This window comes from Colwellia sp. KU-HH00111, assembly GCF_040362745.1.
Lineage (GTDB): Bacteria > Pseudomonadota > Gammaproteobacteria > Enterobacterales > Alteromonadaceae > Colwellia.
Genome location: NZ_BAABWO010000001.1, coordinates 1 through 230,686, shown reverse-complemented (window position 1 = coordinate 230,686; position 230,686 = coordinate 1). Strand labels below are relative to the sequence as shown.

Annotated in this window: 183 protein-coding genes and 2 pseudogenes (1 of these 185 cut by a window edge); 73 read left to right on the top strand and 112 right to left on the bottom strand. The window is 39.2% G+C overall.

Going from position 1 to position 230,686, the window contains the following annotated elements:
* Nucleotides 1-2,459, bottom strand: the 5' portion of a protein-coding gene (locus ABXG98_RS00925) for a TonB-dependent receptor plug domain-containing protein (RefSeq protein WP_353536803.1). 124 nt of this gene lie to the left of the window's left edge; the window shows 2,459 of its 2,583 coding nt (coding positions 1-2,459); it begins with the start codon at nucleotides 2,457-2,459; its stop codon lies beyond the left edge, outside the window.
* 576 nt (nucleotides 2,460-3,035) lie between these two features.
* Here ABXG98_RS00925 and ABXG98_RS00920 point away from each other — a divergent pair.
* Nucleotides 3,036-3,242 (top strand): cold-shock protein, encoded by a 207-nt coding sequence (locus ABXG98_RS00920; protein ID WP_033092258.1) that lies wholly within the window; start codon nucleotides 3,036-3,038, stop codon nucleotides 3,240-3,242.
* Nucleotides 3,243-3,335: 93 nt separating this feature from the next.
* Here the strand turns inward: ABXG98_RS00920 and ABXG98_RS00915 are convergent, their stop codons facing one another.
* From ABXG98_RS00915 to arfB, 3 genes are all read right to left on the bottom strand, one after another.
* On the bottom strand, nucleotides 3,336-4,181 hold the full coding sequence (locus ABXG98_RS00915) for an HDOD domain-containing protein (RefSeq protein WP_353536802.1): 846 nt from the start codon (nucleotides 4,179-4,181) through the stop codon (nucleotides 3,336-3,338).
* A 222-nt stretch (nucleotides 4,182-4,403) separates the two neighbouring features.
* Complete coding sequence (locus ABXG98_RS00910; protein WP_353536801.1) at nucleotides 4,404-5,255, bottom strand: DUF2797 domain-containing protein; 852 nt, start codon at nucleotides 5,253-5,255, stop codon at nucleotides 4,404-4,406.
* A 44-nt stretch (nucleotides 5,256-5,299) separates the two neighbouring features.
* Entirely contained in the window at nucleotides 5,300-5,713 is a 414-nt protein-coding gene (gene arfB, locus ABXG98_RS00905) for an alternative ribosome rescue aminoacyl-tRNA hydrolase ArfB (protein ID WP_353536800.1), read from the bottom strand.
* 53 nt (nucleotides 5,714-5,766) lie between these two features.
* On the opposite strand from arfB, the gene ABXG98_RS00900 reads away from it, so the two are divergent.
* Together ABXG98_RS00900 and ABXG98_RS00895 are read left to right on the top strand one after the other, a co-directional pair.
* Nucleotides 5,767-6,054, top strand: coding sequence for a GIY-YIG nuclease family protein (locus ABXG98_RS00900; protein ID WP_353536799.1), 288 nt, complete (start codon nucleotides 5,767-5,769; stop codon nucleotides 6,052-6,054).
* Between the two features lie 96 nt (nucleotides 6,055-6,150).
* On the top strand, nucleotides 6,151-6,876 hold the full coding sequence (locus tag ABXG98_RS00895) for a DUF3581 family protein (protein WP_353536798.1): 726 nt from the start codon (nucleotides 6,151-6,153) through the stop codon (nucleotides 6,874-6,876).
* A 15-nt stretch (nucleotides 6,877-6,891) separates the two neighbouring features.
* Here the strand turns inward: ABXG98_RS00895 and ABXG98_RS00890 are convergent, their stop codons facing one another.
* Nucleotides 6,892-7,416 (bottom strand): hypothetical protein, encoded by a 525-nt coding sequence (locus tag ABXG98_RS00890; RefSeq protein WP_353536797.1) that lies wholly within the window; start codon nucleotides 7,414-7,416, stop codon nucleotides 6,892-6,894.
* 79 nt (nucleotides 7,417-7,495) lie between these two features.
* On the opposite strand from ABXG98_RS00890, the gene ABXG98_RS00885 reads away from it, so the two are divergent.
* Complete coding sequence (locus tag ABXG98_RS00885) at nucleotides 7,496-8,356, top strand: DNA ligase (RefSeq protein WP_353536796.1); 861 nt, start codon at nucleotides 7,496-7,498, stop codon at nucleotides 8,354-8,356.
* Nucleotides 8,357-8,435: 79 nt separating this feature from the next.
* On the opposite strand, the gene ABXG98_RS00880 is transcribed toward ABXG98_RS00885, so the two are convergent.
* From ABXG98_RS00880 to rplM, 7 genes are all read right to left on the bottom strand, one after another.
* Nucleotides 8,436-9,338, bottom strand: coding sequence for a class I SAM-dependent methyltransferase (locus ABXG98_RS00880; protein WP_353536795.1), 903 nt, complete (start codon nucleotides 9,336-9,338; stop codon nucleotides 8,436-8,438).
* A 116-nt stretch (nucleotides 9,339-9,454) separates the two neighbouring features.
* On the bottom strand, nucleotides 9,455-10,879 hold the full coding sequence (locus tag ABXG98_RS00875; RefSeq protein WP_353536794.1) for a sodium-dependent transporter: 1,425 nt from the start codon (nucleotides 10,877-10,879) through the stop codon (nucleotides 9,455-9,457).
* A 182-nt stretch (nucleotides 10,880-11,061) separates the two neighbouring features.
* On the bottom strand, nucleotides 11,062-11,904 hold the full coding sequence (locus ABXG98_RS00870; RefSeq protein WP_353536793.1) for an HDOD domain-containing protein: 843 nt from the start codon (nucleotides 11,902-11,904) through the stop codon (nucleotides 11,062-11,064).
* A 49-nt stretch (nucleotides 11,905-11,953) separates the two neighbouring features.
* The gene (locus ABXG98_RS00865; protein ID WP_353536792.1) at nucleotides 11,954-12,421 is read right to left on the bottom strand and encodes an Lrp/AsnC ligand binding domain-containing protein; all 468 of its coding nucleotides are present in this window, start codon (nucleotides 12,419-12,421) and stop codon (nucleotides 11,954-11,956) included.
* A 143-nt stretch (nucleotides 12,422-12,564) separates the two neighbouring features.
* A complete protein-coding gene (gene putA, locus ABXG98_RS00860) occupies nucleotides 12,565-16,416 on the bottom strand; it encodes a bifunctional proline dehydrogenase/L-glutamate gamma-semialdehyde dehydrogenase PutA (protein WP_353536791.1) in 3,852 nt (1,283 codons plus the stop codon).
* 512 nt (nucleotides 16,417-16,928) lie between these two features.
* Nucleotides 16,929-17,321 carry a 30S ribosomal protein S9 gene (rpsI, locus tag ABXG98_RS00855; RefSeq protein ID WP_353536790.1) on the bottom strand — a complete coding sequence of 131 codons (393 nt, stop codon included), beginning with the start codon at nucleotides 17,319-17,321 and terminating at the stop codon, nucleotides 16,929-16,931.
* Between the two features lie 3 nt (nucleotides 17,322-17,324).
* Nucleotides 17,325-17,753 carry a 50S ribosomal protein L13 gene (gene rplM, locus ABXG98_RS00850; RefSeq protein ID WP_353536789.1) on the bottom strand — a complete coding sequence of 143 codons (429 nt, stop codon included), beginning with the start codon at nucleotides 17,751-17,753 and terminating at the stop codon, nucleotides 17,325-17,327.
* 969 nt (nucleotides 17,754-18,722) lie between these two features.
* On the opposite strand from rplM, the gene ABXG98_RS00845 reads away from it, so the two are divergent.
* The 7 genes from ABXG98_RS00845 (at nucleotide 18,723) to yacG (ending at nucleotide 25,229) form a co-directional block, all read left to right on the top strand.
* Nucleotides 18,723-19,133 carry a pilin gene (locus ABXG98_RS00845; RefSeq protein ID WP_502901526.1) on the top strand — a complete coding sequence of 137 codons (411 nt, stop codon included), beginning with the start codon at nucleotides 18,723-18,725 and terminating at the stop codon, nucleotides 19,131-19,133.
* A gap of 207 nt (nucleotides 19,134-19,340) precedes the next feature.
* A complete protein-coding gene (pilB, locus tag ABXG98_RS00840) occupies nucleotides 19,341-21,041 on the top strand; it encodes a type IV-A pilus assembly ATPase PilB (RefSeq protein WP_353536787.1) in 1,701 nt (566 codons plus the stop codon).
* Nucleotides 21,042-21,154: 113 nt separating this feature from the next.
* Entirely contained in the window at nucleotides 21,155-22,414 is a 1,260-nt protein-coding gene (locus ABXG98_RS00835) for a type II secretion system F family protein (protein WP_353536786.1), read from the top strand.
* 121 nt (nucleotides 22,415-22,535) lie between these two features.
* Nucleotides 22,536-23,420 (top strand): prepilin peptidase, encoded by an 885-nt coding sequence (locus ABXG98_RS00830; RefSeq protein ID WP_353536785.1) that lies wholly within the window; start codon nucleotides 22,536-22,538, stop codon nucleotides 23,418-23,420.
* Nucleotides 23,421-23,433: 13 nt separating this feature from the next.
* The gene (gene coaE, locus ABXG98_RS00825; RefSeq protein WP_353536784.1) at nucleotides 23,434-24,042 is read left to right on the top strand and encodes a dephospho-CoA kinase; all 609 of its coding nucleotides are present in this window, start codon (nucleotides 23,434-23,436) and stop codon (nucleotides 24,040-24,042) included.
* Between the two features lie 123 nt (nucleotides 24,043-24,165).
* Complete coding sequence (gene zapD / locus ABXG98_RS00820) at nucleotides 24,166-24,912, top strand: cell division protein ZapD (RefSeq protein WP_353536783.1); 747 nt, start codon at nucleotides 24,166-24,168, stop codon at nucleotides 24,910-24,912.
* A gap of 80 nt (nucleotides 24,913-24,992) precedes the next feature.
* Nucleotides 24,993-25,229 (top strand): DNA gyrase inhibitor YacG, encoded by a 237-nt coding sequence (gene yacG / locus ABXG98_RS00815; RefSeq protein ID WP_353536782.1) that lies wholly within the window; start codon nucleotides 24,993-24,995, stop codon nucleotides 25,227-25,229.
* A 595-nt stretch (nucleotides 25,230-25,824) separates the two neighbouring features.
* On the opposite strand, the gene mutT is transcribed toward yacG, so the two are convergent.
* From mutT to ABXG98_RS00800, 3 genes are all read right to left on the bottom strand, one after another.
* The gene (gene mutT / locus ABXG98_RS00810) at nucleotides 25,825-26,250 is read right to left on the bottom strand and encodes an 8-oxo-dGTP diphosphatase MutT (RefSeq protein WP_353536781.1); all 426 of its coding nucleotides are present in this window, start codon (nucleotides 26,248-26,250) and stop codon (nucleotides 25,825-25,827) included.
* Between the two features lie 100 nt (nucleotides 26,251-26,350).
* Entirely contained in the window at nucleotides 26,351-29,059 is a 2,709-nt protein-coding gene (secA, locus tag ABXG98_RS00805) for a preprotein translocase subunit SecA (RefSeq protein ID WP_353536780.1), read from the bottom strand.
* A 109-nt stretch (nucleotides 29,060-29,168) separates the two neighbouring features.
* Nucleotides 29,169-30,047: a M23 family metallopeptidase gene (locus ABXG98_RS00800; RefSeq protein WP_353536779.1), complete on the bottom strand. Its 879-nt coding sequence runs from the start codon at nucleotides 30,045-30,047 to the stop codon at nucleotides 29,169-29,171.
* A gap of 103 nt (nucleotides 30,048-30,150) precedes the next feature.
* Here ABXG98_RS00800 and ABXG98_RS00795 point away from each other — a divergent pair, with 103 nt between their 5' ends.
* Nucleotides 30,151-30,651: a DUF721 domain-containing protein gene (locus tag ABXG98_RS00795; protein WP_353536778.1), complete on the top strand. Its 501-nt coding sequence runs from the start codon at nucleotides 30,151-30,153 to the stop codon at nucleotides 30,649-30,651.
* Between the two features lie 79 nt (nucleotides 30,652-30,730).
* On the opposite strand, the gene lpxC is transcribed toward ABXG98_RS00795, so the two are convergent.
* The 18 genes and pseudogenes from lpxC to ABXG98_RS00705 all read right to left on the bottom strand — a co-directional run bounded on the left by lpxC (nucleotide 30,731) and on the right by ABXG98_RS00705 (nucleotide 51,730).
* Nucleotides 30,731-31,651: a UDP-3-O-acyl-N-acetylglucosamine deacetylase gene (gene lpxC, locus ABXG98_RS00790; protein ID WP_353536777.1), complete on the bottom strand. Its 921-nt coding sequence runs from the start codon at nucleotides 31,649-31,651 to the stop codon at nucleotides 30,731-30,733.
* 273 nt (nucleotides 31,652-31,924) lie between these two features.
* The gene (gene ftsZ / locus ABXG98_RS00785) at nucleotides 31,925-33,088 is read right to left on the bottom strand and encodes a cell division protein FtsZ (RefSeq protein ID WP_353536776.1); all 1,164 of its coding nucleotides are present in this window, start codon (nucleotides 33,086-33,088) and stop codon (nucleotides 31,925-31,927) included.
* An 86-nt stretch (nucleotides 33,089-33,174) separates the two neighbouring features.
* Nucleotides 33,175-34,410, bottom strand: a complete 1,236-nt coding sequence (ftsA, locus tag ABXG98_RS00780; RefSeq protein ID WP_353536775.1) for a cell division protein FtsA — start codon at nucleotides 34,408-34,410, stop codon at nucleotides 33,175-33,177.
* A gap of 75 nt (nucleotides 34,411-34,485) precedes the next feature.
* The gene (locus tag ABXG98_RS00775) at nucleotides 34,486-35,316 is read right to left on the bottom strand and encodes a cell division protein FtsQ/DivIB (protein ID WP_353536774.1); all 831 of its coding nucleotides are present in this window, start codon (nucleotides 35,314-35,316) and stop codon (nucleotides 34,486-34,488) included.
* Nucleotides 35,317-35,344: 28 nt separating this feature from the next.
* Nucleotides 35,345-36,274, bottom strand: coding sequence for a D-alanine--D-alanine ligase (locus ABXG98_RS00770; protein WP_353536773.1), 930 nt, complete (start codon nucleotides 36,272-36,274; stop codon nucleotides 35,345-35,347).
* Nucleotides 36,275-37,723: a UDP-N-acetylmuramate--L-alanine ligase gene (gene murC / locus ABXG98_RS00765; RefSeq protein ID WP_353536772.1), complete on the bottom strand. Its 1,449-nt coding sequence runs from the start codon at nucleotides 37,721-37,723 to the stop codon at nucleotides 36,275-36,277.
* Between the two features lie 20 nt (nucleotides 37,724-37,743).
* The gene (murG, locus tag ABXG98_RS00760) at nucleotides 37,744-38,874 is read right to left on the bottom strand and encodes an undecaprenyldiphospho-muramoylpentapeptide beta-N-acetylglucosaminyltransferase (RefSeq protein WP_353536771.1); all 1,131 of its coding nucleotides are present in this window, start codon (nucleotides 38,872-38,874) and stop codon (nucleotides 37,744-37,746) included.
* On the bottom strand, nucleotides 38,867-40,147 hold the full coding sequence (gene ftsW, locus ABXG98_RS00755; protein ID WP_353536770.1) for a cell division protein FtsW: 1,281 nt from the start codon (nucleotides 40,145-40,147) through the stop codon (nucleotides 38,867-38,869). Before ftsW ends, murG begins: the two co-directional genes overlap by 8 nt.
* Nucleotides 40,147-41,589, bottom strand: a complete 1,443-nt coding sequence (murD, locus tag ABXG98_RS00750; protein WP_353536769.1) for a UDP-N-acetylmuramoyl-L-alanine--D-glutamate ligase — start codon at nucleotides 41,587-41,589, stop codon at nucleotides 40,147-40,149. Before murD ends, ftsW begins: the two co-directional genes overlap by 1 nt.
* Before the next feature lie 58 nt (nucleotides 41,590-41,647).
* A complete protein-coding gene (mraY, locus tag ABXG98_RS00745; protein WP_353536768.1) occupies nucleotides 41,648-42,727 on the bottom strand; it encodes a phospho-N-acetylmuramoyl-pentapeptide-transferase in 1,080 nt (359 codons plus the stop codon).
* Complete coding sequence (locus tag ABXG98_RS00740; protein WP_353536767.1) at nucleotides 42,727-44,298, bottom strand: UDP-N-acetylmuramoyl-tripeptide--D-alanyl-D-alanine ligase; 1,572 nt, start codon at nucleotides 44,296-44,298, stop codon at nucleotides 42,727-42,729. Before ABXG98_RS00740 ends, mraY begins: the two co-directional genes overlap by 1 nt.
* Nucleotides 44,295-45,917 (bottom strand): UDP-N-acetylmuramoyl-L-alanyl-D-glutamate--2,6-diaminopimelate ligase, encoded by a 1,623-nt coding sequence (locus tag ABXG98_RS00735; protein ID WP_353536766.1) that lies wholly within the window; start codon nucleotides 45,915-45,917, stop codon nucleotides 44,295-44,297. Before ABXG98_RS00735 ends, ABXG98_RS00740 begins: the two co-directional genes overlap by 4 nt.
* Entirely contained in the window at nucleotides 45,910-47,676 is a 1,767-nt protein-coding gene (locus ABXG98_RS00730; protein WP_353536765.1) for a peptidoglycan D,D-transpeptidase FtsI family protein, read from the bottom strand. The genes ABXG98_RS00735 and ABXG98_RS00730 overlap by 8 nt, the downstream gene beginning before the upstream one ends.
* 56 nt (nucleotides 47,677-47,732) lie before the next feature.
* Nucleotides 47,733-48,074 carry a cell division protein FtsL gene (gene ftsL, locus ABXG98_RS00725; protein ID WP_353536764.1) on the bottom strand — a complete coding sequence of 114 codons (342 nt, stop codon included), beginning with the start codon at nucleotides 48,072-48,074 and terminating at the stop codon, nucleotides 47,733-47,735.
* A 2-nt stretch (nucleotides 48,075-48,076) separates the two neighbouring features.
* Nucleotides 48,077-49,027, bottom strand: coding sequence for a 16S rRNA (cytosine(1402)-N(4))-methyltransferase RsmH (gene rsmH / locus ABXG98_RS00720; protein WP_353536763.1), 951 nt, complete (start codon nucleotides 49,025-49,027; stop codon nucleotides 48,077-48,079).
* A gap of 34 nt (nucleotides 49,028-49,061) precedes the next feature.
* Nucleotides 49,062-49,520, bottom strand: coding sequence for a division/cell wall cluster transcriptional repressor MraZ (gene mraZ / locus ABXG98_RS00715; protein WP_353536762.1), 459 nt, complete (start codon nucleotides 49,518-49,520; stop codon nucleotides 49,062-49,064).
* Nucleotides 49,521-49,544: 24 nt separating this feature from the next.
* Nucleotides 49,545-49,610 (bottom strand): annotated as a pseudogene (locus tag ABXG98_RS00710) (KxYKxGKxW signal peptide domain-containing protein); the annotation flags it as partial.
* 311 nt (nucleotides 49,611-49,921) lie between these two features.
* Nucleotides 49,922-51,730 carry an acyl-CoA dehydrogenase C-terminal domain-containing protein gene (locus ABXG98_RS00705; RefSeq protein ID WP_353536761.1) on the bottom strand — a complete coding sequence of 603 codons (1,809 nt, stop codon included), beginning with the start codon at nucleotides 51,728-51,730 and terminating at the stop codon, nucleotides 49,922-49,924.
* A 210-nt stretch (nucleotides 51,731-51,940) separates the two neighbouring features.
* On the opposite strand from ABXG98_RS00705, the gene ABXG98_RS00700 reads away from it, so the two are divergent.
* Nucleotides 51,941-52,891 (top strand): hypothetical protein, encoded by a 951-nt coding sequence (locus tag ABXG98_RS00700; protein WP_353536760.1) that lies wholly within the window; start codon nucleotides 51,941-51,943, stop codon nucleotides 52,889-52,891.
* 18 nt (nucleotides 52,892-52,909) lie between these two features.
* On the opposite strand, the gene ABXG98_RS00695 is transcribed toward ABXG98_RS00700, so the two are convergent.
* Together ABXG98_RS00695 and ABXG98_RS00690 are read right to left on the bottom strand one after the other, a co-directional pair.
* A complete protein-coding gene (locus ABXG98_RS00695; RefSeq protein WP_353536759.1) occupies nucleotides 52,910-53,842 on the bottom strand; it encodes a Dyp-type peroxidase in 933 nt (310 codons plus the stop codon).
* Between the two features lie 62 nt (nucleotides 53,843-53,904).
* Nucleotides 53,905-56,730: a response regulator gene (locus ABXG98_RS00690; RefSeq protein WP_353536758.1), complete on the bottom strand. Its 2,826-nt coding sequence runs from the start codon at nucleotides 56,728-56,730 to the stop codon at nucleotides 53,905-53,907.
* Between the two features lie 177 nt (nucleotides 56,731-56,907).
* Between ABXG98_RS00690 and ABXG98_RS00685 the strand changes: the two genes are divergently transcribed.
* The 6 genes from ABXG98_RS00685 to ABXG98_RS00660 are packed head-to-tail and all read left to right on the top strand — an operon-like array spanning nucleotide 56,908 to nucleotide 61,462.
* Nucleotides 56,908-57,690, top strand: a complete 783-nt coding sequence (locus ABXG98_RS00685; RefSeq protein WP_353536757.1) for a peptidylprolyl isomerase — start codon at nucleotides 56,908-56,910, stop codon at nucleotides 57,688-57,690.
* Between the two features lie 12 nt (nucleotides 57,691-57,702).
* Nucleotides 57,703-58,203 carry an exosortase/archaeosortase family protein gene (locus ABXG98_RS00680; RefSeq protein WP_353536756.1) on the top strand — a complete coding sequence of 167 codons (501 nt, stop codon included), beginning with the start codon at nucleotides 57,703-57,705 and terminating at the stop codon, nucleotides 58,201-58,203.
* Between the two features lie 11 nt (nucleotides 58,204-58,214).
* Entirely contained in the window at nucleotides 58,215-58,403 is a 189-nt protein-coding gene (locus ABXG98_RS00675; RefSeq protein WP_353536755.1) for a hypothetical protein, read from the top strand.
* 1 nt (nucleotide 58,404) lies between these two features.
* Nucleotides 58,405-59,988, top strand: coding sequence for an apolipoprotein N-acyltransferase (lnt, locus tag ABXG98_RS00670; protein ID WP_353536754.1), 1,584 nt, complete (start codon nucleotides 58,405-58,407; stop codon nucleotides 59,986-59,988).
* Nucleotides 59,989-60,255, top strand: coding sequence for an acyl carrier protein (locus tag ABXG98_RS00665; RefSeq protein ID WP_353536753.1), 267 nt, complete (start codon nucleotides 59,989-59,991; stop codon nucleotides 60,253-60,255).
* Nucleotides 60,248-61,462, top strand: a complete 1,215-nt coding sequence (locus tag ABXG98_RS00660) for a beta-ketoacyl-[acyl-carrier-protein] synthase family protein (RefSeq protein WP_353536752.1) — start codon at nucleotides 60,248-60,250, stop codon at nucleotides 61,460-61,462. Before ABXG98_RS00665 ends, ABXG98_RS00660 begins: the two co-directional genes overlap by 8 nt.
* Before the next feature lie 73 nt (nucleotides 61,463-61,535).
* Here ABXG98_RS00660 and ABXG98_RS00655 read toward each other — a convergent pair whose 3' ends face one another.
* The 7 genes from ABXG98_RS00655 to ABXG98_RS00625 all read right to left on the bottom strand — a co-directional run bounded on the left by ABXG98_RS00655 (nucleotide 61,536) and on the right by ABXG98_RS00625 (nucleotide 71,381).
* Nucleotides 61,536-62,816: an ammonium transporter AmtB gene (locus ABXG98_RS00655; protein ID WP_353536751.1), complete on the bottom strand. Its 1,281-nt coding sequence runs from the start codon at nucleotides 62,814-62,816 to the stop codon at nucleotides 61,536-61,538.
* 10 nt (nucleotides 62,817-62,826) lie between these two features.
* Nucleotides 62,827-63,165 (bottom strand): P-II family nitrogen regulator, encoded by a 339-nt coding sequence (gene glnK, locus ABXG98_RS00650; RefSeq protein WP_353536750.1) that lies wholly within the window; start codon nucleotides 63,163-63,165, stop codon nucleotides 62,827-62,829.
* A gap of 197 nt (nucleotides 63,166-63,362) precedes the next feature.
* Nucleotides 63,363-65,528: a 5-histidylcysteine sulfoxide synthase gene (gene ovoA / locus ABXG98_RS00645; protein WP_353536749.1), complete on the bottom strand. Its 2,166-nt coding sequence runs from the start codon at nucleotides 65,526-65,528 to the stop codon at nucleotides 63,363-63,365.
* Nucleotides 65,529-65,563: 35 nt separating this feature from the next.
* Entirely contained in the window at nucleotides 65,564-66,742 is a 1,179-nt protein-coding gene (locus ABXG98_RS00640; protein ID WP_353536748.1) for a hypothetical protein, read from the bottom strand.
* A gap of 19 nt (nucleotides 66,743-66,761) precedes the next feature.
* The gene (locus tag ABXG98_RS00635) at nucleotides 66,762-68,708 is read right to left on the bottom strand and encodes a tetratricopeptide repeat-containing diguanylate cyclase (protein WP_353537443.1); all 1,947 of its coding nucleotides are present in this window, start codon (nucleotides 68,706-68,708) and stop codon (nucleotides 66,762-66,764) included.
* 134 nt (nucleotides 68,709-68,842) lie between these two features.
* A complete protein-coding gene (locus ABXG98_RS00630) occupies nucleotides 68,843-69,823 on the bottom strand; it encodes a DUF808 domain-containing protein (RefSeq protein ID WP_353536747.1) in 981 nt (326 codons plus the stop codon).
* Nucleotides 69,824-69,863: 40 nt separating this feature from the next.
* Complete coding sequence (locus ABXG98_RS00625) at nucleotides 69,864-71,381, bottom strand: S10 family peptidase (protein WP_353536746.1); 1,518 nt, start codon at nucleotides 71,379-71,381, stop codon at nucleotides 69,864-69,866.
* Between the two features lie 153 nt (nucleotides 71,382-71,534).
* On the opposite strand from ABXG98_RS00625, the gene ABXG98_RS00620 reads away from it, so the two are divergent.
* A complete protein-coding gene (locus tag ABXG98_RS00620) occupies nucleotides 71,535-73,259 on the top strand; it encodes a DUF1800 domain-containing protein (RefSeq protein WP_353536745.1) in 1,725 nt (574 codons plus the stop codon).
* A 21-nt stretch (nucleotides 73,260-73,280) separates the two neighbouring features.
* Nucleotides 73,281-74,645, top strand: a complete 1,365-nt coding sequence (locus tag ABXG98_RS00615; RefSeq protein WP_353536744.1) for a DUF1501 domain-containing protein — start codon at nucleotides 73,281-73,283, stop codon at nucleotides 74,643-74,645.
* Nucleotides 74,646-74,682: 37 nt separating this feature from the next.
* Here ABXG98_RS00615 and ABXG98_RS00610 read toward each other — a convergent pair whose 3' ends face one another.
* The 5 genes from ABXG98_RS00610 to ABXG98_RS00590 all read right to left on the bottom strand — a co-directional run bounded on the left by ABXG98_RS00610 (nucleotide 74,683) and on the right by ABXG98_RS00590 (nucleotide 80,438).
* Entirely contained in the window at nucleotides 74,683-76,722 is a 2,040-nt protein-coding gene (locus ABXG98_RS00610) for a methyl-accepting chemotaxis protein (RefSeq protein ID WP_353536743.1), read from the bottom strand.
* Between the two features lie 239 nt (nucleotides 76,723-76,961).
* Complete coding sequence (locus tag ABXG98_RS00605) at nucleotides 76,962-78,350, bottom strand: cbb3-type cytochrome c oxidase subunit I (protein ID WP_353536742.1); 1,389 nt, start codon at nucleotides 78,348-78,350, stop codon at nucleotides 76,962-76,964.
* A gap of 3 nt (nucleotides 78,351-78,353) precedes the next feature.
* Nucleotides 78,354-78,794 (bottom strand): c-type cytochrome, encoded by a 441-nt coding sequence (locus ABXG98_RS00600; protein ID WP_353536741.1) that lies wholly within the window; start codon nucleotides 78,792-78,794, stop codon nucleotides 78,354-78,356.
* A gap of 318 nt (nucleotides 78,795-79,112) precedes the next feature.
* On the bottom strand, nucleotides 79,113-79,433 hold the full coding sequence (locus ABXG98_RS00595; protein WP_353536740.1) for a plastocyanin/azurin family copper-binding protein: 321 nt from the start codon (nucleotides 79,431-79,433) through the stop codon (nucleotides 79,113-79,115).
* Between the two features lie 60 nt (nucleotides 79,434-79,493).
* Complete coding sequence (locus tag ABXG98_RS00590) at nucleotides 79,494-80,438, bottom strand: 4Fe-4S binding protein (protein ID WP_353536739.1); 945 nt, start codon at nucleotides 80,436-80,438, stop codon at nucleotides 79,494-79,496.
* Between the two features lie 148 nt (nucleotides 80,439-80,586).
* Between ABXG98_RS00590 and ABXG98_RS00585 the strand changes: the two genes are divergently transcribed.
* Together ABXG98_RS00585 and ABXG98_RS00580 are read left to right on the top strand one after the other, a co-directional pair.
* On the top strand, nucleotides 80,587-80,958 hold the full coding sequence (locus ABXG98_RS00585) for a hypothetical protein (protein ID WP_353536738.1): 372 nt from the start codon (nucleotides 80,587-80,589) through the stop codon (nucleotides 80,956-80,958).
* 41 nt (nucleotides 80,959-80,999) lie between these two features.
* On the top strand, nucleotides 81,000-81,419 hold the full coding sequence (locus tag ABXG98_RS00580) for a hypothetical protein (RefSeq protein ID WP_353536737.1): 420 nt from the start codon (nucleotides 81,000-81,002) through the stop codon (nucleotides 81,417-81,419).
* A gap of 108 nt (nucleotides 81,420-81,527) precedes the next feature.
* On the opposite strand, the gene ABXG98_RS00575 is transcribed toward ABXG98_RS00580, so the two are convergent.
* Both ABXG98_RS00575 and ABXG98_RS00570 read right to left on the bottom strand, forming a co-directional pair.
* Complete coding sequence (locus tag ABXG98_RS00575) at nucleotides 81,528-83,258, bottom strand: bifunctional protein-serine/threonine kinase/phosphatase (protein WP_353536736.1); 1,731 nt, start codon at nucleotides 83,256-83,258, stop codon at nucleotides 81,528-81,530.
* A 162-nt stretch (nucleotides 83,259-83,420) separates the two neighbouring features.
* Nucleotides 83,421-84,896 (bottom strand): NarK family nitrate/nitrite MFS transporter, encoded by a 1,476-nt coding sequence (locus ABXG98_RS00570; protein WP_353536735.1) that lies wholly within the window; start codon nucleotides 84,894-84,896, stop codon nucleotides 83,421-83,423.
* 241 nt (nucleotides 84,897-85,137) lie between these two features.
* On the opposite strand from ABXG98_RS00570, the gene ABXG98_RS00565 reads away from it, so the two are divergent.
* Nucleotides 85,138-86,409 (top strand): MFS transporter, encoded by a 1,272-nt coding sequence (locus tag ABXG98_RS00565; RefSeq protein WP_353536734.1) that lies wholly within the window; start codon nucleotides 85,138-85,140, stop codon nucleotides 86,407-86,409.
* A 63-nt stretch (nucleotides 86,410-86,472) separates the two neighbouring features.
* Here the strand turns inward: ABXG98_RS00565 and narL are convergent, their stop codons facing one another.
* Together narL and ABXG98_RS00555 are read right to left on the bottom strand one after the other, a co-directional pair.
* Complete coding sequence (narL, locus tag ABXG98_RS00560; protein ID WP_353536733.1) at nucleotides 86,473-87,108, bottom strand: two-component system response regulator NarL; 636 nt, start codon at nucleotides 87,106-87,108, stop codon at nucleotides 86,473-86,475.
* 39 nt (nucleotides 87,109-87,147) lie between these two features.
* The gene (locus ABXG98_RS00555; RefSeq protein ID WP_353536732.1) at nucleotides 87,148-88,926 is read right to left on the bottom strand and encodes a histidine kinase; all 1,779 of its coding nucleotides are present in this window, start codon (nucleotides 88,924-88,926) and stop codon (nucleotides 87,148-87,150) included.
* Between the two features lie 416 nt (nucleotides 88,927-89,342).
* On the opposite strand from ABXG98_RS00555, the gene ABXG98_RS00550 reads away from it, so the two are divergent.
* The 6 genes from ABXG98_RS00550 to ABXG98_RS00525 all read left to right on the top strand — a co-directional run bounded on the left by ABXG98_RS00550 (nucleotide 89,343) and on the right by ABXG98_RS00525 (nucleotide 98,991).
* On the top strand, nucleotides 89,343-90,947 hold the full coding sequence (locus ABXG98_RS00550) for an MFS transporter (RefSeq protein ID WP_353536731.1): 1,605 nt from the start codon (nucleotides 89,343-89,345) through the stop codon (nucleotides 90,945-90,947).
* A gap of 183 nt (nucleotides 90,948-91,130) precedes the next feature.
* On the top strand, nucleotides 91,131-94,913 hold the full coding sequence (locus ABXG98_RS00545; protein WP_353536730.1) for a nitrate reductase subunit alpha: 3,783 nt from the start codon (nucleotides 91,131-91,133) through the stop codon (nucleotides 94,911-94,913).
* A 10-nt stretch (nucleotides 94,914-94,923) separates the two neighbouring features.
* Nucleotides 94,924-96,468 carry a nitrate reductase subunit beta gene (gene narH, locus ABXG98_RS00540; protein WP_353536729.1) on the top strand — a complete coding sequence of 515 codons (1,545 nt, stop codon included), beginning with the start codon at nucleotides 94,924-94,926 and terminating at the stop codon, nucleotides 96,466-96,468.
* 9 nt (nucleotides 96,469-96,477) lie between these two features.
* Complete coding sequence (gene narJ / locus ABXG98_RS00535) at nucleotides 96,478-97,224, top strand: nitrate reductase molybdenum cofactor assembly chaperone (RefSeq protein ID WP_353536728.1); 747 nt, start codon at nucleotides 96,478-96,480, stop codon at nucleotides 97,222-97,224.
* 12 nt (nucleotides 97,225-97,236) lie between these two features.
* Nucleotides 97,237-97,914 (top strand): respiratory nitrate reductase subunit gamma, encoded by a 678-nt coding sequence (narI, locus tag ABXG98_RS00530; protein WP_353536727.1) that lies wholly within the window; start codon nucleotides 97,237-97,239, stop codon nucleotides 97,912-97,914.
* A gap of 252 nt (nucleotides 97,915-98,166) precedes the next feature.
* Nucleotides 98,167-98,991: a peptidylprolyl isomerase gene (locus tag ABXG98_RS00525; protein ID WP_353536726.1), complete on the top strand. Its 825-nt coding sequence runs from the start codon at nucleotides 98,167-98,169 to the stop codon at nucleotides 98,989-98,991.
* 91 nt (nucleotides 98,992-99,082) lie between these two features.
* Here ABXG98_RS00525 and ABXG98_RS00520 read toward each other — a convergent pair whose 3' ends face one another.
* Together ABXG98_RS00520 and ABXG98_RS00515 are read right to left on the bottom strand one after the other, a co-directional pair.
* A complete protein-coding gene (locus ABXG98_RS00520) occupies nucleotides 99,083-99,775 on the bottom strand; it encodes a nucleoside-binding protein (RefSeq protein ID WP_353536725.1) in 693 nt (230 codons plus the stop codon).
* 133 nt (nucleotides 99,776-99,908) lie between these two features.
* Entirely contained in the window at nucleotides 99,909-100,565 is a 657-nt protein-coding gene (locus tag ABXG98_RS00515; protein ID WP_353536724.1) for an alpha-ketoglutarate-dependent dioxygenase AlkB family protein, read from the bottom strand.
* A gap of 104 nt (nucleotides 100,566-100,669) precedes the next feature.
* Between ABXG98_RS00515 and ABXG98_RS00510 the strand changes: the two genes are divergently transcribed.
* On the top strand, nucleotides 100,670-101,884 hold the full coding sequence (locus tag ABXG98_RS00510) for a M24 family metallopeptidase (RefSeq protein WP_353536723.1): 1,215 nt from the start codon (nucleotides 100,670-100,672) through the stop codon (nucleotides 101,882-101,884).
* A gap of 46 nt (nucleotides 101,885-101,930) precedes the next feature.
* Here the strand turns inward: ABXG98_RS00510 and ABXG98_RS00505 are convergent, their stop codons facing one another.
* Both ABXG98_RS00505 and ABXG98_RS00500 read right to left on the bottom strand, forming a co-directional pair.
* Nucleotides 101,931-102,185, bottom strand: a complete 255-nt coding sequence (locus tag ABXG98_RS00505; protein ID WP_353536722.1) for a hypothetical protein — start codon at nucleotides 102,183-102,185, stop codon at nucleotides 101,931-101,933.
* Between the two features lie 145 nt (nucleotides 102,186-102,330).
* Nucleotides 102,331-103,632 carry an NAD(P)/FAD-dependent oxidoreductase gene (locus ABXG98_RS00500; RefSeq protein ID WP_353536721.1) on the bottom strand — a complete coding sequence of 434 codons (1,302 nt, stop codon included), beginning with the start codon at nucleotides 103,630-103,632 and terminating at the stop codon, nucleotides 102,331-102,333.
* A 159-nt stretch (nucleotides 103,633-103,791) separates the two neighbouring features.
* Between ABXG98_RS00500 and ABXG98_RS00495 the strand changes: the two genes are divergently transcribed.
* From ABXG98_RS00495 to lhpI, 11 genes are all read left to right on the top strand, one after another.
* Nucleotides 103,792-104,706 carry a dihydrodipicolinate synthase family protein gene (locus ABXG98_RS00495; protein ID WP_353536720.1) on the top strand — a complete coding sequence of 305 codons (915 nt, stop codon included), beginning with the start codon at nucleotides 103,792-103,794 and terminating at the stop codon, nucleotides 104,704-104,706.
* Between the two features lie 93 nt (nucleotides 104,707-104,799).
* A complete protein-coding gene (locus tag ABXG98_RS00490; protein ID WP_353536719.1) occupies nucleotides 104,800-105,828 on the top strand; it encodes a 4-hydroxyproline epimerase in 1,029 nt (342 codons plus the stop codon).
* 39 nt (nucleotides 105,829-105,867) lie between these two features.
* On the top strand, nucleotides 105,868-107,400 hold the full coding sequence (locus ABXG98_RS00485; protein ID WP_353536718.1) for an aldehyde dehydrogenase (NADP(+)): 1,533 nt from the start codon (nucleotides 105,868-105,870) through the stop codon (nucleotides 107,398-107,400).
* A gap of 114 nt (nucleotides 107,401-107,514) precedes the next feature.
* The gene (locus ABXG98_RS00480; protein WP_353536717.1) at nucleotides 107,515-107,955 is read left to right on the top strand and encodes a nucleoside deaminase; all 441 of its coding nucleotides are present in this window, start codon (nucleotides 107,515-107,517) and stop codon (nucleotides 107,953-107,955) included.
* Nucleotides 107,952-108,704 carry a substrate-binding periplasmic protein gene (locus ABXG98_RS00475; protein WP_353536716.1) on the top strand — a complete coding sequence of 251 codons (753 nt, stop codon included), beginning with the start codon at nucleotides 107,952-107,954 and terminating at the stop codon, nucleotides 108,702-108,704. The genes ABXG98_RS00480 and ABXG98_RS00475 overlap by 4 nt, the downstream gene beginning before the upstream one ends.
* 438 nt (nucleotides 108,705-109,142) lie before the next feature.
* Nucleotides 109,143-109,811, top strand: coding sequence for a GntR family transcriptional regulator (locus tag ABXG98_RS00470; protein WP_353536715.1), 669 nt, complete (start codon nucleotides 109,143-109,145; stop codon nucleotides 109,809-109,811).
* A 546-nt stretch (nucleotides 109,812-110,357) separates the two neighbouring features.
* Entirely contained in the window at nucleotides 110,358-113,345 is a 2,988-nt protein-coding gene (locus ABXG98_RS00465; protein WP_353536714.1) for a TonB-dependent receptor, read from the top strand.
* Nucleotides 113,346-113,516: 171 nt separating this feature from the next.
* Nucleotides 113,517-115,289 (top strand): MFS transporter, encoded by a 1,773-nt coding sequence (locus tag ABXG98_RS00460; protein WP_353536713.1) that lies wholly within the window; start codon nucleotides 113,517-113,519, stop codon nucleotides 115,287-115,289.
* Nucleotides 115,290-115,294: 5 nt separating this feature from the next.
* The gene (locus tag ABXG98_RS00455) at nucleotides 115,295-116,395 is read left to right on the top strand and encodes a proline racemase family protein (protein WP_353536712.1); all 1,101 of its coding nucleotides are present in this window, start codon (nucleotides 115,295-115,297) and stop codon (nucleotides 116,393-116,395) included.
* Between the two features lie 29 nt (nucleotides 116,396-116,424).
* Nucleotides 116,425-117,507 carry a M24 family metallopeptidase gene (locus ABXG98_RS00450; protein WP_353536711.1) on the top strand — a complete coding sequence of 361 codons (1,083 nt, stop codon included), beginning with the start codon at nucleotides 116,425-116,427 and terminating at the stop codon, nucleotides 117,505-117,507.
* Nucleotides 117,508-117,531: 24 nt separating this feature from the next.
* Nucleotides 117,532-118,479, top strand: coding sequence for a bifunctional Delta(1)-pyrroline-2-carboxylate/Delta(1)-piperideine-2-carboxylate reductase (lhpI, locus tag ABXG98_RS00445; RefSeq protein WP_353536710.1), 948 nt, complete (start codon nucleotides 117,532-117,534; stop codon nucleotides 118,477-118,479).
* A 27-nt stretch (nucleotides 118,480-118,506) separates the two neighbouring features.
* On the opposite strand, the gene ABXG98_RS00440 is transcribed toward lhpI, so the two are convergent.
* The 10 genes and pseudogenes from ABXG98_RS00440 to ABXG98_RS00395 all read right to left on the bottom strand — a co-directional run bounded on the left by ABXG98_RS00440 (nucleotide 118,507) and on the right by ABXG98_RS00395 (nucleotide 129,751).
* Nucleotides 118,507-118,872: a hypothetical protein gene (locus tag ABXG98_RS00440; RefSeq protein ID WP_353536709.1), complete on the bottom strand. Its 366-nt coding sequence runs from the start codon at nucleotides 118,870-118,872 to the stop codon at nucleotides 118,507-118,509.
* Between the two features lie 147 nt (nucleotides 118,873-119,019).
* The gene (locus tag ABXG98_RS00435; RefSeq protein ID WP_353536708.1) at nucleotides 119,020-121,032 is read right to left on the bottom strand and encodes a collagenase; all 2,013 of its coding nucleotides are present in this window, start codon (nucleotides 121,030-121,032) and stop codon (nucleotides 119,020-119,022) included.
* 111 nt (nucleotides 121,033-121,143) lie between these two features.
* Entirely contained in the window at nucleotides 121,144-122,187 is a 1,044-nt protein-coding gene (locus tag ABXG98_RS00430) for a tellurite resistance/C4-dicarboxylate transporter family protein (RefSeq protein ID WP_353536707.1), read from the bottom strand.
* 148 nt (nucleotides 122,188-122,335) lie between these two features.
* On the bottom strand, nucleotides 122,336-122,647 hold the full coding sequence (locus ABXG98_RS00425; protein WP_353536706.1) for a hypothetical protein: 312 nt from the start codon (nucleotides 122,645-122,647) through the stop codon (nucleotides 122,336-122,338).
* A gap of 143 nt (nucleotides 122,648-122,790) precedes the next feature.
* A complete protein-coding gene (locus ABXG98_RS00420) occupies nucleotides 122,791-123,030 on the bottom strand; it encodes a hypothetical protein (protein ID WP_353536705.1) in 240 nt (79 codons plus the stop codon).
* Nucleotides 123,031-123,097: 67 nt separating this feature from the next.
* Nucleotides 123,098-123,490: a ribonucleotide reductase subunit alpha gene (locus tag ABXG98_RS00415; protein WP_353536704.1), complete on the bottom strand. Its 393-nt coding sequence runs from the start codon at nucleotides 123,488-123,490 to the stop codon at nucleotides 123,098-123,100.
* Between the two features lie 111 nt (nucleotides 123,491-123,601).
* Entirely contained in the window at nucleotides 123,602-124,816 is a 1,215-nt protein-coding gene (locus tag ABXG98_RS00410; RefSeq protein WP_353537442.1) for an ethylbenzene dehydrogenase-related protein, read from the bottom strand.
* A 30-nt stretch (nucleotides 124,817-124,846) separates the two neighbouring features.
* Nucleotides 124,847-125,398: pseudogene (locus ABXG98_RS00405) on the bottom strand (NapC/NirT family cytochrome c); the annotation flags it as partial.
* A gap of 84 nt (nucleotides 125,399-125,482) precedes the next feature.
* Complete coding sequence (locus ABXG98_RS00400) at nucleotides 125,483-127,111, bottom strand: cytochrome D1 domain-containing protein (protein ID WP_353536703.1); 1,629 nt, start codon at nucleotides 127,109-127,111, stop codon at nucleotides 125,483-125,485.
* A 396-nt stretch (nucleotides 127,112-127,507) separates the two neighbouring features.
* Entirely contained in the window at nucleotides 127,508-129,751 is a 2,244-nt protein-coding gene (locus tag ABXG98_RS00395) for a TonB-dependent hemoglobin/transferrin/lactoferrin family receptor (RefSeq protein ID WP_353536702.1), read from the bottom strand.
* A gap of 353 nt (nucleotides 129,752-130,104) precedes the next feature.
* Here ABXG98_RS00395 and ABXG98_RS00390 point away from each other — a divergent pair, with 353 nt between their 5' ends.
* The 9 genes from ABXG98_RS00390 (at nucleotide 130,105) to ABXG98_RS00350 (ending at nucleotide 138,899) form a co-directional block, all read left to right on the top strand.
* Entirely contained in the window at nucleotides 130,105-130,479 is a 375-nt protein-coding gene (locus ABXG98_RS00390; protein ID WP_353536701.1) for a c-type cytochrome, read from the top strand.
* Nucleotides 130,480-130,492: 13 nt separating this feature from the next.
* On the top strand, nucleotides 130,493-131,734 hold the full coding sequence (locus ABXG98_RS00385) for a cytochrome D1 domain-containing protein (protein WP_353536700.1): 1,242 nt from the start codon (nucleotides 130,493-130,495) through the stop codon (nucleotides 131,732-131,734).
* A 2-nt stretch (nucleotides 131,735-131,736) separates the two neighbouring features.
* Nucleotides 131,737-132,837: a siroheme decarboxylase subunit beta gene (gene ahbB / locus ABXG98_RS00380; protein WP_353536699.1), complete on the top strand. Its 1,101-nt coding sequence runs from the start codon at nucleotides 131,737-131,739 to the stop codon at nucleotides 132,835-132,837.
* A complete protein-coding gene (locus tag ABXG98_RS00375; protein WP_353536698.1) occupies nucleotides 132,830-133,306 on the top strand; it encodes an Lrp/AsnC family transcriptional regulator in 477 nt (158 codons plus the stop codon). Before ahbB (ABXG98_RS00380) ends, ABXG98_RS00375 begins: the two co-directional genes overlap by 8 nt.
* Nucleotides 133,281-133,823, top strand: a complete 543-nt coding sequence (ahbB, locus tag ABXG98_RS00370; protein ID WP_353536697.1) for a siroheme decarboxylase subunit beta — start codon at nucleotides 133,281-133,283, stop codon at nucleotides 133,821-133,823. Before ABXG98_RS00375 ends, ahbB (ABXG98_RS00370) begins: the two co-directional genes overlap by 26 nt.
* 78 nt (nucleotides 133,824-133,901) lie before the next feature.
* Nucleotides 133,902-135,119: a heme d1 biosynthesis radical SAM protein NirJ gene (gene nirJ, locus ABXG98_RS00365; protein ID WP_353536696.1), complete on the top strand. Its 1,218-nt coding sequence runs from the start codon at nucleotides 133,902-133,904 to the stop codon at nucleotides 135,117-135,119.
* Between the two features lie 56 nt (nucleotides 135,120-135,175).
* Nucleotides 135,176-136,033 (top strand): uroporphyrinogen-III C-methyltransferase, encoded by an 858-nt coding sequence (gene cobA, locus ABXG98_RS00360; protein WP_353536695.1) that lies wholly within the window; start codon nucleotides 135,176-135,178, stop codon nucleotides 136,031-136,033.
* Between the two features lie 87 nt (nucleotides 136,034-136,120).
* The gene (locus tag ABXG98_RS00355) at nucleotides 136,121-137,737 is read left to right on the top strand and encodes a cytochrome D1 domain-containing protein (protein WP_353536694.1); all 1,617 of its coding nucleotides are present in this window, start codon (nucleotides 136,121-136,123) and stop codon (nucleotides 137,735-137,737) included.
* A 310-nt stretch (nucleotides 137,738-138,047) separates the two neighbouring features.
* A complete protein-coding gene (locus tag ABXG98_RS00350; RefSeq protein WP_353536693.1) occupies nucleotides 138,048-138,899 on the top strand; it encodes a hypothetical protein in 852 nt (283 codons plus the stop codon).
* On the opposite strand, the gene ABXG98_RS00345 is transcribed toward ABXG98_RS00350, so the two are convergent.
* Both ABXG98_RS00345 and ABXG98_RS00340 read right to left on the bottom strand, forming a co-directional pair.
* On the bottom strand, nucleotides 138,877-139,797 hold the full coding sequence (locus ABXG98_RS00345; protein WP_353536692.1) for a DMT family transporter: 921 nt from the start codon (nucleotides 139,795-139,797) through the stop codon (nucleotides 138,877-138,879). The two genes, ABXG98_RS00350 and ABXG98_RS00345, sit on opposite strands and share 23 nt — an antisense overlap.
* 86 nt (nucleotides 139,798-139,883) lie before the next feature.
* Entirely contained in the window at nucleotides 139,884-141,866 is a 1,983-nt protein-coding gene (locus ABXG98_RS00340; RefSeq protein WP_353536691.1) for a RecQ family ATP-dependent DNA helicase, read from the bottom strand.
* A 258-nt stretch (nucleotides 141,867-142,124) separates the two neighbouring features.
* Here ABXG98_RS00340 and ABXG98_RS00335 point away from each other — a divergent pair, with 258 nt between their 5' ends.
* Nucleotides 142,125-144,284, top strand: coding sequence for a TonB-dependent receptor plug domain-containing protein (locus ABXG98_RS00335; protein WP_353536690.1), 2,160 nt, complete (start codon nucleotides 142,125-142,127; stop codon nucleotides 144,282-144,284).
* A gap of 169 nt (nucleotides 144,285-144,453) precedes the next feature.
* Here the strand turns inward: ABXG98_RS00335 and ABXG98_RS00330 are convergent, their stop codons facing one another.
* The 4 genes from ABXG98_RS00330 to guaB form a co-directional block, all read right to left on the bottom strand.
* Nucleotides 144,454-144,996 carry a PIN domain-containing protein gene (locus ABXG98_RS00330; protein WP_353536689.1) on the bottom strand — a complete coding sequence of 181 codons (543 nt, stop codon included), beginning with the start codon at nucleotides 144,994-144,996 and terminating at the stop codon, nucleotides 144,454-144,456.
* 495 nt (nucleotides 144,997-145,491) lie between these two features.
* Nucleotides 145,492-145,842 (bottom strand): RidA family protein, encoded by a 351-nt coding sequence (locus tag ABXG98_RS00325; protein WP_353536688.1) that lies wholly within the window; start codon nucleotides 145,840-145,842, stop codon nucleotides 145,492-145,494.
* Between the two features lie 132 nt (nucleotides 145,843-145,974).
* Nucleotides 145,975-147,552, bottom strand: coding sequence for a glutamine-hydrolyzing GMP synthase (gene guaA / locus ABXG98_RS00320; RefSeq protein WP_353536687.1), 1,578 nt, complete (start codon nucleotides 147,550-147,552; stop codon nucleotides 145,975-145,977).
* Between the two features lie 257 nt (nucleotides 147,553-147,809).
* Nucleotides 147,810-149,282 (bottom strand): IMP dehydrogenase, encoded by a 1,473-nt coding sequence (gene guaB / locus ABXG98_RS00315; RefSeq protein ID WP_353537441.1) that lies wholly within the window; start codon nucleotides 149,280-149,282, stop codon nucleotides 147,810-147,812.
* A gap of 223 nt (nucleotides 149,283-149,505) precedes the next feature.
* On the opposite strand from guaB, the gene xseA reads away from it, so the two are divergent.
* Nucleotides 149,506-150,834 carry an exodeoxyribonuclease VII large subunit gene (gene xseA, locus ABXG98_RS00310; RefSeq protein WP_353536686.1) on the top strand — a complete coding sequence of 443 codons (1,329 nt, stop codon included), beginning with the start codon at nucleotides 149,506-149,508 and terminating at the stop codon, nucleotides 150,832-150,834.
* 24 nt (nucleotides 150,835-150,858) lie between these two features.
* Here xseA and ABXG98_RS00305 read toward each other — a convergent pair whose 3' ends face one another.
* From ABXG98_RS00305 to ndk, 10 genes are all read right to left on the bottom strand, one after another.
* On the bottom strand, nucleotides 150,859-151,542 hold the full coding sequence (locus tag ABXG98_RS00305) for a PilZ domain-containing protein (protein WP_353536685.1): 684 nt from the start codon (nucleotides 151,540-151,542) through the stop codon (nucleotides 150,859-150,861).
* A gap of 208 nt (nucleotides 151,543-151,750) precedes the next feature.
* The gene (gene der / locus ABXG98_RS00300) at nucleotides 151,751-153,244 is read right to left on the bottom strand and encodes a ribosome biogenesis GTPase Der (protein WP_353537440.1); all 1,494 of its coding nucleotides are present in this window, start codon (nucleotides 153,242-153,244) and stop codon (nucleotides 151,751-151,753) included.
* Between the two features lie 140 nt (nucleotides 153,245-153,384).
* Nucleotides 153,385-154,635 carry an outer membrane protein assembly factor BamB gene (gene bamB / locus ABXG98_RS00295; protein WP_353536684.1) on the bottom strand — a complete coding sequence of 417 codons (1,251 nt, stop codon included), beginning with the start codon at nucleotides 154,633-154,635 and terminating at the stop codon, nucleotides 153,385-153,387.
* A 9-nt stretch (nucleotides 154,636-154,644) separates the two neighbouring features.
* Nucleotides 154,645-155,304 carry a YfgM family protein gene (locus ABXG98_RS00290; RefSeq protein ID WP_353536683.1) on the bottom strand — a complete coding sequence of 220 codons (660 nt, stop codon included), beginning with the start codon at nucleotides 155,302-155,304 and terminating at the stop codon, nucleotides 154,645-154,647.
* 22 nt (nucleotides 155,305-155,326) lie between these two features.
* Nucleotides 155,327-156,601 carry a histidine--tRNA ligase gene (gene hisS / locus ABXG98_RS00285; protein WP_353536682.1) on the bottom strand — a complete coding sequence of 425 codons (1,275 nt, stop codon included), beginning with the start codon at nucleotides 156,599-156,601 and terminating at the stop codon, nucleotides 155,327-155,329.
* Nucleotides 156,602-156,715: 114 nt separating this feature from the next.
* Nucleotides 156,716-157,846, bottom strand: coding sequence for a flavodoxin-dependent (E)-4-hydroxy-3-methylbut-2-enyl-diphosphate synthase (gene ispG / locus ABXG98_RS00280; RefSeq protein ID WP_353536681.1), 1,131 nt, complete (start codon nucleotides 157,844-157,846; stop codon nucleotides 156,716-156,718).
* A gap of 37 nt (nucleotides 157,847-157,883) precedes the next feature.
* Nucleotides 157,884-158,855: a RodZ domain-containing protein gene (locus ABXG98_RS00275; RefSeq protein WP_353536680.1), complete on the bottom strand. Its 972-nt coding sequence runs from the start codon at nucleotides 158,853-158,855 to the stop codon at nucleotides 157,884-157,886.
* Entirely contained in the window at nucleotides 158,856-161,168 is a 2,313-nt protein-coding gene (gene pilW, locus ABXG98_RS00270) for a type IV pilus biogenesis/stability protein PilW (RefSeq protein WP_353536679.1), read from the bottom strand.
* A 43-nt stretch (nucleotides 161,169-161,211) separates the two neighbouring features.
* Complete coding sequence (gene rlmN, locus ABXG98_RS00265; RefSeq protein ID WP_353536678.1) at nucleotides 161,212-162,396, bottom strand: dual-specificity RNA methyltransferase RlmN; 1,185 nt, start codon at nucleotides 162,394-162,396, stop codon at nucleotides 161,212-161,214.
* A gap of 206 nt (nucleotides 162,397-162,602) precedes the next feature.
* Nucleotides 162,603-163,034, bottom strand: a complete 432-nt coding sequence (ndk, locus tag ABXG98_RS00260; RefSeq protein WP_353536677.1) for a nucleoside-diphosphate kinase — start codon at nucleotides 163,032-163,034, stop codon at nucleotides 162,603-162,605.
* A 432-nt stretch (nucleotides 163,035-163,466) separates the two neighbouring features.
* On the opposite strand from ndk, the gene ABXG98_RS00255 reads away from it, so the two are divergent.
* From ABXG98_RS00255 to ABXG98_RS00240, 4 genes are all read left to right on the top strand, one after another.
* The gene (locus ABXG98_RS00255) at nucleotides 163,467-164,882 is read left to right on the top strand and encodes a permease family protein (protein ID WP_353536676.1); all 1,416 of its coding nucleotides are present in this window, start codon (nucleotides 163,467-163,469) and stop codon (nucleotides 164,880-164,882) included.
* Between the two features lie 18 nt (nucleotides 164,883-164,900).
* A complete protein-coding gene (locus ABXG98_RS00250) occupies nucleotides 164,901-166,526 on the top strand; it encodes an acyl-CoA synthetase (RefSeq protein WP_353536675.1) in 1,626 nt (541 codons plus the stop codon).
* Between the two features lie 122 nt (nucleotides 166,527-166,648).
* On the top strand, nucleotides 166,649-168,685 hold the full coding sequence (locus ABXG98_RS00245; protein ID WP_353536674.1) for a cache domain-containing protein: 2,037 nt from the start codon (nucleotides 166,649-166,651) through the stop codon (nucleotides 168,683-168,685).
* 20 nt (nucleotides 168,686-168,705) lie between these two features.
* Complete coding sequence (locus ABXG98_RS00240; protein ID WP_353536673.1) at nucleotides 168,706-169,407, top strand: response regulator transcription factor; 702 nt, start codon at nucleotides 168,706-168,708, stop codon at nucleotides 169,405-169,407.
* Between the two features lie 14 nt (nucleotides 169,408-169,421).
* Here ABXG98_RS00240 and ABXG98_RS00235 read toward each other — a convergent pair whose 3' ends face one another.
* The 9 genes from ABXG98_RS00235 to ABXG98_RS00195 all read right to left on the bottom strand — a co-directional run bounded on the left by ABXG98_RS00235 (nucleotide 169,422) and on the right by ABXG98_RS00195 (nucleotide 178,073).
* On the bottom strand, nucleotides 169,422-169,664 hold the full coding sequence (locus ABXG98_RS00235) for a hypothetical protein (RefSeq protein WP_353536672.1): 243 nt from the start codon (nucleotides 169,662-169,664) through the stop codon (nucleotides 169,422-169,424).
* Nucleotides 169,665-169,692: 28 nt separating this feature from the next.
* Nucleotides 169,693-171,381: an NAD-dependent malic enzyme gene (locus tag ABXG98_RS00230; RefSeq protein WP_353536671.1), complete on the bottom strand. Its 1,689-nt coding sequence runs from the start codon at nucleotides 171,379-171,381 to the stop codon at nucleotides 169,693-169,695.
* Between the two features lie 200 nt (nucleotides 171,382-171,581).
* Complete coding sequence (gene iscX / locus ABXG98_RS00225) at nucleotides 171,582-171,794, bottom strand: Fe-S cluster assembly protein IscX (RefSeq protein ID WP_353536670.1); 213 nt, start codon at nucleotides 171,792-171,794, stop codon at nucleotides 171,582-171,584.
* Between the two features lie 171 nt (nucleotides 171,795-171,965).
* A complete protein-coding gene (locus ABXG98_RS00220; RefSeq protein ID WP_353536669.1) occupies nucleotides 171,966-173,501 on the bottom strand; it encodes an aminotransferase class V-fold PLP-dependent enzyme in 1,536 nt (511 codons plus the stop codon).
* 53 nt (nucleotides 173,502-173,554) lie between these two features.
* The gene (locus ABXG98_RS00215; protein ID WP_353536668.1) at nucleotides 173,555-174,025 is read right to left on the bottom strand and encodes an Lrp/AsnC family transcriptional regulator; all 471 of its coding nucleotides are present in this window, start codon (nucleotides 174,023-174,025) and stop codon (nucleotides 173,555-173,557) included.
* A gap of 207 nt (nucleotides 174,026-174,232) precedes the next feature.
* Nucleotides 174,233-175,024 (bottom strand): lanthanide ABC transporter permease protein PedC, encoded by a 792-nt coding sequence (locus ABXG98_RS00210; protein ID WP_353536667.1) that lies wholly within the window; start codon nucleotides 175,022-175,024, stop codon nucleotides 174,233-174,235.
* Complete coding sequence (locus tag ABXG98_RS00205) at nucleotides 175,024-175,779, bottom strand: lanthanide ABC transporter ATP-binding protein PedB/LutE (RefSeq protein WP_353536666.1); 756 nt, start codon at nucleotides 175,777-175,779, stop codon at nucleotides 175,024-175,026. Before ABXG98_RS00205 ends, ABXG98_RS00210 begins: the two co-directional genes overlap by 1 nt.
* Nucleotides 175,749-176,699, bottom strand: a complete 951-nt coding sequence (locus ABXG98_RS00200) for a YVTN family beta-propeller repeat protein (protein ID WP_353537439.1) — start codon at nucleotides 176,697-176,699, stop codon at nucleotides 175,749-175,751. The genes ABXG98_RS00205 and ABXG98_RS00200 overlap by 31 nt, the downstream gene beginning before the upstream one ends.
* 120 nt (nucleotides 176,700-176,819) lie before the next feature.
* Nucleotides 176,820-178,073 carry a lanthanide ABC transporter ABC transporter substrate-binding protein PedA1 gene (locus ABXG98_RS00195; RefSeq protein ID WP_353536665.1) on the bottom strand — a complete coding sequence of 418 codons (1,254 nt, stop codon included), beginning with the start codon at nucleotides 178,071-178,073 and terminating at the stop codon, nucleotides 176,820-176,822.
* 277 nt (nucleotides 178,074-178,350) lie between these two features.
* Here ABXG98_RS00195 and pedF point away from each other — a divergent pair, with 277 nt between their 5' ends.
* From pedF to ABXG98_RS00160, 7 genes are all read left to right on the top strand, one after another.
* Nucleotides 178,351-178,791, top strand: coding sequence for a cytochrome c-550 PedF (gene pedF, locus ABXG98_RS00190; protein WP_353536664.1), 441 nt, complete (start codon nucleotides 178,351-178,353; stop codon nucleotides 178,789-178,791).
* Nucleotides 178,778-179,677, top strand: a complete 900-nt coding sequence (locus ABXG98_RS00185; protein WP_353536663.1) for a substrate-binding periplasmic protein — start codon at nucleotides 178,778-178,780, stop codon at nucleotides 179,675-179,677. The genes pedF and ABXG98_RS00185 overlap by 14 nt, the downstream gene beginning before the upstream one ends.
* 140 nt (nucleotides 179,678-179,817) lie before the next feature.
* The gene (locus ABXG98_RS00180) at nucleotides 179,818-181,590 is read left to right on the top strand and encodes a PQQ-dependent methanol/ethanol family dehydrogenase (RefSeq protein WP_353536662.1); all 1,773 of its coding nucleotides are present in this window, start codon (nucleotides 179,818-179,820) and stop codon (nucleotides 181,588-181,590) included.
* Between the two features lie 288 nt (nucleotides 181,591-181,878).
* Nucleotides 181,879-183,399: an acetaldehyde dehydrogenase ExaC gene (gene exaC / locus ABXG98_RS00175; protein ID WP_353536661.1), complete on the top strand. Its 1,521-nt coding sequence runs from the start codon at nucleotides 181,879-181,881 to the stop codon at nucleotides 183,397-183,399.
* A 172-nt stretch (nucleotides 183,400-183,571) separates the two neighbouring features.
* Nucleotides 183,572-185,668, top strand: a complete 2,097-nt coding sequence (locus ABXG98_RS00170; protein WP_353536660.1) for a 4Fe-4S binding protein — start codon at nucleotides 183,572-183,574, stop codon at nucleotides 185,666-185,668.
* An 82-nt stretch (nucleotides 185,669-185,750) separates the two neighbouring features.
* Nucleotides 185,751-186,899 carry a nitric oxide-sensing protein NosP gene (gene nosP / locus ABXG98_RS00165; protein ID WP_353536659.1) on the top strand — a complete coding sequence of 383 codons (1,149 nt, stop codon included), beginning with the start codon at nucleotides 185,751-185,753 and terminating at the stop codon, nucleotides 186,897-186,899.
* The gene (locus tag ABXG98_RS00160; protein ID WP_353536658.1) at nucleotides 186,892-189,456 is read left to right on the top strand and encodes a NahK/ErcS family hybrid sensor histidine kinase/response regulator; all 2,565 of its coding nucleotides are present in this window, start codon (nucleotides 186,892-186,894) and stop codon (nucleotides 189,454-189,456) included. Before nosP ends, ABXG98_RS00160 begins: the two co-directional genes overlap by 8 nt.
* A 145-nt stretch (nucleotides 189,457-189,601) precedes the next feature.
* Here the strand turns inward: ABXG98_RS00160 and ABXG98_RS00155 are convergent, their stop codons facing one another.
* The 13 genes from ABXG98_RS00155 to ABXG98_RS00095 form a co-directional block, all read right to left on the bottom strand.
* Nucleotides 189,602-190,498, bottom strand: coding sequence for an alpha/beta fold hydrolase (locus ABXG98_RS00155; RefSeq protein WP_353536657.1), 897 nt, complete (start codon nucleotides 190,496-190,498; stop codon nucleotides 189,602-189,604).
* A gap of 242 nt (nucleotides 190,499-190,740) precedes the next feature.
* The gene (locus tag ABXG98_RS00150) at nucleotides 190,741-191,556 is read right to left on the bottom strand and encodes a hypothetical protein (protein WP_353536656.1); all 816 of its coding nucleotides are present in this window, start codon (nucleotides 191,554-191,556) and stop codon (nucleotides 190,741-190,743) included.
* A gap of 35 nt (nucleotides 191,557-191,591) precedes the next feature.
* Nucleotides 191,592-191,969: a hypothetical protein gene (locus ABXG98_RS00145; protein ID WP_353536655.1), complete on the bottom strand. Its 378-nt coding sequence runs from the start codon at nucleotides 191,967-191,969 to the stop codon at nucleotides 191,592-191,594.
* 277 nt (nucleotides 191,970-192,246) lie between these two features.
* Complete coding sequence (locus ABXG98_RS00140; protein WP_353536654.1) at nucleotides 192,247-192,903, bottom strand: response regulator; 657 nt, start codon at nucleotides 192,901-192,903, stop codon at nucleotides 192,247-192,249.
* 166 nt (nucleotides 192,904-193,069) lie between these two features.
* Entirely contained in the window at nucleotides 193,070-194,230 is a 1,161-nt protein-coding gene (locus ABXG98_RS00135) for a porin (protein WP_353536653.1), read from the bottom strand.
* A 257-nt stretch (nucleotides 194,231-194,487) separates the two neighbouring features.
* Complete coding sequence (locus ABXG98_RS00130; protein WP_353536652.1) at nucleotides 194,488-195,819, bottom strand: DUF3422 family protein; 1,332 nt, start codon at nucleotides 195,817-195,819, stop codon at nucleotides 194,488-194,490.
* A gap of 15 nt (nucleotides 195,820-195,834) precedes the next feature.
* Nucleotides 195,835-196,578, bottom strand: a complete 744-nt coding sequence (locus ABXG98_RS00125) for an ABC transporter ATP-binding protein (protein WP_353536651.1) — start codon at nucleotides 196,576-196,578, stop codon at nucleotides 195,835-195,837.
* Nucleotides 196,571-197,419 carry an ABC transporter permease gene (locus tag ABXG98_RS00120; RefSeq protein ID WP_502901521.1) on the bottom strand — a complete coding sequence of 283 codons (849 nt, stop codon included), beginning with the start codon at nucleotides 197,417-197,419 and terminating at the stop codon, nucleotides 196,571-196,573. The genes ABXG98_RS00125 and ABXG98_RS00120 overlap by 8 nt, the downstream gene beginning before the upstream one ends.
* The gene (locus ABXG98_RS00115; protein ID WP_353536650.1) at nucleotides 197,416-198,414 is read right to left on the bottom strand and encodes an ABC transporter substrate-binding protein; all 999 of its coding nucleotides are present in this window, start codon (nucleotides 198,412-198,414) and stop codon (nucleotides 197,416-197,418) included. The genes ABXG98_RS00120 and ABXG98_RS00115 overlap by 4 nt, the downstream gene beginning before the upstream one ends.
* Before the next feature lie 48 nt (nucleotides 198,415-198,462).
* Nucleotides 198,463-200,610, bottom strand: a complete 2,148-nt coding sequence (locus ABXG98_RS00110) for a TonB-dependent receptor (RefSeq protein WP_353536649.1) — start codon at nucleotides 200,608-200,610, stop codon at nucleotides 198,463-198,465.
* 121 nt (nucleotides 200,611-200,731) lie between these two features.
* Nucleotides 200,732-203,053, bottom strand: a complete 2,322-nt coding sequence (locus ABXG98_RS00105) for a TonB-dependent receptor (protein WP_353536648.1) — start codon at nucleotides 203,051-203,053, stop codon at nucleotides 200,732-200,734.
* Nucleotides 203,054-203,421: 368 nt separating this feature from the next.
* Nucleotides 203,422-205,617 (bottom strand): M3 family metallopeptidase, encoded by a 2,196-nt coding sequence (locus ABXG98_RS00100; RefSeq protein WP_353536647.1) that lies wholly within the window; start codon nucleotides 205,615-205,617, stop codon nucleotides 203,422-203,424.
* A gap of 193 nt (nucleotides 205,618-205,810) precedes the next feature.
* The gene (locus ABXG98_RS00095) at nucleotides 205,811-206,719 is read right to left on the bottom strand and encodes a tetratricopeptide repeat protein (RefSeq protein ID WP_353536646.1); all 909 of its coding nucleotides are present in this window, start codon (nucleotides 206,717-206,719) and stop codon (nucleotides 205,811-205,813) included.
* 177 nt (nucleotides 206,720-206,896) lie between these two features.
* Here ABXG98_RS00095 and ABXG98_RS00090 point away from each other — a divergent pair, with 177 nt between their 5' ends.
* From ABXG98_RS00090 to ABXG98_RS00075, 4 genes are all read left to right on the top strand, one after another.
* Nucleotides 206,897-208,102: an NnrS family protein gene (locus tag ABXG98_RS00090; RefSeq protein ID WP_353536645.1), complete on the top strand. Its 1,206-nt coding sequence runs from the start codon at nucleotides 206,897-206,899 to the stop codon at nucleotides 208,100-208,102.
* Between the two features lie 159 nt (nucleotides 208,103-208,261).
* The gene (locus ABXG98_RS00085) at nucleotides 208,262-208,744 is read left to right on the top strand and encodes a DUF3015 family protein (RefSeq protein ID WP_353536644.1); all 483 of its coding nucleotides are present in this window, start codon (nucleotides 208,262-208,264) and stop codon (nucleotides 208,742-208,744) included.
* A 95-nt stretch (nucleotides 208,745-208,839) separates the two neighbouring features.
* The gene (locus ABXG98_RS00080; protein WP_353536643.1) at nucleotides 208,840-210,753 is read left to right on the top strand and encodes an Lnb N-terminal periplasmic domain-containing protein; all 1,914 of its coding nucleotides are present in this window, start codon (nucleotides 208,840-208,842) and stop codon (nucleotides 210,751-210,753) included.
* Nucleotides 210,754-210,778: 25 nt separating this feature from the next.
* The gene (locus ABXG98_RS00075; protein ID WP_353536642.1) at nucleotides 210,779-211,741 is read left to right on the top strand and encodes a D-2-hydroxyacid dehydrogenase; all 963 of its coding nucleotides are present in this window, start codon (nucleotides 210,779-210,781) and stop codon (nucleotides 211,739-211,741) included.
* A gap of 16 nt (nucleotides 211,742-211,757) precedes the next feature.
* Here ABXG98_RS00075 and ABXG98_RS00070 read toward each other — a convergent pair whose 3' ends face one another.
* The gene (locus tag ABXG98_RS00070; RefSeq protein ID WP_353537437.1) at nucleotides 211,758-213,122 is read right to left on the bottom strand and encodes an NAD(P)/FAD-dependent oxidoreductase; all 1,365 of its coding nucleotides are present in this window, start codon (nucleotides 213,120-213,122) and stop codon (nucleotides 211,758-211,760) included.
* Between the two features lie 98 nt (nucleotides 213,123-213,220).
* Between ABXG98_RS00070 and ABXG98_RS00065 the strand changes: the two genes are divergently transcribed.
* The gene (locus ABXG98_RS00065) at nucleotides 213,221-215,659 is read left to right on the top strand and encodes an Ig-like domain-containing protein (RefSeq protein ID WP_353536641.1); all 2,439 of its coding nucleotides are present in this window, start codon (nucleotides 213,221-213,223) and stop codon (nucleotides 215,657-215,659) included.
* 4 nt (nucleotides 215,660-215,663) lie between these two features.
* Nucleotides 215,664-216,224, top strand: a complete 561-nt coding sequence (locus ABXG98_RS00060) for a GNAT family N-acetyltransferase (protein WP_353536640.1) — start codon at nucleotides 215,664-215,666, stop codon at nucleotides 216,222-216,224.
* Nucleotides 216,225-216,262: 38 nt separating this feature from the next.
* Here the strand turns inward: ABXG98_RS00060 and ung are convergent, their stop codons facing one another.
* The 6 genes from ung to ABXG98_RS00030 all read right to left on the bottom strand — a co-directional run bounded on the left by ung (nucleotide 216,263) and on the right by ABXG98_RS00030 (nucleotide 223,418).
* Nucleotides 216,263-216,931 (bottom strand): uracil-DNA glycosylase, encoded by a 669-nt coding sequence (ung, locus tag ABXG98_RS00055; protein WP_353536639.1) that lies wholly within the window; start codon nucleotides 216,929-216,931, stop codon nucleotides 216,263-216,265.
* A gap of 12 nt (nucleotides 216,932-216,943) precedes the next feature.
* Nucleotides 216,944-218,248 (bottom strand): threonine synthase, encoded by a 1,305-nt coding sequence (gene thrC / locus ABXG98_RS00050; protein ID WP_353536638.1) that lies wholly within the window; start codon nucleotides 218,246-218,248, stop codon nucleotides 216,944-216,946.
* 65 nt (nucleotides 218,249-218,313) lie between these two features.
* Nucleotides 218,314-219,303 (bottom strand): homoserine kinase, encoded by a 990-nt coding sequence (gene thrB / locus ABXG98_RS00045; RefSeq protein ID WP_353536637.1) that lies wholly within the window; start codon nucleotides 219,301-219,303, stop codon nucleotides 218,314-218,316.
* A complete protein-coding gene (thrA, locus tag ABXG98_RS00040) occupies nucleotides 219,303-221,789 on the bottom strand; it encodes a bifunctional aspartate kinase/homoserine dehydrogenase I (protein WP_353536636.1) in 2,487 nt (828 codons plus the stop codon). The genes thrB and thrA overlap by 1 nt, the downstream gene beginning before the upstream one ends.
* 537 nt (nucleotides 221,790-222,326) lie before the next feature.
* Entirely contained in the window at nucleotides 222,327-223,061 is a 735-nt protein-coding gene (locus ABXG98_RS00035) for a M48 family metallopeptidase (protein WP_353536635.1), read from the bottom strand.
* A 36-nt stretch (nucleotides 223,062-223,097) separates the two neighbouring features.
* Complete coding sequence (locus tag ABXG98_RS00030) at nucleotides 223,098-223,418, bottom strand: YebG family protein (protein WP_353536634.1); 321 nt, start codon at nucleotides 223,416-223,418, stop codon at nucleotides 223,098-223,100.
* 395 nt (nucleotides 223,419-223,813) lie between these two features.
* Here ABXG98_RS00030 and ABXG98_RS00025 point away from each other — a divergent pair, with 395 nt between their 5' ends.
* Nucleotides 223,814-224,161, top strand: coding sequence for a DUF3718 domain-containing protein (locus ABXG98_RS00025; RefSeq protein WP_353536633.1), 348 nt, complete (start codon nucleotides 223,814-223,816; stop codon nucleotides 224,159-224,161).
* Between the two features lie 101 nt (nucleotides 224,162-224,262).
* On the opposite strand, the gene mrcB is transcribed toward ABXG98_RS00025, so the two are convergent.
* Both mrcB and hrpB read right to left on the bottom strand, forming a co-directional pair.
* Nucleotides 224,263-226,629: a penicillin-binding protein 1B gene (mrcB, locus tag ABXG98_RS00020; RefSeq protein WP_353536632.1), complete on the bottom strand. Its 2,367-nt coding sequence runs from the start codon at nucleotides 226,627-226,629 to the stop codon at nucleotides 224,263-224,265.
* A gap of 14 nt (nucleotides 226,630-226,643) precedes the next feature.
* Nucleotides 226,644-229,244 (bottom strand): ATP-dependent helicase HrpB, encoded by a 2,601-nt coding sequence (hrpB, locus tag ABXG98_RS00015; protein WP_353536631.1) that lies wholly within the window; start codon nucleotides 229,242-229,244, stop codon nucleotides 226,644-226,646.
* Nucleotides 229,245-229,483: 239 nt separating this feature from the next.
* On the opposite strand from hrpB, the gene ABXG98_RS00010 reads away from it, so the two are divergent.
* Both ABXG98_RS00010 and sfsA read left to right on the top strand, forming a co-directional pair.
* Nucleotides 229,484-229,879 (top strand): hypothetical protein, encoded by a 396-nt coding sequence (locus ABXG98_RS00010; RefSeq protein ID WP_353536630.1) that lies wholly within the window; start codon nucleotides 229,484-229,486, stop codon nucleotides 229,877-229,879.
* Between the two features lie 74 nt (nucleotides 229,880-229,953).
* On the top strand, nucleotides 229,954-230,664 hold the full coding sequence (sfsA, locus tag ABXG98_RS00005; RefSeq protein ID WP_353536629.1) for a DNA/RNA nuclease SfsA: 711 nt from the start codon (nucleotides 229,954-229,956) through the stop codon (nucleotides 230,662-230,664).
* Nucleotides 230,665-230,686: the final 22 nt, after the last annotated feature.

The following is a 230,686-nucleotide window of genomic DNA, read 5'->3' as shown; positions in this document are numbered from 1 at the left end:
GTATCGAGAATGTTGTTAGCGCCCGCAGATAAGGTCCAGCTTTCATTAACAAAGTAGCTAACTTCAGCATCTAGGGTAAAGGATGAACCCGCTGTTTCTGACCAACCATAAGAGCTGTCAACATCTGGCTCATCAGCATGTGTTGCAAACCACTCACCAAAGTAATTGGCACGAACAAACATGCTAACATTCTCCCAGCTTTGTGCCATTGTTAAAGTACCACGGTGCTCTGGAATACCTTCTTCTAAGCGACGCACTTTAAATGCAGAGGTAAATAAACCCGCGTCATCTACTTCAGTGGCATTATAGTTATAGGCTAAACTAAATTTAGTGTCACCATCTAATAATGCCATTGAGTAGTTCGCAACAATATCAACACCTTGTGTAGTAGTGTCAAAATCATTAGCAAAGAAGGTAACTGAGCCTCCTAGCAATAGCTCTGGAGAAGGATATTTGCCTTTAAGATTCATTACATTCTGCTCTGTAATAAAAATCTTATCAGTTTGGGCAACACGATCTGTCACTTCAATATTATAGGCATCCACTGTCATAAAGAAATCGCCACTTTGGTAAACCGCACCAATAGCAAAACTTACAGACTCTTCTGGATCAAGTTCAACACCACCAAGTTCTGCTGATACTGGGTGAGTCGGCGGATAGGTTGCAGATTGGATTAATTCGCCATTAACCAGTGACGTTTGGGTATTTACCACACTTGCCTGACCAACGGTTGGCGCTCTAAAACCTGTTGAATGTGAAGCACGTAATGCCAATTCATCAGTGACTTGTAGCTGCGCAGTTAACTTATAATTTAACGTATCACCAAAAGAAGAAAAATCTTCATAACGCAATGCTGCGCCCAACAAGAAATCTTCAGTGATATAAGCTTCAACATCGACATAACCGGCAACACTTCGACGTGAATTTACGCCTTGTGATTCGGGAGAGAAACCAGCAAAACCATGCGAGCCAACGCTAAAGCCTTGATTAGCTAGAGGTCCTTGCGCCCATGACGCTTGTTCACCTGAAATAATTTCAAAACTTTCTTCACGCCATTCAAGACCTGCGGCAACATTAACAAGGTCTTCCAAGCCCATCTCAACACCTTTGCTTATATCAAAATTCACCGCTTTTTCTAATTGAATATAAGAGCCGGCTTCAAAAGCATTATTGGGTTGATCGGCATTGAGCGCGCCCATTGATGGATTCACTGTATTTACAAGCGTATAAGTCGATTTATTGCGCCCTACTGAGCCACTGATATCATATAAGGCTTCATCTAAGAATCCACCCTTTATCTCACCCTTGGTGCCTACCACTAAAGAGACATCGTTAATTTCACCAGTAAATTGTGGGGTATAACCACCTGGCATCAACTCATTAAATGCCCAACAATTATCATTATTGGCTACATTAGCAATATAATCAGGTTGCGTGAGAATATTATCCGAGGTGATAGCGATATTCGGACATGCCTCAGCATTACCATCCATTGCCCCCACCAATAACTCACCGGTTGCACCATCTGTGTATACACCACTTCGGCTATGTGGATTACGATAATAGTAACCACCAGTGCCTGTGCGGTCAGAATAGTTACCGAACATGTAGAATTCTTTATCGTTACCTAAATCAAGCCCTACATTGGCAAATAGGGTAATATCGTCTTCAACTTCTGGGTTACCCCATATCATCGCTGGGTCACCCACAGCAGTATTACCGGCATCAATTAACGCTTGTGCATCTGGACGTTGAATGCTTCGGCTAGTTGCATCAGCATTTTTATACTGAAACGACAGGTTGACAAAACCATCATCCGTAAAGGGTAAACCGATATTACCGTCAACAATAGTTTGATCGCCATCACCTTCAAAATACTCACCTTGGCGCACTGAAATAGAACCACCTTCAGCATCATCTTTTAATACAAAGTTCATTACACCTGCAATGGCATCTGAGCCATATTGCGCAGCGGCGCCATCACGAAGTACTTCAACTTGTTTCATCGCCACAGAAGGGATAACCGAGATATCGGGACCTTGAGCGCCATCATTCACACCACCCCCTTGGAAAGCCAGCACTGATGCACGATGACGACGTTTGCCGTTAAGTAATATCAAAGTAGAGTCTGAGGACAAACCACGCAAGTTCACTGGGCGAATAAATGAGGCAGCATCAGATATAGGTTGCTGACGAACGTTGAATGAGGGAACTGCTGCTTGCAGCATATCAAGCATATCGCTAGATGCATTTTTACCTAACTCATCACCACCAACAATATCGATAGGAACAGGCGAGTCAGCAACGGAGCGAGGTGCCGCTCTTGAGCCAACTACGGCAATGCGCTCAACGCTTTCTTCTTTCGCTGCGTCAGTTGCTTCTGCAGCATATGAAGTAGCAGTGCCTAATGCTACTCCCACGGCTAGTGCTAACGTAGTAGCACGAAATATAGTAGACATGTTATTTCCTTAATTGTTTTATATGTTATTTTTGCAACCTATATATCAAGCCATTGACCAAAAACCGTTTTTAGCCTAAACAAGATATTAGTGCTTATATTTTTTATGTTTATACTTTTTATGTTTATAGTGTTTTTTCATTTTTTATATAAAAAATCACTTGTTTACTTAGTATTTCACAATACTAACAACTCTAGTTATAAAACAGAGTTGAAAACTTTACAAGAGGGGTTACACGGAAAAATGTAACTCGATTTACACATTTATATTATTGGCTCATAGATCCTAGCAAACAATCCTAGCAAACAAGGTGATACATAATGGGTAATCAACTAAATCAACTAAGAATTTACTCGCAAAAAAATTATAATTGTTGACAACATCCTCTACCGCTTTATAATGCAGGGCGCTTGAAGTTAGTTTTATATTTTTGTACACCATTTCGCTGTTATTGTTCTTCTATCAATTTTAAGATTTAACACGTCCTGTTTTATAAGTAATAGCAACACTTTTTAGCAAACCTGCTTTTTATTATTTAAAAAGCTCAATTACTCATAAATAAATTAGGATATAGATATGTCTACAACTACTGGTACAGTAAAATGGTTTAACGAAGCTAAAGGTTTTGGTTTCATCGAGCAAGAAAATGGTCCAGACGTTTTCGCTCATTTCAACGCAATCGTTGGCGAAGGTTTTAAAACATTAGCTGAAGGTCAAAAAGTTGAATTCACAGTTACTGATGGTCAAAAAGGCCCTCAAGCTGAGAACATTGTTGCACTTTAGTTTTTACTAATTAGTGTTACAAAAAAAGCGAGGCTCTTCCAGAGTAACTCGCTTTTTTTATGCCGGTAAGTTTACCTTGCTCAAAAGACTTTATTAATAAATAGTTACCGATGCGGGGCTTAAGGTTGATAAAATCGCTAAACGTTCAAAATTACAAAAATCTATCGCATCACTGATCATTTCTTTATCAATTCCTAAAGCGCTAAATTGTCTGTCATTAACCAGTTGCTGCAAACGCTTTTGCGTTAACACTGTTTGCTGAGCCATAATACGTTTTGCTATATACAACAACTGTGCTTCAGTATTGGTTAAGGTAAAATCCCCCTCATCTTGATTACGTATTGGCGCAACTAAATTATAAGGCAGCTGCCAAAGTTTCAATAATTCCGCCCCACATTCTCCATAGGTAAATTTTAAAACCGCTTGCTGTTTTTCCCAAGGCAAACAATCTTGTTCTCCGCATTGGCATTCAGCCACCTTGTCAGCACAAACCTGTTTAACCACTAGCTCACCCACATTATGTAAAAGCCCTAATATGAATAAACGCTCGGCATTTGGCACTTGCAAGCTGCAACCTAAAAACTTTATCAATAATGCGCAATCAACACTGTTGCCCCAAAAATCATCAAAGTAACCTAACTCAAAATCATTATTTCTAAAGGCTTGGGTAGAAAAAAAAGCAATGACTAAATTATAAACCTCAGTGATGCCTAGTACTAATACCGCTTTTGAAATTGTGTCTATTTTACCTGGGTAATTAAAAAATGAACTATTAGCCAACTTCAAAACAGCGCCTGCTAAAGCCGGATCAATTAATATCACGTCACTAATATCATCAATTGTCGATGACTCATCATCTATCAGTTCTTTTATGCGAATAAATGAATCCGATAAAACAAAAATATCTTCTGCTTGCTCAGCGTAATCAGTGGCTGTCATAAATATTCATCCGATAATATTATTAGTTATTAGTTATTAGTTATTAGTTATTAGTAAAATAATAGAGCTTATGCTAATGCAGGTTGAGCGTAAAGCAAACCATAGGACAACCCATAGGCAATAAATGCGCCTACAACAGCTCGCTTACTTTATACTAAGCTCAGAGCATTAACATCTATAGTTTTAAATCTAGCACAATTTTAGGCAAAGCTTATTAAAAAATTAATATTCAACACTTATTTGATAAGATGAAAACTTACGCATATTAATAACACCTTGTTCAAAGATTAAATATTGCCCCTTAATTCCCAACAAAATACCGGATACTCTTGGTGTTTTATCAAAATTAAACGAGCTAATTTTTGTTAAGTACTGGCTAACAGGATAAGAGATATTAACCACCTCTTCATCTAACAATTGTACTGCATCATCACCAAACTTTAAGGTGATATCCGCTAGGCGTTGCTTGATCTTTGGCACTAAAATTTGCGCTTGTACTTTTAAGTCCATAGGCTCATTGTCACCCTTAAGCATTGTTCGCCAGTTAGTTTTATCCCCTATAAATTCAGCAAGTGCCGTTTCCACTAAGCCCGATTGCAAACGCGTGCTTACTTTAAAAATGGGTAAGGCTTGGGTAGCACCTTGGTCAATCCAGCGGGTAGGAAGTTGGGTGTGTCTGGTAATCCCCACCTTCAACGCTGAAGTATTAGACAGGTAAACATAATGATCAACCATGCAATGTCTTTCCCCCCATTCTGGCTCTCGACAAGTACCTAGGTGGTGATGACAAGTTTCTGGTTTCATAATACACATATCACATTGGGCAAGCTTAGTCATACAAGGGTAACAAAAACCTTGCGAGTAGCTTTTCTTCGTAGTTTTACCACAATTTTTACACGCAATTTTGTGATGAAAGTCTAAGGTGAGCATTTTGCCTATAAGTGGGTTTAGCGCAATACTTTGCGATTGCCCTTCGTTATCGATAGCCGCTAAAGGAAGTTGATATTGTACCTGATTGTTATGATCTAAATGGGCGGTTAATTTTTCTAGTGCACCGATTTCTGAAATTGGCATGCATGCTCTCTATTAAGTTGAATTTGATTGTTCTAGGTTGAGTGTTAAAATTTAATTTTTTGTCGTGATTGCTTCACTGTTTTTTTATTTGCTTTATCCGTCAGTCGTCGCTGAATGGCGCCTTTAGTCGGTTTTGTCGCCCGTCTTTTTTTTTGTACTACCATCACAGCTAAAATAAGCGCTTTCAGACGTTGCAAGGCGTCTTCTTTATTCATTTCTTGTGTGCGAAACGATTGTGCTTTAATAATAATGATACCGTCTTTTGAAATACGACTATCTTGCGCTGCCAATAGTCGCTCTTTATAAACAGCAGGTAAAGAGGAGCGATTAATATCAAATCGTAAATGAATTGCGGTTGCCACTTTGTTAACCCGTTGACCACCATTCCCCATTGCACGGATAGCAAGCAACTCTATTTCCCAATCAGCTAGGCTAACACTATTTGATATCTGTAACACTTTTCTTTACCATCCGTTCATCTTAATTATTTCTCTGGTCTCAACCAATAAGAATGACTGCAACTACTACAAGCACCTCTTGGTTTGTTTATCTACTGCGTTGTAGCGATGACAGCCTTTACGCTGGTATCACCACAGATATCCAACGACGCTTACATGAACACAATAATACCAAGCTTGGCGCTAAGTATACTAGAGCAAGACGGCCAGTAACACTTGCTTTTATTGAAAGTTCCACTGATAAAAGCGCCGCGAGCAAACGTGAGTACCAACTAAGAAAACTAACAAAAATAGCAAAAGAATCGCTAGTAAGCACTTACCTACAGGCTAATAAACAATAATAGAGGTCTGTTCAGTGCTTTTTTTAGGATTTATTTAAAAAACACTGTTAGAATGCCCCGTTTTGTAAAATGAAGTGATAAACTAGGCCTGTAAAAATGACCCAAAATACCCCAATGCTTATTGAGCAATACTGCGCAATTGATAGTGATAAAATTAGTTTTAGTCGCCAACAAGGCAGTGATTTTGCCAAACAAGTAGCGGATGATTTTAATCCTTTGCACAATATAGACGCCAAACGTTTTTGTGTACCTGGTGATTTATTATTTTCTGTGATTATCGCCAAAGCCGGTTTGCATAAAGAAATGAGCTTTAACTTTTCAGGTATGGTCAATGATGGTGTTGCGCTGCATTTCCCTACCGAGATCAATAATTGTTTTGATGTCGTCGACGATGATAACAAAACCTATTTAACTGTAGAAGCTGAAGGCGAAAAAACGCTTTGTCCGGCATTGATTAATGCATTAACCAAAGCCTATGTTGATTTTTCAGGCCACACCTTTCCCGGTATTTTAGTTAAGCTAATGGCTGAAAACAATGTCATGATAAACCCCGCACGCCCTATGGTCATGTATCAATGCATGAAAATAAACTTAGATCGACTTGATATTTCCACCCTTTCTTTACAGCTTGCTCAAACAAGCTTGTCTATTGACGGCAAACGAGGTGACGCTTGGCTAGATTTTGATTTAATCAGTGAAGGAGAAGTGGTTGGTCATGGTAAAAAACATATGTTATTAAGCGGGTTACGTGAATACTGCCAAAGCAATATTGATGCTATGGTAGCACAATATACACAGAGTAAAGCAAACTACTGTGCATAACTTTCGATGCCTGAGCTACTGGGCATCGCCAACTATACTGTAATTATCTTCAAAACTTGCTCGTTGCTTTTGCTTATCTTCACTGCAAAAAGCAAATACTTGCAAATTATTCGGTCTTTGACATCTACTTGGTTGTTGGTAATACCTCAACCATGCCCGTTTTTTATCACCTTGATAATTTGACTTGATCACTATGGCGTTGCTGGTTCTAAAAGGCGAACCTACGGATGTTTGTTTTCTGCTGCTATGCTTTTTTTTATCCGCTTTTGCACTATGTTGCACTTTTTTGCTAGCGCGCTTTTTCCGGCTTTTTTTCTTGGCTTTTTTACCTCGCCCTTGCTCGCATTGCCACCATTTATCACGCGCTTTATCTTCACGCGCACGCAAACTTCGCCCACGGGTTGAGGAATAACCATTGCGTTGCATTGCTTGAATATTGTGCAGCTTTGTTAAAAGGGATTTGCAGCGTTTTTTCGCATGGGTTACAGGAGAAAGCAAATAAAGCAAACTCAATAACAACACTAAAGTGAACCGTAGCATATTCAATCCTTGAATTAATTTTCCATACTCCTAAAAGTAGACTACGCTTAAACAAATATCAATAACATGGATGTGACTGATGAAAACTTACTTTCTTATCTTGCTGCTATCTCTATTTTCTATTAACCAAATAAACGCACAAGATCACCGAAAAAAAACCATTACGATAAAACCGGCACTGCAGCATGCTAAAACATATCAAGCTGTTAATGATATCAGTAACTATTGGCTATCTGAAAAGCTTGATGGCATAAGAGGTTACTGGGACGGTGCAAGACTAATCACTCGCCAAGGCAAAGTAATTAATAGCCCAGTATGGTTTACCAAAAATTGGCCTAAAACAGCTATGGACGGAGAATTGTGGATTGCCCGAAATTATTTCCAACAAACCCTTTCATGCATCAAAAAAGAAAGTAAACATAAGCCCTGCTGGCGTAAAATACGTTTTATGATTTTTGATTTACCGCACAATCGCCAAACCTTTACCGAGCGCATCGTTAAGATGAAAACCCTCACCACTGAAACAAACTCCCCATATTTAACAATGATTAAACAATTCAAGGTAACAAACCCTACTGAGCTAGCGATAAAACTAAACACCATTAGTGACAATAAGGGCGAAGGATTAATGCTGCACCTTGGCAGTGCTTATTATCATGTTGGTAGAACAGCAAATATAATGAAATTAAAAAAGCATCAAGACAGTGAAGCTGAGGTTATTGCTCATCTTGCTGGTAAAGGCAAATATCAAGGCATGTTAGGAGCAATTCGTGTAAAAATGGCTGATGGTGTTACGTTTAAAATAGGCTCAGGATTTAGCGATTATGAACGCGCCAACCCACCACCAATAGGAAGCATCATCACCTTTCAATATAACGGTACCACCTTGGCTGGGATACCGAGATTTGCTCGATTTTATCGAATAAGAGCCAATAACTGACCCTTATAATATTGCGACTTACAGCCAATCAGATATAGCGATAAAACAGCTTATGGCCAACCCTATTTAACCATTAACCCTAGCGTTGTGGCTGATAATTAAAAATAAGTACTTTAAGCCCTTTGCCTTGATGTGCTTCTTTGAACACCTCAGGGTTGGTAATACCACGTTCAAACACACATTCAGGGCATTCACGGGCAACTTCACTCTTTAAAAATTGCTCATCTAAATCAGGGGAGTTTAAGCACAACATCAATTTAGCACCACTATTCATCCATTGTGGGATTTTACGAAGGATTTTAGCGTAATCGCGCTCAATATTAACACTGCCTTTTTGAAATGACGGCGGATCGCAAATCAGCAGGTCGTATTGACCATATTTTTTGATCCGGCTATTTGACTTAAAAATATCAACCCCTTCAAAAATTATCTGTTTCCCTTGTTTTTTCGACAGTTTGTTCAGCTGATGATTTTCCCGTCCTTTACTTAACGAGGCTTTACTTAAATCAATATTGACCACTTTGCTTGCCCCGCCTGCTATTGCTGCAACAGAAAAAGCACAGGTATAAGCAAACAAGTTAAGCACTTGTTTATTTTGGGCGTTTTCCTTCACCCATGAACGTCCATTAGCCATATCCAAAAACAGACCACTATTTTGTGCTTTACCAAATTCAATGTGATAACACAGCTCCCCTTCGGTCACTATGGTATGAGTGATCACTTCACCTAATAATACCTCAGTAGGAGCAAATTTTTGATAACGATGCTGAACTTGCACGCTACGACAGCTTGGTATTAATGCTTGCAAGGCATGAGCTTGTGCTAACAGCCAGGGTGCATCAACGGCTTGATATAAAGTAATTAATACAACAGGAGCGAACCAATCCACATTAACATGGGCTAGGTTCTCATAGGCATGACCTCGACCATGAAAAAGTCGTTGGCAGTGAGTAAAGTCAGTGGCGTTTATATATTCAATCATGGTAATAAGGTCAATCAAGCGTCAAAGAAAAAGCCGAGCAATGATAGCATTGCTCGGCTTAGTCTGCCAAAATCTTCTAACTTTATACCATTAATAAGATTAACTTTCTTACCCGCTTAAAAACCAAACAAACTGACAGCAAAAAACTTTTGCGCTACGGTATTAACAAAAATAACCAGAACAATAGCGGGAATAAAGGTTCCTAGCGAAAAATTAATATACTTTTCTACCCAAGACCCAATGTAACTATCGTTACCTATACTCAAATGTTCAGACAAGTTTTTCTTTTTCCAACGATAGCTAACGAATACACACAGTAAAAAACCATTAAGGGGTAAAATTGTATCGTAGAACACATCATAAACAATATCGAAGAAAGAGCGGCTAGCTCCCGCATACGTAGTAAACTCAGTAAAGAAAGTCACCATGCCGAAAGAGAGTGTTGCAAAAACAGTTAAAATACCCGCCGTCATTAATAAAATAGATAACGCTTTTTTGCGACTATGCTTTTTCTCAGTAACTAAATAAGAAACCGGTACTTCCATAATTGACACTAAGGACGTGATTGCCGCGAAAAACACTAAAATAAAGAAAAATGCAGCAACAACACTCGCGCCAACATAACCAATAGACACTTGAAGTGCTAAAAATATTTTAGGTAAAAACGTAAATATTAACGATACCGAACTATCACTTAATTCGCTTGGGTTAATATTTGGGTTAAAAGAAAAAACCGCGGGTAAAATCATCAAACCAGCAATAAATGCCACACCTGTATCAGTAATAGCAACTAGCTTGGCTGAATTAGGAATATTGGTTTGATTATCAATATAGGAGCCATAGGTAATTAAGATACCCATACCTAAAGATAGCGAGAAAAAGGCTTGTGATAAGGCACCATTAACAACTTTAGGAGTAATTTTGTCTACATCAGGAATTAAGAAAAACTCTACACCGGCAAAGGCATTATCAAGGCTTAACACAAAAATAACCATGATGATTAACATAGCAAACAACGTCGGCATTAAGATCTTGGCGGCTTTTTCTATACCGTCTTTAACGCCGGCAACCAAAATAAAATTGACTATGGCGGCAACCACAGCCATTGCTACAAACAAATAAGGACTGTTTATAAATTCACTAAAGCCAGCATCGCTTGCTAAAAAATCTAAATCACCTGAAAGGGTTAACGTAATATAACCAAAAATCCAAACTGTGATTACCATATAAAAAACAGCAATCATAAACGGTGTTAATACACCTAATAGCCCAGCTGCACTCCACAAGCTACTATTATTACTTAACGTTTTATATGCGCCTACAGGCTCTTTGGCTGTTTTTCTGCCAACAGCCATTTCAGCTATCATTACTGGCAAACAGATTAAAAAAACAAACAGCGCATACATAAGCAAAAATGCCCCGCCACCATTTTTAGCTGCATTAACAGGAAAACCAACCAAGTTACCAATACCAACAGCCGAGCCTGCCGCAGCGAGAATAAACCCGATTCGGGAACTGAAATGCTCTCTAGATACGCTCATAAATTTCCTTCACTTATCGTTATATTTATTATTTAATGATTTTTATAAATCTATAGCTTTTTGAATTTAAGCTGCTTGATGCTAGCAAGCTTTGCTAATTTTGTCTCCTAAGCAAGCTGTATAGTAAAACTACGAAGTGTATAGTATTTTGTCCACTTTGCCCTTAACCTGCAATAAAAATACTAACGAGAAAATAATTTTGGGTTCATCACTGACAAAATTCCTGCGGCATCATTTGCCGCAATTTCAGTAACTTGCTCAATATCAATACGACTAAGTTTAACGCTTTTACACAAGGATTCATCGATGATTTGTTCATATTCAAATTCATCTTCATGACTGTCTATTAGCGCTAACCTTGATGCTAAATTCAATATTTTCACATCTTGATTGATTTGATTACTTTTAGCTTGATTAAAATGTCGAATAGGAATAATAATTTTTTCTGGTAATTGCCATATTTTAAGTAATTCAGCAGAAATATCTGTGTAGCTAAATCCTAATGCGAGCTCTTGTAAATCCCAAGGTAAATTATCTTGACTATATTGCTCACAACGCTGTGCAATCTCTGGGGTTATTTTTGCGACTAATAACTCACCAAAATTTTGCAATAAACCCGCAACAAAAAGTCGTTCAATATCTTTAATGCCAGCCTTAATTGCCAGGTTTTTGGTGACCAAACCACAATAAACACTCATTCGCCAAAAACGTTTTAAATCAATCGCTTGATTTTCAAAGTGCTTGAAAGCTGAAGCAGCAACATCCACTAGCATCATATTATAAACGGCTTGTGTACCAATAACGGTAATAGCACGAGAAATTGTACTTATCTGTCCGGGAAAACTATAAATGGCGCTATTGGCGATTTGTAATAATCTTGATGTCATTGAAGGGTCAACACTAATGACATTAGCAAAGTCACTGATTTCTGAGTTTTCATCTTCCATCAGTGCTTTTACTTTAAAGCAAGCATCAGGCAAAGCAAAAGAGCCATTAGCGTGTAGTGCGTATTCATGTGCGTTCATAGTATATCCAACATTATTTTTTTGTAAGTGAATAGCAAAATTATCCGATCTAAATAGGCACGCCCGTATCTTCTTTAATGTGCTCAGTTACCATGTAAGTATGAGTTTGTGACATTGCAGGTAAATCTGCAACCGCCTCAAGAATTGAGCGATAACTTTCTATATTGCTAAAACGTATCTTAAGTAAGTAATCATACCCTCCCGCCACTAAATGACATTCGACGACCTCTTTTATTTTGACTACTTCTTTTTTAAATTTCTGAAATACATCCGCAGTGGTTCTATCTAAGGTGACTTGTACAAAAGCAGTCATGTCAAAACCAAGCTTGCGGGCATCTAAAAAAGCGCCATAACGCTTAATGTAACCTTCTGTTTCTAAACGCTTAACTCTATCCAAGCAAGGGCTAGCACTTAAATTTACTTTTTGGGCTAAATCAACATTGGTAATACGACCATCTAGTTGCAACGTTTTTAAAATGGTCATATCAATACGATCTAAGGGCTTTGTTTTATTCATAAATAGTAAAACACTAGGTAATTCTGATATTAAACGATAATGCCATAGAAAATACTAATTAGGCAAATATCGATTAACACAAAAAAATGGCGTATGGTGAATACACCATACGCCAACAAACGTTATTAGCAAAGGGCTACTCTTTACTCATCGTCTTCAGTTAAGGTCATTAATGAAGTGTTACCACCAGATGCTGTGGTATCAATACTAATGGTTTTTTCGGTCACTAAACGTTGAATTAAGTTATCAAAGTACTCAGAAGTGATTACTGGCAAAATAGCACCTTGGCGCTGTGCAAGTTTTTCACTCATGTAATGCTTACGATCACAATTACTATCAACAACCACACCAGCAAGGGCAGGATGAGCTAACATTGCCTCTAAATGCGCAAGTTTTGCTACTTGTAAAACATCATCGCCAGCACCTGTTGCCATAAACTTATCCTTAAACGCCACGGCTTCTTCATAAAATAAGTCAGAGACAACAGACACCACTGTGTTACCTGTTGCTAGCGCAGTGACTAATGACATTACCCAAAAGTGAAAACTTACATTATCATCGGCAAAACAAAGGATTGTGCCACGGTTTTCTAGATAAATAACATTTGATTCACCCGTAGGCCCAGGTAAAACTTGTGGCTTTTTCATCCGTTTTTCAATATTAATTAATTGGTCGCGTGCTGATGCTAAAGTGCGATTTAAATTATCAGCAAGATCATCAACAATTTCGACATGGGCAATTTTTGCTAACAACTGACGCACACAAGAAATACGTGTATTAAGCTCTGTTGCACGCCAAAACTTTTCCGCTGTTTCTGCTTTGTTCATAAAGCTAACGGCTTCATTTTGGGTATTAATATCACCTTCTAATGCCAATATCTGAGATGGGGTAAAATTAACAATATTTTCATCCGGTGTTGCTTTTTCAATCACGAGACGAGAAAGATAATTAGGACCACCTGCTTTAGGACCTGTTCCAGAAAGGCCACGTCCACCAAAGGGCTGTACCCCGACAATAGCACCGATCATATTGCGATTAATATAAACATTACCTGCACGTGAAAGTTTAGCTAGGTCAATGGCTCTGTGCTCAATACGGGTGTGAATACCCATGGTTAAGCCAAATCCCGTGCCATTTACTTTTTCAATGACCTGCTCGATCTCATCGCCTTTAAAGCGAACCACATGTACACAAGGACCAAAAACTTCCTTGGTTAACACCTTGATATCATCAATTTCGTACAGGCGCGGAGCAAAGAAGTAGTGACCGTCTTGCTCATTAACTTCGCTGCCCAAGTTACACTGATAAACAAGTTTACCGTGCGTTTGCATATATTCGCTATGCGCATTAAGGGTGTCTAGGGCTTTTTGATCAATAACCGGCCCCACATCGGTACTTAATTTTGCTGGATTGCCAATGTGTAGCTCAGCTAAGGCACCTTTGAGCATAGATACCACATTATCGGCAATATCCTCTTGCACAAATAATACTCTTAAGGCTGAGCAACGCTGTCCTGCTGATTGAAAGCCTGATGAGATGACATCATCAACCACTTGCTCTGGCAGCGCGGTCGAGTCAACAATCATACAGTTTTGGCCACCGGTTTCTGCAATTAATGGCACTTGGTCGCCGCCACGCTCAGCAAGAGTTTGCGAAATTCGTGTACCAGTTTCCGTCGAGCCGGTAAACATTACCGCTGCAATTCGATCATCAGGCACAATCGTGCTACCCACTAAACTACCGCGTGCAATAACGGCTTGCACCACATTTTGTGGTAAACCAACCGAGTGCATTAATTCGATGGTTCTTAGTGCTATTAAACCTGTTTGCTCTGCTGGCTTAGCTAATACAGTATTGCCTGTAGCAATGGCTGCTGCCACCTGCCCTAAAAATATTGCTAACGGGAAGTTCCAGGGGCTAATACAAAGCACGACACCTCGAGCTTCAAGGCGCTCATCTTGATCTTGCTCAATGGCTCTTGCCGCATAATAACGACAGAAGTCGACGGCTTCACGTACCTCATCAATACCATCTTGTGCCACCTTTCCAGCTTCTTTGATACACAAAGCTATGAGCTCATCCATGTGACGCTCTAAAATATCGGCAATACGGCACAATAAGGCAGCACGATCGGCAACATCGGTTTTTGACCAAGACGCAAAAGCGGCTTGTGCTTTGTCAATCATCACTAACATATCATCTTTGCTATGATGCTGATGAAAACCAATAATTTCAGTAAGGTTAGCTGGGTTTCTTACTGCGTGAGCCCCTTCGGGCACATCATTTTTATTGAGTAAGCTATCCACTAACCAATTGTCTAACGCTAATTTTAACGGCGTTATTCTATTGATATCGGTTAAATCTAAACCTTTTGAATTATCACGACCATCAGCCGCCCCTTTGCCTTGGTTGTTATTTTCATTGCGGTATAGATCCAGCGGCATAATGATTTGATTATTGTACTTATCTTTTAAACGCTGAGTTTTTTCAACAGGATCAACCAGCAAAGATTCAACTGGCAGAGATTCATCAACAATCGCATTAACAAAAGAAGAATTAGCGCCATTTTCTAACAAGCGACGCACCAAGTATGCAAGCAAGTCTTCATGTTGACCTACCGGCGCATAAATACGGCATTGAATCCCTTCTTGTGAAACAATTTGATCATACAAAGAATCCCCCATACCGTGTAAGCACTGAAACTCAAAGCCTTCTTTGTCATCTCCCGCCAGTTCAACGATAGTGGCAGCACTATAAGCATTATGTGTAGCAAATTGCGGATAAATGCTATCGCGATAATCAAGTAATTTGTTAGCACAGGCGTGGTAAGAAACATCGGTTGATGATTTACGGGTAAATACCGGAAAGTGACTTAAACCATCTTTTTGGGCATTTTTGATTTCTGTATCCCAGTACGCCCCTTTAACCAAACGCACCATCATTTTTCTATTGGTTCTAAGGGTTAATTCACGTAACCAGTCAACCACAAAAATAGCACGCTTTTGGTAAGCTTGTAGTGCAATACCAAAACCCTGCCAATCGCCTAAATCAGTATCACTAAACACCGCTTCAATAATGTCTAATGAAATATCTAAACGCTCAGATTCCTCAGCATCAACGGTCAACCCAATGTTATATTGCTTAGCTTGCAAACATAACATTTTTAATTTAGGGACAATTTCATTCATCACTCGTGCGCGATGAGTAAATTCATACCGCGGGTGAATAGCCGAAAGTTTTACTGAAATACCCGGCACTCTACGAGGATCATTTTTACCTGAGTTTTTGGCTACTTGTCCGATAGTTTCTATAGCATCTTGGTATGATTTCAAATACCGCTGAGCATCAGCCATAGTACGAGCACCTTCACCTAGCATGTCATAGGAATAGACATAACCTTTTTGTTCCTTTTCTGCCGCTCGTTTGGTTGCATCTTCAATGGTTTCACCCATAACAAACTGCTTACCCATAATTTTCATTGCATAGTTCATTGACTTACGAATGACAGGCTCACCTAAACGTCCCACTGTTTTTTTCAATAGACCAAATCTGTCTTGATTACGCTTATCAGCATAATTAACCATAGAGCCAGTAATTAACAATCCCCATGAAGAAGCGTTAACAAATAATGATTCACTAGCCCCTAAGTGAGAGCTCCATTGCCCTTGAGAAATTTTGTCACGAATTAGCGCATCTTGAGTATGTTTGTCAGGCACTCGTAATAATGCCTCTGCTAAGCACATTAATACTACACCTTCCTCTGATGACAGTGAGTATTCATTTAACAAAGCATCTATGGCACCATTGCCCTCTTGATCTTGACGTATTTGCAATACCATTTTACGTGCACGCTCCCAGGCGCGACTACGGGCACTGACATTCACCTCAGCTTCAGGCAAAATATGATCAACAGCAGTATTTTCATCAATTCGATAGAATTCACGGATTTTTTGACGGATAGGACAATCCGTTATTAATGAACCAGTAAAAAGCATGGGTAACCCTCTAAAGTAATCCAAAATGGAATTTCACCAAGTAATTAAGTTATCTTTCAACGCGAATTAACTCAAATTGGTGTCAGTATAGTAATTATATAGCAATAAATTGAAAGCGGATTTTATAGACAGAACCACAGAATGTGCTGGTTATTTTCGGCATTTATCAATTGATAATACTGATTTTTAAACAACATACAGTGCAATATACTGATCAAAGCTAAAGCATAAGAATATAGTTAATTTGTTGTTACCCAGTATGTGCTTTTGGGCTAGTAAAAGATGATAAAAAAGCGCTGCACGCACTGTATTTTTCTACCATTTATAGCAAGACATAAAAAAACCGACACAAGGTCGGTTTTTTGAAATCGTATATTAAAACGAAGAGTTGAATTCTAAATATTCTGGATTTAGACAAAGCCGTCAAATTATGAGCCCCTGAACTTAGACTTCTTAAGTGACTGGAGCGAATAATGCAGACAATGCCGTATAAATTCTGAATATGCCGAATTTTAACGTTTTGAGAACTGTGGTTTCTTACGTGCTTTATGTAAGCCCACTTTCTTACGCTCAACTTTACGTGCATCACGGGTAACAAAACCTGCTTGACGTAAACTAGAACGTAATGTTTCATCAAATTCCATTAATGCACGAGTAATACCGTGACGGATAGCACCGGCTTGACCAGAGATACCACCACCTACTACTGAGATATTGAAATCGAATTTCTCTAACATTTCAACTAATTCTAATGGTTGACGAACAACCATACGAGCCGTTTCACGACCGAAATATTCAGAAATGTCACGTTTGTTGATTGTGATTGCACCGTTACCAGCTTTCATAAACACACGAGCAGTTGAGCTCTTGCGACGACCAGTACCGTAATATTGATTATCAGCCATTGCTTACAGCTCCAAAAGTTGTGGTTGTTGTGCAGTATGCGCGTGCTCAGCACCAGCATACACTTTTAATTTGCGGAACATTTCACGACCTAAAGGACCTTTAGGTAACATGCCTTTAACAGCAAATTCAAGAACACGCTCTGGTGCTTTTTCAATTAGCTTTTCAAAGCTAATTTGCTTAAGTCCACCAGGGAATTCAGTATGCGAATAGTAAATTTTACCTTTCGCTTTATTACCAGTTACACGTACTTTCTCAGCATTAATAACAACGATATAATCGCCAGTATCAACATGAGGAGTATATTCTGGTTTATGCTTACCGCGTAAACGGGTTGCAATTTCAGTAGCGATACGACCTAAAGTTTTATCTTCGGCGTCCACTAAGAACCATTCGCGTTGTACGCTTGCTGGTTTAGCTACAAAAGTTTTCATTAAAAAACCCAATATTAAAAAGTTACTTAAATAACAAAGCAAACTGATAATAGCCACATGTGTGGGTAATAACGTTAGCTTGTTGGTTAATAATAGACTACGCAGTTACCCCTTCGAGTATCGAGTCTAGCGCCTTTAAACCCCTATTATAATGAATAAACCAAAGGAATATAAAACCAATGGAAACCCACAAACAAGACTATTTAAAGACAGTTTGTAACGTAGGGAGCGCGGATTATACAGAATAATAATCAGAAGATCACCTGCCTTTTGCAAATAAAAGGCTAATAGGGTAATTATTCTTGATAAAGGCATTAGTAAAGGTATAGGACAAGGCTAACCAACAAGATCGGATTTATCATTCTGTTTGGTTTGGTCAAGTTTGTTTGTTGCAATGTTTTCATGCTAGCCAGTATCACTTATAACCAATATCACTTATAACAACATACGCTCAACTGCTCAGTATGGTAACTCTAAAGCTATCTAACTAAAGCCAATAAGATAACAAAAAAGCAAGCAATCCATTCATTTTAAAGAAAAATAACAGCGTTTTTATATTTTTTTCTTTACAACTGGTACAACTTGTTTATATTTACAACCGCTATTTTTAAAATGAATTACAAAATTTGATTAAATTTATATTGTTTAATTAAAATAAATTCATATCACTTTCTGTTCAGCTCAATAAACGAATAATATTAATAATATTTTTTTTACAAAGGCCAAACAGAGTAATTTGTTTACTTTTAGCAAGATTTATTGCGGTTAAACACTGTAAATAAACGTTAATAGGCTGTTAAATGTGCTTGTTTGTGTTAATAAAAATCAACAAGCAAGTAAAAAACCTATTAAAAACAAAAAAAAACGCGACAATGTTTTACATTTCTTAAAATATATCGCATATTAACTTCAGCCCCCGTAGAAATTGAAGGATTTATAACTATGAAAAATTTAAACGCAATGAACAAAATGACTAACAAAGCCCAAAAAGGTTTTACACTAATTGAATTGATGATCGTTGTTGCGATTATCGGTATTTTAGCTGCCGTTGCTTTGCCGGCTTATCAGAATTACACTCAAAAAGCAAAATTCTCAGAAGTTGTCTTGGCCACCTCTGGTATAAAGACTCAAGTAGAATTATGTGCTCTTGACTTAGGGACTGTAACTGGTTGTTCAGATACAAAAACAGGTAATGGTTGGTCTATTTCTGCTATAGCTGCCTCTGGGTATGTAAGTAAAGTTGAGACTACTGATGGTGTTATAACCGCAACAGCAGTATCTACTGGTGGTTTTTCTGGTGAAACTGTAGAATTAAAACCTACTTTAACTGCAGGGAAAGTTAATTGGGTTAAAACTTGCTCAGACGCAACGCTTTGTTAAACATCTAATTAAACCGGGTCAAAGTGACATTAATCACTTTGTCTGAACTCATTTGTTTGTAAAAGCTCCTTAGGGAGCTTTTTTTATTTTAAATTATTACAATATCAACTCCACTGCAATAAATCTTTTGTGCTTTCCACCAAAACTACGTTACACTAAAAATTAGTGAGTTCATTGTGTCTATTCAAAAGGTTATCAGCAAACATTATGAAAGGAAGTCATCAACAATCCAGTGTTTTATCTGCGCTGTCCAAAGAACAGCTAGTTTCCCAAGCTAGTATTGATGATATTTGTGCCGATTATGCAGGTAAAAATAAGCCCTTTATCCGTTATTTGGTTGAAGATAAAAACATCGATGGAAACGCGATTGCTACGGTTTTAGCTAGCAATTTTGGCTACCCACATATTCAACTCACCAATTTCGACACCTCCTTAGTGCCTGAAGGTGTGCGTAATGAAAAGCTTATAACTAAACACAACGCCTTACCGTTATTTTTACGCGGTAAGGTACTGTTTGTTGCCATGTCTGACCCAACTAACCTTGAAGCATTAGAAGAGATTCAATTTAATACTGGCTATAGCACTGAGTTAGTATTAACCGATGAACAAGGTTTGCACGCTTGTATTGATAAAGTATTAGAAGATGAAAGTGATGCGCTTGATATCAGTGACATAGATTCAGATGAACTATCTGGGCTAGACGTTCAAGAAGATAAAAAAGAAGAGGACAGTAACTCAGGGGAAGATGATGCCCCGATAGTGGTATTTATTAACAAGATTTTACTCGATGCCATTAAACGTGGTGCCTCAGATTTACATTTTGAGCCCTATGAAAAATCGTTTCGCATTCGTTTTCGTATCGATGGCATTTTAACTGAAATTGCTAGTCCACCCGTAACCTTATCATCACGTATGGCAGCGCGCCTTAAGGTTATGTCAAAACTTGATATTGCCGAACGCAGAGTCCCTCAAGATGGCCGGATAAAGTTGGCCTTGTCAAAGAAAAAATCTATTGATTTTCGTGTCAGTACCCTGCCAACCATGTGGGGCGAAAAAATTGTTATGCGTATCCTCGACTCATCTAGCGCCATGTTAGGCATTGATATGCTAGGTTACGAGCCCGAGCAAAAGAAAATTTATATGGACGCCTTAGATCAACCCCAAGGTATGATTTTAGTAACAGGACCAACCGGCTCAGGTAAAACGGTTTCCTTGTATACTGGCCTAAATATTCTCAACACTGCTGAGCGTAATATCTCTACCGCGGAAGATCCAGTTGAAATTAACTTAGAAGGTATCAACCAAGTACAAATTAATAATCGTGCTGGCTTAACCTTTCCTAGTGCGTTACGCTCATTTTTACGACAAGATCCCGATATCGTTATGGTTGGTGAAATTCGCGATTTAGAAACTGCCGAAATTGCTATAAAAGCCGCGCAAACAGGTCATTTGGTATTATCCACTTTACATACAAATTCAGCCGCTGAAACCCTGACCCGCTTATTAAATATGGGCGTGCCATCTTATAATGTTGCCAGCTCAATTAGCATAATTATTGCCCAACGTTTAGCCCGGCGATTATGCCCACAATGTAAAGCCCCGGAAGAGCTAACCAAAGAGCAGCTGGCTCAACAGGGCTTTCCTGCTGACAAACTAAGTGAAATAAAACTTTTTAAAGCGGTAGGCTGCGAGCAATGTACTGCAGGCTATAAAGGACGGGTGGGTATTTATGAAGTGATCAAAATTAGCCCCGAAATTTCATCAATCATTATGGAAGGGGGGAACTCACTTGATATTGCCAAACAATGTCAAAAAGAGGGTTACAATAATTTAAGGCAATCGGGTTTACAAAAAGCAATGAGTGGCATGACCAGTCTTGAAGAGATCAATCGAGTGACCAGCGCCTAGGCATAATTTTTAAAACACAAAAAATAAGAAGTTGACAAGTAAAAACGAACCAACAAGCAGTCGCGTAACAGCTAAACTCAACGCGCTATGATAATAGATTATGGATAAAACTTATGGCAACTGCAGTAGCTAGAAAAAATGTATCGAAAAACAAAGCAAAGGTTAAAGCGTTAGACGTATTTATTTGGCGTGGAGTAAATCGTAAAGGCAAAAAAATTAGTGGCGAGTTATCCGCTAATAATATTATTGAGCTAAAAGCGCAACTGCGTAAACAGGGAATCACCCCTAGTAAAGTCAAGAAAAAAGCCAAGCCGTTATTTGGTATGGGTGGTGATAAAGCTATAACCCCTAGTGATATTGCGGTAATTTCTAGGCAAATTGCTACCATGCTCGGCGCCGGTGTGCCGCTGGTACAAACCATAGAAATGATTGGTCAAGGACATAGTAATGGCAATATGCAAAAACTATTAGCTGAAATTGGTAATAAACTCGCCTCAGGTATTCCGTTATCAGACTGCTTGCGCGATCACCCAAGATTTTTTGATGACCTATATTGTGATTTAGTGGCCTCAGGTGAACAATCAGGCTCGTTAGAAACCATTTACGATCGCATTGCCACTTACAAAGAAAAAGCTGAAGCATTAAAAGCAAAAATTAAAAAGGCGATGACCTACCCTATTGCGGTATTAGTGATTGCAGCAGTGGTTACTTCCATTTTGCTTATTTTTGTAGTGCCGGTTTTTCAAGAAATATTTGCTAGTTTTGGCGCTGAGCTGCCAGGTTTTACCTTATTTGTTGTCGGTATTTCCGACTTTATGGTCGCTTATTGGTATCTAGGCTTGGCTGCAATATTTCTATTTATCTTCCTATTCAAACACGCTCACAGAAGTAGCCAGAAGTTTCGCGATCAAGTTGACAGAAAAATTCTCAAACTTCCTGTTATTGGTGATTTACTCGAAAAAGCTGCTGTAGCACGTTATGCCCGTACACTGTCAACCACCTTTGCTGCTGGTGTACCTTTAATAGATGCGTTAGATTCAGCTGCTGGTGCTGCAGGTAATGCTGTGTTTCGTGACGCGATTTTAGAAGTGCGTGCTGAGGTAACCTCGGGAATGCAAATGAATTTAGCCATGCGTAACTGTAGTATTTTTCCTGATATGGTTATTCAAATGGTAGCTATTGGTGAAGAATCTGGTGCTGTTGATGATATGCTTGCCAAAGTGGCCAATGTTTACGAGGCCGAAGTTGACAATGCAGTCGACAACTTGACTGCATTGTTAGAGCCAATGATAATGGCTGTGCTAGGTGTAGTTATTGGTGGCTTGATTATTGCGATGTACTTACCTATTTTCCAAATTGGTATGGTTGTTTAGCTTCAGGTTTCGGGTCTCGGGTCTCGGGTCTCGGGTCTCGGGTCTCGAAATAGCATCCCTAATAGAGCTTGGCTTAAAAGCCTTTTTTGTTTAACCGTTTTTTATCATTTTTAGAGCATGTATGTTTGATCACACCCTAGCTTTTTTTCATCAATCACCAGTAGCTTTTTATAGCATGGTGATTCTGTTTTCATTGCTAATTGGCAGTTTTTTAAATGTGGTGGTCTATCGCTTACCAAAGATGATGCACAATACTTGGTATGTTGAATGCCGAGAATTTTTAGCTGACGAACTTGAGCAAAGTACGGCAAAACCTATCAAACAACTGACCCTGTCTACGCCTAATTCAACCTGCCCCAAATGTGATCATAAAATACGTTTTTACGAGAATATACCTGTCATTAGCTGGTTGTTTTTACGTGGAAAATGCAGTCAATGTCATAATGCTATTTCTGCTCGCTATCCTTTGGTTGAAGCCGCAACTGCAATGCTAAGCGTAGTAGTCGCCAGCCAATTTGGTGTTTCTCTTGAAACCTTATTATTACTCATACTAACCTGGGGATTAATTTGTTTAACCCTGATTGATTTTGATCATATGCTATTACCCGATCAAATTGTTATGCCGCTATTATGGCTTGGTTTATTGATTAACCTTGATAACACCTTTGTATCACTCAATGATGCAGTTATTGGTGCCGCCGTTGGTTATATGAGCTTATTTAGTGTGTTTTGGCTTTTTAAGCTGGTCACAGGTAAGGAAGGTATGGGTCATGGCGATTTTAAATTATTTGCCCTGTTTGGCGCTTGGATTGGTTGGCAGTTATTGCCTATTCTTATTTTAATGGCTTCTGTGGTTGGCGCCATTGTCGGCATTACATTAATGGTACTTAATAACCACCAACGTGAGCAAGCTATCCCATTTGGTCCTTATTTAGCGGTTGCTGGCTGGATAACCTTACTTTGGGGTGAGGGGATCTGGTCTTGGTACTTAATGCAAATTAGTTAGTGACTTATCACATATGTCAAATATTATTATTGGTCTTACAGGCGGCATTGGCAGCGGAAAAACCACTGTAGCCAACCTTTTTGCTGAGCATGGTGTCACCATCGTTGATGCAGATATTATTGCCAGAGAAGTTGTTAACATTGGTAGCCCTGCACTTCACGATATTGCTGAGCATTTTGGCGCAAGCTTTATTCAGGCTGACGGACAGTTAAACCGCTCCTTACTTCGTCAGCAAATATTTAGCAATGAACAAGATAAATTGTGGTTAAACAATTTATTGCATCCTTTAATTAGGTCTCAGCTTATCGCACAAACACAAGCCGCCACTAGTCCTTATTGTTTATTAGTTGCGCCACTGTTGATTGAAAATGACCTAATGCACTTGATAGACCGTTTATTGGTCATTGATGTAAGTGAAGCAGCTCAGCTTAAACGAACCACTAAGCGCGATGGTAATACCATCAAACAAGTTAAAGACATTATGGCAAGCCAAATAGAAAGATCGGATAGAGTTGCACAAGCTGACGATATACTAAATAATGATGGCAGCTCAATGATCACGTTAAAAAAAGCCGTTACTAAATTACATCAAAGCTATTTGCTTATGGTCGACACGGCTTAATTTAACCTATGCAATAAGCATAACTGAACAAAATATAATCGATAAAAGTGTCGCCATTTTCGCTTGCTATGGTTAAGATAGCTATTAAGTCACATTCTAGGTTGAATTTTTATAACACTTTGCATGACATCAATATTGTATGAACATCCGCTCAATGAGCGCATCCGTAATTATTTGAAAATTGAGCAATTATTTGCTCAAGTCAATAGTTGTGTCAGTTCTGATATTGGCAACAGTCATCACGTTTTTTTTAATGCGTTATTTGCCATCTTAGATACCCTAGAGCGAAATGATATTAAAGGCGGTTTAATTAAAGATTTAGAAAAGTTACAACAAAATCTTGTTATCTGGTCACAATCACCTGAGATCGATAGCAGTGCCTTAGAAACTAATCTACAGCAAACAGTTTTTTTAGGAAGTCAGTTAAAACAGAGCAAACCCACTTGGTTACAACTAAAAGAAGATAAGTTACTTGCCAGCTTAAAACAGCGCTTTGCCATCCAAGGTGGTAGCTCTAGTTTTGACCTACCCCAGTTGCAATTTTGGCTTCATCAACCCGCATCAATCACGGAACAAGATATAAGTCGTTGGTTATCAGCACTTGCTCCAATCAAACAGTCATTAACGTTAATATTAAAATTTATTCGTCAACGCGCTAGTTTTGAGTCTATCTCAACTGAAAGTGGCTTTTACCAAGATAGTGGCGAAGGGTTAGTATTACTGCGCATACAAGTTGCAAGCAATGCCCAATACTACCCAACCATTAGCGGCAATAAATTTCGTTACTCGATCCGTTTTATGCTGCCTTGTGAGCAACAAGGACGACGCTATTCAAACCAAGCAACGCAATTTAAACTGGCACGCTGCTGAACTTTTTTATTTCAATGCTCAAGCAAACTTGACTTAATTATCGTATAATTGCTTCATTCGTGGTAAACCGAGAACTAATAATGACCTTAAAAGTTTCCTGCCCAAATTGTGCTAAATCAGTTGTTTGGCAAGCAAGCAGTGAGTTTCGCCCCTTTTGCAGTAAGCGTTGCCAATTAATTGATTTGGGCGAGTGGGCCGATGAAAGCCACAAAATCAGTCAACCTTTGCAAGGCGCAACACCGTTAACCGAGGAGATGCTTGATGCGATGGAGGATGAGTTTTTACTGAACAATAGTTTTTTTGTTGAACCTGAATAAGTTGCTTACTAGATTATTTTCCTCGTTGTATTTATTGTCGGACTGAAGTCCAACCTACATTTTTCAGGTGGTTTTGTTAAGTCAGTGTTGAGTAAGTTTGTTTGGTGATTAAAGCGGGAAATTGACTACTCCTTTTTATTGTCGGACTGAAGTCCAACCTACACCTTTAGTGGTTTTGTTAAGTCAGTGTTGAGTAAGTTTGTTTGGTGATTAAAGCGGGAAATTGACTACTCCTTTTTATTGTCGGACTGAAGTCCAACCTACACCTTTAGTGGTTTTGTTAAGTCAGTATTGAGTGAGTTTGTTGGGTGATTGAAGTGGGAAATTGACTACTCCTTTTTATTGTCGGACTGAAGTCCAACCTACACCTTTAGTGGTTTTGTTAAGTCAGTGTTGAGTAAGTTTGTTTGGTGATTAAAGCGGGAAATTGACTACTCCTTTTTATTGTCGGACTGAAGTCCAACCTACCTTTTTACGGGGTTTTGTTAAGTCAGTGTAAGTTGTTTTTTGGATGATTGAAGCGGGTAATTGACTGTTTTTTAGCTGTAAGGCTCAAATTAAGCTTTCTGGCTTACAATTAGCTATCCTTTAGACTTTATGGCTTTAGAGTTAACAGTTTCTCAATAATACTTTGATTAGCGTCAGGAAAATCTAACTTCTGAAGTTCAGCCAGTGAAAACCAGCCTTGTTTTTGGCCTTCTTGTGCGCAAGGTTCACCATGAAAATGCTCTACCAAAAACACCTCCAAGCAGACCTTTTTTTCCGTGCCATTCGCTTCACAGTAGGTATGATTGATGGTGGTTAGTGCTGTACCCGCTAATACCTCAATAGCAACTTCTTCTTTTAGTTCTCTAGCAAGCGCTTGAGCAACACTTTCACCTTGTTCTACCTTGCCCCCTGGGAACTCCCATTTACCGCCTTGATGGCTGTGTTGAAGACGCTTGGTAAGAAAGTATTGTGTTGGCTGTTGATCACGCTTAGCAATTATAACCCCAACTGCAACATGCACAGATTTAGACATTTTTCATCAGCTTCCAATAAAGAGCAGCAAGTAGCGAGTAGCGAATATGGCTGGTTAAGTCAGTTTTACCAAACCATTTAATTCGCCACTCAAATCTTAGTTAGGTTAATTTACCATGACATTGCTTGTATTTTTTGCCTGAGCCACAAGGACATGGTTCGTTGCGACCAACGCGAGGCATTGTAGGTTTTTCTTCAATGCCACCAGCACTTTGATGTTGAAACTCTGTTGGTGTTTCAGATTTTCTATGTTGTTCTTCCACCGCTTCAACATCTGATTCAGCTTGAATTTGTACTTTAGATAAGATACCTATCACGTCATATTTTAAGTGATCTAACATGTCGGTGAATAATTCAAAACTCTCGCGTTTGAATTCTTGTTTTGGATTTTTTTGCGCATGGGCACGCAAACCAATGCCTTGACGTAAATGATCCATTGCTGCTAAATGTTCTTTCCAATGTGAATCTAAGCTTTGTAACATTACCGCTTTTTCAAATTGACGTAAAACTTCAGCACCTACAACAGCTTCTTTATCTTTATACACTTGCTCAAATTCTGCGACAATTTTTTCGCGTAAATTTTCTTCATGTAGTTTCTTATCTTCTTCAAGCCATTGAGCGATTGGCAGCTCGGTATTAAATTCGCCTTTTAACTGTTCCTCAAGACCCGTAACGTTCCACATTTCAACTAATGATTGTGGTGGGATATGTTGACTAATAATGTCATTTATCACATCTGCACGAATATTATTTACCACATCGCCAATATCAGTTTCATCAAGTAATTCATTACGTTGTTCATAAATTACGCCACGTTGATCATTAGCAACATCATCATACTCTAATAACTGCTTACGCATATCAAAGTTACGACCTTCAACCTTGCGTTGGGCATTTTCAATACTGCGAGTTACCCAAGGGTGTTCAATTGCTTCTCCGTGTTCCATGCCTAATTTGCGCATCATATTTGAAATACGCTCAGAGGCGAAGATACGCATTAATGAATCTTCCATCGACAGATAAAAACGCGTTTCACCGGCATCACCTTGACGACCTGAACGACCACGCAATTGGTTATCAATTCGGCGTGATTCATGACGTTCAGTAGCAATAATTTTTAAGCCACCTAGTTCAAGTACCCGTTCATGATCTTTTTTCCACTGTGCTTCTACTTTTTCAATTTGCGCTTCTGTAGGTTGTTTGTTGCCTTTAGACAAATCAGCAATAGCGGCATTTAAGTTACCACCTAATACGATATCGGTACCACGACCTGCCATGTTAGTTGCAATGGTAACGGCAAACTCTTTACCGGCATCAGATACAATTTCAGCTTCTTGAGCGTGAAACTTGGCATTAAGGACTTTATGCTTAATCTTGGCTTTCTTTAAAAAATCCGATAAAAATTCAGATGTTTCAATTGAAATAGTACCTACTAGTACTGGTTGACCCCGTTTAACACAGTCTTGAATATCCGCTAAAATTGCTTCAAACTTTTCTTCTGTTGTTAAGTAAATAAGATCGGGTAAATCTTTTCGAATCATAGGACGATGAGTCGGAATAATAACGGTTTCCAACCCATAAATATGTTGAAACTCAAAGGCTTCCGTATCAGCCGTACCCGTCATCCCTGCAAGTTTTTCATATAACCTAAAGAAATTTTGGAAGGTAATGGATGCAAGTGTTTGGTTTTCGTTTTGAATTCTTACTCCTTCTTTTGCTTCAACCGCCTGATGTAAACCTTCAGACCAACGACGACCTTCCATAGTACGACCAGTATGTTCATCTACAATGACAATCTCGTTATCTTTTACAATGTAGTCTACGTCTTTTTGGAACAGTTTATGGGCACGTAATGCTGCCATAATGTGGTGTAACAAGGTGATGTTTGATGCAGAATATAAGGTATCACCTTCTTGTAACAAGCCTTTTTCGCGCATAATGGTTTCAATACGCACTTGGCCTTGTTCGGTTAAATATATCTGTTTAGCTTTTTCATCAATAGTGAAATCACCAGCAACAAAATCCTCTGACTGCCCGGTTTCTTCATCTTTATCTTCTTCATTTTGTACTTCTAGCACTGGAACGATAGTATTAATTGTTTGATACAGTTCAGAACTGTCTTCTGCTTGTCCTGAAATAATTAATGGCGTTCTAGCTTCATCAATTAAGATAGAGTCAACTTCATCAATGATAGCGAAATTTAATTTTTTCTGTGAGCGCTCTTCTGGTGAAAACACCATATTGTCACGTAAATAATCAAAACCAAACTCATTATTGGTACCATAGGTGATGTCAGCATTGTAAGCTGCTTGCTTTTCTTGTGGTGACAAGCCAGCAATATTACAGCCAACTGTTAATCCTAAGAATTCAAATAATGGGCGACTCCAATCAGCATCACGAGTAGCTAAGTAGTCATTGACCGTAATAACATGTACACCATTACCGGTTAAGGCGTTCAAATACGAAGGGAGTGTTGCGGTTAATGTTTTACCTTCACCCGTACGCATTTCAGCAATTTTACCATCATGCAATACCATGCCACCGATCATTTGAACATCAAAAGGACGCATATCAAAAACACGCTTGCTTGCCTCACGAACAACAGCAAACGCTTCGGGTAAAATTTGAGCTAAGGTTTCATCTTCTGTTAAGCGTGTTTTAAGTTCCGTTGTTTTCGCTTTTAATTCTTCATCACTCAGTGCTTCAAGAATTGGCTCTAACGCATTTATTTTTTTTACTTCTTTGCTCATTTTTTTCAGTAATCTATCATTACGACTACCAAACATTTTTGTTAACAACTTTACAAACATCTTATTAAACCATTTTGTGAAATTTAGTGTTCAAAACCTTTTAAACACTGAGTGAATATTATTGTTGTAGTTACTTGTCATTAATGTATGCAAGCTAAACCTTCAACGGTTACTTGGCTTTGCGATAAACAAACTTAAGCGGATTAATTTGTTTATTGTTATGCAATATTTCATAATGAACGTGCGGCCCAGTTGAACGACCAGTACTGCCCATTTTTGCTATTACCTGCCCTTTTGTTACTACATCACCAACGTTAACGAGTAATTCTTTATTATGACCATAGCGAGTTTTCAAGCCATCACCATGGTTTATTTCTATTAATTTTCCATAGCCATATCGATCATCTGACCAACTAACCACGCCAGAAGCGGTTGCAATAATGTCGCCATCTTCTTTACCGGCAAAATCGATCCCTTTGTGCATGGCTGCTCGGCCATTAAAAGGGTCTTTACGCATACCAAAATAAGACGACAACCAACCTTTAGTTATAGGTCTACCTGACAAATATCGTGTATTTTCTATATGGTGACCCAAAGTTAAAGATTCAAGCATATGTAACTGATTTTCTTCATGGGCTAATGAATTATCTAATACTGAAATATCAATCAGTAATTGTGCCAGTGACTTATTAGTGGTGATTTTGCTATGACCTGCTGGGCCACCACTGGCAGGCAGGTGATTGAAATTAAATTCCTTTTCAGGGATATTGGCATTATCAGCTAACCGCTCCCCTAACGCATTCAACCTTAAAATATGACTTTGCAATTCAGCTAGTTTTAACGTTAAGGCTGTTAGTTGCTGCTGTTCAATAGCAGTGACTACTGTGGCATTATCCTGCCCATCATTAGTGGTTAATGCTTTTTGAGCTAAATAATTTTGTTCTATACTTGGCTTTTCGTCCGTAGAAAGAAATAGATGCACTATCATGCCTGAAATCAAGGCGAAACTTAGCACAGCGGACAGCCAATGCAACTTATTTAAGCGCATCGAAAATCTTACATTCTTTCCACGGTATAGTAGTGTTAAACTCATATTTATTGCGCGGGGGTTATTCCCCTCCTACAAAACATTCATCAATCGGTTTATTTTCATGGCTCGAAGACCAAAAGCTCCCAAAGAACTTTCAACGCTATTTAATGCGACGACAGGCACTTTGGCACAAATTCAAGAAAAAACCAACTCTTTGCGCTTGTTGTCAGATATTGTACGACAAATATGCCCTGACCTGCCACAAGATGCATTCAATATTGCTAATTTCGTTCAATCAACCCTCATTGTTGAGGTTAAGTCGCCAGTTTGGGGGCAAAGGTTACAGTTCGAACGTAATACCATTTGCCAACAGTTGATAAAGCAAACTCAAGGACAATTTACACAAATAGAAATAAAGGTTAACCCATACGGGCATAAAGTTTCTTCAGGTCAAACTAGCGCTGAAAAAAACACTACCTCAAACATCGCTCATTCAACAGTGCCAACTTCGGTACAGAACATGTCGTCTGAGACTGCATCACATTTATTAGATATTGCAGAACATGCGCCCGATGGCTTAAAACAAAAGCTACGAAAATTAGTGGCTAATGCAAAAAGGTAACGGGTGTAATTCTCTACTATTAAATAAAAACCGAGCAATGCTCGGTTTTTTATTTTTCTAACGCAATATCAGCCTTTAACTAAAAAGCACTCGCATTGATTTCTTGATATTCAATTGGCGAACTTAACTTATCATCTTCATAAGTCACCCATTCCCATGCGTCTGTTTGCTTAAATACTTCTCTTAGTAATAGGTTATTTAAGCCATGCCCTGATTTAAAGGCATTTAATTCACCTAAAATACTAGCACTGCCCATATAAAGGTCGCCAATAGCATCAAGGATTTTATGCTTAACAAATTCATCATCGTAGCGTAATTCATTTTTGTTAAGCATACGGTATTCATCAAGGACAATAGCGTTTTCTAAACTACCACCTAGTGCAAGATTATGAGAGCGGAGAAACTCAATATCTTTCATAAAACCAAAAGTACGAGCACGACTAATTTCTTTAATAAAAGAACAGCTTGAAAAGTCCATACTCATGGTTTGACAGGTGTTAGCAATAACAGGGTGATTAAATTCAATAGCAAAATTGACGCGAAAGCCTTCATAGGGCAACAATTCAGCCCACTTATCACCTTCGTCAACGCGAATAGCTTTAGTAATACGAATAAAACGCTTAGGTGCATGCTGAGTTTCTATGCCAACCGATTGAATCAGGTAAACAAACGGCAGTGCACTGCCATCCATAATTGGAATTTCAGGTGCATCAACATCAATAATCAAGTTATCAATCCCTAAACCAGCAACTGCTGATAGCAAATGCTCAACTGTAGACACTTTTACTTGTTGATCGTTAACTAAGCAGGTACATAAGGTTGTTTCACCAACCGCTTCTGGGGTCGCTTTGATATCAACCACAGGATCAAGATCAACACGGCGGAATACAATACCAGTGTTAGCAGGAGCAGGACGGAGAGTGACCTGAACCTTTTCACCTTTATGTAACCCAACACCAACGGTTGAAACGCTTGTTTTTAATGTACGTTGCTTAATCATATAGCCTCGTTGCTACTATCTTATTAAGAGCTAATCGCTCTTACAGTACCTTTTACTAAACTGTTAACGCCTATTTAGCCAAAGCATACACACCTAACAGTCCACCTATTTCAGCGGGCACGTAATATAACAAAAAAACACAGTAAATTCAACCTACTGGTTATTGGTCGTTTTATTAATACTGATAATAACTCATCATCCGTAATCACGAGCTTATCACTGCCGCTAAATGGCTACTGATTCTTTATAAATAACCTGTCACAGTTTTTATGATCAGTCTGCCTGCTTACGCAAAAATGCTGGTATATCCAGATAGTTATCTAAATCTTCGTGCGCTACCTTTTGCACATTGCTATCAGTCATGGCAATGGGTTCAACAGCCATATCCGCTTGTGGTGCAGCTGATGGGCTATAATCGGAGCCTACAGCTCTTTGTTCAACCATAGGCGCTGGACTAACTAGGGTAATATCAGGCTTAACTTCTGCACCGATACCTGTAGCAACCACAGTCACACGAAGTTCTTCGGTCATATCAGGGTCGATTACCGCACCAACTACAACTGTAGCATTTTCACTAGCAAAGGCTTTAACCGCGTTACCAACGGTTTCAAATTCATCAATACTAATATCCATACCCGCAGTAATATTAACTAAAATTCCGCGCGCGCCTGCCAAATCAACATCTTCAAGCAACGGGCTAGAAATAGCTGCTTCAGCTGCTTCTTCAGCTCTATCTGGGCCTGAAGCAATACCAGAGCCCATCATAGCGGTACCCATTTCAGACATCACAGTGCGCACATCAGCAAAATCGACGTTAATTAAACCGGGACGAGTTATTAACTCAGCAATCCCTTGTACAGCACCTAGTAAAACATTATTTGCAGCTTTAAAAGCGTCTAACAAGCTAGTGCCTGGTCCTAAGACTTTTAACAATTTTTCATTTGGAATAGTGATCAGGGAATCTACACTTTCAGCAAGCGCATCAATACCTTGGCCCGCATAATTCATACGTTTTTTGCCTTCAAAAGGAAAAGGCTTAGTTACCACTGCAACTGTGAGTATCCCCATTTCTTTGGCGATTTCAGCAACAACAGGTGCAGCCCCGGTACCTGTACCCCCGCCCATACCAGCGGCAATAAACACCATATCTGCACCTTGAAGTGTTTGCATTATGGTTTCACGATCTTCCTCAGCCGCTTGACGGCCAATATTTGGATTAGCACCGGCACCCAAACCTTTGGTTACGTTATTGCCAAGCTGTAAAGTAACATTGGCTGATGAATTACGTAATGCTTGCGAATCAGTATTCGCTGTAATAAATTCAACACCCTCAATGGTTTGGCTTACCATGTGTTCAACAGCATTGCCGCCGCCACCGCCAACTCCAATGACTTTAATCACCGCTTCTTCGTTATGATCTTCCATCAATTCAAACATTTTTCTCTCTCCGTTTTTTTACCAAATTCGTCAGAAATAATCTGACCTACAAAAAATTGATATTAACCCTACGTGGTAAATAACAATTAAAACTCGCCTTTAAACCATGCATGAAGCCGTGACCACCAACCAGTAACGCCTTCAGGCTTGTTCATTTCTTTTACGCCAGAGTCATGGGCTTGCATACCATAATGTAACAAGCCAACTACAGTTGCATAACTTGGGTCATTTACATATTCTTTCAAACCTTGAATTGAAAATGGTGATGCTATACGCACCGGCATTTGGAACACTTCTTCAGCAAACTCCACAACACCTTCCATTTTTGATGTTCCGCCAGTAAGTACATACCCTGCTGCAATTTGATCTTCTAATCCTGCTTCTCTGACTTCTTCTTGAATTAATTCAAACAATTCGTGGTACCTTGGCTCCACCACCTCTGATAAAGTATGGCGTGACATAGTGCGTGCTGGTCGTCCACCAACACTAGGCACATCGATACTTTCTTCCATACTCACTAAATGCTTTAATGCACAGGCATATTGCACTTTAATCTCTTCAGCATGGCTCAATGGTGTCCTGAATATTTTTGCAATATCACTGGTGACTTGATTACCTGCTACCGGAATAACCGCAGTGTGCCTAAGTGCTCCACCAATGAATATAGCGATATCCATTGTGCCTGCTCCCATGTCAACCACACAAATACCCAGCTCTTTTTCATCTTCAGTGAGAATAGAATAACTTGAAGCTAGCGCTGAAAAAATCAATTGGTCTGCATTCAAGTTGCATCGTTCGACACACTTAACCAGATTTTTTGCCATATCATTAGCACACGTTACAATATGTACTTTCGCTTCCATCCGCACACCAGACATGCCAATAGGACTTTTAATGCCTTCTTGGCAATCTATACTATATTCTTGCGGTAACACATGTAACATACGACGTTCAGCTGAAAGCGGTACGCTGCGTGCCGTGTGAATCACATTATCAACATCTTCTTGAATGACTTCTTTATCATTAATTGGCACCATGCCATTTTCATTTTGACAACTAATATGTTTTCCTGAAATACCTAAATAAATGGAGCTTATTTGACAACCTGCCATCAATTCCGCTTCATTAATGGCGCGTTGAATTGATTGAATAACAAGATTCAAATCATTAACACCCCCTTTATCCATGCCACGCGCAGGCTGGTTTCCCACACCTACAACACTTAGCTGGTTGTCAGGGGTGATTTCACCCACTGCGACGGAAATTTTTGATGTGCCAATATCTAGTCCAACAACTAAATTTCTTTCTGTTACTTTAGACATTCAAGGTCAACTCTTTTGTTTGCCACTGATAACCAGTGGAGAAATAGTTTTGCCCACTACGGCTTCTGATCATCACTATGTGGCTTGATTTTTGTTGTTTTTTAAGTCCATACTCACTGACATATTTGTTGCTTGCTTCCAACCAACAGCCAATCCTGTATCATACCGTAAATCAATATAATCCACTGCTTGTTTTATCTGCTTTTTATCATTATTTTGCTGTTTTTCTTGCTGTTCTAGGTGTGATTTGATTAAAGGATAAACATCCATAAATCTTTGCACACGTTTCACGCGTTCTTCACGTCCTAAATTTAGCATCACGCCATTGTTTAATGTTAGTTGCCAAGAGAAACGCTCACTCAATACCAGTTCATCAATCATTAAATTTCGATATTCTAATAAACCGTTTAAGTTAGTGAAGTTTTCTAACGCCAACAACTCAGATCCTTCAGGGCCAAAAAATTCAGGCAGCGCATGAGTTAACTTTTTTCTATCCGCCTGAAAAGCTTTACCAAACTGATTCAAGATAAAGTCACCGTTCCAAAGCGCAATAGGACTTTGATCAACAACATAAATTTTTACTTCATTTGGCCACTGTTTTCTCACCGCCACAGAGTACACCCAAGGTAAAGCTGACACTAATTGCTGCACCTCATTGACACTGACTTGAAAAAAATTCCCTAAATCAATGCTACTGATCGCGTTTAACACCTCTTCGCGCTGGGTGTAAGGCATTTCACCCGTGATGACAACAGTGTTCACCGGCGCATGCTCTTGCTCAACTAGTAGCTTACTTAACCACCAGCCCAAACTAATCAAACCAATAAGCACAAACACGAAAAACGCCAAGCCTAGGCCAAATGCCAACGCTTGTTGATTTTCATGATGTTGTTGCTTATTTCTCATCGTATTCCTCAAGTCTAGAAACTCATTTTTATACGCTTAATAACACTATGCGTTCTACTAATTCACTAAAGGTTAATCCATGAACTTTAGCTGCCTTAGGTACTAACGATGTTTGTGTCATACCCGGCACTGTATTTACTTCTAATATCTGCCAGTGGCCTTTATTGTCTTGCATTAAGTCTACGCGTCCCCAACCGCTGGCACCTGTTGCTTTAAATGCCTGTAAAGACAATGCTTTAATTTTATTTTCTTGTTGTTCAGACAAACCACACGGGCAATGATACTGAGTACTGTTCGATTGATATTTCGCTTGGTAATCATAAAATTCATGTGGTGTTTCCATATGAATTGCAGGTAGCGCTTCATCACCTAATATCGCCACTGTATATTCTGGGCCATCAATCCAAGCCTCTAATAAAACATCACCATCAAAAGCAAAAGCATCGAGTAATGCGTTGTGGAGTTTTTCTGGCGAATCAGCCATCGCCATACCAATACTTGACCCTTCATGTGCTGGTTTAACCATAACCTTGCCACCAAGTGCATTGAGCTTTGTCTTTACATCAAACTCGGCAAAACTTTCCTTGTTCACAATAGCAAAAGGCGCGGTAGGGATATTACAAGCACTGAATATTTGCTTACTGCGCACTTTATCCATCGATAAAGCCGAACCCAAAACATTTGAGCCAGTATAAGCAATACCAAGCGACTCTAATGCGCCTTGTAAACAGCCGTCTTCGCCGCCTCTACCATGAAGTGCAATAAAGGCACGATTAATATTTTTTTCTACTAAAGCGGTGATCGGCACCGTTTTAGTATCTATTAATACCGGCTTAAAACCCGCTTGCTCAAGCCCTTGTGCGATAGCTTTCCCTGAATTAAGAGACACATCACGTTCTGCTGAATTTCCGCCATATAAAACCGCAATAGGAGCTGCTTTGATTGTTGCTATATTCATTTACTTCCCCTCCACTTTTACTAGCAAAGGATTGTTTGACAAATTTCTCGCTATGGCACCAATATTACCGGCCCCTTGAGTAATAACCATGTCGTTGTCTTGAAGTTGTGCTGCAAGCAGTTCAGGTAACATATCAACATCACTAACATAGACCGGCTCAACTTGACCACGTTGACGAAGTGAGCGCGCTAAACATTTACTGTCAGCGGTGACAATGGGGGTTTCTCCGGCTGCGTATACATCTAACAGGAATAAACAATCAACGTCTGATAACACTTCAACAAAGTCTTCATATAAATCACGAGTACGAGAATAGCGATGTGGTTGAAACACCATGACTAAGCGCTTATCTGGCCAACCTGTTCGCATAGCTAAAATTGTCGCTTTGACTTCACTTGGATGATGACCATAATCATCCACTAATACCATATTGCCAGCATCGGTTTGTAAGTCAGCCAGTTGTTCAAACCGGCGGCCAATACCTGCAAACTCAGCAAGCGCCTGACAAATAGCGTCATCAGCAACACCTTCATCTTTTGCAACCGCCACACCTGCAAGGGCATTAAGTACATTGTGTTGTCCAGGTAAGTTTAAACTCATATCTAACGGCGGCTCACCATCCACTTCTACGGTGAAATAACTCACTCCACCATCTTGTTGATAATTGGTTGCTCGTATATCCGCATCGAGAGAAAAACCATAAGTAATCACTTGCCGACCAATGCGTGGCAATAATTCACGTATGACTGGATTATCAATACAAACAACAGCCAAACCATAAAATGGTAGGTTGTGCAAAAACTCAATGTAGGTATCTTTAAGCTTCTCAAAATCACCTTGATAGGTTTCCATATGATCGGCATCGATATTGGTAATAACCGAAACCATCGGTTGAAGGTGCAAAAAGGATGCATCACTTTCATCCGCTTCTGCCACTAAATACCGGCTACTTCCGAGTCGAGCATTTGTGCCTGCACTGTTTAGTAATCCTCCAATGACAAAAGTAGGATCTAGTTGCCCTTGGGCAAAAATACTTGCAATAAGACTGGTAGTGGTAGTTTTGCCATGGGTACCCGCAACGGCAATACCATGGCGAAAGCGCATTAATTCCGCCAGCATTTCAGCGCGTCGAACAATAGGAATACGCTGTTCTTTTGCAGCGACCAGTTCAGGGTTGTCTTGATTTATCGCCGTAGACACCACAATAACACTTGCACCCACCACATTGGCACTGGTGTGGCCGATGTTGATGTGCGCGCCTAAGCTAGTTAAACGTTTTACTACTTGATTATCACCAATATCTGAGCCTGATATTTGATATCCCTCATTAAGTAATACTTCAGCAATACCACCCATGCCTGCACCACCAATTCCCACAAAGTGGATGCGTTTAACACGACGCATTTCTGGTACATTCATTTTGTTTTTATTAAGTGCCTTAGGGCTCATATCGTTACCTGTTTTATATTCTATGCTGCTAGTTGTTGACAAATATTTGCAACCTTGCGTGTTGCATCTACATCAGCAGCAGCAAAGGCTGCTTGCGCCATATTCTTTAAAACCTGAGGTTGACTAACTAACGCCAAGAGTTGTTTTGTCAGTTGCTCACTGGTTAATTCATGCTGCTTAATCAAAATGGCACCACCACAAGCAACTAAATATTGAGCATTTTTAGTTTGATGATCGTCCACGGCATGTGGCAGTGGGACAAATATTGCGGGGGTTGATGCCATAGCCAATTCTGACACGGTTAATGCGCCCGCTCGGCAAATAACAATATCCGCCCATTGGTAAGCACTGGCCATATCGTCAATAAACTCCGTGACCCGCACCTGCTCATTAGCTATGCCTTGTTCATGATACGCATTGATAACGCTTTGTTGCTTACCTTTACCTGTTTGATGCCAAGTATTCACTATATGGTTATCACTGGTGTTAACTGCTTGGGTTAATTGCGCCACACTCTGCGGTACAGTTTCATTTAATACTTGTGCACCTAAACTACCGCCAACCACTAAAATATTGAATGTATTTAAGGTTTCTTGCTCAGGGCTATTAAGGTTTCGCTTCCCTAGCGTTTGTTGACCAATACTTTCTCTTAGTGGGTTGCCAACAACCTCCACACCTTTTCTCATTTTAAATGCATTGGGAAAAGCACAACACACTTTGCGTGCAATTGAGGCTAAAAGTCGATTAGTTAATCCTGCTACTGCATTTTGCTCATGAACGACTAATGGCTTTCTCATTAACCATGCCGCCAAGCCTCCAGGTGCACTTGCGTAGCCACCCATACCTAACACCACATCAGGTTTCACTCTTTTCATGACAGCCAATGCTTGAAGCAAAGCATTTATTAATTTAAAAGGTAAAGTTAACCAAGCAACTAAGCCTTTATGGCGAAGACCGCTAATGCTAATAAACGAAATAGCAAAACCATGTGCTGGCACAATTTCCGCCTCCATTCGTTCAGCGGTACCAAGCCAATGTATTATCCATCCTTCACTTTTAAGATGTTCAGCCACCGCAAGTCCCGGAAATATATGACCTCCAGTTCCACCCGCCATAACCAACAACACAGGAGTTTTAGTTGTTTTAGCCATTTGCCCCTCCTGTTTTTCGCGCTCTTCTTTTCGATGAGGTAGCTTGAATGCTTTGCATGCGAAGCTCATGATCAATTCTAATTAAAATTACAACCGCTATGGTCATAATGATCATCGAGCTACCACCATAACTAATTAGCGGCATAGTTAACCCTTTAGTTGGCACTATACCCGCACTTGCCCCGACATTAACGGCAGCTTGAAAACACACCCAAATACCAATTGCATAGGCAAAAAAACCTTCAAAATATTTCTCTTTTGCTAATGCTCTTTTACCCAACATTAATGCTTTAAATACCAACACCATACTAATCATCAGAATCAAGGTGATGCCAATAAACCCAAGCTCTTCTGCTAATACCGCCATAACAAAGTCGGTATGCGCCTCAGGTAAATATTCCAATTTTTGAATGCTGTTACCTAAACCTTGTCCAAACACTTCGCCACGCCCATAGGCCATTAATGATTGGGTTAATTGATACCCACTGCCAAAGGGGTCTTCCCATGGGTCTAAGAAACTGGTTATCCTGCGCCAACGATAGGGTTCAAAGATTGCGAGTAAAGACAATAATCCAACGCCAACTGAGGCCAAGCTGATAAACTGCCAAAGTTTTGCACCCGCTAAAAATAACAAACCAAACGTAGTAACAAACATAACAATAATAGTGCCTAGGTCTGGTTGCCTTAATAGCAAGGCTGCAAGTACGGCAAACACTACCAGTGGTTTAGCAAACCCTTTCCAGTCTTCCATCACTTGATCTCGACGTCGCACTAAATAGGCGGCGAGGTAACAAAAGAAAAATAACTTTGCCGGCTCTGCGGCTTGTACGGTAATAGGACCAAGTACAATCCAACGGGTCGAGCCATTTACGGTGCGCCCAACCATCAACACTATCACTAACAAAATTATTGACAGTATTAACAGGTAGCCACTATTTTTCTGCCACCATGCCATCGGAATTTGTAAAACCACACCAGCAATACCTAAACTCAAACAGATATAAATGGTATGACGAATGACAAAATGAAAGGGGTTATTAAATAAGCGTTCTGCCACTGGCATCGAAGAGCTAGCGACCATGATCAAGCCAATGGCGTACATGCTAAACGCAAGCACGACAAAAGTTCGATCAAATACCGCAGAGCTTCTTAGACCAGCATTACTTCCTAAAGCCTCAGTAATGCGCCCTTTGATGGTATGAGTCAATGCTGAGAAAATCGGCAAGGTTATTTGTTGATCGGTTGTTGGCGTAGGATCTACAGCAGCATTCATCAGCCTGCCTCCGCCATTGTCATTACCGCTGCCATAAACTGCTCACCGCGCTCAGCAAAGTTTTTAAACATATCTAAGCTAGCACAAGCGGGAGAAAGTAATACTATGTCGCCTGGCTGTGCCATTTTTTTAGCAAAAGATACTGCCTCAGATAAGCTGGTAACATGCGTGGTGTTAATATTATCCATGACCAGTTTAGCAATGTTATTTCCATCTTTTCCTAAGGTAATCATATGGCTAACATGTTCAGTTAACGGTTGAACCATAGGGGTAAAATCAGCACCTTTACCCTCTCCTCCCGCAATAAGGAGCAGGCGCTTGTTGTGATTATTTGTTGATATAAGTGTGGGTGCTAAGCCATTAATAGCGGCAATAGTTGCGCCGACATTAGTTGCTTTGGAGTCATTGATCCACGTGATGCCATCTTGGCTAGGAACACGTTGACAGCGATGCGCTAAGCCCTCAAAGCCGGCTAAGTTTGCAACCATGTCAGTTAATGACCATCCTGCACTATAACCAAGCGCCAAAGCAGCTAAGTAATTTAACGCATTATGAATACCAGCTAAAGGTAGTTTATCTACCGCTATTAAGAGTTGTTCGCCAAAGGCTAAATAAAACTGCCCTTTATGCTCAATGAGACCAAACTCACCTGTATTGGGTTGATCGCTACCAAAAGAAATAACCGTTTGTGATTTATTAGGTGTTTGGGTTGCTGCATCATCACGATTGGTAACGGCTACCCGACCTTGTTGGTAGATACCTTGCTTAATTGCTTTATACTTTTCCATATTGTGATGGCGATCTAAATGATCGTCACTGACATTTAACACGCTTGTGGCTAGTGCTTGCATGCTAGATAGAGTTTCTAATTGGAAGCTTGATAACTCTAAAATTAACAAGTCAGGTAAGTGGTTATCCTTACCGTCTTTTTGTCTGGTAAGAATATCTAATATTGGCTGACCAATATTACCGCCAAGCTGTGCATCAACACCTATTTGCTCAGCTAAATAGCTCAGTAAAGACACCACGGTTGATTTGCCATTTGAGCCAGTTACTGCAAGGATGTCAATAGACCGACCTTGCTCGTTCAAACCACCTTGATTATTCAGTTGACAAAACAACTCTATATCGCCAAACACCTGACATTCTGGCCTGATATGTTGAACAATTTCACCATTAGAACTATCAATACCTGGGCTAATTAAAATAATATCGGCATGGTGAATAAGTTCACTATGCCACTTTCCTAAGTGCAAACTTGCCGTTGGGAAGTTCGCTTTAAACCATTTTTCACCGTCATTGGTCGAGAATGGAGTAGCACGAGAGTCATTTACAGCAAAAGACAAACCTTGAGCACTAAGGTAGCGCACACAGGACATACCTGTGATGCCAGCACCAAGTACTAGTATTTGTTTATCTTTGATGTTTGCTAACCATGTCATGCTTTATTCTATCTCTTTATTTAAATATGTCGCTCTACTGCTTATCAATGCAGCAAACTTAACGAAGTTTTAATGTTGCCAAACCGATTAGTACCAAAATTAATGAAATAATCCAAAAACGTACAATCACTCTCGGCTCGGGCCAACCTTTTAATTCATAATGGTGATGTATTGGCGCCATACGAAAAATGCGTTGTCCACGCATTTTATATGAGCCAACTTGTAAAATGACAGATACCGTTTCCATAACGAATACCCCACCCATAATAAATAACACCAACTCTTGTCTTACCAAGACAGCAATCACCCCTAACGCCGCCCCTAGGGCTAACGAGCCGACATCACCCATAAAGACTTGCGCTGGATAGGTGTTAAACCACAAAAAGCCAAGTCCTGCACCAACAATGGCCGTACAAACCACCACTAATTCTGAAGTCATACTGATATAAGGAATATTTAAATACGTGGCAAAATTGACATTACCAGTAACATAAGCAAATAGCGCAAATGCACCTGCTACCATTATGGTTGGCACTATCGCTAGGCCATCTAAACCATCGGTTAAGTTAACCGCATTGCTAGTCCCGACAATGACAAAATAGGTCATTACAATATAAAAAATCCCTAACTGTGGCATCACATCCTTGATAAAGGGGATCAGTAAAAACGTTTGTTCTGGATGTGATATTTGGTACAAAAATACCGCAGTAATTAACCCTGCAACGGTTTGCCAAAAATATTTCCATTTGGCTATAAGCCCATTAGCATCTTTACGGATCACTTTACGGTAATCATCAACAAAGCCAATTAAACCAAAACTTACCACGACAAAAATAACCACCCAAACATATACATTGCTAAGATTTGCCCACAATAGAACACTAAAAACAATTGAGGCTAAAATTAGAATTCCGCCCATGGTTGGCGTGCCTGACTTGGATAAGTGACTTTCAGGACCATCATCGCGCACGGTTTGTCCTATTTGCATATGTTGCAAATATCGAATCAATTTTGGACCAAAATAGAGCGAAATAAATAACGCCGTTAAGGTACTGACAATCGCGCGAAACGTTAAGTATGAAAATACATGAAACGCACTGTAGTACTGGGTTAAATATTCAGCTAACCAATGTAACATTAAGCTTTTTCCTGTTTATTTACGCTATTATTAGCGGGGTTGACCAACTGATTTTTTGGTTGACGCGCATGCCAGTTAACAAGCCCTTCAACTACATATTCCATATGCGCACTGCGCGAGCCTTTTACCAATATCTGCACTTGTGCTACTTTATTGCGCTCAGTAGTACTGTCATGTTCAGAATTGTTGGCGTTCAGTTTTTCTTTTATTATTTGATCTTTGTGCGAGAGCAACTCAAATAAGGTTTCCTCAAGTAAATTTCGCTCACTAAAGTGCTCACTTATCGCATCGTTATTCTGCGCAAAAGCATCACTGGTGCTTTGACTTAACACACCTAAAGTGAGTAATACCTCGATCCCTTGCTCTTTAGCAAACTCGCCAATTTCTTGATGATAACGACGCGCTTCACAACCTAGTTCACCCATATCGCCCAACACTAGAATTCGCTGACCGTTATAATTAGCTAGTAGTGAAATAGCCGCTTTAATCGATTCAACATTGGCATTGTAGGTATCATCAATTAACTTTATCGCGGCACAAGTTGTTGTTTGGGGTAAGTGGTGTATATTTAAACGCCCTTTCACTGGCGTCATTTGTGCCAAGCCTAACTGAATATCTTGTAAACTAGCCCCACATTCAATGGCAGCAGTTGCCGCAGCAACCGCATTACACACATTATGCTTACCCGGCACGGTTAACATTATGTTGCAATGCCCAATGGACGTTTGTAGTTCAAACTGAGCACAGCCATTTTCATCTAAAACCACATTACTGCTATAACAATCAGCATTAATAGGGTTAAGACAAGAAAAAGTTCTCACTTGTTTATCAGTTAACCGCCACTGCCACTTGCTGGTGTATTTGGTGTCTTTGTTATATAAAGCAACACCTTCAGCTGATAAACCTGCAAATATTTCTCCTTTGGCACGCGCAACACCACATAAATCGCCGAAACCTTCTAAATGGGCTGCGGCAATATTATTAATCATAGCTACATCGGGTTTAACTAAGGCTGTGGTGTAGGCGATTTCACCAATATGGTTAGCGCCCATTTCAATCACTGCAAAATCATGTGCATGCTCTAACCGCAATAAGGTAAGTGGTACGCCAATATCATTATTGAAATTGCCTTGGGTGGCTAGCACCTTGCCTAATCGAGATAAAATAGCTGCTAGCATTTCTTTGACGGTTGTTTTACCGCTACTGCCAGTAATACCTACGGTTTTAGGTGCAACTTGTTGTTTAACATAAGCCGCTATTTGCCCTAACGCAATACGGGTATCTTCGACCACAATTTGGGCGACATTCGCTTGTTCAAGATCAGCAATGAGGTGATCAACAATTAACACCTGACAGCCTTGCGCTACTACCTGCTTTGCAAAACGGTGACCATCAAAGTTAGGGCCTTTCAATGCTAAAAAAGCGAGGTGCCCAGGTACTTGCTCTTCTTTTGCCTTAAGGGCACGAGAGTCAGTCACTAAATTTTCAACACTTATTGCTTTAAGTGCTTGCTGGCAAACTAATTGACCATTACAGGCTGTCGCAAGGGTTGTTAATGTTAGGTTGATCATAGTTGCTCACCATTGAAAGATTGTTGTTCACCACTATCAAAAAATGCCTTCACCACTTGACGCTCGTTATAATGAATTTTTTCATGACCCAAGATAATATAATCTTCATGTCCTTTGCCTGCTAATAACACCACATCGTCTGCCTGTGCCTTGGCTAATGTATCTAACACTGCTTGTTTTCGGTTGACAATAACCCTTGCTTGGCACTGCTCGTTCAACCCTGAGAGTACTTCATCGATGATACTCATAGGGGCTTCGGTACGAGGATTGTCATTGGTAACAACTAAGCAATCAGCATATTTTTGCGCCGCTTGTGCCATGAGTGGCCGTTTACCCTTATCTCTATCTCCACCACAACCAAACACCACAAACAACTTGCCATGACAATGTTGTCGGCAGGCAATTAAGGCTTTTTTGAGTGCATCGGGTGAATGGGCATAATCAACAACAACTGTCGGGGTGTTATCTGCCTTTTGAGTAGGTGAGCTAAACGACTCCATCCGTCCTTCAATGGCTTTAATCTGGCTTATTTTGTCTGCTATCACAGCTAAATCAATGCCTTCTATTAATAACACCGCAATGACTGCAAGCAAGTTATCTATATTAAAATCACCCAATAACGGGCTGTGAATGTCGATGTCACCCAAATGAGTACTGAGTAAAAAGTGAACCCCTTGACTGTGGTGTTGAATGTTGTGACAACTGACAAAGTGCTTGTGACTACGCACCAACTCACTTCGACCATAAACCCATAGATTTTGCTGCGACGAACAATCTTCTGTTGGCCATTGGTCTAGCCAGAATCGTGCTTGAGTGTCATCACCATTAAGTACCGCTATTTGTTTATTATTGTTAACAAACAACTGCCTTTTGGCTGCTGCATAATCGGCCATCGTGCCGTGATAATCGAGATGATCACGGCTTAAGTTAGTATATATGGCGATATCAAAGGTATGGCCATTTATTCGTCCTTGCTCAAGGGCATGCGACGAGACTTCCATCGCAAGGTGGCTAATTTTTTCTTGATCATTTTGTTGGCTAAAAGCAAAGAATAACTGCACTAAGTCCGTAGCACTTGGTGTAGTATTTTCTAGGGGCTGTAAATCATTAATCATGCCCGCACCATTTGTGCCGATAATAGCACAAGGTTTTTGGCAGTTTGTTAACACTTGACCAAGCAATAAACTGGTACTAGTTTTACCATTAGTACCCGTCACACCAATCATAGTCATACTTTTTTCTGGTGACTGATAATAAGCGCTAGCAAGGGTAAATAGATTTTTGTTTAACTGATAAAAGCTAATTACAGCCACTTGCGTACTGCCCGATTGAACATAGCGAATATCGCCATGTTGATGTGCTACTTCGCACTCAGACAACACTAACTTTGCGCCAAGAGCAATGGCATTGTCTATATATTGACGACCGTCTTGAACATGACCAATAATGGCGCAAAAGATATCACCGCTATTGATGTCATTATTAATGGTACGACTATCATTGGTAAGATCGCCCTGATATTCTGATAAGTCGATATTCTCTGGACAGGTGATAGCATAATGAGTTAACACTTGCTTGATTGTTGCAGTTGAAGGTCTTTTAATCACAGATTTAAACATCATTAGCCCCTTCATTAGCCACGTTTTTCAGGCTATCAAGTGCAACTTTTTCAGCAGTGTTCACCGCCAACTTATCGCTGGCATCGGGTGCTATATTGAGTACCCGCAACGCCCCTTTCATTACTCGAGAAAATACTGGTGCGGCTACTTCACCGCCATGATATAAATCGCCGCCGGGCTCGTTGATGACCACCACAACCACAACTTTAGGGTCTGATATCGGTGCTACACCGGCAAATAACCCTACGTAGTCATTGCCATAACCTCCGGCAACAGCTTTAAATGATGTTCCCGTTTTGCCACCGACACGGTAACCTTCTACTTTGGCTTTTTGCACGTGCTCATTGACGACTGTTTCGAGCATAGTAACAATTGCTTTGGAGTTTTCTTTGGAGAACACGCGCACACCTTCGGTCTGCGCTTTTTTGACTATAGACAATTCTCGCTTAATGCCGCCATTGGCCAATGCCGCGTAAAAACGCGTGAGTTGCATGGGCGTAATTGCTAAGCCATAACCAAAGGAAAGCGTTGCTAGTTCAAATTGTGACCAGCGTTGTCTATCATGCATCATGCCAGTACTTTCGCCCACTAATTCAGTGCCTGTACTTTCAGCAAATCCGGCATCAAAAAATCTATCGAGCAAAAATTCTTTAGGCACAGACAGTGCCAGTTTAGCTGTGCCCATATTTGAAGAATTAATTAAAATTTCTTCAATGGTTAACTTACCGCGATTTATCGGATCATTAACCCGCCTTCCTCCTAAACGCATCCAACCCGGACTAGTATCGATAATTGTGCTCATCTCTGCCGAGCCAAATTCTAGAGCGGTTAACACTGAAAGTGGTTTCATGGTTGAGCCAGGTTCATATATATCGGTAATAGCTCGATTTCTAAAACGATGAATAGCAGTATTGCTACGATTGTTTGGGTTATACGATGGGCTATTGGTCAGGGCTAAAATTTCACCGGTGTGAATATCAGCAACAACCACAGAGCCAGACGCTGCTTTAAATGCCTGTACCGCCCCTTTAAGTTCTTTATAGGCAATTGCCTGAATACGTTGGTCAATGGTTAACGTAACATCTTGCGCTGCTTGAGCTTTTTCCACAGACAATATTTCAACTTTGCGACCTTTAGCATCTTTTCTAAAGCGCTTATTACCACCTTTACCCGTTAACAATTGATCATAAACGCGCTCAACCCCTTCTATGCCTTTGTCATCAACATTGGTAAAACCCACCAAATGGGCACTAATTTCACCTGTAGGATAAAATCGTTTGGACTCTTTGCGTAAATGAATACCGGGAATTTTTAATTCACGAATATAATTAGCCATCGCTGGAGAAATTTTTCGTTCAAGATAGACAAAACGTTTACGGGTATTGCGAACTACTCGTGCGGTAAGCTTTTTTACGTCCTCGCCTAATACATCTGCAAGCGCCTGCCAGTGTTCTGTCATAGCTAACGCATTGTTTTCCATTATTATTTTAGGATCTGCCCACACAGTTTCTACTGGCACGCTAATCGCCAACTTATCTCCATTTCTATCAACAATAGAGCCACGTTGCACGGTATTAGCCGCTACCCGCATTGAGCGCAAATCACCCTGTTTTTTCAACATGTCTGGTTCGATGATTTGAATGTAAGCGCTACGTGCGAGTAATCCAACATAAATCAGCACAACGATGCCTATCACGACGTAATAACGCCATAAAGGGGTAGTTGGCTGGCTGCTGCGATTGCTGACTTTTGGCTTCATTTAAATTTAACTTTTTTCACTTAAAATATAGGGTCGTACTTCAACAGTTAATCAGATTACTCTAGGGTAATAACTATTTCTGAATCGGCATCGGGTCGCTTCATATTCAACAATTTTTTTGCTCTGCTTTCTATCGCGCTATGCTCTGCTAGGCTATTTTGCTCTAACAACAAATTACGCCACTCTATGTCTAACTCATCTCGTTGGGTATATAACTGCTCCAACGTGCTTGTGGTTTGTCTATTCATATGCGTGTAGTAAATCACTGAAAACGCAGAAACAACCACCAAAAACAATAAAATATAACTAACTAAATGTTGCGTTATGTCTTGCCAAATATCTAACGCTAACACTTGATTAGTTAATGGCTTTCTTGGCGCTACCCGCTGATTTACCACAACTACTCAACTGTGAATGGCAAACGTTTAGCAATGCGTAATACTGAACTACGAGAACGCACGTTTTCTTCAACTTCATCTTTGCTTGGTTTTAATTTACGACCAACCAAGGCAAGCTTTTTACCTTTATTTAATTCTTCTTCACTAATAGGCAAGCCGCGTGGCACCTTCTTACCTTGTGAATGCTTTTTCATAAACTGTTTTACTAGCCTGTCCTCAAGTGAATGAAAACTAATAACGACTAAACGCCCTTCTTCAGCTAGTACTGACAAAGAAGCGGCTAAAGCCAGCTCTATTTGCTCAAGCTCACTATTTATATACATACGAATAGCTTGAAAACTTCTAGTTGCCGGGTGTTTTTTGATTTCTCGTTGTGGCGCGGTAGTTTTGATTAATTTGGCTAATTCGCTAGTACGTGTGAATGGTGTTTCTTCTCTAACATCGACAATAGCATTGGCAATACGCCAAGCATGCTTTTCTTCGCCGAAGGTTCTTAGTACCCAAGTAATGTCTTCTACATCTGCAACTGCTAGCCACTGCGCCGCTGTTTGTCCGCGGCTAGTGTCCATGCGCATATCTAATGGGCCATCTTTCATAAAGCTAAAACCACGTTCAGCTTCATCAAGTTGCGGCGAAGACACCCCTAAATCAAGCAAAATACCATTAACCTTGCCGGTTAGTTGATGCTTTTCTGCTATCTCGGCTAAGTGGGCAAAGCCTTGATGTTCAATAGTAAAGCGTGGGTCATTGTTGAATTTTTCAGCTGCGGCAATGGCACTAGGATCTCGATCGATCGCAAGTAAACGCCCTTGCGGCGATAATTTTGATAGAATTAACGATGAGTGACCGCCTCGTCCAAACGTGCAGTCGATATAACAGCCATTAGGATCGATGTTTAAGCCATCAACCGCCTCAGCTAATAAAACAGAAATGTGTGTTTTATCTAATTCCATGTTGTTATTTTTATAACCTTTCAACGCATTAATATTATAAAGACAAGTCTAACAAACGATCGGTTAACTCTATTTCGCCCGATTGAATTTGACTAATACCTTGTTGCATCTGGGCTTGCCATGCTGACTCGCTCCATATTTCAAACTTTTTCAATTGCCCTACCAACATTACTGACTTTTCTAAATTGGCATGTTGTCTCAGTGGCCCATTAAGGAGTAAACGGCCATTTTTATCCATGTCACACTCAGTAGCGTTACCTAGTAGCACTTGTTGCAATAAACGCTCTTGTGGATTCATGCTTGATAAATTACACAATTTCAGTTCAATTTCTTCCCACTCAGGTAAGGGATAAAGCAATAAACAGGCATGTTGGATATCAACCGTACAAATCATTTTTCCTTGGCAGTCAGCAAATAGCTCTTCACGATACCGCGTGGGTATCGTGATTCTATTTTTGCTATCAAGCGTGATTGCGCTAGCGCCTCGGAACATAACTTTAAACTTGCCTTAATTTGATTATTTTAGGGTGGGAAAATCATTAAGATCCACAATTACCCACTTTTTTCCACATTTATACAGTTTAGTGACTAAAGTAAAGTTATGTCAAGCAAAGAATGGTGAAAAACATCGAAGCAACTACTGGTCAAAACACCAGTAAAATTAAGGGCTGAGCAAGATTTTTTAGGAAGTGAATGAAATTGTGGACTTTTGTGGATCGTCGCCCCATGAATTTCCGCTAAAAGTACAAAAAAATATTTTTTATGGGTGTTGATTTCATAAAAAATGATTCATGGTGGCATAAAGATGAGGTCTGCACCCAATAACAAAAAACCCCGCATAAAATGCGAGGCTTTAAGATAGTGCTAAGTTTTTAACTTTTTTATTGCGAACAGTTAAAATAAGACATCATCAATATCGAATAGACAATCACACCCTGAAGTCGCTGATGCGATTAACGATATGCGACGAGGGAGCAAACGAGAGAAATAATAACGGGCGGTATGTAATTTACTCTCGTAGAAAGTTTGACCGCTTTCCCCGTTATTGTCTTTTTGCGTTAAAGCAACCTGCGCCATTCTCGCCCAAATATAGGCCATTGCCGTATAGCCAAACACATGCAAATAATCGTTGGCTGATGCACCAAGTTCATTAATGTCTGCTTGTGATTTTGTGAGTAAATCTGAAGTAAGCTCGGTTAAATCATGTAACGCCTCAGCCAAAGGGGTGATAAACTCAGCCATGGCGGCATCATTTTTATTTGCCTCGATATATGCTGTAACCTCATCAGTAAACACGTTTAACAGTGCCCCTTTTGAGCTGGCTATTTTACGCACCAACAAATCCATCGCCTGAATACCATTGGTACCCTCATAGATCTGTGTTATGCGGGCATCACGAACAAGTTGCTCTTGCCCCCATTCACGAATAAAACCATGGCCACCAAACACTTGTTGTCCTGCTACTGTGTTCTCAAAACCTAAATCGGTAAAGAATGCCTTGGCTACAGGGGTCATTAGTGCAACTAACGCTTCTCCTTTGGCTTGTTCTTCGCCTGTGCCAAAAGTGGCATAATCAAGTTGCATGGCAATATAACTTGAAAGCGCACGCGAACCTTCATTTAACGCTTTCATATTAAGTAGCATACGGCGAACATCACCATGTACCATAATAGAGTCAGCTTCTTTGTTTGGGTTTTTAACGCCATTAAGTTTGCTATCAAGTGCGCGCCCTTGTATGCGATCTTTTGCGTATTCTAAGGCATTTTGATAAGAGCGTACTGCTGCACCTAGCCCTTGGATACCCACACCAATACGCTCAAAATTCATCATGGTGAACATGCACGCTAAACCTTTGTTAAGCTCACCAATTAAGAAACCTTTAGCGCCATCAAAGTTCATCACACACGTCGCTGAGGCATGTATCCCCATTTTATGCTCAATGGAGCCACAGCTAACATTATTGCGCGCACCGATAGTTTCATCTTCATTAACTTGATATTTAGGTACTAAAAATAATGAAATGCCACGAGGGCCTGCCGGTGCATCGGGTAATTTGGCCAAAACAAGGTGAACAATATTTTCGGTTAAATCATGCTCTCCGCCAGTAATAAATATCTTAGTACCTGTGACACTATAACTGCCATCATCTTGTGGAATTGCTTTGGTTCGAATAATACCTAAATCTGAGCCAGAATGCGCTTCAGTTAAGCACATAGAAGCTGACCACTCACCCGAATACATTCGAGTAAGGTACCTTTCTTTTAATGCTTCACTGCCATGTTTTGCTAAAGACAATGCGGCACCAGCAGTAAGCACAGGATAAAGCGCAAACGAAATGTCAGCGCTACAGAGCATTTCTTCATGTAATGCCGTGACCATTTTAGGCATACCCATGCCGCCATAATCAACGTCGCCACCTAGTGCGGTCCAGCCACCTTCAACATAGGTATTGAACGCTTCTTTGTATCCGGGTGCTGTAGTAACTACGCCATTGTTGAAGCTAACACCAGTTTCATCACCTTTGCGAGCGATAGGTGCAAGCTCTTGCTCAGCAATTTTGGCGCACTCTTGCAAAATAGCCTGCGCAGTGTCTTTATCAACTTGCTGTGCAAGCTTGGGTAATTTCTGCCACATTTCATCAGCTTTAAATACTTCATAAAGCAAAAAACTCATATCTTTTAACGGAACTTTATACTCAGCCACAACAACCCCTTTTTAAATTTAATCATTTAATACTTTCAAGCAAATCTGGCTTGATCAAAATCAAACATTCGATTGAAACGAGTGTTTGAATACTACCCTAATAATAAAGAAAGTAAAGTTTTCAGTCAAAATAACTCGACAAACTTGGTGTTTTATTAACGCTTAGGTTAGTGTTTGATATTAAGTATAGAAAAATTGAGAGGAATTGCAGTGAAAGCCTTACACATAATGCTATGTTTATTGTTGTTAACTATTTTTTCTGTCAAAGCTCAGCAGCTAAGTTTTAGCAAGGTACTGAAAGAAAATGAGTACCTGTTCTCATATCAATGGCTTGACCATCTCAACCAACCACAGTCAATACGGTTTTCATTAACGCATTCTGCGCTATTTTCACGTTTTAGAATGTTAAAGCCGTTTCAAAATGAGTTTGCACAAAAAACGATTATGCGCGCGGTCAAACAGCAATTATTAAAGCACCCACTCAATAACGCACAAGCTATGTTTAGGCAAAAATCAGGCAAACAGGTCATTGAAATTAACGCGATAGCAGCAGAAAATATCGCTGAGGCTCAAAAAAAAATAAAAGCAATGGAGCAAGTGGCAATCAAGGAGTATTACCAAAAAAATTATTATCAAGCTTTTACAACGCATGACCAACAGTTTGGTATAAAAATAAATCATCGCGATATTGCCAATGATTCTATCAATGATTTTAAAGCACTTAAGCCAATAATTTTAGATAAAGTGGCGATTGAGAATATACGAGCGGTGACTGATTTAGTGCTCAGTTTTGTGCAAAGCATTCCTTATTCACCATTAGAATCTCGCCTTACGTCATCAGGATCGGGGTTTAACCCGCCAGCTAAATTATTATGGGAGAATCAAGGTGATTGCGATAGTAAGATGACCTTAACTGCAACACTCTTGCGCGCACTAATGCCAAGAATACCTTTGGCGTTTATCTATATTGATAATCATGCGTTCATTGGTATTAACACGGCGAGTAAGCCTGGTGAAATCACAGTAACTCATCAAGGACTTGAGTATGTGTTAGGGGAGCCAACTGGCCCCGCACTTTATTCTTTAGGTTCGCTTGCTCCTGAATCCGAATTAGCGATCACGCAAGGACGTTATGTAATTGAGGCATTCTCACCCAAGTAATAATGAATTAAGTTAACGCTATGCTTGATCAGGTAACGTCTCAGTTAAAAACGTTAAACTTGGTGCAAAAAAAGCCGCGCCAGTTTCCGCTTGAGTATATTTCAATAAATGATCAACATGCCCATGTTCATCACCAAAAATCATACTTTTCAACATGATTTCAAAAGGCTCAGGTGATTGACAATATGAGACAAAAAACAGCCCTTGTTGTTTCATGTCGCCGTAAGGCATACTTTGCCTAAGTATTTCAATTGAGTTACCTTGCTCATCTTTTAGGCTGGTACGTTTAGTATGAGCTGTAAGCGGTTTTTTTTCGCTTTCGTATTCAATATTATCAACTTTTGTCCGGCCAAAAATATCTTCTTGCTCTTTCTCTTTTAATGAACGCCAAAGTGTTAAGTTATGTTGATAACGCTGTATATGAAGGTAACTACCACGGGAAAATAGTGCATCATCTTCTGTTTTAACCAGTGCAACTTCCCTGCGGTGCATACCTTGAGGATTTTCAGTACCATCAACAAAGCCAGTTAAATCTCTACCATCAAGAAAACGAAAGGCTTGAACTTGTTCAACTAATTCGACGCTATCTGCCAAAAGTTGACAAACCTTTGAGCTAACAATGTGATTAACATCAAAACGGTCACTACGAATTTCAATATAAATATCAACATTGCTGCTGGGGGCGATAGAGTCATCATTATGCATTTCAGGAAATGTTTTTAACGATGCTGGTCGAGCTTTTGGGTAGAATTCGTCCCAGTAATTAGCACCAATGGCTATCACAGTGGTTAAATTTGCTTCAGAAAACTGATCAGCATAATCATCAAATAAAGCTGGTAAACGAGACAAAGCGGTTCTGATATAGGTGTTTTTATCGTCTAAAACATTAAAGAGTAGATAAAACCCATGTAAATTTGGTTCAGCACAAATGCCAAATTGTTCTCTAGCCATTTGAAATTCCAGTAATAAGAATAATTAATAAGCGTTATTGTACACAATAATTCAATATTTAGTTATATCACTTGTGATAAATTAACCTTAGTTTTACCACTATATTCTGCTGCGTTAATTTCATCTAATAAACAATGAGTTAAATCATCAACATTGTCAAAGCATTGCTGTTTGATTGCACTTTCTAATGCCGCAGCACTTTGTGACAACTCAGTAAAACCAAACATTTGACCCGCCCCCGATATTTTATGCGCCGTTCGAGCTAAACCGTTATGGTCACCTTGCTGATTAAAAAATATAATACTCTGTCTATCTTGCGATAATTTTTCAACAAAAGACTGTTTTAGGTCAATCAGGGCTTGGTCATCTTCAACTGTGTCTTTAGACTCTGTTGATAAATTTACTTCAAGGAAATGCGCGGAGATTGCTCCTAAGAAAGCTTCTCGTTCTATCGGTTTTTTAAGGTGTCCAACAAAACCAAGTTGTAAATACTGAGCGATTTCATGAGACATGGCATTGGCGGTGAGTGCATAAATAGGTAGAGTACAACCAAGTTCACGCAATTTTTCTAATGCTTCTATACCATCCATCTCCGGCATTTGAATATCTAACAGCGCGACATTAGGTTGATGTGCCTGACAAAGCTCAACTGCTTCTATACCGTTACTGGCTTCTATCACCTCTAAACCAATGCCGGTTAACATCCTAGCAATTAAACGCCGGTTATCATCATGATCATCTGCGAGTAAAATTTTACCTCGATAACATTTCTTTTTATTTGGCAGCGCAGGAGCAACCGCTTCATTATCAGCCAACATGGGGTAAACTTCACCAAAGGGTAATTTTAGGACAAAGGTACTCCCTTGATTCAAGACACTGGTCACTGCAATACTACCCGACATTACTTTTGCTAGCTGCTCAGATAAAAACAATCCTAAGCCTGAGCCTGAAAAACGTCGACTAATGCTATTATCCCCCTGGGTAAAAATATTAAAAATCTTAGCGATCTGCTCTTCCGTCATGCCTATCCCAGTATCAGTTACGGTAAAAAGCAGCGTTTTATTTATAATCGCAATATCTAGAGACACCCAGCCTTCACTGGTAAACTTAATGGCATTAGAGCAGAGATTGATTAATATTTGCTTCAATCTTAAGCCATCAATATCAATAATAAAGGGGGTAGGTAAATGGTGAGTGATGCTAAAAGACAGGTTTTTACGTTGCGCTTGCTCCATAAACATATCATTTAATTGGTTTACAGTTTGATATAAGTCTTGCTGGCGTGTTTCCAATTCAAATTTATTTGCTTCTATTTTACTTAAATCTAAAATATCATTAATTAATTGCAATAAGTGCAAACTATTGGCGTGGATCACTTTAACTTCTTTGACAATAGCTTCATCGTCAAGATCCCCATAAATAATGGCTTCGGCCTGCCCTAACACAGCAGTTAGGGGCGTTCTTATTTCATGGCTCATATTCGCTAAAAATTGACTTTTGATTGAATTAGCGTTTTTTAGTTCTTTGGTTAAATACTCTAACGCTAGCGTTCGTTGCTTAACTCTGGCCTCTAATTTAATATTCAATCGACTGACAAGATGACGACGATAAACTGAAAATATAAGCGCTAATAGCAAACTTACCCCTACGATAACAAGCCAACGCAACTGTTCTTTTTTCGCTGTCTGTAGATGTTGTAGTTTTTTATTTTGTTGTAAGTTTTTAACTTGCTGAGCCAATTGAGCAGATTCAAATTGCGCGATTTGTTGATTCAACATGGCATTTGATATTTGCTGTTTCGCTTTAATATAATTCAGCTGAGAGGTTAACGCTTTAGCTGTTTGACGCTTTGCTGCATAAATAAGTGACATTAACGCCTGATTATTACTGATTAATTCTTGGTAACCCATTTCATTTGCGATGCTATCTGACAACTCAACATGCGTTTGCGCATGTTCAATATCACCTAAATAAAAGTAGGTTTTCGCCAGCGTATGATAGCAACCACCTTGCGCTTTTTTATGACCTATTTTCTGGCTCATTTTTACGCATGAAAGTGCATGAGTTCGAGCTGGCTCAAGTTCAGACAACTCAAAGTGTACTTCAGATATATTATGTGTATATGAGGCCACATCATAATAATTTTCATGCTTTTTAAAGTAATCTAGTGCTTTTAATAACCTTTTTTTAGCTTTGCTGTATTGTCCTGAATGTTTATAAGATACGCCCAAATCTCCTGATGCCCTAGCAACACCGTATTCATCTCGCAGAGCAATTCTTCTAGCAATAACCTCTTGCAGTAAGTTTATCGCAATGTCATAACGCCGTAGACTAATATAGAGCACAGCAAGGTTATATCGCACATCTACTCGGTCTTCTTCATCACCATAGCGTTGGTAAATTGGTTCAAGCTCTTGATAGCTTTTAAGAGCAGCAAACGCATCACCTTGAGCTGTTTGCACCAAGGCAATATTATTTAACAGATTGGCCTGCTTGATTGCAATTTCTTCGGTAAATGGTTGTTTATTAAAGTAAGCTAATGCATTTTGATAAGACACAAGTGCTTGACCAAATAACCCTTGATAGTAAAAAATGATCCCCATCAGTTTATCGACTTGCGCTTGCTGCAAATATAAATTTTCACTCTTGGCTAACTGTTTTGCTTGTTTTACCTGCTGTAGCGCTTTAGCAAAGTTACTTAACGAGATATAAGCTCGGCTCTGTAATATCAATATCTGAATACGCTGCGCCTTATTAAGGCTTTGCTCAGTTAATAATTCGTTTAATTGCACAATGGCGATATTTTTATCTTCTATAACTTCTATGCTCGCTAGCCGCTTTGCAATGCTTTGTGCTTGAACACTTGGTTCAATTAAAAATATAAGCATAAATAGCAACAATATACGCCACATAGTAAGCCCTAAAAAGTGAAGTGAGATAAGTTATAACTGAAGATTATTTATAACACTTATCAATGTAACTGTGTAGTTATTCTGCAAACCATGATTGAATTCACTGACCGCACACTTTATGATGCTGCGATACTTACATTATTGGATATCAACATGTTAAAAACGCTTTTTTCTGCAGCTCTCTTGTTTCTTGGATACATTTCTATTGTTGACGCGACGGTTGTTGAATTTAAAACCTCACAAGGTGCTTTTCAAGTAAACCTCTTTGATCAAAGCACGCCGAAAACAGTTGAAAATTTTTTAAACTATGTTGATGAGCAACACTACACTAACGCGGTGATCCACAGAGTTGCACTTAGTTTTGTTGTCCAAGGGGGCGGCTTTACGTTCGAAGGCGACTTGCCCTTAACACGTATTGACACCAATAGTCCCGTGATAAACGAACCTGTCTATTCTAATGTTAAAGGTACTATTGCAATGGCAAAACTTGCTAACAATCCAGACAGTGCAACCGATCAATGGTTCTTTAATTTAGCAAACAATGCCAATAATTTAGACAAACAAAATGGTGGCTTTACTGTTTTTGGTCAAGTGATTGGTGATGGTATGAAGGTGATTGAAAAAATAGCACAACTCCAGTTATGTGATAAATCAAGCAATGGCGATGGAATACCTGTGGCCATAGATTCAACGGTACAACGATGTGCAGATATTAGTGGATTAAGTATTGAAAACTTTGTTGTTATTGAACACATTACCATTATTGATTCGTCATCAGTTACTGATGCTGATTTATCGCCAACTAAAAACACGTTATTGTCACAAGTGTTTGAACCTGAAAAAAGCAGTAGTGGCGGTGCTATGGCATGGCTTTCATTGTTCGTCTTATTTATTACTGCCCATAGAAAACTCAACACCACAATAAGACTTGATTAGGTAATAAAAAGCATGTCAGCTTCAGAGCAGCCATCAGTTATCCTTGCTTTTTTTCCTCGTTTTATAACTGCATTAATTGGCTTGCAACTGGCGGTACTGGCAATACACTCTTCAGGTACTTTAAGTGCTATCGTACAAAGTGCTTTAACTAAGATCGTTGCTATGATACATACTGTGTTAGGGAGTCAGTTGATAGTTCAAGATAATATGCTAATTCATCAAGGTTCTATGAATTATGTGATTGTCGATAATGAATGTACTGGCTTAATGTTATTAGCAAGTGTGTGTGCCGCAATTATTGGGTTTGCCAAAAGCATATTTAACGCCTTGAAAATGATAATAATTGCGGTAATAATCTTGCAAACTGAAAATATTGTAAGAATAACTCATCTAGTATTTGTTATTGAACATACTAATGAAAACTTTGACTTTTATCATTTGTATTTTTGGCAGGCTGTTAATTTTATTACGGGGTTAGCCATTTTGTTTATCTTAGAAAGAAAGTTCAATTAAAAGAGATTTTTATGGTTAAAATAATTTGTCTTGTGTTAGTCGCCATATGCTTAATATTCACCCCTGAAGTGTTAGCAGCTTCAGGAGGCGGCGGGGGCGGGGGCGGTGGAGGAAGCGGTGCTAGCGTGCCTGCATTACATGTAATAGGTCAGTTGCTGTTAGTGTTATGTATCGCACTCTGGGCTCGAAAATCTAAATAACATGCCAACGCTCAGTCATGCTCAATTTACTAAGGGCTCTAGACTTAGGCAACAATCATTCGATTTATGCTTAATTTTAACAACGGTGGCGCTATTTTATTTAGCGTTTCCAACTGGAGGTTACCCAAGCCTTACTTGGTTAGTATTGCTACCTGTATTAACCGCACTACACAACCAAAATGCCTATCAAGCTTTTATGATGGGATTCTTAGCTGCACTATTGGGTTGGCTTTTTAGTATCTGGTGGGTTGTTCCAGGGTTAACCGCTATTACCTACAGTCACGAAAACTTAATGATACCCTTGGTGCTGCTCTACTGTTGTCTTTGTGCTATTCCCTATGCGTTAGCCTGCGGGTTACATATATATCTCCATTGGAATAGAAGCATTCACGGCGCTCTATTATCTGCCCTAACATTAACTGCACTGGTTAATTATAGCCCTCAAATACTGCCTGGTAACTTGGCACATGCGCTTTACAGTGAACCAAAACTAATCCAAAGTGCTGATATAGGCGGTGTACCTTTGGTTTTTTTCGTGATTCACAGTATAGGTTTTTTACTTGCTTATGCAGTGACCATGAATAAAGAAAACTCGTTAAAACGTATTTATGCTGTTGGCTTAGCGCTGATTATTTTTACCGCTAATTATAGTTACGGGCACTATCGGCTCAATCAAGAACATACAACTAGCACAGCAGCAACTAAAACCCTTAAGGTTGCCATGATACAACCTAATATCTCTGTTGAGCATAGAACCAGGCAGCACTGGCAACTGATTGCTCCTGACCTTATGTCGATGATCGCCACGTTGACACAATCTGAACGCCTTGATTTAGTCATTTTACCCGAGCTACCTACCCCTGTATCCTACCAATATTACGACTTTGATAGGATGATAATCAACCAATCATTAAATAATACACCGCTACTCTATACTGCTATTGAGCCAATGAGCGAGACATTAGAGGATACAAACGGCTATTTCAATACCATTGAGTTAATAGTTGATAAGCGAGTACAGCAAAAATATAGTAAACAAGTGCTGTTACCGTTTGGAGAATATTTACCCCTTGAAGAAACTTTCCCTTGGATGAGATCTCTATTTCCTTATGTGCCAAACTATAAAGCAGGGAAAACAGATACCTTACTGACACTTAAAGGCAATGAGAATAGCATTCTAGCACTTGGTCTAATTTGTTATGAAGCAGTATTTCCAGACATAGTAGCGACTAATATATCAGCAGGTGGTGAGTTATTGATAAATACCTCAAATGATGCCTGGTTTGGTAAGTCCGCAGGCCAAAAAGTACACTTAGCACTGAGTACATTTCGCAGTGTCGAATTTCGCAAAACAATGATAAGAACCACCAATAACGGTATTAGTGTTATTATTGACCCTTACGGTAGACAAATCACTTCATCAAAAATTGCACCTCATACGAGAGGATATTCCGTTAGTACTATTAAGCTATTCCCACGTCAAAGCTTTTTTCAGCAATATCCAAACTTGATCAAATGGTTGATTCTAGTTATCACCGCTTTTGCTATAGTAATCACATTATTAATTAAGAAAAAAGGCCATTAAATGGATCACATTGAAGCACAACTGCAACAGATTATTAGCGAATATACTGAGAAGGACTTCAAGCAAGAGTTAGCTGCTCAAGCTTTTGATGACCTCGGCATTGATTCGCTTTCCCTTGTTGAGATTATTTTTGATATTGAAGAAGCATTTGATATCAAAATACCACAAGATAATGACCTTGAAAATTTGGGTGGTTCGTTAAATTCTTATGACGATGTGCTGCAACTAGTCAAGAAACTTGTCAAAGAAAGTAACCACAATGACTGATACCATTGTTGTCACTGGGTTAGGTTGCATTTCAGCAGCAGGTAATGATGTTGCTGAATTCGAATCAACTCTTTTCAACCCCGAACTGGTCAGTAGCATAGCGCCAACAAACATTATTAAACCCGATGAAAACATCCCTTTTCTTGCGGCGCAAGTTAACAATTATAATGGCTCAGATTATTTTCCAAAAAAAGAAATAAAGCTGTTAGATCGTTACGCTCAGTTTGCGATGATTTCAGCCGAACAAGCGGTTAAAGATGCCAATTTAGTTTTTGATACCACTAACAAACACCGCACAAGTGTAGTTCATGGTACCAGCATTGGCGGCCAAGAAACTATTGAACATTCTTACTACGAACTATATTCACAAGGAAAATCAAGGGCACATCCATTTACCGTCCCTAAACTGTTGCCAAGCTCTGCATCAGCCAGTATTTCAATGAAGTATGGAATTACCGGCCCAACATTTACGACGGCATCCGCTTGTTCTTCTTCTGGGCATGCTATTGCAATGGCTGCCTTGATGTTACGCAGTAATTTAATTGATCACGCTATAGTTGGAGGGGCTGAAGCATGTATCACCAAAGGTAACTTTTATGCCTGGAATGGCTTACGAGTATTATCTAATGATACGTGTCGACCATTCGCCCAAAACAGAAGTGGTTTAGTGATAGGTGAAGGAGCTGCCACGTTAATTTTAGAGCGTGAAAGTTCTGCAAAAGCAAGAAATGCAACTATTTATGCCAAGTTAGCCGGTATCGGCATGAGTTCAGACGCACACAATATAGTACAACCTTTAACTGAAGGGGCTATTTTGGCAATGGAAGCTGCTATCAAAGACGCCAACATCAGCACCACTGATATTGCTTATGTTAATGCACATGGCTCTGGCACAATGCAAAACGATCTATCGGAATCGCAGGCGATCCTTGCTGTTTTTAACCCTGAACTATGTTCACCGCTCGTTTCCTCAACAAAAGCAGCGCACGGTCATTTGTTAGGTGCCGGTGCAGCACTAGAGGCTATTGCTGTTATATTAGCATTGAAAAAACAAGCAGTCCCTGCCACATTCAATGTACTCAATAAAGACCCCTTATGTGCGATTAATCTGGTCACTAAAAATAACACCAAGGCTGAAGTCAATTACGCTATGAGTAATTCTTTTGCTTTTGGTGGTTTGAATACAACATTGATTTTTCAAAAATAACAAATTATGCCATAAACACAAAAAAGCAGCGACTACGCTGCTTTTTTTAGACACTTAGCATACCCTCTCAGGACTAACCTCGCGTAAACTCAGGGTAAGCTTCCATACCACAGTCTGAAATATCACCACCCTCATATTCTTCTTCTTCGCTGACACGGATACCAATGATTTTCTTCAAGACAAACCAAACTACAAAGCTCGTAGAAAATACCCAAACAAAGATAGTTGCTGCGCCAATTAACTGACCACTAAAGCTAGCGCCTGAGTTAGTTAATGGCACAATAAGTAAACCGAATAAACCAACTACACCATGGACAGAGATAGCACCGACAGGATCATCAATTTGAACTTTATCTAAAGCAAGAATTGATAACACGACAATAACACCGGCAATAGCGCCAAAAATAGTAGCTTGCAAAGGCGATGGCGTTGAAGGCTCTGCGGTAATCGCAACTAAACCTGCTAAAGCACCGTTTAAAATCATGGTTAAATCTGCTTTTTTAAATAAAATTTTGGCAAAAATCAAGGCAGAAACAGCACCGGCTGCGGCTGCGGCATTAGTATTTAAAAACACCATAGCAACCGAGTTAGCACTATTAATATCAGCAAGCTTTAATACTGAACCACCATTAAAACCAAACCAGCCCATCCATAAAATAAAGGTACCTAACGTTGCCATTGGCAAGTTTGCACCAGGAATGGCATTAACTTTTCCATCTTTAGTGTATTTACCTTTACGCGCACCAAGCAACAATACACCGGCTAATGCCGCTGATGCACCCGCCATATGAACAATACCTGAGCCTGCAAAATCTGAGAAGCCAAGGTCTCCTAGAGTATAAAGACCAAATACCGAGGCACCATTCCACGTCCAGCTACCTTCCATTGGGTAAATAAATCCAGTTAAAACCACAGTAAAGGCAAGAAACGCCCACAATTTCATGCGCTCTGCAACCGCGCCTGAAACAATAGACATAGCAGTAGCTACAAACACCACTTGAAAAAAGAAATCTGCTGCATTTGAATAAACTGCACCACCATCAAAGCCAGCTTCAGCTGATTCAGCTAAGACCGTCCCTACTAATGCCTCTGCATCTGGAGCACCATCTAAAGCGATACTATTTAAGAAAACACCACCGCCATACATAATGTCATAACCTATGACTAAGTACATAATGCAGGCAATAGAATACAATGCCACGTTTTTAGTCAAAATTTCAGTAGTATTTTTAGCTCTTACTAAGCCCGCTTCTAACATGGAAAAACCAGCGGCCATCCACATAACTAAGGCACCGCACATTAGAAAATAAAACGTATCCAATGCATATTGAAGTTGAAAAATATTCTGTTCCATCATTTACCCCTTAAATCGCTTCGACGTCTTGCTCGCCAGTACGGATACGCACGACTTGCTCAAGGTTGTAAACAAATATTTTACCATCACCGATTTTACCTGTGTAAGCCGCTTTCGAAATAGCGTCAACTAAGCGCTCAACAATGTCATCATTTACTGCGATTTCAAGTTTAACTTTAGGTAAAAAGTCTACTTGGTATTCTGCACCGCGATATAACTCTGTATGACCTTTTTGACGACCAAAGCCTTTAACTTCACTGACAGTAATGCCTTCGACACCAATTTCAGAAATGGCTTCACGAACATCATCTAATTTAAATGGTTTGATAATTGCGTTAACTATTTTCACTGTAAACCTCTGTTTATAATTTTAGGTAATATTGAACTGTATAATTCAATTCATGTGCCATAAAATTTTAAACATAAAAATCATAGGTTTACAAAAAAAACATTGCCCTTAAAGAAAGAGGTTGCACCAAAAAAGCACAATGAATAGCGGTTGCGATTTTATTTGGTGCACAAAGAAACACAATCAAATAGCTGCACTTATTTCAGCTGCCAGACACTGAGTTGTGGAAAGCATAAACTGAAATTACGTCGATTGATTTTAATAGCTCGTGTTAGCTGTTGTTGTGATACTAACTTAAAATCTGCTGATAGAAGGGATGATAAGCCATCAAACCCTGTCATGTTCTCGCCATTAACTTTAATACCACCTAACCAGTTTTCTTTGGCCGTGACCTGTTCATCAAAGTCATAACTTGAGACTATAACCAGTAAGCCTTTACTATTTAAACGCTGGGAAATTGTATGTAAAAACTGACGCGGATCATAACTTTGCTCAAGTACGTGCTGGGCAAGAATAACATCATAACCGGTTAAAACCGCTTTAAGATTACCCGCATCGCCCTGACTGAAGTGGATATTTTCACTACAAGGCAAATCCACATCGCTAAGGCTCACTTCATGAAAATCAACGAGGTCACCTTCATTTTCTAGCTGATAACGTACTGAGTTCCCTTGTTGTAAACTCACCCCATGGCGAATATAACGTGCAGAAAAGTCAACACCATCAACGTGAGAAAAGTATTGCGCTAAAATAAAACTCGTTCGTCCTACACCACAACCCAAATCAAGGCATTTACCTGTGGAAATCCCCTGTTTAGTAACGATATCCAATAAGGCCTCGGTCATTTGTTGACTATAATTCTGCGCGGTCTCAGGTAAAACTGATTCAGCCTTGCCATATTGCGCATGAAGTTGCTGACCAATAGCTGCATCTTGCTCATAATGATTAGTTGCCAAGTTGGGCAAACACTGGTTATGGCTTTGAATATAACGAAAACCAGCATGCTGAAAAAAGTGCCGCCTAAACGCATAACGTGAGTATTTTTGCGCTTCATTTCCTGTGGATATCCAAGAGCCGCCTTTAATTAAATTATGCTTACCATCAAAGGTTGGCGTGGAAAAATCATCATATAAAGGATGGACCTCAAACCCATGAAAACCATCAATAGTCGACTCCGTCCACTGCCAGACATTACCAACAATATCGAAAAAACCATCATGCTCAAATTGATCTACCGGGCAAGATGAAGCGTAAAACTCGCCATTAATATTTCCAGGTGCAGTTTGCCAAGTACCGATATCACCATTGACTTTATCGCGTAAACACAACCATTCAGCTTCAGTGGGTAAACGAAAAAATTGTTCATTGTTGGGGGCTGTTAGACTGTTCTTCCATTGACAGAATGCTTTAGCTTCAAGATAGTTGACTTCTACTGGCCAATTTAAGGGTAACGGCATTTCATTAAGTAAATTACGTTGCCAATAACATTTTTTGTGTTCGCTTTTATCAGACGTTGCTTCGGTATCTTTTTCAAACCAAAAGCGTGGCATTGTTGCTTGGGTATAGGCTAACCATTGTTTGCCCTCATCAGTCCAAAATTTGCTTTGCTGATAACCGCCAGCATTGACAAACGCCAAATACTCTTGATTTGACACCAAATATTTACTCGCACTGAAGTTAGGTACAGCTAACGTATCATAGCCATATTCGTTATCCCAACCAAAGGTATCATCACTGTTCGGTTTGCCAAATTCAATTTGTTTCCCCTCAATAGCAACTAAAGTATTCGTTGGCGCTTTGCCACTTTCAGTACACGTTGACCAGTGTTCTTTGGTATTTGGGTTATCTTGACTCAAATAATGTAACGGCAGCATGCGCATAATAACCGAAGAGGTTTCAAGGTGAATTCGTTCATGTTCACAGCCCATTAAGATTATCCAAGCTAATGAATCAGATGTAATTGGTAGCGTCAGCGCCATATCATCGATAAGTTGTTCAACTAATTTAGCCACTTGAGTACGGTATAACCTCACTTCTTCGACACTAGGCCAATCGTAGTGGTCACTATTTAAATCATCCCAACTCATTTCATCGACACCCACAGCACAGATCGCTTCTAATTTGCTATTAAGGCGCTGTGAAATAAACTTTCCTAACATCAGCTTATTAATATAGAAACTTGCCGTGTGTCCATAATAAAAAATAAGGGGATGACGTAAACGTTCTGGGCGTAAGTAATATGCGCTGTCATTATTGATCAAGGAGAAAAGCGATTCATATTCAGCCCATGTTTGTCTAAAGTATGCTTTTAATTCCTGTTTTTTAGCTTTAACACTTGTGCCATTAAGCGAAGGCGGGCTCATGCGAGGTACTTTTCTGACATCCATAAATTAACTTCTTATTTTTTGTGAGCGGTATTAGATACCGAGTGTAAGTGTATTTTTGTTTGATAATTGTCTAAAACTATTTGCTTTATTTTATCGCCCAATCTTAATGGACAGTCAAGAGACTTATTAAATTTCAAGTCAATCGCTTTGCTGCCAAGCAAATTAAGACGTTGGCTAAACCATGAGCCTGCTTTAAATAGCTCGACCGCTCCAGGAGAATTTGGCTCTATTGCATCGCTCATCAATGATCTGGGTAAAGCTCGAGCAGCTAACTCAGGTGGTGATAAGTGTTGGTTTTTTTTATAACTTTCAAGGGTGTCTATGACATTAAGCAACGCATAAATCACATTTAAATAAGGATTATAATCGAGACTTGCCGCACCTAACCTATGTTCAATTCGAGCGGTTTTTTGCCAATTTTGCTGTACTGATAACACCTGATTATGATGATCATACAATAGAGGCTCTGCTCCCATTTGTTGGTTATGTTTACCAAGCTTTTGATATAGAGCTATGCTCCCTTGATGCCCCCCTGAAATATCTATAGGAGAGCATAATTCTTGCGCTAAACCGTAACGTGTTTTCAACGTTAAACGCTCAAACGCTGCATTATCAGGTAGATACAACAGGCAACACTCTAGGCTTGTACGTAAAAAACAATATTGTAAATATTCTCCTACGCCCTTGTTAGCAATAAGATTGTTGCCATTATCATCAAGAATACTGACATTAAGTTGTATCGCATTGGGTATATGAACAGCACGGCTATCATCGCTGAAAATTTGGGTAGAGCCTAATACTAGCTTGCCTTTATCTCCCGACCAAACCACAGGTTGAATCAGAGTATCAACTAAACCATGTTGACTATAAAAAGCTTTAAACCATTGCGGTAAATGATTCAATATTTGATGCAAATTTTGTGCTTCTTTTAATGGAGATTGGCCATTAAACAATGACACATATTCCCATTGATTTTGCCAATACTCACTGATAATTTCACCATCAATGTTCATCTGCTGTAAATGTTGATTAATAGTGTCAAAATTTAATTTGTGCTGGGAATTTTTCAGACGATTACACCCCTCTAATTCAAAATGAATTTGAGCTCGGCAACCCAAGTGCGCTATATAGCGTTGTAGCAAACAAATGGTGTTTGATAATAAAGGCAAAGTTGATTCAGAAAAAGACATCTCTCTGGCAACTTAGGCTTTAGTGTTTATCTTCAAGATCTTGCGCATAATTGCCAGCGCTGGTTTCTTTTTGATAGGCATGTTTCATGGATTGATGATATTGCATTGCACGGTTTTTTCCACTCGCTTTGGCATGATAGAGTGCTTTATCCGCTTGTACATAGAGTTGAGTACTGCTGTGAATATTTTCGCCTGTGGTCGCTATGCCAATACTAATTGTGACCATGACTTTATGACTTTTGTGTTGATGATCTTCGACCATAAACTCACAAGCATTCACTTTATTCACAAACCTCTGGGCGATATGTAAACTTTGAATAGCATCTAAGCGTGGCAGTACACAAAGAAACTCTTCTCCGCCTACCCGGCCAATAATATCTTCTTTACGCATGATTTCTTTGCCTATGTCAGCTATTTTACAAATAACAGCATCACCAAAATGGTGTCCATAAAGATCATTCACTTGTTTAAAATCATCAATATCAATCAAAATAATAGATACAGTGCTTTTTTCCGAGCGCTGAATATTGACTAATTTATTTAGAAAATCAAAAATATATCGTCTATTAAATAAATTAGTTAATGGATCACGTATTGATAATGCTAATAGCTTTCTATTATTCCGCCATTGGAAAATAGCAAACAGTAATATAAATAAAACCAGCAAAGCGACTATACTGATAATATAAGCTTGCATGTTATTTTTTTGTTTCTGTTGCTGGAATTGCAAGGCTTGTACCTTGGCACGCTGTTGTAACAACGCAATTTCGACATTTTTGCGCTCATCTTCCATAACGCTTCGAATGCGCAGCAGTTGAGCAGCTGAGCTTTTCTTTAACATGGCAATTTCACTTTTATTAAATTCCTTTAATAATTGATATGCATGACTACTTTGCCCTTGCGCTTGCGCTAATTCAGCACGGATTTTGATAATCTCTATCTGCCAGTGAGTGCCATCTAATTCCGGAATTTCAGCTAAAATATCACTAGCTTGTGTTAATGATTGCTCTGCTTCAGCGAGTTTATTAAGTTTAATTAAGCATTGCGCTTTACGTTTGTATAATTCAGCCTTGTAATCAATTAATCCGGGTAAAGCTAAAGCATGATCAAGAGAAACCAGTGCTCTGTTACAACGTCCCTGCTCAGCTTCACTCATTGCAATGCCATAAGCCGCATAAAATTTACCATCGATATTATTTGGGCTAAATTTTATCGCCTGTTGATAACGTTGGTAATACTCAATCGCCAGATCATATTTTTTCCAATACCGATAGGTGGCCGCCAAACCATAAATGGCTTCAACCTCGTGGGCTGGGTATTCAAGTTGCTGATAGCTTGTCAGTGCTTTGTGATAATACTCAATTGATTTAGCATAATCATGCATATAACCATAGATAGCACCGTAAACTTCGTTGATTTTAGCGAGTAAAAAAATATCGTTTAGGGCAAAGGCTTCAACGTATGCTTGTTGGAGTTCAGTTAGCGAAAGTTCATATATTTGTGTTAAGCTTCGGGTGTAAGCAAGCTCTTGTTTTGCATGTACTGCTAGATAGGTAAAGTTATTATCTTTTGCTGACTCAAGTGCAGCTTTTAGCACGGTTTGTGATTGTTGATACTTGCCCTGACGTTGTAAAATGATGCCATTAAAAATATTAATATTGATAATAATTTTATCTGGTGTTTGTTCATTGATAGCTTCAGTAGCTTGAGCTACCGTTTGATTGAATCGGTCAAAAAAATATAATAGATTTTCTGCTTGTGCTTTACGTAACAACCACCATAGTTTGTAATTTGCGGACATTTGATCAAACTGTTCAGCTTGTATAAGCAAAGTTTGATAAGTTTTCCAAGGTTGCTTGTGTAACTGATGTTCCATTTTTTGCAGCGCAGCTGCATCGGTTAATTGCGCCGCATTAACAACAAAAATGGAACAGAAAAAAAACAACAGTAAAATGTTTCGAAACACGTGCGGCAACGTCAATTATCCTAAAAGGGAGAGAAGCGTATACTTCATAGTAAAAAATTTAGAATAGCATGAAGTTTACTCATTTTTAAATAACAATTGGTAACTGATCACCCCTATGTGGGCTTATATCAAGATTAACCATTAAAAACTCGAAAAAAAAGACGCAACATGCTAACCAGTATAAGTACAACCACACCGACTAACAAACCGATTAAGGCATCAAAAACGAAAGGCATAAGCTTGAGCACAACCGTATTAATCATGCCTGTAGGGATATTTTGATCAATCACTTGCACAATGATAGCCAGCATTTGATGTGTCTGCGCAATACCATGTGTTAAAATACTACCACCGACCAGAAACATAGCAAGAGTGCCTACAAATGCTAATAAACGCATTAATATGGGGGCAAAACCTAATAGAGCGTGACCTATAGCGCGCTGAAATTTGCCAAGTAATTTCTGCCTTAGATGGTTAAACGAACCTTGTCTTAAAAGATAAACACCTGCATCGTCCAACTTAACAATAGCCGCGACTAATCCATAAACCCCAAAGGTCATGACCGCTGAAATAATGGAAACAACTATTGCTTGATGATAAAAACTCGCATGCTGTACTGTACCCAAAGCAATAACGATTATTTCTGCACTCAAAATAAAGTCAGTTCGAATCGCTCCTTTGATTTTTTCTTGTTCTAACGCAACTATATCTAAGTTATCAGCCATAAGTACTTGGTGCACTTGCTGTTGCTCTGCTTGCTTTTTTTCTGAATTAACACAAAGAGTCAGTGAGTGATATACTTTTTCAACACCTTCAAAACAAAGATAAGCGCCACCTAACATTAACAGTGGCGTTATTAGCCAGGGTAAAAAGACGCTCGCAGCTAATGCTAATGGCACTAAAATCAGTTTATTAATTGCAGAGCCTTTAGCGACCGCCAACACCACAGGTAACTCTCTGTCAGCATTAACACCGGATACTTGCTGGGCATTTAACGCTAAGTCATCCCCCAAAACCCCTGCGGTTTTCTTGGCGGCTACTTTAGTCATTAAAGCAACATCATCAAGTACCATCGCAATTTTATCTATTAACGTTAATAAACTCGCACCCGCCATAAAAAATCCTAATTACTGTATTGCCACATTTAACCAATGCTTAATATTTAGCTGCTTGCCCTTTTGCTGGCAATGACTGCTGGATAAACTGACGAATATCTTGATTTGCTTGTTGTAAGTCTTCGTGACGAAGATACATCATATGACCACTACGATAACCTTTAAACGATAAGCGATCTTGCATTTGTCCACTAGGATCTAACTGCCACATAGTGTACTTAGCGTCAAAATAATTGGTTGCGCCATCGAAATATCCAGATTGGATCATAACATTTAAATACGGATTTTGTGCCATAGCCAAACGCAAGCTTTCCCCTGTGTGATTATTACTGCGATCCCAAGGGTGAACATTACCAAACATATTATATTTAATATCGGTTTTGTAATTTAATTCTTCTCGAAGATAATAGTTTATTGCTGGGGTAAAGCTATGAAGCCATGAGGTTAGCTCGGCATTATAATCCGGTTTATCACCTGCCGTTTTTTTATCAATGCCTAAATAGCGTGAATCTAACCGGCCGATAGTTTGCTTTCTCGTACGTAATAGCTCTTTCCAAAAATAACGATTATTCACATCAAGATTATTTGCTAAAACTGCAGTAACTGACAAGCCTGAGTACCTAGCTACCTGTTCGGCAATTTGCTGCTTTTCTTCATCAGAAATAAAACCACCTTTAGCCAGCGCTGGGATATATTTATTGATGGTAAATCGCTCAATTTCTGGAAGTAGCTCTAATAGATCTTTATTTTGAAGTTCATCCGTCAATGCCTGATGATACCAAGCGGCTGCTGCAAAATAAGGTAAACGATTGGCGGCCTTCACTGGGCCATCACGTTCAATACCGATATCCGTTGGCGATACTAAAATAACACCGTTTACATACATCCATTGTTTTTGTTGTAGCGCTAGTGCTAACCCTGATACCCGCGTGGTTCCGTAGCTCTCACCAATTAAATACTTGGGTGAACGCCAACGATTATTTCGAGTGACAAAGGTAGTAATCCACTCAGCCAAGTAATTCACATCAGCATTGACACCAAAAAACATGCTTTTTTGCTGCTCTTTGCTTGGCATTTTTCCATCTTTATTCGGTAATACTCTTGAGTAGCCAGTATTGACTGGGTTAACAAAAACAATATCAGCCACATCTAAAATTGAATAAGGGTTAGTTTTCACACCATAAGGCTGGAGCGGATAACCTTCATCATCAACATTCAACACCCTAGGGCCGGTGTAAGCGACGTGCATCCATACAGAAGCAGAGCCAGGTCCACCATTGAACGATATTAACAATGGTCGTTTACTGTTATCTTTGATATCAGTACGTTGGTAATACGTATAAAAAAGACTTGCCGTAGGGTTGCCTTTATCATCCCAAACAGGTTGGGTACCGGTTGTTGCACTATACTTAACCTTTTTAGCATTAATTTTAGTCACATGAGTGGTAGTGTTCTGCTCATCAATAGGTAATTTACGTTCGTGCTCTATCGATGAAGCTGATGAAGTAAACATCAGCGTAAGAAAAAGCAATGACGGTAACCGTTTAAAAAATTGCATTATTTTGACCTTGTAATAATTATTTTCAATAGCAACAAGCTAGCATATCGAAAGTAATGTTTCAGGAAATTAAGGTAAATCGACCTAATAATAAGGTTAATTGAAACTAAGTGATAAAAATTTGTAATCATCACACGAACACATTGAAGTTGAGTGAAATTTAACCAATACTTTATCATGGGCTGCCAAACCAACTTATTCTCAGAGGTTTCTATGTTTAGATGTTGTGTTGTAATTCTGGTTATTTTTCTACTAGCTTCTTGCGGTGGCGAAAACACTGATGAAATCTCTATGCCACCACCTAGTGTGGTACCCGAACCTGCCCTGTTACCTAGCAAAAATCAAAGTGCACGCTTTCTTAATATGGCAACATTTGGCGCAACACTCAGCAATATAGAAGAGCTTAGCAATATTGGCTTTGAAACATGGCTTGATCAACAAATAGCCATGCCTGCTAGTTCTCATGTTGCCTACTTACAAGCATTAGAGCCAAACCTTAATTTATCAGCTGATGAAAAACCTGATCGTAATGCAAGATTAGAAACGTGGTTTACCCTTGCACTTACCGCAGAAGATCAACTAAGACAGCGCGTCGCTTTTGCTTTAAGTGAAATATTGGTTGTATCAGACCAAAGCGCTTTCGGTGATGATACCTATGGGCTTGCAAACTATTATGATCTCTTAGTGAATAACGCATTTGCTAATTACCGTGAGTTGCTAGAGCATGTCACACTGTCACCCATTATGGGCATGTATTTGAGTGTACTTGGTAATGAAAAGCCCAATGAGCAAGCTAATATTCGACCTGATGAAAACTATGCCCGCGAGGTGATGCAACTTTTCAGTATAGGTTTAGTTGAACTCAATAATGATGGCAGTGAAAAACTGCAAAATGGACACACTATTGCCACTTACAACCAAGAAACCATAAAAGCATTTGCTCATATTTATACCGGCTGGAATTTTAATGGCACAACAGCCGATACTTGGTGGAAATTCTATCGAAATTACAACACCATGGAGCCAATGATTGCGGTTGAAGCTTTTCATGATACCTCTGAGAAACACTTACTAAATAATGTAGTTGTTCCTGCCAATCAAAGTGCAAAACAAGATCTCGACATGGCATTAGATAACCTATTTTATCACCCAAACGTAGCGCCTTTTATCGGCAAGCAGTTAATTAAAAAATTAGTCACCAGCAACCCTAGCCCTGACTATGTTGCACGTGTCAGTGCTGCTTTTAATGATAATGGCCAAGGTGTTCGTGGTGATTTAGCTGCATTAATCAAAGCAATATTGCTTGATAAAGAAGCAATCAATGGCACAAGTAGTAATGCAAATTTTGGTAAAATACGTGAACCTTTATTGCGTGCAGTCCATCTGTGGCGAGCCTTTAATGCCTCTTCTCCTAATGAACGATTTCAATTTAACTGGCCTGATTATGCTTTTGCACAAGCCCCCTTAAGTGCTCACCATGTCTTTAACTTCTTTTCTCCAGACTATGCCCCACCGGGAATTCTCAGTGAACACGATTTACTTGCCCCCGAGTTAGAAATGGTTACCGAGAATTACTTAACCCGCACCAGTAACTTTTTAGCTTATTCAACGCTATGGGGACATACTGAGTCTGAAGGTGAAAACCAGGATGATCAACGCATTTTAATTGACTTAAGCTCCTTAATACCCCTGGTAGATAATACAGAACAACTACTAGCACACCTAAACATGATGCTATTAGGAGGCAAGATGAGCGAGCCTATGCAAGTAATCCTAACCCAAGCGTTTGATGAAACAGCTGGACAAGAAATAAACGCTCGTTTAAGTAACCTACTATTTATGATTATGATATCTGCACAATATACTGTGCAAAAATAGATCCAAGCAAAAGGATAAGAAATGAATCGACGCAATTTTGTTAAACATTTACTTAGCAGCACAATGGGTCTGGGTAGTGCCAGTGCTGCTCTTTCTAGTATGTCATTGGTCAATAGCGCTTTAGCGCAAACCAGTCGTCGTTTTGATGACTACAAGGCCTTAGTGTGTATTTTTCTTCATGGCGGTAACGACTCTTTTAATATGTTGATTCCAAATGAAGCTAATGATTATCAAAACTATCAAAAGGTTCGGCAAAACCTAGCTATTGCCCAAAGTGATTTAATGCCCATTAGCCCTATTTCATCTATGCCATATAATCTAGCCTTACCAAGTTTTATGTCGCCAATGCGGCAACTTTTTAGCCAAGGAAATTTAGCTTTTTTAGCCAATACTGGCCCGTTATTACAACCTGTAAATAAAAGCCAAGCTCAACAAAATGCTGATTTATTACCTCCGCAGCTGTTCTCACATAATGACCAACAAAAGCATTGGCAAACCTCATGGCCAGAGCAAACCTCAAGGTCAGGTTGGGCTGGACGGATGGCAGATTTAATTATGGATAGCACCAACCCGCTATCGATGAATTTATCGATAGCGGGCGCCAATATTTTACAAACTGGCGCGAGTTCACTCCCTTATTCTCTCGATGCTAGCGGCGTCGAAACCTTTGCAGCGTTAGACCCAAATAAAAACTGGAATAAGGATAGACTAGAGGTTTTCACAAAATTGATGGCAGCTGAAACTCACCCTTTAGGGCAAGCACACAATGCCATTTACACACGAGCTCAAAGCAATATTGATAGTGTCGCTAACGCGATAAACAGCGCCAGCGAGCCAGTCGTTAGTTATCCTGATAACCACTTAGCTAACCAATTGAAAATGGTCGCTACTTTAGCAAGTACTCAACAATTATTATCACAGCCACGGCAAATATTTTTTGTCAGTATGGGCGGCTTTGACACCCATGATAATCAAAACAGTATGCAGCCAGTATTACTCCAAACCTTAAGCGAAGCCTTATTTGCTTTTAACGCTGACCTACAAGCCCGAGGGCTAGCTAACAATATTACTTCATTTACCATGTCTGATTTTGGTAGAACATTGACCAGCAATGGTGATGGCACCGACCATGGTTGGGGTGGTCACCAAATTATAATGGGGGGAGCCGTGCAAGGGGGCGATATCTACGGCAATATGCCTGAAGATTTTTCTCTTAACTCCGCCGATGATTTTGGCGATGGCAGAATAATTCCCACCACCTCTGTGGATCAATACGCTGCTACTTTGGCAAAGTGGTTTGGTTTATCCACCAACGAAATTGATGCGGTGTTTCCCAACTTATCTAGATTTAATCGCAGAGATCTAGGATTTATGCGGCCAAGCTAGCACAAAAATACTCCTTATTACAAAGATATACATTGAATTATGAGACTTTAAACGTATCAATTGAGTTTTCTAGTTCAGCCGCTAAATCAGCCACCTGCTTGCTATAGGTTAAAGTAGAGGTTGATTTTTCACTACTTTCTTGGCTTAAACCTACAACCTCGCCAATACTCTGATTAATGTCATTACTTAAGCTATTTTGTTGCGTGGCAGAGTGTGAAATATCACTACTCATATCATGCATTTGCTCAATCGCAGCGGTGATCAATAATAATGTTTTCAATAAATGGTTGGTGTGATCTTGGCAGTTATTCGCTTCATCCTTACCTTGTTTAATGTCAATAACTGCTTTTTCAGTTTGTCTTTGCAATGATTCTATCATTGTTTGGATTTCTGTTGCTGACTCTTGCGTTCTACTGGCAAGCAACCTAACTTCATCAGCGACCACAGCAAAACCTCGTCCTGCTTCTCCCGCTCGAGCAGCTTCAATGGCAGCATTTAAGGCCAACAAGTTAGTTTGATCTGAAATGCCACGAATTGTTTCTAAAATACCACTAATATTGGTGGATTCTTGTTGCAATACTGCCATAACATCCGTAGTACTGTCTAACATAGTTACTAGGTTTTGCATGCGATCATTAGTGGTATTAGCTGTCTGCTCAAGCTCTCCACTTTGCGATAAGGCACTCGTCATTTTCTGCTCGGCATTATTAGCTTTAGCTAAAATATGGTCAGCACTTTCGCCTAGCTCCGTAGTCTGAACGGTAACATGCTCTATAGTTTGTTTTTGAATTGCTAAAGAGTCGGTCACTTGCGCTATTTTCTCGCTCGATTGCTCTGCCGCATGGTGTAACAAGTGAGTATTTTCTGAAATGTTACTAATCAGTTTACGCAGATCCGCCACCACTAGGTTGACATTTTTTGACAGCTCACCAAATTCATCATCAGATTTCACGATTAACTGATGAGACAAGTCGCCTTTAGCAATTTGAGATAAAACCATATTGATTTTCTGTAATGGCCCAATCATAGATTTTATCGTAGTTAAAGCAATGCCTACACCCGCCAAGAACAACACGACAAAAATGATCACCGTTTCCAAATTACCCTGCTCAACATTATCAAAAATGTTTGCTTGTAATTGAGTTAAGTTGCTATCAACTTTTTGCAAAAACACATCGATGGCATTGATTGAGGTATTGATATGTTTTTCTGAATTTTTAAACGCTTCATTCAACGCGTTTCGTTGTTCAAGCTGGGACATTTTTAAGCTAAATAAATTATTGTCGCCACGAAGCATATCCTTAGCTTTATCAAACTCCTCCACAAACTGCGATATTAAGCCATTGGTATTATACGACTCACCCAAGGTCACTAAAAATATCGAATATTGCTCTACGTTACTAATAGCAAACTCAATAGTTTGTTGTGACTCTTCAACCTCAGCAATAGTGTTTATTGATAAAATAGTTTTGGTTGCATCAGTCAAATTAAAGATAAAGCCTTCAATTTGACTGGCTGAACCAGACACTCTATCTACTTGCTCTTGATTATCTGGATCGTCTAAGTAGGTTAAATCACCGAGCACTGCACCTGCTTCATAGAGAATATCACCAAGCGCTTTTTGCTGACTAACGAATACTTGGGTTTGGTTTATTTCATCGGCTTTGTATGCAAGCATCGCTTCAACAGCGTTTGTATACTGCTCATAAGCTAGATTAAATTGAGTTAATTTATCAATAGTTGGAAAGACATATAGCATTTTTTCTATTGATTTTCTTTGTTCTACCAACAAGTACCCTTGTTGTGCAAACGTGTTTTTTAATTGGTCAATTTCATTTGTTGTAGTAGCACTCGGTACAAAAGCTGACAATTTCGCCTGTTTTAACAACTGTTTTTGCACAGTATTGGCATGTTTTTGCATAGGTAAGGCGAAATCATCCACCTTCGCAGATGCTTGCTTAATATCACTTAAAATAGCCACTGAGCTGATACTAGAGAAAAGCAACAGCAATAATATAATAGCAAAGCCAATCACAACTTTATGGGCAACTTTTAACACTTTTACTTTAAAAAGCATAAACAAAAACTCTTCTTTTAAATGATAAACAGAACATCTGACCAGTTACATATTAATAATATTTACTTAATTAAATCAAGTTTGTTGAAAATATAGTCGCACCTATAACTCAATGACCTTGGTAACCTTTTTTAAATGTTTGTCTTGAGTATAGTCAAACTCAAAAATTACACATAAAAAAACCGCGAAAGTTCATTCGCGGTTTTTAAACTATCAGTAAAAGTGACTAACTTTTTACATTACGCTGTTTTTTCTTCTGTAATGAAGAAGCTAGCGATATATGAAATTAAACCAAGTAAGAAAATTACGCCGGCAATTTCACGTAACCAGTAGAAAATAGCCAATTTATCTTGTGTTGCCATAAAGCTTAAAGCTTCACCTGATTCTGGAATACGTTGTAACCATACTTGCAAGATACCAGCACCTGTTAAGAATAAGGTGATAAATACCATAGCAACGGTCATTAACCAGAAGCCCCACATTTCAACTACTTGTGCTTTATTACAATTTGCTTCACCGATACCACGTAACTTAGGCATAGCATAAGACATAATAGTCATAACGATCATAGCGTAAGCGCCGTAGAAAGCCATATGTCCATGAGCTGCTGTGATTTGTGAACCATGAGTATAATAGTTTACGAAAGAAAGCGTATGCAAGAAGCCCCAAACACCAGCACCTAAGAAAGCCATAACTGCTGTGCCTAACGCCCATAAAGTAGCGGCTTTGTTAGGATGTTCACGACGACGACGGTTAACCATATTAAAGGCATATAAAACCATAGCGAAGAAAGGTAATGGCTCTAAAGCTGAGAAGATTGAACCAACCCACTGCCAGTATTCAGGCGTCATTAACCAGTAGAAGTGATGACCTGTACCTAAAATACCTGAAATCAATGCCATTGCGATAATTACATATAACCATTTTTCAATTACTTCACGGTCAACACCTGTCACTTTGATTAATACATAAGCTAAAATAGCGCCCATGATTAATTCCCAAACACCTTCAACCCATAAATGCACAACAAACCACCAGAAGTACTTATCTAATGCTAAGTTAGTAGGGTTATAAAAAGCGAACAAGAAGAATACGGCTAAACCAATTAAACCTGTCATCATTACCATGTTAATCGCCGTTTTACGGCCTTTTAAAATGGTCATACCTAAGTTAAACAAGAAACCTAAAGCAACAACAACAATACCAAGTTTAGTGATGGTTGGCTGTTCAAGGAACTCACGTCCCATGGTTGGCCATAATTCATTAAAGGTAATATCCGCTAGTTTTGTATAAGGTAGCAACAAATAGCCTAAAATGGTTAGTACACCAGCAGCAGCAAATATCCAGAATAATGCGATTGCCAATTTAGGACTGTACAGCTCTGTTTCTGATTCTTCAGGTATCAGATAATAGGCAGCCCCCATGAAACCAAATAATAACCAGACGATAAGTAAATTGGTATGCACCATACGCGCAACATTAAATGGAATTAACCCACCTAAAAAATCACCTACAACATATTGCATGCCCATTAATAAACCAAAAAGAATTTGGCCGACAAATAAGATCATTGCAAAAATAAAGTATGGTTTTGCTACGGCTTGTGATTGATATTTTAATGTATTCACAGCTTAACCCTCGATGTTTGGTGGCCAGTTATTGTCATCTAGCTCTGATGTCCATTTAAGGAATTCAGCTAAATCATCAATTTCTTGGTCAGTTAAGTGAAAGTTAGGCATTTGACGACGACCTGGAATATTTAATGGCTGAGCTTTCATCCAACCATTAAAAAAGGCTTTAAAGCCAGCAGCACCACCACGACGGTCATAAACATTTGCTAGTTCCGGAGCAAAGTATGCACCTTCACCAATTAACGAATGACAACCTACACAGTTGTTTTTTTCCCATAAATGCTTACCGCGTTCTACCGCTTCGGTAATATTTTCTCGATTATCCCGTTTGGGCATTTCTTTTACAGTGTGAAAAGTCAAAGCTAAGAATATTAAGAAGAAGAATACACTTCCCCCGTAATAAATATTCCTTGCCATGCCTTTAGTAAAGCTCTCTGACATGGTGTTTCCCTTAATGAATAATAATATTCATGCGTTAGTGTTATATATTAACTCAATAGTTACTTGATGTTAGTAAAAGCCAAGAGATAATAACGTAAGTAAGGCAGAAGATGGCTTGATAGAAATCAAGTTTTTTTGATAGATGTAAAAAAATGTGTCGTTATATAACTTAATATTGAGCCATATCAAAAAAAGGCTCACAACTTAAAAAACTTATATAACCCTATAAAATATAAGGACATCCCTCTTTGCATTACACTCTAAAGATAAGATGTTAGTGAAAATTAAGCAAATGCTGCTAACGCTTTTTGATGTCGTTTAGTGATTTTTGTCAACGACAATCACTTTACCTTTCATCCGAGGATGAGGACCGCATTCATAAGGAAAAGCACCTATTTGCTCAAACTGGCGCTGATAACTTTCATCAGGAAAAAAGTATTGCGGCTCTTCTTTATCAAGTTGTTTAAACCACACATTATGATATTGACGTTTTTCTATGTTTTTCCAAACAACCGTATCTCCTTGCTCTATAGTAACTTCTGCAGGAATATATTTTTTCTTATAAATTTCAACTACCACCTCTTTAGCAAATACATTACTTGAGGCAATAAAAAAACAAAGTAATAATAATGATCGCATTTTAAATTCCTTACTATATTAAAGTTGCTCGTTACTGTGTGTGTACTATCTACCATAGCATTATTTCACTTTTTTAATAGGGATGGTTTCACCTTTGTATTTACTGGCCGGTCTATCGACTTCTATCGCTTCATCACCATTTACCCAACTTAACAACCCTCCCTCAGGGTTATCCTTTTGTACTTGATTACATGCAGATACGCATTGTACACATTGAGTACAAGTAAATTTTGCCCGTTTCATATTGCGGGTAGGTAAACGCATTGGACATGCCTGATCACAAGGTTTATGTTTATTGTACGACTCACAATCTCTGCATACTTTCGCTCGTGCCCGGTCAAATTTTATTACCATAGCTTTATTATTAGCCATCCAGATCAAGCTTTGAAATAGCCCCAACGCACAGCCGTATTTACAAAAAACATGTCTTGCAAAAATAAAATCGGCGGTAAATACCAGTGTTGCAACGCCAATAAAAAGACTAGAGCCAAAACCTAAATCTAAACTGACCAAGCCAGTTAATAGTTCATAAGGAGCAACCAAATAACTTAACAAGCCAACAGCCCATACAAAGGCCATGCTCACCGCGGCAACAAAGACGATAAGCTTGGGCAGTAAACCGTGGGTTTGCTTATTAGCTTTTTCCCAAATAGTGACCCGATTCAGTTTTTTCAGCATTAAATCGTTAATGAGTTCAACTACAGAGAAATGCGGACATAACCAGCCACAGTAAATACGGCCAAATTTCCAAATAAGCACGCCAGAAACTGCCACAAAAGCCATACCGGGCAATAAAACACGAGAGAATATTTTAATAGCGGCATCAAGGCTATCTCCTCCTCCATGCAAAATAGAGTCTATACTGATAGTCCAGGCTTGACCAAAAATAATAAAGTGACCTAAATCAAGGTCGAAGCGGAATATATTTAATAAGGGAGCGAATAGAAACAATGCAAAAAAAATAATTTTCGCAGATATTCGATACTGTTGAAGGCTAATATTCATCCTTGTTATTATAATCTAACTTTTTTTCATCGATTTAATCTAGATCAGCGTTTAGCCATTTATTTCATGCTAAAATTAGGCAATTGAACGTTGCCACAATGACAAAGTCGCTGGTATCGCAAACACATAATAAAGACAGAGAGCTATTTTGGATAAATCACAATTTTTTTATCGTACCGTCGTATTCACTCGAAAAGCGGGCATAGTCGCCTTGGCCGATATTAATAACCCGCAAGAAAGCACCAAACTAGAAGAATGGTTTGGTATTGTCATTTCACTTGCCGATGGTAAACACACACTTGGGCAATTAGTTGACTTTATGCGTCAGCAATACCCACAAGTGCCAGAACGCTTAGACGATACCTTAGACTCAGTGATTGACCGTTTATTGGAAAGCAAAATGCTAAAGCTCAACGATAAAGCTGTTGAGCTGCCTTATTATTTAGCGGCACCCATTGAGCAATTAGATATTGAAAAAGCACAAAAGCTCATTGAAGAAGATGGCTATACTGTACATTAACCTAATCTCTTTAACTTAATTTACTAAACGAGTATTTACTGATGACAGAAAATAAAGCGCTAGCGCTCGCTCCATTGATTACGCCTTTTGCTTTCGCCTTTTATGCCTATATTGCTGATGTGCCTGGCTTCAACATGGACAGTGGCCTGTTAGATTTTCTTGGCCTATTTTTTGGTTTAACATTAGCAGCTATTCCCGTTGCTTATATTTATATGTTCTTCATCGGTGGTAAATTTTGGGGAATGATTAAAAGAAGGAAGATGGTTAACTTTTTCACCATAGTATTTGGCTCTGTTTTTGTTGCTGATATTCCTATGTTACTAATATGGCCAGTAACACAAGGTAACGAGTTTTATTTAACGCTGCAATTATTTTCATTTGTAGGCTTTATGGTTGGGCTTAATTGTTGGTTTTTGATTAATTTAGATAAATTCAAAGCTAAATTTAACAATAAAAATTAACTTGCCTATTCATTTCACAGAAAAAATAGTTTACGCCACTGTAGGGGCTAATTTGTTGCCCGTTTGCCGAAATAAATTCGAACCTACATCAGATAATTGGAAATGGCATTACCCTTGAGTAAACAGCGCAACAACCAATACCAGCATCAATATCCAAAAGCCCGAAAGTAACTGCCAAAACAACACTTGAGATTTATTTTTAGTTACTTTAGGGTCATCAAGCAAATAGCTAGGATTGGGTTTTTTTAGATCTTGGATAAATTCGGCAATATTGGTATAACGCCTTTCCAGATCAAAACTAACCCCTCGCTCTAAGGTGCGATCAAACCACATTGGGATAACAGGGTTTGCTACAGTTGCCGAAACATAGCGAAGGCGATCATATTCAAAAGCCGTTTGACATTCTGCTATTTTGTCACCGTAAGGAAGCTTTCCGGTAAATATTTCATAAGTAATTGTTGCTAAAGCATATAAATCGCCCTGAACACCAGTGTTTTTTCCCAATAAATATTTGGGATCTGAATAGGTGGCCGTACCTAACACCCCCTCATGTTCTAACGGAATAAAAACTTCAGCAAGCCCCGCAACAAATACTGAACCAAAATCAACCACTTTAACTTGATTATATTGATCGATTAAGATGTTACCCGGTTTTAGATCTTGATGAATAGTTTCCATTTTATGAAAAGCGGCTAAACCTTTTGCTATTTGTTCAACAAGATTAAAAGCGACTTTCGGTTTAGGAAAGGGGTTGTTTGCTATCCATTGTTCCAATGAAATCCCTTGAACAAATTCCATTAAGTAATACAAACAAGTGCGAGGCCGCTGTTGATTAATAATTTTAACCACATATTCACTGTCAATACGTTTACCGATCCACTCTTCTTGAATAAATCTATCAATATAACCGGTATCATCTTCAAAATTAATGGAAGGGGTTTTCATTACCATTTTATCGCCAGTGTCAGTATCTTCTACCAAATACAATTGACTGCGGCTACTAGCAAACAGCTCTTTGAGTACTTTATAGCCATCAAGCATAACGCCTTCGTCAAGCGGTGGAGGAAAAGGCAAACGCGTGAGCTTTGAGTTGTAGTCATTTAGACTTTCATTAGGCAACGCCGCTATTTGACACAAAGAGCCACTTATATTGTCGTCACTACCGTTTGCTAAGGCAGCTTGAACTAAGGTTTCAATACGTTGTTGGCAAGCTTGCTCTGTCGATATCAATTTAGCAATGGCGTCAAAAGCGACAAAATCATGAATACCATCAGAGGTCACTAAAATAATATCCTGAGTTTCTAGGGCAAACTGACCATAATCAATTTGAATAGAGTTATCCATACCCATGGCGCGTGCAAGAAAGCTGCGACCTGAGCCAATACTAGCAACATGGTCTCGAGTGAGTTGCTTTAATTCACCATCACGCAATAGGTAAGCCCTACTGTCACCTGCATGAAAAAAATGCGCAATACGTGATTTTATCACTAATGCAGTAAATGTAGTTAAATAGCCTTTCTCTTCGCTAACAAATTCATGACTGCGTTTAAACAAAGTAAGGTTGATACTAGAGAGAATTTTTTGACCCGCATGCTTAACTGACCATGTATCAGGGGTTTGATAATAATCACTTAAAAAGCGAGTAATTGCAGTTTTACTTGCTTCTTTACCCGCTTCAGCACTACTCACACCATCGGCAACCGCTAGGACGATACCTTTATTTTCAAGTTCAGATACAGTTTGCGGCACTAAAAAACCAACCGAGTCTTCGTTATTATCTTTTAAGCCTTGAATTGAATGACTTGCGATATCAACTTGTAACTGATTGGTTTTTGACATGGTTTCTTATTTTTTAATAAAGGCTTAAGACTGACTATTGCGCTAAATAGTTGGAATTACAACAAGGCTATCGAACTTTTTGTATCCTGAACTTAGTCAGCTAAGTGATGGATACAAAAAGTGAAGATGAACGCCGTTGCGGTTTCAAATATGACGCGCAATTTAATTAACGTCGATTAACTCTACTGTTCCATCGGCATTAACTTCTGCCATATGCCCTTTAGGCTCAGTTAAAAACATAGTAGCAAAGAAGATCACCCCGGCAGAGGCCGCAATCACCATAAAGAAGGTAGAATAATCAACAAACGATAACACAGTTAAATAGGTTACCGCACCAACATTACCGTAAGCCCCTGCCATTCCAGCAATTTGACCTGTCATACGACGTTTAACTAACGGCACAATCGCAAACACAGCCCCCTCACCCGCTTGTACAAAGAAAGAACAACACATAGTTGCGATAACCGCTACTGGAATTAACCAAGCGCCTGTTACTTGACTCAGCACCATATAACCAACAGCTAATCCACCCACTAAAATCATTAAAGATTTACGGCGACCAAATTTATCACTAAACCAACCACCTGTTGGGCGAGCAACAAGGTTCATAAAGGCAAAACCAGATGCTAACATCCCTGCTTGCACGGCACTTAAACCTTCAAATGTTTCTAAAAAGAATAATGGCAACATTGAAACAACCGCTAATTCAGAACCAAAGGTTACAAAGTAAGATAAATCTAGAATAGCCACTTGTTTAAATTCATACTTTTCAATATCGGCAACACCATGAGTTAAGTTTTCTTTATTCACACGCCAAATTGAATGAACCTGTACCGCAAATAAAACTACCAAGCCTACCCACATCAAATACATTGTTTCGGTTGTTAGTAGCTTTACGCCCGAGGGAGATAATTTCCATGCTAGCACGCCTAACGCAATATACATTGGGATATTCATAAATAGGTAAAAGTAAAAGTCTTTCCAACTTGTTACTTCTAAACCGCCTGATTTTTTAGGTTTAAAATAGGTTGAGCCTTTAGGTGTGTTACGGGCAACCATGTAGAAGAAAATACCATAAACACCGGCAATAACACCCGTTAAGCCAATAGCGTAACGCCAACCATCATCGCCGCCAAATAATAAAGCAAGCGTAGGTAAAGTCATTGCACCCGCAGCTGAGCCAAAGTTGCCCCAACCACCATAAATACCTTCAGCAACACCTACTTGTTTAGCAGGAAACCATTCGCCTACTAGACGAATACCGATAACGAAACCAGCACCAATAAAGCCAAGTAAAAATCTAAACAATGCCAGTTGTTCGAAGCTATTGGCGGTTGCAAAACCAACACAAACAAATGATCCAATAATCAATAGGCCAGAGAAAATATTTCGAGGTCCAAACTTATCAACCAAAATACCAACCACTATCCGTGCAGGAATGGTTAACGCTACGTTTAAAATTAATAATGCCTTTACCTGTGCCGTCGATAAGTCAAAAGCTTCTTTAATAAAGACGAGTAAAGGGGCATGTGAAAACCAGACCACAAATGTTAAAAAAAACGCAAACCAAGTAACGTGCAACGTTTTTATTTTAGGATCTGCAAAATTGAGCAGATTCATTTTACCTTCATGTGACATTATAGTACTCCTGCGCCATACTGATATAAAACTATCATGCGCATCTTAAGTTAAATTTAAATTTTGTTAAATAATGGAGCTATTCTGCGCTTTTGCTAACTTAGCTTTATTGACTTATGTCAACAAAGCTAAGTTATTTAAAATATCCCTAATAAAAACAGGGAATATGTTGATCAAATTTGTTTTAATGACTAAAAGCGCCACAAAACTAACGTCGATTAATCACACTCAAAGAAGAAACATGGAAATACAACAAAAACACGCCTACCGAGCGTTATCCTTATCTACATTAGCTTTTGCAGCCTGTTTTTCAGTATGGACTCTATATTCTATCCTCGGCATAGAGCTAAAATCGAGCCTGAATCTCACCTCAACAGAATTTGGTTTGTTGCTTGCTGCACCAATTTTTACTGGTGCTATTTTTCGTGTACCTGTCGGATTTTTAACTGAAAAGGTCTCTTGCAAAAAATTACTCTTCTGGCAAATGTTGCTAGCGGTACCCCCATTGTTTTATCTACCCTACGTTGAAACGTTTACTGAGTATATTTTACTGGGCTTTGTTTTAGGCTTAAGTGGTGTGTCATTCACTATTGGTATTCGCTATGTCACGGATTGGTTTGATTCTAAGCAGCAAGGCTTTGCCTTAGGCGTTTTTGGTGCCGGCAATGCGGGTGCTGCAATCACCTTAGTACTAGTGCCTTTTATTGTTAAGGCTTACGGTTGGCAAGAAATCGGCCCTATTTATGGTGTAGGCATGTTAACTATGGCGATAATTTTTAGGCTATTTGCACCTGAAATTGGCAAATACTACCAGGATAAGAAAAATGACAACCTTGCCTTTCATCTCGCCCCATTAAAAGACTTAAAAGTGTGGCGCTTTGGCTTGTATTATTATTTTGTCTTTGGCTCTTTTTTAGCATTGCTTTTATGGCTGCCTCATTATTATATGGGTGCCTATCAATTATCGTTGACACAAGCTTTAGCACTCACCTTATTATTTGTGACTAGTTCAAGTATGGTGAGAGCGGTCGGAGGATGGTTTTCTGATAAATTTGGCGCCAGAGCTGTCAATTGGAGTGCTTTCTGGATTTGTATGGTTTGTTTGTTTTTCTTAAGTTATCCACCGACCACCATGATCATTCATGGTGTGACTAAAGATGTAAAAATCTCTTTTGAAGTCAATGTTTGGTTATTCACCTTGTTAATTTTTATTATTGGTATTGCTCAAGGGATTGGTCGAGCTAGCGTTTATAAAATTGTTTACGATCATTATCCTAATCATATGGGCAGTGTCGGTGGCGTCATTGCTGCATTAGGTGCATTAGGCGGCTGCACCCTACCGATAATGTTTGGTTTAGCCGTTGATCTTATTGGCGTATATAGTGCCTGTTTTATGCTGTTATATGGAGTGTTAGCCTTGTGTATGATTGCCATGTACTTAGCTTTACAAGCAGAGCGCCAACAAAAATCATTAAAACATGCTATTGAACATAATTTTTTGGAGCAAGATTAGCGGCTTTTGAGGATGTTTTGCGGCAAAAGTCACAAGAATGCTAACAATCGCTCGGCTAGATCCTTAGCTAATTTTGTGTTCAACTGCCCACATTGCAGCTTCAACACGGCTCTTTAAGCCCAATTTTTTAAACAAGTTTTTATTATGCACCTTTACTGTAGCCTCGGTTATACCAAGTTTACGAGCGATTTCTTTATTACTTTTTCCGCTTGCAATGAGCTTTAAATTTTCTAACTCTCGTTGAGTAAGTGATTGCATTATGTTGGTTTTTACTTGTGGACGTAACGATTTAGCCAGTATTTGAGTTAACGGCTCACTTATTACAAACTCCCCAGCTATGGCATGGTTAATTTTTTCAATCAACTCCTCCGGCTCGCTATCTTTTAACAAATAGCCATCAGCATTGAATTTTAACGCTTGCAACACATCCGTTTCATTATCAGAGACACTAAAAATAACCACTTTAGCACAGGTGTTCGCACGTTTTAATGCGCTCAATGTTTCAATGCCGCTTAACCCTTTCATATTAAGATCGAGCAGGATTAAATCAGGGGTGTTATTAATAGCAAACATAATAGCTTCGTCACCTGAATTAACTTCACCTACCACATTGAGGTTATCCTCTAATGAAATTAGTTGAGCAACACCTTTACGCAACATAGGGTGATCGTCAACTAATAAAATATTGGCTATTTTCATAAATACACCTTCATTACATTGCTTCCAACTAATTAAACGTTAATGGGTAAACTCAAAACTTACCAATGTTCCTAACTCACCTCGAGTCGTCAAATGGATCTCTGTTCCTAATGACATTGCCCGCTCTGCCATAATACTAATGCCAAAATGTCCACGCTTAGTCACTGGCTCAGGCAGACCTTTGCCATTATCCCATATATTGACACTTATTTTGCTATTGTTTAGTGATATTTCAACACCGGCAAGCGTTGCCTGTGCGTGACGGTGAATATTAGAAAGTGCTTCTCGAATAATTTGTAACAGGTGAATTTCTTGGTTTGCGCTAAGATAGTTATCCGGTAGCTGATAATTAAATTCGATTGGATGCTGACATTTTGCTGTGAATTCTGTGATAGTCGCAGATAAAGCATTTTTGATTGACGGATCATCTAACTGCAACCTAAATGTAGTCAATAATTCTCTCAGTTGTAAATAAGCACTGTTTAAGCCCGCTTTAATATCATCAATCGTCTCTTCTACCTGTGCTTGTGGCAATTGTTTTTGCATTTTCCGCGTTAACAAACTCATTTGTACTTTCAAATAAGATAACGACTGGGCTAATGAATCATGAAGCTCTCGAGCAATCACGGCACGTTCTTCAACAATCACTAACCGCTTTTCGCTGCTTCTTTTTTGATCAAGTTCTATTGCTGTTGCAATAATATCAGCCATACCTTGAAGTATTTGTTTTTGCCAACCATAAGCTACTGTTTTTTTTGGTGTCTCCCAAAGCAAATAACCAAAGAGTAGTCCTTGCTTTTCTAAAACGAACTCATGATAATTAAAGCAAATATCATCAATTATGGTGTTTTTACTCGAAACATCTACAGCTAAACTGTTGTTTTTGATGTTGTTTATTTTAACAGCAATCTTACCAACACCTATCAACTGCTCTAATTCTTCAATAATTTGGTGGTCTATTTGAAACGAAGCGCTATCTTGTTCAGATAAGGTATAACCTGCCAAATTTCGTGCCGCGCGATATAGAATATCAAGGGATTGATTGCTGCGCGTTAATGCTAAGGTTTTCTCACTAACTCTTTGCTCATACTCTTGATAAGTGAGTTTTAATTCTGACGACATCTGATCGATTGTGTTTGCTAACACCCCTAATTCATCATTTTGTTTATAGTTGGCTTTCACATCAAAGTTGCCTTTACCGAGCTGCTCAGCAACATTGACTAATTGTTTGAGTGGCATAATTAAGGTGTGATGAAGTTTAATTAACACAAAACCTAACACGGCAATCACTAAAAATAAGGTGACCTCTTGAATTAACCGCAAATAACCGAGTTTTTTTTCAGACTCACGCTGTAACAAGCTAACAAAAACATCCAATTTAGAAACAAATTTATCATAAGAAGCAAGGAGTTTAATGGACTGAGCTAATGTCATTTTATTCACCGGTAAGCTGTGACGACTTAACGTCTGCCATAAGGTTTTAATTTTCTGATATTGCTTAGCTATAGCAGTATCTTGTTCATCATCTAGCTGATTCTTATTAAACAAATCAGCTAGATGCTCATTAAAAACAGCAATTTCGGCGTTGACCTTTTGAGTCGCTGAGTAGTCATTGACGAAATAAGCTCTAGAAATTCGCACTGCTTGCATTCTCAGCGCCCCAGCTTTATTTATTTGTGCCGCATCACCATCAAGACTTTCAGTGACTAACATTGAAGAAACCATGCTAACTATGCCGAGCATAATGATAACCGCCATTATTTGTCCTGCGCGTGCTATCAACGAAGAACTAGAGTTGATTGGGGAGTTTGTTGCCATGATTTACTTTTTATTAATTTCAAGTAAAAGCAGCATACCTAATTTTTTATCGTTATCCCAAGAAAATAGAAATTTACTATTACTACCACCAAATAGTTAAAGCGCTGCAGCATATACTACCTCTCGAACAAAAACACACAGAAAGCCCACAAAAACAACAAGTTAAAACAAAAAACAAACTACCACTTAAGTGGTACAAATGTACCTTAGCAAGACCAACTAGCACTTGCACCTTGATCCAGATCAACTATATCTAATGAACTGCTTGTTACTTTACGGTCAGAAAATTAAAACACGCTTTAGAAAACTAAACGCAACAATTGGTTGTTTCACACTACGCTTTAGCAAATAACGTTGAAGAAAGACTCAAGCAAAGGTGAAATAAGCATTACATGACTGATGAATTGGAGTAGACAATGTCAGATATTCAAAAATGGGACGTAGAAGATCCCAAATTTTGGGACAGTGAAGGTAAAAAGATTGCTAGCCGCAATCTTTGGCTCTCTATCCCTAGCCTATTATGTGGTTTCGCGGTATGGCTATACTGGGGCATCATCACCGTTCAAATGTTAAACTTAGGTTTTCCTTTTGAAAAATCAGAATTATTCACCTTAATGGCAATTTCTGGTTTAACTGGTGCAACGCTGCGTATTCCCAGTAGCTTCTTTATTCGCATGTGTGGTGGTCGTAACACTATCGTATTTACCACCGCATTATTAATGCTTCCCGCTATTGGTACCGGTATTGCGTTACAAGATATGAATACCCCTTTATGGGTGTTTCAAGGTCTAGCGCTTTTATCTGGCTTTGGTGGTGGTAACTTCGCTTCCTCAATGTCAAATATTTCTTTCTTTTACCCGAAAAAACAGCAAGGTTTAGCACTTGGTTTAAATGCTGGTTTAGGTAACTTTGGTGTGACAACCATGCAAATTTTAGTGCCACTAGTTATGACCTTTGGTTTATTTGGTGGTGAGCCGATGACCTTAGTAAATACTTCAGGAACGCTAATTGGTAAAATTCCTGCAGGTTCAGATGCTTGGATATTCAATGCTGGCTATGTTTGGTTATTCTTATTAATACCTTTAGCTATTTTTGGCTGGTTCGGTATGAATAATATCAAAGCTGAACATGTGACACCTGATTTACCTAATCCAGTGATTTCATTCGGCATTATCTCTGCGATGTTATTAATAGGTTTTGGTACAGCAATCGTTGGTTTATGGTTGATTTTACCAGAAAAAGTTAATGGCTCTGGTTTTGGTGTTCCTAAAGAAATGGTATTAGTAGGTGTTGTTGGCGCTACTGTAATGCTACTGAAGTTTTTACCTGGCAAAATCCGTCAAAACCTGGATCGTCAATATAAAATATTTAATAACCCACATACTTGGGTAATGAGTATTATTTATACCATGACGTTTGGTTCTTTCATCGGTTTTGCTGCGGCGTTCCCGCTTTCTATCAAAGTTATTTTCGGTTACCAACATATTATGGTTGATGGTGTAATGACTCATGATACAGTAAATGCTAACGGTCCTAGTGCATTAATGTTTGCCTGGATGGGAGCCTTTATCGGTGCTTTAATTCGCCCTGTAGGTGGTTGGATGGCAGATAAAATGGGCGGCGCTAAAGTAACTCAATACTGTTCAGCTGTCATGGTAGTGAGCGCGTTAGGTGTTGCTTATTACATGAAAGCAGCATACGCCAGTGCAACCCCTGAAGAATATTTTGTACAATTCTTTATTTTATTCCTATTCTTATTTGCAGCTACAGGTATTGGTAACGGTTCAACTTTCCGTACTGTTTCAATGGTATTTAACAAAGAGCAAGCCGGACCTGTACTAGGTTGGACTTCAGCAGTAGCCGCATATGGCGCTTTTTATATTCCGAAAGTATTAGGTGAGCAAATCAAACTAACCACACCAGAAAATGCGTTAATTGGTTTTGCTATTTTCTACGCGGTTTGTATTGGCATTAACTGGTGGTTTTATTTACGTCCAGGCGCAGAACATCAAAACCCATAATTTTTTTAGGGTTTATTGTTGAGAGTTGATTCAGGTCAACTCTCAGTTTTGGTTTACCGGTATGATGTCTGACACTTTATGGTAAACCGCATTTTTATACTATTATAAAATTTCATAATCGGTTGTACCTATGCTTGAGAGCACACATTAAGAGTATAGGTATCACTTCAACGGAGAAAAAAGATGAGTAACTTTCTTGATCGCTTACAATTCTTAAAAAAGAAAACAGGCGAATTCAGCGATGGTCATGGTGATACTACCAATGAAAATCGTGAATGGGAAAACAGCTATCGTCAACGCTGGCAACACGACAAAATCGTACGTTCTACCCACGGGGTAAACTGTACGGGTTCTTGTTCTTGGAAAATTTACGTAAAAAATGGTTTGGTCACTTGGGAAACTCAGCAAACTGATTACCCACGTACTCGCCCTGACTTACCTAACCATGAACCACGCGGCTGTCCTCGTGGTGCAAGTTACTCTTGGTATTTATACAGCGCTAACCGTTTAAAATACCCTAAAGTACGTAAGCCTTTATTAAAATTATGGCGTGCAGCGCGTGCAACTCAAGATCCAGTTGATGCGTGGGGCTCAATTGTTTCTGATGAAGCAAAAACTAAATCATACAAGTCTAAACGTGGTTTAGGTGGATTCGTGCGTTCTTCATGGGAAGAAGTAAACGAAATTATTGCAGCGGCAAACGTTTATACCACTAAAACCTTTGGTCCTGACCGTGTTATTGGCTTCTCGCCAATTCCAGCGATGTCAATGGTTTCTTATGCGGCAGGTGCTCGTTACTTGTCACTAATCGGTGGTGTATGTTTAAGCTTCTACGATTGGTATTGTGATTTACCACCAGCATCTCCAATGGTTTGGGGTGAGCAAACAGATGTGCCTGAATCTGCTGATTGGTATAACTCAAACTATATCATTGCTTGGGGTTCTAATATTCCTCAAACTCGTACACCTGATGCGCATTTCTTTACAGAAGTTCGTTATAAAGGTGCTAAAACTGTTTCAATCACACCAGATTATGCAGAAGTGTCAAAACTTACTGATGAATGGTTAAACCCTAAACAGGGTACTGATGCAGCGTTAGGCATGGCCTTTGGCCACGTTATTTTGAAAGAGTTCCATTTAGAAAAACCAAGTGAATACTTCACTAGTTATGTTCGTCAATATACCGACTTCCCTATGTTAGTGGTATTAGAAAAACATGACGATAACTCATTTGCAACTACACGTTTCTTGCGTGCTAGTGATCTAGCAGGTGATTTAGGCCAAGAAAATAATCCAGAATGGAAAACCATTGCCTTTGATGAAAACTCAAATGAATTAGTTTCTCCACAAGGCTCTATCGGTTACCGTTGGGGTGAAAAAGGCAAGTGGAACATTGAAGAGCGTGACGGTAAAACTGGCGCTGAAACTAAACTTCAATTGTCTCAAATTGGCGGCGATGTAACGCCTGTTGCTTTCCCTCACTTTGCGGCAAACAACACTAACAGTGCGTGGACAGGTTGTGATCAAGAAGAAATTCAAGTTCGTAACGTGCCAAGTAAAACTATTACTGGTGCTGATGGTAAAGAATACTTAGTAGCGACTGTTTACGATTTAATGATGGCTAACTATGGTATTGACCGTGGTTTAGGTGGCGGTAATGTTGCGACTAGTTACGATGATGACATTCCAGGTACACCAGCATGGCAAGAAAAAATTACAGGGCTTGATCGCTCAAAAGTAATTAAAATTGCCCGTGAATTCGCTGACACTGCTGACAAAACCAAAGGTAAATCAATGATTATTGTCGGAGCGGCAATGAACCATTGGTATCACATGGACATGAACTATCGTGGCCTGATCAATATGGTTATGATGTGTGGTTGTGTTGGTCAATCAGGTGGTGGTTGGTCACATTATGTTGGTCAAGAAAAATTACGCCCTCAAACAGGTTGGCAACCACTAGCATTTGGTTTGGATTGGTCTAAGCCGCCACGTCAAATGAATGGTACTTCTTTCTTCTACAACCATTCTTCACAATGGCGTCATGAAAAAGTAAGTATGCATGAAGTATTGTCTCCTCTTGCTAACAAAAACGACTTTGACGAGCATCAGCTTGATTACAACATCCGTGCAGAGCGCATGGGTTGGTTACCTTCAGCACCGCAAATTAACATGAACCCGCTTCAGTTAACTAAAGATGCAAAAGCCGCTGGTATGGAAGCAAAAGATTTTGCTGTTCAACAGCTTAAATCAGGTGACATCAAGTTTGCTTGTGAAGCACCAGATGCACCAGAAAACTTCCCGCGTAATATGTTTATCTGGCGTTCAAACTTACTTGGTTCATCAGGTAAAGGTCATGAATACATGCTTAAGTACCTTTTAGGTGCTGAAAGAGAAAGTGTATTGAATGAGGATAATGGCGCTCACGGCGGCATAAAACCAAAAGAAGCTGAATGGGTTGATAATGCTGCTACAGGTAAATTAGACCTAGTAACAACGTTAGATTTCCGTATGTCTTCTACGTGTATGTACTCTGACATTATCTTACCAACGGCTTGTTGGTATGAAAAAGATGATTTAAACACCTCTGATATGCATCCATTTATTCACCCATTATCAACAGCTGTTGATCCTGCGTGGGAAGCGAAATCAGATTGGGAAATTTACAAAGGCATCGCCAAGAAATTCTCTGAAGTTTGTGTGGGTCATTTAGGCGAAGAAACAGATTTTGTTACTATCCCTATGTTACATGATACTGAAGGTGAATTAGCACAACCATTTGATGTTAAAGACTGGAAAAAAGGCGAATGTGACTTAATTCCAGGTGAAACAGCACCGAACATGGTTGTTGTTGAGCGTGATTACCCGAACACATACAAGAAGTTCACTTCTTTAGGTCCATTACTTGATAAATTAGGTAATGGCGGTAAAGGTATCAACTGGAATACTGATGATGAAATCTTATTGTTAGGTGATTTAAACCACCGCAATACAGAAGAAGGTATCAGCGAAGGTCGTCCAATTATTGAAACGGCCATTGATGCGGCTGAAACTATCTTAACTTTTGCACCAGAAACTAATGGTCAAGTAGCGGTTAAGGCATGGGCTGCGTTAAGTGAATTTACTGGTCGTGACCATACGCACTTAGCACTACCTAAGCAAGAAGAGAAAATCCGTTTCCGTGATATTCAAGCACAGCCGCGTAAGATTATTTCTTCACCAACTTGGTCTGGTTTAGAAGATGAGCATGTTAGTTACACCGCAGGTTACACTAACGTCCATGAACTTGTGCCATGGAGAACGTTAACGGGTCGTCAACAGTTCTATCAAGATCACAAGTGGATGCAAGCTTTTGGTGAGCAATTAATGTCTTACCGTCCACCTGTTGATACCAAAACAACACAGGCGATTAAAGACTCTAAGCCAAACGGCAATAAAGAGATCACCTTGAACTGGATCACTCCACATCAAAAATGGGGTATTCACTCAACTTACTCAGACAACTTATTAATGCTTACCCTATCTCGTGGTGGCCCAATTATTTGGATGAGTGAAGATGATGCTAAAGATGCTGGTATCGAAGATAACGATTGGGTTGAAGTATTCAACGCTAACGGTGCTATTGCTTGTCGTGTTGTAGTGTCACAACGTGTAATGAAAGGCATGACCATGATGTATCATGCACAAGAGCGTATCGTTAACGTGCCGGGCAGTGAAATGACTGGTACGCGTGGTGGTCACCATAACTCAGTTACCCGTGTGATCATGAAGCCAACGCATATGATTGGTGGTTATGCCCAACAAGCATGGGGCTTCAACTACTACGGTACTGTAGGTTGTAACCGTGATGAAATGGTTGTTGTTCGTAAGATGGATAAGATTGACTGGTTAGATGATGATGGCTATGAAGCTGGCAACACTGAAAAATTACCTCGTCCTTTACCAACTAACCCAGATGAAGCTTAAGGAGTAGAACATGAAAATTCGTTCTCAAATAGGTATGGTTCTAAACCTTGATAAGTGTATCGGGTGTCATACTTGTTCAATTACTTGTAAAAACGTTTGGACGTCACGTGAAGGCGTTGAGTACGCTTGGTTCAACAATGTTGAAACTAAGCCAGGTATTGGTTACCCGAAAGAATGGGAAAACCAAGACAAATGGAATGGTGGTTGGATCCGTAAAGGTGACGGTACTATTGAGCCTAAAATTGGTGGTAAATACCGTTTATTAGCGAGCATTTTTGCTAACCCAAATATGCCTGAAATTGACGATTACTATGAACCATTCGATTATGATTACCAACACTTACATACGTCTCCAGAAGTAAAACATCAGCCAACGGCTCGTCCGCGCTCTGTTATTTCTGGTAAGCGTATGGAAAAAATTGAATGGGGTCCAAACTGGGAAGAAATTCTTGGTACTGAGTTTGAAAAACGCTCAAAAGACAAAAACTTCGATAACATTCAAAAACAAATGTACGGTGAATTCGAAAATACATTCATGATGTATTTACCGCGTTTATGTGAACATTGTTTAAACCCTGCGTGTGTAGCTTCTTGTCCATCTGGCGCTATCTATAAGCGTGAAGAAGACGGTATCGTTCTTATCGACCAAGAAAAATGTCGTGGTTGGAGAATGTGTATCTCTGGTTGTCCGTACAAGAAAATCTACTACAACTGGAAATCAGGTAAATCAGAAAAATGTATTTTCTGTTACCCACGTATTGAAGCAGGTATGCCTACAGTTTGTTCTGAAACCTGTGTTGGTCGTATTCGTTACTTGGGCGTTATTCTTTATGATGCTGATAAAATCAAAGAGGTGGCTTCAACACCATCAGAAACTGATCTTTATGAGAAGCAACTTGAAGTATTCCTAGATCCAAATGATCCAGCAATCATTGCCCAAGCGCGTAAAGATGGTATTGCCGACTCTGTGATTGAATCAGCACAAAAATCGCCAGTTTACAAACTAGCCATTGATTGGAAACTAGCATTACCATTACACCCTGAGTACCGTACTCTTCCTATGGTTTGGTATGTGCCTTCTCTTAGCCCTATTAATAGTGCTGTTGAATCAGGTAACTTAGCAACAATTGGTAAAGCAGGTGTTATTCCTGATATTCGCAGCTTACGTATTCCGCTTAAATACTTAGCTAACTTGTTAACTGCAGGTGACGAAGAGCCAGTAGCGCGCGCATTAGAGCGTTTACTTGCGATGCGTGCCTACAAGCGTGCTGAAAATGTTGAAGGTGTTGAAGATCTTCAAGTATTAGAAGATGCTGGTTTATCTAAAAAACAAGCGGATGAAATGTATCGTTATTTAGCGATTGCTAACTACGAAGACAGATACGTTATTCCTTCAGGTAAGCGTGAAATGAACGTACCAGAAGCTTACGGCGAAAAATCTGGTTGTGGTTTCACTTTTGGTAACGGCTGTAGCGATGGTGAAAATGGCGTTAATATGTTTGGTGGCAAAAAAGTTGCTAAACGTGACGTTATTAAAACCGTCAATGTAGGTTAGGAGAGGGTTATGTTAATTCTTAAAGTTATTTCGCGATTATTAGATTATCCAACAGAAGAGATGTTTTCTGCCAAGGATGAGCTAATTGCTATCGTTGAGAAAACAACAGAATTGACTGAAAAAAACCGTAGTCAGTTGGTAGATTTTATCAACCAACTGACCGCTAGAAACATTTTTGATGCACAAGAAAGTTACGATTTATTATTTGATCGTGGCCGTGCATTATCACTATTGTTGTTTGAACACGTACACGGCGAATCTCGTGACCGTGGTCAAGCAATGGTAGATTTAATGAATGTTTATAAAACTAACGGTTTTGAAGTCAATTCATCTCAACTACCTGATTACATTCCGCTTTATTTGGAATTTTTAAGTGAACAATCGCCTGAGTTTGTTGAAGAATGGCTTGGCGATATTTGTCACTTACTAGCCATGCTGTCAGAGCGTTTAATCGACAGAGAATGTTATTACTCTGTTATTTTTGATTCATTGATCGAAATTTCAGGCCAAGAAATTGACCTTGAACAACGAACAGAAATAGCTGAATCAGTAAAAGCAGAAGAGCGTGACGACACTGCCGAAGTGATTGATAAAGAATGGGAAGATAAAGAAATACGTTTTGATGACCCTATGGTAGGCGACTGCTCATCGGCATCAGGTATGCAACAATCTCAACATTCACTCGATCCAAATACTGTTCATCAAGTACCGATTAAATGGCACGATGCAGATGCTGCACAAGTGCAAGGACTGTAAGGAAGAAATATTATGTCAAATTTAAATTTTTTACTATTTGGGATTTATCCCTACATTGCTATTGCCGTGCTTTTCATCGGTTCTTGGATCAGATATGATCGCGAACCGTATTCTTGGAAAGCCGATTCTAGCCAACTATTAGATCAAAAAGGTTTCCGCCTAGCGAGTAACTTATTCCACGTAGGTATTATCTTTGTACTTTGTGGTCACTTTGTTGGTTTATTAACGCCGCATGCGATTTATCATTCATTTATCTCTACTGCTAACAAGCAATTATTAGCAATGGTAAGTGGTGGTTTCTTTGGTGTGTTATGTTTAATCGGCCTAGTGATGTTACTTAAGCGTCGCTTAACTAACCCACGTGTTCGTGCGGTATCTAAAACATCAGATATCTTTATCTTAGTATTATTGCTAGTGCAATTATTACTAGGTTTAATGACAATCTTTGCTTCAATGAGCCACTTAGACGGTAGCGTAATGGTATTGTTAGGTGACTGGGCACAAAGCATTGTGACTTTACAAGGTGTTGCCGCAGCAGAAGCTATGGTCACTGTTGGTATTATTTACAAACTACACGTGTTTCTTGGTTTAACTATGTTATTAGTATTCCCTTTCACTCGTTTAGTGCATGTGATCAGCGTACCTGTGAAGTATTTCGCAAGAAATTACCAAATAGTACGTCAAAGATAATACAAGTTAACGGTTAGTTATCTAATTGCATAACAACATACTTAAATGGCGATTTTTATTTAGTAAAAATCGCCATTTCTTTTAACACTCACAAAATATATATAGTTAAGTCACTTGTTTTCAGGTTATTTACCCATATTAATTTAACAATTCAATTCACATTGTTGTGTCACGTTTAAATGACAATCTATATAGCCGCTTATCATTTAAGTTAATATAGGTTTTAACAACAATTCAATAAAGAGAAACATTATGAGCAGCGCTTGCGGAACTCAAGAACCAACAACCCCTTCTAAAGATTCATTGCCACAAATAACCGTTGATGGCGTTGCTATTCCAGAAAAAGACTTAGCTAATGAATTACAGTATCACCCTAATGAAAACTTTGCGGTTGTAGTACAACAAGCCGGCCAAGCGTTAGTTATACGTCAATTGTTGGTAAATGAAGCGAAGAAGCAAGGCATAGACCTGAGCAACGAAGAAGAAGCGGTACAAAAAGTAGTTGAAAATAATATCAGCTACGACGCCCCTAACGATGATATTTGTCAACGTTATTATGAGAACAATAAAGAAAAATTTATGACAATGCCGTTAATGGAAGTAGATCATATTTTACTTGCTGCAGCCAAAGACGACATTGAAGGCCGCGATGCTGCCAAGCATAATGCTGACGTGATTATTTCACAATTATTACAAGAGCAAAAGCATAATGAGCCGTCTAGCTTCGCTGCGCTCGCACTAGAATACTCAGCTTGTCCTTCTAAAGAAAGTGGCGGCAACCTTGGCCAATTAAGCAAAGGTCAAACTGTACCTGAATTTGAACGTCAACTGATGCTGTTATCAGAGGGCATTAGTGATAAAGCGATTGAATCGCGTTATGGTTTTCATGTAGTAAATATCAATCGTAAAATTGATGGTAAGCAGCTTGATTACAATATGGTCAGTGATAAAGTTCGTAGTTACTTAATTAACGGCGCATCACACCTTGCTATTCAAGCATACATTCAATCATTAGTTGAGAAAGCTGATATTAAGGGTGTACCAATCAAGTTCGATGAAGAAAATGTTCATATCTAACGAGCTACGCTCAAATAACAAGCAATACCAAACGGGTTAGTTCTTTTGGTATTGCTTAAACGTTTTACTTTCTTAGCACTCAATAGATGTTTTAAAAATGATATTTAACCAATAAATTTGCATTTTTTTCATCAACCCCATCAATACCAAATTTATTTACCCAGAAAACATATTCTATACCTACATATAGTTTAGTGGTCATATCAAATAATGGGGCAAGATCATATTTCAATTGAGAAGTCATATTCATTTGAGCCTTGGTATCACCCGATGCTGTATTATCAACACCCGTGGCGTAATCAATAAAACCATCATAAAACAGCGGCCCTAAAGGCAATGCCCAAGCAATTGTTGTTTGGTAATTCGCATCCCCCTCGCCGTTATTTTTATAATACAGATTAACCTTAAAGTATTTAAATATTGGCAGGTTAAGGTTTGTGCCAACCCCAAGTAAATAATTGGTTTTTGGCCCTACTTCCACAGTAGAGGCAATAAATAAGCTTTCAACGACGGAGTTTTCAAGATCGGCAATTTTAAATCTAGGTGAAAATTCTCCATAGGTAGAAACATCGCCATTTGCCGACTCTAATCGATCAAAAAATAAAAAATTATCACCCCATGTTGTTCCGCTAGCGTATTCAAACGTTGCAACCTCTCGATCACTATCGCCTACCTCATAATCATTACCAGTTAAGTAACTGACGCTAAAATCTGACCAAAGTGTTTTAGCCTTAACAGGAGCAGTAATCATCATACTTAGTATCAAAATCAATATTAAGCGCATATTTTTCCTTTTAACTCGGTTCATCGTTATTAGATAATTATCGCACAAATCTACTGTATTGCTAATTTATACCCAAGCCACCTCAAGATAGAGAATATTACAGACTAAAACGAGATATTCATTTTTGAAATGGCTATGAGCCATTCCCCCTAGGCTTTGTCTCAATCGTTCTAAACGTTAAATTAATCCTTGCTTGGTGTATTTTTTTTGTGGGAGGTAAACGATGCAGCCAATATTGCTGAGTCACTCCTTTCATTACCAGTAAGCTGCCAGGTTTTAGTAATAGGTCAATCACCTGCTTACTTTGCTTGTGCTTAAAGGCAAATTTTCGGGTTGCTCCCAAACTTAATGAGGCAATAGCCCCATTTTTTTTCAGATCCGCTTCACCATCACTATGCCAAGCCATTGCCTCTTCACCGGTATGGTATAAATTAAGTAAGCAAGAATTAAAGCTTTCCCCCGTGTGCTGCTCCACCTTAGCCTTTAACGCTAATATGCTTGGTGTCCAAGGTAAAGCGCGCTTCGTTACATTGGAGTATGTATATTCAAATGCTTGCTCAGCGTACCAAGCCACTTTCCTTTTGGTTTTGATTTTTTTACCAAAAATAATAGCTTGATCGCAACGCCACTCCACTTCATTTAGCAGGCTATTATAATAATAGTCAGACTCCTGATACTTCAATATTTCACCGTGATAATGAACTTCACCATCACTTGGCAAAATATTAATAGGCTCAGCCAGTATTGTTTCAAATAAATCCATTACTTTTTCATCTTTGGTTATAATCATTGCATTAAATTACTGTATTAAATTACAGTATAACAGCCTGGTTGTACATCAATATAACCTTTGTTATCATGCATAATATATTGTATGCAATTTAAGGTTTAACTATGACTATTGGTGTCGGTGGCTCAACAATCGAAATTGAGCTTAATAAATTAACAGATATGACTACTGATATTAATATAATCAGTCTCTCAGAATTCCACGCCCGTATAAAAAAAGCTCAACAACTAATGCGAAACCAAGGTATTAAAGCCATGTATCTAGATGCAGGGACTAACTTGCATTATTTTACCGGTTTGAAATGGTATAAGAGTGAACGTATGGTCGGCGCTATTTTACCTGCCGACGGTGACCTTGAGTTTATTGCTCCGCATTTTGAAGAAGGCTCATTACGAGAGAACATGTTAATAACAGGCAATTACAATGGTTGGCATGAAGATGAAAATCCTTATCAGCTATTTGCCAACATTTTACACAGACTCGATATAACCCAAGGTAAAGTTGCTATTGACGAATCTACGGCTTTTTTTGTTTTTGATGGATTACGTCAAGCGGCTCCAACCCTCAACTTTACCAATGGTGCTAATATTTCCGCGCCTTGTCGTCAAATAAAGTCTGCTACAGAAATTGCTTTGATGCAACGTGCAAAAAATATGACCCTTGAAGTTCATAAAGCTGCCGCTCGTATTTTGCGTCCTGGCATTAGCACTACAGAGGTCACCCATTTTATTAATGAAGCACATAAACGTGTTGGTGCTTCAGGCTCTTCATTTTGTATTGTGTTATTTGGCTTAGCAACATCCTTCCCTCATGGTGTTAAAGAACCTCAAATATTACAAGATAATGACTGGGTGCTCATTGATACTGGCTGCTTATTACAAGGCTATAATTCTGATATCACTCGCACTTACGCTTTTGGACATGCAACTGAAGAACAACGTGTTGCTTGGCAAGTTGAAAAAGACGCCCAAGCAGCTGGTTTTACCGCGGCTAAATTAGGCGCCCCTTGCTCAGCAGTTGATGATGGCGCTCGTGCTGTTATTTGTGAACATGGTTATGGCCCTGATTATCAACTGCCAGGATTACCACATAGAACCGGCCATGGCTGTGGTCTAGATATTCATGAATGGCCCTATTTGTTACGTGGTAACCAAACCCCACTTGAAACTGGTATGGTGTTTAGTAATGAGCCAATGCTAGTGATTCCAGGGAAATTTGGCATTCGATTAGAAGATCATTTCTATATGGGCGAAAACGGCCCTGTTTGGTTTACCGAGCCATCTTATTCCTTAGATGACCCATTTGGCTTTGAAGTTTAGATATCAACTAAGCCCTTTGCATTAATATCATAGAAACCCTGTGGTATTAATGCTTGACTGGTGAACTCGTTATTTCTGTATGCTTCAATGCGTTAAAATGTCTATTTACTGTTACTGATTCCTCAGTCGGTTGTATAGAATTCAAATACATGCGATACGCTTTTTCAGTGTCTTGATTCGCCACTTGTAATAATGCTGCAAGCGACTCTATTACTGACACAAATTGCTCTAATTGTGCGGTTGATAAGGTTAAAGATAGTTGCTGAATTTTATTCATGGTTGCTTCATTGTCGACTTGCATTTTGATTTCCTTCTTGCATAGTAGTCCATCAGTGAGCAAACTGTTAAATTCTTGACACTAGCCCACTGATCATTGCTTATCTACAAACTAAGCAAATTGTGCGCCACAAACTCGATGAATAATTCCACTTAAAAAAGTCTTTAATTTAATTAAACCGACTAATGCAAAACGGCGATACATCAATATCCGTGGCACAACCACTAACTAATTGACTAATTAGTTTCCCGGTAACCGCACCTTGTGTTAACCCCAAATGTTGATGCCCTAAAGCAAAGTATATATGAGCATGTTGGGGCGCTTGACAAATCACCGGCAATGAATCAGGTAATGATGGTCGACACCCCATCCAGCGTTCACTGCCTTGTTGTTTTGGCGTTGTTTTTAATACAAACTCCGCATTTTTTAACAACATATCTGCGCGTTTGTTATTTGCTTTCGCAGTAAGGCCTGCATATTCGACCGTTCCTGAGAACCTCAACACATTATTCATCGGCGTGATGATGAATTTACGCTCTGCCGAGGCAACTGGTCTGGATAACAATTCATTATCACCTTCAGCTATCGGCATGCTTAAGCTATAACCGCGCTCTGCTTCTATGGGTAAATGATAACCTAAACCTTTCAATAGATTTTTCGAATAAGCACCCGTTGCCACCACACACTGATCAAAATAGGCCGTTTCATTGTTTCCATTTGCTATTTTTCCATTAATCACAATCCCTGAGATATTCGCAATAATCTCCTCTACGGCTAATTGTTTATATTCCATGCCTAAACGCATAGCATAATCCGCTAATACTTGGCATATCGCTAGAGGATCAGAGGTATGCCCTACCTCAGTAAAATATAATGCATAATTGATATTGCTGTGCAAATTAGGCTCAAGTTTTGATGCTTGCGCTTTATTTAATATGTCGACGGCAATACCGGCTTGTTGATAATGTTTATGCATCGTAAGCACTTCTTTATATGGGGTGTTTTCAAACACTAATAAAGAGCCGTTACAAACAAGCAAATGCTGTGCTTCCGCGGCTGCTAAGAGCGGCTCATAGTAAGCAATTGCATTTTTATTTAAGCTTTTAAGGGCAGCGCTATTTCGCGTTCGTCGTTTAGGGCGCATATTATTAAAAAACTGCAAAAACCAAGGAATAGCTTTAATAACGTGTTTTGGTGATAATGCTACCGGCCCTAAAGGATCGAGTAACATTTTAGGGAGCTGCGCTAGTAAACTAGACTCAGCTAAAGGGAACACTTGCTCGGTGGCAAAATGCCCTGCATTACCTTTAGAGCAAGCTCCACCAATAGAGCCCTTATCAATCAAGGTTACTTGATACCCAAGCATCTGTAATGCCAATGCACAGTTAACCCCTACAATACCTGCACCAATCACTGCAATTTTTTTATTATTTAATGCTTTATCGAAAGCAACACCTACATCAGTTTTCATTTTTTACCCATCAAATCAGTCTATTACATCTATATCAAAGACGAACACAACATATCACTTGCAATAATAGTATCATTGTATACAATATACCTCAATCTAAATCGGATACTGATTACTTAAGTATCATTACTGAAATTAACATTTATTAACGAGAACATTATGGCTGTAAACTGGCAAGGTGTTTACCCAGCGGTAACCACACAATACAACGACGACTTATCAATTAACTTCGACGCAACACAACAAATGATTAATACCATAATCAACGAAGGTGTAGACGGCATTATTGCCCTAGGTACGGTAGGGGAAAATGCATCTCATACACGAGCAGAAAAAATTGCGATTTTAAAAGCGGTAAAAGAGGTAGTTGCAGGTCGAGTGCCTGTTATTTCAGGTGTTGCAGAAACATCTACCCAGTTTGCCGTTGAATTTTCACAAGACTGTGAAGCCATTGGCATTGACGGTTTAATGGTATTGCCTGGCATGATCTATAAATCAGATGAAGCCGAAGCTATTCACCATTATCAACAAGTCGCACGCAACTGTAACTTACCTATTATGATATACAACAACCCCGTCACCTATGGCGTTGATGTCGGTATTGAAGGTATGAAAGTGCTTGCAGCAGAGCAAAACATTGTATCGATTAAAGAAGCGACTGAAGATACCCGTCGTATTTCTGAACTTTATTCAGCATTTGGCGATCGTTTCATTATTTTTGGTGGTGTTGACGATATCGCGCTAGAGTCATTAATGCTTGGTTGTACCGGCTGGATTTCAGGTCTAACTAATGTATTCCCACGAGAGTCAGTAGCCATTTGGAAGCTAGCACAACAAGAGCGTTTTACTGAAGCACTCGAAATTTGGCGGTGGTTTTTACCCTTATTACGTTTAGATACTGTACCAAAACTGGTGCAATGTATTAAATTGTGTGAGCAACTTGCTGGCCGAGGTAGCGAACTAACACGCGCACCGCGTATGCCTTTATCAGGTGAAGAACGAGCGAATGTTGTGCGCATATTCAATGAAGCTAATGAAAGTCGCATTGATTTAACGAAGTTCAACCTAGATTAATAACTATTTGATTTAGACAACACTTGCACATAACTTTTTAAGTTATGTGCTTTGCTGTTTTAAACAGTACACACATTAATGAGCTAACTACTTATGATAAAAGGCACTTTTTTTTGCATAGATGCGCACACTTGCGGCAACCCTGTTAGGTTAGTTACTAGCAGTCACCCGAACTTAAAAGGGCAGACCATGAGTGAAAAGCGACTCGACTTTATGCAGAATTACGACTGGATTCGCCGAGGGCTAATGTTTGAGCCGCGTGGTCACGATATGATGTCTGGTGCATTTTTGTATCCACCTTGTAATGATAACAGCGACGCCTCAATACTCTTTATTGAAACCTCAGGCTGTTTACCCATGTGTGGCCACGGCACTATTGGTGTCGTGACGGCTGCACTTGAAAATGGTCTTATTGTCCCCAAAAATTTGCCTATTGACGGCAGAAATAAGCTCACCATTGATGTACCCGCAGGGCAAATATCCATTGAATACCAACAACAAGCGGACAAAATAACTGCCGTTAAAATATTTAATGTCGCCTCATATTTGGCCCATCAAGATGTGACCTTATCCATTCCCAATCTTGGTCCCTTAAAAGTCGATGTTTCTTATGGTGGTAATTATTATGTGATTATAGAGCCACAAGAAAACTTCCCAGGCATTGACCAATGGAGTGCAAGCCAAATTATCCATTGGAGCACAATTGTTCGAGAAGTTGCAGCTAAACACCTAACTTGCATTCATCCTGAAGACCCAAGTGTGAATGGTATTTCTCATGTGCTTTGGACTGGTCACCCACAATCTGGGGGCTCTGATGCTGCAAACGCCGTTTTTTATGGTGATAAAGCCATCGACAGATCGCCTTGCGGCACCGGAACAAGCGCACGAATGGCGCAACTTTTTGCCAAGGGTCAATTAAAGCTAGGCGATACTTTTGTCCATGAAAGTTATATCGGTAGCCAGTTTATCGGCAGAATTGAACAACTAACTACCCTCGACTCTGATAGAGGCTCAATACCTGCCATCATGCCAAGCATTGAGGGTTGGGCTAAAGTATTTGGTCAAAACTGCATCACAATAGATGATGATGATCCCTACGCTTTTGGTTTTGTCGTTAAGTAACAACTTAGTAAGTAATTTAAAAAACTACAGGAAATAATTATGTCAATTTCAGGTAAAAATTTAATCGCCGGCGAATGGTCTGGTGAAACAGTTAATGGTTTTACTGCATTTAATGCTATCACTCACGAAGCAATGACAACTACATTTGCTGATGCCACAGAAAGTGAAGTCAATAGTGCTATTGTGCAAGCAAATGATGCTTTTATTTCGTATAGCCAGCTTAGCCCATCAAAACGCGCGCACTTTTTGCGTACTATTGGAGAGCAAATACTAGCACTTGGCGATGAATTAGTAACAACTGCTTGTACCGAAACAGGGCTACCAACCATGCGAATTCAAGGTGAACGTGGCAGAACCATAGGTCAATTAAATTTATTTGCCGACTTATTAGATAATGGTGAATACCAAGGAGTCATTGATTTAGCTGACCAAAACCGTCAGCCACTACCAAAACCAGATACCCGTTTAGGCTATTTACCTTTAGGTGTAGTTGGCGTGTTTGCCGCCAGTAATTTTCCGCTCGCTTTCTCAACAGCTGGTGGTGATACAGGTTCTGCCCTAGCCGCTGGCTGCCCGGTGGTTATGAAAGCCCATGCAGCCCACCCTGCAACAGCTGAATTAGTCGCCCAGGCAATACTTACAGCGATAGAAATTTGTGGTGTAGATAAAGGTGTTTTTTCACTTATTCAAGGTAAAAACTACGCAATTGCCAGCCAAATAGTCACGCATCCACTTATTAAAGCGGTTGGCTTTACAGGCTCTGAACGTGTAGGCATGATTTTACAACAACAAATCAACCAACGCCCTGAGCCAATCCCATTTTATGGTGAATTAGGTAGCATTAACCCTCAATACATCATGCCAGAGAAACTATCAAAAGAGACGCAAGCTATTGCCCAAGACTTAGTGGCGTCCTTAGTTATGGGGCAAGGACAGTTTTGTACTAGTCCAGGAGTTTGGGTATTAATCGGTGAAGAAACTGATGAACACTACCAAGAGTTTATCAAAGCAGCAGCACAATCTTTAAGTGAACAGCCCGCTGGCGTTATGCTAACACCCGCTATGTGTCAAACCTATAACAATGCAATTGCAGCGCGCGAACAAGTAGCTGGGGTATCTTTATTAGCCAGAGGTTTATCAGGAAGAGAGCAAGAGTGCAGTGCCACACTCTTTAGCACTGATTTTAACACCTATGAAAACACGCCAGCGTTACACGAAGAGCTTTTTGGCTTTAGTGCGTTAATTGTGCGTTGTGACGACTTTGCACAAATGCTGAAACTAACACAACTATTGGCCGGTAATTTAACGGCGAGTATTCACGCGCTTGATGCAGATTTGGATGTTGCTGCACAGCTTGCACAAACCTTAGTGCATAAAGTTGGCCGTTTGATCTACAATCAAATGCCAACAGGCGTCGAGGTCTGTGCATCAATGAATCATGGTGGGCCTTTCCCAGCTTCGACCAATATCAGAACCACTTCAGTTGGCAGTGAAGCTATCAAACGCTTTCAGCGACCGATCTGTTATCAAAATATGCCGCAAGCATTACTCCCTAAAGCTTTACAAAGTTAATTTATGATTCAACTCTCTCAAACTTGACCTTTTTAACTTGGCTTGCTCATTTGTATTTTGTGATGATTATTTCTAAACTACTATCAAAGATATAAATAGATTTTTGAGGTTGTTATGAAAGATGCATTTATGCGAGCAGCAATTGATGAAGCCAAAAAAGGAGCGGCCCAAGGGGGAATCCCCATAGGCTCTGTATTGGTTCATGATGGAAAAATCATTGGTCGTGGTCACAACCGAAGAGTACAAACGGGTAGCCCCACATTACATGGTGAAATGGATGCGTTGGAAAATGCAGGCCGTCAACCTGCCAGTGTATATCAAAACAGCGTGATATATACCACCTTATCGCCCTGCTCTATGTGCAGTGGGGCCATTTTGCTATATGGCATTCCCAAAGTAGTTATTGGTGAAAATCAGAGCTTTATGGGTGATGAGGCACTACTTAAATCTAGAGGAGTTGATATTTTACTTATCGACTCAGACGAATGTAAACAAATGATGAAAGAGTTTATGTTAGCAAAACCAGAACTCTGGAATGAAGACATAGGCGAATGAAACTTTACGCGCTAATTATTAGTAGTTTGTTATCGGTGAGTATATTTGCCGCTGATATCATAAAAGTTGGTGTTTATGATTTTCCTCCCTACGCTTATATCGAGGAAAATACAACCGGTATTACAGTTCAAATGATAGCCGCAATGAATAAGTTTCAAAATAAATATCAGTTTGTGGCAGTACCAACAACAGCTAGACGTCGTTACCTTGATTTTGAAAACAACAAATTCGACATGTTAATATTTGAAAACAAAAAATGGGGTTGGGAGAAATATCCTGTTACTGCATCAAAGACCTTTGTCACAGGCTCAGAAGTCTATGTAGCTAAAGCAAAGGCAGGGAGGGGGCAGGAATTTTTTTCTGATTTTAAAAACAAGGCAATGATTGGGGTGTTTGGTTACCACTATAAATTCAGTGGATTTAGTAATGATCAGGATTATCTTAAAAAGAAATATAAACTTTTGCAAACCACCAGCCAAAAAAAAAGTCTGGAGTTAATTCTTAATGGCCGTGGGGATATTGCAGTACTGTCAAAGGAGTATTTAAACTATCACTTTTTACACTCCCCCGCAGATGAGGGCAAACTGGTGGTCTCAGATATATACGATCAGATTTACCAACATTCTATTTTAGTTCGTAAAAATCATAAACTCTCAGTTAAACACATCAACCAACTGCTTGACCAGATGCAAAAATCTCAAATACTACAGCCCTTATGGGAAAAGTATGGCCTTAGGGCAACTCCTTGAATCAAATTGATTAAATTGATTGAGTTATTCCCACTGTGCAACAATTGATAGTTTTAGAGGCAAGCCATTGATTATATATAATAATTATTCTCAAAAGTATATTCCAGCATTCTCTAATAAGTTACATATCCATGTAACTTTGGTGTCATAATCAATAACGCAGTATGTCAGCCTTCCCCCCCTTCTAAAAAAGCTTTTATAATATCCACTGACATTATAAAATTCGTTTGATTTTGAATATATAGACCTAAACAAATTTCCCTTGTTATTGAGTATCTAGCATAGCTATGAGTTAGGGATAAATATAGTTAAATTAATGGTATTATTTCTTTTTTTCAGCGCTAATTTCTTTATAATGATATAAATTAAGCAACTCCCATTAATAGTGTTAACCTCACTATTATTATCAAAAATGATTACCAAAAATGGCATCTAATAATGGCAATTGAATACAAAACGCGTACTCAGCTAGTGGTTGAAATATTAAGAGAAAAAATACTCAGCGGTGAAATTGTCGCCGGCCAACCTCTACGTCAAGCAGCGTTAGCTGAAGAATTAAATGTTAGCCGCATTCCGGTTCGTGAAGCTCTTTTACAACTTGAAGCTGAAGGGCTCGTTTCATTTGAACCTCACAAAGGTGCTAGTGCTACCGAGCTAAACCTCGATCAAGTTGATGAATTATTTGAACTACGCGCCATGATTGAAGGAGATTTACTTGCTGCTTCTTTAGTTGATATTACTGATGAAGCACTCGCTCAAGCGACTGAAATATTGGCTAAACTTGATAGCGCTTTAGGCAAAGAAAATGCCGCAAATACCTGGAGTGAATTAAACTCTGCATTTCATAACTGTTTATATTCAGGTGCAAATCGCCCACAAACAACTGATTTGGTTAATATTCTTAACAAAAATGCCGATCGTTATATTCGCATGCACTTGTTATGGGCTGGGGGTATCTCTAAAGCAGGCCCTGAACATGCTGAGTTATTAGCTTTCTGTCAATCAAGAGAAATTGACAAAGCCGTTGCTAAATTAAAGCAGCATATCCTTAGCTCTCGTGATGAAATTAAGGCCTTCTTACAACAGCGCGAACAACTCAATTCATAGGCTATTTACCCTAAGATATATAGCCAAGCCACCTCAACATGCTTGTTTCTTGCATCCTGAGATAGTTTGGGCACCAAGCTGCTTTATTGCAGCTTTTTTTATTGCCTAAGACCCTCTACTCACTTCTCCATCCTCATCTCTCTATAGTTTTTTTTGTTATAGCTATATTATTATTTATTCTATAAAAACCAAATCTTATTAACCAAAAATACCAGAAAACAAATTTAATTCACTCAAACTGCTTTACGACCGTTTTATCTACACCCCTTATTTTATAGTACTTTCAAGTTTTAACGTCATAGAAACCTCTCTATATGTTGAAAGAAAACATTAAAAAACTACGATATGAATCGTCAAAAAACACTCAAAGATATTAGCTAAAAACATAGACCGCTTTTACTTGAACGTTAAAAAAAACTATATTGTATACAATATATATTATATAACTACACACGGTTATTACATTTACTTGTTTAGTTAATGGAGTAACTAATAAAACTAAGCGTTCAATTAAGCAACTAAAACAATATGAACAAGGGTAAAAACATGTCTAAAATAATTAAAAGTGACTTCAAGCCACGTAAATCAATAGCAGCCATTGCTGTTGGTACCGCACTAATGATCTCTATGCCAACAGCTCTAGCAGCAGACAGTTTTAACGGTGAAGTAAAAGGTGTTATCACTGATACATCAAATAACGCGACAAGTGGCGCAACAATTACGTTAAAGCACAAAGGTAAAAATATTACCAGAACCATAAAAACCGCTGCTGATGGTTCGTACTCCCTAAGAAAACTACCCGTTGGTGACTATCGAATGACTATTGTCAAAGATGGCTTTAATACCATTGTGCAAGGTGATCTTACCGTTACTGTTGGCGGCGCCATCGTTTATAATGGTGTGTTACTAGCACATGATAATACTGATTCAGAGATAGAGCGCATTTCCGTGACTGGCTCTAGGGTTAGCCGAGTAGATCTTGAAAGCTCTACGGGTGGTCTTGTAATCACTGATACTGAATTATCAAAAATGCCTGTTGAGTCAGGCTTCGAAGCAATGGCACTCCTTGCTCCAGGTACAACAAGTAACTCAGAGTTTGATGGCGCTAGTGTTGGCGGTAGCTCTTCAGCTGAAAACGGCTACTACCTAAATGGCATAAACATCACTACAATTAAAACAGGTATTGGTTCAATCGATATGCCTTGGGAAGCGATTGCTCAAACAGAAATTAAAACAGGCGGTATAGATCCTGAATTTGGTGGAGCGCTAGGTGGCATTGTTAATGCTGTGTCAAAATCAGGTTCAAATGAGTTTGAATTTGGTGCTTATGCCCGTATCGATCCAGAAGCAACCAGAAACCATCACGATAATTTGATTAAAGCTGATGGCAGTTATTTAGATAATACTGAGCAAGATGAAGAAACATTTACTCGCGCTTCAATCTGGGCAAGTGGTGCAATTATCGACGATAAACTTTTCTTTTATGCGCTATATTCTCCTCAAAATAAAAAATATATCGATGCGAGAAGTTCAACAGTATACGATGGAGATACATCGTCAGATCGTTACTTTGGTAAATTAGATTGGTGGATTAATGATGAACATTCAATTGAATTCACAACTATAGGCTTTACCGAGCGAGGAAAAGGAACAAGTTACTTAAACGACTGGGAAACACAAGAGCTTGGCGCATCAACAGGCTCTTACGCATCAAAAACTGGTGGTGATGTTTATGGTTTAAAATACACAGGTATTCTTAACGATGAAATGTCTGTAGAAGTAATCGCTGGCCGTACAACAGATAACACTTACAACGCTGTAGAAAACAGTGACCCACTAATTTGGTCTAACTTAACCGGCTCATGGAATAGTATTTCTTCTCATACTGATTCAACAGTAAAAGAAAGTGAGTTTATCCGTGATCAATTTCGCATCGATTTCAGCTGGATGTTAGAATCTCACGACATTAAAGTTGGCGTAGACTACACCAATATACTTGTTGATTATCAAGCACGTCCAAATGGCGTACCTGGAAGAGAAGGTTGGTGGGACGTTACTTACGCTGGCGCTAATAGTGTAACGGGCTTAGCTGTAGGTACACCTTATGCGGATCAGCGAATTCGTACAGACTTCACTGACTCTGAAGTGACATCTACCGCGTTATATATTCAAGATACTTGGACAGTAACTGATCAGCTAGTACTGAATTTAGGCCTTCGTTATTCTGATGTTTCAAATACTGTATCAGATGGTCGTAAATATGTTGATGTTAAAGGTCAAATTGCACCTCGTATGCAAGCTATTTATGACTTATCAGGTGATGGCGCTACAAAATTATTTGCAACTTTCGGTCGCTATTTCCAGCCAGTATCAGCGAATATGAATATCACGCAAGGTGGTGCTCGTCGCGATGTCCATGATTATTACTTGCTTGGCGAAACGGATGCCAATGGTGAAGTAGTCATTCTAGCTGATGGGTCACCTTCAACAGGTGAGCATGTTGGTACACGCGTTGTTCAAGAAGGTATTAGTGAGCCAAGCTTAGTTGCCAGTGCTAACCTAGAGTCAATGTACTCTGATGAAATTACATTAGGTTTCGAGCAAGAGCTTCTTGAAGGCGATATGGTATTCGGTATGCGCGCTATTTATCGTAAGTTAGGTCGTTCAATTGAAGATACAGATTACGGTCCAGTAATTAATAAATACTTTGAACAAAACGGAATCAATGCTGATGCATCATATACTTATGTTTTAGCAAACCCTGGCGAAACCCTTGATATTAGCTATGATTTTGATGGTGATGGTAATGTTGATCATGTTGTTATTCCAGGTAATGAAATTGGTTTACCAAAACCAGAGCGTACCTATGGTGCGCTAGAAACAACCTTATCTGGTGTTGCATTTGAACGCTTACATTATAACGCATCATATACTTGGTCTCATGGCTGGGGGAATACTGAAGGTTTAGTAAGAACAGACAATGGTCAAGCGGACCCAGGCTGGACAACATCTTATGATTACGCTGAACTAATGGATCACTCAAATGGTGATTTACCTAATGATCGCCGTCATGCTTTCAAATTCAATGGTTATTATGACCTTACCGATTCATTGGTGGCTGGTTTCAATGCACGCATAACATCGGGCATGCCAGTAAACATGTTTAGTGTTCACCCTCAAGGTGTTGACAGTTGTGCTGCGGGTTCAGTATGGGAAAGCTGTAATGGTGCTGGATACGATCAAGTTGCATTTTATGATGAAAATGGAAATCCTGTTCGCCGGGGTACCGCAGGTAGAACCGATTGGACCAGTGAACTTGATATTAGCCTCGCATATAATATTGAACTTGGCGATGGTGACTTACAACTTAAAGCCACAGTGTACAATGCGCTTAACGCAGACACACAAACAGCTGTTGAACAAGAGCGTTCACAGTACACTGAAACGGGTATTGGTTTAAACCCTGAATGGAATAGAACCACTGACAGACTAGCTGAACGTTATATTAGTTTTGAAGCAAGATACAGCTTCTAAATTCCGCTAATTTTATTCATACAGTCAACTATTTATAGAAACTAAAACCGCTCATTCGAGCGGTTTTTTTTATTCTTAAATTAAGTCATACAATCTTACTTGAAAACAAAAGGTATACTGTATACAATATTTACTTATATCAAGTCACCAGAATAAAACGATAGAGATTTTATGAAGAGCACCACAACGACTCCTTTTACAGCCGCTTTTTATGTGGCTAATACGATGGAAATATTCGAACGGCTAGCTTGGTATGGTATGTACACTTTGCTTGCTAGTTATATTATGACGCCTAGTACCCAAGGTGGCTTAGGCCTTGGTAATACTGAACGAGGCTTAATTATGGGCGTGGTACCATTTTTCCTCTATTTATTCCCTGTGATATCGGGCGCACTAGCCGATAGATTCGGCTATCGTAAAATGTTTTTACTCTCTTTTGTGTTAATGGCGCCAAGTTATTATTTTTTAGGTTATGCCGATAGCTTAGGAAGTTTTATAAGCCTGTTTATGCTTATTGCATTAGGGGCAGGTATTTTTAAACCGGTCGTTATTGCAACAATCAGTCGCACTACTGATGATTCTAACCGAGGATTAGGGTTTGGCATTTTCTATATGATGGTCAATATTGGCGGATTTTTAGGCCCATTATTAGCCCCGGTGATTCAAAAGAACTATGGCTGGCAATGGGTGTTTACTTTTGCTGCCATCTGGATTTCAATTAACTTCATTCCTGCCCTATTCTTTTATCAAGAGCCGGAACGCCATACAAAATCAGGTGGTTTAAAACAAGTGTTTAAAGAAATGCAACAAGTGTTAGGTAATTCACGGTTAGCGTTATTGGTAGTCCCTTTATTAGTATTATTAGTCTCTTTTTATGCTGGCATAATTGAAAGTGGTAAGGTAACCAGCATAATTGCGGCTATGCTCATTAGCTGCGCATTTATTTGGGACTTTTGGCTAACAAAATCATCTAAAAAGAGGGTTAATATTAATAACTCTTTAGCGCCATGGTATAAACAAAAAATGCAGGTCGGCAATAAAGCCTTCATGGTTTACTTGCTAATTATCACTGGTTTTTGGGTGGTTTATTTACAAATTTTTATCACCTTACCTATATATATTCGCGATTTTGTTGATACATCAGATTTAGTACATTTATTATACAGCGCTAGCCCTTGGTTACATGACACGTTAACCGCTATCAATATTAATACGTTAGCAAGCGAAATAGCACGCTTAAGTCAATCATTGACTCCTCAAGGCTTACCTCACAGTGCGGCAAGTATCAACGAAGTTTCAACCGCACTCGCTTCGCTCGATATTCGCGTGCCAAAGAGCGAACTTGTTAATGCATTTACTGTGTTAGCACAATCAGGTGAACAGTTACCACAAGCAAGTACAGCGTTGGCTAATCAATGGGCGAGCAGCTACCGTCAAGTTAATCCAGCAACGATATTAAGTATCGACTTTTTAATGATCATTTTATTTCAAGTAATCATCAGCCGCTATATTAATCAATTTAAAGCATTGCCAACATTGATTGCAGGAACAGCTATTGTGTCTATTGCTATGCTGCTTGACGGTTTCGCTCATGGTTTTATTTTTGGTGGTTTAATGGTTGCTGTTTCTGTCATCATTTTCGCCGTGGGTGAAATGACTGCCTCGCCTAAAAGCCAAGAATATGTTGCTTCATTCGCCCCTTCTGACAAAGCTGCGATGTTTATGGGCTACTATTTTGTGTCAATGGCGTTAGGCAATTTATTTGCTGGGTTACTCTCTGGTTGGTTATATCAATCGCTTGCCATTGATTTGGCAAATCCAATGTTGATGTGGATGCTAATTGCACTGTTGGGTTTGGTCACTTGTATCGCTTTATATGTTTTCAATCGCACTTTGGTTGGCGATATTGAGCAACAACAAGCATTTAAACTAACCTCTGAGTAAATACGATGAACAAACAACACCTGCTATTATCAGCGCTATCTCAATGGCAACCAAATTGTGGCAATGATCAGTTTTTAACTATCAACTCCCTTGAGTGTCACACGGGCGGTGAACCATTACGCATCATTACTGACGGCTTCCCTGAGCTAAAAGGCGATACTATTTTAGCTATGAGACGCGATTGTCAAAAGCACCATGATAATTTACGCCGTGCATTAATGTTTGAGCCGCGGGGACATAAAGATATGTATGGCGCCATTATTACCAAACCTGAACGCCTTGACTCTCACTTTGGTGCTATATTTATCCACAATGAAGGCTACAGCACCATGTGTGGCCATGCCGTGATAGCTTTAGCTAAGTGTGCGGTGGAATCTGGTGCGGTAAAACAAACAGCTGAAGTAACTTCAGTTGTTATTGATGTGCCTTGCGGTCAAATTCGAGCAAAAGCCATTGCCCAAAACTTTCCTCATAATACAAGCATTACTCAAGTAAGCTTCGAATCAGTGCCTTCATTTGTTTTTACCCAAGGGCTTAAGGTTGAGGTTCCTGAGCTTGGCACGATTAATGTCGATATTGCCTTTGGTGGTGCTTTTTATGCTTATGTTAAGGCGATAGATTTAGGGTTGACATTAACACCAGCACATCAAGAGAAGCTGGTTGAGTACGGTAAAAAAATAAAAAATGCAGTCAACCAAACACTGAAAGTAAAGCACCCTTTTGAAGAAGATTTAAGCTTTTTATACGGGGTGATTTTTATTCAAGCACATCAAAATAGCCATTCAACCACTCAAGTTCACAGCCGCAATGTTTGCATTTTTGCCGATGGTGAATTGGACAGAAGCCCAACCGGCAGTGGTGTTAGCGGTCGTATTGCCTTACATGTTGCTAAAGGCGAAGTGCCATTACAGCAAAGTATTATCATTGATAGTATTTTAGGTAGTCAATTTTCGGTGCAAGCTATAAAACACATCAGCTATGGCAATAATGAGCAAACATATCAGGGCATTATCGCCCAAGTCACTGGAGATGCCTTCATTTGTGGTAAAGCACAGTGGTTAATAAATAAAGACGATCCGCTTAAGCACGGTTTTCTTTTAAGATAAATCAACATTAAGACAATAGAGTCATTACAATGAATATAAACACATTACGCCAGCAAGTATTAACACAAGATCACAGTGCCATTGTTATTTTTAGCGATATTAACATTCGCTACTTGTCTCACTTTTCAGGACATGCTGCAACAGTATTGATCACCAACAAAACTCATTATTTAATTACCGATTACCGTTATTTTGAACAAGCCAAAACTCAAGCAAAGGGCTATCAGGTTATTTGTCGCGATCGCGCGAACCAAACCCTGACTGAACTAATGATTGAGCTACTACATCAAGAAAACTGTCAAACGCTCTTTTTTGAAAGCGAACATATAAATGTTGCAAATTGGCAAGTAATGTCAGCACAAATATCACAGCAAACACTCATAACAACATTCATGGCTTTAGTTGGCACTATTGAAAAACTTCGCTCGGTGAAAACATCCGATGAAATTGCAGCGATTAAGCAAGCTGCAACCATAGGTGACCAAGCTTTAGCTAATACACTGCCTTTAGTGAAAGCCGGCATCACCGAACGCGAACTTGCAGTAGAGCTTGAGTATCAAATGGCAAAACTAGGATCAGAAGAATTATCTTTTGCCACTATCCTAGGTTTTGGTGAACGTAGCGCTCTGCCCCATGGCATTCCGTCAAACCGTCAACTCAAGCAAGGAGATTTGATTTTAATTGACTTTGGTGCAGTAGTGAATGGCTACCGCTCAGATATGACTAGAACTTTTGTTTTTGGTAAAGCCAGTGACAAGCAAAAACATATTTATCAACTTGTGCTAGACGCCCAGCAAGCAGCTATTGATAAGCTCACTGAAGGAGTCACAGGAAAAACTCTATACCAAGAGTCAGCTACCATTTTACATAACAGTGATTATAAGGATTATGCTGGTGAAGGTTTAGGCCACGGTGTTGGCTTACAATTACACGAACAGCCTTTCCTTGGAGAAAGCTGTAACACCACTATAGAGCGAGGTTGTGTTATTACCATAGAACCAGGTATTTATATCCCAGGTTGGGGGGGAGTTCGTATTGAAGATGATGTGGTTTTAACAGAAAACGGCCTTGAAATATTAACCAAATCACCAAAACACCTGGTTGAACTTTAAACCTATTTTTACAAAGAGATGCTGATGAAAGTCATTAATTTTGAACAAGTACAACGCAACTTAACTTTTGATGAGTTAATTCCATTACTTAAACAGAGTTTTAGCAAGCCATTTCATATGCCGCAACGACAGGTGCATTTACTGGCGCCTGAAGATCATAACAAGCATGATGCTTTTGCACTTTTACCCTCATGGAATGACGAAGTGATTGGCAATAAAATGTTTACTTATTTTCCAAACAACAGTGTTGAGCATGACTTGCCCGGTTTATTTTCTAAAATCATGTTATTTCGCCGTAAAACAGGAGAGCCTCTAGCGCTAGTTGATGGTACCAGTGTTACCTATTGGCGCACTGCAGCTATTTCAGCGTTGGCTAGTCAATTATTATCACGCGAGAACAGTCAGCATTTAATGCTATTTGGCACAGGTAATTTAGCCGCTTACTTATTACATGCCCATATTAGTGTTCGCCCGCTGAAAAAGGTGACCTTATGGGGTAGAAGCGCTGATAAAGTGCAAAAGCTAATTAACGAGTTTAGCTCTTTATACCCAAACATTAGTTTTTATACGAGTTTAGATGTAGACCAAGAAATTCCATATGTTGATATTATCTGCTGTGCCACAGGTGCAAAAACGCCATTATTTGATGGCCAACTTATCAGTAAAGGCAGCCATATAGATTGCTTAGGTAACCATATGGCAGACGCCAGAGAGTGCGATAGCACTACCATCACCAAAGCCCGCGTGTTTGTTGATAGCTTGACTAACACTTTACATGAAGCAGGTGAATTACTTATTCCAATTAATGAAGGTGTATTCTCAGCAGAAGCTATTGTGGGCGAGTTAACGGATATGTGTAAACAACCTGATTTATTAAGACAATCTACAGATGAAATCACCTTGTTTAAATCGGTTGGTACGGCAGTGAGTGACTTGGTCGCTGCTTACTTGGTGTTTCAGAAAGTGAGTTAATTGAATAATATCTGTTGATAGACAGAACTAACTATTGCTTATTCGATTGTTATACTCCTGATCAAAAACGGTAATTCTCAATGAATTTTGAATAATGCTATAAGCAGTTTTTATAGCATTTTTCTCAATAGTTACCGTACTTCCGTCAACTAACAACGCCTGCAACTTCCTACCATTTTTTTCTTCAAGCCACGCCATAAAAACTAAACTTAGGTTTTCAATTAACGCTTTACGGTTATCACTGCTAACAATTTCAATAGTTTCATCCGTCGCAACGACAAATTGATGAGTAGCAGGAACTTTTCGATATGAGACTTTTTGCTTTTCCAACAAGCCAATAAAAGTATTTTCTGGATCAAAAAGAGTTAATTCAACTAGGGTATTTTCATTCATTTAAATAGTTTTGCATAAATTTAATTTTAAATATAGAACCAACCTATTTCTAACTACTAAAAACACAGAAATCAACCTCATATATTGTCTCTCGCTTATCACCTTAAATCCTCGAATTAACGGTTAAAGAGCTAATATGGTATATGGCTATTTCGTAACAATAGCATGTTCACTTTTTAACGCATTTGCATGCCAATATTGCCAGTGCATATGGCGAGGTGTTTCTATTAAGTGCTTAGGTTGCAAATAATCCTTATACGTATAACGATAAAATTGTCTTGGTTGATGGGGATCTTTAGCTTTTGTGTCATCAACATAGTTGGCGTTGTGTTTGCTTAACCATGCACTAAATTCTGTTTGGTATTGCTGACCACTTTCATCTAATAACTTTTTATAACCATCAAAAAAATCTGTTTTTAGAAAGTGAGCTAATTGCCGATATTCTTCTACGTGGTTTTCAAACATAAAACGCACAGCTAGGTATCCCCATTGATATACTTGATCACTCCCATCACGATACTTGGTATCAAAAACCTGCTGTAACGTTAACCATTGGTCTTGTTCGGTTTCATTTAATAACTTGAATGCTTTTGGATTATCATCTCCTTGAGAAATATACTCTGCTAACCCTTCTGACCACCACACAAGATTACTTGGAAAATGGTTAAAGGTGTCATATTTAAGAAAACGACCATCAAGGTAGTGAACATATTCATGGTTTAAATTCCACACTTGAAATTTTGGTCTTACCCAAAAATGCTCGTAAGAATAAAAGGTGGCGATATTATCTGGATCTTGAGTGGTACCTTCAATGTACATGCCACCATTATTAGTATTGATATCAAATACCAACTGTCCATATTTATTATATTCTGCCGCATTTTCAAACACTACCACGCGCAACTTATCATTAAAATCATTGGCAACAGGCTCTAAGTTAGTTGCTAGTTTTTCATGAAAAACCGCTTCTTGTGAAATTAGTTGTTTACAAGCATCATCCAACTGCGCTTTTGTCATTGTTTGCGTACGAATAAAAAGACGCTCAGAGCATATATGCTTTATTGGCGTTGCTTCTTCAATGGTTGGAGCGACGCATCGATTCTTTAAACTTCCCTGTTCACATTCAGACTTACCGCGGAAAGTGCTCACCACATAAGGAATACTAAACAGGGTTTTTATTGCTTGTTCTCGCTCTGATTTTTCTTTAATTTTACTTACTACTGAGTTCATAAGAGCTTGCCAAATTGCATTATCCAGCGTGGTCATTTTCTCTTGCTGTGGCAAGGTGATTTCTTCATCATCAAGCTGCTTTTGCTCTGCCTCACTCTTTTTATAATAAGCATTCAAGTATTGTGTATTATAAACATTATAATGTTGTGCTAGTGCCCATGCAGCATGCTTTTTTGGCCAGTTATCACCTTTGAGCACTGCATTATCACTACCGATAAATGCTAATAATGCGTCAGTTAACCTAGTGTTATCAGTAAAAATAGCTAAATGTTCAGCGTTATTTTTTCTTGACGCTTCATAGGGTAGTATTGCACTGGCTCGCAGAATTTCCCATAGTGCATAATGAAGCGCTTGTTCGTTGTCCTTACTAGTATCTAATGCCAACTCTTGCTGTGCATATAAATTAATGAGCTTGGTTAGCGGCTTAAGGTGATCCTCCGTTGATAATTGCAACGGCTCTAAAAAATATAACCGATACAAAGCCACGGCATAATTTTCATGTAAACGTGCCGTAACGGGTGTGAGTTGATAAAAACCCGGCATACGTTGTAAGGCTAGCAGTGCATTATTTAAAGCCGCTGCCGTATGCTCTGGCCATTCTTTATCTGGACCAAAGCTTGAATAGATACGTAAATAAAAACTGAGTTTTTCTAATCTTTGATCGGTTAAATCATGGTTTTTTGCTAACACTGAGATTGCCTGACTCACCACTAATAACAAGTCATTTTGATAATGATTAAAATCTTGGCTCCACAATGCATTTAAATCGGTATTAATAATTGACTGTATTGCGGGCGACTGTAGCACTGAAGAGTCAGTTGTTAATGAATGCCTTGCTGGTAAGCTCTTTTCAGTCATTGGAGACAGGCTACAGGCATTGAGCAGCAAGCTAGTGCCCAGTGCCAATAAAAGGGTCTGTTTGTTATTCATATAATCAATAAAATAGTTTAATTTTACATACTGTATACAATATACCTCAATAATTCAAGCGAATTGCTTTTTAGAGTTACTTAGATTTTATCCTCTGATATGCAACAGAAGTTAATCTAAATTATTATTAACTGAAATAAATTGATCAATGAAAAAGGCTTTTATAAAGGCAAGGGCCAATATTATCCAAGCTGCACATGCTACCCATAACATGCTGTTTGCTAAAAATAATAGCGGTGTGAATTGTGATGAAAGCGCTAAATTATTGGTAGCCACCGCATACATACCTAACGGGAATACTATGCTCCACTGCATTGGGTTATAGGTAAGTGGTATTTTTTTATAACCATGTATCCATACACCCATAATGACTAACAAAGGGATCCACCAAGTTGCCCATGTCCACAACATAATTGACATTAACTGTACAACCGCATGCAACTCAGCCAACATAGGAATAACAGGATCGGTTAATAACAGCCGAGTCCCAGCATTTGCACTTATCGCGGCAGCCCCCATAATCACCCACATAAAAGGCGAGCAATCTTCAACTGTCATGGTTTTAAAGAAAATTCGGTAGCAAAAAAGTGTCACAAGCACGGCATAAAAAATAATACCTAATGCCCATAGCATATGAATTTCTACCATCATGTAAGCAGCATACTCTCCAAAATTTTCAGCAACCTTAGTGCCTAGTAACACTAATGATTGCGTGCCTACTATCAAGATTAACCAACCGCCATGCATAATATTAACTTCCCTTTCTTTGTGAGCAAAGCATAAGGCGGTGAAACTTAAATACATTAAAATGGCCCAATAACTAAAAGCCACAAACCAACACAACATGGCGAAAGACGGGTAACCACGCTGATGCAGCAACACACCACAAAGGTTAGTTGCAGCAACAAAAGTAAAAAACACAAAGGTGGTTTTAGGGTCAATTAAATTATCCCATACGGTTTTAGGGTATTTAATTAGTCGCCAAGTATATAAAAAAAACCATATCAACCATGTGGATAAGGTGACAACCATAAAGCTATTGGATAAAAGGATATTGCCATGCAAAAACAAGCCGACTGAAATAATGCCCGTTGCCATAGTCATAGCAAAATAGCCAGGATATAAATTTTTCAACCAATGATTTTTTTCAGGCATGAATAACTCCTTTAAATGCAAAGACACACATTATGACTACATTGTATTAGCACATGGTATGAAATTAACAGTTGAGATGATAGCGTATTGTCTTGAGCATAACAAAGCGAAGTTATAAGGCAAGTTAGTTAAATTTTAACAAGAGGATTTAAGGAAAAAGTAACTGCTGAGCATTTTTAGTACCTGCTAACAGGCTTAAGCTGTCTATCGATGGCTGCTCACATTCGGTGACATTAACGTCAGTTTTGAAAAGGTCTTTGACAATTGCTGAAGATGCGGGAGATAGGTATATTTTTACTTCACAATGCAACCGTCCGTCTGCCTCATGGCGAATAAATGCCGCCATATCGTCAGGATTGCCTGCCGCTGAAAAAGCAGCTTTTAGCTGATGTGTAATGCGGTCTTGCTGATCATAAGCCAGCATAGCATCACCAAGATTTATTAAAAGCCAACGTTTCATTTGTGTACTACCTTACTATGGTGCTTTTGAACTTATTATATGCATAGCGGGGGAATTGTGAATAATTACCCTCAGAATATTTAATTCGAATAGCGTAAATAAATTAAAATAACCTAACCTAACCTAATCTAACCGAAACTAAACTAAACCAAATTATTTCTAACCATATTACGGTGAACTTTTTTAGCAATGCGAGCAAGATCACTTAGTTCGCCAAGGGTAGGAATTTCACCTTGGTCAAGTTGGCATTGAAAGTGGTCAAGCTCGCCACCCATATATTCCAACATTTTTTTTGCGCACCCAATACATTTTCCCGCACAAATTTCATGCTCTGATTTTTCAAAAGGTAAAGCATTTTTTATATCATCAATAAGCGTTTGCATTGCTATGCTTGTATTGGGTTTCATAGTAAATAAAGGTAATTAATTATTTGAGATTAACCTGTAAAAATTAATTGTTTGACTCAAGCTCTATTGGGTTTTCATCACGATCATAAATAACATAACGTCCAACATTATTGCCTGTTTTTACATCATTAACCATTTTATTTAAGAAGGGTTCAGCATCATCTTCGCTTGGTGTCATACCATTTTCACCACTAAGACTAGCGATAAACACAAAATTCCAGTTTTTTTCAATTGAATCTGCTTCATTTTTTAAGTCGGCAAATGTTGTTAATTGTTCTGGCAATTTATCAACACACATCACTGGCTCAATCGTGCCTTGCTGGTGCTTCTTACTTTTTTTCGGATTTTTAGCTTCTGCTTTTGCAAACAAAAACATTAAACGTTGTGGTTGTTCTTGTTCGTTAGTTAACTTGAGTAATTCTTTAAAAGTTTTCATAGCCTAATGTTCGTCTAACATAAATAATGGCCAGAATGATAACACAAAAAATAAAAAACGCCTTGATCTGCGTTAAAAAATCAAGGCGTTTACGTTCAATTTAAAAACAGATTACTGTTTCACAGCATTGATCTCTGCATCTGCATTATCAAGGGCTAATTTATAACCAAATGAAACGTGATGATAGCGAGCGCTTGAGTAATCGTCATGAATCGCAAAACCAAAGTTGTATACTTTACCAGCTTCAATACTAACATCGCCGGCCTTGTCTGATTTAAGCCTACGCTTAACAACCACAGACCAGGTACCGTTTTTCAGAGACGCTTCAACTTCTGCACCTTGACCGCCATGCATGTCACGTGAGGCTAAAATCTGCCCATCTTCTACTTTATCAGTACCTGATTTATAGCGAACAACATCCATAAATTGGTTAGCTTGTTGTAAAGCATTGATATCAGCTTGGTCTTTCAGCTTATCCCAACCACCTAATGCTTTACCACGGCGACCTTTAAGCTCTAACTTAGTACGTGTTTCTTTTAAGTACTTAGTTACACCCGTACCCGTACCCGTATCGAAGTTCAAGCGTTTAGCTAAATCACTGCCTTTTAAGGTATCTTGCTCTGGTGCAAACGGCATGGTGTTAGCATCCGCATGACATGTACCCCAACAACCTGCACGGTCAGCATACTCAACATCATCAGTAGCTAACATAAAGGCTAACTTCATAGGGTTTTCAGGATCCATTTTGCCACCTTCAACAAAAGGTACAGCAGCGTGTTCACCATCAGCCCAGCTGAATCTTAAGTATATATTTTCAGCATCATGAGTTGCATCAATGGTTACATCAAAGCTACCACGTTTTCCTGGAATTACATTAGGCTCTAAATCTTTCTCGCTTTCACCAGAAACGATGTTATTACCAATATCAGCAATTTCTTCACCATGACATTCTATACAACGGTCACCTTTAGTGAAGGCACGTTTGCCACCATGTTTTCTGCCTAATATCCATTCAATTGATGCCGTACCTGGATAGAACACACCAATATCAGTAGACTGTGCTTTTGACCAATCAACATTAATGTTACTCGCTTTATTGGCAGTTTTGGTAGAAGATACCGCTTTATCTGCTCCTCCAGCATTGGCTACAGCAGCAGCTACAGCGGCAGCAATTTTTTCTTCAACTTTAGCTTTCTCAGCAAGCTTTTCAGCTTTAAGTTTCGCAGCGGCAGCTGCTTCTTTAGCTTCAATTCTTGCTAAACCATCTTTATATTCTTGAGGTACTTCACGAATATAATCAGGGTTTGGTGCTTCTAATTTTTCCAATGCTTCGTCTGACAATTTATCGCGTACATTATGATGAGCAATACCTTTATGGCAATCAATACAAGTTTGTCCTGTTTCAAAGGCATTTAAATGCTGTTTTCGCGCACGAGGCTTTTGAAATTCTGGGTTCATTGACTCAAAGTTATGACAATTACGACACTCTCTTGAATCTGTGTCTTTCATTGCTTTCCAAACATTCTGTGCTAAGTCAAATCGATGCTCTTCAAATTTTTCTTTGGTATCAATTTTACCCGTCAACCAAAAATAAACTTCTCTTGAGGCTTTTATTTTACGAATTACTTTATGGATCCAAGGGCGTGGCACATGACAATCAGGGCAGCCTGCACGCACCCCGGTGCGGTTAGTATAATGAATAGTTGGAGTGTATTCTTGATAAACGTTGTCTTCCATTTCATGACAACCAATACAGAATTCGGTGGTGTTAGTTGCTTCCATTGCCGTGTTGAAGCCACCCCAGAAGATGATACCAACAACGAAGAAAATAACGGCTCCGGATACAGTAGTGCCGAGTATTAGTCGTTTAGACCAAAAACTTGGTTTTGTTAATGTGTTATTAGCCATACATAGCTCTTAGATAGGTCGATGGGAAAATAAAAAGGCATGGCATAAGCCATGCCTTAAAAAGTAAAGTCAATTTACTTGATTCTAAGTTTTATGATGCGAACGGTTATAAACGTTAAACTTACCTGTTGGGGTAGTTAATCCTTTAATACGTGCTTTTTCTTTCAGAGTTTTGGCATCATATACAACGATTTCACCCGTTGGGTTTTTAGCATCTTTACGGTTCCAAACTGATACCCAAACTTCAGTACCATCATCGTTGAATTCCATGTGAAGTGCCGCTTTACCAGGCTCTGTTGTTACACGGATTGTTTTCACGATTTCACGAGTTTTCTTATCAAAAACTTGTACTGATTGCTGAATTTCAGGCTCTGGATGCTTAAGTTGATCCGCCCATACATAGTCTGAAGTTTCGTGAGTACGGATGAATACACCAGCACCATCAGTTTCAACTTCATAACAAAGTTTCCATGCTTGGTCAGGGTGATTGATTGGATCATTACCCCAAACTGAAACTAAGCCAACACCTAAGTGAGTAGTACCACCAACAGGGCCACATTTTTCATCAATCCAGTTAGCACCTGGACCTGGGTGAGGTAAGCTATCAACGTCAATCATTTTCTCAAGCTTGCCATCTTTAGTATCGACAACAACCATTTTATTTGATGCGTTAGCTGCAATTTGGAAGTAACGACCTGAAGGGTCGAAGAAACCATCATGTAAGAATTCAGCTGACTCAATTGCAGTAATGTTTAAGTTGTCTAAGTCGGTATAATCAACTTGCAACATTTTACCCGTTTCTTTTACCGCAACGATGAAAGCAGACTCATTTGGCGCAGTGTAGATAGCTGCAACACGTGCTTCATTGATGAATTCACCTTTAGTGTTGTAACCACGCGTTGAAACAACTTTAAGTGGGTTCAATGTAACAGCGTCCATGATAACGAAATGCGCAGGCCAGTAACCACCAGCAATTACGTATTTTCCATCACCAGAAACTGCGATATCACGTGCGTCATAAGCCATTTTAGTTTCAGCAACTAACATTTTTTCAGGCTTTTGCCATAAATCAATTTTGTTAACCTTACCGTCACGCCCAATGGTGTACCAGAAACGACCAACATCTTTAGCATGATCTTTCTTATGGTGCTCAGTACCTTTAATTACATGTACTGCGTAACCAGTATCAATATGGGTAACAATTTTCTTAGTATCGCCGTCAACGATCGCCGCTGTACCAGCATCACGTTCGATTACAACGAAGAAGTTTTCCCAATTTAAACCGTGTAATGGCTTAGTTGGGTAATCTTTTGGCGCAACAAATTCCTTAGTATGAGAACGCATTTGTTCTAAAGACATTTCCGGTGGAACTGGAGGCGTCATTTGAATAAATGTAGCTAAGTTAGCAATTTCTTTTTTGCTAAACAAATCATCAAAGTTGTTCATGCCACCTTCAGTACCTAAAGAAATAATTTTCTCTAGACGCTTTTGGCCTTTTTTAAGCATGTTTTTTGGCTCTAAGTTTTTACCAGTAGCGCCTTTACGTAGTACACCGTGACAACCAGCACAACGCTGGAAATAATGTAACTGTGCTTTTTCAAAATCAGCTTCAGATAACGTAGGCTCCGCAGCCGATACTGACATGCTCAAACCGCCCGCTGCCATGCCAATTGCTAAACCAAGTGCTGAAAGACTGTGTTTAATGTGTTTCATCCGTTACTCTCCAAATATTATTGTATATTCTTATCTATAACTGTTTTATGTAAACAGCTACCAAATGTTTCTAAATGTAACTATCTACCTATTTTCGATACCGTTATGTGATATAGATCAATTTTAAAAAAAAATATCTGTTAATAATTGAACATATTGATCAAGGTCAACAAAACCATCATAAATAACTAGCTTTCAATAGAATAAATCGGTATGCCGCACGAAAGTGATAATCAGTATCATTAAGATAAACCTTTTATTACAAAGGATTTTAATACACACAATACATCTCTTTTGCCAGTTAGTTTTTGGCGAATTATTCAACAAAAAAGCCAGACAAAAGATGTCTGGCCCTTTGTGGTAAAGGTTAACCTACATTGTAGGCTTAAATAAAAATTACCAAGCATACTTTAATTGTAATGAAGCATTAATTCCTGGTGCAGCCATGGTCGCTAATAAGGGATCAGTTGCTGAAACGCCATTAACATCTGACCAAAGCCAATATTGTTTATCAGTTAGGTTATTGATAGCACCAGCAATGGTTAATTGCTGATTAATATGGAAGTTAGCGATAACATCAAAGGTTACATAACCTGCCGTTGTAGCAAGTTTAAGCTCTGGATCCTCGGCATCATCAATATCAGACTTGCCAGCAACTAAATTTGCATGAAGTGCAACTGAAATAGATTCATCACTGGTTAACCATTCAACGCCCAATAAAGCATGATTTGGCTCTATTTCATTAATGGGTTTGTCGGTATCACGGTTTTCACCTTTACTCCAAAAGACTGAGGCATAAGTGTTATATTTGTCACTTGCAGTGAATAAACCTTGGTTATGGTAGTTATAATTCACTTCTGCACCATAAATTTTCGCATTGGCAATATTCTGTGATTGAAAAATAATGCGGCCAACAACAGGATCAAAACCTAAATTGACTTTGGTTTGGATGAAATCGTCATAATCATTATAAAAACCCACGAGCTCAACTTTATGATGTTCACTAGTAAAATTATATCCGATTTCATAACCATCAGTGGTTTCTGACTTTAAATCCGGGTTGGGTATGGCACGCATTTTAAATAGTGGGATGTCTAATCCAATGTTCGCATCTTCAAAAGGCGGCGCTCTAAAACCTTTCACATATTGAGCATACACCTTAGCATTTTCATTGACTTGGTAAACGACACCTAACTTAGGTGAAATACTATCTTCAGTAATAGAAACGACGGTTTGGTCTGGATTATCAGCTAAATATATACTATCAACCTGTGGAGACAGCTCATATTTATCATAACGAAGTGCGGGAATCACGGTTAAGTTAGTACCTGAAATTGTTATTTCGTCATTTAAATAAATACCCAATTCTTTCACTTTGGTTATAGGAAAGTCTCTAACAGGAAATACTTCGGATAAAATACTATTAGTAGCAACACCTGTTGCAAGATCTGTTTTCACACCATTTCTCAATTCCTTGGTTTCAGTCGTGCTATATTCTAAGCCATAACCAATATGATGATTTGCAGATGAAGCAAACGCATTAGTATAAAAATTTAACCGCACGCCTTTAATATCTTGTTGATAAAAGAAATCACGATCGTAACTAAAATTACCCGTTATGCCGGTTCTTCTATTGGTTTCCGTTCTTCTTTCATCGGTCAATTGTGTTGTTTCTGTACTCTGATCATAAAGTCGAATAATACCGCCTTCGAGCCAATCAGCATCAAGCACAAAATCATAGTTGATCACAAAGTTTTCACGCGTTGTTTCATCATCGCCAATTAAAGCAGTAGTTGAACTGAATCTACCTAACCCTAATATTGACAGCACATCAGTTTGTGCTTCACGTTTAAAGAAATCATAGGTAAAGCTTAGCTCTTGATTGTCCGAAATAACATAAAAGTATTTTGCTAATAGTGACTTCGCTTCATTGTCTTGCTCATCACTAGCAATTGTTGAGTCAGAATTACTATCTAACTCATTTCCGTTGCGATATGAAGCAGAAATTAACGCACTTGAAGTGTCATTGCCAAAGGCTGTGTTGAGTGAAATAAGCTGACTGTTATCAATTGAGTAGTAACCGGTTTTAGCCGCAACATAAACATCGCTTGTGGTTTGGCTTAATAAATCATTTGGCTTTTTAGTTACAAAACTGACCACACCACCAATAGCATCACTACCATAGGTGCTAGAAGCTGGACCACGTAAAATTTCTACTTGTTTAATAAGCTCTGGGTCGACATAGTTTCGTCCTGAATTAGAATAACTGCCGACATTAAACTGCTCAGCAACGGGTACACCATCAATTTCAGTAGCGACTCTATTACCTGAGATGCCACGAATAGCAATACTTGAGCTGCCAAAACGGCTACCTGAATTAAGCATACTAATACCAGCCTCATAGCGCAGTAAGTCAGCAACGTTATGCACTAATTTTTGCTCAATAGCTTCGCTATTTATCACAGAGACAGCACCAACAACATCTTGTACTTTCCGGGGCGTTTTACCAATAACCACTAGGGTTTCTATTTGTTCATCAATACCCTGATGTACGACTGAATCATCTGCAATAGCTATACTAAAAGCGCTCGGTAATAATATGCTAGCCAGTGCAACAGTTAATAACGTTTGTTTAAACATTTTTGACCCTTTACATCTTAAATTTTAATTCATCAATAATTGGTGGTATTTATAATCCCAAATAGAAAAGCTCACAGTGATCTAAGTCAATTTAATAAACTTATTTTTCTATACAAGCAGTATTTATGTCAAAAAACAGATCTATATCATGCTTTATTTCTAGGGTTCTTAGCACATTTCAAAAACTGCTATGTGACAAATATCGGTTATTCTTCAAAACTGTCATTTCAACATTTGGTGATTTATATCAATAAACTTAATCTCTTTGTTTTAAAAATATGATCTCAGGCAATAAAGAAACTTACCTCACTGTGTAAACTTACTTTCAATAACATTGACGGTGGATAGTTAATATGGGGTTATCAACAATTAAGCACATTTGGTCTATAGCGGCTGTATTAGTTGGTTTTTTTGGTGTATCGAGTCAAGGAAATACTAATGAAGCAGCAATATCAAGTACGCGGCAAGCTGAATTAATTCATATAGTAAAGCAAGATTGCGGCTCTTGCCATGGCATGACATTAAAAGGAGGTTTAGGTCCTGCATTACTGGTAGAAAACCTGCAAAACAAGCCTATGCTATTTATTCAAAACACCATTTTATATGGGCGAGCAGGTACTGCTATGCCGCCATGGAAAACATTATTAACCGAGCAAGAAGCCTTATGGATAGCCGAGCAATTAAAGCAAGGCAATATTACCAATAACAAACCTATCCGTAAGGAATAACAAGGAAATAGATATGAGAAACAAATACTTCAAATTCGCCAGTCTTTGCTTTATTAGCGCTACACTCTTTGGGTGCGCAATCACTGAGCAAACACCAAACATAGAAACTGAACTACGCGCAACAGGCGATATGGGCGTAATTATTGAGCGTGCCACAGGGCAAGTACAAATTATTGATCATACGGATAAGACCATTGTCAGCGAAATTGACGGCTTAGGCGACCTATCCCACGCCTCTATTGTTTACTCGCGCGATCAACGCTACGCCTATGTATTTGGCCGAGATGGTGGCTTAACCAAAATTGATTTATTAAAAGACAAGATTGACAAACGTGTCATACAGTCAGGTAACAGTATTGGTGGTGCAATTAGCCAAGATGGTAAATTGGTTGCAGTATCTAACTATACCCCCGGCGGCGTAAAAGTATTTAATAGCGAAACCCTTGAGCTTGTAGCCACCATAGACAGTACTATTTTAACCACTAAACCAAAAAATAAAGATGGTAGTCCAGTGCGTTCAAAGGTGGTTGGCCTAGTAGATGCGCCAAATAACAAGTTTGTTTTTAGTTTATTTGATAGTCATGAGATATGGGTTGCTGATTTTTCAGGTATTGAAAACGGTAAAAAAATGCAACTAACCAAATTTTCAGATATTGGTTTATTCCCTTATGATGCTTTAATAAGTGGTGATGGTCGTTATTATATTGCCGGTTTATTTGGTGAAGATGGTATGGCTTTACTTGATTTATGGCATATCGACAAAGGCGTTACCCGCATTTTAAACGATTATGGTAAAGGAGAGCAAAAACTACCTGTTTATAAAATGCCACACCTTGAAGGTTGGGCTATTGCAGGCGATCACGCTTTTGTTCCTGCAGTAGGACAACACAAAGTACTGGTGATTAGCACTAAAACTTGGCAACAAGTTGCAGAGATCCCTGCCCATAGTCAGCCCATTTTTGTTATGGCACAACCCGACAACCGACAAATATGGGTTAACTTTGCTTATCCTGATAACAATACAATTCAAGTGTTTAACACAGAAACATTTGAGCTAGTGAATACCTTAACACCTGGCCCTGCTGTATTGCATATGGAGTTTACTCCACGTGGTGAGCAAGTGTGGATGTCAGTACGCGATAATAATGAAGTACAAATTTATGATACCCAAACTCAAACTTTACTGAAAACCTTACCATCAAAAAGCCCGAGCGGAATTTTCTTTACCAATCGCGCACATCAAATAGGGCTATAGCTATGACGACAATTAAGCAAAAAATAATTAGCGATACCTATGTGGGTCAACTGACCCAGCTGCAGCAAGATATTATTAACAATTTTCAAAAAGGTTTTCCTTTAACAAATAGCCCTTATCTAGCCATCGCACAAAAACTGAGTAGTACACAACAACAGATATCTGAACATGATGTCTTTAGTGCTTTGTTTGACTTAGATTACTCTGGGGTAACTTCACGTATCGGTCCTGTTTTTGATCATAAAAAAGCAGGGGCAAGTACCTTAGCCGCATTAGCGGTTGAAGATAAGGATCTTGATAAAATAGCCAGTATTGTTAATCAGTTTGAACAGGTCAATCATAATTATGCGCGCAGTTCACATTTTGAGAAAACTAATTACAATTTATGGTTTGTTGTAACAGCAAGTGATCCAGTAACGCTGCATAATACCCTCACCCGTATAGAGCTACTCACAGGGTTAGCAGTGCTAGTGCTGCCAATGGAAGCCTCTTATCATTTAGATTTAGCTTTCACCATGAACATAACGGGTAAGCCTAGTCCTATTGTTAACAACAATTTAAACATTAGAATAGCCAAAACACAGCCCTTAACTGAATTACAGAAATCACAGTTAAGAAAAACCATTGAAAGCGGTTTACCTAAATTGTTGCAACCTTATCAAACCATTGCACAAGCGATAAATGCCAATGAACAACAAGTACTAGCGCAAATAGCGACTTGGCAACAAACCGGTTTAATACGTCGGTTCGGCTTAGTGGTAAAGCATAGAAAGCTTGGCTTTAACGCCAACGCTATGGTGGTATGGAATATTAACAGCGAAAATGTTGATGCGGTTGCAGCAAAGCTTGCTAAACGACCCGAAGTATCTTTATGTTATCGTCGACCTCGTCGATTACCCGGCTGGCAATACAACTTATTTTGCATGATTCACGGTACAGATAAAGACTATGTATTAGCACAAATTAACGAAATTACTGAGCAACTGTCTTTAGCAGATATTGAAAAAGATATTCTCTTTAGCTTTACCGCCTACAAACAAAAAGGCGCGAGTTATCAAAAGAACAAGAGTTTACAGGAAAAAAAAGAGGCCGCTCATGGATAAAGCTGCATCAACCCAAGTAAGTGAATTATCTGCTTTGGATATAGCATTAATCAACTTATTACAAAAAGGCTTACCGGTTTGCGAACGCCCATTTGCTGAGATTGCTATTACTCTTAATACCACTGAAGCAGAGGTTATTGAGCATCTAAAAGCGTTACGAGAAAATAAAATTTTAACGCGTTTTGGCCCGATGTTTGATGCTGCTTGTCTTGGCGGTGCCTTTACTTTAGCAGCGCTGGCAGTACCAGAGGCGGATTTTGACAAAGTCACCGAACAGGTCAATAGTTTTGAGCAAATTGCCCATAATTACCGCCGCGATCACACCTTTAATATGTGGTTTGTTATTGCCACCGAATCGCAGTCTGAAATCGAGCAAGTCATTAATGCCATTGAAAAGAAAACTCAATTGCCTGTACTAAACACCCCAAAACTGGAGGAATTCTATGTCGGTCTCTACTTGCCAGTCTAACGAATTAAGCTCATTAGAAAGACAATATATTTTAGCAACACAAAATGGTTTACCCATTGTTGAGCGCCCTTATGATGTAATTGCCAACAAGCTCAATATCAGTGTTGAACAAGTGCTCAGCCTAACTAAAGATTTACAACAGCGCGGGATTATTCGCCGTATTGCTGCGGTTCCTAATCATTATAAAATTGGTTATAAGTTCAACGGCATGACAGTGTGGGATATTGACGACAAGCATATTCATGAATTTGGCCAACGCGTCGGTAACTTGCCATTTGTTAGTCACTGTTACCAAAGACCACGTCACTTACCGCATTGGAATTACAATTTATTTGCTATGGTGCATGGAAAAAACCAACAAGAAATTCAACAGTACCGAAGCCAGATCAAAGAATTGTTAAATGAGGTTTTAGTGCAACGTAATCATGATGCAAGTCAAAGTAACCCTAATAAAAGTAATGATATGTTAACCAGCACACAAATATTGAAAAAAACAGGTTTACGACTAAAAAAATAGTCTAGGTTATTAAAACTGTTCCATTAATATTTTATATTTTTTATTGCGTTTTTATAACGAATAACTAGGTACCAGATTATGTTTAGGATTTCACAATTATTAACCACGCTACATGATGATTTAGCGTCATTGAAGCCAGTAAAACCTGCAAGAAAAATGCCCGGCCCTGTGGTTATTTGGAACCTTATTCGCCGTTGTAATTTACGTTGCAAGCATTGTTATTCAACATCGTTAGATATTGACTTTAAAGATGAATTAACCACAGAGCAAATTAAAGCCACCATCGATGACTTAAAAGTAGCGCATGTGCCGGTACTTATTTTATCTGGTGGTGAGCCTCTGCTTCGCCCTGATATTTATGAGATAACCGCTTATGCCAAAGCGAAAGGCTTTTATGTTGCTTTATCAACCAACGGCACATTAATTGACGAGTCAAATATTGATAAAATAAAAGCAGCTGACTACCAATATGTAGGGATTAGCATCGACGGATTAGAAGCATTTCATGATGAATTTCGCCGTCAAAAGGGGAGTTTTCAAACCTCTATGCATGCGATTAAACTATGTAAAGAAGCTGGCATAAAAATAGGTATGCGCTTGTGTTTAACCAAAGAAAACTTCCAAGACATTCCCGCTATGTTAGATTTAATGGAAGAATATCAAGTAGATAAATTTTACTTGTCGCATTTAAATTATTCAGGTCGAGGCAAGCGTAGCGCTGAAAATGATGCTATGTTTAAAATGACTAAAGATGCTATGGAGTTATTATATGAGCGCGCTTGGTCACATATCGAACAAGGTCTAGTTTCCGACTTTGTTACTGGTAATAATGATGCTGACGGCCCATTTTTACTACACTGGGCTACTAAAAAGTTTGGCGATAGTCACCCTGAAGCTATCGAAAATTTAAAACAACGACTCATTAATTGGGGCGGTAATGCCAGTGGCGTTAATGTCGCTAACATTGATAATACTGGCACCATTCACCCTGATACATACTGGTGGAATCATCCCATTGGAAATGTTAAAACTGAAAAATTTTCAGACGTATGGCGCGATACTCAAGACTCATTAATGCTAGGTTTTAGACAAAAACCTCGCCCAGTGAAAGGTCGCTGCGCCCAATGTGAGTATTTAAATATTTGCGGTGGTAACACTCGCACCCGTGCGTTTGCACAATCGGGGGATGCTTGGGCTGAAGATCCTGGCTGTTATCTTGATGATGCCGAAATTGGCATTACAGCAAGTGAGCACTTAACAAATAATGAGACAAATATTCCTGTGGTTGAAGTTTAATTAACATAACTTCGCCAACTCTTCACTAACATAGTTGAAGCAATAGAGAGCAAAACATGAACACGACAAAAACAACGACAGCGCCAAGCACTATTTTATCAAAAGGAAAATCTTGCCTAAATAAGGGCGAAGTTGCCTTAGTCGGCTCGGGTCCCGGTGATGCTGAGTTATTAACGATTAGAGCGATGCGTTTTATTGAGCAAGCAGAGATTGCCATTTACGACCGCCTAGTTAGTGAAGAAATTTTGGCATTATTACCAGAAGACTGTGAGCGTTTTTACGTGGGTAAAGAGCAAGCAAAGCATTGCGTGCCACAAGATAAAATCAATCAAATACTGGTAGAGCAAGCCAAGTTGGGCAAAAAAGTATTACGCCTTAAAGGCGGCGACCCGTTTATATTTGGTCGTGGCGGCGAAGAAGCTGAATACATGCTAGAACGAGGTGTTAGTTGCCATATTTGTCCCGGCATCACCGCTGCATCTGGCTGTACAACTTATGCAGGTATTCCATTAACACATCGTGGTGTTGCTCAAGGTTGTACGTTTATTACTGGTCATATTCAAAATAATGGTCAACTAAACTTACCTTGGTCTAGCTTAAGCTGTAAAACGCAAACAGTAGTATTTTACATGGGCATAAACACCCTGCCCAAAATCGCTGAGCAACTTGTTGCACACGGGCGAGATGCCAATACGCCAGCGGCACTTATTCGTAAAGGCACCCAACCTGAGCAAAAAACCTATCGAGGTACTATAGGTAATTTAGCCGAATTAGTTGAAAAGCATAATATTACCCCACCAACGCTGATTGTTATTGGTGATGTTGTGAATCAATTAACAGAACAACAATTATCTACTCCTGGCTTTTTAGATGCTAACGACTATGTTCAAGCACAAGAAATCAAAACCGCATAAAACATAGGACTGATGCATTAGCAAGCAGTTACCTCGTCGCCCTATTTATCATAAATAGGGCATGAAAAACATTAACAAGGTCAAGCAATGAAATCACTCTTTTCCATTAACAAAACCGTTTGTTTAGCGCTTTCTTTAGGCACATTGTTAAGCTTCTCAAGCTATGCAACAGCTCATAAAAAAAGTGATAATACTGCCGCTAAAAAACTTTATGAGCAACATTGCCAAAGTTGTCACGGTGTTGATCGTTTAGGGGCTATGGGGCCGGCTTTATTGCCAGAAAATCTTGCTCGTTTTAGAAAAAAAAAAGCAATAAAAGTCATTAACAACGGTCGTGCTGCCACACAAATGCCAGCCTTTAATCAAACGTTAAACAAAGACGAAATAGCCACTTTAGCAGACTATATTTACACGCCATCTAAAGCGTCACTCAAATGGACAACAGCTGATATTAACGCTTCTAAAGTACAGCATTTTGACCAAGCTAAGTTACCGAGTGAAGCGCAGTTTGACGCTGACTTAATGAACTTATTTATTGTCGTTGAATTGGGCGATCACAGCGCTACCTTACTAAACGGCGACACGTTTGAGCGCTTAGACCGCTTTAAAACCCGTTTCGCTTTACACGGTGGGCCCAAATATTCACCTGATGGTCGCTTTGTATTTTTTGCCTCTCGCGATGGCTGGATCAGTAAATACGATATCTACAACCGAAAAACTGTTAGTGAAGTTCGCGCAGCAATTAACACCCGTAATATCGCCATTTCAAATGATGGGCAATATTTAATTGTCGGTAATTACCTGCCAAACAACGTAGTTATCTTGAAGACTAGTGACTTGTCACCGCTTAAAGTAATTGCTGCCATAGATAAAGATGGTAACAGTTCACGCGTTAGCGCAGTTTATAATGCGCCACCACGACACAGTTTTATTGTGGCGCTAAAAGACGTCAAAGAAGTATGGGAAATTCCTTACAGCGATAAAGGTGGTGTTGAAGTGTTTAAAGGTTGGGCGCACGACTATAAAAATGAAGCTAAAGCAGAAGGTTGGAAGCATGATTTATCAAAAGAAAGTGAACAATTTCCTATTCGCCGCATTAAAACCGATGATTACTTGAATGATTTTTTCTTCGATCCTGATTATATCAATTTAATTGGCACAGCTCGTAATAGTCATAATGGACAAGTCATTAACCTAGACACCAAGAAAAAAATCGCCTCTATCGGCTTAACAGGTATGCCGCACTTAGGCTCTGGTATCACTTGGCAATATAAAAACAAAGAAGTGTTTGCTTCTCCCAATATCAAAGAAGGTAAAATCACCGTCATTGATATGGAAAACTGGCAGATAATTAAAGAAATAAAAACTGAAGGTCCTGGTTTCTTTATGCGTAGCCACAGCAAATCTCGTTATGCTTGGACTGACGTATTCTTTGGTCCAAACAATGATAAGGTTCACGTGATTGATAAAAGCACATTACAAATTGTCAAAACTTTAGCGCCAGCACCGGGGAAAAATTCCGCCCATGTCGAGTTTACTAAAGATGGTAAGTTTGTATTATTAAGCGTCTGGGATAATGATGGCGAGTTAATTGTTTATGATGCTGATACACTAGAAATAGTAAAACGTATGCCAATGAAAAAGCCCTCTGGTAAATACAATGTTTACAACAAAATTAATTACGAACGCGGCACCAGTCATTAGAGTAATGCTCGCTTAATGTTTTCTCCTTTAATCGCCTGCTACCTATATTATTGCAGGCTTTTTTTTAGCTTCGATTAAAGACTTTATTTCAAAACGTCTATTGTGATCATGCGACAGTAATGTCATATTCTTTTTTTCATAGCTATCGAGATAACTTAAGAGCTATAAGAAAAAATAAAGGCTTTATGCAGCTTGTATATGGGCCTCTATCCGAAAAGAGGGGAATAAATCCCCCTCTACAATTGATATAACATTTTCCTGAGCGAAGTACATCAGCTCGTTTTTTCATAACATAAAAGGCTATTAACCCGTGTTCTCAACTTTATTTAAACCAAAGCCAGTCATTGACGAAGAGAGCAAAACATGGATTTTTGACACTTTTTTGTGGTGTATTGAGCAACTTGATGGTGATTTTTTTAACCAGCATAGCCAATTGATACTGCCCAACAATACCTTTTACCCCGGTAGTTCAACTAGTGTCGAAGAGATGGCGCATACTATTTTTATCAATACCACTAAATACACAGGCATGACAGCATGGCCTTTTAGACTAGTAGCTGCTGAACACTTTAGCCCCAAACCAATCCCTCAGTTATCTTTTGAATCAAGCCTACGCGGGGATAAATGTAAAGTCAGTTACAAAAACAATTTTGACATGGGCAATGAAACTATCGCCCCTGAAATTGATATCGCTTTTCATCAAAGTCAACTTAACCAACCACAAGATTTAATTGCTTATTTAGTACAAATACAGGCAGGCATATTAGTTAATCAGCACAGCGCAATGGCGCCAAATACTCCCCCTCCAGGAGGCGAAGCAGTATTAGCACAAACTATAGATCTAGTAGCTTGTTTCATGGGGTTTGGGGTTATTTTTTCCAATACCGCCTATCAATTTAAAGGTGGTTGTGGTTCGTGTAATAATCGAAACCTCAACCGACAAGCGGCCTTACCAGAATTAGAAACAGTGTATGCGCTAGCGTTATTTAGCGTGATAAAAAACGGTGATATTAAACCGATTAAAAAGGCATTAAAGTCACATTTATATAAGGCTTTCAAACAAGCGCACAAGGAAATATCACTCTTCTTACAACAAACCACCAATGCTGAGTACAAAAAATTACTGACTGAAAGGCCAACTAACGCTTCCAAAAAACGTTGATTAATGCCCCCAGCATTATGAAAGCACCGCCGATGATCGTGGTTAGCATAGGTACTTCACTAAAATACGCCCAGCCAATGATCACCGAAAACAACACTTGCACATAAGAATATGCTGTTGCTTTATTTGCATCAGCACTGTGCATTGCTTTAGTTAACCCTACTTGCCCTACTTGCGTAAAAATACCAACTAGCACTAATAAAACTGTTGCCGTAGCAGTTGGCATAACAAAATCACTGCCTAACATCAGCATAGACACAGGAAAAGCTATCACAGGGAAATAGAAAATAATAACTGAACTATCATCAGTTAGGGTCAGCCTTTTAACAATAACGTAAGCTAGCGCACTGCCAAAAGCCCCTAACACACCAGCACCAAGACTTAACCATGAATATTGAATAGCATTGTCAAGTGGCAAGCTTGACTGAGTTAAACCGTCCTGCGCTATTCCTTGGTAAGCTAAATTAGGGTAAATAATAATGAATAAGCCAAGTAGGCTGAGCAAGATACAAGTGACCGTGGAACGCTGTATAGCTTCTTTCAAAAAGAATAATGCCAAAATAGCGGTAAATACAGGGTGTAAGTATTGTAATAAGGTTGCTTCAGCTAATGGTAAGGTGGTTACTGCATAATACACAAACATCAATGCAAACGAGCCCACAGCACCTCGGGCAATAAGCAGTTTTTTATTATGTCCCCACACAGGGATCTTTTTTCGTTTAATATCTGCGTAACTGATAAAGCCTGAAATTACCGCTCGAGCGGCAACAATTTCTAACACCGGAATACCTAAACCGCTCACCTCTTTCACACAAGCGGCCATTAAAGAAAAGCCAAGTGCAGAGAGCAACATATACCAAACACTCATTGGTACTGAATTTTTAATCGATAAAAACATTTACTAAGATACTCGCGCGGAAATAAAACATTGGGTTTGGCTACTCAACTTAAGCTACTTTGTCTCACTTACCCAACAGAACAGCATTAACTAAAATCAAGCTGAGATAGCTTATCACGAATCGCTTGATAACGTTGCTGTTCGCAACAAGCAAAACCAGCTAATTGCCTAACTTTGTTTCGGCCAAACAACGGCATGGTCAAACCTGCAAAAAAACGACAATAGCATTCGAGTGTTAATGGGGTATGACTTTTATCTTCTAGGTGACGTGTTAAGGCTTTAGCGTTGGCAATGAGCACGTCATCACTTGGCCAAGGCACTTGTTGTGAATATTCTAGTTGTGCAATACTGCCTCGACAAACACTACAGTGCCCACAATGTGTTGGCGCATCTAGGTCGTCAAAATACCGGCTTAAGTTAGCGCTTAAGCACTTATCAAGTTGAAAAAATCGTACCAATGCAGCAATACGCTTAATTTCTTTCGCTTCTTTATCAAGAAAGTAATGCGCTAACTTATTAGCTAATAATGGTTCGCTCAATTCATGAAAATTCACCTTGAAAACTTCAGTCATACCTGAAGTTTCTAAGACAATCATTTGCTGCTCGTGTAAATACTCTAAGGCTGCAATCACCCGATTTCTTTCAATTGACTTGTCTTGCAACAAGGTTTCAAAATTTAAACTGCCCCACACTTTTTTAAAGGTCGTGGCTTTAAAGATGGTGCTAAGAAAAACTTTTCGTTGCTGATTAAATCCTGAAAGTATCTGTTCAAGCGGTTGTAACAGCTTTATTTTAAAGTCTGAAAAATAAGCATACATAGGCTCAATAACGCCTAACAACTCTAACTGAACCAGTAATGTTTTTAACGGTAATTGTTTAATGTTACTCGCATTCGACAGTTGTATTAACTGCAATTCCCATTTGCTTTCATATTGGCTTGTTTGGCTTATATCAGTCACTTGTGTTTCGGTTTTAATATTATCAATAACATATTCAATTGCGCTGAGCTCTGGCGTATCACCATAAACAAAATTTTCTACGGTATTAAGTCCATCTAAATTTGCTAACGTAATACAGCGAGAAAACTGACCATCGCGCCCTGCTCTGCCGATTTCTTGAGAGTAGTTTTCAATAGATTTAGGTAAGTCATAGTGGAAAACAAAACGGATGTCACTTTTATCAATACCCATACCAAAAGCAATAGTGGCAACAATTACTTGTATTTTACCGCCCATAAAATCATTTTGAATTTGACTGCGGGTATCACTATCAAATCCCGCATGATAAGGGCTTGCATTAACACCTGATTGTTGTAGATAAATGGCTACTTGCTCAGCACTTTGTTGCAGAGTGACATACACAATACCACAACCTGTTTGTTGCTTTACTTGCTCAGCTAAATAAGCATTTTTATTTTCGCTACTAACGGGTAACACCGTCAAATCTAAGTTCTGCCGGTAAAATCCAGTTTGAACAATGTGATTTGGCTGAATAGCAAATTTTTCAGCCATATCCAATTTGACTTTCTTGGTCGCAGTGGCCGTTAATAATAAGGTTAATGGTATATTCAGCTCAGTGCGGTAATGAGGTAGCTTCAAATAATCTGGCCTAAAGTTATGACCCCACTCTGAAATACAGTGTGCCTCATCAACTACCAGCATTGACACAGGCACCGATTGAATGAATTGCCTAAAGCGTTCATTTTTAAAACGCTCGACCGATACCATGAGTATTTTTATTTTGCCATTTCTCGTCGCTGCCATCACCTCCTGTGCTTGATTCCCCTTTAAGGTCGAATCAATGCTCGCCGCAGCAATCCCTTTACTTGCTAAGAAAGCAAGTTGATCTTTTATTAATGCCAATAAGGGCGAAACAACCAGTGTTAAATGAGGTAAATGTAAAGCTGTTAATTGATAACACAAAGACTTTCCTGAGCCCGTCGGAAATATGGATAATGTAGAATGACCCGCATGTAATTGTTCAATCGTTTGTTGCTGGCCTTCCCTAAACTGCTCAAATCCAAAGGTTTGGTTAAGAGATTGCTGTAGATTGTCATTAATTCCGTTCATGTCGCCTTCCTACCACGCTTCTGCTGTTATCAATCATTATATCTGAAATATTGTGCACTTTATCGTAAAAATCACCAATCATATTCAAAGTTGTATAAGCTTTCACTACACCTCATTACACCATTAGTTACATATTAGTGACGCTAGGTCTGATAACTAAATGGTAAGGTATTGTCGAAAAGTAATATCATTAAGTAAAAAATCAATTTGTTAAAATAAATCTATTGCTTCAACTCCAAATTACCGTTGTGAATAAAAATGCGCTTAAAGAAAAAAACAAAACCAAACATAATCAAAACAATTAAGCGCTTAAGCCTTATAACCCCCTTAATTTTTACATTACAATCAGCACTCGCTAGTGAAGATGATACTAGCGATTCATCACTTGAATTAACACGACAGCAAACTGCTAAAACCACATCAGAGCTATCTTTACTCCCCGATATTTTCGAATATCCCGCGACTTTTTTTGAACAATACACGCCACAAAATGCCATGGATATGATCAAAAGATTGCCGGGATTCTCATTCGATAGAGGATCAAATGCCCGAGGATTTGGTGGTAATGCGGGTAACGTACTCATCGATGGCTCAAGACCTACCTCTAAATCAGGTGGCTTACGAGGTGCGCTCAGTCGAATTTCAGCGGCACAAGTTGAAAAAATTGAAATTTTACGTGGCGGAGTAAACACCGGCGATGCGTCTGGCCATGCAGTAGTTGCTAATGTTATTCGTGTTAAAGGGCTGCAGCAAGGTACGTGGGCAGCAAAATTAAGACGAGCGCCCGATAATAGCTACCTACCCAATTTAGAGGCAGCACTGTCAACAACACTCGGTGATTGGGAAACCTCATTTGACTTAGATATTGGTGGTCGCCCTGGCTATAGAACGGCTGCAATTGAAAATTTAGATAGTGATAACTTGCTGACCTCAAGCGCCGATGAAAAATTTAGAGATTCAGGCCGTTGGCTCTTTATCAATGGTGAAGGAGCTACTCAGTTTGCTGATGGTGATTTGGTCATTAATGGACGTGTCGGCGGGGATGTATGGCGTGGAGATACCCACCGAAATATGTTTAACACCCCAATCACTGATTCTTCTTCACCGGATGAGTTTTGGCTACTTGATGAAAAAAACACATTCAAAATGGTTGAATTAGGTATTGACTGGACCCAAAAAATACAAGACTGGAAATGGCATATCATTGCCTTAGGTTTAGTTAACGATCGCAATTATCAGTATAGTTTTCATGAAGAAATACTAAGTGCCCAAACCGTAAGTGATGACTATTTTAACCAAAAGCGCCTTAAAACCGAAGGAATAATACGCACTACCCTGGGTTATGCTGCAAGCTCAGCCTTTACCCCTGAATTTGGTATTGAGATTGCTAATAATAAACTAAACACCAGCGCCAATGAAACTGACAATGGTTTGCTAGTACCTGTTGATGGCTCTGATGTGGTTGTTGAAGAATGGCGAGGAGAATTATTTGCAACGTTTAATTATGAAGTCGATAAATATCTATCACTAGAAGGCGGTATCACCGCAGAATTCTCACAGATTACAGTGTCAGGCGACTCAAATCAAAGCCAAAATTTTAACTTTATTAAACCCCGAGTATCAGCCACGTACAAAATTAATAACAGCACAACATTAACATTAGAAGGCGAACATAGTGTTGGGCAATTAAATTTTAATGACTTTGCCAGCAGCACCGAAGCCTCTGACGATAGTTCAACCTTGGGCAATCCTGATCTAAAACCCGATCAAAAAACAGAAGTTGCCGCAACATATGACTGGAGCTTTAGTGAACGCGGAAGCATAAAAGTAAGGGTGTTTTATCAATGGCGAAGCGATATATTAGAACAAATAATACTGGAAACGAATGATAGTAATGAGGAAAGCGATGACATCAACCAAGGGCTGGGAAATGCTGGCGATGCTGAGTTTTGGGGGGCAACCACTGAATTAAATTTACCGCTTGATTATATTATGCCCAATGCATTATTAGAGCTATCTTATAAATACAATGATTCCCAATTTTATGATGCAATCATTGCAACTGACCGCACCATAAATGATTACACACCGAATTGGACCAAGTTCAATTTCAGGCAAGACTTTATCAATCAAAAATTCGCTTGGGGCGCTGAATACTGGGGAAATTTTAAAGATACCAATTATCGCGTTGATGAAATTCAAACATTCGGCGCGAATAAGCGATTACGTTTATTTATTGAAACCACACGTTATTTTGGCTTAAAAACCCAACTTGAAGTGACTCATTTAAATACGGGTCGCTATACTCGTTCACGCTATTTCTACCAAAGCGATCGTGGCGGTGCGTTTGACGGCAGTGAAATATCTCACCGCCAACGTAAGCCAGAGGTGAAACTTTCTTTTTGGGGGACTTTTTAGAGACTCAACAAGTTAACCTTAAAAGCTACACTTTCATCATTAAGAACAAAATTACAGTGATAAAAAAGACTAAGTTAAGTGTTCATACATAGCACATCTTATCAGGCCACACATGATAATTTCTGCAACTTTTTCTGCATAAAGTACACTTAATTTACTTCAATAATTATCATTTATATTGCACACCACTCTCAGATACGGTTAATATATTTTGATTAACCAATTGATTAAGATAATTTTGAATAACTACTTCGTTACCTTTTGCCTTCATGTGAGATGCTATATGGTTTCTCAAGCTAACGATCTTTTGGGGACGTTTCTCTTTTGGTTTAGATTTTAAGCTATGAATTAATTTAGAAATCTCGCCTGATGCATTAACCATTTTTACCTGCTTACAAGGACGACCATTAGCTTTGATATGTGCAATTAAGGGTGTGAAGCCGTTGTCATTAGTAATTACCTCAAAGCTAACATTAGCTGAAGCTTCTTGAGCATATTTACCAAGATAATAAGATAGGTGAAAATCTAAATTGTTAGCTTGAGTTGCTTTAATTTGGATTAAAACTAAGTTGATCGGGGATTCGTATTTTTTATCGCCAAAATCTATTTTAGGTTGTTTTGCACCGACAAAAACAATAACCCTTTCATAAATAGACAAATCGAGTTTACTTAAACAACCAATATTTTCATAATCTATAAACGCCCACTTCATGTGATAAAGCCTCCATAAAAGCTAACAGCTCCATTAACAGGATACTCGACGTTTAAACGAAGCCCACCTATCCTTCATAAAGCCTTAAAAACCAAAGATACGATATTTAGCAATTAATATCAATTACTTAATGATAAAACACCTGTTTAATTGCTGGATTAAAGGTAGGTTTTAACTTATAACTCATTAAGCCACCAATAATAACTTTTGCAACTTTTCCTTCATAAACCACCTTTAATTTATCTTAAATACGACTCTAATTCCAACTGAATTCCGCATCTTGAGGTGGTTTGGTTATAGCTAAAATCCAAACTTACAATCAGTGCTAACCCTACCCCAGCGTTTTCAAGAGAAAATTTAATCACTGGCAATTTCGATATAGCATCCAAATTGCCAGTATCATATTGTATTAAAGGCTAGTTCATTGCTTTTACTTGTTCTTCAGCGGCGCTTGCTTGTATATAGGTAGCATAAAAAGACGCAGCTATAATTAACTTAAATCTCTGCAGCAATCACCGATATTTCAACGAGTAAAGCTTCTCGAGCCATTTTAGCGGCAACACAAGCTCTAGCTGGCGCATGACCGTCAGGTATCCAAGCATCCCAAACGGCATTCATATCAGCAAAATAACTCATATCTTTAACATAAATGGTTGCCGATAAAATGTGTGCTCTGTCACTACCTGCTTGCAATAATAATTCATCCACCTTGGCTAGCATGGTTTGGGTTTGCTCGGTGATGTCCTTACTGGCATCAGCAGCTACTTGCCCACATAAGTAGATAGTGCCGTTATGCTTAACAATACGGCTCATGCGTTGTTTGGTTTCTAATCTTTCAATGATCATAATAATTCTTCTTTTCAGTATAGTACTTAAAACAAAACCCCACTGTCATACAACAATGAGGTTTAAAATAGAGTTTATAATTTTTAGATTAAGCCCAGCAAAATAGAGTAATTTAGCCAACTTAGGAAAAAATTACTCCCACTCGATAGTCGCTGGCGGCTTACCACTGATATCGTAGACCACACGTGAAATACCGTCAATTTCATTTATGATCCGGTTAGAAACTAATCCTAAGAAGTCATATGGCAAATGTGACCAACGAGCGGTCATAAAATCAATAGTTTCAACACAACGCAGTGACACAACCCAATCGTATTTACGGGCATCACCCATTACACCAACAGAGCGAACAGGTAGGAACACTGTAAATGCTTGACTTACTTTGGTGTATAAATCATGTTTGTGTAATTCTTCAATGAAAATCGCATCCGCACGACGTAATAAGTCAGCGTATTCTTTTTTCACTTCACCTAGAATACGTACCCCTAAACCAGGTCCAGGGAATGGGTGACGGTATAGCATGTCATACGGTAAACCTAACTCTAAACCAATTTTACGCACTTCATCTTTAAATAGTTCACGTAATGGCTCAACTAAACCTAGCTTCATGTAATCAGGTAAACCACCTACGTTATGGTGGGACTTAATTACGTGTGCTTTACCTGTTGCAGAAGCAGCCGATTCTATGACATCAGGGTAAATAGTGCCTTGTGCTAACCATTTAGCATTTTCAAGCTTATTGGATTCTTCTTCGAACACATCGATAAATACATTGCCGATTATTTTGCGTTTTTTCTCTGGATCATTTTCACCGGCTAAGCGATCTAAAAACCTGTCTTCGGCGTCAACTTTAATGATATTTAAGCCAAAATGATCGCCAAACATGTCCATTACTTGCTTACCTTCGTTTAAACGAAGTAAACCATTATCAACGAATACACAGGTCAGCTTGTCACCTATAGCGCGATGTAACAGCATGGCAACTACTGATGAATCGACACCACCTGACAAGCCTAAGATAACTTCGTCATCACCGACTTGCTCTTTCATCTTGGCTACTGCATCTTCAATAATTGATGCGGAAGTCCAAAGCTTTTCACACTGACAAATATCAACAACAAAATGCTCTAATATGCGCATACCTTGCTTAGTGTGAGTGACTTCTGGGTGAAATTGTACACCGTAAAACTGTTTATCTTCATTTGCCATAGCGGCAAAGGCACAGCTTTCTGTTTTCGCAACCGTAACAAAACCTTCAGGAATAGCCGAAACTTTGTCACCGTGACTCATCCACACATCTAATAACGCATTACCGTTAGTGCTAACATGATCTTCAATTGCGTTAAATAAGGCTGATTTGGCAATAACTTCCACTGCCGCATAACCAAACTCTTTATGCTCAGAGCTTTCAACGCCACCACCCAGTTGTTCAGCCATAGTTTGCATACCGTAACAAATACCTAAAACAGGCACGTTAGCAGTAAATACATACTCAGGTGCGCGCGGTGAGTTAGCTTCAGTCACTGATTCTGGGCCACCCGCAAGAATAATACCGGTTGGGTTAAATTCTTTAATTTGTGCTTCGGTCACATCCCATGACCAAAGTTCACAATAAACGCCAATTTCACGTACACGACGAGCAATAAGCTGAGTGTATTGTGAACCAAAATCTAAAATCAGTATGCGGTGATCATGAATGTCTTTACTCATGTTTTTTGTTCCTGCTTTTTACCACTAAAGGTATTGTTTATAAATAACAACACCCTGAACTTTTCTCTAATAAGAGTTCAGTTCAAGGTGTTTAAATTTTGTCTATTTTTACAATGTGATTCGTTGTAAAAATAAGAATGCTTATAGCCACACTAAGTTGAGAGTATTTTAGTTCTAGTTCAAGGCGCTAGCGCGGAGTTGACGATAGTCAATGAGCACTTGCAACGCCGAAATTGGGCTAAAATAACTCAACCGATCTATCCCATACGATAATTGGGGGCTTCTTTTGTGATGGTCACATCGTGTACATGTGATTCACCCATTCCTGCTGAGGTTATCTTCATAAACTCAGGTTTAGTGCGCATCACTTCAATTGTTTCACTACCCGTTAAGCCCATAGACGAACGTAAGCCGCCCATCTGTTGATGAATAATAGCCGCAACGGGGCCTTTATAAGCAACACGACCTTCGATACCTTCAGGCACTAATTTATCGGCTTCACCATCAGTTTTTTGGAAGTAACGATCGCTCGAACCTTCTTTTTGACTCATTGCGCCTAACGAGCCCATACCACGATAAGATTTATAATAGCGTCCCTGATACAGCTCGACTTCACCAGGTGATTCCTCTGTGCCGGCCAACATACTTCCCACCATGACACAATGTGCGCCAGCAACTAGCGCCTTGGCAATATCACCTGAAAAACGAATACCGCCATCAGCAATCACCGGGATATCAGTGCCTTTTAATGCTTCAACAGCATTAGAAATAGCCGTTAATTGTGGCACTCCAACACCCGTTACAATACGGGTTGTACAAATTGAACCTGGGCCAATACCTACTTTAACCGCATCAACACCAGCATCAGCTAATGCCTTGGCTCCAGCACCTGTAGCTACATTGCCTGCAACAATTTGTAAATCTGGGTACTTGTCACGCGTTTCTTTGACGCGATCTAATACGCCTTGAGAATGGCCATGAGATGTATCAATTAATAGTACATCTACACCGGCTGCTACTAATGCATCAATTCGTTCATCCGTACCAGCACCAACACCAACGGCGGCGCCAACACGTAAACGACCTAATTCGTCTTTACAGGCATTAGGTTTGCTTTCAGCTTTTTGATAATCTTTTGCGGTAATTAAGCCTTGCAGCTTGAAATTGCCATCAACCATTAGGATTTTTTCAATTCGGTTTTCATGCATCAAGCCAAGAATTTCTTCACGTTCGGCCTTGTCAGTAACCGTAACCAACCTATCTTTAGTTGTCATCAAAGCTGACACAGGTTTAGTTAAATCTGTTTCAAAACGTAAATCACGACCAGTAATAATGCCGACTAAATTATTAGCACTGTCGACAACAGGAAAGCCAGAAAAACCTAAGTCATCGGCTTTGTGCATCACTTGTTCAATAGAATCTTCAGGACTAACCGCGACAGGGTCACTAACTATACCACTTTCGTATTTCTTTACTTTTGAAACATTACTGGCCTGTTCTGCGATGGTCATGTTTTTATGAATGAAACCTAAGCCACCTTCTTGTGCTAAGGTGATCGCTAAGCGAGCTTCAGTTACTGTGTCCATAGACGCAGATACTAAGGGAACATTTAAATTAATTTTTCGAGTTAAACGGGTTTTCAGATCAGCCGTATGAGGTAGTACCTTAGAATGAGCAGGTACCAATAGAACATCATCAAAAGTTAACGCTTCTTGGGCAATTCGTAACATCGCAATATCACCAGAGTTGAGAGTAAAGTGGATACCAAACAAGTAAAAAAACTAAGCACACTTGGTATCGAATATTGCGGCAGAATTTTAACCGTTTTCTTTGTTTAGGTAAACATAAATTTGCGTTGCGCTACCAAAAAGAATGCAAAATAAATGCCCTATAGACAATTCCTCACGATATAATGCTAACTAACCTCGCTTAAACGTATTGGTATATAAAATTATGGCAACGCAGCACATCTTACAAGTTAGTGAACTCACTAAAAAGGTCCGTTTTATTTTAGAGAGTGAGCTTAATACTGTTTGGTTAACGGGTGAAATTTCAAACTTTGTTGCTGCTAGCTCTGGCCATTGGTATTTATCGTTAAAAGACAGCAAATCACAAGTACGTTGTGCCATGTTTAAAGGCAACAATAGAAAAGTGCGCTTAGCTAGTGCGCCACGCAATGGCCAACAAGTACTTGTACGCGCAAAAGTGTCACTATACGAGCCTCGTGGCGATTTTCAATTGATCATTGAACAAATGGAGGATGCTGGGGAAGGTTTATTGCGTCAGCAATTTGAACTCTTAAAAAGCAAACTCAATGCCCTTGGCCTTTTTGCACAAACGCATAAAAAGCAACTCCCTAGTCATATTCAAAGGGTCGGTATCGTTACCTCACCAACGGGTGCAGCGGTTAAAGATATTATTACTGTGCTCAAACGTCGCAGTCCCAACATTAATGTAGTAATTTACCCTGCATTAGTACAAGGGGAATACGCCAACAATGATATTTGCCATGCTATTCATCAAGCTAATACTCGTCAAGAATGTGATGTACTCATTGTTGGCCGAGGTGGCGGATCTTTAGAAGATTTATGGTCATTTAATGAAGAATGTGTAGTGCAGGCTATTTTTGACTCTGCTATCCCTGTTATTAGCGCTGTAGGTCATGAAATTGATACCACCCTTAGCGATTATGTTGCTGATTTACGTGCAGCAACTCCTTCAGCAGCAGCTGAGTTAGTTTCAAGTGATAACGGTGAACTGTTAGAAAAAATCGCCATACTGACTTTACGTCTAACCAATGCAGTTTCACGTAACAATACACAGCAACGCCAAAAACAAAGTCATTTACATCATAGGTTAGTACAAGTACACCCAGAGCAGCAGCTAAGAGTCCATCAGCAAAAATCTGATGAGCTCAATTTGCGCTTGGCCTCAGCAATGAAACGAGCCATGATGCAAAGCCAGCAGCGCCCCAAGCAATTACAGCAAAGGTTATCTCAATTATCGCCTATTAAAACCATTGCTGAGCAGCAAGTTCAGATAAAACAATTAAACCAAAGATTAATTCTTGCCATGCAGTATAAGATGCAACATAACACTGAGCTATTTGTGCATTTAATTGAGCAGCTACAGCTAGTAAGCCCTTTAGCGACTATAGCTAGGGGTTATAGTGTCACTCGTAATGCAGAAGATAAAGTGATTAGCTCGGTTGCACAAGTTAGCTCAGATGATCGCTTGACGATACAATTAACAGACGGTGTAATTAACGCTAAAGTTGTTTAAGGCTAATGGGTCCTTTTAACTAAGCTAGTCGTGTGAGGTAACAATGTTGTGCAATAATTGGCTCGCTTGAATGTTACTTTCAGCGTTAAACTTTACACCAAAAGACACGCCATCTACTTGTTGCTTTAAGTTACAAACCGCACCTTTCAATTTAATATTGTTGCCACCTTGTGTGTCCTCAACCACAATTTCAATGCCGGTTTTTTCCGATAACACAAGTTTTTCACCGTTAACAATACTTAACTGGCAACCACTAACAGAGAGGTTTTCAATTGTTGCTTGCCAATAGTTTTTATCTATTTTTACTTTGGCATTTATTTGGGTATCAATACGAATTGACGAACGTAAATGTTGCAAACCAACAGTGCGAGGAAAATCTAACACCATGATTCGAGAGGGCATTTGAATAGTTTGCTTGATAGTACTAATAAATGCGACCACCGCACCTTCATGGCCTTCAATTAAACCTCTTACCGTAATAGCAGCCCCTTGTATTAAATGCTGTGAGAACTTACCTAATTTACCAGCATCTGGGATTTGAATTAACACATATTGTTTGGGCAGGTAGCCAATAAAAGTTGTTCTGAATTTAGCGCGTTGGCCTGCGGGGGTTACTAAATCAAAGGTAACTACAGAGCCAGCATTGAGTAAAGCCAAATTGCGATCTAGGCGAGCAGCCGTATCAATATTTGTTGGTTGTTCCGTCATAAGTGCTTTATCAACAAAAACGAGAGTTTGTTAACTAACAGTAGCTAAAGGCTCTATTAAAAGCAATAGTTTTAAGTACCGGTATTAGCGGCGACTGTGAAAGTCGCCACTTGAAACTATCTGCTTGCCAATAATATGCTCAAAGCACTATCTAATGCATGCTTCCAACTTGCTATTTCATTAGTACCATTATTCACTATTTAACCAGTTATTTATTGTCTTTATTATACCCTTGCGTTGCTCGGGCAATTTTCTTTTGCTCGGTAAAGGTTAGTTTTTTCTTACCGGCAAATGGGTTTGAGGTTTCTCTAAATTCAATACGAATAGGAGTCCCCATGATTTTTAATGATTTACGATAGTAGTTCATTAAATAACGTTTATAAGAACTTGGCAATTTTTTCGCCAAATTGCCGTGAATAACAATAATTGGCGGGTTATAGCCACCAGCATGCGCATATTTAAGCTTAATTCGTCGGCCTTGGTGCATTGGTGGCTGATGATCAAACACCGCCATATCAAGTATCTTAGTTACCATTGCGGTAGAGATTCGCTTAGTGGCGCTAATAAAGGCTTCTTCTACAGACTCATACAAGTGACCAACACCAGTGCCATGCAATGCTGAGATAAAATGAATTTTAGCAAAATCAATAAAACCTAAGCGTCGATCAAGTTCTGTTTTGATGCGATCTTTAACATGATCATCCAAGCCATCCCATTTATTCACCGCCAACACCAGTGAGCGGCCTGATTCCAAAATAAAGCCTAACAAGCTTAAATCTTGATCGGTAATCCCCTCTCTAGCATCAATAATCAATAAACAAACATTGGCATCTTCAATTGCTCGCAAGGTTTTAATCACTGAGAATTTTTCTACCACATCGGTAACGTTTTTACGACGACGAATACCCGCGGTGTCAATTAAGGTATAACTGCGGTCATTATGTTCCATTGGGATATAGACACTATCGCGCGTCGTACCGGGCATATCATAAACAACCACACGTTCTTCACCCAACATACGGTTAGTCAGTGTTGACTTACCCACATTAGGTTTACCAATAATGGCTAACTTTATCGTGTCATTTTCTGATGGTGCTTGCGCGATCTGTTTTTCTAGTTCAGCTTCCGATAACTCAGCATCAAGTTCGTCATTGGTAAAGCCATCAAACTCTGTATTTTCACCGTCGAGTTTAGGCTGCCCCAATGCTTCAATATGTGGCGTTAATGCTAACGTTAATAATTGGGTAACGCCACGTCCATGAGCGGCCGCAATTTGATGAACTTCTTCACCTAAGCTTAAGTCATAAAACTCAGCTATCGCTGAATCAGCATCAATACCGTCTACTTTGTTGGCGACTAAAAATATTTTTTTATTTTGCTTACGTAAATAGTCAGCAATACCATAATCTGCTGATGTTAAACCATCGCGTGCATCCACTAAAAACAGCACCGCATCAGCTTCTTCAACCGCCATTAACGATTGCTCGGCCATTAGGGTGTCTATACCTTCTTCATCGCCTTGAATACCACCAGTATCGATAACAATAAAAGGATGTTCTTCAACTTCAGCTTTACCATACTGACGATCTCTAGTTAAGCCAGGATAATCTGCAACCAAAGCATTTCTAGAACGCGTTAAGCGATTAAATAATGTTGATTTACCAACATTGGGACGCCCTACAAGGGCAACAACAGGAAGCATGACAACCTCAAAATTCAAGAGTAAACTCTTAGCTAATCATTAAATAAAAGCAAGAGCGTAAAAACAAGTAACGGCCCCACATGCGATTGCATTGGAGCCGTATATAATTCTAGTATAAAAACCAGTAAAAAGCGCTGAGACTATTGCTCTGCTTTTATTGTTGTAGGCAAACTAATAGCCTGCAAATCACCGTCGCGTGATTGGCTATACAACACGTTATTCACAACCGTTGGTGTTGAGTGAATACCACTACTATCAATTTCATTGCGAGCAACAATTTCTCCGGTGTCTTGGTTTAACCAATGTAAGTAACCCTCAAAGTCACCAACCACTACATAATTGCCAATCACTGCAGGGCCTGTGACACCACGGTTAGCAAGAGCTAAGTTGCTCCAACGCTCAATGCCATTAATACGATCGACAGCGTAAACATGACCACGTAAATTAGTTAAAAAGATAGTATTGCGATCAATAGACATTTGACGGTATGACGAAAATTGGCGTTTCCAAACAATTCGGCCACTTTTCAACTCAATGGCAGCTAAATGTCCGCGTGATGAAATTGAATAGATTTTATCACCAAAAATTAACGGTGCTGAATCAACATCTATTACTCGCTCAAGTTCAGTTGTACCTGAAGCCTCACCTATTTCAGTTGACCAACCTTGTTGACCTTTTTCTAATAAGAAAACATCAATGCCACCTTTTGCTGTACCAATGAGTACCCCACCAGAAGCAATCACTGGCGCACTAATTCCACGCAAGGTTAATGCTGGTACGTCCTGCTCTACTTTCCACAGCTCTTCACCGTTGTTGGCATTAAATGCCTTCATAATACCCGAAGCCGAATTAACTATCACCACACCTGAGTCAACAGCAGGGGCATTTAAAATTTCCCCTTTAATGCTTGCTTGCCATTGCAGTTCTCCGGTATTGGCATCTAACGCATAAACTTTACCGTTTTCACTACCGATAAACACTTTGCCTAGACCGGTAACCGGACCACCTGAAAGTAACGCTGATTCTCGACTACTCCAAAAGCTCCGCTCATTATCAATATCACTGAGATCTTTATGCCAAAGCGCTTTACCTGTTTTAGGCTCAAAAGCAAACACATCACCGGCTCTGCTCGCAGTAAACACTTTATCGTAACCAACCACAGGCTTAAGACGAGAAAAGTAATCGCCACTGCCAGTACCAACACTTCTTTCCCATAACACCTTGGGCTCGAATTGTTGCTCAAATGTGGTAAGTTCAGCAGGTAAATCACTGTTATCTTCATCATCCGTTGATGAACAAGAAAATAGCATCCCTGAAAGTAGCAAAACCGCCAACACGTTAGTAGATTTAGCTAACAAGCGATGCTTAGTTTGTTTTTTAGGAAAGAGCATTCAATAACCTTATGACTTCTGTGCAGGATCAACAGCCGTTAAATTAACCGCAGTTGCTAAGTCATCTAACTTCATTTGTAAGCTTGGGCTGCTGGCTAAACCGTCAGCAGCAATTGCAGCTTGATAGGCATTTCGGGCTAATTCTTTTTTATCTTGCAATAAATAAGTATCACCTTTAATTTCTTCAATGGCCGCAGTAAAAGAGGCTGGTAATGGCTTGGCTAACGTAGCTAAGGCTTGTTCATACTGACCTAATTGAACTTGAACTCGCGCTAAACGTACACTGGCAATACCTTTAATACCGTCAGAAGGCGCACTTTCAAGTGCCTTGATTAATTGCTTTTGTGCTGTTTGCCACTCTTTAGCTGAAGCTGCTTCTTTAGCTAACGCTAATGCCGTTAATGAGACATAACTTGTCTCAGCATTTTCGTTAATAAATTTTTCCGCATTATTATTAAAAGCTGCTTTATCTTTGGTACTATTTTCGATTAGCACTTGATAGCTATCTGACACCGCTAGTTCATTTTCAAGCTTATTATCTTTATATAAATTAAAACCAATAAACCCAGCAAACCCAAGGGCAATACCGGCAATAATCATATTGCCATGTTCTTGCCAGTAGCTTTTAATTGCTTCTACTTGTTGTTCTTCTGTTTGATAAACTTCCACTACTTCACCTTAACTAAAGCCTTTATATTAAATCGGTTAACAAACTTGGGATTTTTTCAAACGCCACATTTTGTTGTTCTTGTTGCCCGCGTAAATATTTAACCATTACACGTTGCTCGGCGATTTCATCATCACCTAAAATTAACGCAATTTGTGCGCCTGACTTATCAGCACGCTTTAATTGTTTTTTCATGTTGCCGCCACCGCAATGACATTGCAAACGTATATCAGGCACTTGGTCACGCCATTGCTCTGCCAAGCTATTGGCTTGAAGTGATGCATCATCACCCAAAGTAACGATGTAAGCATCAACTTGTGAGCGAACATTAGCCACTTTATCTAAACTGGTTAACATTAATATTAACCGTTCAATACCTAATGCAAAACCAAAACCTGGGGTGGCTTTACCGCCTAATTGTTCTACTAACCCATCATAACGCCCACCTGCACATACAGTGCCTTGGGCGCCTAAACTTGTGGTAACCCATTCAAAAACAGTGCGATTATAGTAATCTAAACCACGAACTAGTCGTTCATTTAACACGTACTTAATACCTGCAGCATCTAAACGCTGACAAAGTTCGTTGAAGTGTGCTGTGGTTTCTTCACCGAAATGATCTGATAACTTCGGCGCTCCTACTAAAGCTTCTTGTACTTGTGGGTTTTTACTGTCTAACACCCGCAGAGGGTTAGTGAGCATACGACGCTTAGACTCTTCATCTAAAAGATCTTCACGTTCAGTTAAATACGCCACTAAAGCATCACGATAATTAGCACGTTCTTCATTACTACCTAACGAGTTTAACTCTAGTGTGACAAATTCATTGATGCCAAGTTCCCGCCATAAACGAGAAGTGAGTGAAATAATTTCAGCATCAATATCAGGAGTCGCGATTCCAAAGGCCTCTAGGCCAAATTGATGAAATTGACGGTAACGCCCTTTTTGTGGTCTTTCGTGACGAAACATTGGCCCCATATACCAAAGACGTTGTTCTTGGTTATATAATAAGCCATGTTGATTACCTGCACGAATACAACTTGCTGTACCTTCTGGACGCAAAGTTAGGCTGTCGCCGTTGCGATCATCGAAGGTATACATCTCTTTTTCAACAATATCAGTTACTTCACCAATAGAGCGTTTAAACAGCGCTGTAGATTCGACAATGGGCATACGAATTTCAGCAAAGCCATAGTTACTGGCCACGCGGCGCAGCACCGCTTCAACGGTTTGCCAAATATTAGTTTCACTAGGTAAACAGTCGTTCATACCTCGAATTGCTTGTATTGCTTTAGCCACTAAACGGATTCTCTCTTAACTGATAAAAATGCAGCGTGCATTATAGGCAGATTATGATAAAACGTAAATCATTATGCCTATTGCTTGTATTATATTACGCTGATGGGATTGTCATTATTTAATTTCGGTGATATCGATTTTGTTTTCTTGTGCCATTCGCTCATTCATCGCATGTGCTTTAGCCCGTATACGTTGTTCAAGTTGATCAACTAAATCAGTGTTATCAAAACGCTCTCGTTGGCGAATGCCATCAAGATAATAACCACTTTTTTTACTACCTCCAGTTAACCCTAAATCAGAGACCATAGCTTCCCCTGGACCGTTGACAATACAGCCGATAATAGACACATCCATTGGCGTCATTATATCTTCAATCCGCTGTTCTAGCGCATTTACAGTAGCCACTACATCAAACTCTTGGCGTGAACAACTCGGGCAAGCAATTAAGTTGATACCACGGCTGCGTAGTTTTAATGACTTTAAGATATCAAAGCCTACTTTAATTTCTTCAACAGGATCAGCAGCTAATGAAATCCGTAACGTATCACCAATGCCTTGAGCTAATAGCAAACCTAAACCAACAGAAGACTTAACTGATCCTGACCGTAATCCACCTGCTTCAGTAATCCCTAAATGAAGTGGATTATCTATCTGTTTGGCGAGTAATTTATAAGATTCAACGGCAAGAAAAACATCAGATGCTTTAACACTGACTTTAAACTGATCAAAATTAAGTCGATCTAAAATATCGACATGGCGCATCGCCGATTCAAGTAAAGCCTCTGGAGTTGGCTCGGTATAGCGCTCTTGAATATCTTTTTCTAGAGACCCCCCATTGACCCCTATTCGAATTGGAATATTTTTATCTCGAGCACATTCAACTACGCTACGAACTCTATCTTCACGACCGATATTTCCAGGATTAATCCGCAAGCAATCAACACCGTATTCGGCAACTTTTAACGCGATACGATAATCAAAGTGAATATCAGCAACTAAAGGTACACTGACTTGCTTTTTTATTTCTCGAAACGCTTCAGCTGCATCCATGGTTGGCACGCTTACCCGAACAATATCAGCACCGACCGCTTCTAATGATTTAATTTGGGCTACTGTTGCCACAACATCAGTAGTTTGGGTGTTGGTCATAGATTGTACGGTAATAGGAGCATCACCACCAACCGGGACGTTTCCGACCATGATTTGACGAGATTTTCTACGTATAATTGGAGATTCTTTAAACATAATTTTTCTTACAAATTGCCTGTATACTTGTACATAACTATAACGTTAGTGGCAAGGTGAATTTAGCAATATTACCCGCACTAAAAGAGGACATATCAATGGTTTGATTATTAAATACAATCGCGGCAAGCTCAGGCCTTCCAAGTGTTACTTTAAAAGGTGCTTGACCACTAATTGTCATTTCATAACCAGATTTTTTAACGCCCCAAGCAATCCGCTCACCGGTGTTATCATAAATATTGACCCAGCAATCACCCGAAAAAGTAAATATTACTGTGCTTATCTCAGTGTCAGCTATTTGCTCCAAAACAGGCTCAGCCTCAGGCACAAGCGTTGCAATTTTTTCATTTGATTCAATGTTTTGCGTATTAATGGTTTCTGGTACTGCCACGATTTCTTGTGCTGTCGATTCAGTATCAGATAATAAGGTAACAGGTGCCTGCTCTGGCTGCTCATTTGCTATTTCATTTTCTAAAGCTGCCAATTGTGCAGTATTATCTTTCCCTTCACCTGCGTCTTGGTTAATGATAGCGGCACTGTCGCTTACTACATTGCCATCAAGCTCTTGCTTTGATTCTTGCAACCACCACAACACCATTAAACCAATTAAAATGGCGACAATAAGGTAACTTAACCACATAATTCGGCTATGTTCAGCTTGCTTTTCGGTTAAATTGGAAAAACTCTGCATTTCGCTACGTTGAACTTCAGCAATACCTAACATATCATACGCGCTAAGCACCTCATTAATATCGATATTAACAAGTTTGGCATAACTACGTAGGTAACCTCGGTTATAGGTTGCAGGTAGTTTTTGATCAAAAACATCTTGCTCAATATTTTGCACTAAACGTTGTGTAAAATTTAATTTATCAGCCACATCTTCAACACTCAGAGACCGATTTTTTCTAGCGTCGGCTAACATCTGACCTGGACCTACCACGATCATATCTTCACAAAGTTCATCGACTTCTTTGGCTTGTTTAGTCGCTATTGATTTTTTGCTCATCTATTGATTCACCAACTTTGGGTTTTCTAAAAAAATAATCTCTTTAATATATATTTTTTTTCTTTTAGAAATATTATTCCATCGACGTAATGCCTTAAGCTTTATATTATATTTGACAGAAATACTATATAAAGTTTCCCCTGAACTCACTACATGAAATTTAGGGAATTTTTTGGTTTGTTCTTCAGCTGTTATTTCTGGCGTTTGCGTCTTTGGTTCTAGCGCATCATCAACAATAACCTTTTCTTCCATCAATTCATCGCTATTTTGCTTGGTATTCTCAAGTGTCTCGTCAACAACCACTTCATCGTTAATTTGCGGAGTATTTTCAAGGGTTTCTTCAACAGCCACTTCATCGCTAATTTGCGGAGCATTTTCAAGGGGCTCTTCAACAGCCACTTCATCGCTAATTTGCGGAGTATTTTCAAGGGTTTCTTCAACAGCCACTTCATCGCTAATTTGCGGAGTATTTTCAAGGGTTTCTTCAACAGCCACTTCATCAACAATCACATCATCAGTAGCTTGTGGTACATCCTCAACAATTGGCGTTGGTTTTTTTGCAATTAGAAAAATTTCTGTATTGGCCGATGATATTTCTTCTGACTCAATATCATTTATCTCTGCCGCACTTGATGTTATTGCATTTTCGCTATTTGTTTCGACTAACGCCACCTCATCAGCAATACTATCAACTACAGTGCTGTTTGATAAGGTATCGTCCATTAAAGCATTATCGTTTGAGGTATTCTCTACTGAGTTATTCTCTACTGAGTTATTCTCTACTGAGTTATTGTCTACTGAGGTATTGTCTACTAACGCAGTGTCTATCGTGGAATCATCGACAACACCTACCTTTGATTTAATGTCCTGGATAGTTTCAGCCGCTTGATCGCTCGTGATCGCCTCTTTGTCATTAGCAAGCTCAACTATTGGCTCTATAGGTGCTTCGCTTTTAGCTTCGGCAATCGAAGCTTGTGTAGTAACAACTTCAGAATTAACAGCTTCGTCAATCTGTTTAACCGCATCAATTGCAGCATCAGTAATCTCAGTGCTAGTTATGTTGCTATTTTCTTTTGATGTTTCGATATTAGCGGCAATATCAGCTTCTTCGATACTTTCACTTTCATCAGTGTTAACTACAACAGAAGCTGCTGTTGGCGTATTTAAAGCTATATCAGGCGTACTTAGCTGGTTATCAACTTCAGATGCTTTAGGAGTTTCAACTTCTACAAGGGTTAATGCTGCATTAATTGACGCTGAACTAGCCCTTGGCGCTAAACTCGTCTCAGGCACACTCACCTTAACAGGCGCTTTTTTTGCAATAACTGTTTTTTTCAAAGTTTCCTGATTATTTTCATCACGGCGTAATGCAGCAGGATGCTTTGGTGAGAGTTTTACAATACGTTTTTTAGGCTTACCGTTCTTTGCGCTAACTTTAGTTAAAAGGTATCTTTTTGCTAAATTGTCCGCTTCAATTAAAGCGAGTTCATTTAGCAGATATTGTTGTGCTTCCCATGACTGCGGGTACATTTTAACTAACATTGCCCCATAATTTTTGGCCGTACGACGTTGACCTAATTTAAAGTGTACTTTATAGGCTAAAGCTAACGATTGTGAGGTGAAGCGACGGGTGACTTTTTCAAAACGCTGCACAAACGTTTTTGCTTGTTTGTAATTGCCCATAGCGTATTGTAATTGAACCATTTGTAACAAAGTAGCCGCACTACTGGGGTTGTGGGCAATGGCTTTTTCAAGATAGGTTTCTGCTTTGACAAAGTTGTCGTTCTGCAAAAAACAAGACGACAAGTTGTCGTAGCTTTTTGCTACTAATACATAAGTAGGTACCGCAATCGCTTTTAAAAATTGTTTTTCTGCCGCGTCAAATTGCTTTTGACGACACAAGTACACTCCATAATTATTTAAGGTATCAGCATCATCGCTTTTGATCGACAAAGCCTTTTCAAAGGACTCTACCGTTAGCGTGTGCTCGCCAACCGTTTCATAATAATGGGCAAATGCTGTATACACCTGCACCATATCTGGGGCGAAACCTTTTGCTTTCTCTAAATTTTGCTTAGCTTGGGGCATATTGCCCATTTTTAAATAACCTAAGCCTAACGAAACACGGGTTGCCGCCATGTCATCCCTGTTTGCTTGATTTTGCACCACAGGTGTTTTGTCATTTTCATAATTCTGTGTAACACAGCCTGACAACGCTACCGATAGTAGCACTGGCGTGCTAATGATAGCCATGCTTAAAAATGTAGGTTTTTTAACTAAGTTTTTATCCATAATATGCTGAGCTTGCTTCATTAATTGTTATTTTTGAGTAAAACACTAGCTGATAATAGCGCGATCACACTATCTTTACTGAAATTTCGTCTGCTTTCACCTGTTTTTTTTCATTCTGCACATTTTGTTGCAATTGAGTACGCTTGGTTCTATCTAATACATCACCAGCCAACTGACCGCAAGCCGCATCAATATCTTCACCGCGTGTGCGTCTGGTGATCACGGTTAAACCATAACTTTGCAATACTTTATCAAAACGATCGATACGGGAGTTACTTGGGCGTTTATAAGGTGAGCCTGGATAATGGTTAAATGGTATCAGGTTTATTTTACTCGGTAAGTCTTTCAAAGCATGTGCAAGCGCATGTGCTTGCTCGGTTGAGTCGTTAACATGATCTAACATCACATACTCAATAGTCGCTTGTTTGTTTGCCTTAGAGCCTTCGACATAACGTTTAGCCGCAGCAATAAAATCTTCTAATGGATATTTTTTATTAATCGGCACTAACTCATCACGTAAGGCATTATCAGGAGCATGAACAGAAATAGCCAAGGCACAGTCTATCTTTTCTTTTAACATATCAAGTGCAGGAACTACACCTGAGGTACTAACGGTAACTCGACGTTTTGATAAGCCATATCCTAAATCATTTAACATGGTATCAAGTGCAGGAATTAGGTTTTTCATATTGAGTAACGGCTCACCCATGCCCATCATTACAATATTAGTAATAGGACGTTTACCGGTAATGCGCGTAGCACCAATATCATTGGCTACTCGCCACACCTGACCGATTATCTCAGCCATAGACAAATTTCGGTTAAAGCCTTGCTGTGCGGTTGAGCAAAATGTACATTCAAGGGCACAACCTACTTGTGATGAAACACACAAGGTAGCGCGATCATTTTCTGGGATCCACACGGTTTCAACTTCTTGCCCGCCCTCAAGTACTAAGGCATATTTGATAGTACCATCGTTAGACACTTGTTTTTGTGAAATTTCCGGTGCTTTTATTTCGCATTGGCGTTGTAACTTTTCCTTCAGTTTTTTATTCAAATTAGTCATTTGTTCAAAATCTGAATACCCAAAATGATACATCCACTTCATTATTTGATCGGCCCTAAAGGGCTTTTCACCAATTGAAGCAAAATAGTCACGCAAGCCTTGATGATCAAGATTTAACAAATTAATTTTGGCGTATTCTTTGGCACTTTTTATGACATTTTCAGGGGCGATTGATTCGCTCATACAACTAACTCTCAAACTAACAGGGGAAAAGGTAAAGCAAGGGGCGAATTGTACACTTTTTAAGCGCGAGTCGCAATTTTACCTATTAAGCAAAAACACAAAAGGATTTTACTGACGAGTCAGTAAAATCCTTTTTCTTTATGTAGGCAGTAGCTGAATTAACGACTACCACAATGTTGGAATAATCCCAACCTACAATAAATTACTTATCTTGTACGATTACAGATTTCTTCGTCAGAGAAGAAGTAAGCAATTTCACGTGCCGCAGATTCTAAAGCATCGCTACCATGACAGGCATTTTCATCAATTGAATCAGCATAGTCAGCACGTAAAGTACCCGCTAATGCTTCGCTTGGGTTAGTAGCACCCATAATTTCACGGTTTTTAAGAACCGCATTTTCGCCTTCTAAAACTTGAACCATTACTGGGCCTGACGTCATAAATTCAACCAAAGCACCAAAGAAAGGACGCTCGCTGTGCTCAGCGTAAAAGCCTTCAGCTTTTTCTTTGCTTAGGTGTAACATTTTAGATGCAACAATTTTAAGACCCGCAGTTTCAAAGCGGTTGTAGATTTGACCAATAACATTTTTTGCTACTGCGTCAGGTTTTACGATAGAAAAAGTACGTTCGATAGCCATGATAAGCCCTTTTAAATAAATTTTAGTGTATATAATTAAGCAGATATCAAAGTAACAAACCGACCTCTGCAAATTTTGGCGCGATTATAAACGAATTCACAGTAAATTTCTAATATTATAGGTTAAATAATTCTGAGAATAACTTATGTTTTTTTCTGGTCCTTTAGTCTTAGTCTTCAAATATAAAAATAATGGCTTTTTTATAAAAAAAGTTAATAGCTCTGATAAAAAAACACAATCAAATTGCAATTAAAAGCATTTATAAACATTGACTTACCAAGCCAGTAATGAAATTAAAGTTTAAAATCACACCACCTTTCCAAGGTAAAGGTTAGCTATTAACTGTTACATTTGGTCACAATGTCGAAAAATTTCTGACATGCTTTCATAGTTCACTGCGCAGTAATATTTTTAACCACCGCAGGAATATCTATGCAACTTATTAAACGTACCCATGGTGAAGAGCAGCCGTATTGGCCAGCAGGACCATTTAAAATTAGACTACCTTTCGTACATTATCGCTGGGAACTTCCAGAAATGATTCAAGGTTTCTTTATGTTCGTGGTCGGTTTAGCCATGATCCCATTACTCGAAAGTTATTTGGGCATGCCTTATGAAGCGGCTTTAGCTTTTACTTTTATTGCCGGTGTTGGTTATATTTTACCGGCTGTACTGGGTGTTCCTTTAGTACCCGGCTGGATAACACCCGCCATACCTGTGGTATTACTTTATTTAAAAGGTTTTGAACCTGGCCCTGAAGCAATAAGAGCATTATTTGCCCTGCAAATTGAAGTTTCTATTATTTTTCTTATTTTAGGCGTGACTCGCTTAGGCTCTAAGCTAGTTGATATTATCCCAAATTCGCTCAAATGTGGCATCATCATTGGTGCTGGCATGGCGGCAATGATGGGAGAATTAAAAGTGGGTGGCCGCATTGATGCAACCCCAATTTCATTGATTGTTGGTTCTATTTTTTCAGCCTATATCTTATTTTCACTTTCGTTTAAAAATGTGATTAATGAAAGCTCTATCGCCCGAAAGCTCGCCAACTTTGGTATGGTACCGGGCATGATTATTGCGATGATTGTTGGTTGGTCTGTTGGTGAATACCCATTGCCAGCAATAGAATGGGGTATTACTAACCCTAATTTTTCGTTAATGTGGGATTATTTACCTTTCACCGTTGGCTACCCTGACTGGGAAATTTTCTTATTGGCTATTCCAACGGCAGTTATTGCCTACGTAATTGCTTTTGGCGATATCCTTGTTGGCTTTACCTTAGTTAAACGTGTTGATCATATTCGCATCGATGAAAAAATAGAAGAAAATGTCGATCGTGTTCATTTAGTTACGGCTATTCGTAATGCTATGCATGCCTTTTTAGCACCATGGCCTGGGCTATCAGGACCATTATTCACAGCTGCTCATGCAACCGTTGCTGAACGTTATGCAATGGGTCGCAAATCGATGGAGTCAATTTATAGTGGCGGTGCAACTTTTTGGATGAGTGGTTTACTTGCATTATTCGCCTTACCATTAGTGACTTTATTTAAACCCGTGCTACCCATTGCCCTTTCGATCACACTAATTCTTACTGCTTATATCTGTATTATGGTGGGCATGGAACAACTGAAAAACTCTACTGAGCGCGGTGTTGCAGGTATTGTTGCCGTTACTTTAGCTATGCCAGATCCGAAGTCCACCATGTATGCTATTTTTATTGGTGTAGTACTTTACGTGTTAATTGAGCGCCCTAGGCTGCTAGGCAAACACGACATTAAAGATAACATTTTATTTGCTGATGAAACTCAAGAAGAAGTGGCCGTAACGTCAAACAATAATACGTAGCAATAGGAGAATATATACATGACTACTATCAACATTTTTGAGCAATATTTAACGCCCAATGAAGCTAACTACTCAGCCTTAAACCCTATTTCATTTTTACAGCGTGCCGCCTTTGTTTATCCAAACAAAACGGCAACCGTTAATGGTGATGTTCGCCATACATGGTTAGAGGTTTTTCAACGCTGCACTCGTTTCGCCAGTGCGTTAACAAAACGAGGGATTGGACCGGGTGATACTGTTTCAGTAATAGCCCCCAACATTAGTGAACACTTTGAAGTGCATTTTGGTGTGCCTATGAGCGGCGCAGTACTCAATTCAATTAATACCCGTCTTGATGCTGAAGCCATTGCTTTTATACTGGTGCATGCAGAAACTAAAGTGTTAATCACAGATAAAGAATTTAGCCCTGTAGTACAAAAAGCATTACGGATGATTGCACATAAACCCTTGGTGATTGATATTGATGATCCTAGCTTCAATGACGGCCAATTAATTGGTTCATTAACCTATGATCAACTACTTGAAGAAGGTGATAGTCATTTTGCCTATTTGCAACCTAAAAACGAATGGGATGCTATCTCTTTAAATTATACCTCTGGCACAACAGGCGATCCTAAAGGGGTTGTTTACCACTACCGTGGTGCTTATCTTAACGCTGTGAGCAATGTTATGTCATGGAACATGGGCGAGCACCCTGTGTATTTATGGACATTACCTATGTTCCACTGCAACGGTTGGTGCTTTCCTTGGTCTATTGCTGCAACAGCCGGTACTAGTATTAGTTTACGGCACGTCCGTGCTGAGACCATATATGATTTAATACAAACAGAAAATGTTGGCTACTTCTGTGGCGCGCCAATTGTTTTAAATATGCTTAACGGCGCAGATCCTTCATTAAAAGAAGGCATTAACCACCCTGTGAAAGTAATGACTGCTGGAGCGCCACCACCGGCGTCAGTAATTGAAGGTATGGAAGCCTCAGGCTTTATAGTCACTCATACCTATGGCTTAACCGAGACTTATGGTCCTTCTGTGGTTTGCGCTTGGCATGATGAGTGGAACCAAGAAAGCTCCGAACAACAAGCGAAGTTAAAATCACGCCAAGGGGTTCGCTCACCCATGCTTGATCAACTAATGGTAGCCGATCCTGACACTTTAAAGCCTATGCCAAAAGATGGTAAATCTGTCGGTGAAATATTTATGCGCGGCAATTTAGTCATGAAAGGTTATTTAAAAAATCCATCCACCACGCAAGCAGCTTTTAACGGAGGCTGGTTGCACTCAGGAGATATAGCTGTTTGGCATGAAGATGGCTATATTGAAATAAAAGATCGTTCTAAAGATGTGATTATTTCAGGCGGTGAAAACATTTCAAGTGTTGAAGTAGAAGATATTTTATACCGGCACCCAAAAATTAGGGAAGTCGCCGTGGTGGCAAAAAAAGATGCAAAGTGGGGAGAATCACCTTGTGCTTTTATTACACCCATGCCAAATGTTGAAATTACAGAACAAGAAATAGTCACTTTTTGTCGTGATAATATGGCGCATTTTAAAACACCAAAAACGATCGTTTTTGGAGAACTCCCCAAAACATCAACAGGAAAGATACAAAAATTCATTTTGCGCCAACAAGCCAATGAATAACATGTAAATGTTTATCAAATAGTAGTTACCATAGTGTTCCCAACGCTACTATTTTTTTGGGCTAGCTTATCGCTAGCCCTTTTTTTATAATGCTTTATCGATTACTTGGACAAAGGTAGCTCATGTTTCTACAGCAAAAATTGTCTCGTACTTTCTTTTCAGCCATCACCTCTATTTTGCTGGTATTACTGTGTAGCCTATATTGGTATTCGGTGCCTTTAATTAATAAGGAGGTTTACAATATTGAAAAAAATGCTAGTAGACTAGTATTGAATAACGTCTTTGAGTTAGCTAGTACTATGCAACTCAACCTAAAACCTCGTAAAGAAGAAGTCGTTTACAGACTTCGTCAAATAATTAAAAACAGTGTTGTTGCCAAAACTGGTTATCTTTTTATTTTTGATGAACAAGGCAATATGTTGCATCATCCTAATCCTAACATTAATGAAACCAACGCGTTACAACTGACCAACCCAGAAACTGGTAATCCCATTTTACAAGAACTTATTGCGGTCGCTGATACAGGGAAAGAGCTTGAATATAAATGGGATAAACCTAGTGATGCCAATAATTACAGTTATAGTAAGTTATCCTTAGTTCGCCACTTACCCGAGTTAGGCTGGTATATTTGCTCCTCTGTTTACGTAGACGAATTACAAAACAGTGGCAAGTTACTGAGCCAGCGCATTTTAACTATGGGTTTTATAGCTTTTATGTGTGCGATTTTATTAGCATTGATATTTTCTTATTGGATAACAAAACCTATTAATTCCTTAGCCTTGATTGCCAGAAAAGTCAGCCAAGGCGATTTAAACGTAACCAGTGGTATTTCACGTACTGATGAATTAGGGGTTTTAGGCAAAGCATTTGACGATATGGTCACTCAGATGCGTGACAATATTGAACTGCTTGATTTGAAGGTTGCCTCTCGAACACAAACATTAGCAACAACAAATGCCCAACTGCAACAAGCACTCACCGAAAGCCAACAAGCCCAGCAGCAATTAGCGCAGGTTCAGCACATCAATGCCATAGGCCAACTTGCTGGTGGTTTAGCTCATGATTTTAATAATATTTTAGCGATTATTATAGGCAATTTACTCGCCGCCCAACAAGGTAATGAAGATAACACCCCCTTATTACTGCGCTTAGCTCCTGCCATAAAAGCTGCCCGAAAAGGTAGTGATATTACTAACCGCTTATTAGCCTTTTCTCGACGACAATATTTAGTCCCTTGTAAGGTTGACATTAAAGTACTAATTAGTGAAACAGTGGAGTTATTGCGAAGTTCCTTATCTAGTAAAATTACAATCAAAACAGAATTGTGTAGTGATAACTTTACCGTTTATATTGATGCTAATCAGTTTGAAAATTGCTTAATCAATTTGGTGTTAAATGCTAAAGATGCCATGCCTGATGGAGGCGGAATTACCATTTTGGTCGCTAAAAGAGTAGTCACTGATTATTTACAATTTGATGAAACTGTAGATTTAGGCGACTATATTAGTATCACTATTTTAGATGATGGTTGTGGCTTTTCTGAACACACAATAAATAAAGCATTCGAACTTTTTTTTACCACAAAAGAAACTCACCAAGGTTCAGGTCTGGGGTTAAGCATGGTGTTTGGTTTTATTAAGCAATCAAAAGGTTATATTCGTATTGCTAATCAACCTCAAGGTGGAGCTGAAATATCACTATTACTCCCCTTTTTTACCGGTGAAAAAAACAAGTACTACCCTAATAAATCTTTAAGTACTGATGACGTAATCCTAACAGACACATCAAAAGCAATTAACACAGAATCTAACTTCACCAATAAATTGATCTTATTAGTAGAGGATGATCATGATGTTCGCACTATTATTAGAGAGCAATTAATCTCATTTGGCCTGAATGTTATCGAAGCGAATGAAAGTGATGAAGCTGAGCAACTAATTGATACCATTGATGACTTATATGGTATGGTTTCAGATATTAGCATGCCAGGTAAAAAAGATGGCTTTGAACTAGCTACATTGCTAAAAACCCGATCGCCAAACTGTAAAATTGTTCTTATGAGTGGCTATTTTCAACAGCATAACACGCCAAATAAAGACATGCCTATTTTGTTAAGAAAGCCTTTTGAGGCAAGTCAGTTATTTCAAGCATTACAATAAAAAACGAGGTGAACAGCTTGATGAAAACTAAACCTTTAATTTACGTTATCGATGATGAATCCGACATATGCGACTTAGTTTGCCATGAGCTTGAACGTTATAATTTTAACACGCAAGCATTCAATACTGGCGAACATGCTCTATCGGCAATAAAACAACAATTGCCATCATTGTGTATTATCGATCTGGGTTTACCTGACATGGATGGTTTGTCATTAGTGAAACAACTTTTTGATGATAAAAAAATTGGCGTAATTATTTTATCTGGCCGAAACAGCTTACCTGATAAAGTCTTAGGATTAGAGCTTGGTGCCGATGATTATATTAGTAAGCCTTTCGATCCACGCGAGTTAGTTGCTCGGGTGAAAAGTATTATTCGTCGTATTGTTAGCAATGAGCTACCCGTTACAATTCACCGAACCGCCAGTTTTGGTCATTGGACATTTGATCAATCAACGCTGACTTTGTGTAATAGTCAAGGAGAACACTTTAGGTTAAGTGCTGCCGAGACCGAAATTCTAATGATCTTACTGAACGCTCCTAAGCAAATACTGTCGCGAGAACGATTATTAAGCAAAGATGCGACTTCTTTTGATCGAAGTATTGACGTTAGAATGTCCAGACTGAGAAAAAAAATAGAGCAAGACCATAAAAACCCAAAAATAATCAAAACCATTTATGGCGCTGGTTATATTTTTACTTTGGATGTTTTATGGCAGTAGGTCAGCGATAAAAGTTAACCTTCTTTTTTCAATTTAATAATCAAATCAATATGAGGGATCAGGGCTTCTACTTCACGTAAATGGCCTCTTAATGATTGCCATTGGCGAAGCTCTAACTTTCCTGAATCTAAAATGGCTTGTTTTAACTCTTCAACCAATGAGTTTTTATCATCAAGCTGAATAAACTCATTGATACGTAACAAGCTGTCAAGATCATCTTGACTGATTAAGTTGTCTACTTCATCTGCTTTAGCCATAATTAATGTCCCTCACTTTCGCAATAAATTATAAACTGATGCGTTTATATTGACGATATTCTGGTTGCCAGAAGTTTCGCTCTATTTTAGCCCTTAACTCTTCATCTGGGCGCTTAAGCGCTAAACCTTGCTCATATGCCACTTTAGCAATCGCAAACGCTATCTCTTTACTCAGTTGTGCTATTTCAGTTAATGGTGGTAGTAGCTCACCTTTGCCAGTGTTGGCTAATGGTGAAGCTGCCGCAAGTGTTTCACTAGCAACTTGCAACATTTTGTCAGTGATACGATTAATATTAGCAGAAACTACGCCTAAACCAATGCCAGGAAAAATATAACTATTATTGCATTGTGCGATTGGGAATACTTGTCCTTGATATTCAACCGGATCAAATGGGCTGCCTGTAGCAATAATGACCTTACCTTCAGTCCAGTTAATCACCTGAGTCGGTGTTGCTTCAACTTGTCTTGATGGATTACTTAACGGAAAAATAATCGGCTTATCACAATGTTGTTTCATCGCTTTAATCACTGCTTCACTAAACAAACCAGCTTGACCAGAAACCCCTATCAAAATATCAGGCTTAGCCCCGTGCATTACTTCAATAAGTGAAGCATATTCACCTTCAATTTGCCAAGACTCTATGGCAACATTCGTTTGTACTAGTTTTTGCTGAAAGTCGCGTAAGTCGGTCATGTTTTGACTCAGCAAACCAAAGCGATCAACCATAAATATTTGGCTGCGTGCCTGCATCGGTGAAATACCTTCACTGATCATTTGGGTAATAATTTGCTCTGCAATACCACAACCTGCTGAGCCAGCACCAACAAAAGCAACTTTAAGTTGTGATAACCTCACTCCTTTACTGCGACATGCAGCAAGTAAAGTCCCCACAGTGACAGAAGCTGTACCTTGTATATCATCATTGAAACAACAAATTTGGTCACGATATCTACTCAAAAGCGGCATTGCATTGGGCTGAGCAAAGTCTTCAAATTGCAACATAACATGAGGCCAACGACGTTTAACGGCGCTGATAAATAACTCTAAAAACTCATCATATTGCGCTTGCTCTATACGTTTGTGGCGCGCTCCCATATACATAGGATCATCAAGTAACTTTTGGTTATTAGTGCCAACGTCAAGCATTACTGGCAAAGTATAAGCTGGGCTAATACCACCACAAGCTGTGTATAACGATAATTTACCAATAGGGATGCCCATTCCGCCTATACCTTGATCACCCAAACCAAGAATACGTTCGCCGTCGGTAACAACAATGACTTTCACTTTATTTTTGGTGGCATTTCGTAAGATATCATCAATGTGATACCTGTCTTCATAAGAAATAAAGAGTCCGCGAGAGCTACGATATATATCAGAAAACTGTTCACAAGCATCACCAACTGTTGGTGTGTAAATAATAGGCATCATTTCAGCTAAATGACGTTGTACTAACTTAAAAAATAAGGTTTCATTGTTATCGTGGATCGCACGTAAATAAATGTGCTTGTTGATATTGTTATGAAAACTGCTGTATTGGCGGTAAGCTCTTGCAACTTGTTCGTCAATAGTTTCGTATCGAGGCGGCAATAAACCAACTAAATTAAAATTAATACGTTCTTGTTCGTTGAAAGCACTGCCTTTATTCAGTAAGGGGGTTTCTAATAAGGAGGGGCCTGAGTATGGGATATATAAAGAACGTTTACTTTTAGTCATTGTTATTTGTCGCTTCCAATTGAATTATAGTTATGGTGAATATTGAAAATACACCTAGAAAATGCGGGTGAGAGTATAAATGATATTTGCCTTTCAGCAAAGACTATAAAGATCTGTAGTAAGCACTAAAAGTTTTATTAAAAGCTTAAAGCATTGGCTTAGTGCTCTTTGCTATATAACTAACTAAATCAATACTGAGGCTAATCAACTTCAGCTATCCAGGCTAATTGAATTGCTTCAAGTACACGTTCACCACAATGATTTGGCTCATCATCAAAACGCTCTAACGCCAATACCCATCGCCTAAGATCGGTAAAATGTATTGTTAATGGGTCAATATCTGGGTGTTTTTCAATTAAATCTAACGCTATTTCTAGCGAGTCTATCCATTTTAATCCTGAAGATACGCTCATAATTCACCCTACCTACCAATTTCATTGGCATTAAAACAACAAATGAAACCAAAAATAATCTACTATTAACATTAGTATAAGCCACAGTAAAAGCAACCTTGCTCTTTGACAAAATGGACAGTCGGTATGCCACCATTGTTGAAGCTGGGTAAATAAGTTAGTTTTCTTCATTTATCGAAACAATCTCTTTAACATAGAGCCCTGTGCTAAGGGTGCCGTTGAAGTACCTATACTATCACCACAGGCTAATGGATTAAAATTGGCTAAGCCAATATAGTCCGTGTTCGAATGCTGCTTTTCAAAATCTCCCGTCGCAGGATTGAAGCGGTATTCTTTTGACCACTGACTGATATTTTGCGTTATCGCATTAATCGCTTCAACCACATATTTAGCCTCAGTATCAGTGGTGGTTGGATGAAAAGACGCACGTATCCAGCCCGGTTTCTCACAATAATCTCCCTCATTGATTTGCTGTGTAATATGGTTTGAGGTGTCGTGATCAACATTCAATAAAATATGACCATAGGTACCAGCACACGAACAACCACCTCGGGTTTGTATGCCAAACTTATCATTAAGTAAACGTACCACTAAGTTGTAATGCACGTTGACAATATAAAATGAGATAATTGCCAATCGCTCAGTGATTAAAGGTTCAAGTATCCTTACCTGCTCGTTTTTATTTAGCTCACCCATGACCAAGTGAGTTAATGCTTGCTCACGCGCTGCAATATTATCAATACCCATAGCCTCTTTGACTTTAATCGCTAACGCCGTGCGAATACATTGTAAAAACCCCGGTGTTCCACCATCTTCTCTAATTTCAATATTGTTAAAAAAACTGTGTTCTCCCCATGGGTTTGTCCAAGTAACTGTGCCACCGCCGGGGTGATCAGGTACCTTGTTTTTATACAGTGTTTTATTAAAAATAAGTACGCCTGAACTACCCGGCCCTCCTAAAAATTTATGGGGAGAAAAGAAAATAGCATCTAAAGCTTGAGCTTTGTTGACCGGATGCATGTCGATGTCCACATAAGGAGCGGAACAAGCAAAATCGACAAAACACAAACCACCATGTTCATGCATGACTTGGGCTAATTGATGATAAGGTGTTTTAATTCCTGTGACATTAGAGCACGCGGTGAAAGAGCCAATTTTAACCTTACGGTCTTTATATTCTTCTAGTAGCTGCGCCAAGTTATCTAAACAAGGTAAACCATTTTCATCACTTGCTACTATTTTTAACGTAACATCACACTCATTCCACGTAGTTTGGTTAGAGTGGTGTTCCATATGGGTAATAAAAACAACTGGCTTTTCTTGGTCATTAAAATGTATTTTATCGGCCATACGTTCAGGGATACGCAAACCCAGAATACGTTGAAATTTATTCACCACATCCGTCATGCCTGCCCCAGAAGTGATTAAAATATCATTATCACAGGCATTAACATGACGTTTAATAATTTTCTGCGCATCATGATAAGCATGAGTCATGGTGCTGCCAGTGAGATTAGTCTCGGTGTGAGTATTGGCGACATAAGGGCCAAGAATATTGCTAATATAATCTTCTATGGGCTGGTATAAACGACCACTTGCAGTCCAGTCAGCATAAAGAATCGCTTGTTGCTTACCGTTAATCTCATGGACAAGGTCTTGACCAATAATATGCGTTCTAAATTGAGAAAAATGCTGCGCTAATGACATGATATTACCCTTTAAATTCTGCAAATCAGCTTGATTTGCTGATTCGTTTGTACTTAATTATCAGGAAGAGGCAGTGGTAACTCAGTAGAGTGTTTAATCTCTTCCATGGCAAAACTAGAGGTCACATCGGTCAAACTTGTTGCTTGAATAAAACGTTGATAGAAAGCATCGTAGCTGGCAATATCCTTAACGACTACCCGTAACAAGTAATCATACTCACCACTCATTCGATAAAAATCAACCACTTCAGGAAACGCTGACACAGTTGTTGAAAACTGCGCTAACCAATCGCTATCATGCTTACTAGTTTTCACTTGCACAAACACAGAAACACTCAAGTCGAGTAATTTAGCATCAAGTAAAGCGACTTTACGTTTGATAATACCGCTGTTTTCTAGTTTTTGTAGACGACGCCAACAAGGTGTTTTAGTTAAACCAACTTGCTTAGCCAACTCGTCGACGGCAATACTAACATCACGCTGTAAAATAGCAATAAGCCGCAAGTCTATGTCATTTAAGTTCATTCTGTTTTATTTTTTAATTGAATTTAAAAACAAAATACTAATAGAGCACAAAAAAAGCAAGTGAATTGGAAAATGATTACCAAAAAATAAGTTTCAGAGAAATTTCATTTCTCCAAAAAATTGATATTAATTAAAAATAAATGGAAATAGTTACTTAAATAACAAGATAAAGTGCAGGTATAAGAAAAAAGTGTATTGATTGGAGGGTTAATTACCACGTCTATGACTCTGCTGTGGTCTAAAGCTAAGTAAAGCAAAACTCGAAGCAAACACCGTAGCAATGAGCACTGTACTGAAGGCAGGCAAACTTAACTGCGAATATAGTGCAAAACGTAAAAACTCAACACAAGCAGTAAATGGATTGAGTTGACAAATCCAATACAGCCAAAGACTCGCTTCCTGCATTTTCCATAATGGATATAAAGCACTAGACAAAAAAAACAATGGAAAAATAACGAAATTCATCACTCCTGCAAAATTTTCCAACTGTTTAATCAGGTTCGACAGCATTAATCCTAGGGAGCCAAGAAAAAATGCAATCAAAAAAATAGCCGGTATCGCACTGACATAACCCATTAATGGTACGTCAACGCCAATAAACTGAGCAAAAAGTAAAAAAATAAAAACCTGTAACAGCGACAATAATGCACTAGCAATTAATTTACACAACAACAAAAAGGGGCGAGGCAAAGGACTCATGAGTAAAACTTTCATGCTGCCCATCTCACGATCATAGACCATAGAAAGTGAACTTTGCATACCATTAAATAATATGATCATGCAACAAAGCCCAGGAATAATATATTGCTGATAAGTAATATAAGTTCCATAAGGTTCCATAATAGAAATACCTAAGGCAGATCTAAAACCGGCAGCGAAAACAACTAACCACAACAGCGGTCTAACTAAAGCGCTCAGTAAGCGGGAACGCTGTTGGAAGAAACGTAAAACTTCCCGTTTAACAATCCCATTAAAACAATAAAGATAACGCCTATTCATTACAGTAACTCCGTATTTGAAGTTAAAGTACGATATAGTTGGTAAATATCTTCGGTTTGATACTTACCACATAACTCACCTGCTATGCCTTGAGCTTCAATTTTTCCTTGATTGATAATAATTAACTGATCTTCTGCAGATATTTCATCAATTAAATGCGTTGCCCATAACACACAGATATCTAACTCCTGGCATAGATGCTTAACATATTGAGTGATCATTTTTCTGCTATCAATATCTAAACCAACAGTTGCCTCATCAAGTAATAACACTTTGGGTTGATGAATTAACGCCCTAGCAATTTCAACACGACGGCGGTGCCCGCCATTTAATGTTCTTACTTTATCATTGAGCCGTTTGGTGAGTTCCAATTCCGATAAAATCAAACGAATATTGTCTAGGGCAGATTCCTCTGAAATACCATGCAGTGCAGCAAAATAAAGTAGGTTCTGCTTAACTGATAAATCTAAGTCTAATGTGCTTTGCTGAAAAACCACCCCCATAGAACGCATAATATTGGCACCATTACCACAAAAATCATGACCATTAATCTGAATATTCCCTGAAGCCGACTGAAAAAGCCCCGTTAACATTGCAAACAAGGTGCTTTTTCCAGCACCGTTAGGTCCTAGCAAGACATGAAAACCATGAGCAAGCTCAAGGTTCAACCCGTTTATTGCTGGCTTTTTACCATAATAAAAAGTCAGCTGGTTAATCACTATACTCATGGCTGCTGACGTATCGCTACGCCCCATGGGTAGCGCCCTACTTTGATAGATTTAGTCACTTTCATTTGTTCAACATCAATCACTGAAACATCACCGCTAACACCGTTGGTCGTTAACAACTGAGTTTGATCATGATTAAAAGCAAGCTGCCATACTCTTCGTCCAACCAATAAATATTTTTCAACCGCCATTGTATTGCGATTTATGACAGCAACATGGTTTGCCGGCCCCAGTGCCACAAAGGCGTATTTACCATTGTTGGTTAATTCTATCCCTACTGGCTGTACTCGGTCGCTATGAATACCACGAATGGCAAACGAAAACTCTTGGGTTATTTTTTGTGTCGCAACATCGAGTATGACTACTTTTCCACCAATTTCCGAGCTGACCCATAAATAACGACCATCTTGAGTAAACATTGCAGCCCTTGGTCTTGCTCCCACTAGGGTGTTAGCAAAGTTCTTATTGGTTTGGGTATTAATCCAGTGCACCATATTAGTGGTTTCAGAGGTTACCACCACAATGCTTCCATCAGGACTGACCGCTAGGCCTTCAGGCTCAACCCCTACATCTATTTGACTAATAACCATGGCGCTATCAATATCAATCACTGTTAATAGAGCATCATCTTCATTCGAGGTATATATAATCTCGCCATTAGGATGTAAAGCAATAGTTTCAGGATCTTCCCCTGAAGGCAGCTCCCCGACTATTTCTTCACTTTCAATATTTAACACCTGAATGCGATCTGATTCGCTTGCACAAATGTAGGCTAAAGTTTGCGTTTTATTAAAAACAATGCCTCGAGGGCGTAAACCTACCTCAATGGTTTGAACCACTTTTTTCTGGCGTAGATCAATCACTGAAATGTTGTCATCCTTTTCATTGGTGACATAAGCAAATTCATTGGCAACACTCAATGTACTGTAAAAAAAGGTACCAATCATTAATACCCTTAAACCCAATAATTTAAAAAATAATGTTGTTTTCATATTTTACCTTACACTTTTTTCATTCAGCGATTATGTTAATTGAGTATTAAAAAATAGATAAATCAAGACGGTAGATTATATTGATAATTTGCATTGTGACTCTGGTTTATCATAGCCTAATGTATCAAGTTCAGTCACCGGATGAAGCATACCTGGCAATGGTGCTTGTGTGACCAGCGCATGAGGGTGTACTAAAGCCAACGGCATTCTCAATTGTTGGTTCCAAGCTCTGAAGCTGAGTTTTCGCCCCTTGTAAGCCGACAACTCAAAAGCATTTGAGTGAAGATATTTAACCAACTTATCCACCTCAACTTCCTGTAATTTATGTATAGACTGCGCAACACTGCGTATTGCCAAATAACCGGCAAAATCAACATCATTCATGGCTCTATTCGCTAATTGCGTAAATCGGTGTTGTAGCTGAGTTGCTCCCCATTGCTCAATCACACTGTGCCATGCTAATGCTTCTAACCCTGCTGAACCAATTACCGGCCTAGGCAGATAGGTATTAAAGGGGAGCAATTCTGAAAAATATTTATGTTTATCTGCAACATAAATCACATCATATGCTTGTCGCGTTTGAGTAAATAATGGAATTTCTTGTTGAGCACTGCGTCTGAGATCCGTATCAAAATCCCACTGTTTTTTTGAGATAATGGTTAAACCAAAACGTTTAGCTGCCCGTTCAAAAGACTTAACTAACTGAATATCATCATGTGTTTTACCACTAATGATTAGCACTTTATTCATTCGGCGATACAACAAATACTGAGCAAGTGCATCGGAGGTCATCGCATTACTAGGAATAGTGTGAAATATTGCAGCCAAGCACTGCTTGGTCCGCAGTTCATCGGCCGTCTCACTGATATTAAATAGCAGTACCTTTTTATTTTCCGACCATGAATTAACTTGTTCTAATTGCGCTATTGGTGCATCAAGGATAAAAACACGTCGTCCCTGCTGGTATTCACTTACTATCTTTGACAAAAACTGTTTTTTTTCAGTCACTTTAAAGTAATTTAATTCAAAGCGTTGCTGTAAAAACTTGCCAGTCGTGTTGGAGTCATTTATGCCAAGTTTTGCACCAAAGTAACCACTATCGTTGGGTTTTTTCAATAAAGAGGATAAAGCGGGCGGTTGCTGTTTTACTAACTTTACATAACTAATAGTCGTTGTTATTTCACCAGAAAAAGCACTTTCACAAAATACCCACATTCCAAGGGATATCACCTGTATTAGGTATTGTTTAATACGTATTTTTGTCACAAGAAACATAGCGACCTCAACTAAAAAAATGACATTTTGACGCGTAGTCAAATTGCTCAACATGCTACAAGCATATAGAAAAACAGACCAAAGTAAAAAAACACCACTCTATAAAAATATCATTAAGCAACTGATAAGAAAGGAATAATAAAAAAACACTTACTTTTCTTCATATAAAATCATACTAAAGGATGACGTCTAACCGAGCTAAAGTACAATTCTGGTTAACCACCGTGCTCGTTAATATGGCTCATCGAAACTAATCACATAATGACTTAAATAATTATTTTCACGACAACTTACTTTCACCCAACATACATAGACAAAAAGGTTTAGAGCAATGATAAAATTTAATTTAGGACGTAGCTGTTTTGTTGCATTAATATCACTGTATTCATTTGCTATATCAGCTCATGGTCCTGTTACTCCTCAAGCAATTGATTCATCTACACTTCCTCAGCTTGGGGAAGAATGGGAAGAAACTAACCCTTATCGAGAACATGAAGGTGATACATTAAAGGAAATCATTCGTGTCGGTGCTTCAGCCTATAACCAAAACTGTGCTCGCTGTCATGGTCTAGAAGGCATTTCTGGCGGCATAGCCCCTGACTTACGTGAGTTGGCAACTGATTATGATGGAGATGAATGGTATATTTATCGTGTTCAAAATGGTGCTGTTCGCAACGGCGCTGTTTACATGCCTAAAATGACTGAACACCTATCTCAAGAAGCACTTTGGTCTATTCGTACTTGGTTAGAGTCTGTTAGTGAAAAACAGTAAATTATACTTCCTTCTCTGTTACTTGAGTTGTTGTGCCATATTTCACACAACAACTTTTGCTCGATCCTACGATGACATCATCGATAGTCAAAGCATCGCTATTGCCATTTATGATAATTTTGCTCCTTTTTCTTACCAAGAAAAAGGCCAAAACAAGGGGATTGATGTAGATGTTGCCAAGCACATTGCTAAACAACTTGGTGTCGAACTTAAGCTACGATGGATGAGCGCCGGTGAAAATGTTGAAGGGGATTTACGTAATAATCTCTGGAAAGGCGATTTGATCAACCGAACAGTAGCTGATCTTATGTTGCGTACGCCTTATGATAAAAATTATTCAATGCTTCGCGACGATGTTGGCCTCTTAGTTCATGAACAAGTTCACATGTTTGCTCCTTATCATACTGAATCATGGCAAATTATTTTCAACAGAAAAAAAATTGATGCTGTCCCTACTATGGCAATTTTTCAGTATCATGATATTGGGGTCGAAGTTGATTCTATTCCTCAATTTTATTTACTCTCGGCTTTCAATGGTCGCATGCGCAATAGGGCCAAACATTTTAGCTCAATCCCATTAGCTTTAGTGGCAATGCAAACAGGTAAAGTTGATGCTGTAATGGGCTTGCGGAGCCAAATTACCCATCACCAACAACAGCTTTCAAACACCGATTTTCAATTAGCGACCAATGCTTTTCCCATGATTGGACGACAACAATGGGATATTGGTATGGCGGTTAAGAAAGATTACCGTCAATTAAGCTACGCCGTAGCCGATATTGTTGAAGCGATGATACAGCAAGGAATAATGCAGCAAATATTTGCTAAGTACCATGTGCATTACCAAACCCCAAGTTTATATCATCCCTATTCTCATACTAAATGATGAAAAAAACGCTACTGCTGTTCAATAGTAGAAAAAAACATCAGGTTTTACCATGGTATTAGACTGCTTTAACGCTTAGCAATCAAAAGCAAAAATGCTAAGAGGTCAGCACCAAGTGAGACATAAAAGAGGAAATAACAATGATAACAACAGGTAAAAACAAGATATTGTCATTATCCGTGGCCATTTCTTTAGCCTTAAGTGGCGTGGCACAAGCAAAGGTAACAGATAAAGATATTGCTAACGATCAGATGACCACTAAGGACATAGTGTCTTATGGACTAGGCCTAAGAGGGCAACGTTACAGCCCTCTTGAAAAAATAAATACTGCTACCGTAAAAGATTTACGCCCAGTTTGGGCATTTTCACTCGGTGGTGAAAAACAACGTGGTCAAGAATCACAGCCACTAATAAAAGATGGCGTTATGTATGTTACTGGCTCTTATTCACGAGTATATGCTATCGATGCGATGACTGGTGATGAGCTATGGCAATATGATGCCCGTTTACCCGATGGTATCATGCCATGTTGTGATGTAATTAACCGTGGCGTTGCCCTATACGACGACCTAGTTATCTTCGGTACTTTAGACGCAAAACTCGTTGCCTTGCACAAAGACACCGGCAAGGTGGTGTGGAAAAAGAAAGTTGAAGATTACAAAGCAGGTTACTCCATCACTGCCGCTCCTATTATCGTTAAAGGCAAAGTTATCACGGGGGTTTCTGGTGGTGAATTTGGTATTGTCGGCAAAGTCAGAGCTTATAATGCCAAAAATGGTAAAATAGCATGGGAGCGCCCCACCGTTGAAGGCCACATGGGTTACATTTGGAAAAATGGCAAAAAGCAGAACAATGGTATTTCAGGAGGAAAACCCGGACAAACCTGGCCGGGTGATTTATGGAAATCTGGTGGTGCTGCACCTTGGTTAGGTGGCACTTATGATGCTGATGTCGATTTACTATTCTTTGGTACCGGTAACCCAGCGCCATGGAACTCACATTTACGCCCTGGAGATAATTACTTCTCATCATCTCGCTTAGCAATAGACCCTGATACCGGAAAAATTGTTTGGCACTTTCAAACCACACCACACGATGGCTGGGATTATGATGGTGTAAACGAGTTGATTTCATTTGACTATAAAGACAAAGGTAAAACCGTTAAAGCCGCGGCAACAGCTGATAGAAATGGTTTCTTCTATGTACTAAACCGTGAGAATGGTGACTTTATTCGCGGTTTCCCTTTTTCCGATGAAATTTCTTGGGCTTCAGGGTTAGATAAAAATGGCCGCCCAATTTATATCGACAACATGCGTCCTGGCGATCCAAGCAAGTCAAAAGATGGTAAAAAAGGCAGTACTGTTGTTGCTATTCCTTCCTTCCTAGGTGGAAAAAACTGGATGCCAATGGCATACAGCCAAGACACAGAGTTATTCTATGTGCCATCAAACGAGTGGAAAATGGATATCTGGAATGAACCTACTGCCTATAAAAAAGGGGCGGCTTATCTAGGAGCAGGTTTTACCATACAGGCGCTTAATGAAGAATACATTGGTGTATTAAAAGCAATAGATCCGAAAACTGGTAAAGAAGTGTGGCGTTATAAAAACTACGCGCCATTATGGGGTGGGGTGTTAGCAACAGCCGGTAACCTAGTTTTTATGGGTAACCCTGAAGGATATTTATTAGGTTTTGATGCTAAAACCGGTGAAGTAAAATACAAGTTTAACACGGGCTCTGGCATTGTTGGCTCTCCTGTAACCTGGGATATGGAAGGCGAACAATATATTAGTGTGTTATCAGGCTGGGGTGGCGCAGTACCTCTTTGGGGTGGCGATGTAGCTAAACGCATCAAACACTTAAATCAAGGTGGAAGCGTTTGGACATTTAAACTACCCAAAGAACTGGAATAACCCTCACAACTTAAAGATAAATAAAAAGGCTTTTGGATAAAATTCAAAGGCCTTTTATTTAATAATAATGACCGATGAAGAAGCGAGAAACCTTAGCTCTACCCCACATAAATCGAATGAACTCCTCCTAAAGTATGATGTTATTTGTGCAAAGGAACAATAGCAGCAACGACCTTAGCAAGACTAGTATAGATACACGACAAAACACTTTGGTAACCGCCAAAGTAAACATTTAATAGGGCCATGGAAAAGAGTAATACTCTTGTTGGTCTAGATACGAGGTGATATATGATCTACGCATACCCAGGCAGTGAAGGCTCTGTCGTTTCTTTTAAACCTAAATATGAAAACTTTATCAATGGTCAGTGGGTAGCTCCTGTTAAAGGGAATTATTTTGCTAACACCAGTCCTGTTACCGGTGAAGAATTTTGTCAAATTCCCCGCTCAACTTCTGAGGATATAGAACTGGCATTAGATGCGGCTCATGCTGCTAAAGATGCTTGGGGCAGTACATCTGTACAAGAGCGTGCTAATATTTTATTACAAATAGCCGATCGTATTGACGCTAATTTAGAAGCAATTGCCGTAGCAGAAACATGGGACAATGGTAAACCTGTACGTGAAACTTTAGCTGCTGATATTCCATTAAGCTCAGATCACTTCCGTTACTATGCTGGATGTATTCGTTCACAAGAAGGCTCATTATCGCAAATTGATAATGATACCGTTGCTTACCATTTTCACGAGCCTATCGGTGTTGTTGGCCAAATTATCCCTTGGAACTTCCCCATTTTAATGGCGGCATGGAAACTTGCCCCTGCGCTAGCAGCAGGGAACTGTATTGTATTAAAACCGGCAGAACAAACCCCAGCCAGTATTTTAGTTTTACTGGAAATTATTGCCGATTTATTACCCGCTGGCGTACTGAACGTAATTAACGGGTTTGGTAAAGAAGCAGGAGAAGCATTAGCGACAAGTACTCGTATTGGAAAAATCGCTTTTACTGGCTCAACTGCTGTCGGTGGCCATATTCTAAAATGTGCAGCTGAAAACTTAATTCCCTCAACAGTAGAGTTAGGTGGTAAATCACCGAATATTTTCTTCTCGGATGTAACTCAACACGAGGATGATTACCTTGATAAGTGCGCTGAAGGTTTTGTGCTTGGCTTCTTTAACCAGGGTGAAGTCTGTACTTGTCCATCTAGAGCGCTGATCCAAGAAGATATTTTTGACGACTTTATTGCCAAAGTTCTTGAAAAAACGAAAAAAATTGTTCGAGGCAACCCATTAGACACTAACACTATGGTGGGTGCTCAAGCATCAAAAGAGCAGTTTGATAAAATTATGAGCTACTTAGAAATAGGTGTTCAAGAAGGTGCTCAAGTGCTTTCTGGTGGTAGTAATGAAAACTTAGGAGACTCTTTAAATACAGGCTTCTACGTACAACCCACCATTATGAAAGGTCATAATAAAATGCGCATTTTCCAAGAAGAAATTTTTGGACCGGTTGTTGCTGTGACGACCTTTAAAAATGAAGCTGAAGCGCTTGAAATAGCTAACGATTCAGCCTATGGCTTAGGTGCTGGTGTATGGACTCGTGATGCTAATCTTGCTCACCGCATGGGAAGAGGAATACAAGCTGGCCGTGTATGGACCAACTGTTATCATTTGTACCCAGCACATGCTGCATTTGGTGGTTATAAAAAATCAGGCATAGGCCGTGAAACCCATAAAATGATGCTAGATCACTACCAGCAAACTAAAAACTTACTAGTGAGCTACAGCACCAGCCCATTAGGTTTCTTTTAAGTTAAAAGCATTGATTAAATGAGTGTTATGAACGCAAAATGTGACACTCATTTTATATCAAGCATTTTAACTACACTATTGCTAAACCTTAATGACGATTTATTTGAGTGTTAACATGCCTTTTAAAAAAGACAACCACTCCAGATGTTGGATGCCCATTCAGCTTTGCTTTATGTTAACACTCTTTTTTTGTACCTTTACTTTCAGTGCAATAGCCAATCAAGACGCCACACCAATTTCAGATGACATTGCGCAACTATTTCCCAGTGCAACCCGTGTTGGCACCGTCGATAAAAATATTGCGGTAACCCCTGTTTATCAACTCAATGAATTACTAGGCTATGCGTTTGAATCCGATAATTTTGTTAATTTTATTGGTTTTTCAGGACAAACTATTAATTTATTAATTGGCATAGACACTCAAGGTGTTTTTACTGGACTAAAAGTATTAAACCACAATGAGCCAATTTTTTTACATGGGTTAGGTGAACAGCCTATGTATCGATTTGTTCAACAATACAAAGGACATTCTGTTAAAGAACGTTTTAATATCAATGCACGTAGTAAAACAGCTAAAGATACAACCTATTTCGATGGTATTACCCGGGCAACCATTTCAGTATTGGTGATCAACGACACCATCATAGCCTCAGCCTTAAAGGTTGCCAGAGAAAAGCTATCCGGTTTTATTGCGCCTTCAGCAGTGATAATTAACCCCGATTATTACCAAACGCTGAACTTCAATGCCTTAGTGGCTCAAAACTATATTAGTCATTGGCAACTAACATCTGACCAAGCATTAGCCTTGGCTGAATCAACTTCACCCGCTTTGGTTAGTGAAATAAAGCAATTAAGCAAAGCCAATACTGTTCAAGGCGAGACGAATTTTATTGATTTTTACTATGCCTTTGTCAATATCCCAATCGTTGGCAAAAATCTACTCGGTGAAGATGAATATCTACGCTTACTAGAGGGTTTACAACCTGGTGAGCATGCGCTGATGATATTTGGTCAAGGTGATTACCCATTTGTTGGTGAGGAATTTATTCCACAAACTGTTCCTAATCGGTTAACCGCTGAACAAGACAATTTACCTGTTGATATTCGTGATATAGATTTTTATAGCTATTACGATCCTTCATTTGCGATTACTGTGCCCACGTTTAATGAAATAAAGGTCTTTAGGATTAAATCACAATCAGGATTTCAATTACACAAAAACATATCACTATCTTTGGCGGTTAATTACAACCAGTCGTTTTTAAGCAAGCAACAGTACAATTTTACGACCAATAACACTCTGCCTGACATTTTATTTATTCATCAAAAAACAGACAAAAGCCTGCAAGAAAAACAGCCCTTATGGCTAAAAATATGGATAGCTCGAACAACTGAAATACTGATATTAGCCGCGTACCTTTTGTTAATAGTCTTTTTGTTTATTAAACAAAAAACGCTAGCAAAAAATGGCAAAATGACCAAAAAAATACGTTTTGTATCATTACTTTTTGTTGTTGGCTTTATTGGTTTCTATACCCAAGGCCAATTATCGGTAGTCAATATATACACTCTGCTGCTGTCACTCTGGGAAGGTTTTACCATTGAAGTGTTTTTATTAGATCCCATTATTTTTATCTTATGGATGTTTGTATTTATCACACTATTTCTTTGGGGACGCGGATTGTTTTGCGGGTGGCTTTGCCCTTTTGGCGCAATGCAGGAACTATGTGGCATGTTGGCAAAAAAGCTAGCGATAAAACAAATTAAAATAAAGCCTCATCATCATAAAACAGCACAAAAAATAAAATACCTGTTATTATTTTTATTAGTGGCAAGTTCCTTTTATTCACTAACATTAGCAGAGCGCTTAGCTGAAATAGAGCCATTTAAAACCAGTATCACACTTAATTTCGTTCGATATTGGCCATTCGTTTTATACGTTTGTCTACTCTTAATACTCAGTCTGAAAATTCATAAATTTTATTGCCGGTATTTATGCCCATTAGGTGCAGGATTAGCTATGATAGGACGCTATCCGTTATTTAAATGGTTAAGACGACGCAAAGAGTGCGGCTCACCTTGTCATCTGTGCCGAAATAAAAAGTGTGAGATAGATGCAATCAATGATAATGGTTCCATTGATTATGGTGAATGTATTCAATGCTTAGCCTGTTTAGTTATCATTGAAAGCCCAACCCTATGTGTGGTTAATAAGTATGCGCATAAAGCAATTAAGGTAGACAAACAGCATCCTAGCATAAAAAGTTAATACGCATTGGCCGCCTATCGTGCACATAATACGCTAACATTCTGTCTTTATACTGGCAGGCATAAATAATCTAAGGCTCATTATGAATGAATTAAAAACGATAACAGCAGTTACCAGAGCACCAGACCCATTTATGGCAAGTCAGGAACTGTATCAACAACTTCATCAAGAGCATATTGATTTTGTACTTTTTTACTGCTCTTCTACTTATACTCTTAAATCACTAGCGTCAGCCATGGAAGCAACATTTAAAGATATAGCTATTGTTGGTTGTACCACCGCTGGCGAAGTCACACATAGCGGCTACGAGCAAAATTCAATTGTTGCTATTGGCTTTTCTTGCCAATACTTTTCTGTTAGCGCCACCTTGATAGAGTCTATGGAAAAGTTTGACACTATTAGCGCGCAATCAACCATCAATAAGCTTATTGAACAATGTCAGCCAACCCATACTACCCCAAGCAAAAACCAACGCTTTTTACTGACATTACTTGATGGATTGTCATCAAATGAAGAGCAATTCTTAGTGACTTTAAATTCAGCAGCTAGAGGTATTCCTCATTTTGGTGGCTCAGCGGGTGATGATATACACTCAACCAAAACCCATGTCTATTATCAAGGCTGCTTTTTTCAAAATGCCGCTATTGTAATCATGGTAAACACTGCTTTACCTTTTGAAGTATTTAACTGCCACCATATAAAATTACCAACCGAAAAGTTAGTAGTAACTGCAGCTAATGCTAAAAGCAGAACCGTGTATGAACTTAACGCAGAGCCCGCTGCACTTGAATATGCAAAATTGCTAAATATGGATGTTAAAGACCTAAGCCCTGAGGTGTTTTCATTGCATCCCCTAGCAGTCAAAGTAGGTGGTCAATATTACATTCGGGCGATTCAAAAGGTAAATGAAGCAGATTTAAGTTTAACCTTTTACTGCGCCGTAGACGTTGGTATTGTTTTAACGGCTGTAGAGATGGGTGATATTTTTGAGCCAGTCAAAGCCAAATTAACCGAAATTTCTCAGCGTTATGGTAAACCAGAATTAGTACTCGCTTGTGATTGTTTTTTAAGGCGCTTAGAAATAGAACACAAAGGTATACACAAACAAGCACAAGACTTAAATCAAAAATATAATATTGCTGGTTTTAATACTTATGGCGAGCATATCAATGGCATACATTTAAACCAAACGTTTACCGGAGTCTATATTGCAGGCGGCGCTGATGAGTGAGCAAGTATTAAAAGATGAATTAGCGCAACTTAAAAAGCAAAATGCCAAGTTAAAAAAAATCAACAACGCGTTAATGAAGCGTGTTGAAGACAGTGGTGAAAACCAGTACGCCCCCTACACTGCGTTTGAACACTCTGTTCATTTAGCCGAACAAGTCAGAGAAAAAACTCAAACTCTAAATGAGACTTTAGCAAAATTAGAAAGTAGTAATCGCGCTTTAAAGCAAGCCAACGCTAAGGCTAACCTCTTTAAACAACGTTTTATTGATGCTATTGAAAGTCTTTCAGATGCCTTTGTTTTACTTGATAGTGAAGGTAGAATTATTTTACAAAACAGCAACTTCGCCAACTTTTGGCGTGATTCTGGCTTACCTATACAAGAAGGTGTCAATCTTAAAGATTTAAAAGCATTAGCCAAAACTCGGGGAATAATTCAGCGCGCTTCACCAGGTGATGCCTTTGCCAGCCCGGTATATCAACTATCAGACAATCGCTGGTTTCAATTAAACGAACATAGCACCAGCGAAGGCGGTTGGGTCATGCTTTATACAGACATTACCGCGATCAAAGCTCAAGAAAGCGCACGTTATGAACGTGGAATGGCGCAAAAGTCACGACTACTACAAAGCTTGATTGACAACCTTTCTCAAGGGGTGGTTTTGATTAGCAGCCTAAACAAAATTGAAGTGTGGAATACGCGTTTTGCCCAATTGAGCCAATTACCGCCCAAGTTATTACGTTCAATGCCTAATACTGAGCACCTTTTGAACTTAACTGAACTCGATCTAGCGCCAAAATCTCAACTAAATAGCGACTGTTACACCCAAACACTTACTGATGGTACTGTGCTTGAAATCCGCGATCATCCATTAGATAACGGCAAAATGATTAAAACTTATAGTGATATTACTGAGCGTCATCGCTATGCCGAATCTTTAAGAGAAAGTGAAAGCTGGCTACGGTTAATCACCGACAATGTGCCGGCGATGATTGCTTATGTGGGAAGGGATCTAAAATATCAATTTACCAACCAAGTATACGCCGACTGGTATGGCTGGCCTCAAGGCAGGCTAAACGGCTTAGAGTTAGAGCAAAGCCGAGTGCACTCAAATTTAACAAAATTAAAACCCTTTATCGACCTAGCATTACAAGGAGAAAGTGTTAGTTTCGAGATTGAAGAAACCAACAAACTAGGTGAACTTAGTTATTTGCTAAAGTCATATGTACCTAATCGCGATGTTAACGGAGAGATACTCGGCTTTTTTGTACTGATCCGAGATGTGACTGATCGGAAAAAAAATGCGATTGCCCTGCAAAAAGCCCATGACCAATTAGAGCTTAGAGTACAAGAGCGAACCTTTCAGTTACAAAGTTTAAACGACAAGTTACAAGTAGAAGTAGAAGATCGTCGTCAGGCGCAAGCAAATTTACTTAAAGCTAAAAGTGAAGCTGAGTTTGCCAATAGTTCAAAAACTAAATTTCTCGCCGCCGTTAGTCATGACCTACTGCAACCATTAAACGCAGCACAACTTTTTACTAGCTCGTTGATGGAACACCCATTAGCAACCAAAACTAAGCAGTTACTCAGCTCGGCTAGCAACTCCCTAGATGATTTAGAAAATTTAATATGTACCTTAGTTGATATTTCAAAACTTGATGCTGGGGTAGTTAAAGCCGATAAAAACGCATTTAAGCTTTCAGAATTACTAAACAACCTAGTGAGTGAGTACCAACAAACCAGTAAACAGTTTCAAGTGCAACTACACTATGTTACCAGTGATGTTGTAGTGCACAGCGACAGCGTGTTGCTAGCAAGGATTTTGCGTAACTTTCTCTCAAACGCCTTTAGATATACCACTAATGGCAAGGTATTATTAGGCTGTCGCCGTCAAGGTGACCATGTTTCTATCGAAGTTTGGGATAATGGCACCGGCATCGCGCAAGATCAAATCACAGAAATATTTAAAGAGTTTAAACGCCTTAAATCGTCTCAAACTGCCTTTAGAAATGGCCTTGGTTTAGGGTTGGCCATTGTAGATAAAATATCTAAGGTACTAGAACATCCAGTAATGGTGCACTCAAGACTAGGAAAAGGCTCAGTATTTTCTGTCAAAGTCCCCCTGGGTAAAGTTAATCATCAGCCGCAGTTAAATAACTCACTCAGTAGTATATTAGCCACACCAGTATTGGCACGCAGTAAAATATGGCTTATTGATAACGATGCCAGCGTCTGTGAAGGCATGGCAGAGTTACTCACCGGATGGGATTGCCTTGTCATCACCGCAACAAGCCTACAGCACTTGCAACAACAAGTGAATATTAATACTGAGCATGCTGATATGTTAATTGTTGATTATCACCTTGATGACGATGTTAATGGGCTTGATGTGGCAACAAAAATTAACAACTTACGTAATAAGCCGTTATCGGTAATGATGATCACTGCCAATTATAGTAAGCAGTTAAAAAATGAAGTCAAAGATAGCGATATTTTACTATTGAATAAACCGGTTAAGCCGATGGCGCTGAAAACGTCCATGCTGTATTTATTAAAATAGCCCACCCTAAAATATAAATAAAAAACACTGTGCTATCTGACGGTATTGTTCAACTTGGGTGAGTAATATTAACCGAATACAACTTGAAAACTACCGTTAAAAATACCAACAACTGGATTAAGTTGCGGCAGTACGCAAGCTATCCTTATTTATTAGTTGAAAATGTCCTCGCAAGCCAACTTTTAATCACCATAACAAGTTTTTCAGGCGTCGCCATATGCATCATGTGTTGGCTATTCTGAATAGCTGCCACATCTGCATTTTGTTTATCTTTTATAAAACTAGCAATTCCAAGGTAAGTTAGCTTGTTCATCTCTTCAAAGCATTTCTGAGTAGGGTTACCTAAACCAATGAAAAAGTCTTTTGTTTGTTCTGGTATATGATTAATTGCAATCGCAGGTGCTGTAATTCCAGAGTAATGGCGTTCTTCTTCCTCAGTAAAGAACCTCCCCAAAACTGAAAGGTCTGCATATGGTAAATAACTACCATCAGAATTTTTAACTCTTTGTGTATTATAGAAATTATCTTGATACTTTAATATATCTATTGTTGCGTAACCTAAGTCTGGGCACACTGCTAAGTGGTTGTCCATATAATTTAAATCTTGGATAGCATCGATATAAATTAGGCCTTTTACTCTTTCTGGAAAATGCCTTCCAAGGTGATTTAACTCCCCCCCAGCAAAAGAGTGACCTGCAAAAATAGCATTAGCAATATTCATTTTATTTAAAATTGTAATTATATCTTTAGTTAACCTAGCGGTTGAATAATTTTCATTGCGAGATTCTGAGCTTCCATGACCAACACGAGTTATCCCGATAACCCTAAATGATTCAACAAACGAAGAAACTAATGGATCAAATGTATGGGCATTAAGGGCAAGGCCAGCAAGAAATACAATAGGTGTACCTTTTCCACCCCAATCAACAACCTCTAATTTAATATTGTCGTCCATTTCTACGAAATGAATTTGGTGGTGTGTTTTATCCACCCATTGACTCGCATTAGCCATAGTTAAAAATGACGATATAATTATAATCAATGTAATCTTAATAATTAGATACTCCTTGACTGGATTAGACGCCTTGCAACTAAAAGCTTGCTAACATGCAATGTGTTGGCATAACTTATTTGATTACTACAAATTCGATGACGAATATGTTTATCTTTGCTATTGGTGAGCATTACGTCAATCATTAGAAATAAAAGGTTATTCAATCAGCATCTCGCTGATACTTTGTTGGTGTTCAAAAACTATTTACAGGGTCAAATTGCCTCAACTGGTTAATGATTAATTTGGTTTTCACCAAATCTATCCAACAAACGATTCGTTAACCCATGTGCTTTTTGCCGCTCTAGCGCATTAATATTTTTTAGAGTACGTTGTTTTATAAAATCTAATTTTAGATAAAAACTATCGTTTTGTGTAATCTTTAAACCAAAATCAGCATATGCTACAACTTTTAGGTGGTTGGGGTTTCCTGAATCTGGGTCATAGTGTTGATACCCTTGAACTAGCCTCAATATTGCCTGTTCTCCTCCAGCTACAGCAATGCTTTCGGAAAGTTGATATTTCAACTTATTAAATTTATCTCTTTGCATTATCGTTTCTTCTCGATTTAGATTCAGCAGGTGCTGGCTATCAAAGTATTCTTTTTCAGAAATGGTCCATAACATTGCCACAGCGTCATCAGATCCTAGCTCAATTGCTTTCATGAGAGGTTCAACAAAATTATGATTGTTAAAATCACGTTGCAAGCAATCCTCAAAGCGAGACAGAACATCTTCGATATACTCGTAAGGCTCACCATTTTCGTTGGCATTAATTAACCAGACGTTTAGCTCATCTTCTGTCTTTGGTAATATTTTACAATGACGAATTCCTTTTGCTTCAGACAAATATTCCTCAGGTGTTACAAAAAAATTCTCTGCCGTTTCAAATTCAACTGACTTTATTTCTTTTGAATTTGAATGTTTAAAAATGGTGCTGTTACTTTTATGTTCAATACTAAATTTAACATCGTTACTACTAGGAGCTTCGAAAAAAATTTCCAACAAAATCACGGCTAAAATTGATATAGCTAGAACAACTTTTTTCACGAGACCTCTCAACAGATTTATTAGGGCTAGCTTAGTTAATCGTTAGAGGTAATTATAACTTTAAATAACCAAGCTAAAAATAGCGCCATGAAGATGGCAAAAAAGTCAATCAGGTAGCCTTTCCCATTTAAAAAATCACCAACAGCAAAAGAAAGTGTTATAGGGGCAATATTCGGAATTAAGCCTTCAGAGCTAACACTTCGAATGCTTTGTGATACAAAAAACACCAACGTTATTGGTATTGCAATTCGACTTTTAACCCAAGTACCGTAAGCTCCATATGCAGGTAGAAGTACATAAAGCAAAAGACTAATAAGAGCACTCAAATTGCTTTCAAAGTCTATGTAAATTGTCGCAATCAGACCAATCAGTGAAAATAATGCAAGAATATAGGTCGCAATTTTGAATTTCACTTTACCCATACCTTTTGTGATCGAAACGGTTCTGTAATGCCCGTTTCACATTTATGTTAATCACACTTATACCCATGATTTTAGTAAGTTAGAAGGATTGATTCGCTTAGTAGAAAGCGCCGGCCATTAGATTCATTGTCAGTTGATTTTGATTCCAGCTTAAAACTACTGCAATGGCGTATTATTGAAGAACACTAATGAATTATACCTGATTGTTGGGTGCTGGGCTAAAAAAGAATTAATGCCCCTTGATAACCCTATTCAATACAACGTTGGCTTAACGCTTTAAATATTGATTAAAGTCAATATCGCTACAACCCAACACTACTTTTACCCGGTTTGACGCGCCGAGTTTTTTTAGAATAGAGGAAACATGAGACTTAACTGTGGTTTCTGAAATATGCAAATTAAAGCCTATTTGTTTATTTGCTTCGCCTTTAATTAAGTGTTTAAGTACAATTAACTCACGACGAGTGAGTGAAGCTATATTTTCAGGCAGGGCTTCAAAGTCTTTTTTAGTACTGGTATTTATTTGCGAGCGCATAATATCTGGTGGTAAATACACATTACCAGCAAATACACTGTCAATTGCTTCTCCTATCGTATCTTTTGAAGACGATTTAGCAATAAAACCCACAGCACCATAAGAGAGTGTCTGTAAAATTTTTTGTTTATCCTGCTCGGCAGACACAATCACAACTGGCGAAGTTGGGCATTCATTACGCAGATCTAACAAACCATTAAGCCCTGACATGCCAGGCATATTTAAGTCTAGCAAGATCAGGTCAATGTCATCGGTATCTTTAACCAAAGCCAATGTCGAATCGACATCTTCGGTTTCATAGGTGGTTGAGCCCGGAAATTTTAAGCCAATAATATTAACGATAGCATCTCTAAACAGCGGATGATCGTCTGCAACTAAAATTTTATACATAAAGCAAACCGCCGTGCAATGAATCAACTAGCCAACCTTAGCACTTTATATGCCATGAAGTAATCCTCCCTTAGTTGTAGATAAGTCATTTTTTAGTGCTAGATAATAAAAACGAATACCAACATTGCAATAAATATCGGTATTCAGCTACCAATTTAACTAGCTTTTAAAAAGTAATAACCGTACCTATCGCAAAAGTATTATTTTCTTCATTCACTAGCGATTTTGTAACATCTGCTTCTGTTTTATTATATTCAGCAACAAAGGTTAGCCCTGGGCGTATCGTTCTAAAGTAAGCAATGCCGGAGTTTGTATGAGTTGCATCAAGCGCACTACCTGTGTTTTCCACTTCAGATTCACCATGAGTTAAAACAAAGCGGTTGCCCTCAACACTATATGAAGCTTGCAATAAATAGCCATCTGATTCAATTGAATCATCACCAACAATATGGTCTAAGCCAGCAACATGGCCTAAACCTTCAGAGCTGAAACCTGACGCTGTCAAAGATAATCCTGAAAATTTAATGTTAACACCATAGCCAATACCTGACTGGTCTTGTTCAACACCATTAGTTTCGCTTGATTGTGAAACCCCACTCACCCAAGCTTTAACTGACGTTTCATCAAGCGTAGCGTTATACATTAACTCAGCTTCAAAACGCGGCATGTCTTCAGATGAACTCGCACTGGTTTTATTTGGATCCATTATGCCTACAGCTAATTTAAAGCCGCTGATATCAGGACTACGATAAGTGATTTGAGATTTAGGAAATGCGTAGGTATAACCTGTACTGATATTACCAAAAGACACATTACCACCATCAACTAAACCAAAAAAGTCAGAGGTTTGACCAAAGCCTAGTAGTAATTCATCGCCTAAAATGTTGGCTTTGTTGTAAAGACCAAAATCTTTACCGACGAGTACTTCACCCCAGTCACCACTGACCTTGCCATAAAACTGTCTAACATCAATCAAAGAACCTGTGCCTAAATCACCTGCTGATGCATCGCGTGCTTGATCAGCATCATTGATTGAAACCCAAAAAGAAGATCGCATTTCAATTTTAAGATCATCAAGTTGGTTGGCAAAGTTAAATCCAATATTGTTTGGTAAAAAGCCCATTTTTACTCGAGACTGATCTCGATCGCTAGCAACGCCTTCAGCATCGACTGTGTCTATGGTGCTGTTTACATAAAACACATTAACTAAACCATCAGTACTAAAAGTCATACCGTCATTATTATAAAGTTCAATGGCGGCATTTGCGTTAAAATTAACTATGGTTAATGCGGCGGTAATCAAGCTTACTTTAGTGCGTATTTTCATGTCTGTTCATCCTGTTGTTATCATTATTTATCAAAACTATGATAGAAACTCAGATCAGAAAAAAGAATGACTCAATATAAGCATATACCCCCTTACTTAGTCGTAAACTAAAGGCTTACTGCTTTAGTAGGGCAAGGATGAGAGAAAACGAATTTTGAATATCTCTGGGTAGACTAAACAACCTAACATAGAATATTTTGGCGTTCACCTTCATAAGCTTGCCGTAGCAGAGAAGTCGAACTTACATAAAATGTAATTCAACGTGGTTTTTTTATGTAACCCATTGCAAGCCTTAACAATAACCAAGTGAGACATAATAAAATAGGTACTGCTAGTCCTTTAACTATGACTTTGTTGATTGGATACCCTACAACATTCACTGCATCAAGCATGTAATCGAGTAAGCCCATTAAATAGTAAGCCATTGCCGCAATAGAAACGCCCTCAACCATTTGTTGTAAGCGTAATTGTATTTCACCTCGTTTGTTTATAGCCGACAATAATTGCTGATTTTGTTGCTCTATGGTTAAGTCGACTCTTGTTCTTAACAAACTACTAGCACGGGCAATGCGCCGAGTTAGCTCATCAAGTCGATTAGATAATGCCTGACAAGTTCGAATACCTGGGCTTAGGCGTCGTGTTACAAACTCACTAATTCGTTCTATACCTTCTATATCGGTTTCTTTTAGCTGTTCAAGTCGCGAACAAACTAAGTCATAATATGCATTAGTTGCACTAAAGCGATAGCTAATGTTGGCAATCAATTGCTCCGTTTTTCCTGCCAAACAAGAGAGCCTATTTAACATCTCATTATCATTTTTTTCGCCCACCGCAGACATTTTTTGATTTATATCTACCAAATCAAGCTCCATTTGAGCAACATCAGCAGATAAAGAACGCGCAATAGGTAAGCTTAGTAATGCCATCAACTGATAGGTTTGTATTTCTAACATTCGTTGCATTAATCGACCCACTTGATAGCGATTTAGTCGATGACTTTGGATAATGATTCGGCCAAAGCCATCACTGTGTATCCTAAATGAGGCAAATACATCGGCGCGATTCTCGGCAACCTTGCTACCAAGCACTTGGTGCCCTTCAAAAGCGTCAAACAGAGCTTGTTCTGACAAAATATCTTCACTAATGACTAAATTAACTGCGCTAACGAGTTCACCACCAATATTGTCTAGCCATTCCTGTGGCACATAGGCAATGGCATAACCGTCAAATAAGCGCTGGCCTATTCCTTTACGTATGAAACTGTAACTTGAAAACTCATGGTGTCGTTCCCAACGCAACTCAAAACCGCCAAAATCTTGATAATAGCAACTTGCTTCGGGACTAGGTGGGTTAACACTATAACGGTGGCATAATGTGATTAAATGTTGATATGCTTGATGTTGCTCTTGTTCGGTATAACGCACAGCCATGTGGGTAATCGACGTTTGTCCATCCACTTGAGGAGACGGCCTATTATGTAATTCCTGAGCAAGTTGTTGTCGTAATAGTGAAACACTTATACGAGATCGTTCGCCTTTAGCGGAGCTATCAATAGGTTTGGCTGATTCTAAAGGGGTAAAAACTGTCATCGTTTGACTCCTAACTTAGTCAATCTTTCCAGCTAGTAAACCAGGAAAACGTGTCATAAGTTGTGCTTGCCATGCTAGCTCTAAAGCTCCAGACTCTTTGCGAGGCCGAGGTAACTTAACCAGAGTTTGATGAATAACCGTACTGGGCGGGTTACTCATAAATAAAATACGATCGGCTAAATAAATCGCTTCAGATAAGTCATGAGTGACAAAGATTACCGTTGTACCTCGTTGTTTGCACAAATCTATCAGTAGCAGTCTTAATCTATTGGCGGTTGGCGCATCAAGCGAATTAAACGGTTCATCTAACAATAATAATTTAGGGTTAGTCGCAAAAGCACGAGCAATGCTAACGCGACGTTGCATCCCACCCGAGAGTTGGCGCGGATAGTATTCCCCCTGATTGGCTAATCCTACTTGTGCTAATAACTCGGCGATCCCATAGTGTTGACTTGTGGGTAACACCAGCTCAATATTCTCTCTGACGGTCAACCAAGGCATTAACCTGGGTTGTTGAAATATATAACCCAAGTGCGGTTTATGCTTTTCATTATCACTTGTATCACCATAGGTAATTTGTTGTTCTACAGAGGATTCAAGCCCACTTATCATATTAAGCAGAGTAGTTTTACCACAACCTGAGGGACCTATAATGGCGACAAATTCGCCATTTTTAACATTAAACTTCAACTGGCCTAATACTGGATTGTGGTTATTCAAGTAGTGCTTTTCTTCAATGGCAACATTAACTTCACTCACAGCAATTACCTCGAGCAACAAGTTTATCAAACGGCTTAAAAATGGCGGCTTCAATCAACATGATTACGGCAACAAAGGCTAGGGTATAAGCAAGAATGCCGGCTATATCAAAAAATTGAAACATTGCATTAAGGGCAAATCCTACGCCGTCACTTCGACCTAACAACTCAACCACTAACACTATTTTCCAAATCAAAGATAATCCTGAGCGAGCCGAAGCTATGATGAAAGGATAAAGTTGCGGTAAAAACACCTTAAAAAAAGTGTGACGGGCTGATAGTTGATACACTTTTGCAACCGCTAAAAGATCTTTATCAACCACTCTTGCACCTTCTCTGATCATAACGACTACTGTTGGCATTTTATTGATAACTACTGCCGCTATAGCCGCAGATTCCACTAACCCAAACCAAACATAGCAAAGTAGAATGGTCACTAAGGCGGGAATATTTAACATAATAATAAGTAAGGAATCGGTTAGTTTGTTAACCAAACGATTAAGCCCCATGATGATACCCAAAAGACCACCAAGCAGCATGGCTATAATGAAGCTTATTAATGCCCGTCTTAAGGTGATGATAACATTAGTAATCATTTCGCCTTGACTAAGGTGAAAGTGTAAACTTTTTACCACCTCAAGCAGTGACGGAAAATCAGGGCTAGCAATAAACCATGCCATGCCTTGCCACATCAATAACATTAGAGCGATAATGCCAAGGCGTTGTAATAAATACCTTAACAACCCTGTTGTTATCCCTTTGCTAATCATGCTTTGACTTGCAATTTTTTTTTCGAAATTTTCTTTAGGTCTAAAATAATTTTTGAAAAAAAAGGATTTCATTGAGCAACCTTGGCGTTAAAACTGTCGGCTAGCAAGTTTGTTTTCCAAAAGGTTCCCTCACTTAACGTCGTTGCTTTTCCTACCAAAGTGCTCCCACCTTGCTTAGCCAAAATAGTAAACACGTGTTTACTTCCGGCGAGCTCTTTTTCGCCGAATTGACCTAATAAACCTGCTCGATAATCTGCTTTCAAAGCAGCAAATACCGCAGGATTCTCTGCTTTCACCAAGGCACTAATTCGTTGCCATTCAAGATCAGATGAAAATAAAATTCGCTTAGCTTCTAAGGATGCCTGTAAAAAACCTTCGATAACACGGGGGTTTTCATTAGCCCAGCGCTGAGAAAACACCCAACCTAACAGGGGTATTTGAGCATCAACGCCCAACTCAGCGAGCATTTCGGGTACGGTTACTAAGGGTTTATAACCGGCCGCTTTTAACCTAGCTCCGTAATGCCAAAAATTTATAGTGCTAGCTAAATCACCACGCATCATCAACCTATTTAATAACGGCGGAGCAGCAAATACGGGATCAACTGCAGCCTTTAAATCCAACTGATATTTGCTTTGGCTGTATGCTTGTAGCAGCAGCCAATTTTTATCTACAGCTCCCCCTGCAATCCCGACAGTTTTTCCTGTCAAATCGTTTAGCGACACCATTCCTGAACTGGGGGCAATATACAAGCCACCGGTTGCCCTGGATGTTGGAAATAGAGTGTAATCTTTATGTTCAAATCGCTGACGATTGACCCAAAACCAATCGCTAAGAATAATATCAACGGCATCACTTTGTAATGCAACCGCAGAGGCATTTTTACTCGCTAATGAAGTGACCTTTAGTTTGAACTGATATTTTTCATCTAACTTGTGATGTTTAATCACATCAATTTCCCAGTTAACTGTGCCAAATTTTAACACGCCAACACGCACTTCTGTCTGCGCCAACACATGAAAAGATAAACATAGAAATAATAGACCACTGAAAAGCCTGTTACACATTTGCATTCCTCTTTTTAACTTTCAGCTAACATTAAATCGGTGCTAGCATTAAAATTTAACATTGATACCCGCATGCAGCGCGCGAGGTTGCCCGCCAAAATAGCGATAAGATCCAAAAGCAAAATCCGCACGACTGGCATATTTTTCATCAGTTAGGTTTTCAATGCGGGCAAATAATTTCACCTTGGTATTAAGGTTTATTGCACCACGCAACTGCAACAACTCATGGCCATCATATTTGTGTTCATTGGCTGGATCTAAGTAATAATCACCCATATGTAACCACTCTAGTTCAAGCTTAATATCAGCGGTTGGTAACCAACTTAAGCGTGCATTGGCTTGGTGTTGAGGTGCAGTATCAATGTCATTTCCTTTCACAACGCCACTGGTCAGGCGATCAAATTCATATTCATGCTTGCCATAGCTGTAATTGATTGCCAAATTGATGTTGCTGATTAAGTCATAGTTCACCCCAAGTTCAAGTCCTTGGTGAGACGTTTCTCCGTCAGTTACATTTAAACCTTTAGCATCACGGAAGAAAAAGTTTTTCTTAGTCATAGCATATATCACGGCTTCATAATGGAGTTTATCACTTACCCCACGTACACCAAATTCAACACTGTTGATCTCTTCAGAATCAATTTCGCCGGCTACTTGCTGCTTTTGTAAACGGTAAAGATCCGTGGTTTGTGGTGCTCTAAATCCTTGAGACCATGCGCCAAACAATGCTATTTCTGAGTCTAGTTGATAATTAAAACCAAGCTTAGCACTGGCATTGTTATAGCGGTCATTACTATCCGCTGGACGTAGATATAAACAAGGCGTTGCTTCATCAGAACTGTTAACACAAGCACTACCATCGGCTTTTAATGTTCCATCAGCGATTAAATTATTATAACGATATTCCGAGGCATCATAACGAATACTACCAGTAAACAATAACTGGTCTGTCGCTTGCCAATCTGCCTGAAGGTAAGGTGCAATAACTAATGCTTCAACCTCGTAGTCATAATGAACACCTTGTTGACGGGCTTTACCATAACTGAATGTATCCGCTTTTTGTTGGGTTTGTGTGAGGGCACCTTCAGTCCATTCGGCGTCAACCCCCATAACTAATGCTAAATTTGGCTCTACTTGCCAATGATAATTACTGGCGACGCCAACACTGTAATGATCATTTTCTTCAATTGCTTTTGACGGTAAATAATGTTGACGAAACTCCATTTCATTCACCCGAAAATAAGGTGTAATGCTTAATTGTTCGTCTTGATTCAACGTGCGCTGCCAACGTGTTGTAATGCGCAATGATGACCACTTGCGGTAAGCATCGTCATTACAATTTTTCTCCATGGCTTCACGATCTTTGTATAAAGTAGCATCATCATAATCTGAGCTATAACAGTCACTACCGTTATCTCCAGAAGAAATAAAACCAGCAGTATCTTGATCAAGTACAAAACCTGAAATTAGTGTACTAAAAACATCTGCACCATTTTCATAATTATGTCGGCCATTAACTTTGAATGAATTAAAACCGCTATCATCTCGATAGCCACCATCATCTATAGCTTGAAAATTAGCGCTAACACCATGTTGCCCCGTTTCTCGACCAAGGGTTCCTTGAAGCTGAAACCTAGCATTTGGCCCAGCAAGAAATGACAGTTCTTTTTCATCACTTGGCGTCTTTGTTAATACATTAATTACGCCATGCACAGCATTTGAGCCGTAAGCTGCACTGGCTGGGCCACGGATAATCTCTACTGCTGCGGCTTGGGCAAGATTGAGCTCAGACAAGCCATTATTATTAGCAAAGCCCGCCGCTCTGGTGGCAACGCCATCTTCAAGAAATAGAAAAGCCCCTGCTGCACCTGGCCCAGTTAACACCGGCGAGCGCAAAGAGGGTAAGGACTCCATGCCATTATTGGTTTGAATATGAACCCCGGTAGCACGGTTTAATAAATCGCTAGGGTGTACGGCACTTACTGCATCAATATCAGCTGATGATATTGTATTGATATTACCGGTAAGATTAAGTAACTGAGATTGTTGTCGACTGCCTGTCACAACAATCACTTCGGTTTTTTCTGCTGCCTTTATAGCGGATTTTTGATTGTCTTGGGCAGTGGATAATGCAGAAAAACTTGTTAAAGACAAGGCGACATAAGGCAGTATAGAACGATAAGATTGTGGGTTCATCGATTATTCTCAAGTTAAATAAAATGCTTACCTGATCCTATTCCGACTTACCCAACAATGCTTTCCTCCTTTAGTATGACTCTTGTCATCTTTTAGTAAAACATCGAGTCATTCTAAGGAGCTAAAATTGATAATTGATGCTTACACTAATCGCTCTAGGGCTTGCTGGGCCAACAAAATATTCATCAAACTCCACCTCTGGATAGAGTTCTCCGAGGACTTCATCTGCTTCCCCATAGGTACCAAAAGTTGAGTAATGGTGATCAAAGATATTGTTGACTTTAGCTGATAGTTTCACTTGTGCACTTAGCTGATAGTTAATAAAAATATTAGCAAGTGAATAAGCAGAGATCTTTTTATTTTCATTGGCTTCATCACCGCGATAGTAAGTAGACGAGGCAAATAAGAACTCTGTGCCGAGATCAATTTCATCACTAATTTGCCAATTGATATGCGCTTTAAATTGATGTTTTGGCTGACCCGGAATTTGGTCACCTTTATTGACTTGTCGATTAGCACCAAGAGGGTTAACGGGGCTAAATGCAACAAAGGGAGATTCAAATGTTGCGTTTAAAAAATTATAGCTGGTATCAAAATCTACATTCCCCAACTGCATAGAAAGCCCAAGCTCTAATCCTTGACGCTGGGTTTTATCAATATTGATAAAATACCCTTGATTAGACTTATTTCCCGCCTGTTGAAAGATAATATCTTGGTTACTCTCGGTAGAATATAAAGTAGCTAATGCCGATATCGTTTCTGTGTTGTAGTGCAACGAGGCTTCCATAGTTTTTGCCACGACTTGTTCAAGTGGCGGATCTGATACAAAGGCATTAGGTAATTTACAAGGGTCATCTTCATCGGCACAACTTAGCTCTGCGGGGCTGGGGGTTCGTGAAGATTCACTGTAGCTCAACGTAAGGGCATAGTCAGAATTGAGCTGGTAATTTAACGCAATAGCAGGATTAAACCGGCTAAAGCTATGCTCACCATCGAGGGAGCCTTCACCACTTTCTATTTGATCATGCATACTAATGTCTGAATGATTATATCTACCTGCCACGTTTAAAGTTAATGCTTGATTTAGTGAGATTGCATTTAGAAAATACCAATATTGCTGCTGTGTTGTGACTTTTAAAGCAACCCGTGATTCGTTGTCAAATAAGCCTATTCCTGTGACAGAACGATCATCTTCAATGCTATCGTTGTGTAATATGGCAAACTGAGTATCACTGTTAAAACCAATATCAGCTTTGTCAGCACCTACGCCAATAATTAGTTCATTGTCAAATGAGTTCAATTTATTCAAGAAAACCAGCTGCAGTGCCCCTCCGTAACTTTTATTATCTGTAAAACCGGTATTAAAGGTGCCATCAACGTCATCAGCATCTAGATCACTAATATCAGTTAACCAAACATCTTCGTCATAGCCAACAAAATGAACTCGCTCTAATTCGTCATCTTCTTCCTCGCACAAGCTCACTTTTTCGCCATCTTCGCATTCTTCATAATCACTGTCATCACCGTTAACACTGTTGATTTCGTTTTCGCGGTAATAAGCATTTGCCTGCCATGACAATTGCGGATTTATAGTGCTGTCACTGTTGATGCTAAACTGTTTATAACGATTGTGGGTTTGATCTGGCTGGGTATAAATAGCTTCCCTACCGGCAATTGCTGCTAATTGCTCAGGTACAGCACCATTGCCAAGCATGGTGTTATCATTGGTCGCCAGCATAAAGTCAACCGAATGAAACTCACTGTTATAGCTGACAGTTGTCAATAACTGTTGCAAGTCACTCTCGGAGTGATCTCGCCAGCCATCTTCTTTATATTTATTGGCAATGAAATAATAGCCCCACTCACCATTGTTAGCTCCTGACTGCACAGTATATTGCGCTTGCCCAAAACTCCCTAAACGTAAACCAAGCTCATGCTTGGTGTAACTAAAACCATTCTTGGTTTGCAGTGCCAAAGCACCACCTAACGTATTTTGACCAAAAGCAGGGTTCGAGCCTGAATATAGCGAAACAGTATCTATCGCCGCTAACGGGATCAAATCCCAATTAACTGTATCTCCAAAAGGTTCATTAAATCGGCTTCCGTTTAAATAGACAGAGACGCCTTGTGGCAAACCGAGCAAAGGAGATGCTGTAAACCCACGGTACTGAACATCAGGTTGAAATGGGTTGTTTTGTACATCATTAATATTCACACTCATTAGCTGATTATTCATATGATCTGCCAATGATAGTGCCTGCGATTGAACTAATTCAGCGGCATTGCTTGTTTGCACGCTGCCAAAAACATGTTGCTGCCCAATCATACTTGCCGATAAAGGCGTTTGCCCGTAGATACTGATTTTTTCTAGCTCATCTATTGCTTGCCCATGCGCAATCATAGGCAGCACAACAACACAAACACAACTAAGTATTTTTCTCATTATTAACTCCATGTTTAAAATTTTACCCTATTGTGTAACCTTAAAGTTGAAAGAACAATATTCGTGCTTTTAAACCAGCAAGACAAAAAAGCAAACAAATTAATACTTAACAATGACTTAATGATTTATTCGTGATAGTCATTCATGCTAAAGTAGGATGAATTTACTCCACAATACCAACATCACTAATATCAACCATGAGCTATTCAAAGTAGTGTTTTTTGGTCATTCTTTCGATAGTTAAAGCTGGAGTTCAAGCTAGAAAAAATGAGGCTTTGATTCATAACTCTGACAATAACGCCAAAAAAATGGCTGAGCATAATATATGCTCAGCCATTTGTTTCTAATCATTTTGTTTCACAAACAAATTAGTTAGTTTTGATTGGAAAACCTCTATTGCGCATTAACGCTTTAACATCAGCATCGCGACCTCTAAAGGCACGATACGCATCAGCGGGATCAACCGCGTTACGTACACTAAACAAATGTTCAACTAGCTTGGCGGCCACATCTTTATCGTAAAAACCACCTGGTGACTGTGCAAAAGCTTCAGCCGCGTCAGCCGTTAACACTTCAGCCCACATATAACCATAGTAACTAGCAGAGTAACCTTCACCACTAAAAATATGACCAAAGTGTGTGGTGCGGTGACGCATCACTATTTGCTCTGGCATATTAAGCGCAGTTAACGTATCACGCTCAAATTTTTGTGGGTCAATACCGGTAGGGTCAACGGTATGAAACTTCATATCCACTAATGCAGACGCTAAGTATTCTGTGGTTTTGAAACCTTCATTAAAAGTTGCCGCTTGTTTAATTTTAGCAATTAAATCTGCGGGCATAGGTTTACCCGTTTTGTAATGCACTAAATAATTGTTAATAACATCATCGGTAGATAACCAATGTTCTAACAATTGAGATTGAAATTCAGTGTAATCACGCACGCCACCATTTAACGTTGGATAAGTAACTTTAGAAGACAAGGAGTGCAAGGCATGACCAAATTCATGGAAATAAGTTTCTGCATCAGACCATGAAATTAAAGTGGGTTGGCCATCAGCCCCCTTGCTAAAGTTTGAGTTGTTCGATGACAATACATTCTTCTTACCATCAAAAGTGGTGTAACTACGGTAGGTAGTTGCCCATGCGCCTGAGCGCTTACCTTTTCGTGCAAATGGGTCTAAATACCATAAACCAATATGTTCGTTTGTGGTTTTATCTGTGACTTCCCAAACACGTACATCATCATTAAATACCGGCACTGAACCATCTTTAATTTCAGCAAATTCAAAATTAAATAAACGGCCAGCCACATAAAACATTGCCTCACGTAATTTATTTAATTGTAAATATTGTTTAACTTCATTTGAGTCTAAGTTGTACTTGTCTTTACGCACTTTTTCAGCATAAAAACGGTAATCCCACGCTTCGATTTTATCAATACCGTCTTGTGCTTTACCAATCGCTAACATATCAGCAACTTCTTCATCAACACGGGCGATAGCTGCCGGCCAAACACTTTCCATTAGCTTGATCGCATTATCAGGAGACTTAGCCATTCTGTCTTCTAAGCGCCAAGAGGCATAATTTTTATAGCCCAACAAGCCAACACGTTCATGGCGAAGTTTCAAAATTTCAGCAATAATGGCATTGTTGTCAAATTCATCGCCATTGTTACCGCGATTATAATAACTATGCCACACTTGTTGACGCAGTTTACGCTCAGTTGAATAGGTTAAAAACGGGTCCATTGATGAACGAGTATTGGTAATCGCATATTTACCTTTGTGACCTAAGGCTTCCGCTGCAGACGCCGCAGCTGAGATAATTGACTCTGTTAACCCGCCTAACTGATCTTTGGTTAAATACAACACATAATTTTCTTCATCGGCCAACACATTATTTCCAAATTTAGTGTGTAAACCCGCTAGTTTTTGGTTAATTTCGGCATAACGTTTTTTCGCCTTACCTTCAAGTGTTGCACCATTGCGAGCAAAACCGTTATAAGTTAAGTACACCAAACGCTGTTGCTCTGGCGTTAAACTGTTGACATCATCACTGTTATATACCGTTTGCACGCGGCTAAATAACTTAGCATTTTGGTTGATTTTAGAGAAAAAAACCGAAAGTTTGGGTGCCATTTCCGCTTGAATTTTCCGAAATTCCGGCGATGATTGGTTTGCACTCCAAATTCCCCAGTAAGTAAAGATTCGACCTAACGCTTCACCCGTTTTTTCCATAGCAACTATAGTATTTTCAAACGTTGGCGCTTCAGGGTTGTTGGCAATGGCTTCAATTTCAGCAAGGTTAATTTTCATACCTGCTTCTATCGCAGGAATTAGGCCAATAAGTGAAACTTTATCAAACGCCGGAACGCCTTGAAAAGGCCCTTGCCACTTTGCAAGTAGAAGGTTTTTTGCTTGCTCAATTTCGGCTGAAGTCGCAGCAACTTTTGTAGCCGCAGCATCGGCTTTAGCGGCAGTAGTTTCAATAGCGGAATTTCCGCCTGTGCAAGCTCCTAACAAGCTTGATAATAATAAGGTAGATAATAGTGTTTTTTTCATAGTCATCTCTAGCTAGAGTGGAATGGTTCCAATAGTTGTAATTGACTACCTAGTTAGCATAACAACTACTGAGTTAACATTACATTAACAAGAATCCCTTGATAAAGAAACGACTTACGATGACATTCATCTTAAATTCTCTACGGTTAAGCGTATTTTAAACAATTGTTAGATGACTTCAGTACTGTAATTTCTAATTTAATGAGGTGGATAATTTTACATCCATTGATCTCACTTTGATATTGACGCCGGCATCAATTAATGACTGATAGAAATCTGCAACATTACATGCAGGGACCTGTTCACAAACAATCACGTATTTCAAAATACCGGGCTTGTGGCTTTGCAACGCTGCCTGATTGAACCAATGCAACGCTTGGGATAAATCCTGCTCAACATGCTGACCATTTAAAAACATTTGTGCCAGATTCACTTGCCCTTTGGCAAAGCCTAACTGGGCCGATTGAAAATATAAATTGTACGCTTGGCTCAGATTATTTTCGATATGATTTGACTTTAAAAATGAGGTTGCTGAGGCATTTTCACGTCGGCCAGGCACAAAAAAGTCACTGCTGTGGTGGACTTTGTCAGGGCTGACATAATTGCCAAACAATTTATCTAGGATAGGTCGTTTCACTAAATAAATTGCGCCTGTGTGCCACATATGTTTTATTTGATTCGAGGTAAAATCATAGCGTTTAGTGGCAAAGTATTTTCGATACCGTAATTGACCATAACGAATACTATCCTTGAGTGCTTGTTGTCTTAAATAAAACAAATTACCGTACTGCAAAGTCACAATATCACCTGTAATATCAACTACTTTAGCCAAACGATATTTTTCGTTGGGCCTTAGAGCATCACTTAATAGTCTGAAGTCTAAGAAATAAATATCATTAACTTTTGGCGAGTTGATGTAATGCTTACTTTCTTCATTGGTTGTTTGGTTTTGCTTAAATTGATTAACAATCAAAAAAACAACACCTAAGATAATAACTAACTTCAACCACAATGAACTATCTTGCCCTAAGCGTTTTAAATGGTGTGAACAAGCGTTTAGCCAATTTTCCGACATGTTAATTTTATTTTCATTAAGTTCCATTTAACGCATTACCCTGTTAGCTTCGATGGTAATTAATATACAGTGTATTTCGTAGATTACCAATAAAAGTAAATCTAGTGCTTTTTATTGATCTATTACAAACAAATTAATCACCATTTTATTAGAATACTTGTATAATACCCGAGTAAATTACTCAAGCATTTTTCAAGGTTAACCATGATGCAAATTACAGACTTGCAAAAAGAACAAAAAATCACCCCGTTACTGCGTTTAGGCTTTCGACCCTTTTTTCTCAGCGGCGCTCTTTTCAGTGTTGTCGCAATAATTCTGTGGTTATTAATGTACAAAGGTACTGTTAGCTTATCTCCTTTAGGCGGTGGCTATTGGTGGCATATTCATGAAATGATTTTTGGTTTTGGTTGTGCGATTATTGCTGGTTTCTTGCTTACCGCAGTGCAAAACTGGACTGGCGCACGAGGCGCCCAAGGTACAACTTTATTGGTGTTGTTTATCCTCTGGTTAGCTGGCCGAGTGGTGGTACTTATGCCTAATCTTTTGGGAGAAACCCTCAGCACTATTATTGACTTAAGCTTTTTACCTGTCGTCGCTTTTGTCTTAGGTAAACCTATTGTCGCCATTAAGCAATATCGTAATCTATTCTTTGTACCATTATTACTGTTGTTTACACTCGCCAATGCTGAGATGCACTTAGCTACATATTTTCCAGAAACTTTTAGTATCACTTTTGCAAGCTATGCTGGCGTGTTGTTGGTAGTCTTTTTAATGTCAGTGATGGCTGGTCGTGTGGTACCAATGTTTACCGCTAATGGCACAAAAACTCCAAAAACAATACCATTGCCTTGGTTAGATAAAATGACCAACGGATGTTTAGCCGTTGCTATGTTGTATTTATTATTACAACCCGTACTAGGTTTTTCTGAGACCTTCTTTGGTGTATTGATGATTATTGCCGGCATCTTTCAAACCATGCGTTGGATAAGATGGAAGCCATGGATTACTTTAGGTGTGCCATTATTATGGTCAATCCACGGGTCGATTAAGTTTATGGCCTATGGCTTAATTGTATTAGGTTGTAGTTATTTAATTGCAGAAATTCCAAGCAATCATGTTTGGCACTTATTAACAGTTGGTGGCATGGGTGGCTTGATATTAGCAATGATTTCTCGTGTTTCGTTAGGCCACACTGGCCGTCCACTAGTGCCACCTAAAGCAATGACAGTTGCCTATATTTGTATTTTCTTAGCTGCATTAATTCGCGCCCTAGGCCCTTGGGCATTACCCGAAAAAGCCTTATTGTTTATCGATATTAGCGGTACTTTTTGGCTATTAGCATTTGGTATCTTCGTGGTGACTTATGCACCAATGTTAATGAGCGCAAGAAAAGATGGTAGACCAGGGTAGGACTCTTCCCCCTGCTTTAAGCGTACAACTTATACTAGTATTTGCTTGATTTAACTATAAATTACAAACAATAAGTGTTGTTTTAGCCATTATTAGTCGTTATAGTGCCGTGGCATTTTTTTGCGATACTAAAAATTATAGTTCTAAGGAAGACATAATATGAAAAAAACAATTCTATCAACACTTATGATTGCAACACTGTCAGCCTCTGCGTTAATGCCTACAGCACAAGCTGAAGGCACTAAAAAGCTAAACCCTTGGCACGATTGTGGTCTAGGTGCAATGGTTTTTCCCAATAATGGCGTAGCTGCTGCCATCTCTAATGTAATCTGGGATTTAGGAACAACGGCAGTAACAACTAATGTTTCTTCTCAGGAAAGCTGTGCAAGTGAAAAAGCACAAACTGCCATGTTTATTAAATCAACTATGCCTTCATTAGAACAAGAAGTTGCTATAGGTGAAGGTGAATATGTTACAGCGATGCTTGAACTGCGAGGCTGTGAATTAGAAAGCCATGCTGCAATTATTAAAGCAGTTCGCCAAAAATTTGCAACTCAAGATAACGACAATGCTGAAACATTATACAATGTTTTAGAAGAGCGTATCAGTTCAGATTTTTCAAAATCATGTGCTAGTGTATAAATACGCTTAGTTAGCTTGAACGCTTATATAAGTGATTTAAAATGGGCCTAATGGCCCATTTTTTCATTTATTTAGCCTAATTTATTGAGTTTGAAGTGAGCTTTACTTTATCTTTTTCTTTTTCTTTTTCTTTTTCTTTTAGGGGCATTGCTCTCATTGTTTTTGCGCTTGTAGCGCCATATACCAGTGCCAATAAACTTTCCCTGTCTGAATTATCACAAAGCAAGCAATGGCAGAAACTGTTGCATTATAAAGAACATGACAACAACACTAGTTATATAACCAGCAAAAACTTTTTATTGAGCAGCACAATAAATCGCTCTCCGCTTGATGAATTAAAAGCAACGATCAATGCATTCATGCTACCCGTAAAAGATGATTCGCAAATCAATAAGCACGCACAATGTCGATTTCCTGCAAGACTAATGCTGATAAAAAAACACCTCAACTTAAAAACAATACATTCGATACCAAAAGTTAAATGCGAAAACTATCAATATTGGTTAAAAACAACAGGTGCATCATCAATCAGTGTTGTATTCGCTTCAGGTTACATGAGTAACCCCGCATCCATGTATGGACATTTGTTTATAAAGTTAAATCGCGATCATAATTCAACAACTAAACACAAAACAAGTGAATTATTAAATGCTAGCCTTAACTACGGTGCTATCGTTCCTAATAAAGAAAACCCAGTGATGTATGTTTTGAAAGGAATTTTTGGCAACTATGATGCAGGATACTCAGACCAACAGTTTTACCGACACCAACATAACTATGGCAATGTTGAACTTAGAGATTTATGGGACTATAAACTCTCATTAACTCAGGAAGATGTCGATTTAATTGTTGCTCACATATGGGAGTTATTAGGCAATAAATTTGACTATTATTTCATCGATGAAAATTGTGCTTTTCATATTGCAAAATTATTAGAAATTGTTTTACCTAATCCGTTAATCTCAAATAATAGTTTATGGGTTTTGCCCAGTGATGTTGCAAAAGGCATTGTACAAGCAAGTTATAACGCCTCCATGTTATTAGAAAAAGTAGACTATATACCATCTAGTGAATCTATTTTACGTGACTACTATCAACAATTGACAGTTACACAACAAAATATCGCACAGGCGTTAGTCGCACTAAACTTCGACTTTACCAATAAAAACTATCAACAACTTGCCGTACAAGACAAAAAAATCATTGTCGAATCATTGTTTCAATACATTAATGTAATGAAACAAAAGCAACCTGATAATAAACAGCTCGAAAAAAATAAAAAAAAGTTAATTAAAGAACGTTATCAAATGCCTATCGGCAAAATAATCAGTGTGCAACCCACTCAGAGTAAATTCCCCCCCCATCAGGGAATGGAAACATCAAAATATTCTTTAGGCTATGCATCTGTAAAGCAAAACCAATTTTTAACCGCTGGTTTTAGGATGACTTATTTCGATAATTTATCAATGAATCTTGCCAAACAGCCCTTTGCAAACTTAGAGATGATCGATATTGAATTGATAGCAACAGATGATGAAATCCGCATATCTAAGGTTGATTTGATTGATATTGACTCTTTATATATCCCTGCAATACCATGGGCTAATGGCAGTGAATCTGCTTGGTCTGTTCGTGCTGGCTATGAGCAGGTCAATAATCAATGTTTTGATTGTGGGATCTATTTTGCTGAAGGTGATATTGGAAAATCGACACTCTATCAAGACAACCATCTGTTGTATGCTATGCTAGGCGGAAAAATATTTTTTGGCAGCGAAGATGATATTAACCTCTCCGCTAAAATGGGTATAATTAGTCAGTTTAGTGATCGTTTTAAGCTTAAATTAGCCGTTCAAAAAATCACCGACAGTAACTTTTCTAAAGCTAGTCAAACTATATGGTCAGGCGAAATAAACTATCAAATAGCTCCAGACTGGGAGCTAAGATTTTTGGTAAACAAACAGTATTCCACCAAGATTGAGCTTAAAGTTAACTATTTTTGGGGCTTTTAAATTCGAGTAACCAATGGAGACAACCATGAACGCTGTGTTTTTAGATAGCCAGACCTTTAGCGACAACATTTCATTTGCTGCCATTGAACAGCAAGTAACGGCTCTTACATGTCACCCAACGACCATGCCAGAGCAAGTGCTTGATCGTTGTCAAAATGCAGATATTATTGTCACTAACAAAGTGGTATTAACGGCTGAAATTCTGGCAAAACTACCTAAGATAGCCCTAATTTGTATTGCTGCTACGGGTTACAACAATGTCGATATAGAAGCGGCACAAAAACACAATATTGCTGTCACCAATGTCAGTGGTTATGCGGGTAAGGCTGTTGCTCAATATGTATTGGCTCAAATGCTAGAATATTATCAACAAACAACACACCACAATACCAACACGGTTCAAGGGCGCTGGCAGCAGAGCGAGACTTTTTGCTACCACGGCAATGGTATTACTGAACTGGCAGGTAAAACTTTAGGTTTGATCGGTTATGGGTGTTTAGGGCAAGCCGTTGCTAAACTTGCTCAAGCATTTGATATGAATATTTTGATTAGTGAACGACCTTATTCTACTGAAATTCGCCGCGGGAGAGTCAGCTTTGACCAGCTCATCACCCAGTCAGATATTATTAGCCTACATTGCCCACAAACGCCCGACACCACCAATTTAATTAATGCCAAGACGTTGGTAAAAATGAAGCCAACTGCAATGATAATTAACACCGCACGCGGCGCTTTAGTTAATAGTGGCGACTTACTAACAGCACTAGAAAACAAACAGATAGCCTATGCGGTATTAGATGTTTTAGAGCAAGAGCCACCTCCTCTTGATCACCCTTTATTATGCGCATTACAAACAAACAAGCTAGAGAACTTAAAAATAACGGCGCATATCGCATGGGCAAGTAGTGAGGCACAACAAAGACTGATCAATTTACTTAGTGAGAACATTGCAGCTTTTAAGCGCGGTGAATCATTAAATCGGCTTTAGTGCGCTAGGCAAAACATCATAAATACTTGTCTTTAATTTTTCCGTAATGAAAGTAGCCCCATTGCCCTACTCGACGTAATGGCGCAAATGGAAATTTAGGGAGTGGCTGAGTATATAAGGGTAGGTTAGATACTGCTTTGCCTGCAACTTTTTCGGCTAAACGCTTACCAGCCTGCACGGAAAAAGACACACCACTGCCACAATAGCCCATGGCATAAAAAAGGTTTTCTTCGTTACTGCCTTTTTCTCCTTGGTAAATATGGGGTAGGTCATCCAGTGCCATACAAATCCAGCCTGACCAGGCATAATCATATGTAAGATTTTCTAAGGCCGGAAAACTAGTTTTTAATACTGACATCAAACGTTGTGCGTAAGCGGGATCATTGGCATTTTTGCCAGTAATTGCACCACGCCCGCCAAACAAAATACGATTATCAGGTAATTTACGATAATAGTATTTCAGCGCGCGCGTATCCATCACCACATTACTAGTGATAAAATTACAAGCCGCTAGCTGCGCTGGTGACAAAGGTGCTGTAACGATAATTTGCGATAGCACAGGTAAACTTCTATTGGTTACTATCGGGTGCAAACCCTTTGGCGTGTAGCCATTAGTGGCAATCACTACTTTCTTAGCGGTTACCTTTCCTTGAGGTGTGATCAGTTGCCTGCTATTTTTAATGCTAGTATCTGCAAAACTCACGGGGGTTGAGGTATGCACTTTTACGCCAGCAGCCTGTGCTAATTGTTGATAGCCCCAAGCTAGTTTTAAAGGATTTAAACCAAACCCGTCTTGATAACGAATTGCCCCATAAGCATTTTCATCGGCCATATAATCTTGATGCAATTCCTGTCTTGATAGAACTTGTACATCATAACCAAACATCTGTTGCTGCAATTTTGCTTGGGCTTTTAGCGTTTTAAGCATGCTTGGCTTATGAGCCACTTTAATATAACCTGCGGGCTGCTGATCACAGTTGATCCCCTCTCCAATCAAACCATTGACTGTCTCAACACCGGCACACATTTCATGATATATGCCGCGCATCACTTCTTCACCCCATTGTTTTTGCATAGCGGCGTAGGTTTTTCGTCCTGAGGATTTTAAAATAAACCCCGCATTTCGGCCGCTACACCCCCAAGCCGTTTGGTTGGCTTCAAACACATGGGCTTTGATGTTATGTTCTCGAGCTAAATGAAGTGCGCAAGAAAGGCCAGTATAGCCGGCACCAATAATAGCAACCTCAACATCAATATCTTTGTCTAGTTGACCATCATCTTCGGGTTTACTCGTTTCATTGGTTGTAGAAATATCAGCCCAGTAACTACTAGGATATTCAATACCACAACCTGGTGAGCTATCCACCATGGGATCATACATTTTATTCACTTTTCTTTCCGTGTTTCATGGACTTTCATTTTGTATCACTTTATTCTAACTAAAGAATTTTTACATTACTTTATCTAGGAAATTTAAGCATGAAAAAGCTTTGTCTTGTACTTGCTTCATTATTTACCCTTATTCTCAGCGGCTGTAATGGTCATAATGCAGATGAAAGCGATAATTTACCTAAAGTGGTCGCAAATGTTGAGCTGTTACTTTTAGACAGTGAAGGTAACGCTAAACATAGCTTTTCCGCAAATGAAACCATTACACTGCAAGCTAAAGTAACCGATGAAAATAACGTCTTAATTGAAAACAAAGCGGTAAGTTTTTCTGCCTCAATTGGCACATTAGATATCGATTCAAAACTAACCAATAGCGAAGGCATTGCTATCGTACATATTACCAATGAATCGCTGTCATTAGGTGCAGGCCCCGCCAATGCTAACGTAGGAGAAATTAGCGCCCTCCCCGTTGATTATGAATTTGTTGAGGCGCAAAATATTGAACTTCCGCCTACGTTAACCACGGTGATGTCATTAAATGATGATCCTGTTAATCAATTTAAGGCTGATCAAGAGGTTAGCATTACTAGCACCTTAACCGATAGTAATGGTCAAGGCATTGCTAATAAAATTATTAGTTTTACGGCTGATGTAGGCACGCTCAGTACTTCAACATTTTTAACTAATAACTTAGGTGTAGCCCAAGTCACCTTGAGTAGCGCTGACAGTGCCATTGGTGCCGGCATTTTCACTAGTAGCTACAGCCTAGGTGATGAAGCTAGTGTCAGTAGTGTTTTCAATTATCAAATCTTACCTGCTGATACCATTATCAACCAAAACAGCCGCTTAGGTTACTTTGATGAAAATAATAGCTTTGTTGAAGGTAAAATTGAACTCTCTATCATGGATAACCAGCTTAGTGCCGGCGGTAGTTTAGGATTAAGTGTCGATTTGGTTGACCAAAACGGTGAGTTAATTATTACCCCTGTTCCTGTTACGTTTAGTTCTAACTGTGTACAAAATGGTAACGCCAGTATTGATGAAACGGTATTAAGCGTTAATGGCACCGCAAGCGCTACTTTTACTGATATTAATTGTGCCGGGGCTACAGGTACAGACGATCTTATCATCGCCAGTGTTAGCATGAATAATATTAGCCACACAGCCAGTGAAACCATCACTATTCAAGGCGAACAGCTCGGCTCTATTGAATTTATTTCTGCCGCACCTAGCGCAATAGTCCTTAAAGGTACGGGCGGCCAAAATAAACAAGAAACTTCTACCCTTACTTTTAAAGTAAAAAGCCAGCTAGGTAATGTGTTACCCCAACAAACCGTTAATTTTTCACTCAGCACCGCTGTCGGTGGTATCAGCTTAAGTCGAGCCTCTGGTGTAACCAATAGTCAAGGACTTGTCACCACACAAGTGGCTGCCGGTACCGTGCCTACCGCGGTGCGTGTAACCGCTTCAGCAAGCATGGACTTTAATGGCAATACCTTTACAGTGCAAAGCCAGTCTGATTTATTATCGATCAACACTGGATTACCAGAGCAACTGTCAATGACTATTGCAGCTGACATACTTAACCCAGAAGCCCATAATATTAGCGGTGAAGAGTCTAACATTACCGTGTGGTTATCAGATAACTTTCATAACCCAGTACCGGATGGAACAACCGTGAACTTCACCACAGAAGGTGGCACAATTCAGCCAAGTTGCTCAACCACTAACGGGAGTTGCTCGGTAGTATGGACCAGTAGTGAGCCTAGAGTGACCAATCATAGGATTACCATTTTGGCGACGGCCTTAGGCCATGAAAGCTTCTTTGATACTAACGGTAATAATACTTTTGATGAAGCTGATGGCGATCCCATTATTGATAACGGCAGCAGTAGTAATTTTAATGTCGATTCTGGCCTAGATAACTATTCGCCACAAGCTAAAGGGTTTATTGATATGTCTGAAGCTTGGCGTGATGACAACGAAAATAGCCGTTATGATAACGGCGAAACCTTTATTGATTTTAATAATGATAATAGCTTTAGCTCAGCCGACAGTTTATTTAATGGTCCACAATGTCAAGGTGACAACTGTGCGAGTGAAAACATGCGCAACATTCATGTCAGAAAGGCACTAAGGTTAGTCATGGCAAGCTCTACCCCTGAAACAAAATTAACCAGTAGTCTCAACGGAAAAACTTACCACAACTCATTAACAAACACTACTTCAGCACTGCCAGATGTAGCCAATGGTGGTAGCCAAGGGTTTAATTTCGACTTTGCTGATACTGGCACGCCAAATCAAACTATGCCACTTGGCACTACCGTGGAAGTTGCCCTAAGCGCAGGTACTTTAGCTGGAACTACAAGTTATACTGTTGGCAATAATGCTAAGGCTGGTTTTACGCGGATTAACTTTAGTGTAGCGCAAGAGGCTGGTGATGACCCTCAAAGCGCAAGGCTTACTATTACTGTAACCTCACCTAGTGGTGTTGTTTCTACATTAAACTTTGATATGAACTTACTGTAACGCTGTGGCTGAAGTTAACTATCAAAAACTTGTTCCTACGTATTTCGAACAAGTTATACAGCTTGCTAATACAGTACATGGTGACGGCTATTTAACCAATGAAAGTATTGCTGATTGGGTTAACCGTGGCATACATGCTGGTATTAATTGTGGTTATGTTGCCCTGCTGAATCAGCAAGTAATAGGTTTTCGTATTACTTTCTCAGCAAATAATTGGCCAATTGATCAATGGTGTAGCCCTAAATTGTGGCTAGTGCCTAGTGAAAAATGCTGTTATTTCAAATGTAACACCGTTGATCAAAAGTATCGCGGCTTAGGTGTCGGCAAGAAATTACTAAAGCTGTCAATTGAGGCCGCAAAGCAACAAGGAGCAACCGCTGGAATTGCCCATCTTTGGAAACAAAGTCCTAATAATAGCGCTGTCGCTTATTTTACCCATTGTGGTGGCAAGCTAGTTAAATCCCATCCAGATAAATGGAATGAAGCAAGTAAACATGGATATAACTGCATTTTGTGTGGTCATGATTGTCACTGCGAGGCCGCAGAAATGATCATTCGTTTTTAATCACCGACATCAGCTTTTAGTAACCGATAACATAGTAACTACAAACTGCTCCAATTAATGCCTTTTTGCCCTTTTTCTTCTAGCCAAGCATTTGCTTTAGAGAAGTGTTTGCAGCCAAAAAAACCGCGATAAGCCGATAATGGCGATGGGTGTGGGCCGTTTAATATCAGATGTTTGTGTGCATCAATATTACGGCCTTTTTTTTGTGCATGTGCGCCCCATAAAATAAAAACACAACCGTTATTATGCTGGTTAATATGTTCAATAATTTCATCGGTAAAGGTTTCCCAACCCAATTTAGCATGCGAGTGAGCTTGGCCTTGTTGAACCGTTAAAACGGTATTTAACAATAATACTCCTTGCTCTGCCCAGCTTGTTAAGTTGCCGTGACTAGGAGTGGTAAAATCCGCCACATCTGTGCTTAATTCTTTGTAGATGTTGGCTAACGAGGGTGGCACTTTAATCCCTTTTTGCACAGAAAAAGCCAGACCGTGTGCTTGGTGCTCGCCGTGGTAGGGATCTTGGCCTAAAATAATGACTTTTATCTCAGGCAAATCTAGAAATTCAAAGGCACAAAAAACATCTTCCTGCTTAGGGAAAATAGTGAGTCCTTGCGATCTTTGCTTGGCAATATCTGCTTGTAACTGGCAATAGTAGTCTTGCAATTGCGCTTGCTTAATTATCTGTTGCCAGTGTGGTTTGATCATAGTGACTCGATTTTATTTAAGTAAGTATGCGCGTAAATCAGCAAACTCATTCGCCATATCTTGCGATAAAATAGGCTCGCCCGCACAATCAGCCAACTCTTTGGGTAGACCTAAAGGTTGCCCTAAAATACTTTCTACAACATCTTTAAATTTAGCCGGATGGGCGGTGCCTAAGAAAACACCTAATTCATCTTCAGTGGCACTGTACTGTAATGCTTTATAAGCAACTGCTGCGTGTGGTTCGCTAATATAGCCTAATTTTCCTAGGCCAATAACAGTTGATTGTGTTTGTTCTTCATCAATAGAAACTGAACTCACACAACCGTTTTCAACAATACCCGATTTAAGCATGTGCTCAACACGAGGCCAGTTGTTAGGGTTACTCACATCCATGGCATTAGAAATAGTCGCCACCGTTGTATTGGGTGACCATTCTCCGGTTTCTAAATAACGTGGCACAGTATCATTTAAATTAGTTGCAGCGATAAAGCGCTTAATAGGTAAGCCCATAGCTTTAGCAAATAAACCCGCTGTTAAGTTACCAAAATTGCCTGAAGGAACCGAGAAAACAATATCTCCAAGACTCTCTTTCGCACGAGAAAGTTGCGCCACAGCTTCAAAGTAGTAGCAAATTTGCGCTAACAGTCGGCTGATATTTATTGAATTAGCCGAGTTCAAACCAATAGTAGTCGCAAGCTCTTTATCATTAAAGGATTGTTTAACTAAGGCTTGGCAATCATCAAAATCACCATCAACCATTAAGGTTTCAATGTTACCACCTAAGGTAGAAAACATTTTCTCCTGTAATAAAGAGATTTTACCTTTAGGGTACATGATGACAACACGAATATTGTCAATACCATGAAAAGCATGGGCAACCGCGGCACCGGTATCACCTGAGGTCGCCGTTAAAATAGTCAATGGTTTTTGTTGCCCGCTTGCTTTAGCGTCTTTTGCAACGAAAGTTTGTAAACATTTCGCCATAAAACGGGCACCAAAATCTTTAAACGCCAATGTCGGCCCATGAAACAATTCTAAAATAGCACGGTTATTGCTAATAGGCTGTAAAACCGCCGGAAAGTTAAAGGCTGAGGTTACTATTTCAGTTAACTCTTGCTCGGTTAAATCATCTTCAACAAATGGCTGAAGTATTTTTACGCTACGCTCAACCAGTGGCATTGCAAGCAACTCATCGATATTGTCAAATTTCGGCATAGATTCAGGAAAAAATAACCCCTGATTTTTGCCTAACCCTTGCTTAACGGCTTGAGCAAAACTTACTCGTTCATCGTTTTCTATTAAATTATAAAATTTCACTTTTTGTTCCTAATAATCTTTTAATATCGTTTGGTCAGGGTTTGCAAGCTTCAGCCCAACCAAATTTAAATTTCTACCGCGCCAGCTTCATCAACCTGACATACGTGTACAAAGCCAAGCTCTGTTTGCAAATAATGTGCTTTTAACCATTGAGCATAATCTTGAGCTTGTTGCTCGGTATCACAAATACAAAATAACGTTGGCCCTGAGCCTGAAATACCCACAGCATGAGCGCCTTCTGCCATCAAATAATCATGGGCTTGCTGGTATTGTGGTAATAAATTGATTCTGTATGGCTCAGCAACAACATCGGTTAATACTGAAAAAGCTTGTACTTTATCTTGTCGATGACAAGCATCAACAAAGGTTGCTAAATTTTGACCATAGCTTATCACATCAGCTCGGCTATAGCTGGTTGGCAATACATCGCGTGCGGCTTTAGTTGACACCTCAATACCTGGGTAGGCCATAACGTAAAAACAATCATTAAAACCAGGTAAAACACGATTGATCACTTCACTGTCTGGCACCATCAACTGTAAGCCACCTAAATAACATGGCGCAACATTATCATAATGTAAACTCCCACTGATTTGAGCCTCCATTTGACCGGTCATTTTTAGCAAGGTTTTCTCATCAAAACTAAAACCGTGGTACTTGCCATAAAATGCATTTAAACCAGCAAGCGCTGCCACTACTGAGCAAGCACTAGAGCCTAAACCACTCCCTACCGGCATTTTTTTATCTAAAGTCATTTGTACTCTAACAACCGCTTGATCTGCTGATTGCAAGGCTTGGTTAAATAACAGCAAACATGACCAAACAATATTGTCTTCTTTCGCCTTTGGTAGCTTGTCAGCAAAAGCACCAACAACCACTAAGCGATCTGCTGCATGTTCACCAGCACTTTCTACAGTGACAACATCACCTAATAAAGTGCCATCAATGGGCTTTACTGCTAAACCTAAAACATCAAACCCGACGCTAACATTACCAATTGAGGCAGGCGCAAAAACTGAGACTTTAGCGACGGATGAATGGGTGGAAACTGTCATTAGTGATGTTGCTCCCACGTTAAAGTTCTTAATATATCACCAAAAACGCCTGCAGCCGTTACTGCAGCGCCAGCACCATATCCACGAAGCACAAATGGCAAGGGCTGATAATATCGACTATGAACCGCTAAGGCATTTTCGCCTTCTTTAATACTGTATAATGGGTGACTAGCATCAACGGCTTCAATTGAAACGCGGCACTTGCCATCAACTATATTGCCAATATAACGTAATACTTGTCCTTGTGCTTTCGCTTGCTCACAACGAGCGCTCATGCCACTGTCAAGTTTAGGTAAGTTATTCATAAACTCATCAACATCACCACTGGCATCAAAGTCATCAGGTAATACTGATTCGATATCAATATCTGATAACTCTAGTTGCATCCCTGATTCGCGGGCCATAATTAATAATTTACGCGCTACGTCCATACCACTTAAATCATCACGAGGATCTGGCTCAGTAAAGCCATTGTCTTTAGCAATAGCAGTTGCTGCTGATAAAGACATTCCTTCATCGAGTTTACCAAAAATATAAGAAAGCGAGCCTGATAATATACCTTCAAAACGTTGTAACTGATCACCTGCTTTAATTAAGCCTTGCAAAGTATCAATCACGGGTAAGCCAGCACCAACGGTTGTTTCATACAAAAACCTTCGGTTGGTTTTTTGTGCTGTAGCACGTAATTCTTGATAGTACTGCCATGAATCTGTATTGGCTTTTTTGTTTGGTGTAACTACATGGAACCCTTCTGCTAAATAGTCAACATAGCTCATTGCTAATGCTTCATTTGAGGTAGAATCTACCAACACCGGATTAATTAGATGATTATCACTAACAAATGCTTTGATATTTGCAGCATTTACCTCAACCGCTTTTTTATTATCTGCAGCTTGCGCCATAACATTTTGCCAGTTGTCGAGATCAATCCCAGCGTTATCAAACACCATACCTTTAGAATTGGCAATACCGTAAACTTTCAAGGCAATATTTTGCTCTTTAAGGCTGGCTTGTTGACGAGATATTTGCGCTATTAACTCGCTACCTACCACACCACAACCAACTAAAAACACATCAATGGCTGGTTTATGAGAAAAGAAATTTTGATGACTCACTTTCATCGCAGCCGTACATTTTCTTTCTTCTATCACCACAGAGATACTGCGCTCTGACGAGTCTTGGGCAATAGCAACAATATTGACTCGCGCTTGCTCAAGTGAGCTGAAAAACTTTGCGGCAACACCACGTTGATGATGCATACCATCCCCAACTAGGGACACAATAGATAAATCACCCTTTAAGGCAATGGGTTCAAGTAAGCCATTGAGTAATTCTAACTCAAATTCTTCTTTTAAACTTTGCTCTGCCTGCAGCGCATCAACGGAATGAATCGAGAAACTAATACAGTATTCACTTGAAGACTGACTAATGAGCACTAAAGAAATATTTTCTCTACTCATAGTAGCAAAAACACGGCTGGCCATACCTACCATGCCTTTCATGCCGGGACCAGAAACATTGACCATGGTAATATCATCTAAGTTTGATATGGCTTTAACACATTTTTGCTGGTCGTTTTCGTTAGAAATTAACGTACCTGGCGCTGATGGATTACTGGTGTTTTTGATTAAGCAAGGAATATGGTATTGAGCGATTGGACCAATTGTTTTCGGATGCAAGACACTGGCACCGAAATAAGACAGCTCCATAGCTTCTTGGTAAGACAAATAATCGAGTAATTTTGCTTCTTTAATCATGCGCGGATCAGCATTATAAACCCCATCAACATCAGTCCATATTTCACAACACTCAGCTTGCATACATACTGCTAATACTGCAGCAGAATAATCTGAGCCATTACGCCCTAACGTGGTGATTTGACCTTCAACTTGATCTTTACCAATACTCATACCGATAAAGCCCGGCATTAACGAAATTTGATTTAGCTTGTCATATTGCGAATGAAAGCTTTCTTTTGAAAGCACTAAATCAGCAACTGCATTTAAAGAGGAGTCGTTAGTGAACAAGAATTTTTCAGGCGACAGTAATGATACCTGCAAACCTGATGACTGGAGCACCGAATCGAGAATTGCAACACTTAAACGCTCACCTGTACTAATAATGCGCGCACGTATATGATCCGGGCAATAAGTTAACATGGTAGCGCCTTGCATATAGCGGCTAAGCTGATGTTCATAATTTGCTAGTGCTTGCTCACAATGAATCGCATTAAATTCAGGTAAACTCGCCGATAGGTCATCAATAATCGAGGTGATTGCGCGTTTAAAATGTCCTAAATCGGTGACCAATTTTGCTTCATCACTAATATTTTCAGCCATGGCAACTAAATGATTGGTAACACCTTGTGGTGCTGAAACAACCACGGCAACTTGGGACGACTGGCTTTTATCTTTGATGATATCTGCCACTTGACGAAAACGCTCAGCTGAAGCCAAAGATGAGCCGCCAAATTTAAGTACACGCATTATTTTTTCCCTTTTAAAAAGCAAAAAGCCCGTAACCTTTGCAGGTTACGGGCTTCGATAAAATTATTTTTTTTACACGTTAGCCAGCAACCGCCAATCCTATAAGGGTGGTGGTGGTGGTAATAATGGTAATGTGGTTAGGTGTAATATTCATAAGTTTAAAATGCCTGATTTCCCTTAGAGTGTCAACATTTATTGGCAAATAGAGAATAGAATAAAAAGTTATAGCGTATACAACTACACTTTCTATTATCCTATGATAATCACTATTACAGCCAAGGTAAGATTAATACCCTATGGCAATTAACTGTCTAGTATGGCCAACTATCTGCCTGTTATATTCCAAATAACCAGTAAGCACTCGCTACAGAAAATACAATAGAGGCCATATAAATAAATGTCATCTTTAGACTGTGAAGGGTTATTTTCATCGTTATTCCTTAGCGCTTTGGATCAATAGCACAAACTAGCTTCAACTTCCTTGGTTAAATTAAAGCTAAATTCATGCCAATAGCAAAATCCAAAACGATAATTAATCTAAGCTTGAGGTTGCCGCCACTGCAGCGCACCTTGGTTTGCTTTTATCCATGCCTTAGCCTCTTTAAAGTTTGGACAATATATGGCAACTAATCGCCAAAAATCCGACGAATGGTTTAAGTGACGTAAATGACACAATTCATGAATCACAACATAGTCGATCACAAATACAGGTAACATCATCAATAAATAGTTAAAACTTAGCTCGCCTTTACTATTACAACTGCCCCATCTAGCGCGATATTGCCTGATTTTTATGTTGGTAGGAGATAATTGCGTAAGCCGTGCGTAGTAGTCTACTTTGGGAAAAATAATATCCAGTGCTTGCGCTTTAAAGTAAGCCTCTATTTTCTTTTTAACCGCTAACGATTGTTGTAACTTTGTCGTCCATTTGGTTTGCTGAGACTGGTTAAAAGCAATAGTTAACGTTTGTTGCTGCTGAGTATCTGAGGATAAATAGACATCAGGCTGCTTACGGGCATTCAAATAAATAATATTGAGCTTAACTTGCTGCCCAAATACCAGCAATGTAGCCCCTTGATTAAACTGACAACACTGCTCAGCCGTTTGAAGTTGTTCAAAGATTTTAGCGTTTAACCAAGCCTCTTTTTTGTGAATAAAGGCATGAATCTGTTGTTCATCAAGATGATAAGGCGCACGAACAAAAACCTGCCCGCGCTTTACTTGTAGCGCTAGGGTTTTTCGGCGACTATGAACTACTTGATATTCAATCACAAGCACATGCTAAAAAACAATATTCCAAAAAACAAATTAGCTAGCTTCGCCTAATTTTGCCGGAGTAGGATCGGCCTTATTTTCTGCTGATTTCTTAGCCGCTTTTTTGACAGGCGATTTTTTTGTAGGCTTTTTCGCAAGTAAGGCGACCAATACGTCATCTCGGTGCTGTGCCAAATAAATACTTAATTCTTCACTTGCGCTATCACTTAGCTCTATCGGTGATTTAGCAAATACATTGACTAAGTTATCAGCCATATCCAACATTTTGTCATATTCATCTGCTGATTTCTTATCCATAAATGTTTTTGCCTCCACCCCGTGTCTAATGACGACGAATCGACTCTCAACTGCCATTGTTATTCCTTAGTCATCTTTAAAAGAAAATTAAATTAGTATAATTAACTAAACAATACCATATCAGACTCTAAAACTGTATATAAAAACAGTCTATTTTTTATTTAACATCAACATTTTTATCATTAAGCCGGTCATTTAGCTTGCGGTAAACTGCGGTTATGTATTGAAAGTATGTAAGCTGATGAACAAATGTAAAAAAATAGTCATAATTTCCTGTCTACTTTTTCATCTATAATTATTCATTCAATCACTTAGGACAAACTCTCTTTATTGATTGCAGGTTTTTCGTTACATCCATGATAAAGGCATTAACAACTTTTTTCACCGTTTGGGTCACTATTAAGTGTGCGAGGTAATATTGCTTCGTCATTAAACCCTATTGGAGAATAATCATGATCAACGTTAATATCACAGTTATCGCTTTAACAGCACTGTCAGCTCTTGCTTTCAGCGCGCCTAGCCAAGCCACAATGAGCCCATATGTAAAAACAGCCTTAGTTGACGTATGTAAAGCCGCGATGAGTAACAAAATTCACCGCTTAAACGGCACAACCAATGCCTATCGCTTAAGAGACAAAACCGTGGCTTTAAAAGTTATGTGTAATGGCGATGATATTATCAGTTTTGCCGAACATCATGGCGCCTATAAAACTGCAGCAAAACTGCAACGAAGTATCGGTAATGTCAGCATTATAGATACTGCAGCTATATCAAAAGTAAATGTGACCTTTGCCGAATAGTTTGTTTCACATTGCTTTAAGGTATTTAGTATGACAGATACGACCTAAGCACTTAAATTTGCCACTTAAGTGCTTAATTACTCCCTCAACATAGCAACGTTTTAATCGCCAAACAACCTATCAAACCAAGAACGTTTTTCCTTCTTTTTTTGAGCACAATGATCTAGGGTCACTATGCCCCGTGATATCGCTGGATAAGCTTGGGTATTGCTACATTTTTCTGGCACTGCATGACCTGTTTTTTGATCAAATGTTGTGATGGCAACTGCATCAGGTTTGTTGCGAACTTTACTAACTCCACCATTTTTGTTAAGAAAATCAGCAAACAACAGCAAAGCTCCACTACTTCCGGTGAGACCTGTCGGCTCATTATTATCTTTTCCTAACCAAGTAGTAATTAACAGTCGATTATCATACCCAATAAACCAACTATCCCGAAGATCATTACTAGTACCTGTTTTTCCTGCTACATTCACTCCTTTCATCCGCCAATTTAGAGATTTTGCGGTACCCGATTTTGCTACCTGACTTAACGCATAGTCCATTAAGTAAACTGCATCGGTCGAAATTACTTGGGCATTGCTTGGCACATATTGCCAAAGTATTTCCCCCTTACTTGATGAAATACTGCTAATGGCGTGCGCCTGCTCAGCAAAGCCTTGGTTAGCTATAGGTAGGTACATTTGATTAATTTGTAAGGGTGACATATTCATTGCACCTAGCAACATAGAAGGCCGCATCACCACATCATTGTCATAGCCAAGTAGGTGAATTGCATTAGCAACATTTTCTAACCCTAAAGCCATACCTAAGTTTACGGTAGGAATATTGAGAGAATTCACTAAACCATCGATTAATGGCACTTGCTGTCGATACTTACCATCATAATTTTTTGGCTGCCAGGTTTCGCCTTGACTGCCATCTTCAGCGTCTATGGTCAATGTAATCGGCTGATCGGCAAGTAAGGTAGCAAAGTTGAATTGTTCAAATCGTTCTAAAGCCGCTAGGTAGATAGCCGGCTTAATTAAAGAACCCACGGGCCGTTGTGCTTTGGTCGCTCGATTAAAGCCTGCATAACCACTTTGTTTGTCACCCACTAAGGCTCTAATCTCGGCACTGGCGATATCAGTAACCACCATAGCAGCCTGTAATGCTTGTTGCTGATATTTTTGTTCTAATTGCGTTAACTGTTCTGTTACAGTTTGCTCTAGTGTTTGTTGGGTTCGATGAGAAAAGCCGGTAAAAACACGAATACCCATTTTTTGCTGATAAGGGGTTAAATGTTGGTTTAACTCTTGTTTCACTAATTGTAAGTACGCTGGGTAAGCTTGTCTGGTAAACCGCCTATTCTTTCGAATCGATAATGGCGAATTAACAGCTTGTTTAAACTCGGCCACTGAAATTAAATTTTGCTCAAACATTAAACGTAACACTAAATCTCGACGATCCGTGGCTCGAGCTGGATGACGCCAAGGATCATAGTAGCTTGGCCCTTTCACTTGTGCCACCAGCAGGGCAATATCAGCACTATTTAATTGAGAAATTGTTTTACCAAAATAAAATTTTGATGCTAAACCAAAACCATAAATACCATTAGCATAATGCTGCCCTAAATAAACTTCATTAATATAAGCTTCTAGCAGTTGATCTTTGCTATATCGTACTTCAATAATGAGCGCCATGAGCGCCTCTTTCACTTTGCGAGTAATAGTGCGTTCTCTGGTTAAAAACATGTTTTTAACTAATTGTTGAGTTAACGTGCTCCCCCCTTGCACGGTTCGACCCGCAACAATATTGCTATACAAAGCCCGTAAGATCCCTAAAGGTGAAATACCTTGGTGATGATAAAAGTTACGATCTTCAATTAATAGCAAGGTATCTAGCAAAAGAGTCGGGATATTTTGTAGCGCTACTAATACCCGATCTTCTTTATTATTAGGCACTAGTCTGGCTAGCAGCACTGGCTCTAATAACAAGCTATTAACAGGGATGTTATTGCTAAATAGCTGGCTTATTTTGCCATTTTTACTGTTGATAGTTAATTCAGCTGTGTCCGTAGAGTAAGCATTGCTTGACTGTGGGAATGCAAACGCTCGACGATAAATAATAAGTCTATTGGCCGATTGTGCAAATTGCCCTGGCGCATCTACTTTGGTTACTTTTTGATAACCATTTAACCGCAGTGCGTTGGCAATTTGTCCTAGTTTTACTGGTTCACCAAGCGTTAAACGTTCTACCTGACCAAAAATTTGCGCTGGCACTTGCCATCGCTGGCCCTCAAAGGTTTTCTGCACTTTAGCATCAAGGTAAAGCGTAAAGAGTGCTAACGCAGAAGCTAGTGCAAAGGCTAATTTTGCACTAACAATGACCACTTTACGTAACCAGGTTTTGCTTTTAATTGTGGCATCAGTGGTTACTTTTTTTGAATTTGACTTCACAGAAGCCTTGTTTTGCTGTTTCGCTGACATCGATGCATTTGTTCCTAACTGATATTTTTCAAGTGGCGTTTAGTTTTATTCGTTGGCTGAGCATCTGCGGGATTATCTGGCCAGAAGTGCTTAGGGTATTGTGATTTCATATCTTTTTGTACTGCTTTATAACTTCCTGCCCAAAATTTCGCTAAATCTTGCGTAACTTGAATAGGCCTTTGCGCTGGTGATAACAACTCTAGCAATAAAGGGATACCTGGATGACCATTAATGCCGCCCACACAAGGGGTTTGCACAGAACCATAAAGTTCTTGCATAGGCATAGCAACTTTTGGTGACTTTTCCTGCGAATAAGTGATCGCACAATGACGACCAGTGGACCCAATATAGACACTTGGCGCAGCTTGCTTTAATAGCTGTTGTTGCTGGTAATCAAGTTGTGACAATAACATCGCTGATAAATCGAGCTTAGCTAATTGTGTTAATGATTTTATTTCCCCAACAAAAGGGCTGAACCAACCGGCAAGATTGGTGACTAAGATTTCATCGCTAATCTCGGGCAATTGGTAGTGTGGGAAATACCTTGTTAACCACTGCCACCGGGCTCTTAAGGCAAGATCTTTCTGTTGCCAACTCAGGAACCTTAAACCTTTACGTCTAAGTACATCACACCACATTTTCGCGATCAAATTCGATGATAAATTAGTGTTACTGACTGTTTCTTTCAAGTTTATCGCCGCCAAACTTGTGCGTTTACGCGTAATAATTTTACCACTAACATCATCAAATATGGCGAGTTCTTGTGTGGAAATTTGATTTGAAAAAGCTTGTTCTATTTGCGACACATCTATCTTTGCTGCTAAACGCACCTTCAGTTGATGAGATGTTTGTATTAAATCAGCAATCACTAAATAAGACTCTCCAGCTAAAGCATCTTGTTGTTCAAGTGTGACTCCTTTGCCATTAGCACAAATAAAGTCGCCGATGCTACCACGTGCTTTGGCTATTCGCTCTGGATATGCATGAGCTAACAGCAAGCCAATACAATTGGTCGGTATGGATTTAATCGCAAGCGAGTCGATACTTTTAAGCTGCGCCCCTCTTGTTAAGTTTTGCACTTGTTTAATTATATTAGCAATTACACCGAAGGGTTTATGCCATTTCTGAACCAACAGCGTGATGCGCTGTGCGATATCACAATCAAAACGACTTTGCTCATTTGGCAATAGATCACGCTCTTCTAATAGGGCTACTAACATGCAGGCTAACAAGGGAAGATTATCGTTACGCATTGTTGAAGCCAGTTGGCATGCAGAGAGTATCATATGAGCAAATCTTGGATGACAGGAGAATTCTGCAACTTTTTTGCCGTGTGCCGTTAATTTATTATCTTTATCGACAATGGCCAAAGATTGCAGCTCTTGCCAGGCTTGTTGTTCTTTTATCTCACTGGGTAATTCTAGTAGTGGTAAATCAGCTAATTTGGCAACTCCCCAACGCGCAGCTTCAATTAATGTAGGTAATAAGTCAGCCTGTGCTATATCATTAATGCTTTGATCCGGCCGCCGCTCAAAATCATCTTTAGCATATAACCGAATACAATGACCAGCCATTAAGCGTCCAGCACGCCCTGCTCGTTGAATAGCTGAAGATTTAGCGATCTGTTTTTGAACCAATTTATTCAGTAGGCTGGCGTTGTTATATATTGCAACTTTTTCTAAACCACAATCTATGACTAAATCTATCCCTTCGATCGTTAATGAAGTCTCTGCAATATTGGTTGCTAATACTAGCTTTCGCGCTCCCTGCTTACAAGGCTGTATCGCCTGTTGTTGCTGCTTAAGCGTGAGATCGCCGTAAAGTGGACAAAGCAACAAATGATTTATTGACGCTTCGGTAATATAAGCCGAAAGTGTTTGCGCTAAAAATCGAATGTCAGCTACACCGGGAAGAAACACTAAGATTGAGCCTTGGTGCTCTCCTGCCTGCTGTTTAATAACAGCTAGCGCATGGTCACGCCAGCGCTGACTGACACTCGGTGCGTTATAGCTGATTTCAACAGGGAAACTGCGGCCTTCACTGGCAAGGCTTATTGCCTCAGGTAATGCTTTTGTTAACTGCTCAACATCAAGGGTTGCCGACATTAACAGTATTTTTAGGTCATCGCGTAATCCTAATTGCACATCTCGACTAAGCGCAAAGGCCAAATCGCCATGTAAACTTCGTTCATGAAATTCATCAAATACCACCAAACCACAATCACTAAGCTCAGCATCATTTTGAATTATTTGCGTGAGAATTCCCTCTGTTATCACCTCTAAACGGGTCGAATTAGATACTTTTGTTTCATTGCGAAGCCGGTAACCTACCGTTTCACCTACAGGCTCGTTTAGCTGACTTGCTAAATAACAAGCAATATTTTTTACCGCTAGGCGCCGTGGTTGTAACAAATAAATTTTTTTCCCTGTCAGAACCTTTTGCTCAAGCAACCATAAGGGTAAACAGGTTGATTTACCAGCACCTGGGGGGGCTGAGAGAATAAGGGTATTGTCCTTAGACAAGGCTTGGCAAAACTTTACCTTGATCGCTTCAATGGGTAAAACGGCTTGTTCAGGTATCAATTTAGGTGATGGATTAATTATAATATTAGACATAAAAAAGATGCTTTTGATCGTAGTGCACATCATAGCAATTATTTACTAACAAGCCTAAATTTTCCCTTTTCAGGGAGGTTGACCAAATGCAAGTTTAGCCCAATGCACCGACCAGCATTAAATAATTGAATAATATGCATTATATAAACTTGAAAAATCATAGAAATCTGCTTACTTGGCAAATCGCTTAAAAACTGATATCTATAATGTCCGATAAAATTTTACAAGGCTAACTATCGATGCAACCATCAACACACGGAAGTTACAATATTGAGCAGCAAAATAACATTTTATTTATCGATGCGCAGGGGCCTTTCGATGATGTTGTCACTGAACAGTACTACCAAGATATTAAACTGGTTGCTAATCAGATGGGTGATAGCCCTTGGGCTTCATTAGTTTCATTTGCCGGCAATAGTGTATTTGCGCCTGAAGCCGAGCAAAAATTAATTGAAACTACTCAGTATCGGGTGGATCACGGAATGATTGCCATTGCTGCTGTTATTCTCAACAGTAATTATGCCGATACATTACAGATGCAGCTACAACGGATATATCAAAATAATGGTGTGCAGTTTAATTTTTTCAGTAATATAAACCATGCGCAAGCCTGGTTGGACACTTTGATTAATTAAGTCATCTGCCTTTATTCAATACCCAACTTTATCGTATGATTACTCCCTTGTTAATCATACAATGCAGCACATTAATGAAACTATCGGTCAAACCAGCAGTTCTAATCAAACGCTATAAACGTTTTCTAGCAGATATAATTTTACCTGACAATACCGAAACAACGTTACATGTTGCCAATACAGGTGCAATGACAGGATGTGCCACACCTGCTGATACTGTGTGGTATAGCACCTCAAGTAACGCTAAGCGTAAATATGCCTTTAGCTGGGAACTAACTCAAACAAAGCAAAATCATTATATTTGTGTCAATACCCTCAGAGCCAACCAATTAGCTGAAGAAGCATTATTAAATGGCACTATCACAGAGTTACAAGGGTTTGATTCGATTCAGCGCGAGGTCAAGTATGGGCAAGAAAATAGCCGCATCGACTTTTTATTGCAACATACCGGTGACAACAATCAATCAGTAAATACTTATATTGAAGTAAAAAGTGTTACTTTACTTGATGACAAACAGGGCTTTTTTCCTGATGCTGTCACCACGCGTGGTCAAAAGCACCTTAGAGAACTAATTGATAGGGTAAATAGTGGAGATAGAGCCGTGCTATTGTTTGCCGTGCTGCATACTGGTATCAATAGTGTAAGGGTTGCTGAGCACATTGATGCTCGCTATGCTGAGTTATTACAACAAGCTATTGAGTCAGGTGTTGAGGTGTTGGTATATAAAGCAGATATTAGCCCGGAGCATATATCATTATCCCAACGACTTGATTTAATGATTTAGTGAATAAAGTCCACTTCGTTTA

Bases quoted from the DNA above. Each gene is read 5' to 3' on its own strand.
- ABXG98_RS00550 (WP_353536731.1), top strand. From the start codon at position 89,343: ATGTCAGATATTCAAAAATGGGACGTAGAAGATCCCAAATTTTGGGAC.
- nosP (WP_353536659.1), top strand. From the start codon at position 185,751: ATGAATGAATTAAAAACGATAACAGCAGTTACCAGAGCACCAGACCCA.
- ABXG98_RS00695 (WP_353536759.1), bottom strand. From the start codon at position 53,842: ATGGCTAGAGAACAATTTGGCATTTGTGCTGAACCAAATTTACATGGG.
- ABXG98_RS00115 (WP_353536650.1), bottom strand. From the start codon at position 198,414: ATGTGTAACAGGCTTTTCAGTGGTCTATTATTTCTATGTTTATCTTTT.
- ABXG98_RS00900 (WP_353536799.1), top strand. From the start codon at position 5,767: ATGACTGCAACTACTACAAGCACCTCTTGGTTTGTTTATCTACTGCGT.
- ABXG98_RS00660 (WP_353536752.1), top strand. From the start codon at position 60,248: ATGACTGATACCATTGTTGTCACTGGGTTAGGTTGCATTTCAGCAGCA.
- mraZ (WP_353536762.1), bottom strand. From the start codon at position 49,520: ATGTTCCGAGGCGCTAGCGCAATCACGCTTGATAGCAAAAATAGAATC.
- ABXG98_RS00250 (WP_353536675.1), top strand. From the start codon at position 164,901: ATGACTACTATCAACATTTTTGAGCAATATTTAACGCCCAATGAAGCT.
- ABXG98_RS00495 (WP_353536720.1), top strand. From the start codon at position 103,792: ATGGCTGTAAACTGGCAAGGTGTTTACCCAGCGGTAACCACACAATAC.
- ABXG98_RS00510 (WP_353536723.1), top strand. From the start codon at position 100,670: ATGACTATTGGTGTCGGTGGCTCAACAATCGAAATTGAGCTTAATAAA.
- ABXG98_RS00625 (WP_353536746.1), bottom strand. From the start codon at position 71,381: ATGCAATTTTTTAAACGGTTACCGTCATTGCTTTTTCTTACGCTGATG.
- ABXG98_RS00795 (WP_353536778.1), top strand. From the start codon at position 30,151: ATGGCTCGAAGACCAAAAGCTCCCAAAGAACTTTCAACGCTATTTAAT.
- xseA (WP_353536686.1), top strand. From the start codon at position 149,506: ATGGCAACGCAGCACATCTTACAAGTTAGTGAACTCACTAAAAAGGTC.
- ABXG98_RS00090 (WP_353536645.1), top strand. From the start codon at position 206,897: ATGATGCAAATTACAGACTTGCAAAAAGAACAAAAAATCACCCCGTTA.
- iscX (WP_353536670.1), bottom strand. From the start codon at position 171,794: ATGAGCGTATCTTCAGGATTAAAATGGATAGACTCGCTAGAAATAGCG.
- ABXG98_RS00460 (WP_353536713.1), top strand. From the start codon at position 113,517: ATGAAGAGCACCACAACGACTCCTTTTACAGCCGCTTTTTATGTGGCT.
- ABXG98_RS00450 (WP_353536711.1), top strand. From the start codon at position 116,425: ATGAATATAAACACATTACGCCAGCAAGTATTAACACAAGATCACAGT.
- ABXG98_RS00170 (WP_353536660.1), top strand. From the start codon at position 183,572: ATGTTAACACTCTTTTTTTGTACCTTTACTTTCAGTGCAATAGCCAAT.
- ftsW (WP_353536770.1), bottom strand. From the start codon at position 40,147: ATGAATGCTGCTGTAGATCCTACGCCAACAACCGATCAACAAATAACC.
- murG (WP_353536771.1), bottom strand. From the start codon at position 38,874: ATGGCTAAAACAACTAAAACTCCTGTGTTGTTGGTTATGGCGGGTGGA.
- ABXG98_RS00730 (WP_353536765.1), bottom strand. From the start codon at position 47,676: ATGAAGCCAAAAGTCAGCAATCGCAGCAGCCAGCCAACTACCCCTTTA.
- ABXG98_RS00685 (WP_353536757.1), top strand. From the start codon at position 56,908: ATGTTAAAAACGCTTTTTTCTGCAGCTCTCTTGTTTCTTGGATACATT.
- ahbB (WP_353536699.1), top strand. From the start codon at position 131,737: ATGACGACAATTAAGCAAAAAATAATTAGCGATACCTATGTGGGTCAA.
- ABXG98_RS00375 (WP_353536698.1), top strand. From the start codon at position 132,830: ATGGATAAAGCTGCATCAACCCAAGTAAGTGAATTATCTGCTTTGGAT.
- ABXG98_RS00740 (WP_353536767.1), bottom strand. From the start codon at position 44,298: ATGATCAACCTAACATTAACAACCCTTGCGACAGCCTGTAATGGTCAA.
- cobA (WP_353536695.1), top strand. From the start codon at position 135,176: ATGAACACGACAAAAACAACGACAGCGCCAAGCACTATTTTATCAAAA.
- ABXG98_RS00475 (WP_353536716.1), top strand. From the start codon at position 107,952: ATGAAACTTTACGCGCTAATTATTAGTAGTTTGTTATCGGTGAGTATA.
- ABXG98_RS00920 (WP_033092258.1), top strand. From the start codon at position 3,036: ATGTCTACAACTACTGGTACAGTAAAATGGTTTAACGAAGCTAAAGGT.
- murC (WP_353536772.1), bottom strand. From the start codon at position 37,723: ATGAGCCCTAAGGCACTTAATAAAAACAAAATGAATGTACCAGAAATG.
- ABXG98_RS00870 (WP_353536793.1), bottom strand. From the start codon at position 11,904: ATGAACGCACATGAATACGCACTACACGCTAATGGCTCTTTTGCTTTG.
- guaB (WP_353537441.1), bottom strand. From the start codon at position 149,282: ATGTTACGAATTGCCCAAGAAGCGTTAACTTTTGATGATGTTCTATTG.
- pilW (WP_353536679.1), bottom strand. From the start codon at position 161,168: ATGAAGCAAGCTCAGCATATTATGGATAAAAACTTAGTTAAAAAACCT.
- ispG (WP_353536681.1), bottom strand. From the start codon at position 157,846: ATGTTTAAAGAATCTCCAATTATACGTAGAAAATCTCGTCAAATCATG.
- ABXG98_RS00590 (WP_353536739.1), bottom strand. From the start codon at position 80,438: ATGAATATTAGCCTTCAACAGTATCGAATATCTGCGAAAATTATTTTT.
- ABXG98_RS00385 (WP_353536700.1), top strand. From the start codon at position 130,493: ATGAGAAACAAATACTTCAAATTCGCCAGTCTTTGCTTTATTAGCGCT.
- ABXG98_RS00595 (WP_353536740.1), bottom strand. From the start codon at position 79,433: ATGCGATCATTATTATTACTTTGTTTTTTTATTGCCTCAAGTAATGTA.
- ABXG98_RS00415 (WP_353536704.1), bottom strand. From the start codon at position 123,490: ATGAAAACTTTTAAAGAATTACTCAAGTTAACTAACGAACAAGAACAA.
- ABXG98_RS00135 (WP_353536653.1), bottom strand. From the start codon at position 194,230: ATGAAAATACGCACTAAAGTAAGCTTGATTACCGCCGCATTAACCATA.
- rpsI (WP_353536790.1), bottom strand. From the start codon at position 17,321: ATGGCTGATAATCAATATTACGGTACTGGTCGTCGCAAGAGCTCAACT.
- lnt (WP_353536754.1), top strand. From the start codon at position 58,405: ATGCCAACGCTCAGTCATGCTCAATTTACTAAGGGCTCTAGACTTAGG.
- pilB (WP_353536787.1), top strand. From the start codon at position 19,341: ATGAAAGGAAGTCATCAACAATCCAGTGTTTTATCTGCGCTGTCCAAA.
- ABXG98_RS00770 (WP_353536773.1), bottom strand. From the start codon at position 36,274: ATGAATATAGCAACAATCAAAGCAGCTCCTATTGCGGTTTTATATGGC.
- ABXG98_RS00675 (WP_353536755.1), top strand. From the start codon at position 58,215: ATGGTTAAAATAATTTGTCTTGTGTTAGTCGCCATATGCTTAATATTC.
- ABXG98_RS00885 (WP_353536796.1), top strand. From the start codon at position 7,496: ATGAAAACTTACTTTCTTATCTTGCTGCTATCTCTATTTTCTATTAAC.
- ABXG98_RS00630 (WP_353536747.1), bottom strand. From the start codon at position 69,823: ATGGCGGGTGCGAGTTTATTAACGTTAATAGATAAAATTGCGATGGTA.
- ABXG98_RS00010 (WP_353536630.1), top strand. From the start codon at position 229,484: ATGCAACCATCAACACACGGAAGTTACAATATTGAGCAGCAAAATAAC.
- guaA (WP_353536687.1), bottom strand. From the start codon at position 147,552: ATGAGTAAAGACATTCATGATCACCGCATACTGATTTTAGATTTTGGT.
- ABXG98_RS00485 (WP_353536718.1), top strand. From the start codon at position 105,868: ATGTCAATTTCAGGTAAAAATTTAATCGCCGGCGAATGGTCTGGTGAA.
- ABXG98_RS00075 (WP_353536642.1), top strand. From the start codon at position 210,779: ATGAACGCTGTGTTTTTAGATAGCCAGACCTTTAGCGACAACATTTCA.
- ABXG98_RS00500 (WP_353536721.1), bottom strand. From the start codon at position 103,632: ATGAAAACTGATGTAGGTGTTGCTTTCGATAAAGCATTAAATAATAAA.
- ABXG98_RS00800 (WP_353536779.1), bottom strand. From the start codon at position 30,047: ATGCGCTTAAATAAGTTGCATTGGCTGTCCGCTGTGCTAAGTTTCGCC.
- ABXG98_RS00230 (WP_353536671.1), bottom strand. From the start codon at position 171,381: ATGACTAAAAGTAAACGTTCTTTATATATCCCATACTCAGGCCCCTCC.
- ABXG98_RS00910 (WP_353536801.1), bottom strand. From the start codon at position 5,255: ATGCCAATTTCAGAAATCGGTGCACTAGAAAAATTAACCGCCCATTTA.
- thrB (WP_353536637.1), bottom strand. From the start codon at position 219,303: ATGACAGTTTCCACCCATTCATCCGTCGCTAAAGTCTCAGTTTTTGCG.
- ahbB (WP_353536697.1), top strand. From the start codon at position 133,281: ATGTCGGTCTCTACTTGCCAGTCTAACGAATTAAGCTCATTAGAAAGA.
- ABXG98_RS00455 (WP_353536712.1), top strand. From the start codon at position 115,295: ATGAACAAACAACACCTGCTATTATCAGCGCTATCTCAATGGCAACCA.
- ndk (WP_353536677.1), bottom strand. From the start codon at position 163,034: ATGGCTATCGAACGTACTTTTTCTATCGTAAAACCTGACGCAGTAGCA.
- ABXG98_RS00200 (WP_353537439.1), bottom strand. From the start codon at position 176,699: ATGATTGGTACCTTTTTTTACAGTACATTGAGTGTTGCCAATGAATTT.
- narJ (WP_353536728.1), top strand. From the start codon at position 96,478: ATGTTAATTCTTAAAGTTATTTCGCGATTATTAGATTATCCAACAGAA.
- mrcB (WP_353536632.1), bottom strand. From the start codon at position 226,629: ATGTCAGCGAAACAGCAAAACAAGGCTTCTGTGAAGTCAAATTCAAAA.
- ABXG98_RS00845 (WP_502901526.1), top strand. From the start codon at position 18,723: ATGACTAACAAAGCCCAAAAAGGTTTTACACTAATTGAATTGATGATC.
- ABXG98_RS00640 (WP_353536748.1), bottom strand. From the start codon at position 66,742: ATGTCTTTTTCTGAATCAACTTTGCCTTTATTATCAAACACCATTTGT.
- coaE (WP_353536784.1), top strand. From the start codon at position 23,434: ATGTCAAATATTATTATTGGTCTTACAGGCGGCATTGGCAGCGGAAAA.
- ABXG98_RS00735 (WP_353536766.1), bottom strand. From the start codon at position 45,917: ATGTTTAAATCTGTGATTAAAAGACCTTCAACTGCAACAATCAAGCAA.
- lhpI (WP_353536710.1), top strand. From the start codon at position 117,532: ATGAAAGTCATTAATTTTGAACAAGTACAACGCAACTTAACTTTTGAT.
- ABXG98_RS00400 (WP_353536703.1), bottom strand. From the start codon at position 127,111: ATGAAACACATTAAACACAGTCTTTCAGCACTTGGTTTAGCAATTGGC.
- ABXG98_RS00655 (WP_353536751.1), bottom strand. From the start codon at position 62,816: ATGGAACAGAATATTTTTCAACTTCAATATGCATTGGATACGTTTTAT.
- putA (WP_353536791.1), bottom strand. From the start codon at position 16,416: ATGCTTTTTACTGGTTCATTAATAACGGATTGTCCTATCCGTCAAAAA.
- narI (WP_353536727.1), top strand. From the start codon at position 97,237: ATGTCAAATTTAAATTTTTTACTATTTGGGATTTATCCCTACATTGCT.
- thrA (WP_353536636.1), bottom strand. From the start codon at position 221,789: ATGCGTGTACTTAAATTTGGCGGCTCATCTTTGGCTTCAGCTGAGCGT.
- ABXG98_RS00140 (WP_353536654.1), bottom strand. From the start codon at position 192,903: ATGTATAAAATTTTAGTTGCAGACGATCATCCGCTGTTTAGAGATGCT.
- ABXG98_RS00325 (WP_353536688.1), bottom strand. From the start codon at position 145,842: ATGATCATTGAAAGATTAGAAACCAAACAACGCATGAGCCGTATTGTT.
- ABXG98_RS00340 (WP_353536691.1), bottom strand. From the start codon at position 141,866: ATGAACGGAATTAATGACAATCTACAGCAATCTCTTAACCAAACCTTT.
- ABXG98_RS00065 (WP_353536641.1), top strand. From the start codon at position 213,221: ATGAAAAAGCTTTGTCTTGTACTTGCTTCATTATTTACCCTTATTCTC.
- ABXG98_RS00545 (WP_353536730.1), top strand. From the start codon at position 91,131: ATGAGTAACTTTCTTGATCGCTTACAATTCTTAAAAAAGAAAACAGGC.
- ftsA (WP_353536775.1), bottom strand. From the start codon at position 34,410: ATGTCTAAAGTAACAGAAAGAAATTTAGTTGTTGGACTAGATATTGGC.
- ABXG98_RS00880 (WP_353536795.1), bottom strand. From the start codon at position 9,338: ATGATTGAATATATAAACGCCACTGACTTTACTCACTGCCAACGACTT.
- zapD (WP_353536783.1), top strand. From the start codon at position 24,166: ATGACATCAATATTGTATGAACATCCGCTCAATGAGCGCATCCGTAAT.
- ABXG98_RS00355 (WP_353536694.1), top strand. From the start codon at position 136,121: ATGAAATCACTCTTTTCCATTAACAAAACCGTTTGTTTAGCGCTTTCT.
- ABXG98_RS00220 (WP_353536669.1), bottom strand. From the start codon at position 173,501: ATGTCATTAGCGCAGCATTTTTCTCAATTTAGAACGCATATTATTGGT.
- ABXG98_RS00665 (WP_353536753.1), top strand. From the start codon at position 59,989: ATGGATCACATTGAAGCACAACTGCAACAGATTATTAGCGAATATACT.
- ABXG98_RS00480 (WP_353536717.1), top strand. From the start codon at position 107,515: ATGAAAGATGCATTTATGCGAGCAGCAATTGATGAAGCCAAAAAAGGA.
- ABXG98_RS00690 (WP_353536758.1), bottom strand. From the start codon at position 56,730: ATGCTTATATTTTTAATTGAACCAAGTGTTCAAGCACAAAGCATTGCA.
- ABXG98_RS00160 (WP_353536658.1), top strand. From the start codon at position 186,892: ATGAGTGAGCAAGTATTAAAAGATGAATTAGCGCAACTTAAAAAGCAA.
- ABXG98_RS00680 (WP_353536756.1), top strand. From the start codon at position 57,703: ATGTCAGCTTCAGAGCAGCCATCAGTTATCCTTGCTTTTTTTCCTCGT.
- ABXG98_RS00440 (WP_353536709.1), bottom strand. From the start codon at position 118,872: ATGAATGAAAATACCCTAGTTGAATTAACTCTTTTTGATCCAGAAAAT.
- lpxC (WP_353536777.1), bottom strand. From the start codon at position 31,651: ATGATTAAGCAACGTACATTAAAAACAAGCGTTTCAACCGTTGGTGTT.
- nirJ (WP_353536696.1), top strand. From the start codon at position 133,902: ATGTTTAGGATTTCACAATTATTAACCACGCTACATGATGATTTAGCG.
- ABXG98_RS00120 (WP_502901521.1), bottom strand. From the start codon at position 197,419: ATGAAATCCTTTTTTTTCAAAAATTATTTTAGACCTAAAGAAAATTTC.
- ABXG98_RS00490 (WP_353536719.1), top strand. From the start codon at position 104,800: ATGATAAAAGGCACTTTTTTTTGCATAGATGCGCACACTTGCGGCAAC.
- ABXG98_RS00210 (WP_353536667.1), bottom strand. From the start codon at position 175,024: ATGAATAGGCGTTATCTTTATTGTTTTAATGGGATTGTTAAACGGGAA.
- ABXG98_RS00330 (WP_353536689.1), bottom strand. From the start codon at position 144,996: ATGAAGTGGGCGTTTATAGATTATGAAAATATTGGTTGTTTAAGTAAA.
- ABXG98_RS00895 (WP_353536798.1), top strand. From the start codon at position 6,151: ATGACCCAAAATACCCCAATGCTTATTGAGCAATACTGCGCAATTGAT.
- ABXG98_RS00555 (WP_353536732.1), bottom strand. From the start codon at position 88,926: ATGGCAACAAACTCCCCAATCAACTCTAGTTCTTCGTTGATAGCACGC.
- ABXG98_RS00205 (WP_353536666.1), bottom strand. From the start codon at position 175,779: ATGGGGCGTAGCGATACGTCAGCAGCCATGAGTATAGTGATTAACCAG.
- ABXG98_RS00215 (WP_353536668.1), bottom strand. From the start codon at position 174,025: ATGAACTTAAATGACATAGACTTGCGGCTTATTGCTATTTTACAGCGT.
- ABXG98_RS00865 (WP_353536792.1), bottom strand. From the start codon at position 12,421: ATGAATAAAACAAAGCCCTTAGATCGTATTGATATGACCATTTTAAAA.
- pedF (WP_353536664.1), top strand. From the start codon at position 178,351: ATGATAAAATTTAATTTAGGACGTAGCTGTTTTGTTGCATTAATATCA.
- der (WP_353537440.1), bottom strand. From the start codon at position 153,244: ATGCTTCCTGTTGTTGCCCTTGTAGGGCGTCCCAATGTTGGTAAATCA.
- exaC (WP_353536661.1), top strand. From the start codon at position 181,879: ATGATCTACGCATACCCAGGCAGTGAAGGCTCTGTCGTTTCTTTTAAA.
- ABXG98_RS00600 (WP_353536741.1), bottom strand. From the start codon at position 78,794: ATGTCAGAGAGCTTTACTAAAGGCATGGCAAGGAATATTTATTACGGG.
- ABXG98_RS00195 (WP_353536665.1), bottom strand. From the start codon at position 178,073: ATGTTGAGCAATTTGACTACGCGTCAAAATGTCATTTTTTTAGTTGAG.
- ABXG98_RS00565 (WP_353536734.1), top strand. From the start codon at position 85,138: ATGGAAATACAACAAAAACACGCCTACCGAGCGTTATCCTTATCTACA.
- mraY (WP_353536768.1), bottom strand. From the start codon at position 42,727: ATGTTACATTGGTTAGCTGAATATTTAACCCAGTACTACAGTGCGTTT.
- ABXG98_RS00875 (WP_353536794.1), bottom strand. From the start codon at position 10,879: ATGAGCGTATCTAGAGAGCATTTCAGTTCCCGAATCGGGTTTATTCTC.
- murD (WP_353536769.1), bottom strand. From the start codon at position 41,589: ATGACATGGTTAGCAAACATCAAAGATAAACAAATACTAGTACTTGGT.
- ABXG98_RS00085 (WP_353536644.1), top strand. From the start codon at position 208,262: ATGAAAAAAACAATTCTATCAACACTTATGATTGCAACACTGTCAGCC.
- ABXG98_RS00275 (WP_353536680.1), bottom strand. From the start codon at position 158,855: ATGAGCAAAAAATCAATAGCGACTAAACAAGCCAAAGAAGTCGATGAA.
- ABXG98_RS00180 (WP_353536662.1), top strand. From the start codon at position 179,818: ATGATAACAACAGGTAAAAACAAGATATTGTCATTATCCGTGGCCATT.
- ABXG98_RS00345 (WP_353536692.1), bottom strand. From the start codon at position 139,797: ATGTTTTTATCGATTAAAAATTCAGTACCAATGAGTGTTTGGTATATG.
- ABXG98_RS00465 (WP_353536714.1), top strand. From the start codon at position 110,358: ATGTCTAAAATAATTAAAAGTGACTTCAAGCCACGTAAATCAATAGCA.
- ABXG98_RS00255 (WP_353536676.1), top strand. From the start codon at position 163,467: ATGCAACTTATTAAACGTACCCATGGTGAAGAGCAGCCGTATTGGCCA.
- rlmN (WP_353536678.1), bottom strand. From the start codon at position 162,396: ATGAGCGAATCAATCGCCCCTGAAAATGTCATAAAAAGTGCCAAAGAA.
- ABXG98_RS00130 (WP_353536652.1), bottom strand. From the start codon at position 195,819: ATGACAGTTTTTACCCCTTTAGAATCAGCCAAACCTATTGATAGCTCC.
- ABXG98_RS00420 (WP_353536705.1), bottom strand. From the start codon at position 123,030: ATGCAAACGCTTATTGATGATATAAAAAATGCTTTACCTTTTGAAAAA.
- rplM (WP_353536789.1), bottom strand. From the start codon at position 17,753: ATGAAAACTTTTGTAGCTAAACCAGCAAGCGTACAACGCGAATGGTTC.
- ABXG98_RS00835 (WP_353536786.1), top strand. From the start codon at position 21,155: ATGGCAACTGCAGTAGCTAGAAAAAATGTATCGAAAAACAAAGCAAAG.
- ABXG98_RS00030 (WP_353536634.1), bottom strand. From the start codon at position 223,418: ATGGCAGTTGAGAGTCGATTCGTCGTCATTAGACACGGGGTGGAGGCA.
- ABXG98_RS00390 (WP_353536701.1), top strand. From the start codon at position 130,105: ATGGGGTTATCAACAATTAAGCACATTTGGTCTATAGCGGCTGTATTA.
- ABXG98_RS00425 (WP_353536706.1), bottom strand. From the start codon at position 122,647: ATGAAACGTTGGCTTTTAATAAATCTTGGTGATGCTATGCTGGCTTAT.
- ABXG98_RS00435 (WP_353536708.1), bottom strand. From the start codon at position 121,032: ATGAATAACAAACAGACCCTTTTATTGGCACTGGGCACTAGCTTGCTG.
- narL (WP_353536733.1), bottom strand. From the start codon at position 87,108: ATGAAAATAGCCAATATTTTATTAGTTGACGATCACCCTATGTTGCGT.
- ovoA (WP_353536749.1), bottom strand. From the start codon at position 65,528: ATGAGCCCGCCTTCGCTTAATGGCACAAGTGTTAAAGCTAAAAAACAG.
- ABXG98_RS00525 (WP_353536726.1), top strand. From the start codon at position 98,167: ATGAGCAGCGCTTGCGGAACTCAAGAACCAACAACCCCTTCTAAAGAT.
- ABXG98_RS00335 (WP_353536690.1), top strand. From the start codon at position 142,125: ATGCGCTTAAAGAAAAAAACAAAACCAAACATAATCAAAACAATTAAG.
- ABXG98_RS00615 (WP_353536744.1), top strand. From the start codon at position 73,281: ATGAATCGACGCAATTTTGTTAAACATTTACTTAGCAGCACAATGGGT.
- bamB (WP_353536684.1), bottom strand. From the start codon at position 154,635: ATGCTCTTTCCTAAAAAACAAACTAAGCATCGCTTGTTAGCTAAATCT.
- ABXG98_RS00830 (WP_353536785.1), top strand. From the start codon at position 22,536: ATGTTTGATCACACCCTAGCTTTTTTTCATCAATCACCAGTAGCTTTT.
- ABXG98_RS00395 (WP_353536702.1), bottom strand. From the start codon at position 129,751: ATGTTTAAACAAACGTTATTAACTGTTGCACTGGCTAGCATATTATTA.
- mutT (WP_353536781.1), bottom strand. From the start codon at position 26,250: ATGTCTAAATCTGTGCATGTTGCAGTTGGGGTTATAATTGCTAAGCGT.
- ABXG98_RS00610 (WP_353536743.1), bottom strand. From the start codon at position 76,722: ATGCTTTTTAAAGTAAAAGTGTTAAAAGTTGCCCATAAAGTTGTGATT.
- ABXG98_RS00100 (WP_353536647.1), bottom strand. From the start codon at position 205,617: ATGAAAAAAACACTATTATCTACCTTATTATTATCAAGCTTGTTAGGA.
- ABXG98_RS00775 (WP_353536774.1), bottom strand. From the start codon at position 35,316: ATGAGAAATAAGCAACAACATCATGAAAATCAACAAGCGTTGGCATTT.
- ABXG98_RS00505 (WP_353536722.1), bottom strand. From the start codon at position 102,185: ATGCAAGTCGACAATGAAGCAACCATGAATAAAATTCAGCAACTATCT.
- yacG (WP_353536782.1), top strand. From the start codon at position 24,993: ATGACCTTAAAAGTTTCCTGCCCAAATTGTGCTAAATCAGTTGTTTGG.
- ABXG98_RS00025 (WP_353536633.1), top strand. From the start codon at position 223,814: ATGATCAACGTTAATATCACAGTTATCGCTTTAACAGCACTGTCAGCT.
- ABXG98_RS00915 (WP_353536802.1), bottom strand. From the start codon at position 4,181: ATGACAGCCACTGATTACGCTGAGCAAGCAGAAGATATTTTTGTTTTA.
- narH (WP_353536729.1), top strand. From the start codon at position 94,924: ATGAAAATTCGTTCTCAAATAGGTATGGTTCTAAACCTTGATAAGTGT.
- secA (WP_353536780.1), bottom strand. From the start codon at position 29,059: ATGTTTGTAAAGTTGTTAACAAAAATGTTTGGTAGTCGTAATGATAGA.
- ABXG98_RS00570 (WP_353536735.1), bottom strand. From the start codon at position 84,896: ATGTCACATGAAGGTAAAATGAATCTGCTCAATTTTGCAGATCCTAAA.
- ABXG98_RS00095 (WP_353536646.1), bottom strand. From the start codon at position 206,719: ATGGAACTTAATGAAAATAAAATTAACATGTCGGAAAATTGGCTAAAC.
- ABXG98_RS00575 (WP_353536736.1), bottom strand. From the start codon at position 83,258: ATGTCAAAAACCAATCAGTTACAAGTTGATATCGCAAGTCATTCAATT.
- ABXG98_RS00430 (WP_353536707.1), bottom strand. From the start codon at position 122,187: ATGCCTGAAAAAAATCATTGGTTGAAAAATTTATATCCTGGCTATTTT.
- ABXG98_RS00890 (WP_353536797.1), bottom strand. From the start codon at position 7,416: ATGCTACGGTTCACTTTAGTGTTGTTATTGAGTTTGCTTTATTTGCTT.
- ABXG98_RS00470 (WP_353536715.1), top strand. From the start codon at position 109,143: ATGGCAATTGAATACAAAACGCGTACTCAGCTAGTGGTTGAAATATTA.
- sfsA (WP_353536629.1), top strand. From the start codon at position 229,954: ATGAAACTATCGGTCAAACCAGCAGTTCTAATCAAACGCTATAAACGT.
- ftsZ (WP_353536776.1), bottom strand. From the start codon at position 33,088: ATGTTTGAATTGATGGAAGATCATAACGAAGAAGCGGTGATTAAAGTC.
- ABXG98_RS00580 (WP_353536737.1), top strand. From the start codon at position 81,000: ATGACAGAAAATAAAGCGCTAGCGCTCGCTCCATTGATTACGCCTTTT.
- ABXG98_RS00240 (WP_353536673.1), top strand. From the start codon at position 168,706: ATGAAAACTAAACCTTTAATTTACGTTATCGATGATGAATCCGACATA.
- ABXG98_RS00515 (WP_353536724.1), bottom strand. From the start codon at position 100,565: ATGATTATAACCAAAGATGAAAAAGTAATGGATTTATTTGAAACAATA.
- ABXG98_RS00305 (WP_353536685.1), bottom strand. From the start codon at position 151,542: ATGACGGAACAACCAACAAATATTGATACGGCTGCTCGCCTAGATCGC.
- ABXG98_RS00520 (WP_353536725.1), bottom strand. From the start codon at position 99,775: ATGCGCTTAATATTGATTTTGATACTAAGTATGATGATTACTGCTCCT.
- ABXG98_RS00105 (WP_353536648.1), bottom strand. From the start codon at position 203,053: ATGAGAAAAATACTTAGTTGTGTTTGTGTTGTTGTGCTGCCTATGATT.
- ung (WP_353536639.1), bottom strand. From the start codon at position 216,931: ATGATCAAACCACACTGGCAACAGATAATTAAGCAAGCGCAATTGCAA.
- ABXG98_RS00070 (WP_353537437.1), bottom strand. From the start codon at position 213,122: ATGTATGATCCCATGGTGGATAGCTCACCAGGTTGTGGTATTGAATAT.
- ABXG98_RS00235 (WP_353536672.1), bottom strand. From the start codon at position 169,664: ATGGCTAAAGCAGATGAAGTAGACAACTTAATCAGTCAAGATGATCTT.
- rsmH (WP_353536763.1), bottom strand. From the start codon at position 49,027: ATGGAATTAGATAAAACACACATTTCTGTTTTATTAGCTGAGGCGGTT.
- ABXG98_RS00110 (WP_353536649.1), bottom strand. From the start codon at position 200,610: ATGAACCCACAATCTTATCGTTCTATACTGCCTTATGTCGCCTTGTCT.
- hrpB (WP_353536631.1), bottom strand. From the start codon at position 229,244: ATGTCTAATATTATAATTAATCCATCACCTAAATTGATACCTGAACAA.
- ABXG98_RS00245 (WP_353536674.1), top strand. From the start codon at position 166,649: ATGTTTCTACAGCAAAAATTGTCTCGTACTTTCTTTTCAGCCATCACC.